224 protein-coding genes, 10 tRNA genes and 1 other RNA gene (2 of these 235 only partly in view) are annotated in these 230,686 nt (G+C 35.9%); 94 read left to right on the top strand and 141 right to left on the bottom strand.

All coding sequences use genetic code 11. The annotated features are described in order from the left end of the window. The 5 genes from ACQVD9_RS03105 to ACQVD9_RS03085 all read right to left on the bottom strand — a co-directional run. Positions 1-1,426, bottom strand: partial view of a tetratricopeptide repeat protein gene (locus ACQVD9_RS03105; protein WP_264747413.1) — the 5' portion only. Its footprint begins 47 nt before the window's first position; only the first 1,426 of its 1,473 coding nucleotides appear in the window; its start codon is at positions 1,424-1,426; the stop codon falls past the left edge of the window. A 135-nt stretch (positions 1,427-1,561) separates the two neighbouring features. Further along, entirely contained in the window at positions 1,562-2,932 is a 1,371-nt protein-coding gene (locus ACQVD9_RS03100) for a sulfatase-like hydrolase/transferase (protein ID WP_264747412.1), read from the bottom strand. Positions 2,933-2,996: 64 nt separating this feature from the next. Then, positions 2,997-4,751 carry a carbamoyltransferase family protein gene (locus ACQVD9_RS03095; RefSeq protein WP_264747411.1) on the bottom strand — a complete coding sequence of 585 codons (1,755 nt, stop codon included), beginning with the start codon at positions 4,749-4,751 and terminating at the stop codon, positions 2,997-2,999. Between the two features lie 43 nt (positions 4,752-4,794). Further along, positions 4,795-6,180 carry a prephenate-dependent tRNA uridine(34) hydroxylase TrhP gene (gene trhP, locus ACQVD9_RS03090; RefSeq protein ID WP_264747839.1) on the bottom strand — a complete coding sequence of 462 codons (1,386 nt, stop codon included), beginning with the start codon at positions 6,178-6,180 and terminating at the stop codon, positions 4,795-4,797. 140 nt (positions 6,181-6,320) lie between these two features. Further along, entirely contained in the window at positions 6,321-6,746 is a 426-nt protein-coding gene (locus ACQVD9_RS03085) for a GFA family protein (protein ID WP_264747410.1), read from the bottom strand. 145 nt (positions 6,747-6,891) lie between these two features. Between ACQVD9_RS03085 and ACQVD9_RS03080 the strand changes: the two genes are divergently transcribed. Next, positions 6,892-7,050: a hypothetical protein gene (locus ACQVD9_RS03080; protein WP_264747409.1), complete on the top strand. Its 159-nt coding sequence runs from the start codon at positions 6,892-6,894 to the stop codon at positions 7,048-7,050. Between the two features lie 209 nt (positions 7,051-7,259). Then, positions 7,260-8,780 carry a hypothetical protein gene (locus ACQVD9_RS03075; protein WP_264747408.1) on the top strand — a complete coding sequence of 507 codons (1,521 nt, stop codon included), beginning with the start codon at positions 7,260-7,262 and terminating at the stop codon, positions 8,778-8,780. A 49-nt stretch (positions 8,781-8,829) separates the two neighbouring features. Here ACQVD9_RS03075 and clpB read toward each other — a convergent pair whose 3' ends face one another. After that, positions 8,830-11,400 carry an ATP-dependent chaperone ClpB gene (gene clpB / locus ACQVD9_RS03070; RefSeq protein WP_264747407.1) on the bottom strand — a complete coding sequence of 857 codons (2,571 nt, stop codon included), beginning with the start codon at positions 11,398-11,400 and terminating at the stop codon, positions 8,830-8,832. A gap of 273 nt (positions 11,401-11,673) precedes the next feature. Here clpB and ACQVD9_RS03065 point away from each other — a divergent pair, with 273 nt between their 5' ends. Then, positions 11,674-12,099: an OsmC family protein gene (locus ACQVD9_RS03065; RefSeq protein ID WP_264747838.1), complete on the top strand. Its 426-nt coding sequence runs from the start codon at positions 11,674-11,676 to the stop codon at positions 12,097-12,099. Between the two features lie 39 nt (positions 12,100-12,138). Here the strand turns inward: ACQVD9_RS03065 and ACQVD9_RS03060 are convergent, their stop codons facing one another. Next, the gene (locus ACQVD9_RS03060; RefSeq protein ID WP_264747406.1) at positions 12,139-12,714 is read right to left on the bottom strand and encodes a DUF2846 domain-containing protein; all 576 of its coding nucleotides are present in this window, start codon (positions 12,712-12,714) and stop codon (positions 12,139-12,141) included. A gap of 149 nt (positions 12,715-12,863) precedes the next feature. On the opposite strand from ACQVD9_RS03060, the gene ACQVD9_RS03055 reads away from it, so the two are divergent. From ACQVD9_RS03055 to ACQVD9_RS03040, 4 genes are all read left to right on the top strand, one after another. Next, positions 12,864-13,208, top strand: coding sequence for a hypothetical protein (locus ACQVD9_RS03055; RefSeq protein ID WP_264747405.1), 345 nt, complete (start codon positions 12,864-12,866; stop codon positions 13,206-13,208). An 85-nt stretch (positions 13,209-13,293) separates the two neighbouring features. After that, positions 13,294-13,953: a paraquat-inducible protein A gene (locus ACQVD9_RS03050; RefSeq protein ID WP_264747404.1), complete on the top strand. Its 660-nt coding sequence runs from the start codon at positions 13,294-13,296 to the stop codon at positions 13,951-13,953. Next, the gene (locus ACQVD9_RS03045) at positions 13,931-14,572 is read left to right on the top strand and encodes a paraquat-inducible protein A (RefSeq protein WP_264747403.1); all 642 of its coding nucleotides are present in this window, start codon (positions 13,931-13,933) and stop codon (positions 14,570-14,572) included. Before ACQVD9_RS03050 ends, ACQVD9_RS03045 begins: the two co-directional genes overlap by 23 nt. Then, a complete protein-coding gene (locus tag ACQVD9_RS03040; RefSeq protein ID WP_264747402.1) occupies positions 14,565-16,859 on the top strand; it encodes a PqiB family protein in 2,295 nt (764 codons plus the stop codon). Before ACQVD9_RS03045 ends, ACQVD9_RS03040 begins: the two co-directional genes overlap by 8 nt. Here the strand turns inward: ACQVD9_RS03040 and ACQVD9_RS03035 are convergent. Together ACQVD9_RS03035 and waaA are read right to left on the bottom strand one after the other, a co-directional pair. Next, a complete protein-coding gene (locus ACQVD9_RS03035) occupies positions 16,856-17,464 on the bottom strand; it encodes a CHAP domain-containing protein (protein WP_264747401.1) in 609 nt (202 codons plus the stop codon). The two genes, ACQVD9_RS03040 and ACQVD9_RS03035, sit on opposite strands and share 4 nt — an antisense overlap. A 6-nt stretch (positions 17,465-17,470) precedes the next feature. Then, a complete protein-coding gene (gene waaA / locus ACQVD9_RS03030; protein WP_264747400.1) occupies positions 17,471-18,739 on the bottom strand; it encodes a lipid IV(A) 3-deoxy-D-manno-octulosonic acid transferase in 1,269 nt (422 codons plus the stop codon). Positions 18,740-18,931: 192 nt separating this feature from the next. Here waaA and speD point away from each other — a divergent pair, with 192 nt between their 5' ends. Continuing rightward, positions 18,932-19,744 (top strand): adenosylmethionine decarboxylase, encoded by an 813-nt coding sequence (gene speD, locus ACQVD9_RS03025; protein WP_264747399.1) that lies wholly within the window; start codon positions 18,932-18,934, stop codon positions 19,742-19,744. Between the two features lie 50 nt (positions 19,745-19,794). Here speD and coq7 read toward each other — a convergent pair whose 3' ends face one another. From coq7 to ACQVD9_RS03000, 5 genes are all read right to left on the bottom strand, one after another. Continuing rightward, entirely contained in the window at positions 19,795-20,442 is a 648-nt protein-coding gene (coq7, locus tag ACQVD9_RS03020; RefSeq protein ID WP_264747398.1) for a 2-polyprenyl-3-methyl-6-methoxy-1,4-benzoquinone monooxygenase, read from the bottom strand. Positions 20,443-20,478: 36 nt separating this feature from the next. Beyond that, complete coding sequence (locus ACQVD9_RS03015) at positions 20,479-20,820, bottom strand: histidine triad nucleotide-binding protein (RefSeq protein ID WP_264747397.1); 342 nt, start codon at positions 20,818-20,820, stop codon at positions 20,479-20,481. 25 nt (positions 20,821-20,845) lie between these two features. Further along, positions 20,846-21,169 (bottom strand): hypothetical protein, encoded by a 324-nt coding sequence (locus tag ACQVD9_RS03010; RefSeq protein WP_264747396.1) that lies wholly within the window; start codon positions 21,167-21,169, stop codon positions 20,846-20,848. Between the two features lie 192 nt (positions 21,170-21,361). Further along, positions 21,362-22,642, bottom strand: a complete 1,281-nt coding sequence (locus tag ACQVD9_RS03005; RefSeq protein ID WP_264747395.1) for a sensor histidine kinase — start codon at positions 22,640-22,642, stop codon at positions 21,362-21,364. After that, positions 22,632-23,315: a response regulator transcription factor gene (locus ACQVD9_RS03000; protein ID WP_264747394.1), complete on the bottom strand. Its 684-nt coding sequence runs from the start codon at positions 23,313-23,315 to the stop codon at positions 22,632-22,634. The genes ACQVD9_RS03005 and ACQVD9_RS03000 overlap by 11 nt, the downstream gene beginning before the upstream one ends. A 141-nt stretch (positions 23,316-23,456) precedes the next feature. Between ACQVD9_RS03000 and trmL the strand changes: the two genes are divergently transcribed. The 3 genes from trmL (at position 23,457) to ACQVD9_RS02985 (ending at position 25,768) form a co-directional block, all read left to right on the top strand. After that, positions 23,457-23,921 carry a tRNA (uridine(34)/cytosine(34)/5-carboxymethylaminomethyluridine(34)-2'-O)-methyltransferase TrmL gene (gene trmL / locus ACQVD9_RS02995; RefSeq protein WP_264747393.1) on the top strand — a complete coding sequence of 155 codons (465 nt, stop codon included), beginning with the start codon at positions 23,457-23,459 and terminating at the stop codon, positions 23,919-23,921. A gap of 116 nt (positions 23,922-24,037) precedes the next feature. Further along, complete coding sequence (locus ACQVD9_RS02990) at positions 24,038-25,219, top strand: acyl-CoA dehydrogenase (protein ID WP_264747392.1); 1,182 nt, start codon at positions 24,038-24,040, stop codon at positions 25,217-25,219. A gap of 99 nt (positions 25,220-25,318) precedes the next feature. Beyond that, positions 25,319-25,768, top strand: a complete 450-nt coding sequence (locus tag ACQVD9_RS02985) for a universal stress protein (RefSeq protein ID WP_264747391.1) — start codon at positions 25,319-25,321, stop codon at positions 25,766-25,768. A gap of 31 nt (positions 25,769-25,799) precedes the next feature. Here the strand turns inward: ACQVD9_RS02985 and ACQVD9_RS02980 are convergent, their stop codons facing one another. The 20 genes from ACQVD9_RS02980 to ACQVD9_RS02885 all read right to left on the bottom strand — a co-directional run bounded on the left by ACQVD9_RS02980 (position 25,800) and on the right by ACQVD9_RS02885 (position 47,733). Then, positions 25,800-27,809, bottom strand: coding sequence for a transglutaminase TgpA family protein (locus tag ACQVD9_RS02980; protein WP_264747390.1), 2,010 nt, complete (start codon positions 27,807-27,809; stop codon positions 25,800-25,802). Then, positions 27,809-28,777, bottom strand: coding sequence for a DUF58 domain-containing protein (locus tag ACQVD9_RS02975; RefSeq protein ID WP_264747389.1), 969 nt, complete (start codon positions 28,775-28,777; stop codon positions 27,809-27,811). The genes ACQVD9_RS02980 and ACQVD9_RS02975 overlap by 1 nt, the downstream gene beginning before the upstream one ends. After that, positions 28,777-29,685 (bottom strand): AAA family ATPase, encoded by a 909-nt coding sequence (locus ACQVD9_RS02970; RefSeq protein WP_264747388.1) that lies wholly within the window; start codon positions 29,683-29,685, stop codon positions 28,777-28,779. Before ACQVD9_RS02970 ends, ACQVD9_RS02975 begins: the two co-directional genes overlap by 1 nt. A gap of 279 nt (positions 29,686-29,964) precedes the next feature. Further along, positions 29,965-31,158, bottom strand: coding sequence for an elongation factor Tu (gene tuf / locus ACQVD9_RS02965; protein ID WP_264747387.1), 1,194 nt, complete (start codon positions 31,156-31,158; stop codon positions 29,965-29,967). A gap of 34 nt (positions 31,159-31,192) precedes the next feature. Beyond that, positions 31,193-33,295: an elongation factor G gene (gene fusA / locus ACQVD9_RS02960; protein ID WP_264747386.1), complete on the bottom strand. Its 2,103-nt coding sequence runs from the start codon at positions 33,293-33,295 to the stop codon at positions 31,193-31,195. Between the two features lie 25 nt (positions 33,296-33,320). After that, positions 33,321-33,794: a 30S ribosomal protein S7 gene (rpsG, locus tag ACQVD9_RS02955; protein WP_201091855.1), complete on the bottom strand. Its 474-nt coding sequence runs from the start codon at positions 33,792-33,794 to the stop codon at positions 33,321-33,323. Between the two features lie 83 nt (positions 33,795-33,877). Next, on the bottom strand, positions 33,878-34,249 hold the full coding sequence (gene rpsL / locus ACQVD9_RS02950) for a 30S ribosomal protein S12 (RefSeq protein ID WP_264747385.1): 372 nt from the start codon (positions 34,247-34,249) through the stop codon (positions 33,878-33,880). 131 nt (positions 34,250-34,380) lie between these two features. Next, positions 34,381-38,586 carry a DNA-directed RNA polymerase subunit beta' gene (rpoC, locus tag ACQVD9_RS02945; RefSeq protein ID WP_264747384.1) on the bottom strand — a complete coding sequence of 1,402 codons (4,206 nt, stop codon included), beginning with the start codon at positions 38,584-38,586 and terminating at the stop codon, positions 34,381-34,383. A 62-nt stretch (positions 38,587-38,648) separates the two neighbouring features. Next, complete coding sequence (gene rpoB, locus ACQVD9_RS02940) at positions 38,649-42,719, bottom strand: DNA-directed RNA polymerase subunit beta (RefSeq protein ID WP_264747383.1); 4,071 nt, start codon at positions 42,717-42,719, stop codon at positions 38,649-38,651. Between the two features lie 181 nt (positions 42,720-42,900). Then, a complete protein-coding gene (rplL, locus tag ACQVD9_RS02935) occupies positions 42,901-43,272 on the bottom strand; it encodes a 50S ribosomal protein L7/L12 (protein ID WP_264747382.1) in 372 nt (123 codons plus the stop codon). 79 nt (positions 43,273-43,351) lie between these two features. Further along, on the bottom strand, positions 43,352-43,843 hold the full coding sequence (gene rplJ, locus ACQVD9_RS02930; protein WP_264747381.1) for a 50S ribosomal protein L10: 492 nt from the start codon (positions 43,841-43,843) through the stop codon (positions 43,352-43,354). Positions 43,844-44,036: 193 nt separating this feature from the next. Then, positions 44,037-44,732: a 50S ribosomal protein L1 gene (gene rplA / locus ACQVD9_RS02925; protein WP_264747380.1), complete on the bottom strand. Its 696-nt coding sequence runs from the start codon at positions 44,730-44,732 to the stop codon at positions 44,037-44,039. Beyond that, positions 44,732-45,163 carry a 50S ribosomal protein L11 gene (gene rplK / locus ACQVD9_RS02920; protein ID WP_264747379.1) on the bottom strand — a complete coding sequence of 144 codons (432 nt, stop codon included), beginning with the start codon at positions 45,161-45,163 and terminating at the stop codon, positions 44,732-44,734. The genes rplA and rplK overlap by 1 nt, the downstream gene beginning before the upstream one ends. 89 nt (positions 45,164-45,252) lie before the next feature. Then, the gene (gene nusG / locus ACQVD9_RS02915; RefSeq protein WP_201091871.1) at positions 45,253-45,786 is read right to left on the bottom strand and encodes a transcription termination/antitermination protein NusG; all 534 of its coding nucleotides are present in this window, start codon (positions 45,784-45,786) and stop codon (positions 45,253-45,255) included. A gap of 6 nt (positions 45,787-45,792) precedes the next feature. Further along, positions 45,793-46,167, bottom strand: a complete 375-nt coding sequence (gene secE, locus ACQVD9_RS02910) for a preprotein translocase subunit SecE (protein WP_264747378.1) — start codon at positions 46,165-46,167, stop codon at positions 45,793-45,795. 55 nt (positions 46,168-46,222) lie between these two features. After that, positions 46,223-46,298: transfer RNA gene (locus tag ACQVD9_RS02905), tRNA-Trp, on the bottom strand. Between the two features lie 112 nt (positions 46,299-46,410). Beyond that, positions 46,411-46,486 (bottom strand) — tRNA-Thr (locus ACQVD9_RS02900). A 14-nt stretch (positions 46,487-46,500) separates the two neighbouring features. Then, positions 46,501-46,574, bottom strand: a tRNA-Gly gene (locus ACQVD9_RS02895). A gap of 19 nt (positions 46,575-46,593) precedes the next feature. Beyond that, positions 46,594-46,678: transfer RNA gene (locus tag ACQVD9_RS02890), tRNA-Tyr, on the bottom strand. A gap of 104 nt (positions 46,679-46,782) precedes the next feature. Then, positions 46,783-47,733, bottom strand: coding sequence for an acetyl-CoA carboxylase carboxyltransferase subunit alpha (locus tag ACQVD9_RS02885; protein ID WP_264747377.1), 951 nt, complete (start codon positions 47,731-47,733; stop codon positions 46,783-46,785). 154 nt (positions 47,734-47,887) lie between these two features. On the opposite strand from ACQVD9_RS02885, the gene ACQVD9_RS02880 reads away from it, so the two are divergent. Continuing rightward, on the top strand, positions 47,888-48,628 hold the full coding sequence (locus ACQVD9_RS02880; RefSeq protein WP_264747376.1) for a TPM domain-containing protein: 741 nt from the start codon (positions 47,888-47,890) through the stop codon (positions 48,626-48,628). Between the two features lie 77 nt (positions 48,629-48,705). Here the strand turns inward: ACQVD9_RS02880 and ACQVD9_RS02875 are convergent, their stop codons facing one another. Together ACQVD9_RS02875 and dnaE are read right to left on the bottom strand one after the other, a co-directional pair. Then, positions 48,706-50,106 (bottom strand): sulfatase-like hydrolase/transferase, encoded by a 1,401-nt coding sequence (locus ACQVD9_RS02875; protein ID WP_264747375.1) that lies wholly within the window; start codon positions 50,104-50,106, stop codon positions 48,706-48,708. Positions 50,107-50,170: 64 nt separating this feature from the next. Continuing rightward, positions 50,171-53,692, bottom strand: a complete 3,522-nt coding sequence (dnaE, locus tag ACQVD9_RS02870) for a DNA polymerase III subunit alpha (protein ID WP_264747374.1) — start codon at positions 53,690-53,692, stop codon at positions 50,171-50,173. Between the two features lie 298 nt (positions 53,693-53,990). Here dnaE and gstA point away from each other — a divergent pair, with 298 nt between their 5' ends. Further along, positions 53,991-54,593, top strand: coding sequence for a glutathione transferase GstA (gene gstA, locus ACQVD9_RS02865; RefSeq protein WP_264747373.1), 603 nt, complete (start codon positions 53,991-53,993; stop codon positions 54,591-54,593). A 49-nt stretch (positions 54,594-54,642) separates the two neighbouring features. Here gstA and ACQVD9_RS02860 read toward each other — a convergent pair whose 3' ends face one another. Both ACQVD9_RS02860 and pmbA read right to left on the bottom strand, forming a co-directional pair. After that, positions 54,643-57,870 (bottom strand): autotransporter outer membrane beta-barrel domain-containing protein, encoded by a 3,228-nt coding sequence (locus ACQVD9_RS02860; protein ID WP_264747372.1) that lies wholly within the window; start codon positions 57,868-57,870, stop codon positions 54,643-54,645. Positions 57,871-58,249: 379 nt separating this feature from the next. Next, on the bottom strand, positions 58,250-59,596 hold the full coding sequence (gene pmbA / locus ACQVD9_RS02855) for a metalloprotease PmbA (protein ID WP_264747371.1): 1,347 nt from the start codon (positions 59,594-59,596) through the stop codon (positions 58,250-58,252). A gap of 81 nt (positions 59,597-59,677) precedes the next feature. On the opposite strand from pmbA, the gene yjgA reads away from it, so the two are divergent. Continuing rightward, on the top strand, positions 59,678-60,199 hold the full coding sequence (gene yjgA, locus ACQVD9_RS02850) for a ribosome biogenesis factor YjgA (RefSeq protein ID WP_264747370.1): 522 nt from the start codon (positions 59,678-59,680) through the stop codon (positions 60,197-60,199). A 15-nt stretch (positions 60,200-60,214) separates the two neighbouring features. Here the strand turns inward: yjgA and tldD are convergent, their stop codons facing one another. Then, positions 60,215-61,657, bottom strand: a complete 1,443-nt coding sequence (gene tldD, locus ACQVD9_RS02845; protein ID WP_264747369.1) for a metalloprotease TldD — start codon at positions 61,655-61,657, stop codon at positions 60,215-60,217. Between the two features lie 292 nt (positions 61,658-61,949). Between tldD and creB the strand changes: the two genes are divergently transcribed. Beyond that, a complete protein-coding gene (creB, locus tag ACQVD9_RS02840) occupies positions 61,950-62,636 on the top strand; it encodes a two-component system response regulator CreB (protein WP_264747368.1) in 687 nt (228 codons plus the stop codon). Positions 62,637-62,658: 22 nt separating this feature from the next. Continuing rightward, positions 62,659-64,092: a two-component system sensor histidine kinase CreC gene (gene creC, locus ACQVD9_RS02835; protein WP_264747367.1), complete on the top strand. Its 1,434-nt coding sequence runs from the start codon at positions 62,659-62,661 to the stop codon at positions 64,090-64,092. Positions 64,093-64,192: 100 nt separating this feature from the next. Here creC and blaOXA read toward each other — a convergent pair whose 3' ends face one another. Beyond that, positions 64,193-64,978 carry a class D beta-lactamase gene (gene blaOXA, locus ACQVD9_RS02830; RefSeq protein ID WP_264747366.1) on the bottom strand — a complete coding sequence of 262 codons (786 nt, stop codon included), beginning with the start codon at positions 64,976-64,978 and terminating at the stop codon, positions 64,193-64,195. A 152-nt stretch (positions 64,979-65,130) separates the two neighbouring features. Between blaOXA and creD the strand changes: the two genes are divergently transcribed. The 4 genes from creD to fghA all read left to right on the top strand — a co-directional run bounded on the left by creD (position 65,131) and on the right by fghA (position 68,788). Continuing rightward, a complete protein-coding gene (gene creD, locus ACQVD9_RS02825; protein ID WP_264747837.1) occupies positions 65,131-66,489 on the top strand; it encodes a cell envelope integrity protein CreD in 1,359 nt (452 codons plus the stop codon). Beyond that, positions 66,482-66,643 (top strand): hypothetical protein, encoded by a 162-nt coding sequence (locus ACQVD9_RS02820; RefSeq protein WP_264747365.1) that lies wholly within the window; start codon positions 66,482-66,484, stop codon positions 66,641-66,643. Before creD ends, ACQVD9_RS02820 begins: the two co-directional genes overlap by 8 nt. Positions 66,644-66,821: 178 nt before the next feature. Beyond that, positions 66,822-67,934, top strand: coding sequence for an S-(hydroxymethyl)glutathione dehydrogenase/class III alcohol dehydrogenase (locus ACQVD9_RS02815; RefSeq protein ID WP_264747836.1), 1,113 nt, complete (start codon positions 66,822-66,824; stop codon positions 67,932-67,934). A gap of 17 nt (positions 67,935-67,951) precedes the next feature. Further along, a complete protein-coding gene (gene fghA, locus ACQVD9_RS02810) occupies positions 67,952-68,788 on the top strand; it encodes an S-formylglutathione hydrolase (RefSeq protein ID WP_264747364.1) in 837 nt (278 codons plus the stop codon). A gap of 496 nt (positions 68,789-69,284) precedes the next feature. Here the strand turns inward: fghA and ACQVD9_RS02805 are convergent, their stop codons facing one another. Then, positions 69,285-69,614 (bottom strand): helix-turn-helix transcriptional regulator, encoded by a 330-nt coding sequence (locus ACQVD9_RS02805; RefSeq protein WP_264747363.1) that lies wholly within the window; start codon positions 69,612-69,614, stop codon positions 69,285-69,287. An 811-nt stretch (positions 69,615-70,425) separates the two neighbouring features. On the opposite strand from ACQVD9_RS02805, the gene ACQVD9_RS02800 reads away from it, so the two are divergent. Continuing rightward, positions 70,426-73,971 (top strand): hypothetical protein, encoded by a 3,546-nt coding sequence (locus ACQVD9_RS02800; protein ID WP_264747362.1) that lies wholly within the window; start codon positions 70,426-70,428, stop codon positions 73,969-73,971. A gap of 97 nt (positions 73,972-74,068) precedes the next feature. On the opposite strand, the gene ACQVD9_RS02795 is transcribed toward ACQVD9_RS02800, so the two are convergent. Then, complete coding sequence (locus ACQVD9_RS02795) at positions 74,069-74,554, bottom strand: GNAT family N-acetyltransferase (RefSeq protein ID WP_264747361.1); 486 nt, start codon at positions 74,552-74,554, stop codon at positions 74,069-74,071. Between the two features lie 152 nt (positions 74,555-74,706). Between ACQVD9_RS02795 and ACQVD9_RS02790 the strand changes: the two genes are divergently transcribed. From ACQVD9_RS02790 to uvrC, 4 genes are read left to right on the top strand one after another with little or no spacing between them, the layout of a single operon-like run. After that, complete coding sequence (locus tag ACQVD9_RS02790; protein ID WP_264747360.1) at positions 74,707-76,050, top strand: MFS transporter; 1,344 nt, start codon at positions 74,707-74,709, stop codon at positions 76,048-76,050. A gap of 12 nt (positions 76,051-76,062) precedes the next feature. After that, the gene (locus ACQVD9_RS02785; RefSeq protein WP_264747359.1) at positions 76,063-76,461 is read left to right on the top strand and encodes a YkgJ family cysteine cluster protein; all 399 of its coding nucleotides are present in this window, start codon (positions 76,063-76,065) and stop codon (positions 76,459-76,461) included. Positions 76,462-76,479: 18 nt separating this feature from the next. Beyond that, positions 76,480-77,619, top strand: a complete 1,140-nt coding sequence (locus tag ACQVD9_RS02780) for a glycerate kinase family protein (protein WP_264747358.1) — start codon at positions 76,480-76,482, stop codon at positions 77,617-77,619. Between the two features lie 3 nt (positions 77,620-77,622). Beyond that, positions 77,623-79,446 carry an excinuclease ABC subunit UvrC gene (gene uvrC / locus ACQVD9_RS02775; RefSeq protein WP_264747357.1) on the top strand — a complete coding sequence of 608 codons (1,824 nt, stop codon included), beginning with the start codon at positions 77,623-77,625 and terminating at the stop codon, positions 79,444-79,446. Positions 79,447-79,463: 17 nt separating this feature from the next. Here uvrC and prfH read toward each other — a convergent pair whose 3' ends face one another. The 8 genes from prfH to mdtD form a co-directional block, all read right to left on the bottom strand. After that, positions 79,464-80,075 (bottom strand): peptide chain release factor H, encoded by a 612-nt coding sequence (gene prfH / locus ACQVD9_RS02770; RefSeq protein ID WP_264747356.1) that lies wholly within the window; start codon positions 80,073-80,075, stop codon positions 79,464-79,466. Next, positions 80,075-81,205 (bottom strand): RNA ligase RtcB family protein, encoded by a 1,131-nt coding sequence (locus tag ACQVD9_RS02765; protein WP_264747355.1) that lies wholly within the window; start codon positions 81,203-81,205, stop codon positions 80,075-80,077. Before ACQVD9_RS02765 ends, prfH begins: the two co-directional genes overlap by 1 nt. Before the next feature lie 272 nt (positions 81,206-81,477). Then, positions 81,478-82,104 carry a GDSL-type esterase/lipase family protein gene (locus ACQVD9_RS02760; protein WP_264747354.1) on the bottom strand — a complete coding sequence of 209 codons (627 nt, stop codon included), beginning with the start codon at positions 82,102-82,104 and terminating at the stop codon, positions 81,478-81,480. Positions 82,105-82,120: 16 nt separating this feature from the next. Then, the gene (locus ACQVD9_RS02755) at positions 82,121-82,516 is read right to left on the bottom strand and encodes a glutaredoxin domain-containing protein (protein WP_264747353.1); all 396 of its coding nucleotides are present in this window, start codon (positions 82,514-82,516) and stop codon (positions 82,121-82,123) included. 295 nt (positions 82,517-82,811) lie between these two features. Then, positions 82,812-83,960: an L-threonine dehydrogenase gene (gene yiaY, locus ACQVD9_RS02750; protein WP_264747352.1), complete on the bottom strand. Its 1,149-nt coding sequence runs from the start codon at positions 83,958-83,960 to the stop codon at positions 82,812-82,814. Positions 83,961-84,146: 186 nt separating this feature from the next. Beyond that, positions 84,147-85,055 carry a cation diffusion facilitator family transporter gene (locus ACQVD9_RS02745; protein WP_264747351.1) on the bottom strand — a complete coding sequence of 303 codons (909 nt, stop codon included), beginning with the start codon at positions 85,053-85,055 and terminating at the stop codon, positions 84,147-84,149. Between the two features lie 127 nt (positions 85,056-85,182). Beyond that, on the bottom strand, positions 85,183-85,905 hold the full coding sequence (gene rph, locus ACQVD9_RS02740; RefSeq protein ID WP_264747350.1) for a ribonuclease PH: 723 nt from the start codon (positions 85,903-85,905) through the stop codon (positions 85,183-85,185). Between the two features lie 61 nt (positions 85,906-85,966). After that, complete coding sequence (mdtD, locus tag ACQVD9_RS02735; RefSeq protein ID WP_264747349.1) at positions 85,967-87,376, bottom strand: multidrug transporter subunit MdtD; 1,410 nt, start codon at positions 87,374-87,376, stop codon at positions 85,967-85,969. A gap of 116 nt (positions 87,377-87,492) precedes the next feature. On the opposite strand from mdtD, the gene ACQVD9_RS02730 reads away from it, so the two are divergent. Further along, positions 87,493-87,726 (top strand): YheU family protein, encoded by a 234-nt coding sequence (locus ACQVD9_RS02730; protein ID WP_264747348.1) that lies wholly within the window; start codon positions 87,493-87,495, stop codon positions 87,724-87,726. On the opposite strand, the gene ACQVD9_RS02725 is transcribed toward ACQVD9_RS02730, so the two are convergent. Then, a complete protein-coding gene (locus ACQVD9_RS02725) occupies positions 87,701-89,005 on the bottom strand; it encodes a YihY family inner membrane protein (RefSeq protein WP_264747347.1) in 1,305 nt (434 codons plus the stop codon). The two genes, ACQVD9_RS02730 and ACQVD9_RS02725, sit on opposite strands and share 26 nt — an antisense overlap. A 114-nt stretch (positions 89,006-89,119) precedes the next feature. Here ACQVD9_RS02725 and arsC point away from each other — a divergent pair, with 114 nt between their 5' ends. Next, positions 89,120-89,473: an arsenate reductase (glutaredoxin) gene (arsC, locus tag ACQVD9_RS02720; RefSeq protein WP_264747346.1), complete on the top strand. Its 354-nt coding sequence runs from the start codon at positions 89,120-89,122 to the stop codon at positions 89,471-89,473. A gap of 2 nt (positions 89,474-89,475) precedes the next feature. On the opposite strand, the gene hda is transcribed toward arsC, so the two are convergent. The 6 genes from hda to ACQVD9_RS02690 form a co-directional block, all read right to left on the bottom strand. Then, entirely contained in the window at positions 89,476-90,183 is a 708-nt protein-coding gene (gene hda, locus ACQVD9_RS02715; RefSeq protein WP_264747345.1) for a DnaA regulatory inactivator Hda, read from the bottom strand. After that, positions 90,184-90,729: a DUF3299 domain-containing protein gene (locus ACQVD9_RS02710; RefSeq protein ID WP_413774177.1), complete on the bottom strand. Its 546-nt coding sequence runs from the start codon at positions 90,727-90,729 to the stop codon at positions 90,184-90,186. 14 nt (positions 90,730-90,743) lie between these two features. Continuing rightward, the gene (locus ACQVD9_RS02705) at positions 90,744-91,178 is read right to left on the bottom strand and encodes a hypothetical protein (RefSeq protein WP_264747344.1); all 435 of its coding nucleotides are present in this window, start codon (positions 91,176-91,178) and stop codon (positions 90,744-90,746) included. Between the two features lie 6 nt (positions 91,179-91,184). After that, on the bottom strand, positions 91,185-92,267 hold the full coding sequence (locus ACQVD9_RS02700) for a 5-(carboxyamino)imidazole ribonucleotide synthase (RefSeq protein ID WP_264747343.1): 1,083 nt from the start codon (positions 92,265-92,267) through the stop codon (positions 91,185-91,187). Positions 92,268-92,276: 9 nt separating this feature from the next. Then, positions 92,277-92,768 carry a 5-(carboxyamino)imidazole ribonucleotide mutase gene (gene purE / locus ACQVD9_RS02695; protein ID WP_264747342.1) on the bottom strand — a complete coding sequence of 164 codons (492 nt, stop codon included), beginning with the start codon at positions 92,766-92,768 and terminating at the stop codon, positions 92,277-92,279. A gap of 78 nt (positions 92,769-92,846) precedes the next feature. After that, positions 92,847-93,827: a CYTH domain-containing protein gene (locus ACQVD9_RS02690; RefSeq protein ID WP_264747341.1), complete on the bottom strand. Its 981-nt coding sequence runs from the start codon at positions 93,825-93,827 to the stop codon at positions 92,847-92,849. 227 nt (positions 93,828-94,054) lie between these two features. Here ACQVD9_RS02690 and ihfB point away from each other — a divergent pair, with 227 nt between their 5' ends. The 4 genes from ihfB (at position 94,055) to sodB (ending at position 96,332) form a co-directional block, all read left to right on the top strand. Next, on the top strand, positions 94,055-94,333 hold the full coding sequence (ihfB, locus tag ACQVD9_RS02685; protein ID WP_264747340.1) for an integration host factor subunit beta: 279 nt from the start codon (positions 94,055-94,057) through the stop codon (positions 94,331-94,333). A 19-nt stretch (positions 94,334-94,352) separates the two neighbouring features. Beyond that, on the top strand, positions 94,353-94,655 hold the full coding sequence (locus tag ACQVD9_RS02680; RefSeq protein ID WP_264747339.1) for a LapA family protein: 303 nt from the start codon (positions 94,353-94,355) through the stop codon (positions 94,653-94,655). 24 nt (positions 94,656-94,679) lie between these two features. Then, a complete protein-coding gene (argB, locus tag ACQVD9_RS02675) occupies positions 94,680-95,576 on the top strand; it encodes an acetylglutamate kinase (RefSeq protein ID WP_264747338.1) in 897 nt (298 codons plus the stop codon). Positions 95,577-95,753: 177 nt separating this feature from the next. Further along, complete coding sequence (gene sodB, locus ACQVD9_RS02670; RefSeq protein ID WP_264747337.1) at positions 95,754-96,332, top strand: superoxide dismutase [Fe]; 579 nt, start codon at positions 95,754-95,756, stop codon at positions 96,330-96,332. 62 nt (positions 96,333-96,394) lie between these two features. Here the strand turns inward: sodB and msbA are convergent, their stop codons facing one another. The 3 genes from msbA to rho all read right to left on the bottom strand — a co-directional run bounded on the left by msbA (position 96,395) and on the right by rho (position 101,078). Continuing rightward, positions 96,395-98,200, bottom strand: coding sequence for a lipid A export permease/ATP-binding protein MsbA (msbA, locus tag ACQVD9_RS02665; RefSeq protein WP_264747336.1), 1,806 nt, complete (start codon positions 98,198-98,200; stop codon positions 96,395-96,397). An 81-nt stretch (positions 98,201-98,281) separates the two neighbouring features. Then, the gene (gene ubiD, locus ACQVD9_RS02660; RefSeq protein ID WP_264747335.1) at positions 98,282-99,748 is read right to left on the bottom strand and encodes a 4-hydroxy-3-polyprenylbenzoate decarboxylase; all 1,467 of its coding nucleotides are present in this window, start codon (positions 99,746-99,748) and stop codon (positions 98,282-98,284) included. 70 nt (positions 99,749-99,818) lie between these two features. Then, entirely contained in the window at positions 99,819-101,078 is a 1,260-nt protein-coding gene (gene rho / locus ACQVD9_RS02655) for a transcription termination factor Rho (protein WP_201091948.1), read from the bottom strand. A gap of 621 nt (positions 101,079-101,699) precedes the next feature. Here rho and ACQVD9_RS02650 point away from each other — a divergent pair. Further along, complete coding sequence (locus ACQVD9_RS02650; protein WP_264747334.1) at positions 101,700-103,004, top strand: DEAD/DEAH box helicase; 1,305 nt, start codon at positions 101,700-101,702, stop codon at positions 103,002-103,004. Positions 103,005-103,103: 99 nt separating this feature from the next. Next, positions 103,104-103,421, top strand: a complete 318-nt coding sequence (grxD, locus tag ACQVD9_RS02645; protein WP_264747333.1) for a Grx4 family monothiol glutaredoxin — start codon at positions 103,104-103,106, stop codon at positions 103,419-103,421. Positions 103,422-103,457: 36 nt separating this feature from the next. On the opposite strand, the gene ACQVD9_RS02640 is transcribed toward grxD, so the two are convergent. Next, entirely contained in the window at positions 103,458-104,054 is a 597-nt protein-coding gene (locus ACQVD9_RS02640; protein ID WP_264747332.1) for a LysE/ArgO family amino acid transporter, read from the bottom strand. An 84-nt stretch (positions 104,055-104,138) separates the two neighbouring features. Here ACQVD9_RS02640 and ACQVD9_RS02635 point away from each other — a divergent pair, with 84 nt between their 5' ends. From ACQVD9_RS02635 to ACQVD9_RS02620, 4 genes are read left to right on the top strand one after another with little or no spacing between them, the layout of a single operon-like run. Further along, the gene (locus ACQVD9_RS02635) at positions 104,139-104,534 is read left to right on the top strand and encodes an RNA-binding S4 domain-containing protein (protein ID WP_264747331.1); all 396 of its coding nucleotides are present in this window, start codon (positions 104,139-104,141) and stop codon (positions 104,532-104,534) included. 1 nt (position 104,535) lies between these two features. Further along, positions 104,536-105,498 carry a bifunctional biotin--[acetyl-CoA-carboxylase] ligase/biotin operon repressor BirA gene (gene birA, locus ACQVD9_RS02630; RefSeq protein WP_264747330.1) on the top strand — a complete coding sequence of 321 codons (963 nt, stop codon included), beginning with the start codon at positions 104,536-104,538 and terminating at the stop codon, positions 105,496-105,498. A gap of 8 nt (positions 105,499-105,506) precedes the next feature. Next, entirely contained in the window at positions 105,507-106,256 is a 750-nt protein-coding gene (locus tag ACQVD9_RS02625) for a type III pantothenate kinase (RefSeq protein ID WP_264747329.1), read from the top strand. Then, a complete protein-coding gene (locus tag ACQVD9_RS02620; protein WP_264747328.1) occupies positions 106,253-106,996 on the top strand; it encodes a hypothetical protein in 744 nt (247 codons plus the stop codon). The genes ACQVD9_RS02625 and ACQVD9_RS02620 overlap by 4 nt, the downstream gene beginning before the upstream one ends. Here the strand turns inward: ACQVD9_RS02620 and ACQVD9_RS02615 are convergent. From ACQVD9_RS02615 to rsgA, 6 genes are all read right to left on the bottom strand, one after another. After that, positions 106,993-107,487 carry an LEA/WHy family protein gene (locus tag ACQVD9_RS02615; RefSeq protein WP_264747327.1) on the bottom strand — a complete coding sequence of 165 codons (495 nt, stop codon included), beginning with the start codon at positions 107,485-107,487 and terminating at the stop codon, positions 106,993-106,995. The two genes, ACQVD9_RS02620 and ACQVD9_RS02615, sit on opposite strands and share 4 nt — an antisense overlap. Before the next feature lie 389 nt (positions 107,488-107,876). Then, entirely contained in the window at positions 107,877-108,554 is a 678-nt protein-coding gene (gene tsaB, locus ACQVD9_RS02610; protein WP_264747326.1) for a tRNA (adenosine(37)-N6)-threonylcarbamoyltransferase complex dimerization subunit type 1 TsaB, read from the bottom strand. Between the two features lie 51 nt (positions 108,555-108,605). Next, positions 108,606-109,253: an adenylate kinase gene (gene adk, locus ACQVD9_RS02605; protein WP_264747325.1), complete on the bottom strand. Its 648-nt coding sequence runs from the start codon at positions 109,251-109,253 to the stop codon at positions 108,606-108,608. 214 nt (positions 109,254-109,467) lie between these two features. Further along, positions 109,468-110,172, bottom strand: a complete 705-nt coding sequence (locus ACQVD9_RS02600) for an OmpW/AlkL family protein (protein WP_264747324.1) — start codon at positions 110,170-110,172, stop codon at positions 109,468-109,470. A 216-nt stretch (positions 110,173-110,388) separates the two neighbouring features. Then, complete coding sequence (locus ACQVD9_RS02595; protein WP_264747323.1) at positions 110,389-111,258, bottom strand: thioredoxin family protein; 870 nt, start codon at positions 111,256-111,258, stop codon at positions 110,389-110,391. A 49-nt stretch (positions 111,259-111,307) separates the two neighbouring features. After that, positions 111,308-112,324, bottom strand: coding sequence for a small ribosomal subunit biogenesis GTPase RsgA (gene rsgA / locus ACQVD9_RS02590; protein WP_264747322.1), 1,017 nt, complete (start codon positions 112,322-112,324; stop codon positions 111,308-111,310). A gap of 164 nt (positions 112,325-112,488) precedes the next feature. Here rsgA and ACQVD9_RS02585 point away from each other — a divergent pair, with 164 nt between their 5' ends. The 12 genes from ACQVD9_RS02585 to hflX all read left to right on the top strand — a co-directional run bounded on the left by ACQVD9_RS02585 (position 112,489) and on the right by hflX (position 122,753). Continuing rightward, entirely contained in the window at positions 112,489-113,169 is a 681-nt protein-coding gene (locus tag ACQVD9_RS02585) for a hypothetical protein (protein ID WP_264747321.1), read from the top strand. Continuing rightward, positions 113,169-114,017: a hypothetical protein gene (locus ACQVD9_RS02580; protein ID WP_264747320.1), complete on the top strand. Its 849-nt coding sequence runs from the start codon at positions 113,169-113,171 to the stop codon at positions 114,015-114,017. The genes ACQVD9_RS02585 and ACQVD9_RS02580 overlap by 1 nt, the downstream gene beginning before the upstream one ends. Further along, positions 114,014-114,286, top strand: a complete 273-nt coding sequence (locus ACQVD9_RS02575; RefSeq protein ID WP_264747319.1) for a hypothetical protein — start codon at positions 114,014-114,016, stop codon at positions 114,284-114,286. The genes ACQVD9_RS02580 and ACQVD9_RS02575 overlap by 4 nt, the downstream gene beginning before the upstream one ends. Continuing rightward, a complete protein-coding gene (locus tag ACQVD9_RS02570) occupies positions 114,283-114,768 on the top strand; it encodes a hypothetical protein (protein WP_264747318.1) in 486 nt (161 codons plus the stop codon). The genes ACQVD9_RS02575 and ACQVD9_RS02570 overlap by 4 nt, the downstream gene beginning before the upstream one ends. 154 nt (positions 114,769-114,922) lie before the next feature. Next, entirely contained in the window at positions 114,923-115,471 is a 549-nt protein-coding gene (gene orn, locus ACQVD9_RS02565) for an oligoribonuclease (RefSeq protein WP_264747317.1), read from the top strand. Positions 115,472-115,474: 3 nt separating this feature from the next. After that, positions 115,475-116,317 (top strand): NAD(P)H-hydrate dehydratase, encoded by an 843-nt coding sequence (locus tag ACQVD9_RS02560; RefSeq protein WP_264747316.1) that lies wholly within the window; start codon positions 115,475-115,477, stop codon positions 116,315-116,317. Continuing rightward, positions 116,302-116,769 carry a tRNA (adenosine(37)-N6)-threonylcarbamoyltransferase complex ATPase subunit type 1 TsaE gene (gene tsaE / locus ACQVD9_RS02555; protein ID WP_413774176.1) on the top strand — a complete coding sequence of 156 codons (468 nt, stop codon included), beginning with the start codon at positions 116,302-116,304 and terminating at the stop codon, positions 116,767-116,769. The genes ACQVD9_RS02560 and tsaE overlap by 16 nt, the downstream gene beginning before the upstream one ends. A 144-nt stretch (positions 116,770-116,913) precedes the next feature. Beyond that, positions 116,914-118,302, top strand: a complete 1,389-nt coding sequence (locus tag ACQVD9_RS02550; protein ID WP_264747314.1) for an N-acetylmuramoyl-L-alanine amidase — start codon at positions 116,914-116,916, stop codon at positions 118,300-118,302. Positions 118,303-118,312: 10 nt separating this feature from the next. Beyond that, positions 118,313-120,172: a DNA mismatch repair endonuclease MutL gene (mutL, locus tag ACQVD9_RS02545; protein ID WP_264747313.1), complete on the top strand. Its 1,860-nt coding sequence runs from the start codon at positions 118,313-118,315 to the stop codon at positions 120,170-120,172. After that, a complete protein-coding gene (miaA, locus tag ACQVD9_RS02540; protein ID WP_264747312.1) occupies positions 120,172-121,134 on the top strand; it encodes a tRNA (adenosine(37)-N6)-dimethylallyltransferase MiaA in 963 nt (320 codons plus the stop codon). The genes mutL and miaA overlap by 1 nt, the downstream gene beginning before the upstream one ends. Positions 121,135-121,184: 50 nt before the next feature. Next, entirely contained in the window at positions 121,185-121,442 is a 258-nt protein-coding gene (gene hfq, locus ACQVD9_RS02535) for an RNA chaperone Hfq (protein WP_264747311.1), read from the top strand. Between the two features lie 12 nt (positions 121,443-121,454). Then, on the top strand, positions 121,455-122,753 hold the full coding sequence (gene hflX / locus ACQVD9_RS02530; protein ID WP_264747310.1) for a ribosome rescue GTPase HflX: 1,299 nt from the start codon (positions 121,455-121,457) through the stop codon (positions 122,751-122,753). A 54-nt stretch (positions 122,754-122,807) separates the two neighbouring features. Here the strand turns inward: hflX and folD are convergent, their stop codons facing one another. From folD to yrfG, 5 genes are all read right to left on the bottom strand, one after another. Then, on the bottom strand, positions 122,808-123,662 hold the full coding sequence (gene folD / locus ACQVD9_RS02525) for a bifunctional methylenetetrahydrofolate dehydrogenase/methenyltetrahydrofolate cyclohydrolase FolD (protein WP_264747309.1): 855 nt from the start codon (positions 123,660-123,662) through the stop codon (positions 122,808-122,810). A gap of 83 nt (positions 123,663-123,745) precedes the next feature. Beyond that, positions 123,746-124,147 carry an SMI1/KNR4 family protein gene (locus ACQVD9_RS02520; RefSeq protein ID WP_264747308.1) on the bottom strand — a complete coding sequence of 134 codons (402 nt, stop codon included), beginning with the start codon at positions 124,145-124,147 and terminating at the stop codon, positions 123,746-123,748. 89 nt (positions 124,148-124,236) lie between these two features. Further along, positions 124,237-124,956, bottom strand: a complete 720-nt coding sequence (locus tag ACQVD9_RS02515; RefSeq protein ID WP_264747307.1) for an OmpA family protein — start codon at positions 124,954-124,956, stop codon at positions 124,237-124,239. Between the two features lie 73 nt (positions 124,957-125,029). Next, the gene (locus ACQVD9_RS02510) at positions 125,030-125,419 is read right to left on the bottom strand and encodes a DUF4398 domain-containing protein (protein WP_264747306.1); all 390 of its coding nucleotides are present in this window, start codon (positions 125,417-125,419) and stop codon (positions 125,030-125,032) included. Between the two features lie 285 nt (positions 125,420-125,704). Next, the gene (gene yrfG, locus ACQVD9_RS02505; RefSeq protein ID WP_264747305.1) at positions 125,705-126,358 is read right to left on the bottom strand and encodes a GMP/IMP nucleotidase; all 654 of its coding nucleotides are present in this window, start codon (positions 126,356-126,358) and stop codon (positions 125,705-125,707) included. A gap of 64 nt (positions 126,359-126,422) precedes the next feature. Here yrfG and nudE point away from each other — a divergent pair, with 64 nt between their 5' ends. Further along, positions 126,423-126,989: an ADP compounds hydrolase NudE gene (gene nudE, locus ACQVD9_RS02500; protein WP_264747304.1), complete on the top strand. Its 567-nt coding sequence runs from the start codon at positions 126,423-126,425 to the stop codon at positions 126,987-126,989. Continuing rightward, positions 126,983-127,801: a 3'(2'),5'-bisphosphate nucleotidase CysQ gene (gene cysQ, locus ACQVD9_RS02495; protein WP_264747303.1), complete on the top strand. Its 819-nt coding sequence runs from the start codon at positions 126,983-126,985 to the stop codon at positions 127,799-127,801. The genes nudE and cysQ overlap by 7 nt, the downstream gene beginning before the upstream one ends. Before the next feature lie 6 nt (positions 127,802-127,807). Here cysQ and ACQVD9_RS02490 read toward each other — a convergent pair whose 3' ends face one another. The 3 genes from ACQVD9_RS02490 to prfA form a co-directional block, all read right to left on the bottom strand. Then, positions 127,808-129,139 (bottom strand): ATP-binding protein, encoded by a 1,332-nt coding sequence (locus ACQVD9_RS02490; RefSeq protein ID WP_264747302.1) that lies wholly within the window; start codon positions 129,137-129,139, stop codon positions 127,808-127,810. 49 nt (positions 129,140-129,188) lie between these two features. Further along, complete coding sequence (ompR, locus tag ACQVD9_RS02485; RefSeq protein ID WP_264747301.1) at positions 129,189-129,920, bottom strand: osmolarity response regulator transcription factor OmpR; 732 nt, start codon at positions 129,918-129,920, stop codon at positions 129,189-129,191. Positions 129,921-130,103: 183 nt separating this feature from the next. Next, a complete protein-coding gene (gene prfA, locus ACQVD9_RS02480; RefSeq protein WP_264747300.1) occupies positions 130,104-131,186 on the bottom strand; it encodes a peptide chain release factor 1 in 1,083 nt (360 codons plus the stop codon). A 360-nt stretch (positions 131,187-131,546) separates the two neighbouring features. On the opposite strand from prfA, the gene ACQVD9_RS02475 reads away from it, so the two are divergent. The 6 genes from ACQVD9_RS02475 to ACQVD9_RS02450 all read left to right on the top strand — a co-directional run bounded on the left by ACQVD9_RS02475 (position 131,547) and on the right by ACQVD9_RS02450 (position 137,238). Next, positions 131,547-133,268, top strand: coding sequence for a tetratricopeptide repeat protein (locus ACQVD9_RS02475; protein ID WP_264747299.1), 1,722 nt, complete (start codon positions 131,547-131,549; stop codon positions 133,266-133,268). A gap of 3 nt (positions 133,269-133,271) precedes the next feature. After that, positions 133,272-133,919: a lipoprotein insertase outer membrane protein LolB gene (gene lolB / locus ACQVD9_RS02470; RefSeq protein WP_264747298.1), complete on the top strand. Its 648-nt coding sequence runs from the start codon at positions 133,272-133,274 to the stop codon at positions 133,917-133,919. A 14-nt stretch (positions 133,920-133,933) separates the two neighbouring features. Beyond that, on the top strand, positions 133,934-134,800 hold the full coding sequence (gene ispE, locus ACQVD9_RS02465) for a 4-(cytidine 5'-diphospho)-2-C-methyl-D-erythritol kinase (protein ID WP_264747297.1): 867 nt from the start codon (positions 133,934-133,936) through the stop codon (positions 134,798-134,800). A gap of 105 nt (positions 134,801-134,905) precedes the next feature. Beyond that, the gene (locus ACQVD9_RS02460; RefSeq protein ID WP_264747296.1) at positions 134,906-135,130 is read left to right on the top strand and encodes a bacterioferritin-associated ferredoxin; all 225 of its coding nucleotides are present in this window, start codon (positions 134,906-134,908) and stop codon (positions 135,128-135,130) included. 110 nt (positions 135,131-135,240) lie between these two features. Continuing rightward, the gene (gene bfr, locus ACQVD9_RS02455) at positions 135,241-135,717 is read left to right on the top strand and encodes a bacterioferritin (RefSeq protein ID WP_264747295.1); all 477 of its coding nucleotides are present in this window, start codon (positions 135,241-135,243) and stop codon (positions 135,715-135,717) included. Between the two features lie 210 nt (positions 135,718-135,927). Then, complete coding sequence (locus ACQVD9_RS02450) at positions 135,928-137,238, top strand: haloacid dehalogenase-like hydrolase (RefSeq protein ID WP_264747294.1); 1,311 nt, start codon at positions 135,928-135,930, stop codon at positions 137,236-137,238. Positions 137,239-137,286: 48 nt separating this feature from the next. Here the strand turns inward: ACQVD9_RS02450 and rsmD are convergent, their stop codons facing one another. Genes rsmD through ACQVD9_RS02435 form a run of 3 tightly spaced genes read right to left on the bottom strand, consistent with a single transcriptional unit; the run spans position 137,287 to position 140,640 of the window. Further along, on the bottom strand, positions 137,287-137,859 hold the full coding sequence (gene rsmD / locus ACQVD9_RS02445; RefSeq protein WP_264747293.1) for a 16S rRNA (guanine(966)-N(2))-methyltransferase RsmD: 573 nt from the start codon (positions 137,857-137,859) through the stop codon (positions 137,287-137,289). Beyond that, positions 137,856-139,301: a M16 family metallopeptidase gene (locus ACQVD9_RS02440; RefSeq protein ID WP_264747292.1), complete on the bottom strand. Its 1,446-nt coding sequence runs from the start codon at positions 139,299-139,301 to the stop codon at positions 137,856-137,858. Before ACQVD9_RS02440 ends, rsmD begins: the two co-directional genes overlap by 4 nt. Beyond that, complete coding sequence (locus ACQVD9_RS02435; RefSeq protein ID WP_413774175.1) at positions 139,294-140,640, bottom strand: M16 family metallopeptidase; 1,347 nt, start codon at positions 140,638-140,640, stop codon at positions 139,294-139,296. Before ACQVD9_RS02435 ends, ACQVD9_RS02440 begins: the two co-directional genes overlap by 8 nt. Positions 140,641-140,814: 174 nt before the next feature. On the opposite strand from ACQVD9_RS02435, the gene ftsY reads away from it, so the two are divergent. The 7 genes from ftsY (at position 140,815) to mgtE (ending at position 146,843) form a co-directional block, all read left to right on the top strand. Next, positions 140,815-142,152, top strand: coding sequence for a signal recognition particle-docking protein FtsY (ftsY, locus tag ACQVD9_RS02430; RefSeq protein ID WP_492089219.1), 1,338 nt, complete (start codon positions 140,815-140,817; stop codon positions 142,150-142,152). Positions 142,153-142,154: 2 nt separating this feature from the next. Further along, a complete protein-coding gene (ftsE, locus tag ACQVD9_RS02425; RefSeq protein WP_264747290.1) occupies positions 142,155-142,823 on the top strand; it encodes a cell division ATP-binding protein FtsE in 669 nt (222 codons plus the stop codon). Next, positions 142,823-143,806, top strand: coding sequence for a permease-like cell division protein FtsX (ftsX, locus tag ACQVD9_RS02420; protein WP_264747289.1), 984 nt, complete (start codon positions 142,823-142,825; stop codon positions 143,804-143,806). The genes ftsE and ftsX overlap by 1 nt, the downstream gene beginning before the upstream one ends. A gap of 155 nt (positions 143,807-143,961) precedes the next feature. After that, entirely contained in the window at positions 143,962-144,819 is an 858-nt protein-coding gene (rpoH, locus tag ACQVD9_RS02415) for an RNA polymerase sigma factor RpoH (protein WP_264747288.1), read from the top strand. Between the two features lie 187 nt (positions 144,820-145,006). Continuing rightward, a tRNA-Arg gene (locus tag ACQVD9_RS02410) sits at positions 145,007-145,083 on the top strand. Between the two features lie 34 nt (positions 145,084-145,117). After that, a tRNA-Arg gene (locus ACQVD9_RS02405) sits at positions 145,118-145,194 on the top strand. 212 nt (positions 145,195-145,406) lie between these two features. Further along, positions 145,407-146,843: a magnesium transporter gene (gene mgtE, locus ACQVD9_RS02400; protein ID WP_264747287.1), complete on the top strand. Its 1,437-nt coding sequence runs from the start codon at positions 145,407-145,409 to the stop codon at positions 146,841-146,843. 42 nt (positions 146,844-146,885) lie between these two features. Here the strand turns inward: mgtE and ACQVD9_RS02395 are convergent, their stop codons facing one another. Then, positions 146,886-149,513, bottom strand: a complete 2,628-nt coding sequence (locus tag ACQVD9_RS02395; protein WP_264747286.1) for an autotransporter outer membrane beta-barrel domain-containing protein — start codon at positions 149,511-149,513, stop codon at positions 146,886-146,888. A gap of 308 nt (positions 149,514-149,821) precedes the next feature. Between ACQVD9_RS02395 and hpaA the strand changes: the two genes are divergently transcribed. The 3 genes from hpaA (at position 149,822) to epsC (ending at position 153,551) form a co-directional block, all read left to right on the top strand. Further along, positions 149,822-150,748 (top strand): 4-hydroxyphenylacetate catabolism regulatory protein HpaA, encoded by a 927-nt coding sequence (gene hpaA / locus ACQVD9_RS02390; protein ID WP_264747285.1) that lies wholly within the window; start codon positions 149,822-149,824, stop codon positions 150,746-150,748. A gap of 130 nt (positions 150,749-150,878) precedes the next feature. Beyond that, a complete protein-coding gene (gene hpaB / locus ACQVD9_RS02385; protein WP_264747284.1) occupies positions 150,879-152,429 on the top strand; it encodes a 4-hydroxyphenylacetate 3-monooxygenase, oxygenase component in 1,551 nt (516 codons plus the stop codon). Between the two features lie 183 nt (positions 152,430-152,612). Then, positions 152,613-153,551, top strand: a complete 939-nt coding sequence (gene epsC, locus ACQVD9_RS02380) for a serine O-acetyltransferase EpsC (protein ID WP_264747283.1) — start codon at positions 152,613-152,615, stop codon at positions 153,549-153,551. Positions 153,552-153,604: 53 nt separating this feature from the next. Here the strand turns inward: epsC and ffs are convergent. From ffs to ACQVD9_RS02355, 5 genes are all read right to left on the bottom strand, one after another. Next, an RNA gene (gene ffs, locus ACQVD9_RS02375) (signal recognition particle sRNA small type) lies at positions 153,605-153,701 on the bottom strand. A 148-nt stretch (positions 153,702-153,849) separates the two neighbouring features. Then, a complete protein-coding gene (gene hslU, locus ACQVD9_RS02370; protein WP_264747282.1) occupies positions 153,850-155,196 on the bottom strand; it encodes an ATP-dependent protease ATPase subunit HslU in 1,347 nt (448 codons plus the stop codon). 46 nt (positions 155,197-155,242) lie between these two features. After that, on the bottom strand, positions 155,243-155,770 hold the full coding sequence (hslV, locus tag ACQVD9_RS02365; RefSeq protein ID WP_264747281.1) for an ATP-dependent protease subunit HslV: 528 nt from the start codon (positions 155,768-155,770) through the stop codon (positions 155,243-155,245). A 525-nt stretch (positions 155,771-156,295) separates the two neighbouring features. Further along, positions 156,296-156,372 (bottom strand) — tRNA-Met (locus tag ACQVD9_RS02360). A gap of 169 nt (positions 156,373-156,541) precedes the next feature. Continuing rightward, a complete protein-coding gene (locus ACQVD9_RS02355; protein WP_264747280.1) occupies positions 156,542-156,754 on the bottom strand; it encodes a cold-shock protein in 213 nt (70 codons plus the stop codon). Positions 156,755-157,043: 289 nt separating this feature from the next. Between ACQVD9_RS02355 and ACQVD9_RS02350 the strand changes: the two genes are divergently transcribed. After that, a complete protein-coding gene (locus ACQVD9_RS02350; RefSeq protein ID WP_264747279.1) occupies positions 157,044-157,478 on the top strand; it encodes an META domain-containing protein in 435 nt (144 codons plus the stop codon). Positions 157,479-157,502: 24 nt separating this feature from the next. Here ACQVD9_RS02350 and ACQVD9_RS02345 read toward each other — a convergent pair whose 3' ends face one another. The 3 genes from ACQVD9_RS02345 to ACQVD9_RS02335 form a co-directional block, all read right to left on the bottom strand. Continuing rightward, positions 157,503-157,754: a YfhL family 4Fe-4S dicluster ferredoxin gene (locus tag ACQVD9_RS02345; RefSeq protein ID WP_264747278.1), complete on the bottom strand. Its 252-nt coding sequence runs from the start codon at positions 157,752-157,754 to the stop codon at positions 157,503-157,505. A 61-nt stretch (positions 157,755-157,815) separates the two neighbouring features. Then, entirely contained in the window at positions 157,816-158,301 is a 486-nt protein-coding gene (coaD, locus tag ACQVD9_RS02340; protein WP_264747277.1) for a pantetheine-phosphate adenylyltransferase, read from the bottom strand. A gap of 88 nt (positions 158,302-158,389) precedes the next feature. After that, entirely contained in the window at positions 158,390-159,196 is an 807-nt protein-coding gene (locus ACQVD9_RS02335; protein ID WP_264747276.1) for a DODA-type extradiol aromatic ring-opening family dioxygenase, read from the bottom strand. 267 nt (positions 159,197-159,463) lie between these two features. On the opposite strand from ACQVD9_RS02335, the gene ACQVD9_RS02330 reads away from it, so the two are divergent. The 8 genes from ACQVD9_RS02330 (at position 159,464) to ACQVD9_RS02295 (ending at position 168,229) form a co-directional block, all read left to right on the top strand. Continuing rightward, a tRNA-Val gene (locus tag ACQVD9_RS02330) sits at positions 159,464-159,539 on the top strand. Positions 159,540-159,547: 8 nt separating this feature from the next. After that, a tRNA-Asp gene (locus tag ACQVD9_RS02325) sits at positions 159,548-159,624 on the top strand. 1,258 nt (positions 159,625-160,882) lie between these two features. Beyond that, on the top strand, positions 160,883-161,779 hold the full coding sequence (locus ACQVD9_RS02320) for a hypothetical protein (protein ID WP_264747275.1): 897 nt from the start codon (positions 160,883-160,885) through the stop codon (positions 161,777-161,779). 30 nt (positions 161,780-161,809) lie between these two features. Beyond that, positions 161,810-162,853 (top strand): acyl-CoA dehydrogenase family protein, encoded by a 1,044-nt coding sequence (locus tag ACQVD9_RS02315; RefSeq protein WP_264747274.1) that lies wholly within the window; start codon positions 161,810-161,812, stop codon positions 162,851-162,853. 64 nt (positions 162,854-162,917) lie between these two features. Beyond that, complete coding sequence (locus ACQVD9_RS02310; protein WP_264747273.1) at positions 162,918-165,467, top strand: aminotransferase class III-fold pyridoxal phosphate-dependent enzyme; 2,550 nt, start codon at positions 162,918-162,920, stop codon at positions 165,465-165,467. A gap of 6 nt (positions 165,468-165,473) precedes the next feature. Then, positions 165,474-166,502 carry a DUF2156 domain-containing protein gene (locus tag ACQVD9_RS02305; RefSeq protein ID WP_264747272.1) on the top strand — a complete coding sequence of 343 codons (1,029 nt, stop codon included), beginning with the start codon at positions 165,474-165,476 and terminating at the stop codon, positions 166,500-166,502. Positions 166,503-166,638: 136 nt separating this feature from the next. Beyond that, positions 166,639-167,439, top strand: a complete 801-nt coding sequence (locus ACQVD9_RS02300) for a class I SAM-dependent methyltransferase (protein ID WP_264747271.1) — start codon at positions 166,639-166,641, stop codon at positions 167,437-167,439. 592 nt (positions 167,440-168,031) lie between these two features. After that, entirely contained in the window at positions 168,032-168,229 is a 198-nt protein-coding gene (locus tag ACQVD9_RS02295; protein ID WP_264747270.1) for a DUF2388 domain-containing protein, read from the top strand. 44 nt (positions 168,230-168,273) lie between these two features. Here the strand turns inward: ACQVD9_RS02295 and ACQVD9_RS02290 are convergent, their stop codons facing one another. The 6 genes from ACQVD9_RS02290 to ACQVD9_RS02265 all read right to left on the bottom strand — a co-directional run bounded on the left by ACQVD9_RS02290 (position 168,274) and on the right by ACQVD9_RS02265 (position 172,408). Beyond that, positions 168,274-168,672: a hypothetical protein gene (locus ACQVD9_RS02290; RefSeq protein ID WP_264747269.1), complete on the bottom strand. Its 399-nt coding sequence runs from the start codon at positions 168,670-168,672 to the stop codon at positions 168,274-168,276. A gap of 156 nt (positions 168,673-168,828) precedes the next feature. Further along, entirely contained in the window at positions 168,829-169,266 is a 438-nt protein-coding gene (locus ACQVD9_RS02285; RefSeq protein WP_264747268.1) for an acyl-CoA thioesterase, read from the bottom strand. After that, positions 169,253-170,389 carry a glycosyltransferase gene (locus ACQVD9_RS02280; protein ID WP_264747267.1) on the bottom strand — a complete coding sequence of 379 codons (1,137 nt, stop codon included), beginning with the start codon at positions 170,387-170,389 and terminating at the stop codon, positions 169,253-169,255. The genes ACQVD9_RS02285 and ACQVD9_RS02280 overlap by 14 nt, the downstream gene beginning before the upstream one ends. Before the next feature lie 85 nt (positions 170,390-170,474). Continuing rightward, on the bottom strand, positions 170,475-171,200 hold the full coding sequence (gene dnaQ / locus ACQVD9_RS02275; protein ID WP_264747266.1) for a DNA polymerase III subunit epsilon: 726 nt from the start codon (positions 171,198-171,200) through the stop codon (positions 170,475-170,477). 16 nt (positions 171,201-171,216) lie between these two features. After that, positions 171,217-171,666 (bottom strand): ribonuclease HI, encoded by a 450-nt coding sequence (rnhA, locus tag ACQVD9_RS02270; protein ID WP_264747265.1) that lies wholly within the window; start codon positions 171,664-171,666, stop codon positions 171,217-171,219. Next, positions 171,650-172,408, bottom strand: coding sequence for a class I SAM-dependent methyltransferase (locus ACQVD9_RS02265; protein ID WP_264747264.1), 759 nt, complete (start codon positions 172,406-172,408; stop codon positions 171,650-171,652). The genes rnhA and ACQVD9_RS02265 overlap by 17 nt, the downstream gene beginning before the upstream one ends. Before the next feature lie 157 nt (positions 172,409-172,565). Between ACQVD9_RS02265 and gloB the strand changes: the two genes are divergently transcribed. Both gloB and ACQVD9_RS02255 read left to right on the top strand, forming a co-directional pair. Continuing rightward, positions 172,566-173,366, top strand: coding sequence for a hydroxyacylglutathione hydrolase (gene gloB / locus ACQVD9_RS02260; protein WP_264747263.1), 801 nt, complete (start codon positions 172,566-172,568; stop codon positions 173,364-173,366). Between the two features lie 93 nt (positions 173,367-173,459). Beyond that, complete coding sequence (locus ACQVD9_RS02255; RefSeq protein ID WP_264747262.1) at positions 173,460-174,857, top strand: LysM peptidoglycan-binding domain-containing protein; 1,398 nt, start codon at positions 173,460-173,462, stop codon at positions 174,855-174,857. Between the two features lie 294 nt (positions 174,858-175,151). Here ACQVD9_RS02255 and rplQ read toward each other — a convergent pair whose 3' ends face one another. The 31 genes from rplQ to ACQVD9_RS02100 form a co-directional block, all read right to left on the bottom strand. Beyond that, entirely contained in the window at positions 175,152-175,550 is a 399-nt protein-coding gene (rplQ, locus tag ACQVD9_RS02250; RefSeq protein WP_264747261.1) for a 50S ribosomal protein L17, read from the bottom strand. Positions 175,551-175,593: 43 nt separating this feature from the next. Next, positions 175,594-176,592 carry a DNA-directed RNA polymerase subunit alpha gene (locus tag ACQVD9_RS02245; RefSeq protein WP_201092151.1) on the bottom strand — a complete coding sequence of 333 codons (999 nt, stop codon included), beginning with the start codon at positions 176,590-176,592 and terminating at the stop codon, positions 175,594-175,596. Positions 176,593-176,614: 22 nt separating this feature from the next. Next, positions 176,615-177,235, bottom strand: coding sequence for a 30S ribosomal protein S4 (gene rpsD, locus ACQVD9_RS02240; RefSeq protein WP_201092165.1), 621 nt, complete (start codon positions 177,233-177,235; stop codon positions 176,615-176,617). A 14-nt stretch (positions 177,236-177,249) separates the two neighbouring features. Continuing rightward, on the bottom strand, positions 177,250-177,639 hold the full coding sequence (rpsK, locus tag ACQVD9_RS02235) for a 30S ribosomal protein S11 (protein ID WP_109704024.1): 390 nt from the start codon (positions 177,637-177,639) through the stop codon (positions 177,250-177,252). 25 nt (positions 177,640-177,664) lie between these two features. Continuing rightward, complete coding sequence (gene rpsM / locus ACQVD9_RS02230) at positions 177,665-178,021, bottom strand: 30S ribosomal protein S13 (RefSeq protein WP_264747260.1); 357 nt, start codon at positions 178,019-178,021, stop codon at positions 177,665-177,667. A 126-nt stretch (positions 178,022-178,147) separates the two neighbouring features. After that, positions 178,148-178,264, bottom strand: a complete 117-nt coding sequence (rpmJ, locus tag ACQVD9_RS02225; RefSeq protein WP_201092182.1) for a 50S ribosomal protein L36 — start codon at positions 178,262-178,264, stop codon at positions 178,148-178,150. A 24-nt stretch (positions 178,265-178,288) separates the two neighbouring features. Next, complete coding sequence (gene secY, locus ACQVD9_RS02220; protein ID WP_264747259.1) at positions 178,289-179,620, bottom strand: preprotein translocase subunit SecY; 1,332 nt, start codon at positions 179,618-179,620, stop codon at positions 178,289-178,291. Continuing rightward, complete coding sequence (gene rplO, locus ACQVD9_RS02215) at positions 179,621-180,061, bottom strand: 50S ribosomal protein L15 (protein ID WP_201092184.1); 441 nt, start codon at positions 180,059-180,061, stop codon at positions 179,621-179,623. A 2-nt stretch (positions 180,062-180,063) separates the two neighbouring features. Beyond that, positions 180,064-180,249, bottom strand: a complete 186-nt coding sequence (gene rpmD, locus ACQVD9_RS02210) for a 50S ribosomal protein L30 (RefSeq protein ID WP_201092185.1) — start codon at positions 180,247-180,249, stop codon at positions 180,064-180,066. A 2-nt stretch (positions 180,250-180,251) separates the two neighbouring features. Next, a complete protein-coding gene (rpsE, locus tag ACQVD9_RS02205; RefSeq protein ID WP_201092191.1) occupies positions 180,252-180,779 on the bottom strand; it encodes a 30S ribosomal protein S5 in 528 nt (175 codons plus the stop codon). A 3-nt stretch (positions 180,780-180,782) separates the two neighbouring features. Beyond that, positions 180,783-181,133, bottom strand: a complete 351-nt coding sequence (gene rplR, locus ACQVD9_RS02200) for a 50S ribosomal protein L18 (protein ID WP_201092196.1) — start codon at positions 181,131-181,133, stop codon at positions 180,783-180,785. Between the two features lie 10 nt (positions 181,134-181,143). After that, complete coding sequence (gene rplF / locus ACQVD9_RS02195) at positions 181,144-181,680, bottom strand: 50S ribosomal protein L6 (RefSeq protein ID WP_264747258.1); 537 nt, start codon at positions 181,678-181,680, stop codon at positions 181,144-181,146. Positions 181,681-181,692: 12 nt separating this feature from the next. Continuing rightward, on the bottom strand, positions 181,693-182,085 hold the full coding sequence (rpsH, locus tag ACQVD9_RS02190; RefSeq protein ID WP_201092200.1) for a 30S ribosomal protein S8: 393 nt from the start codon (positions 182,083-182,085) through the stop codon (positions 181,693-181,695). A 185-nt stretch (positions 182,086-182,270) separates the two neighbouring features. Then, entirely contained in the window at positions 182,271-182,576 is a 306-nt protein-coding gene (gene rpsN / locus ACQVD9_RS02185; RefSeq protein ID WP_264747257.1) for a 30S ribosomal protein S14, read from the bottom strand. Between the two features lie 10 nt (positions 182,577-182,586). Continuing rightward, positions 182,587-183,126 (bottom strand): 50S ribosomal protein L5, encoded by a 540-nt coding sequence (gene rplE / locus ACQVD9_RS02180; RefSeq protein ID WP_201092208.1) that lies wholly within the window; start codon positions 183,124-183,126, stop codon positions 182,587-182,589. Between the two features lie 18 nt (positions 183,127-183,144). Further along, positions 183,145-183,459 (bottom strand): 50S ribosomal protein L24, encoded by a 315-nt coding sequence (gene rplX, locus ACQVD9_RS02175; protein ID WP_201092211.1) that lies wholly within the window; start codon positions 183,457-183,459, stop codon positions 183,145-183,147. 11 nt (positions 183,460-183,470) lie between these two features. Beyond that, positions 183,471-183,839, bottom strand: coding sequence for a 50S ribosomal protein L14 (rplN, locus tag ACQVD9_RS02170; RefSeq protein ID WP_201092214.1), 369 nt, complete (start codon positions 183,837-183,839; stop codon positions 183,471-183,473). 18 nt (positions 183,840-183,857) lie between these two features. Continuing rightward, positions 183,858-184,124, bottom strand: coding sequence for a 30S ribosomal protein S17 (rpsQ, locus tag ACQVD9_RS02165; RefSeq protein ID WP_201092220.1), 267 nt, complete (start codon positions 184,122-184,124; stop codon positions 183,858-183,860). Between the two features lie 2 nt (positions 184,125-184,126). After that, positions 184,127-184,339 (bottom strand): 50S ribosomal protein L29, encoded by a 213-nt coding sequence (gene rpmC, locus ACQVD9_RS02160; protein WP_201092222.1) that lies wholly within the window; start codon positions 184,337-184,339, stop codon positions 184,127-184,129. Then, complete coding sequence (gene rplP / locus ACQVD9_RS02155) at positions 184,339-184,752, bottom strand: 50S ribosomal protein L16 (RefSeq protein WP_201092225.1); 414 nt, start codon at positions 184,750-184,752, stop codon at positions 184,339-184,341. Before rplP ends, rpmC begins: the two co-directional genes overlap by 1 nt. 12 nt (positions 184,753-184,764) lie before the next feature. After that, positions 184,765-185,448 carry a 30S ribosomal protein S3 gene (gene rpsC / locus ACQVD9_RS02150; RefSeq protein ID WP_201092226.1) on the bottom strand — a complete coding sequence of 228 codons (684 nt, stop codon included), beginning with the start codon at positions 185,446-185,448 and terminating at the stop codon, positions 184,765-184,767. A 13-nt stretch (positions 185,449-185,461) separates the two neighbouring features. Further along, entirely contained in the window at positions 185,462-185,812 is a 351-nt protein-coding gene (rplV, locus tag ACQVD9_RS02145; protein ID WP_201095922.1) for a 50S ribosomal protein L22, read from the bottom strand. A 12-nt stretch (positions 185,813-185,824) separates the two neighbouring features. Beyond that, positions 185,825-186,100 carry a 30S ribosomal protein S19 gene (gene rpsS, locus ACQVD9_RS02140; RefSeq protein WP_201092227.1) on the bottom strand — a complete coding sequence of 92 codons (276 nt, stop codon included), beginning with the start codon at positions 186,098-186,100 and terminating at the stop codon, positions 185,825-185,827. Between the two features lie 14 nt (positions 186,101-186,114). Beyond that, positions 186,115-186,939, bottom strand: a complete 825-nt coding sequence (gene rplB, locus ACQVD9_RS02135) for a 50S ribosomal protein L2 (RefSeq protein ID WP_201092228.1) — start codon at positions 186,937-186,939, stop codon at positions 186,115-186,117. Positions 186,940-186,953: 14 nt separating this feature from the next. Next, positions 186,954-187,295 carry a 50S ribosomal protein L23 gene (gene rplW, locus ACQVD9_RS02130; protein ID WP_201092230.1) on the bottom strand — a complete coding sequence of 114 codons (342 nt, stop codon included), beginning with the start codon at positions 187,293-187,295 and terminating at the stop codon, positions 186,954-186,956. After that, entirely contained in the window at positions 187,292-187,894 is a 603-nt protein-coding gene (gene rplD / locus ACQVD9_RS02125; protein WP_201092231.1) for a 50S ribosomal protein L4, read from the bottom strand. The genes rplW and rplD overlap by 4 nt, the downstream gene beginning before the upstream one ends. Before the next feature lie 13 nt (positions 187,895-187,907). After that, positions 187,908-188,543 carry a 50S ribosomal protein L3 gene (rplC, locus tag ACQVD9_RS02120; RefSeq protein WP_201092232.1) on the bottom strand — a complete coding sequence of 212 codons (636 nt, stop codon included), beginning with the start codon at positions 188,541-188,543 and terminating at the stop codon, positions 187,908-187,910. 80 nt (positions 188,544-188,623) lie between these two features. After that, the gene (gene rpsJ, locus ACQVD9_RS02115; RefSeq protein ID WP_044501102.1) at positions 188,624-188,935 is read right to left on the bottom strand and encodes a 30S ribosomal protein S10; all 312 of its coding nucleotides are present in this window, start codon (positions 188,933-188,935) and stop codon (positions 188,624-188,626) included. A gap of 209 nt (positions 188,936-189,144) precedes the next feature. Next, complete coding sequence (locus tag ACQVD9_RS02110; RefSeq protein ID WP_264747256.1) at positions 189,145-189,369, bottom strand: hypothetical protein; 225 nt, start codon at positions 189,367-189,369, stop codon at positions 189,145-189,147. 433 nt (positions 189,370-189,802) lie between these two features. Further along, positions 189,803-190,786, bottom strand: a complete 984-nt coding sequence (locus ACQVD9_RS02105) for a polyprenyl synthetase family protein (RefSeq protein WP_264747255.1) — start codon at positions 190,784-190,786, stop codon at positions 189,803-189,805. A gap of 243 nt (positions 190,787-191,029) precedes the next feature. Beyond that, positions 191,030-191,314: a hypothetical protein gene (locus ACQVD9_RS02100; RefSeq protein ID WP_264747254.1), complete on the bottom strand. Its 285-nt coding sequence runs from the start codon at positions 191,312-191,314 to the stop codon at positions 191,030-191,032. 338 nt (positions 191,315-191,652) lie between these two features. On the opposite strand from ACQVD9_RS02100, the gene rplU reads away from it, so the two are divergent. The 3 genes from rplU to cgtA all read left to right on the top strand — a co-directional run bounded on the left by rplU (position 191,653) and on the right by cgtA (position 193,612). Continuing rightward, positions 191,653-191,964: a 50S ribosomal protein L21 gene (gene rplU / locus ACQVD9_RS02095; RefSeq protein ID WP_264747253.1), complete on the top strand. Its 312-nt coding sequence runs from the start codon at positions 191,653-191,655 to the stop codon at positions 191,962-191,964. Positions 191,965-191,989: 25 nt separating this feature from the next. After that, entirely contained in the window at positions 191,990-192,247 is a 258-nt protein-coding gene (gene rpmA / locus ACQVD9_RS02090; protein WP_201092238.1) for a 50S ribosomal protein L27, read from the top strand. A gap of 147 nt (positions 192,248-192,394) precedes the next feature. After that, positions 192,395-193,612 carry an Obg family GTPase CgtA gene (cgtA, locus tag ACQVD9_RS02085; protein ID WP_264747252.1) on the top strand — a complete coding sequence of 406 codons (1,218 nt, stop codon included), beginning with the start codon at positions 192,395-192,397 and terminating at the stop codon, positions 193,610-193,612. A 49-nt stretch (positions 193,613-193,661) separates the two neighbouring features. Here cgtA and ACQVD9_RS02080 read toward each other — a convergent pair whose 3' ends face one another. Beyond that, complete coding sequence (locus tag ACQVD9_RS02080; protein WP_264747251.1) at positions 193,662-195,053, bottom strand: FAD-binding oxidoreductase; 1,392 nt, start codon at positions 195,051-195,053, stop codon at positions 193,662-193,664. 179 nt (positions 195,054-195,232) lie between these two features. Between ACQVD9_RS02080 and serA the strand changes: the two genes are divergently transcribed. Next, positions 195,233-196,462 carry a phosphoglycerate dehydrogenase gene (serA, locus tag ACQVD9_RS02075; protein ID WP_264747250.1) on the top strand — a complete coding sequence of 410 codons (1,230 nt, stop codon included), beginning with the start codon at positions 195,233-195,235 and terminating at the stop codon, positions 196,460-196,462. 93 nt (positions 196,463-196,555) lie between these two features. Further along, entirely contained in the window at positions 196,556-196,831 is a 276-nt protein-coding gene (locus ACQVD9_RS02070; protein WP_264747249.1) for a DUF2218 domain-containing protein, read from the top strand. Between the two features lie 26 nt (positions 196,832-196,857). Here the strand turns inward: ACQVD9_RS02070 and ACQVD9_RS02065 are convergent, their stop codons facing one another. The 3 genes from ACQVD9_RS02065 to ACQVD9_RS02055 all read right to left on the bottom strand — a co-directional run bounded on the left by ACQVD9_RS02065 (position 196,858) and on the right by ACQVD9_RS02055 (position 199,006). Further along, positions 196,858-197,340, bottom strand: coding sequence for a pilin (locus tag ACQVD9_RS02065; RefSeq protein ID WP_319804745.1), 483 nt, complete (start codon positions 197,338-197,340; stop codon positions 196,858-196,860). A gap of 135 nt (positions 197,341-197,475) precedes the next feature. After that, positions 197,476-197,964: a pilin gene (locus tag ACQVD9_RS02060; protein ID WP_319804744.1), complete on the bottom strand. Its 489-nt coding sequence runs from the start codon at positions 197,962-197,964 to the stop codon at positions 197,476-197,478. 826 nt (positions 197,965-198,790) lie between these two features. Then, positions 198,791-199,006 carry a hypothetical protein gene (locus ACQVD9_RS02055; protein WP_264747248.1) on the bottom strand — a complete coding sequence of 72 codons (216 nt, stop codon included), beginning with the start codon at positions 199,004-199,006 and terminating at the stop codon, positions 198,791-198,793. Positions 199,007-199,248: 242 nt separating this feature from the next. On the opposite strand from ACQVD9_RS02055, the gene dbpA reads away from it, so the two are divergent. Continuing rightward, positions 199,249-200,616, top strand: a complete 1,368-nt coding sequence (gene dbpA, locus ACQVD9_RS02050) for an ATP-dependent RNA helicase DbpA (protein ID WP_264747247.1) — start codon at positions 199,249-199,251, stop codon at positions 200,614-200,616. A gap of 596 nt (positions 200,617-201,212) precedes the next feature. On the opposite strand, the gene ACQVD9_RS02045 is transcribed toward dbpA, so the two are convergent. The 9 genes from ACQVD9_RS02045 to ACQVD9_RS02005 all read right to left on the bottom strand — a co-directional run bounded on the left by ACQVD9_RS02045 (position 201,213) and on the right by ACQVD9_RS02005 (position 213,026). Next, positions 201,213-201,680 carry a hypothetical protein gene (locus ACQVD9_RS02045; RefSeq protein ID WP_264747246.1) on the bottom strand — a complete coding sequence of 156 codons (468 nt, stop codon included), beginning with the start codon at positions 201,678-201,680 and terminating at the stop codon, positions 201,213-201,215. 58 nt (positions 201,681-201,738) lie between these two features. Further along, on the bottom strand, positions 201,739-202,158 hold the full coding sequence (locus ACQVD9_RS02040) for a hypothetical protein (protein ID WP_264747245.1): 420 nt from the start codon (positions 202,156-202,158) through the stop codon (positions 201,739-201,741). Then, the gene (locus ACQVD9_RS02035; protein ID WP_264747244.1) at positions 202,151-202,630 is read right to left on the bottom strand and encodes a hypothetical protein; all 480 of its coding nucleotides are present in this window, start codon (positions 202,628-202,630) and stop codon (positions 202,151-202,153) included. Before ACQVD9_RS02035 ends, ACQVD9_RS02040 begins: the two co-directional genes overlap by 8 nt. A gap of 19 nt (positions 202,631-202,649) precedes the next feature. Continuing rightward, the gene (locus ACQVD9_RS02030; protein ID WP_264747243.1) at positions 202,650-207,758 is read right to left on the bottom strand and encodes an RHS repeat-associated core domain-containing protein; all 5,109 of its coding nucleotides are present in this window, start codon (positions 207,756-207,758) and stop codon (positions 202,650-202,652) included. Beyond that, positions 207,751-208,482 carry a DUF4123 domain-containing protein gene (locus ACQVD9_RS02025; protein ID WP_264747242.1) on the bottom strand — a complete coding sequence of 244 codons (732 nt, stop codon included), beginning with the start codon at positions 208,480-208,482 and terminating at the stop codon, positions 207,751-207,753. The genes ACQVD9_RS02030 and ACQVD9_RS02025 overlap by 8 nt, the downstream gene beginning before the upstream one ends. Continuing rightward, positions 208,479-211,400 carry a type VI secretion system tip protein TssI/VgrG gene (gene tssI / locus ACQVD9_RS02020; protein ID WP_264747241.1) on the bottom strand — a complete coding sequence of 974 codons (2,922 nt, stop codon included), beginning with the start codon at positions 211,398-211,400 and terminating at the stop codon, positions 208,479-208,481. The genes ACQVD9_RS02025 and tssI overlap by 4 nt, the downstream gene beginning before the upstream one ends. Positions 211,401-211,633: 233 nt before the next feature. Continuing rightward, on the bottom strand, positions 211,634-212,308 hold the full coding sequence (locus ACQVD9_RS02015; RefSeq protein WP_264747240.1) for a hypothetical protein: 675 nt from the start codon (positions 212,306-212,308) through the stop codon (positions 211,634-211,636). A 50-nt stretch (positions 212,309-212,358) separates the two neighbouring features. Next, positions 212,359-212,631, bottom strand: a complete 273-nt coding sequence (locus ACQVD9_RS02010) for a hypothetical protein (protein WP_264747239.1) — start codon at positions 212,629-212,631, stop codon at positions 212,359-212,361. Between the two features lie 32 nt (positions 212,632-212,663). Beyond that, the gene (locus tag ACQVD9_RS02005) at positions 212,664-213,026 is read right to left on the bottom strand and encodes a hypothetical protein (RefSeq protein WP_264747238.1); all 363 of its coding nucleotides are present in this window, start codon (positions 213,024-213,026) and stop codon (positions 212,664-212,666) included. A 154-nt stretch (positions 213,027-213,180) separates the two neighbouring features. On the opposite strand from ACQVD9_RS02005, the gene ACQVD9_RS02000 reads away from it, so the two are divergent. From ACQVD9_RS02000 to ACQVD9_RS01965, 8 genes are all read left to right on the top strand, one after another. After that, the gene (locus ACQVD9_RS02000) at positions 213,181-213,606 is read left to right on the top strand and encodes a helix-turn-helix domain-containing protein (RefSeq protein WP_264747237.1); all 426 of its coding nucleotides are present in this window, start codon (positions 213,181-213,183) and stop codon (positions 213,604-213,606) included. Between the two features lie 252 nt (positions 213,607-213,858). Beyond that, positions 213,859-216,099, top strand: coding sequence for a type I restriction-modification system subunit M (locus ACQVD9_RS01995; RefSeq protein WP_264747236.1), 2,241 nt, complete (start codon positions 213,859-213,861; stop codon positions 216,097-216,099). Continuing rightward, positions 216,096-217,445: a restriction endonuclease subunit S gene (locus ACQVD9_RS01990; RefSeq protein WP_264747235.1), complete on the top strand. Its 1,350-nt coding sequence runs from the start codon at positions 216,096-216,098 to the stop codon at positions 217,443-217,445. The genes ACQVD9_RS01995 and ACQVD9_RS01990 overlap by 4 nt, the downstream gene beginning before the upstream one ends. 35 nt (positions 217,446-217,480) lie before the next feature. Then, a complete protein-coding gene (locus tag ACQVD9_RS01985; RefSeq protein ID WP_264747234.1) occupies positions 217,481-220,528 on the top strand; it encodes a type I restriction endonuclease subunit R in 3,048 nt (1,015 codons plus the stop codon). A gap of 688 nt (positions 220,529-221,216) precedes the next feature. Continuing rightward, complete coding sequence (locus ACQVD9_RS01980; protein WP_264747233.1) at positions 221,217-222,488, top strand: DUF932 domain-containing protein; 1,272 nt, start codon at positions 221,217-221,219, stop codon at positions 222,486-222,488. 71 nt (positions 222,489-222,559) lie between these two features. Next, positions 222,560-222,916 carry a hypothetical protein gene (locus ACQVD9_RS01975; protein WP_264747232.1) on the top strand — a complete coding sequence of 119 codons (357 nt, stop codon included), beginning with the start codon at positions 222,560-222,562 and terminating at the stop codon, positions 222,914-222,916. A 304-nt stretch (positions 222,917-223,220) separates the two neighbouring features. Further along, entirely contained in the window at positions 223,221-224,150 is a 930-nt protein-coding gene (locus ACQVD9_RS01970) for a GTPase (RefSeq protein ID WP_264747231.1), read from the top strand. A gap of 215 nt (positions 224,151-224,365) precedes the next feature. Next, on the top strand, positions 224,366-225,283 hold the full coding sequence (locus ACQVD9_RS01965) for a hypothetical protein (RefSeq protein ID WP_264747230.1): 918 nt from the start codon (positions 224,366-224,368) through the stop codon (positions 225,281-225,283). Between the two features lie 112 nt (positions 225,284-225,395). Here ACQVD9_RS01965 and ACQVD9_RS01960 read toward each other — a convergent pair whose 3' ends face one another. The 3 genes from ACQVD9_RS01960 to ACQVD9_RS01950 form a co-directional block, all read right to left on the bottom strand. Then, on the bottom strand, positions 225,396-225,566 hold the full coding sequence (locus tag ACQVD9_RS01960) for a hypothetical protein (protein ID WP_264747229.1): 171 nt from the start codon (positions 225,564-225,566) through the stop codon (positions 225,396-225,398). A gap of 253 nt (positions 225,567-225,819) precedes the next feature. Next, on the bottom strand, positions 225,820-226,866 hold the full coding sequence (locus ACQVD9_RS01955; RefSeq protein ID WP_264747228.1) for a YagK/YfjJ domain-containing protein: 1,047 nt from the start codon (positions 226,864-226,866) through the stop codon (positions 225,820-225,822). Positions 226,867-227,521: 655 nt separating this feature from the next. Then, positions 227,522-228,157: a helix-turn-helix transcriptional regulator gene (locus ACQVD9_RS01950; protein WP_264747227.1), complete on the bottom strand. Its 636-nt coding sequence runs from the start codon at positions 228,155-228,157 to the stop codon at positions 227,522-227,524. A 587-nt stretch (positions 228,158-228,744) separates the two neighbouring features. Between ACQVD9_RS01950 and ACQVD9_RS01945 the strand changes: the two genes are divergently transcribed. Next, a complete protein-coding gene (locus ACQVD9_RS01945; protein ID WP_264747226.1) occupies positions 228,745-229,701 on the top strand; it encodes a hypothetical protein in 957 nt (318 codons plus the stop codon). A 137-nt stretch (positions 229,702-229,838) separates the two neighbouring features. Here the strand turns inward: ACQVD9_RS01945 and ACQVD9_RS01940 are convergent. Beyond that, positions 229,839-229,915, bottom strand: a tRNA-Pro gene (locus tag ACQVD9_RS01940). 273 nt (positions 229,916-230,188) lie between these two features. Here ACQVD9_RS01940 and ACQVD9_RS01935 point away from each other — a divergent pair. Continuing rightward, on the top strand, positions 230,189-230,686 hold the 5' portion of the coding sequence (locus tag ACQVD9_RS01935; RefSeq protein ID WP_264747225.1) for a universal stress protein. It continues 435 nt past the right edge of the window; only the first 498 of its 933 coding nucleotides appear in the window; the start codon lies at positions 230,189-230,191; its stop codon lies off the right edge, out of view.

The raw sequence follows: 230,686 nt of genomic DNA, 5'->3' as shown, positions 1-230,686 counted from the left end.
CTCTATTATTATAAAAACTACTAAATGGGTTATCATAAAATGATGATACTAGTCTAAATATGGCTTTTCTGTTTCCTTGTTCTGCTGCTTTTTTATACCAATATATAGCCTGTTGCTCATCTTCTTTAACCCACTCGCCTATCTCATAGGCTAGGCCCAACTGATACTCAGCATCCATATTACCTTTTACCGCATCAATAACTAGCTGTTCATCATAATAAACTATTCTATAGTTTCGATCCTTAGCTATCTCTGGAGATTTAGTATTAGAATCCTCACCATAAAAGTCATCTATAGATCTTTTCTGGCTACCACTTAACACTATACTTTCAGACATAACTGCTCTAACTCGGTTATATTTGTCATATTCTTTCAGAGCTTTTTCATTACCTAGTGCTATAGCTTTTTTTAGCCATTTCAGCGAAATGATTCTGTCATCTCTAGCTTTTTCATAATAATTAGCCATCCATAACTGCGCCAAATCATTATCATTTATAGCTAGTTTATAAATAAAAGGAGCCAAATAAGCAAAATCAATGTTGAAATACTCTTCTTTTATTAAAGACTCAGCAAGATGGCTTATAACATACTCATTGTTTTTTGTTGTTTGTTCTTTTAACCATATTTGAACGATTTTATCAGTTTTCTGAAAAGTTATAAGTTGTGATACAGCATACAAATTATCTTTCTGAGATTGCTGCCAAAGCCATTTAAATGTTTTTTCCTCATCATCTTGATAAGAGAGCTTAATATCACCTTTCTTAATCTTTATGAGTTCTTGTTTAGCTTCTTCACTTCCCTGCTCAACTGCTTTAGCTAATAAACTTAGTGCTTCTTCAGGATTTCTACTCGTATAAAACTTACCTAACTGATAAATAGCTGGCACATAACCTTGCTCTATCGATTTTTTATACCAAGTTATTGCATCACTACGTTCATCTATTTTTTTATAAGGATGCTGATCTATTGCAATAAATATTTCATTATTTCGTTCTTTATATTCTTGCCATGACTCACCCTGTTTAATATCAGGTAATTGGGGTTCTTTATATTCATCCCATAGTTCCCTAGAAAATATGTGATATCTACTAATCAAAAAGAAATTATGGTATTGGTAAAAATTACCAAGTTCATACTGTGCTAAAACATGTCCCATTTGCGCAGCTGCTTTTAATGCATCAAACTTATTATAATTAAATCCTGCACAATAATTTCTATGAATAACCTCCCAAGGCAATAGTAAATAAAGTTGATAATATGCCTCACCGTTATCAGCTTCACCTTGTTTTTTCAAACTTGCCACATAATTAAGCCATTTTGGATCAACTGGTTGCCTTACTATTGGAGCACAAGCAGCCATAACAAGTGATACTGAAATATTCAATAAACTAACTATTACTATACTTTTAACAATAAAGTTAGCCATTATCTTCCTATTAAACATTTTCTATTCCTTGAATCATCTAACTACTTATCAATCAACTACATTTATTTATAATAATGTTTATAAAAGATATGAATATACTTAATAAGATATAAAAATAATTATTCTGAATTTATATCATTTATTTTTGATCTTAAAATGTACCCATGAAACTTTGGACATATCAAAATATTTAGAGTTTTCACCATATTTTAAAAACATTGGGCTATGATCCCCAACAACAATAATTTCAACGCCCTTCATTTCAGGCATATTAATTAAATCGGCCAGACCATCATTAAATTGGCTATTTAATACCATACTACGACAAGCATCAGTACCAGTTTTAATATTGAATTTTTCACAGGAAAAACGATGATTTTTTATCTCATCACTAGAATATGGCTGATGTGTTGCGTAAGTTAACCAATAATAGAATACTTTTTGATTCTTGTTTTTAAATGCTTGAGCTACTTCAGGTATTAAATCTAAATCAAAAATTGCGGAACCATCCATGCTATTTTTAGGTAAATCCACATCATTACCAAATAATATTTTCTGAAAACCCGTTAAAGGATACCAATGATCTCGGTTATAAAGTATGCCAACATTTGAGTGTAATGATATGGTTTTGTAACCTGACTTGTTTAGTAGATTTGGTAAGCAATTATCAAAACCATTAGTTTTGTTTACTATAGATAGAAAACGAATATTGTCCGTAGTCCCATTGCAAAGCTCACTTAACTCGGCAATACCAGTCATTAATTTTGAATTATTAGCACCTTGCCTAAAATATTCAAACTTATCTGAATGTAATTTTAAAACCTTTAACTGCTCTTCTAAAATAGCTTCATTGCTATATCCCCATGCTTCAGCCAAGATAAATAAAACTTGGTTGTTTATTGATTGGCCATTTTTTAATGCCGTATGCCAAGGCTCTGTCACATTAATGAATTTTGTAGGTTTTAAACCCAATGCATCTTGAGAAACTGATACTCCTTTAATAACATTATTTATAAAAAAAGGAGTTTGACTATTTGAAATTTTTGGCAAGATAGGTACTGTAATACCAAGAATTATTAATAATAAAATATAGCTTTTTAAATTTGTTTTCTTTGAAAATTTAATAAATAAGAAAAGTTGTATACAACCAATGCAAAGTACTAGATAAAGTAAATACCTATAAATAGGAGGTCCTTTAGTTATATCTTGTAAGAGAAAGAAAAAGTTTATAGCAGCCACATCATAAGGCAAACATTGTATTGTTATAACTAACATATCAATAAAATAAATAGCAATAAACAATACACTGGCTAAAATTTTAATAGTTTTTTTAGGAATAACAAAAAGAATGAAAGGTAGTAAATAATCAATATTTATAAAAGCCCTAGTGATAGGTGGCTCAAGAAGATAGATCATTATCCATATTGCAATATTAGGAATAATAATAGAGAGTAAAACTGCCTTAACAATATCTACTATTTTAATGCTATTGAAAAAAAATTTCATTTTTAAAACTTATAATCCATATAGCCACATTTGTATTTAACATACAAATGCGGCCTGTTTAAAACTAAATATTATCGTACCAATCCATGCCTTCTTTAACCACTAAGATATCTTCCATAATTAAATAACGTAGGTCGGAGCCATAGAACATATTTAGGGCATCTGTGGGTGAGCAAACCATTGGCTCGCCTCTACGGTTAAGAGAGGTATTGAGTACTACACCGTTGCCTGTTAGTTTTTCTATTTCTTTCATCATATCGTAGTAGCGTGGGTTAAATTCACGTTTTAGGGCTTGGGCACGGGAAGTGCCGTCTTCATGAACTACTTCAGGCACACGCGTTTTCCACTCTTCATTAACTTCAAAAGTAAAAGTCATAAAAGGTGCAGGATGGTCAATTTTAAACATCTGTGGTGCTACGGTATCAAGCATAGAGGGGCAGAATGGGCGCCATCTTTCACGGAATTTAATTTGCTCATTAATCTTATCAGCCACGCCTGGCACACTGGGACAGCCTAGGATTGAGCGAGCACCTAAAGCACGAGGACCAAACTCCATCCGACCTTGCATCCATGATACTGGATTACCATCAGCTAAAATTTTAGCAATACGCTCGCACACATTATCGATTTTTTTCCAAACAGGTTTATTTGGATGTGCAGCACAAGCAGCAATAACTTCTTCATTGCTGTAGGATGGGCCTAAGTAAACATGTTCCATTTTTTCTACAGGTTTACCCATTTGGGTAGATACATAAGCCGCCGCACCTATGGCAGTACCTGCATCACTGGAAGCAGGTTGGACAAATAGCTCTTTTACTTCGGGGCGTTCGATAATCTTTTGGTTTAGTTTTACATTTAATGCACAACCACCAGCAAAAGCAATTTTACCTGTTTCTTTAATAATATCCCCTAGATAGTAATCCATCATTTCTAGGGATAGTTTTTCAAATAACGCTTGGATACTAGCCGCATAATGCACATAGGGATCATCGGCAATATCGCCTTCGCGCTTAGGGCCAAGCCATTCAATTAATTTCGGTGAGAAATAATAGCCTTTGCCTTTTTCTTTATAACGGCGGAATCCAATCACATTAACGTAATCGGTATTAATGGTTAATTCGCCATTTTCAAATTTCGCTAAACGGGAGAAGTCGTATTTACTGGCGTCACCATAGGGTGCCATACCCATCACTTTAAACTCACCATCTAGCATATCGAAGCCTAGGTATTCGGTAAGTGCACCATAGAGGCCACCTAACGAATCTGGATCATAAAATTCTTTAATCTTATGGATTTTGCCATTTTCACCATAACCGAAAAAGGTAGTGGCATATTCACCTTTACCATCAATCCCTAAAATAGCGGTTTTTTCTTGAAAGCCTGAGCAATGGTAAGCACTGGAAGCATGGGCTAAATGGTGTTCTACAGGTTGAATCTTAGTTTTCTTAAGATCAAACCCTAGTTGTACCAAACACCATTGAATATGCTTGTAGTAACGACGATAACGACGGTTGCCATTTAGAATCGCATCTAAGGCACGATCGGGGGCATACCAGTAGCGTTTGGCATAGTGCCAACGTGCTTTATCAAAGATACTAATAGGTGCAAAAGGAATAGCAACCACATCCACATCTGCAGGGGTAATGCCTGCTTGTTGTAAGCAGAATTTAGCCGATTCATAAGGCATACGACTTTTTGCATGTTTATCACGAACAAAACGTTCTTCTTCTACTGCTGCTACTAACTTACCATCAATATAAAGCGCTGCAGAAGGGTCATGGTTTACCGCCCCAGATAGGCCAAGAACTGTTAATGTCACCGTATTACCTCATCATCTTAATTTATCTCAATAACGTTATTTATTAGCTAGCCGCCACTTCATTTTTTGCAGGCAAACCTTTGGTATTACCATTATCTAAATAACGCATTAATAACGCATATTCTAATGCAACTGCTTCTGGAATGGGCAAATAAACAATATGTCCATCCCCCGGTGCCACTTCAATAGTTTCACCTTTGGTGTTTTCCATTTGTTCTAGGGTAAAGTGTAAATTACCCTGTGGAGTCATCATTTCTACTTTATCACCTACAGCAAAGCGATTCTTTACCAATACCTCTGCTAGATTGCCACGACGCGCGCCAGTAAACTCCCCAACAAATTGTTGGTTTTCTGAAACCGAAGTACCACGTTCATAGTTTTGATACTCATCATGCACATGGCGGCGTAAAAAGCCTTCAGTATAACCACGATGGGCTAACGACTCTAGAGTATCCATGAGTGATTTATCAAATGGACGCCCAGCCTCTGCATCATCAATAGCTTTACGATACACTTGCGCAGTACGGGCACAGTAATAATGGGATTTAGTACGACCTTCAATTTTTAAAGAATGCACACCCATTTTTACTAAACGCTCCACATGCTGTACTGCGCGGAGGTCTTTGGAGTTCATAATATAGGTGCCATGCTCATCTTCAAAAGCTGTCATTTCTTCTTCAGGACGTGTTTTTTCACGTAAGATAAAGACTTCATCCGTAGTTTTACCTTCACCTAAGGTAGGTTCCACAATATTGACTGCATCAATCTTTTTATCGCTAACAATTTCCCCTAATTCGTTTTCTTTACCTTGCTCTACACCATATTGCCAACGGCAAGCATTAGTGCAAGTGCCTTGATTAGGGTCACGGTGGTTCATATAACCAGAAAGCAAACAACGACCTGAATACGCCATACATAGCGCACCATGCACAAATACTTCCACTTCCATAGCAGGTACTTGTTGGCGAATTTCCTCTACTTCCTCCAGTGATAACTCACGGGATAAAATAACACGGGTCAATCCCATTTGATGCCAAAATTTAACTGCCGCCCAGTTTACCGCATTGGCTTGCACTGATAGGTGGATAGCTATTTCAGGGAAACGCTCACGCACCATCATAATTAAACCAGGATCGGACATAATAAGGGCATCAGGTCCCATTGCTACCACTGGTTCTAAATCTTTAATAAAGGTTTTTAATTTGGCATTATGGGGTGCAATATTAACCACCACATAAAATTTCTTTCCCTGAGCATGAGCCTCATCAATACCCACTTTTAAATTTTTGTGGTCAAACTCATTGTTACGCACCCGTAAACTATAACGTGGCTGCCCTGCATAAACTGCATCTGCACCATACGCAAAAGCATAGCGCATGGCTTTAAGTGTACCTGCTGGACAAAGTAACTCAGCTTTAGAAGTATTCATCATTCAATATTTAATTCACGGATTAGAAACGATATATTGTAGCAGGTTATGGAAAAAGGTAGAACTTCTCTATGATAAGTAACAATTTCGAATTATTTATATTTAAAAGAGACTGTTTAAAAAGTCTCTTTTAATAATTTTTAGTTCTTTGGAAAATATAAATCTATTACTTGTGCCTCTGTTAAATTTTCAGTTTTATCTTCAAAGGTATAATAACTAGGCTTTTTATCAATATAGATTTGTGAGACAAACTCGATATCCTGTAAATCATCAAATATACCAACAGACAGACTATAATGGACTTTCTCGCTTTTTAACCGATAATACAGATGACTACCACAACATTTACAAAACGCTCTTTCAGCCCACTCTGAAGAGGAGTAAACAGTAATATTTTCCTCCCCCTCAAATTGAGGTGTTTTCACTGAATCTACACATAATAATGGGCCACCTCCCCAATGTTTACAAAAGCCACAATGGCATGCACCTAGTTGATTAGAAATAATTGTGTGCACTTTTACCGCACCACATAAACAATTACCTGAGACTGCTATCGTATTCGTCATAATATTTTTCCTTTTAAAACAACTAATCAGCATATAAATTATCTAACTCAAACTATTTCAGCATCCTAGATGCTACCTATTGCCAATTTTCAGACACGATTTTCACCCTTAAACTAACTATAACTATTATAAAGAGGTAATTATTATGTTTATGGGTGGTTCTATTTTTGCTGTTATTGGTATTATTATGTGTATTTATGCTTGTGTAAAAGATATTCAAGCTAGCAAAATCATTTGGGCAATTCTTGATATTCTATTTTTCCCTGTAGGGGTAATTCGCTGTATTATCCATTTACTGAGTTAAATTACTAAAAGATATTATTTAGGCCAATTATCTTAATCATACAAAAAAAGTGCTTACTTTATTTACTGTTTTTAAAGTATAGCACTTTTACCTCACAAAACTTTCTTCCATAAAAACTATCATTCCCCAATAAAAACATTTAATAGACAAAAGAAAGCTTGTTATTTACCATAATAAAAACTAAATACAACCAGCAAATTGATTATAAAATGAAAACTATTAATTTATTTAGCCTAATCCTTCTTACCTTTTTTTTAACTGCTTGTAATACCACCTATAAAACGGCTCAAAACTATTATAATTCTGCCGATTATGTAAATGCTGTAAAAACTATCACTGCTGATACCAATAATCCACCCTCAGAAGAAAAAATCGATATTATTAAAAACTCAATACAACATTTACAAGATCGAATTAAACAATACCCTCGTGGTCGCTATAACGATCGAATAGAAGATTATAAAAAACTGTGGGAAATCCGTAATCTTACGGCAAAAACGCCTTATAAAAATGTAACTAACAATATAGACCCTGAACAATTAGCCAAACTTATTGCACAAGAACATCACCTTAAAGGGCTAGATATCATGCCCTCCACGCCTGCAGAATATCAACAGCAGATAAAAATATTTGAAACGGGGATACGCTTAGATTTTGGCAATATTGATTTGAGAGAAGATTTAGCGAAAAGTAAAAAAACTTATGCAACTATGATGGCTGAGTCTAGCTATAACAAAGGCAAAAAAGCTTTATCTGAAAAGGATTATGAAGAAGCCTGCGAACATTTTAAGAAAACTATAAAACATTTTGAGCGCTATGGTCGTTATAAAGATGAAGATAAACTATTTGCTAAATATGACCCTATTTGGCGTAAAGAAAAAGCAACCCAAAATTATAGTAAAGCCTCTCAACTTGTTAAAACAGCAAAAACTTATCAAGACTACAAAGAAATTGCTGGTCTTTATCACGCAGCTAGTGATATTTATAGCCGTTATGGTAGTTATAAAGATAGCAAAGTTCTTGCCAATAAATATAATCAACTGTGGACAACTCAACATGCTAATGAGTTATTTGATAAAGCTAAAAAATTAGCCGATAATGCAACAACCCGATCAGATCACCGTAAAGCAGCAGAGGCTTTTACTGCATTATCAAGAGAATACTCAAATTACAATAACAGCTTAGCACTTGCTCAAAAAGAAGCTAGTTTAGGCTATATATATGTCTATTACAAATCCAATGATAGTGGTAAAAACTATTGGTTAAATAATCTTATTGATAATGAAGTAAACGCCATTCTCCGTTCAAAAGACTTTAAACAAGCTGATAATAATCATGGTGATTTCTTTATAAGCGTTACTTACACTGAACATGCTAATGATCATCAGAAAATACTTTCTGTAGAAGATCATATAGACACAAATTTTAAATACAAAGAGATTAAAGAACTTATTCAAAGAAACTATGTGCTAAAAACTTCTATTCGTGTGGGTGGAAAAATGAATTATAGCTATGACTTTTCTATACCTATACAATCATCAATAACTCGTACTTTTTATCAAGGAAACTATCCAAGTTGGAAACGTGAGAAATATGAAAAATCCAACGCTAACTGGGATAACTCTTTAAAGTCACCTAAAGATTTAGCTAATGATGCTGAAGCTGAGTTAAAAGTAATATTAAAGAAACACTTAGACAATATTAAATGGCAAGCTATTAATACCTTATAAATAAAAAGCGTTACTTAAAAGTAACGCTTTTTTATAAATATTTACTTTCTTATTCAAATACTATTTCATCATCCTTAACCGTTGCATGAATAGTAGATTTTGGCATAAATTTACCTGCTAAGATTTGTTGTGCTAATGGGTTTTCTATCCAACGTTGGATGGCACGTTTTAATGGGCGCGCGCCATACACGGGGTCAAAACCTACGGCAATTAACTTATCCATAGCGGCTTGATCTAATTCTAAATCTAAATCACGCTCTGCTAGACGACTACGTAAGCGGCTTAATTGAATTTCAGCAATACCTGCAATCTGCTCTCTTGCTAGTGGGTCAAAAATCACCACCTCATCAATACGGTTAATAAACTCTGGTCTAAAGTGAGCATTTACCGCATCCATTACCGCTGCATTTTGCGCTTCTTTATCACCTACTAGCTCTTGAATCTGCGAAGAACCAAGGTTAGAAGTCATTACCACAACGGTATTACGGAAGTCTACGGTACGACCTTGGCTGTCAGTTAAACGACCATCTTCTAGTACCTGCAATAAGATATTAAATACATCAGGATGGGCTTTTTCCACTTCATCCATCAATATCACAGAGTAAGGGCGACGACGTACGGCCTCAGTTAAGTAACCACCCTCCTCATAGCCTACATAACCTGGAGGCGCACCTATTAAGCGTGAAACAGAATGTTTTTCCATAAATTCGGACATATCTATCCGTACCATGGCATCTTCTGTATCAAATAAGAATGCTGCTAAGGCTTTACAAAGCTCGGTTTTACCTACCCCTGTTGGTCCTAAAAATAAAAATGAACCACTGGGGCGATTAGGGTCAGACAACCCTGCTCTAGCACGTCTTACCGCATTGGATACAGCTACTACAGCAGTATATTGACCTATCACCCGTCTATGTAAGTCATCTTCCATATGCAGCAATTTTTCACGTTCGCCTTCCATCATCTTAGATACAGGAATACCTGTCCATTTAGAAATGACTTCAGCAATTTCCTCTTCAGTTACCTTATTGCGTAGTAAGCGATTTTCTGGCTGATTTTCAGTATTTTTAACCGCTTCATCCAATTTCTTTTCAAGGTCTGGAATAGTGCCATACTGTAATTCTGCCATTTTATTAAGATCGCCTTTACGACGCGCATTTTCTAGCTCGGTACGAGCTTGTTCGATTTGTTGTTGAATCTGTGCAGTATCTTGTACGCCTGCTTTTTCAGATTTCCACACTTCCTCCAGATCAGCATATTCTTTTTCAAGGTAGCTAATATCACTTTCTAACTTTTCAAGGCGTTGTTTAGCAGGCTCGTCTTGCTCTTTCTTAAGTGCTTCACGCTCAATTTTCAATTGAATTAAACGACGTTCTAAACGATCTAATGCCTCTGGTTTAGAATCGATTTCCATCCGAATACGGCTAGCTGCTTCATCAATTAAGTCAATAGCTTTATCGGGTAGTTGACGATCAGTAATATAACGTTGTGATAATTTAGCTGCCGCAATAATCGCACTATCAGTAATGGATACCCCATGATGTACTTCATAACGCTCTTTTAGACCACGTAAGATAGCAATAGTATCTTCTTCTGTAGGCTCATCCACTAACACTTTCTGGAAACGACGCTCTAAGGCTGCATCTTTCTCAATATATTGGCGATACTCATCTAAGGTAGTAGCTCCCACGCAGTGTAACTCACCACGCGCAAGTGCAGGTTTTAGCATATTACCTGCATCCATCGCACCATCAGCTTTACCTGCGCCCACCATAGTATGAATTTCATCAATAAACAGAATAATTCTGCCTTCTTGTTTAGCAAGCTCATTAAGCACTGCTTTTAAACGTTCTTCAAACTCACCCCGGAATTTAGCGCCAGCAATTAGTGCGCCCATATCTAAGGCTAATAGACGTTTATCTTTTAACCCGTCAGGTACTTCGCCATTAATAATACGTTGTGCTAATCCCTCTACAATAGCCGTTTTACCAACACCTGGCTCACCAATTAACACAGGGTTATTTTTGGTACGACGTTGTAGCACTTGAATGGTACGACGAATTTCATCATCACGACCAATTACAGGGTCTAACTTACCCTCTTCAGCACGTTTGGTCAGATCCACTGTGTATTTGCTAAGCGCTTGGCGTTTATCTTCAGAATCCGCATCGTTAACACTTTGTCCACCACGTAGGTTTTCAATAGCATTTTCTAACGCTTGCTTACTAACACCTTGTCCTAATAATAATTTACCAAGGGTAGTACCATTATCTAGTGCAGCTAATAATACTAACTCACTGGAGATAAATTGATCACCTTTTTGCTGAGCCAAACGATCTGCTTGATTCAATAGGCGAGACATATCATTAGAGATACTAATATCACCTGTTGGATTCTGAATTTTTGGTAAATCAGCAATGGCTTTATCTAAAACACTACTTAACTGGTTTACATTAAAGCCTACTTGGCTTAATAATGGTTTAATTGAACCACCTTGTTGATTCAACAAAGCAGAAAATAAATGCAATGGTTCGATATTAGGATTATCTTGTCCTATCGCTAATGATTGTGCATCTGCTAATGCAGCTTGTAATTTACTGGTAAAGCGGTCTATACGCATAATAATGACGCTCCTTAAACTTAGAGGCTAAGCTGTATCCTTTTATAGCTGTTTTCCTAGTTTTTTAGACGAGTCGGATGGCTGAAGACAGTACAAAACGGCTAAGCCATTCAACAAAGTATAAATAACTGGGGGAATAGCTATAATTAATACAACTTGCAGTATGTAGTATTAGATAAGGGCATTTATAGCAAAGTTCAAGGGTAGATTTATGTTATCCTTTAGGATAATTTATAGTAATTAGTAACAGTTTATTTTGTATTAGGTGCAATGATGAAAGGTAGAGTACGTTGGGTTGGTGAAAGGCAATTTGTAGCTGAATCTGGTAGTGGTCATACAGTAGTGATGGATGGCCCTCCCGAACATGGTGGGCGCAATATTGGCATCCGCCCTATGGAAATGTTATTACTTGGCTTAGGTGGCTGTAGTAACTTTGATGTAATCAATATCTTAGAAAAAGCACGTCAAGCAGTAGAAAGCTGTGAGGTTTTTTTAGAGGCAGAACGTGCTGATGAAGAACCCAAAGTATTTACTAAAATACATTTACACTTTGTAGTTAAAGGCCATAACTTAAAAGAGACACAAGTTAAACGTGCCATTGATTTATCAGCAGAAAAATATTGCTCTGCTTCTATCATGCTTGGACGCGCTGGTGTTGAAGTTACGCATGATTACGAAATAGTAGAACTATCTAACTAAACAATGTCTTATGGATCCTTTAAAGGGATCCATAATCTATTAAACTTTATTCTTTATTAAGCTACAGAGCTTAATTTTAGATTGAGCTTGGTTACTATCATCAATTTTATTATAAATATAACTACTACTTACCATGCCTGCTACTATTTCTTGTTCAAAATACAGTATTTCACCATTAGCTATTTGAAAAATAGTAGGTTGTTTACAAGTTTTATTACCACCTAATGTATATTCCCCTGCTGGTAATTCTAAACGAATAAAATTCTTACCTTTTATCCAACCAACTTGCTGATCAGACACATTAATAGGTAATGCCTTTAGCATACCAATAAACTGATCCCTAAAAATATAAACTACCCCCTTATCAGCCACTGGCGTAAAATTTTTAGCTAAACGATCCTCTTCTATAGGCGCTTTTTGAACATTACGTGCAGCATTAAATATAACCCATGCCACAAACAGCATAGCACCTATAAAAATAATACCACAAGCTATCCAAACGAATTTGTTAGCTTCACCCAAATCCACACTGGAGATAGTAATACCAGCTATTGTACCAACAATGACACAAGCAGCCATTAATATATTACTTTTACTTTTTTGTGAGCCTGACATTTTTCATTCCTTTAGTAAGCTGATTTACTATCTATTACTATATAATGAAATAGCTTAAAATAACCTTAAATAGGGTTAGAATTAATTTTTATTTAAGCATTGTTTAATAAATTATTAAGTATCAATAAGGATAGTATTAACAATAAGCTATGTTTAATTTCACATTAAAAAATCTTTATGACAATAAAGTTGGCAGTTACCTACTCCTAATAGCACTATTTAAGTGGGGAGGAATTGTTTTTACCCTGTTAGGTATCTTCTTAGCTGTTTGGTTTAATAATTATTGGATCGCTATTATTGGCGGTATCTTACTTAGTATAATTGGTATTGTTGTAGCCCTAATAACTCATTTTATTAGTAAAAAACTAAGTGCTATTATTGTTAAAGGTGGTAATTTAGTAGAAGGTACAGAAAATTACTTAAAAGATCAGGCTATCCAGCAAGCAAAAAAGTTTATAGACCAAAGAAAAAATAATGGTAACAAATCCTCATAAACTAATGCTGTCTAATACAAATAATATTATTAACTAATTCATACACAATGCTATTATACATACAACATTGTTAGTTAATTTTAATATGCCTAATACTCATAGCGAACAAAATACAGATCTTTCTTTAAGTAATTTAATTGCTTGTCCAGAATGTGATCTCTTAATGGCTTGTGATCATTTGCAAGATGATGAGCGTATTACTTGTAGCCGCTGTGGGGCTAAATTAAAAATTTATCGACGCAATATGGCAACAAGGGCATTATCTCTTGTTTTAACAGCACTTATTTTATTTATTCCTGCTAGTTTTGTACCTATTCTAAAAATTAATATTTTAGGTCAAAGTCAACAAGCTTCTGTTTGGGACAGTGTATTAGGGCTTTATCATTCTGGTATGGTAGCAATTTCAGTATTAGTATTAATGTGTGGTTTTGCTATTCCTCTCTGTAAACTTCTTTGTCAGCTTTATGTCTTATTAGCGATTTACACTAATAGAGGTAAAGTACTAGCTATTACCTTCTTTAAAACATATCAGCAACTTAAAGAGTGGGGTATGTTAGAAATTTATTTATTAGGTATATTAGTTTCAATTGTTAAATTACATGGTATGGCTGAATTACATATCGGTATAGGACTGGCTTGTTTTATCATGCTGTTGTTTGTCCAAGTATGGCTAGAGATTGTAATGAATCAACCACAAACATGGGTATTATTGGAAGGAATGAATGATAGCAACAAGAGCGATTGATAAGGGTATTATTACCTGCCATAGCTGTCATAACTTAGCGAGTATCGATGAGATCAATACTCCTTGTGAACGTTGTGGTTCAACATTACATGCTAGACGCCCACAGTCAATTATGAAAACGTGGTTATTATTAATCACTGCCACTATTTTATATATTCCTGCTAATTTACTACCGATTATGACGGTTAATTATCTGGGAATGTCTACACCATCAACTATTATGGAAGGTGTAATTACCTTTATTAACATGGGTGATTGGTTTGTAGGTAGTGTAGTATTTACAGCCAGTATATTAGTTCCTTCAATGAAACTATTAGGCCTCACTGTATTATTAATTTATGTACAACGTGGCCGACACCTATCACCTAAAATCTGTACGATAATGTTTCGTTTTATAGAATGGATTGGCCGTTGGTCAATGTTAGATATTTTTGTGATTGCAATTATGGTTGCCTTAGTTAACTTTGGTAATCTTTCTACTATTACTGCTGATTGGGGAGCATTAGCTTTCGGCAGTGTAGTGATTATTACTATGCTTGCTGCCATTTCCTTTGATCCACGCTTAATTTGGGATCATGTTGAAAAAATTGAAAATGATGAGAAAACACTGAATGAGTAAACTAGAAAACGCCAAAAAATCAAAGGAAACTAATCTATCTGCTTTTTGGCTACTACCCATTGTTGCCTTAGCTGTCACATTATGGCTAGGTTGGCAGTCTTATCAAAATCAAGGTATCACTGTTACGGTTGAGTTCGAAAATGGCAGTGGCATACAGGCTAATAAAACCAGTGTTATGTATAAAGGTATTGCCATTGGTAAGGTAAGCGATCTAACCATTGATACGGATACACGTAAAGTAATTGCAACCCTTGAAATTGAAAAAGAAGCAGCTCCCTATTTAGGCAAAAAGTCATTATTTTGGCTAGTCAGCCCAAAAGTTTCTCTAGGTGGAGTTACTGGTTTAGAAACGATTGTTTCAGGTGTTTATATCTCTGTTGAACCCGTTGAAGGTGAACTTGGTCATAAGTTTGTAGCACTAAAAGAAGCTCCATCTCTTTTAGATCATGCACCAGGACTACATCTCACCTTAAAAGCAAACAAATTAGGCTCATTAGATAAAGGCAGCCCCATTTACTATAAGCAACTACAAGTAGGTGAAGTTAAAAACTACCAACTGGATGATGATCAAAAATCAATTAAAGTTAATGTCCTTATTTATAAACCATACGAACACTTAGTGAATCAACAAACTCGCTTTTGGAATGCCAGTGGTATTACAGTAACTGGTGGCTTTGCTGGATTTAAAGTTCATGCAGACTCACTTGTGAGCCTTGTATCAGGTGGTATTTCCTTTGAAACTCAAGAGGATCTAGACAAGAAAGATACCCCTCTAGATATAGATAAGCCTTTTAAACTCTATGAAGATTATGTAGCAGCTCAGTCTGGTATTAAAGTTGAGCTTAAGTTACATGAATTATCAGGCTTAACAGAAGACAAAACTACCATCATGAATCAAGGTGTACAAGTTGGTATTTTGCGTAAAATAAAAATTGATAAAGATTATACAGGTGCTACTGCGGAGCTAAGTTTAGATCCACGTACCGAAGGCTTACTGCATGAAGGTACTGAGTTTTGGGTAGTAAAACCTTCTATTTCTCTAACAGGTATTTCTGGTTTAGAGACCATTGTAAGAGGAAACTATATTGAAGTGCGTTTTTCTAAAAAGGGTGAACCTACTAGAGAATTCACTATCCGTCGTAAAGCACCACCATTAAATACAGATGCACCTGGTTTACACCTTGTTCTAAAAACCCAACAACTAGGCTCCTTAGACATTGGTAGCCCTATTCTTTATAAACAATTGAAAGTAGGCTCCGTGCAAAGCTACCAACTCTCTCGTGATAAACAAAAGGTTATTATTGGCATCCATATAGAACCAGAATATGCACAACTTGTGAATAACTCTACTCGTTTCTGGAATGTAAGTGGTATTTCTTTAAAAGGCGGTATGTCGGGTATTGAAGTAAAAAGTGAATCATTACTTACTTTATTAGCGGGAGGTATAGCCTTTGACACACCTAACCCCAAAGCAACACCTGTCACAACTGTCAAAGCATTCCCCCTTTATGCCAACGAAGAAAAAGCAAAAACAGCAGGCACAATAATAACTCTACAATTGGATACCACAGAAGGTATTTCTGAAGGAACACCTATTCGTGTTAGAGGTTTAGAGATAGGTACAATTGAAAGCATGTCATTAACTAAAGACTTATCAGGCATTACTGCAACAGCCCGTATAACTCAAGGTAATGATCTTATCAGCCGCAGTAATAGTATATTTTGGGTTGTTAAACCTGAACTTGGTTTATTAAAAACGGCAAACTTAGGAACACTTATTACAGGTGCCTATCTTGAGGTGCTCCCAGGCACTACCTCTGCCCGTAAGCAAACTACTTTCCAAGTACGATCAGAGCCACCTACCGTAAAAGCGCAACAAGAAAAAGGCTTGTATTTAGTATTAACCGCATCACGTAGAGGATCATTAAATATTGGTGTACCTGTTACTTATAGAGAAATACCTGTTGGTAAAGTAACTAACTTTAAATTATCTCCCCAAGCTGATCGAGTGTTTATCGATATCTTAATTGAACCTAAATATGCACCACTTGTAAAAGCTAATTCCCAGTTCTGGAATACCAGTGGCATTGGTATTGATGCGGGCTTGTTTAAAGGGGTGAAAGTACGTACTGAATCATTACAAACTATCATGGCAGGCGGCATTGCTTTCGCAACACCTGAAACCAACATGGGTGAGCCTGCAACAGCAGGCAGATTCTTTATGCTATATGATGAACCTAAAGAGCAATGGTTAAAATGGGCACCCAAAATTCAATTAAAACCTTAAGGCCTACGTAAAAAGCCTAATACATTAGGCTTTTCTATAGTCCAAGAACCATTATTTACTTTTTTTAATATAATGGTTTCTCGGCTACTAGCAAAAGGACCTGGGTTTTGCTGAATAATCTCTATTGAGTCCTCAGTGACTCTAGAAATAATGGCTACATGCCCATAACGATTAGTTAAAGTGCCATCAAATACTAAAATATCTTCTACCTGTGGTTTCACACTACCATTACTAAATTGTTTAAGGTTTCTTTGAGAATTTAATGTACCAGACGCAACAGATGAGTTAAAAAAGCTTTTTGCATGCCCATAAGAGTCTGGCATTTTATGTTGAAAACGCTGGTAATAATAACGCTTAATAAACTCTACACATTGATATTTTAAACCTAAATTATAACCATCTGCGGTTAAATTACGTCCTTCAACATGACTGACTCCTCCATTGTAGTAGACTTTAACATCATTAAAACTATCTACAATATCACCAACTTGCCTATTAGGATTGATATTAGCTTTAGTAACAGTAACATAACCAACCACTACTAAAAATATGCTTAATATAGTAAAAATTAATAATTTTTTCTTTTTAAAAAACAGCTTGAACATCCTGTTTTAACTCACCAATTGTTGATCAATTCCTTGTACTAATCGCTCTAATGCCCCTTGATTATGTTGCATAATCTGATTGCCACCTTGCACCATCTGCTCTATCAAAGCATCATTTTCAAATAATCGCTTAAGCTGTAAAAAAAGTTCTTGAGAGTTATTCACTACGGCTAATGCATGAGCATCTTTCAGTTGATTGGTAATTTCCTGAAAATTATATAAATGTGGGCCACAAATAACGGGTTTATGTAAAGCCACTGGTTCTAGTACATTATGACCACCATTATCGACAAGACTTCCACCTACAAAAGCTATATCAGCTAACGCATACAGAAAAAGTAACTCGCCCATAGTATCACCCACTAATACCTGTGTTTGGCTAGTTACCAATGCCTGCTCAGAACGTTTAATGGTATTAAAATGTTTGGCTGTTAATTCAAATACATCATTAAATCGTTCTGGATGACGAGGTACTAAAATAAGCAAACCATCAGGATGTTGTGCTAATAGTTGCCGATGAGCCTCTAAAACTATTTCATCTTCACCCGCATGAGTGCTGGCTGCAATCCATGTGGGACGATCAGTACTTTGCCACTTTTTACGTAACTCATCGGCACTTTTTATTAACTCTGATTCAATATTAATATCAAATTTAATAGAGCCAATCACAGCAACATTTTCTGGTACAGCACCTAGCTCAATAAAACGATCTGCTTCTAGCTGGGTTTGCACAGCAATCCAATTAATAGAAGCAAACATTGGGCGTGTTACTTTATGGAATTTAGCATAGCCTTTTGCTGACCTCTCTGAGAGTCTTGCATTGGCCAAAACCACAGGAGTATTCATTTGATGACAATAATAGATATGATTAGGCCAAAGCTCAGTTTCCATAATAATAGCTACTTTAGGTTGTAACTTTTTAAGAAAACGTTTAGCAATACAGGGAGCATCATAAGGCATATAACAATGCTGTACTCTATCACCAAATAATGACTTTATACGTTCTGAACCAGTAGGTGTCATGCATGTGATAGTAATAGGTAAATCAGGATGCTCATCCAATAATGCATTAATCATCGGAGCAGCAGCAATGCTTTCACCCACTGACACCGCATGAATCCAAATACCATGAGGTTTTAAACTTTTTAATTTAAAGGCAAATCGCTCAGCAATACGTTGTTTATAAGCTGGAGCTTTTCTAGCACGCCAAAATAAACGCCCTGTAATAACAGGTAGCGCCATATAAAATAATACACTATAAAGTAAACGGTTCATTAATCTATCTACAAATAATCACAATTAACAGTCTATCATTAAAAAACGGCTTGAAATATAAGATTAGATTTGCATAATGCATACTTTAATCAATATTTCCATTAAAAATAGTTCTAACCTATCTAGATAATACAATATAATTAACTTAGCTAAGTAAAACACTCTGGCTTTGTAGAGGAGTCTAACCAATAAGTGAATAGCAAACTTAAATTATATGGATTCAATAATCTAACCAAGACCTTAAGCTTTAATATCTATGATATCAGCTATGCTGAAACCCATGAAGACCAACAAGCCTATATTCGTTACATTGATGAAGTATACGATGCTGAGCGTCTAACTCAGATACTAACAGCAGTTGTTGATATCATTGGGGCTAATATCCTTAATATTGCGCGTCAAGATTATGATCCACAGGGGGCTAGTGTAACTATCTTAATCTCAGAGCAGCCAGTCGCAGAGACTGATGTTGATTACGATACTGAATCACCAGGCCCCTTACGCGACACAATACTAGCCCACCTTGATAAAAGCCATATAACCGTTCATACCTACCCAGAAGTTCATCCTGTTGAAGGCATCGCTACCTTTCGTGTAGATATAGATGTATCAACCTGTGGTGTTATCTCTCCGTTAAAAGCACTGAACTATCTTATCCATCAGTTTGATTCTGACATTGTAACGGTTGACTATCGTGTACGTGGATTTACGCGTGATGTTGAAGGCAAAAAATTATTTATTGATCATGAAATCAATTCTATTCAAAATTATCTTTCTAAAGATACACGCACTAATTACCAGATGATGGATGTAAATGTTTATCAAGAGAATTTATTTCATACCAAAATGCTATTGAAAGATTTTGTGTTGGAAAATTACTTATTTGGCGATGCCACTAATAATTTATCTGATCAACAACGAGAAAAAGTAAGCGCCAGCTTACGCCATGAAATGTTAGAAATTTTCTACGGCCGTAATATACCTAAAAATAAAATTTCTAATTAGCAAACCATAAAAAACCCAATTTAATGATTAAATTGGGTTTTTTATTTTATTTAAATACGATAAGTAGTTTTAGTCATTACTTTAGAAAGCAATGTCATACCCATCTTCACAGGCGTTGGAAACTTAAAACCACCTGCCGCTATAGCATTAGTAGAATGCTTTTCTTCATCTACACGCATTTGTTCTAGAATAGCTCGTGATTTTTCATCATCGGTAGGTAACTGTTCTAAATGTTCATCCAGATGCCTACACACTTGGTCTTCAACTGCTGCTACAAATCCCAAACTTAAACGATCACTAATTAAACCAGCTGCAGCGCCCATACCAAATGACAAGCCATAAAATAGCGGATTTAAAATACTCGGTTTTTGGCCTAACTCTCTTACTCGTTCTTCACACCATGCTAAATGATCAATTTCTTCTTCAGCAGCCTTTTCCATGGCTTCTCTAACTTCAGGTAATTTTGCTGTTAATGCTTGGCCTTGATATAAAGCTTGAGCACAGACTTCGCCCGTATGATTAATTCGCATTAAACCAGCCACATGCTTACTTTCTTGCTCTGTTAACTCAGCATCAGCAAAGGTTTTAGCAGGAGAAACACGATAAGGCGACCCTGAAAATGGTAGCAAAGTACGTAAAGCCGAATTCACTTGCATTAGTAACTTATCTGCAGGTGTGTAATGACGTTGATTTGCCATGGAAACCTCGTTGTAAAATCTAATAAAATTAAACTACTAACCTGGTGGCCAATCTAATTGACGCTGCCCTAAAACATGCATATGGATGTGATAAACAGTTTGCCCACCTAATTCATTGCAGTTCATTACTACTCTGAATCCTTCTTCACACCCTAGTTCTTTAGCTAAACGCTGAGCGGTCAATAATATGTGCCCTGCTACTAGTTTATCTTCTTCTTGTAAATCATCAAGTGTCGCAATATGCTTTTTAGGAATAACTAAAAAATGAACTGGGGCTTTTGGATCAATATCATGAAACGCATAAACCTGTTCATCTTCATAAATCAATTTAGAGGGTATCTCACCCTTAATAATTTTACAGAATAAGCAATCATCCATTATTTGATCTCCATCTAATTATTTATTAAGAGTCTAAACTATCTTGTGAGGTATCAGCTTCTTTATTTCTTCTCTGAGCACGTAGTTTAAAGGTAAGTACTACACAGATAAAAAATAATGCGGGTAAAATATAAATTAGGCTCATGTAATAATGAAAGGCCATTTGTTTTGTTTTTAATGATAATTCTAATTTTGGTTCACAAACGCCTCTTTTTAAACTAATTTCTTGCTTAGTTTCTTGAGCAATTGTTTGGTTATAACAAGAAGACCTAATCATATAGAGCGCAAAACATTGTGTGGTAAAACCAACAACCAAAATAACCCATAGTGCAATTGTTAAACGCTTCATAATTATTTAGCTCTCTTGTACAAACAATATAACGATTATAAATATAGTTAATGATAAGAATTATCACTTAAAATAGACAAGATGTCATTCATCTTTTACTGAAACAGTTGGTTATTATAACGTTTCTTAAGAATACCACCAGAAACAAAATTACGCACCTTATAACCCCTAGAGATATAAATTGTTTTCAAACTAATCAATACTTAATGTAACAGAAAAAATACTACCGCTTTCCTCACTAGAAATAACATACACTTGCCAATGTTGGTGGGTACAAATTCGTTTTACTAAGGATAAACCTAGACCTAAACCTTCACCTCGATTACTCCCTCTTACAAAAGCTTGAAAAATAGCTTGTTGTTTGTCCTGAGGCACACCAATTCCTGTATCTTGAACAAAAAAACTATCATCATCAATCACCAACCTTACTTCTCCCTGTTCCGTATAATGCCAAGCATTTCGTAATAAGTTGGATATCACTGTTTTTAATAACGTCTTATTGTAAGTGTTAGTAGTAGAAGATTTAACCTCAAAAATAAATGTTATTCCCTTTTCTTTAAATTTTGCTGACCAAACTTCTGCTAGCTGTTTAGCTAAATTTAGTAATGTTATTTGATCCCCTACAATTGGATTATTTTCGATACGTGCTAACATTAAGAATGTTTGTACCAACTCATTCATATCTTTATTAGCGGCACTAATTCTATTAATCTGTTGAGATTGCACTGAGGAAAGCTCTTTAGCCTCCAATAACAGTAATTCACAGCTTGTTGCTATTACCATTAATGGTGTTCTTAACTCATGGCTCACATCACTGGTAAACAAACGCTCTCTTTCTAATGCAGACTGTAACTCACCAAACGCCCTATCAAATGCAGCTGCTAATTGCCCCACTTCATCATGTGCATACTGGTTATTAAGTGTCACATTAATTACTTTATTTTCTGAACAACTGATTTTATCAACCTGATCTGCCAATTTAATAATAGGTGCAAGAATATGATTAGCTAATAACTTCCCTAAAATCAATGAAACAATTAATGACCCTATAAACCCTAAAAAAACTACTAAAAGGAGCATCTGTTCACGGATTTCAAACTCAGTTTGGTCTTTAACAATCAAATAACTTTGCTGATCAATTGTTTCTTTATACACATAATAGGCAGCACCTTCTCTTAAGATAACCTCTGAAAATCCATCTTTTATGTTCTTAAATTGCTCTGGAATAGGATAACTTACTTGCGAATCCGTTGTGTAAAAGTCTGTATCTTGACTAAGCTTCTGAATCCTTTCTCGTGACATCTGACTATTCAATATTTCTTCAAGGTTATCACTTAAGCCTTGTGATACAAAATGCTCTTCTAGAGTATGAACAATAAGAAAGATACTGATAGATGAGACACCTGCAACAATCAATGTCATTAAGAAGAAAGCAATAACTATACGCTTTTTTAAAGGTTGTTTAAGACGCATCAACAGACTCTGCTAATTTATAACCTAACTTAGGTATAGTATGGAGTAATGGTTTATCAAACGGTTTATCAATAATTTGTCTTAATTGATGAATATGACTCCGAAGTATATCTGTATCAGGTATTTCATCTCCCCATACTTGTTGCTCTAAAATTTCTCGACGAACAACATTAGGGCTTTTTTTCATTAATACTTCTAGTAGTTTAAGCGCTAATGGCGTTAGCTTAAGAGTAACACCTGCTCGCTGTACCACAAAAGTATCTAAGTTATAAATTAAATCATCTACTTGTAATAAATACTGGCCAACGCCTTGACTTCGTCTAATTACTGCTTCTATTCGAGCAACCAACTCTGCTAAAGCAAAAGGTTTTATCAAATAATCATCCGCTCCTGTTTTAAAACCTGCTATTCGGTCATCTATGGAGTCTCGCGCAGTTAACATTATAATTGGCACAGTTTTACGAGGATCTGAACGTAATAGTTTACAAACCTCTAAACCATCCATCCCTGGTAACATAATATCTAATACGATTAGATCATAAAAATTTTCAGTAGCCAGATTAAGGCCTGTTATACCATTTTGTGCACAATCAACGTCATACCCTTTAATTGAAAGGTAATCAACCACATTAATTAGAATATCTTTATTATCTTCAATAACTAATATTTTCATAATAGTCCTATTATAAATTATTAAAATGTGCTTATCATTTTCCTAACAAATCTTTTACATTTTTGGCTAAAAGCATTCTAAATAAAAAATAGGTTAATGCTATAATAATGCATTACATCTAAAAAATTATCTTTATAACTTATGTTTCATATCATTTTATTTCAACCTGAAATTCCGCCCAATACAGGAAATATCATTCGTCTTTGTGCCAATATAGGTTGTCAGTTACATCTAATAAAACCTTTAGGCTTTATTTTAGATGATAAAAGATTACGTCGTGCAGGATTAGACTATCATGAATTTGCACAAGTAAAACAATATGATAGCTTACAAGATTGTTTGCAAATACTAGATTATCCTAGACTTTTTGCTTTTACCACTAAAGCAACCCATATTTATAGCGATGTACAGTATCAATTAGGTGATGCTTTACTTTTTGGACCAGAAACTCGTGGCTTACCCATGGAAATTTTAAATAGCCTAAATGATCAACAAAAAGTAAAACTCCCCATGCAACCCAATAGCCGTAGCTTAAATTTATCTAATACAGTAGCAATTGCAAGCTATCAGGTATGGCAACAGCTTGGTTACAAAATAAAAACTTAGCTTGCACTATCAAGTAACAAATTAGACAATAACAACCTATACTTAATCTAAGCTTAAGTATCTAACCTTAATTAGGTGACTTGAAAAATAATTAATAAATTCTCGAGGATTAATATATGACTAATAAAGCGAGCTTCGTTTGGGATGACCCATTACTGTTGGACCAGCAATTAACAGAAGAAGAGCGTATGGTACGTAATACCGCTCAACAGTTTGCCCAAGATAAATTAGCTCCCCGCGTTTCCAATGCATTCCGTAATGAAACAACCGACCCCAATATTTTCCGTGAAATGGGAGAAACTGGTTTACTTGGTTGTACGATTCCTGAAGCCTATGGTGGCAGCGGTTTAAATTATGTTTGCTACGGCCTTATCGCTCGTGAAGTTGAACGTGTTGACTCTGGCTACCGTTCTATGATGAGTGTGCAATCCTCATTAGTAATGGTACCTATTAATGAATTTGGTACTGAAGCACAAAAACAAAAATATCTTCCTAAATTAGCCACTGGTGAATGGATCGGTTGCTTTGGCCTAACTGAACCTAATCATGGTTCAGACCCAGGTGGAATGGAAACTCGTGCTCGTAAAGTAGATGGTGGTTACCAATTATCAGGTAATAAAATGTGGATCACTAATAGTCCTATTGCTGATGTATTTGTAGTATGGGCGAAAGATGATGAAGGTAAGATCCGTGGTTTTATTCTTGAGAAGGGCTGGAAAGGTCTTTCTGCACCTGCTATTCATGGCAAAGTAGGCTTAAAAGCATCTATTACAGGTGAAATTGTAATGGATAGCGTATTTGTACCTGAAGAAAATGCTTTCCCAGATGTTAGAGGCTTAAAAGGTCCTTTCACTTGCTTAAACTCAGCACGCTTCGGTATTGCATGGGGTGCTCTAGGTGCTGCAGAAGACTGCTGGCATGTAGCTCGCCAATATGTACTAGACCGTAAACAATTTGGTCGTCCTCTAGCTGCTAATCAGCTTATCCAAAAGAAACTAGCAGATATGCAAACTGAAATTACCTTAGGCCTACAAGGCTGTTTACGTTTAGCACGTATGAAGGATGAAGGTACCGCAGCTGTTGAAATCACTTCTATTATGAAGCGTAACTCATGTGGTAAAGCATTAGATATAGCCCGTTTAGCACGTGATATGCTAGGTGGGAATGGCATTAGTGATGAATTCAGTATTGCTCGTCATTTAGTAAATCTAGAAGTAGTTAATACCTATGAAGGAACCCATGATATCCATGCGTTAATTCTTGGTCGTGCCCAAACTGGTCTTCAGGCATTCTACTAATAGATAATAAGCGCAGATTGATTCATGTCGTAATAAATGATTCAATCTGCTATAAACTAATTATAATAATAATTAATTCAAAAACTGAAGGATATTCTTATGGCTTATAAACATCTACTTGTTGCAATTGACCTAACTGAAGAAAGTCCACACGTTATACAACAAGCTACTGAACTAGCAAACCTATACCAAGCTAAAGTTTCATTAATTCATATTTTAGAACCCGTTTCACTCGCCTTTGGTGGTGATGTACCAATGGATTTGTCTACCTTGCAACAAGAGCAAATGCAACACGCTCGGGAAAGATTAGATACTTATATAACTGATTATCCTACCTTAACAAGCGAGCAATGCTTCTTATGCTATGGCCAAGCTCGTCAAGAAATTCATCGGGTAGCCCAAGAAAATGATTGTGATCTTATTGTAGTAGGCAGTCACGGTCGTCATGGACTTGCTTTATTATTAGGTTCAACTACCAAGGATTTATTACAAAACGCTCCTTGTGATATTTTAGCTATTGCCCTGCAACACAAAACCAACAACGAATAATCATAATAGGGCTATCTTAATAATAGCCCTATTATCCTCTCATTTTTTTCTTCCATGGTAACGCTTTTCTAAAGTTTTCCAATGCTTGCTTTAATGTATGTAAAGAATTTTGTCCTGCATACTGTTGAGCAATAAACGCTTCATTAAATGCTTTAATTTGCTCTTGATAGCTAGGTAGCGCTTGCATAGCCCTTAATGCAAAATCATTTGGCCCCTCGCCTAACTCTCGTCTAATACCTTGTACAGCAAGCAACCTCTCAAACTGTTGATAATATCTAAGCACTGGATCTTTTTCACGTTTCCATGGTTTTAATAATAGCAGCATCCATATTACTGTGATTACAACAATACCTATTACTAATAATATTCCTAAATAAGTAAGATTTGTTTTACCAAAGATCTTTTGTAAGATACCACGTTGTTGATCCGTATTATAACCTGAGATAAAAATATCCCATTCATTATTAAAGTTTTCCCAACTCATACGTAACTTAGTAAAAATACTATCTGTACCATATCCAATCAAAGCATTATTACCTGCTTGTGTTTGTTCATCTTCTGACAATGCTTCATTTAATCCCGCTTCGATACGGCTTGGCGCTACTTGAAAAGTAGGGTCAATCGTTACCCAGCCCTTTCCTTGCTCCCAATACTCAACCCACGCATGTGCATCAAACTGCCGAACTTGTACAAAATTACCTGCTGTATTTATTTCACCTCCTTGGTAACCTAGTATGACCCTAGCTGGAATTCCTGCTGCCCTTAAAATAAAAGTAGTAGCACTGGCATAATGTTCACAAAATCCTCTTTTGGTATCAAAAAAGAAAGCATCAACACTATTTTGTCCTAAATCTGGTGTATTCAATGTATAGTGGTAGGGCTCATTATGAAAACGCTTTAATAATGCATCTACAATCTGACTAGTGTTTCCTTGATAAGTTTTTCTTAACTCTTCACCAAATGCTCTAGCACGAGGATCACTATTATTAACGGGCAGCTGTTGATTAATATTAACACGAGGTGTTTGATTAGGTTCCTTTAATGCATTAAGTGTTGAGGTTAACTGATATGAATAAACTGTATCTATTGGTTTATTACGTTCTAAATGGAAATCTGCTGAACGAACCACATGATTAGGTAAAGTTTGGGCAGTATCTAATGCTATAACCCAAGTCTGTGAGCTAGGTTGCATAATAATACTATAACTTGTTTGATCTCTATTATTTGGTACTGCGCGCCAAATTGGTTCTTTACCTATATGGTATTCAACATCCCATGCTTGCGTCCAAGTACGACCATTATAAGTTTCTAAAGTTAAAGCCCGCCAATATAATTTATTTCGTGCCGGAATATTGCCATCTGTAAAAGTAGCACGCAATACTAATTCTGAAGATTTTGCCATATTAGCAATTTCACCAGGTGTCATCTTATTTGAGACCCCTGTAACTTGCTGTTTTTTAGGCATAGGCAATGTCCATAAAGGATCTAGCCTTGGGAAAAAGAAAAATAAAACGAGCATTAATGGCAATGCTTGCAATAATAAAATACTTGCTAACTTCACTGTAGCAAATGAATGCGTAGCCAATTTTATTTGGTTAAGTCCTATTAGTGCAGCTATTAAGGTCACTATGGGCAATAATGAGTAACTTACCCAAGCAAAACTATTATCATAAAGATAAAGTGTAGTTACTACTAAAAAACCTATATAAAGAATAACTAATGCATCTCGTTTAGTCTTTAGTTCTATTAACTTTAATGAAAAAGCAGCAACAAGTAACGCAAGCCCACCTTCTAATCCTAAAACAGTACCACGCGTCAAATAAATACCAACACCAATAACAACAACCAAACCAACTTTGATAATTTTATTGGGGTAATTAAATTTCATTCGGTAAATTTGGATGCGCCATAAAGCACACCCTAACCAAAGACCTAAAGTCCACCAAGGTAAATAAAATAATAAAGGGAAAATAGCTAATGCTTGAGCAATCAATAACCAAGTTAAACCATTACGAGTAACTAATGCAGTATTTCCTGTCATTATGTTACTCCATGCATGGCTAAAGCATATAATGCTGCTAATTTATGTTTATCACCTATAGACGGAGTTAACTCTAATCCAGGCAACCTCACTCCGTAAGGTTGTTGCTCTTGCTCCATTTTCAATACCCAAAAACAAAGTACAGATAAACGATGCTCAACACTGCCATCTACTTGATCAAAATCCAACCAAGGCTCCTTACCCGCTAACGCTGAAAAATCTCTTACAAACAGTCCCTGTCCTTTAGAAAAAGATTTCCAGTTAACCAAGCGCATAGAATCACCAGGTTGATAAGTACGTAATCCTTGAAAATCATCGACACCTTTACCATGAGCATGTAGCCCTTCTTCTTCACTACCTGTATGACCAAGCGTCGAAATCACCCCCTCAATAGGCTTAGGATAAACAACCACTTTAAATAATAGGTCAATCTGCACCCAAGTAACAAATAATCCTAATGGAAATTGAGTTTCTAAATGGACTTTTCCTGGAGAAAAGATACCACGCTTTTTAGCTAATTTAGCCAATAGTAATTCAGCACCTGCTAACTTCTCAATATCTATTAGCTGTAAATTATTGTCCTCTTGCTTTTTTCGGTCATCATTCCAAATAACTGCTATCGCTTGTCTTGTTGCTCCTTTAGTAACTTCAAGGCGCATTCTAAAATTAGCCAAATCACCTGCAAAAACAGGTTCTGCTCCAGCATTGATCAGTTTAATCCCTGATAAGTTCCGGCAAGTATGAATAATGGTAAGGAACATAACGGCACTTAATAAAAAACAAAGCCCATAAGCTAGGTTATTTTGATAATTAATGCCTACCAATAAAATAATAAATAGTAATAGCATAAAGGCTAAACCTGCCTTAGTAGGCAGTACATATACCCGTTTACTATTAAGCGATATCTCTCGACCAACAAGCATTCGCTTATCGACCCATTTTTCAAATTGCTTACTGAAAATAGCCATTAGATAACAGGAACTTTCGTTAACAATTGTTGAACCAACGCCCCACCTTGCTGCCCTATTTGATCATGTAGACGATGCCCCACAACTGCTGGCAAAACTGCTTGCACATCCTCAGGAATTACATAATCACGACCTGCTAAATAGGCCCATGACCTAGCAGCCGCTAATAACCCTAAACTGGCTCGGGGAGACAACCCTTCACCAAAACCATCCTCCACACGAGATAATGTCACTATCCTTAAAATATAATCAATAATAGCTTCACTGGTTTTTATTTGAGGAATGATTGCTTGTGCTTGTTTTAACTCTTGATGTGTTAAAATGGGCTCTATATTTGGCAAGATACTACGCCTTGCTTGACCCATTAATAAGGCTTTTTCTGCAGCTTGTGCAGGATAACCTAAAGATAAACGCATTAGAAAACGGTCTAATTGCGAATCAGGGAGTGCAAAAGTGCCTCCCTGATTAGAAGGATTTTGCGTAGCAATTACAAAAAAAGGATCAGGCAACAGTCTAGTCATTCCCTCAATTGTTACTTGTCCCTCCTCCATGGCTTCTAATAAAGCACTTTGACTCTTAGGTGTAGCTCGATTGATTTCATCTGCTAACACTAACTCAACAAAAATAGGACCAGGATGGAAAATAAACTCACCACTATTTTTATCAAAAACTGAAGTCCCTAAAATATCACCAGGTAATAAATCAGAAGTAAATTGAATACGTTGAAAGGAGAGTCCCATCACTCTAGCCAATGCTTGGCTTAATGTTGTTTTACCCATTCCAGGTAAATCTTCTAATAATAGATGGCCTTTTGCCAGTAAACAGGTAACCGCTAACCGAACTTGTAAGTCTTTTCCTAAGACCACTTTATTAACGATATTAATACAGTTATTTAGTTTGGTGAGCATTTAATAATCCTTTGACAATACAGAGAGATCTAATAAGTTAAAATGTGTTAAAAGAACAGTAAAATAACACCGTATAAGTAGAGATTAATGGGGTAAATGTAGAATCTAACAGTTAATAATACAAGATTCCACAAAATAATTGTAAAACAATTTACCCGAGAAATGATGAAATTAGTAATCTTAATCCAAAAACTAAATTAGTTGCTTATTGTATTTTTATAAACTATTAACAATAAAAAAGCCCAACATAAGTTGGGCTTTTTAACAGGTAAATCCTAATTATTTAAGGATTTTAGATACAACACCTGCACCTACTGTACGACCACCTTCACGAATAGCAAAACGTAAACCGTCTTCCATCGCGATTGGGTTAATTAAAGTAACAACCATTTTCACGTTATCACCTGGCATAACCATTTCAGTACCTTCTGGTAATTCACAAGAACCAGTTACGTCAGTAGTACGGAAGTAGAATTGTGGACGGTAGCCTTTGAAGAAAGGAGTGTGACGACCACCTTCTTCTTTTGACAAAATGTACACTTCACATTCAAACTCAGTGTGAGGAGTGATAGAACCTGGTTTAGCTAATACTTGACCACGCTCAACGTCTTCACGCTTAGTACCACGTAATAATGCACCAATGTTCTCACCTGCACGACCTTCGTCTAGCAATTTACGGAACATTTCAACACCAGTACAAGTAGTTTTAGTAGTTGGACGTAAACCAACGATTTCAATTTCTTCACCAGTCTTAACAATACCACGCTCAACACGACCAGTTACCACAGTACCACGACCAGAGATTGAGAATACGTCTTCGATTGGCATTAAGAATGGTTGATCAATAGCACGTACAGGCTCAGGAATATAGGAATCTAAAGTTTCAACTAATTTTTGTACAGCAGAAACACCGATACCATTATCATCTTTACCTTCTAATGCCATTAATGCAGAACCGATAATGATAGGCGTATCATCACCAGGGAAATCATAACTATTTAATAAGTCACGAACTTCCATTTCTACTAATTCGATCAACTCAGCATCATCAACCATATCTGCTTTGTTTAAGAATACCACAATGTAAGGTACACCTACTTGACGAGACAATAAGATGTGCTCACGAGTTTGTGGCATAGGACCATCAGCAGCTGAACAAACAAGGATAGCACCATCCATTTGTGCAGCACCAGTGATCATGTTTTTAACATAGTCAGCATGGCCTGGGCAGTCAACGTGTGCGTAGTGACGAGCTGGAGAGTCGTACTCTACGTGAGATGTATTAATAGTAATACCACGCGCCTTTTCTTCTGGAGCATTATCGATTTGGTCGAATGCTTTAGCAGAACCACCCCAAGTATCAGAGCACACTTTAGTTAATGCTGCTGTTAGAGTAGTTTTACCATGGTCCACGTGACCGATTGTACCTACGTTTACGTGGGGTTTGTTACGTTCAAATTTTTCCTTAGCCACGAGAATAAACCTCTTATCAAATCAAATGGAAATATTAACCTTGTTTTTTACTAATTGCTTCAGCAATATTTGATGGTGCCTCAGCATATTTCAAGAACTCCATAGAGTAACTTGCACGACCCTGAGACATTGAGCGAACATCAGTAGCATAACCGAACATTTCACCCAATGGAACTTCTGCTCTAATAACGGTACCAGAAACAGAATCTTCCATACCCTGAATCATACCACGACGGCGGTTAAGGTCACCCATTACATCGCCCATGTAGTCTTCAGGAGTTACTACTTCAACTTTCATAATAGGCTCTAACAACACAGCTCCACCTTTGGTAGAAAGTTGTTTAGTTGCCATTGAAGCAGCAAATTTAAATGCCATCTCGGAAGAGTCAACATCATGGTATGAACCATCAAATACTGTTGCTTTTAAACCTAACAGAGGATAACCGGCAACAACACCGTTTTTCATCTGTTCTTCAATACCCTTCTGGATAGCTGGAATATATTCTTTAGGAATAGCACCACCAACGATTTCGTTAATAAATACTAAACCTTCTTGCCCTTCATCAGCAGGAGCAAAACGAATCCAACAATGACCATATTGACCACGACCACCTGATTGGCGAACATATTTACCTTCAACTTCACAGGTATTACGAATCGCTTCACGGTAAGCAACTTGTGGTTTACCAATATTAGCCTCAACACCAAATTCGCGTTTCATACGATCAACGATGATGTCTAAGTGCAACTCACCCATACCAGAAATAATGGTTTGGCCTGATTCTTCATCAGTTTTTACACGGAATGAAGGATCTTCTTGAGCTAATTTACTTAAAGCAAGACCCATTTTTTCTTGGTCAGCTTTAGTTTTTGGCTCAACAGCTACCGAAATCACTGGCTCTGGGAAGTCCATACGCTCAAGGATAATTTGCTTGTCGTTATCGCATAAAGTATCACCTGTAGTAACATCTTTCATACCGATAAGCGCAGCAATATCACCTGCACGTACTTCATCAATTTCTTTACGATCGTTAGCGTGCATTTGCACCATACGACCAACACGCTCTTTTTTACCCTTTACAGAGTTAATTACAGAGTCGCCTGATTTTAATACACCTGAATAAACACGTACGAAAGTTAAAGTTCCTACGAATTTATCAGAAGCAATTTTAAATGCTAATGCTGAGAATGGTTCATTATCATCAGCATGACGCTCATCATGTTTCTCTTCATCATCTGGATCAGTTCCTTTAATAGCAGGAATTTCATCAGGTGCTGGTAAGAATTGAATAACTGCGTCCAATACTAATGGTACACCTTTATTTTTAAAGGAAGAACCACAAACAGCAGGCACAATTTCATTAGCTAATGTACGAATACGTAGACCAGCAACGATATCATCATAAGATAAGTCACCTTCTTCTAAGTATTTATTCATTAACTCTTCATTAGCTTCAGCAGCTGCTTCAACCATACTAGAACGGTATTCTTCAGCTTGTGCTTGTAGCTCTGCAGGAATTTCTTCTTCGCGATAAGTTACACCTTTATCATCTTCATTCCAATAGATTGCTTTCATTTTTAACAAATCTATTTGGCCTTGGAAGTTATCTTCAGCACCAATTGGAAGTTGAATAGGTACAGGTGTATGACCTAAACGATTTTTGATTTGGTCAACAACACGTAAGAAGTTAGCACCTGCACGGTCCATTTTATTAACGTACACAACACGAGGTACGCAATACTTATTTGCTTGACGCCATACAGTTTCAGATTGTGGTTCAACACCAGAAGTACCACAAAATACTACTACGGCACCATCAAGTACACGTAGTGAACGCTCTACTTCAATAGTAAAGTCAACGTGACCAGGAGTATCAATTACGTTAACACGATAATTATCAAACTGCTTATTTGAGCCAGACCAAAATGCTGTTGTTGCAGCAGAAGTAATAGTAATACCGCGCTCTTGCTCTTGTTCCATCCAGTCCATGGTAGCAGCACCATCATGAACTTCACCTAACTTGTGATTTACACCCGTATAGAACAGAATACGCTCTGTAGTGGTAGTTTTACCAGCATCAACGTGAGCACAGATACCAATATTACGATAACGATTAATAGGAGTTGTACGAGCCATAAGGTCCTCGTTGTATAGTTAACAGTTAAAAGCGATAGTGAGAGAATGCTTTGTTGGCTTCAGCCATACGATGCACGTCTTCACGCTTCTTAACTGCTGCTCCTTTGCCTTCAGAAGCATCTAATAATTCACCCGCTAGTCTTAGCGCCATAGATTTTTCACCGCGCTTACGGGAAGCATCTACTAACCAGCGCATTGCTAGCGCATTACGGCGTGATGGGCGTACTTCTACCGGCACCTGATAAGTTGCACCACCTACACGGCGTGACTTTACTTCTACTAAGGGAGCGATAGCCTCAAGTGCTTTTTCGAAGAACTCTAAAGGTTGCTCGGTATTTTTACGCTGTTTAATGGTTTCAAGTGCACCGTAAACGATACGTTCGGCGACTGCTTTTTTACCACTTTCCATCACGTGATTGATAAACTTAGCGAGAATTTGACTTCCATACTTAGGATCATCAAGAATTTCACGCTTCGCTGCGACACGACGTCTTGGCATTGGATAAGCCCTCTAAAACGGTCTTCAGGTTAGTTCGGGATAACCCCGTCCTTACTCTTATCGACTCAATAAAAAATTAAAAATTACTTAGGACGCTTCGCGCCATATTTTGAACGAGCTTGCTTACGGTCTTTAACACCAGTAGTGTCTAAAGAACCACGCACAGTGTGGTAACGCACACCTGGTAAGTCTTTAACACGACCACCACGGATAAGCACAACACTATGCTCTTGCAAGTTATGACCTTCACCACCGATGTAGGAAGTCACTTCGTAACCATTAGTTAAACGCACACGACATACTTTACGCATAGCCGAGTTTGGTTTTTTAGGTGTAGTTGTGTAAACACGTACACAAACTCCACGACGTTGGGGGCAGCGCTGCAAAGCTGGCACGTCACTTTTTTCGACGAGACGCTTGCGAGGCTTGCGCACCAATTGATTAATTGTTGCCATCTATCGCTCCACGAAACATTTTTACAACATAATAAAAATGGCGAGGCAAAACCCCGCCAAATTTAGGGATATAAAGTCTAAAGACAATCAATCCCCACGTCAAGCAAACAATGATATTTTGTCAATATAACTTAATTTTCTGTTAAGTTTAATGCTTCTGTTAATGCTGCTTCCACTTCATCAGCACTCACTTGCGCATTTGGATCAATATCACGTTTTTGTTTGCGTTCATTATGGTAAGTCAAACCAGTACCTGCTGGTATCAAACGACCCACCACAACGTTTTCTTTAAGTCCACGTAAATAATCACGTTTACCTGTTACCGCTGCCTCAGTAAGAACACGGGTAGTTTCTTGGAATGAAGCCGCAGAGATAAAGGACTCTGTAGATAATGATGCTTTAGTAATACCTAATAAAATCCGCTCATATTTTGCTGGGAATTTATTAGCTGCTACTAGCTCTTCATTTTCTTCAAGTACTTTAGTTAATTCCGCCTGATCACCTTTGATTAAGCTTGAATCACCTGTTTCAGAAACTTCTACTTTACGTAACATTTGGCGTAAGATCGTTTCAATATGCTTATCATTAATCTTCACACCTTGTAAACGATAAACTTCTTGAATCTCTTGCACGATATAATGTGCTAAAGCAGAAACGCCTAATAAACGTAAAATATCATGTGGATTGCTAGGGCCATCTGAAATTACTTCACCACGGCTTACTTGCTCACCCTCAAACACGTTAAGGTGACGCCATTTTGGAATTAACTCTTCATATGGCTCTGCACCATCAGTTGGAGTAATCACTAAACGACGTTTACCTTTAGTTTCTTTACCGAAAGAAATCGTACCACTAATTTCTGCAAGAATTGCAGGCTCTTTCGGACGACGTGCTTCAAACAGATCGGCCACTCGAGGTAGACCACCCGTAATATCACGAGTTTTAACAGTTTCTGTTGGGATACGGGCAATAACTTCACCGATACCAATCTTCGCACCATCAGTAATGTTTACTAAGGCGTTAGCAGGTAATAAGTATTGCGCTGGCACATCAGTACCTGGTAATAATAAATCCTTACCTTTTGCATCAATTAATTTAACTGCTGGACGAATATCTTTACCCGCCACTGGACGATCTTTAGGATCCATTACCTGAATATTGGTTAAACCCGTTAATTCATCCGCTTGACGCTTAATGGTAATGCCTTCCTCCATACCTACGAAAGAAACCATACCTTCAACTTCAGAAACAATCGGGTGAGTACTTGGATCCCACTTAGCAATTACTGCACCTGGAGCTACTTTGTCACCATCATTAATAGTGATTACAGCACCATAAGGTAATTTATAACGCTCACGCTCACGGCCAAACTCATCAGCAACGGCTAACTCACCAGAACGAGATACAGCTACTAGGGCACCATCAGCACGTACTACATGTTTTAAGTTGTGTAAACGAACTGTACCACCATTTTTAACTTGAACGCTATCAGCTGCTGCACTTCGGCTTGCTGCACCACCAATATGGAAAGTACGCATGGTTAACTGAGTACCTGGTTCACCAATTGACTGAGCAGCAATAACACCTACTGACTCACCCATATTTACAAGGTGACCACGTGCTAAATCACGACCATAGCATTGAGCACATAAACCATAACGTGACTCACAGGTAATTGGCGAACGTACAAATATTTCGTCAACATTCATTTGTTCAACAAACTCAACCCATTTCTCGTCAAGTAAAGTACCTGCTGGGATGATTACTTCATTCTTGCTACCTGGTTTAATAACATCATTTGCAACGACACGACCTAATACACGTTCAGCCAATGGCTCAACCACTTCACCGCCTTCAATATAGGCAGTCATCAACAAGCCTTGATCTGTACCACAATCACGCTCATTTACTACTAAGTCTTGTGCTACGTCTACTAAACGACGGGTTAAGTAACCAGAGTTAGCTGTTTTTAATGCGGTATCTGCTAGACCTTTACGAGCACCGTGGGTAGAAATAAAGTACTGTAATACGTTTAGGCCTTCACGGAAGTTCGCAATAATTGGTGTTTCAATAATAGAGCCATCTGGTTTCGCCATCAAACCACGCATACCAGCTAACTGACGAATCTGTGCTGCAGAACCCCGCGCACCTGAGTCAGCCATCATATACATAGAATTGAAAGACTCTTGCTCAACTTCTTTACCTTCACGATCAATAACCTTTTCTTTAGAAAGGTTAGCCATCATTGCTTTTGATACTTCATCGTTCGCTTTTGACCAAAGATCGATTACCTTATTGTACTTCTCACCTTGTGTTACCAGACCAGAAGCATATTGGCTTTCAATCTCTTTCACTTCACGAGTAGCACTTTCAATAATACGTCTTTTCTCATCAGGAATAACAAAGTCATTCACGCCAATAGATACACCTGATAAGGTAGAGTATGCAAAACCTGTATACATTAATTGGTCAGCAAAAATTACGGTGTCTTTTAAACCCACTGTACGATAAGCTTGGTTAATTAGCTTAGAAATTGCTTTCTTCTTCATAGGTTGATTAACCACATCAAAAGATAAGCCATCTGGTACAATTTGGAATAATAGTGCACGACCAATAGTAGTATCTACAATACGAGTATTTTTAGTAATTTCACCTGTATCACGATCTTTAACTACTTCATTAATACGCACTTTTACTTTCGCATGTAAAGCTGCTTCGCCTGAACGGTAAGCACGATCCACTTCTTGCAAATCAGCAAAGGCACGACCTTCACCTTTAGCGTTTACTGCTTCACGGGTCATATAATAAAGACCTAGTACCACGTCTTGTGAAGGTACGATAATAGGTTCACCGTTAGCAGGTGATAATACGTTATTAGTAGACATCATTAACGCACGAGCTTCTAATTGAGCTTCAATGGTTAATGGTACGTGTACTGCCATTTGGTCACCGTCGAAGTCAGCGTTATAAGCCGCACATACTAACGGGTGTAACTGAATAGCTTTACCTTCAATTAATACAGGTTCAAACGCTTGAATACCTAAACGGTGCAGGGTTGGTGCACGGTTTAATAATACTGGATGTTCGCGAATCACATCAGCTAGAACGTCCCATACTTCAGGTAATTCACGCTCCACCATTTTCTTAGCGGCTTTAATAGTAGTTGCAATACCACGTGCTTCTAATTTACCAAAAATAAATGGTTTGAATAACTCAAGCGCCATTTTCTTAGGTAAACCACATTGGTGTAAACGTAAAGTAGGACCTACGGTAATTACTGAACGACCAGAGTAGTCCACACGTTTACCTAATAAGTTCTGACGGAAACGACCTTGTTTACCTTTGATCATATCAGCCAAAGATTTTAAAGGACGTTTGTTAGAACCAGTAATAGCACGACCGCGACGACCATTATCTAATAGCGCATCCACAGACTCTTGTAACATACGTTTTTCGTTACGTACAATAATATCTGGTGCTGCTAAATCCAATAAACGTTTTAGACGATTATTACGGTTAATAACACGACGGTATAAGTCATTTAGATCAGATGTTGCAAAACGACCGCCATCTAATGGTACTAATGGTCTTAAATCAGGTGGAAGTACTGGTAATACAGTTAAAATCATCCACTCAGGTTTATTACCTGAGTTTTTGAAAGCTTCCATTAGTTTTAAGCGCTTAGATAGCTTTTTGATCTTAGTTTCTGAATTCGTTTGTGGAATTTCTTCACGTAAACGATTAATTTCAAACTCTAAATCAATTTGCATTAATAATTCACGAATTGCTTCAGCACCCATCCGTGCATCAAACTCATCAGCAAACTCTTCTAAGGCTTCAAAGTATTGTTCATCATTTAATAATTGACCTTTCTCTAAGGTAGTCATACCTGGATCAATTACTACATAGCTTTCGAAATAGAGCACACGCTCAATATCACGAAGCGTCATATCTAATAATAAGCCAATACGTGATGGTAATGATTTTAAGAACCAAATATGTGCTGTAGGTGAAGCTAACTCAATATGCCCCATACGCTCACGACGTACTTTCGTTAAGGCAACTTCAACACCACATTTTTCACAGATCACACCACGGTGCTTTAAACGTTTATATTTTCCACATAAACATTCATAGTCTTTTACTGGACCAAAGATTTTGGCACAGAATAAACCATCACGCTCAGGTTTAAAGGTACGATAGTTAATGGTTTCTGGCTTTTTAACTTCACCAAAAGACCATGAACGAATCATTTCAGGCGAAGCCAAACCAATGCGGATCGCATCGAATTCACCGGATTGACCTTGATTTTTCAATAAATTAAGCAAATCTTTCAAAGCTTTTCCTCCTAACGGAGCAGGAACAGCACATTATTGTCTGTTCCACTGCTAAACACGTGTTATTCAGTTTCCAGTTCGATATCGATACCAAGTGAACGGATTTCTTTAATCAATACGTTAAAGGATTCTGGCATACCAGCTTCCATTGTATGATTACCATCCACGATGTTTTTATACATCTTAGTACGGCCGTTCACATCATCCGACTTCACAGTCAACATTTCTTGTAAGGTGTAAGCTGCACCATATGCTTCTAGCGCCCACACTTCCATCTCACCGAACCGCTGACCACCAAATTGTGCTTTACCACCTAAAGGTTGTTGCGTTACAAGGCTATAAGAACCTGTAGAACGAGCATGCATCTTATCATCCACTAAGTGGTTAAGTTTCAACATGTACATATAACCTACAGTTACTGGACGCTCGAAAGCATCACCTGTACGGCCATTATATAAACGCATTTGACCAGACTCAGGCATATCTGCTAGTTTTAGCATTGCCTTGATTTCTGTTTCCTTAGCACCATCGAATACAGCGGTAGCCATAGGAACACCTTTACGTAGGTTATTAGCTAGATTAATAACTTCTTGATCTGTTAATTCATCAATATTTTCTTGACGACCACCAATCTCATTATAAATCTCATTTAAGAACTCACGCATTTCAGCTACTTTACGCTGTTCTTCTAACATACGATTGATCTTAACGCCTAAACCTTTTGCAGCCAAACCTAAATGGGTTTCTAGAATTTGTCCCACGTTCATACGTGATGGTACGCCCAATGGATTTAATACAATATCTACTGGCTCGCCGTTTTCATCATATGGCATATCTTCCACAGGCATGATCACTGATACCACACCTTTGTTACCATGACGACCAGCCATCTTATCACCCGGCTGAATACGACGTTTAACCGCTAAGTAAACTTTAACAATTTTTAGAACACCAGGTGCTAAATCATCACCTTGTTGCAGCTTACGTTTCTTATCTTCGAACTTCTCATCCAATAACTTACGACGATCAGCAAGATAAGCTTGTGCTTTTTCCAACTGATCATTAAGTGCATCATCAGTCATACGAATCTTGAACCATTGACCATGTTCAATATCATCAAGAATCTCTTGGGTTAATGCTGTACCTTTCTTAAGGCCTGCACCACCATCCGCTTTATTACCTACTAAGGCTGCACTTAAACGCTCGAAGGTAGCCGTTTCAACGATACGGAACTCTTCGTTTAAGTCTTTACGAATCGCATCTAACTGAGATTTCTCAATAGCTAAAGCACGCGCATCACGCTCTACACCTTCACGTGTAAACACTTGAACATCAATTACTGTACCTTTCGTTGCAGTAGGCACACGTAGTGAAGTATCTTTTACATCACTGGCTTTTTCACCAAAGATAGCACGTAATAGCTTTTCTTCTGGTGTTAATTGTGTTTCACCTTTAGGGGTTACTTTACCCACTAAAATATCACCCGGTTGAACTTCAGCACCTACGTAAACAATACCTGACTCATCTAACTTATTAAGAGCCATCTCACCTACGTTAGGAATATCTGAGGTAATTTCTTCTGGGCCAAGTTTAGTATCACGGGATACACAAGTTAATTCTTGAATATGGATAGTAGTAAAACGATCTTCTTGCACTACACGCTCAGATAATAAAATCGAGTCTTCGAAGTTATAACCATTCCAAGGCATAAACGCAACCCGCATATTTTGACCAAGTGCCAATTCACCCATATCGGTAGAAGGACCATCTGCTAAAATATCGCCACGGGCAACCACATCGCCTTTTTGTACTAAAGGTGTTTGGTTAATACAAGTGTTTTGGTTAGAACGGGTATATTTAGTTAGGTTGTAAATATCAACCCCAGCTTCACCTGTTTCAACCTCATCATCGGCAACACGTACCACGATACTACTAGCGTCCACTGAATCGATCACACCGCCACGGGTTGCAACCACGCACACACCAGAGTCACGAGCCACATAACGCTCCATACCCGTACCTACTAACGGTTTATCCGCTAATAAGGTAGGCACTGCTTGACGTTGCATGTTTGAACCCATCAAAGCACGGTTCGCATCGTCATGCTCCAAGAATGGAATTAATGAAGCAGCTACTGACACAACTTGTTTAGGAGATACATCCATTAAGGTCACATCTTCTGGTGCCTTAACAGTGAATTCGTTCATATGACGAACGGCTACTAACTCTTCAACCAATTTACCTTTTTCTAACTTAGCACTGGCCTGTGCAATTACATGATCAGCTTCTTCAATAGCTGATAAGTAAACTATCTCATCAGTTACTTTTGTATTTTTAACGACACGATATGGGCTTTCTAAGAAACCATATTCATTAGTACGCGCATAAGCAGCTAATGAGTTAATCAAACCAATATTTGGACCTTCAGGCGTTTCAATTGGACATACACGACCATAATGAGTTGGATGTACGTCACGCACCTCAAAACCAGCACGCTCGCGAGTTAAACCACCTGGGCCTAATGCTGAAACACGACGTTTATGAGTGATCTCAGATAATGGATTATTTTGATCCATAAACTGTGATAACTGACTAGCACCAAAGAATTCTTTGATAGCAGCAGCTACTGGTTTAGCATTAATTAAATCTTGTGGCATTAAACCTTCGCTTTCCGCCATTGATAAACGTTCTTTAACCGCACGCTCAACACGCACTAAACCAACACGGAATTGGTTTTCAGCCATTTCACCAACGCAACGTACACGGCGGTTACCTAAGTGGTCAATATCATCCACTGTACCTTTACCATTACGAATAGCCACTAAAGTTTTTAGAACATCAATAATATCTTCTTTACTTAATACGCCAGAACCTTCAATTTCTTCACGACCAATACGGCGATTAAACTTCATACGACCTACCGTTGATAAATCGTAACGTTCTGCTGAGAAGAATAAATTACCAAATAAATTCTCAGCCGCATCCTTGGTTGGAGGCTCGCCAGGACGCATCATACGGTAAATTTCAACTAAGGCTTCTAATTGATTGCTAGTGCTATCATTTTTCAAGGTATCAGAAATAAATGGACCACAATCAATATCATTGGTATAAATCGTTTCGATACGTTTTACACCAGCCTTTACTAATTTTGCTAATAATTCAGTAGTAATCTCTGTATTACATCCAGCAATGATTTCACCAGTTGCTGGATCAGCCACATCATGCGCTAAAGTACGGCCTAAAATATAGTCTAGCCCTACTTCAAGCTCTGTAATACCTGCCTTTTCTAATAAATTAATATGACGAGCAGTAATCCGACGACCTTGTTCAACAATTACTTTGCCTTTCTCATCACGAATATCAAAAGCAGCAATTTCACCACGTAAACGGGATGCCACTAATTCTAAAGTTAAATGATCATCTTTAACATTAAAGATATTAGTATCATAGAATTCGTTCAGAATTTCTTCTGTAGTATAGTTTAAAGCACGTAATAATACAGAAACAGGTAGTTTACGACGGCGATCAATACGTACGAACACTTGATCTTTAGGGTCAAATTCAAAATCTAACCATGAGCCACGGTAAGGAATAATACGCGCTGAATATAACAGCTTACCTGAACTATGTGTTTTGCCACGATCATGGTCAAAGAACACACCTGGACTACGATGTAATTGAGATACAATTACCCGCTCAGTACCATTAATAATAAAAGTACCATTATCAGTCATTAAAGGTACTTCGCCCATATAGACTTCTTGTTCTTTAATATCTTTAATCGCTTTATTAGATGACTCACGATCAAAAATAATTAAACGAACCTTAACGCGTAAAGGTACTGCATAGGTAATGCCACGTAAAATACATTCTTTAACATCAAATGCCGGCTCGCTAAAGCGGTAGCCCACATATTCTAGGGCAGCACTGCCTGAATTGCTAAGAATTGGAAAGACGGATTTAAAAGCTGCATGTAACCCTTTATCACGGAGTTGCTCTTTACTAACGCCTTTCTGTAAAAATTCTTTATAAGAATCTAACTGAATCGCTAGTAAATAGGGTACATCCATAACATCCGGCAACTTACTAAAATCTTTGCGGATACGTTTTTTTTCAGTATAAGAGTAAGCCATCGTGCGCCCCAGTGGTAATCTGGTTAAACTCATTCAATATAAATGAGCCTGAAAAAATCTTTAATTTCAAGGAGTTAACTCCTCAATTATAGCCCTAAGCTATAACGGAAAAAGGCCGGTGGCAAAAGCCACCAGCCATCAGCTCTATTTTAATGTTGGAGCTGCCAACATTAAGCTAAACTTACTTAAGTTCAACCTTAGCACCAGCTTCTTCAAGTGCTTTCTTAGCTGCTTCAGCTTCGTCTTTAGTAGCGCCTTCTTTAACAACACCTGGAGCACCATCAACAACTGCTTTAGCTTCTTTAAGACCTAAACCAGTGATTTCACGTACTGCTTTAATTACGTTAACTTTCTTATCACCAGCTTCAGCTAAGAAGATAGTGAATTCAGTTTTCTCTTCAGCAGCTTCAGCACCAGCACCAGCAGGACCAGCAACTACAGCAGCAGCAGCAGAAACACCAAATTTTTCTTCCATTGCTTTAATTAATTCAACAACTTGCATTACTGACATTTCAGAAACTGCATTGATGATATCTTCGTTAGTAAGAGCCATAACTCTAAATTCCTATATAATTGAAATGGTTAAAAAACCATTAAATAACTTGTTAAACCAATAAACTTTCGCAGAAAAATTAAGCTGCAGAAGCTTCTTTTTGTGCTTGGATAGCGGCCAATGTACGAACAAACTTGCTAGTTGCACCTTGAATAACACTCATCAATTGTGAAATAGCTTCGTCGTATGTTGGTAAGCTTGCTAAAGCATCAGCTGCAATCAAATTGCCTTCAAAAGCGGCAGCTTTGATTTCGAACTTCTCTTGACCTTTTGCAAAATCTTTGAAAATACGGGCAGCAGCGCCTGGATGTTCATTAGAGAAAGCAATTAAGGTAGGGCCTTTAAATGTATCAGTAAGTACTTCAAATGGAGTACCTTCTACTACACGGCGAAGTAGTGTATTACGCACAACGCGCATATATACACCAGATTCACGAGCCTGTTTACGAAGTCCAGTCATAGCACTTACAGTCACGCCACGTGCATCAACAACAACGGCGGATAAAGCGCTTTTAGCAGCCTCGCTGACTTCAGCAACAATCGCTTTTTTGTCTTCGAGTTTAATTGCCACGGGTTTACTCCTGGATGTTCCATTAAACTTAATAGTTATCTATTAAGCGGTTTTGGTGTCTGATTCATTGGAATCGGGAGCACCATCTGCGTAGGCCTATAAGATTAAGGTTAACCACCTACGGTCTTGGATAGCCCCCGCCAGGCAGGGACCCCAATCTAGTTAGCATCATTTATCAATGATGCAATAATTCTTAAATATTTAAAGATGCCTGATCGATTTGTAACCCTGGACCCATTGTTGAGCTAAGAGTAACACGCTTCAAGTAAACACCTTTTGAAGTAGAAGGTTTTAAACGTTTAATTTCAGTTAGTAACGCTTCTAAGTTTTCTTTTAATTTAACTGGTTCAAAGTCAACTTTACCAATAGAGGCATGGATAATACCTTCTTTATTAGTACGGAAACGAACTTGACCAGCTTTAGCACTTTTAACAGCAGTAGCAACATCTGGAGTTACAGTACCCACTTTAGGGTTAGGCATTAAACCACGAGGACCTAATACTTGACCTAATTGACCAACCACACGCATTGCATCAGGAGAAGCGATTACTACGTCATAGTTTAAATCACCCGCTTTCATTTCAGCAGCTAATTCATCCATACCCACCTTATCTGCACCAGCAGCTAAGGCAGCTTCAGCAGCAGCACCTTGAGTGAATACAGCAACACGTACAGTTTTACCTGTACCATTAGGCATATCAGCAGCACCACGTACTACTTGATCTGACTTACGAGGGTCAACGCCTAAATTAACAGCAATATCAACTGATTCTTTAAATTTGACAGTTGATAATTCAGCTAATAATTTAGCTGCATCTTCAATTGCGTAAACTTTATTTGCTTCAACTTTTTCAGCGATAGCTTTTTGACGCTTAGTTAACTTAGCCATTATACACCCTCCACATTTAAGCCCATGCTACGAGCAGAACCAGCGATGGTGCGCAAAGCAGCGTCTAAATCAGCAGCTGTTAAATCAGCTTGTTTAGCTTTAACAATTTCTTCTAGTTGAGCACGAGTTACAGTACCCACTTTTTGTGTATTAGGCTTAGCAGAACCACTTTTAATACCAGCCGCTTTTCTTAATAATACAGCAGCAGGAGTACTCTTAGTTTCAAAAGTGAAACTACGGTCTGCGTATACAGTAATGATAACTGGTGTAGGAAGACCTGGTTCCATGCCTTGTGTTTTAGCATTGAACGCTTTACAGAATTCCATGATGTTTACACCATGTTGACCTAATGCAGGACCAACTGGTGGGCTAGGGTTAGCCTGACCGGCTTTTACTTGCAATTTAATATATGCCGTTATTTTCTTAGCCATTATATGCTCCAATGATGGGTATTAACGCTCCAAGAGCTCCCCGTTACAAACAACTCTATCCCCATAAAGGGGACAGAGATTTTTAAATATCAAACTTTTTCGACTTGACCAAACTCAAGTTCAACTGGCGTTAAACGCCCAAAAATAGAAACAGCCACTTGCACACGGCTTTTTTCGTAGTTTACTTCTTCTACAGTACCATTGAAATCAGCAAATGGTCCATCAGTCACACGAACTGTTTCACCTGGTTCAAACAATGTTCTTGGTTTAGGCTTATCACCTGTATTAGCTACACGCTGCAAAATAGCTTCTGCCTCTCTTTCAGTGATAGGTGCTGGTTTATCAGCTGTACCACCAATAAAGCCCATCACGCGAGGTGTATCTTTCACTAAGTGCCATGTACTATCATTCATTTCCATTTGCACTAGAACATAACCTGGAAAGAATTTGCGCTCACTTTTGCGTTTTTGACCACTACGCATTTCCACTACTTCTTCAGTAGGTACTAAGATTTCACCAAATTCTTCTTCTTTACCAGCTAATTTAACACGCTCTTGTAATGAACGCATTACATGCTTTTCATAGCCAGAATAGGCGTGTACCACATACCAACGTTTAGCCATGAATCATTACCCTACAATTAAAGAAACTAACCAACCAAATAGAGTATCTAAACCCCACAATATTAAAGCAGTAATAATCACTACCACGACTACAATTAATGTAGTTTGCTTAGTTTCTTGACGGGTAGGCCAAACCACTTTACGAATTTCTGCACGAGCTGATTTTAGCAAGCCAAAAAATATCTGACCTTTTTGAGTTTTCAACCCAATAAAGATAGCTAACGCTGCTAAAACTAATAAACCGACAACTCGATAAAATATAGATATATCAATAGATGCAAGATACCAATTCCCCGCAACACCAGCCACTACGAGAATAGTAACAATGATCCATTTCAGGGGATCAAGACGATAGCTTTGGGTTTCAACCTTGGTACTCATCTAAAAAGATCCTTAAGTAAGAATAAATTACCAGTTCCTATATCATTTAGGAAACTGGCAGGCCAGGAGGGAATCGAACCCCCAACCTACGGTTTTGGAGACCGTCGCTCTGCCAATTGAGCTACTGGCCTAATAAAAGGCCGGACATTATACTTACTTTAACCAACAAAAAGCAACCCCTTCCAAAATATTTTTCTCTTATTAAATATTTGTTGAAACAGAAAAGGTTTTATCCTTACACAATGGAGCTCATGAGCGGATTTGAACCGCTGACCTCACCCTTACCAAGGGTGTGCTCTACCAACTGAGCTACATGAGCAAGATTATAAAAGATGGAGCGGGCAGCGGGAATCGAACCCGCATCATCAGCTTGGAAGGCTGAGGTTCTACCACTAAACTATGCCCGCTTACTTGTCAAAAGTAATCTGGTGGAGGGGGAAGGATTCGAACCTTCGAAGTTGAAAACGTCAGATTTACAGTCTGATCCCTTTGGCCGCTCGGGAACCCCTCCAAAGTGAGGCGGCATTTTGCTTGTAAATGCCGTCGCTGTCAAGTATTTTTTAAAAAAAATTATTGTTTTTTTACTTATTCCCTTAACTTAGTAATCAAATTTAATTAAGCTAAACCATATCCCATTAAGCGCTTATAGCGCTGCTCTAATAACTCATCTGTGGTTAACTTCTGCAAATCTGCCAATTGTTTGGCTAATACAGTTCGAATATTAGTAGCGGTTATATCATAATCTCTGTGCGCACCACCTAATGGCTCTGCAATTACTTGATCAACAATATTTAAGCCTTTTAAGCGCTCAGCAGTTACACCCATAGCTTCAGCCGCATCAGGTGCTTTTTCAGCTGTTTTCCAAAGAATAGAGGCACAACCCTCTGGTGAAATCACTGAATAAATAGAGTATTGCAACATATTTAAACGATCACCCACACCAATGGCTAAAGCACCACCAGAACCACCCTCACCAATTACCGTAGCAATAATAGGTGTTTTTAAACGTGACATAACTCGTAAGTTCCAAGCAATCGCTTCACTTTGACCACGTTCTTCTGCACCAATGCCTGGATAAGCACCTGGTGTATCAATAAAGGTTAGAATAGGCATTTTAAAACGCTCAGCCAGCTCCATTAAACGACATGCTTTACGATAACCTTCTGGACGAGGCATACCAAAGTTACGGCGTACCTTCTCTTTAACGTCACGTCCTTTTTGATGCCCTATTATCACAATAGGCTTATCATCAAAACGAGCCACACCACCTACAATTGCTTCATCATCTGCATAATGGCGATCACCATGCAACTCTTCAAACTCAGTAAATAAATGATTTATATAGTCTAATGTATAGGGACGTTTAGGATGACGAGATAACTGAGTAATCTGCCAACTGGTCAAATTATTAAATAAGCTAACTGTTTTTTCTTGCTTTTCTTTTTCTAGATTGGCGATAGCTTCTGATATATTTTGAGAGTTGCCATCTTGTGCCAAACGTAATTCATCTATTTTAGCAATCAAATCGGCAATAGGCTGTTCAAAGTCAAGAAAATTTGGGTTCATAACCATCCCGCTTAGTTAAAATAATACCATAATTAATTAGCCATTATAACTTTTCATCTCTTAAACAGCTAATTAACAATTAAATTTATATTATGATAGATTATATACATAAATCATAAGTTCGTCATGGAATAACCATTTAACAAGGAAATTTATGAACTATTTACTTCGCCCACTATTTATTATTATTTTTAGTTCCCTTTTCTGCCATATAACAGTTTATGCTGAAACAGTATATCCATCACCAAACAATGATTATGTTAATGATTTTGCCAATATAGTCCATCCCACAGATAAAAGTAATTTATTAAGACAACTAGAAACTGTCGAAGAACAAACAGGCATAGAAATTGTAGTCGTTACTATTAATGCAATGGCTGACTATGGCTATACAGGCACAACTATTGAACCATTTGCCACTGACTTTTTTAATACTTGGGGTGTAGGCCATAAAGAGACTAATGATGGCATAATGATTTTAGTCTCTAAACAAGATAGAAAGGTAAGAATTGAGCTAGGCTTAGGCTATTCCTCTAAATACAATGGATTAATGAAAGATGTTATTGATGAAAAAATGCTACCTTTTTTTAAAACAGGTGACTATAGCAGAGGTATTTATGAAGGAACACAAGCAGTTATTAATAATGTCACTAAGCAAGTTTCATGGTTTTACTTCTATCGTTGGGAGTTAGGATTAACGGCTTTAGCTATTCTTTGTATTGGTGCAGCAATATCTTGTATGCGCTCAGGTAAAAAAGGGTGGGGATGGATATTTTTTACAATCGCAGGGTTTTTAATATTAATTGTTATCAAATTGCTACTAAGTGGCAATAAGAAAAGAGGAGGCTTTGGTGGTGGACGATCTGGTGGCGGTGGCGCTAGTGGATCATGGTAATAATTAACTAGCCAAATATAAAACTTGGCTAGCTAACAAAAATTTTCAATAAACGCTTAATTAATATAATGAAATAATTACTGTTTTTTATCTTTTACTTTAAAATGAATCCAATACACTTCTTTTTCAACAAAATAACTCATATTTTGTCCATTCTTATCTATAAAGAATGATGGATTATGATCACCTATTACTACCACCTCAGCCCCTGCCATTTCGGGCTTACTTACCAAATCTGCAAGAGCATCAAAATACTGTGCTTGTAACATCAAATTACGACATGTATCAATATCACGTGGGATATTAAATTTCTCACAGGAAAACCTATGATTTTTAATTTCTTTCTCTGGATAATTATAATGTGTTGTTAATGTTAGCCAATATAAAAATATCTTTTTATTATCCCCAAATTTTTCAGCAATAAATGGAACTAAACTTGGATCAAAAATAGCCCTATTCTCAAAACTATCTTTTGGTAAATCGATATCTCCCCCAAAATAAATTTCATTAAATCCAACAATTGGGTACCAATGCTTACGATCATACAAAATATCAGATAATGCATGTAGTGATATTGTATTATACCCCTGCTTAACTAATTGATTTGGCAAACACTTTTTATATCCATAGGATATATGTGCTGCAAATAAGCTACTTAAACCGAAAACTTTTGACTCACAAAGCTCTCTTAACTCACCAGAGCTTGTATTATCTCCTGCCAAGCTAGCCCCTTCATTAAAGAAATCAAAAATATCCTTTTTGGCTTTTAATTTAGCCAATATATCTTGTTGTACTTCTAAATTTTTAGGCACCCCCCATGACTCATTGACCACCAACAATAACTTAGGACTTAATTTTTCATTTTTACTAAGTTTATCAAACCAAGGCTTAGAAGCATTATCAAAGTCTGTTGGATGTAACACAACATCATCTGATAACTTCATTACTTTTTCATAATTCTTTATAAAGTAAAAAGACTGACTGCTAATTATATTTACATATAGAGATAGCGATACCACTATACCTAATATGAATGACAGGGACATTATAAGAAATAATGATTTAATATTAGCTTTTGTGGAGAAATAACATAATAAAACTAACTGAAATAAAGCTAATACTAATACACCAGCTGCATAATACTTAAAAATTGGAGGGCCATTAAATAAAGAAGCCAATAAATAAAAAAAGTCTGGCAGTGTAATTTGATAAGGAATACATCGTAAAATTATAAATAGTGCATCTATACAAAAGAAAAGTATAAATGTTATTCCACCCAAAATTTTAAAATACCTATTAGCACAGGCTAATAAGATGACAGGTAAAAAATAGTCTATATTTATAGGATATCTTGTAATGTTGATATCAATAAAAATAACAACAAGGTAAATTAAAGTATTTGGTAAAAGTATTCCAATAAGAAAAGCTTTTACAATATTATCTTTATTAAACCAATCTAGCCGTTTAAAAAATTCCACTACATTATCCCTACACACATCACTATTTCACAAATAAAAAAACCTACTGATTGAACACTACTAATTAACGATAATTCAAATAGACATTATCTCTACCAAATTGATCTCTTAGCAACTGAATCAATTGATCAGCTGGTTTAATTTGCCACTCATTGCCTAACTTTAATAACGCTGTTGCTTGCTCATTTTGATAATCTAAACTGATTGGGCAACTACCTTTATGTTGTTGTAATAAACTGGTTAACCAATTTAGTTTATCGATAGCTAACTGTTCTGGTTTAACACAGATACGTAAACTCTCTGCTAAACTTACTCGTGCATCCAATAAACTATGAACTTTTTTAACGCGTAATCTTAGTCCACCAGAAAAATCATCATGACTAACTTCACCCTCTACAACAACCATAGCATCTGTTTGTAATAAAGCCTGAAACTCACTAAAAACATCTGCAAATAAGGATGCTTCAATACGTCCTGAACGATCATCTAGTACGATAAAACCCATTTTATCGCCTTTCTTATTTTTCATCACTCGCATGCTAACAATAAGTCCAGCAATAGTTTGACTATCTCTTGAGGGTTTGAGGTCAACAATACGCTGTTTCGCAAAGCGACGTACTTCTACTTCATACTCGTCAATAGGGTGTCCTGTTAAATAGAGACCAAGAGTTTCTTTCTCCCCTTTTAGACGATCTTTAATCGATAGTTCACGAATTTTTTTGTAGGCTTGATATACATCCCCTGTTGACTCATCCACAAATAAATCAGCAAATAAATCAATATGACCGCTGTCTTTACTTCTTGCCTGTTGTTCAGCAGCTTGAATAGCATCATCCATTGCAGCAGCTAATACTGCACGATTTCTATCAACCGTGGCTTTATATGCCTTTAATTCATCATGGTAATGAGGGCCTAAACGATCTAAAGCTCCAGAGCGAATCAATGCTTCTAAGGTACGTTTATTAATACGTTTTAAATCTACCCGCTTACAGAAATCAAATAAGTCTTTAAATGGTCCTGCTTGACGAGCCTCTACAATAGCTTCAACAGGCCCTTCACCAACCCCTTTAATCGCACCTAAGCCATAAATAATTCGCTGATCATCACCTACTGTAAATTTAAATTCAGAAGCATTTACATCTGGAGCATCTATACGCAACTTCATGCTGCGGCATTCTTCAATAAGCGTAACTACTTTATCTGTGTTATGCATATCAGCAGAAAGTACAGCCGCCATAAAAGGTGCAGGGTAATGAGTTTTTAACCAAGCTGTTTGGTAGGAAACTAGGCCATAAGCAGCAGAGTGAGACTTATTAAAGCCATAACCAGCAAATTTTTCTACCAAATCAAAAATATTGCCTGCCAAATCCTGATCAATACCATTTTTCTCAGAACCCTCTAAAAAAACAGAGCGTTGCTTTGCCATTTCTTCAGGTTTCTTTTTACCCATGGCTCGACGCAACATATCCGCACCACCAAGGGTATAACCTGCCATTACTTGTGCAATTTGCATTACTTGTTCTTGATACAAGATAATGCCATAAGTAGGTGATAATACAGATCTTAAGCTCTCCAATTGATAATCAGGATGGGGAAAAGCTAATTCTGCACGACCATGTTTACGGTTTATAAAATCATCCACCATTCCTGATTGCAATGGCCCAGGCCGAAATAATGCTACCAATGCGATAATATCTTCTAAACAGTCAGGTTTAAGCTTTTTAATCAGCTCTTTCATTCCTCTAGACTCTAGCTGGAACACTGCTGTTGTTTCTGCTCGTTGTAAGAGTTTATAGGTTTTATCATCATCCAGAGGAATAAAGTTGATATCTAGAGGAGGCTCCTCCTGCTTAGCACGCTCACGATTAATAGTTGCTATTGCCCAATCAATAATGGTTAATGTTCTAAGCCCTAAAAAGTCAAATTTGACTAGACCGGCTGCTTCAACATCATCTTTATCATATTGCGTGACTAAATTATGGCCATCTTCATCACATTGTACAGGAGAAAAATCCGTTAACTTAGTAGGTGCAATAACCACCCCTCCCGCATGCTTACCTGTATTACGAGTAATACCTTCTAACTTTAAGGACATTTCCCAAATTTCGGCAGCTTCATCATCATTTTTCAGAAAATCCCTTAAGTTTTCTTCTTGCTCATAAGCTTTCTGTAAAGTCATCCCTATTTCAAAAGGAATCATTTTTGATAATCGATCGGCTAAACCATATGATTTACCCTGCACGCGTGCCACATCTCGTACAACCCCCTTAGCAGCCATTGTACCAAAGGTAATAATTTGACTAACTGCGTTACGACCATAGGTTTCAGCCACATAGTCAATCACTCGGTCACGACCATCCATACAGAAATCCACGTCAAAGTCAGGCATGGAGATCCGCTCTGGATTTAAAAAACGTTCAAACAGTAAATCATACGCTAGTGGGTCAAGGTCAGTAATTTTTAAAGAATACGCTACTAAGGAACCCGCCCCAGAACCACGACCCGGTCCTACAGGCACACCATTATTCTTGGCCCATTTAATAAAGTCCATCACAATAAGGAAGTAACCAGGGAAACCCATTTGAATAATAATATCTAACTCAAATTTCAAACGGTCTAAATACACTTGTTTTTTTGCATCGTAATCAGGTGTATCTTTAGGTAAGGTATGCGTTAACCTTTCTTCTAAACCATCCAAAGACTCTTTACGGAAAAAATCATCCATGGTCATGCCTTCAGGCACAGGATAATTAGGTAAGAAATACTTGCCTAACTGTACTTTAATATTACAACGCTTGGCAATTTCAACTGTATTTTCTAAAGCCTCTGGCAAGTCACTAAATAACTCAGCCATCTCCTCTGGTGTTTTTAAATATTGCTGATTACTATAAAAACGTGGTCGCTTTGAATCATCTAATACCCTTCCCTCACCAATACAAACTCTTGTTTCATGTGCTTCAAACTCTTCTTCAGTTAAAAAACGTACATCATTGGTAGCAACCAAAGGCACATCATGTCGAGAAGCTAGAGCCACCGCTGCATGGAGGTATTCTTCTTCTTGTGGTCTATTAGTACGTTGTACTTCTAAATAAAAACTATCTTTAAAATAATTAAGCCATTCTTTTAATAACTCATCGGCATCATTAGGGTTATTAGATAACAAAGCTTGTCCTATTTCCCCTTCCCTTGCACCTGATAAAGCAATTAAGCCTTCTGCTGCGACCTTTACCCAGTCTCGCTCGACTATGATCATTCCTTCACTTTGGCCTTGTTCAAAGCCTTTTGAAATAAGCTCTGTTAAATTACGATAGCCTTGCTCATTCATTACCAATAAAGTTAAACGGCTCACAGGCCCATCAGGAAAACGACTGGCTACCCATAAGTCAGCTCCACAGATAGGTTTAATCCCTGAACTATTGGCAGTTTTATAAAATTTAATTAAGGCGCATAAATTATTCTGATCAGTTACTGCTACTGCTGGCATATTAGCGGCAGTTGCTGCTTTAATCAGTGGCTTCACTCTTACTAAACCATCAACCAGTGAATATTCAGTGTGAACACGTAAATGAACGAAAGAAACAGCCATTATCTATAAACCTAAGTAATACTAAAAAGAAGCTATTTTACCTCTCTCTTATCTATTAAGGTAAATTAATTCCATATAACTTTGTTTCTCACCAAGTATCAAAGATAACAAGCTTATCCAACCATTGTTTTGTAATTATCATATCTATTTACAATTTGCTGGAACTAACCCGTCTTATAATTGATCTATTATTACACTAAGACGAATTTGCTATTTTTATCAAAAGCTCCCTTATGTTAAGTTGATTTTAACAAGATAGTGAAAACAGTCTCTAATATTTAAATATAAGGAATACATTATGAAACTTTTTTATGCTCCAGGTGCCTGCTCATTATCACCTCATATGGTACTTTGTGAAGCGGGAGTTCACTTTGATTTAGAAAGAGTGGATCTCGCTACTAAAAAAACTGAGCAAGGTGATGACTATTTAAAAGTTAACCCTAAAGGACAAGTTCCTGCACTTTTATTAGATAATGGTAATTTATTAACTGAAGGGGCTGTGATTGTTCAATATATAGCTAACCATGCATCTAGCAAACATTTAATGCCCCCACAGACTGATTTCAAATATTATGAAGCTTTAGAGTGGCTTAACTATATTGCTACTGAATTACATAAAGGCTTTAGCCCATTATTTAATCCAAAATTTCCAGAGGATTTAAAACAAGCTACCCGTAAACAATTAGAAAAGAAATTGGCTTATGTTGACAGCCAGTTGAACCATAAAGATTTTTTACTAGGTGAGCAAATCAATGTTGCGGATTTCTATTTATATACCATTCTTACATGGGCTAAAAAAATGAATCTAGAAATGGCATCATTAGCCAATCTAACCCATTTTATTAAAAATATGGAAGAACGCCCTTCTGTAAAAACAGCACTGGCGGCTGAGAAGAAATAAGCTTTACAGAAAAAAGGGAAGATATTTAATCTCTTCCCTTTTAATAATATTAAAATTGGAAACGATAACCTAAATTAATTTGGCGTTTATCAAAGCGACTTCCATTAGCATAACTTACTTCACCATAAATATTATGTTGCTTATTAAGCTGTGCTGATACACCAACACTGGTTTCAACCCAACCACCTCTAAACTTATAGTCTTCTTTATAAGTATTCAAATGATAGGATGTATTACCTTTAAACTCCCTCACATAGCCGCTCTTTACTTGTAAATCAATTGGGCTATCCCCTTTTACAAGATTATAACCAACCGCTAACCTTGTGCTACCAATTAATGAGTCATAACTGCCTAACTTTACTCGTAAGCCATTACTCGCATTCACTTTATCACCTTGTTGATGACTATAAACAACCTGTGCCTGAGGCTCTAAGTAAAAAGCTGTCTGTTCAATATTAAAACGCTTACCTGCTTCTAGAGAAAGGCTGTAACCATCACTCTTACTTTTACCTTTAACACTATCCCCCAAACTATCTTTTACTGAGAAGTTATTTTTCATTCGATGATATTTTGCAACAGCATCCACATAAAAACCATTATTAGCAATATAGGTTCCATACATACCAAAATTGATACCCCTAACACCACCAGAACCATTATTTCTATAACGAGGGTCTGCATCACTATAGCCTGCCATTAAACCAACATATGTATCACCGTTATTACCAGTAATCAGTTTATCAATACCTAATTGCAGACCTGAATAGTTCATATGAAAACCACGTAATCCATGGTTAGTAGAAAATGAATTTAATTTACCTGCATAACTTCTAATCCACAAATTACCCTCTTGCCCTTGGTTACTTCTTAGCTCCCCCATTCGCTGGAACAAAGTTTGTAAATCAATATAAGATAATAAATAATTAGTATTTAAAAAGCTTATAGCCGCATCTGCTGAACTAGATTTTCTATTTAGAGCATATAATTGGTGAACTTTAGCACCTTGGCCATTTACGGTTGTGCGTAAACCATATTGAAAACCACCCTGCTCAACAGTATTTGAAGTAAAAGTTGCGTTTGCATTTGCTGTTGGGCTGTAATCTTCTACTACATCATAAAGTTCATTACCAGTTGTTGCCGCTGCACCATTATTAGTCAAAACTAATGAATACGCGCCATCTGAAGAACCTTGTGTAAGCGGTGAGCTAGAATCACCTATAATTATCTTATCACCTGTTTGCGCTCCCATATCAACATGCATCTTAAAACTTCCACCACCATTAGTTGATTGAAGCGAGTTAGTGATAAGGGTGCTATCTAGCGTAGGAACAAAATTAATTGTACTATCAGATAAATCTAAATCTGTAACTTGAGAGCTTGCTGTCATATCCCAAGTCATATTATTAGATAATGTTAATCCTATATTACCTGCTCCTGAGCTATTTGAAGCACTGCCTATTAGCTGGCCATTTTGTAAATCTAAATTAATTTCACCACTATTGGCTGCTGTAATATTACTTTCAATATATGTAATGCCGCTTGAAGTAAAATCAACTATCGTTCCAATATTAGCAACATTCATATCACCAATAACATGACTATCATTTGCCACATTAATGGCTAATTTACCACCAGTGGCATCAATAGCTAGTACATCATTACCCAGAGGAGAAGAAGAATTTAACAGCAAACTTTGTGTCTTAATATCTGATAATCCATCCGTAGTTCTAATATAAGCACCTGTTGCATCTTCACCTGAGGAACTAATTGCTAAAACATTCAAATCTAAATCAAGGTTCTTAATAGTAGATGAAGAAGAAGTAGCTGATACATTAATACCCACCACCTCTTCTGTATTCGTTTGGCTCTTCAACTCAATAGATATATAGTCTTTGCCAATTAATGTACTATCAGCCCCAGCAATATCCACACCGACCATGGAACTATTATTAGCTTGTTGTTCTAGTGTAATAGATGTATATCCATCTAACTCCACTTTTCCTGTATTATCTATAGCAATCCCTTTTACCCCTTTGCTAAACCCATTACTATTGCTAGTATCACTTGTTATTTGAATAATGGTATCCCGAGTAGCTAATGATCCAGCATCAACATTAATGGCCTTAGCAACAAGCTCACTGGCTGCATCCATTGTTATAGTTATCAGTCCTGTATTTATTAATTCAGAGCCTGAATCCACGTTAATACCAATAGCAGAGGAAATTGCCTGTTGTGCATTAAAACTAACCTTTAAATCATTACTAGTTAATGTTGAGTTATTATTAATATTGACCCCATTAACAATAGTATCTGTTGTACCACCACCTATATTACCATCGGCTAAAAAATCGACCCTTATATTACTTCCTGCAAAACTACCTGTATTATTCACTTTAATACCATGAACACCTTCATCATCACTTAAAGATGAGTTAGTAGTAGTTGCAATATCCCCTTTAGAATTAAAGGTAATTTGTGTTCCAGCTGAATTTTCTATTTCCGCATTTTTTACAAAAACACCTAATCCATTAACAATTTGATTATCCGCATTAATCTCAATCATTGCCATATTGTATTCAGCATGTAGACTTGACGTTGCAGCAGAAGTATTATTTTTAAACTTCATACCCACATAATTGCCAGAGTCATGATTGTCATCGATATTAATTGTTAAATGTTCTGCTGAAAAATCTATTGTTCCGTTGGCACTATTAGTTAAACCAATCCCATTTAACTGACCAGAATTTCCTGAAAAAGTGTTATTATTCTTAATCTCTATTCTTGTTTCACCTGTCAAATTATACTCTATGGTACTACCATTATTATTTCTATCGGTATAAATTCCATAAACAGCAGCTGTTCTATTTGCATTATTAGAGGCATCCATAGTAATAGTTAACTCATCAGCAGTTACTGTATTAGTAGTTTGCATACCACTGTCTGATCGAACATAGATACCCACTGTTCTATTATAAAAGTTCGTATTATCATTTGGCGTAGTTGCAGTGATATCAGCACCAATACTAGAGCCAGTACCTAAATTAATACCACCATTATCAATTAAAATAGTATCTGCCGCACCTGATCCACTAACATCTGTATTATTAACCTCAACAGAACCATTGCCTGCAATATTGACCTGAGCACCATTAGAAATATTTATTGTTGTATCTGTAGATTTATTTGATAATGTTGTGTTTGTTGTATAATCAGTTGCATAACTTCCTGTAGAAAAAATCAAGCTATTAATAACAATACATAGAGTTCTTAACTTCATTTTATTGCCTCTTTATCCATTACACAGCTAATAAGCTATATTTCTTTAACATTTCAAGAAATTATTAATAATTAGACTAGAGAGTGTATAAATAGGTACAGGGAAAATTTTCTAAAAGTTTTTATATCTTCTTAAAAAAATATAATTTTTGATTAAAGGTATCTTATGCAGAACTTCCTTAGTACCATCCTTTTAAAAACCGCCTAAACTTCCAAACACCCTCTAGGCAAACATTTGCATAAAATATTAATACTGTACAACTTTGGTTTAAAACACCAAACCAGATATCCATATAAGATTATTATCTATTGTAAATATAAGATTTACAATAGATAAGTTACAATTTCTATTGACCTATTTTATTAATTATTTATTTTGTTTAACTACCAGCTACAGCCATTTTTTCTATTAATACAGAACCTGTTTTAATATTACGGCGGGGGTCTATATCGTTACCTATAGCTACTATTTTGGTAAACATATCTTTTAAGTTTCCGGCTACAGTTACTTCTTGTACAGGAAACTGAATTTCACCATTTTCAACCCAAAAACCTGCAGCACCTCGTGAGTAATCACCTGTCACCATATTAATACCACTGCCCATTAATTCGGTCACTAACAATCCTTTACCCATTTGTTTTAGCAATGCTATTAAATTATCTGCACCATGCGAAACAAACAAATTATGGCAACCGCCAGCATTTGCGGTACTAGGCAAGCCCAATTTACGACCAGAATAAACACTTAATAAATAAGTCATCAACTGACCTTTATCAATAATCAACTTGTCATACGTGGCTAATCCATCGCCATCGAAACTAGTGCTATTTAAAGTTGCTTTTAAACGAGGTTTTTCTGTAATAGATAGCCAACTAGGAAATAATTGTTTTCCTATCGCACCTTCTAAGAAAGAAGTTTTACGATAAATACTCCCCCCAGAAATAGCCCCTAATAAATGACCAAATAACCCTGAGGCCACTTCTGCTGCAAAAATTACAGGCACTTCACAAGTAGGTATAGTACGAGCACCTAGTCGTTCTATTGTACGGTGTGCTGCTTTTTTACCTATAGCAGTAGCAGACTCTAGTTGTTCACCTGCTAATTTAACGTCATACCAATAATCCCTTTGCATTTGGCCATTCTCTTCACCAATCATGACACAGCTTATACTATGATTAGTGGAGGCATAACCACCGATAAAACCATTACTATTTCCGTAAACTCTACAACCATTCCATGTATTCAATGATGTACCATCAGCATTAGTAATACGTTTATCTGTAGTGAATGCTGCCGCTTCACACTCAAGTAATGTATTAATCGCTTGTTCTGGTGTGATATCCCAAGGGTAAAAAAGCTCTAAATCAGGTAAATCTTTTGCCATTTGCTCAGGTTCTGCAAGTCCTGCACAATCATCTTCAGAAGTATGCTTAGCAATTTCTAATGCAGCAGCTACAGTCTCTTGAATGGCTTTAGCATCAGTAGCCGTAGTACTTGCTGAAGCTTTTCTTTGTCCTACATACAAAGTAATACCGAAACCTTGATCTCTATTAAACTCTAATGTTTCCACTTCTTTTTGACGAACAGTAACAGCTAAACTCTGGCTAGTAGAAACTGCTACCTCACATGCTGTGGCACCTTGTTTTTTAGCTTCTGCTAGAATTTGCTCTACCTGTTTTTCTAAAACAGGTACAGTTGCTGGTCCTACACCATTTTCACTATTCATACTATTCCTCATTTAAAAACTCTCATAATAAACAAGCTATCTGTTATCATACTCACCATTATTTATTATGAGTTTATAACTATGTCTGATACTTCTGATGATGCCCTTTATGAAGAAAAGAGCAAATCCCAAGTAAAACGTGAAATGCACGCCTTAGTCGATTTGGGTAGAAAACTAACCACTCTTAAACAAGATCAGTTGGCTTTATTACCTTTAACCGATATGCTCCGCAAAGCATTGGCTGATGCGCCTAAACATAAATCCAATATTGCTAATAAACGTCATATGCAATATGTGGGTAAATTATTACGTGACCAAGATATCGACTTTATTCAATCTTTTCTTGAACAAATCGATAGCTCAAGCCGTGAATACAATGAGCGTTTCCACGCTCTTGAGCAATGGCGAGATCGCTTAGCTACTGAGGGTGATACAGCTCTAGAAAACTTTGTTAGTCAATATCCAGAAGCTGACCGACAGCACTTACGACAACTTATTCGCCAAGCCCAACAAGAAGCTGCAAAAGAAAAACCACCTGCGGCTGCTCGTAAAATCTTTAAATATATCCGTGAGTTGGATGAAATCCAGCGAGGTTTGCGATAGTAGCTACTGCTACTATCATATACCCGTTCCACCCACTGTTATTGCATCTATTTTTAAGGTTGGTTGCCCCACCCCTACAGGAACTGATTGACCATCTTTACCACAAGTTCCAATACCACTATCTAAAGCCAAGTCATTACCTACCATAGATACTTGATTCATTACATCTGGCCCATTACCAATTAACATAGCACCTTTAATAGGCGAGGTTAATTTACCATTCTCAATTAAATATGCCTCACTGGTGGAGAACACAAACTTACCGCTGGTAATATCTACTTGCCCACCACCTAAACTTGCACAATAAATACCATATTTAACTGATTGGATAATCTCTTCTGGATCACTTTCACCTGCTAACATATAGGTATTGGTCATACGTGGCATTGGTAAATAGGCATAAGACTCTCTACGACCATTACCTGTAGGTTTTTGTTTCATCAAGCGAGCATTTAGCTTATCGTGTATATAACCTTTTAAAATACCATTCTCAATTAAGGTCGTACACTCGGTAGGCGTACCTTCATCATCTACAGTTAAAGAGCCTCGTCTATCGGCTAAAGTACCGTCATCCACTATGGTACACAGTGAGGAAGCTACTTTCTCACCAATACGACCACTATAAGCAGAACTACCTTTACGGTTAAAATCACCTTCCAAACCGTGTCCCACAGCCTCATGCAGCAACACTCCAGACCAACCAGAGCCTAATACCACAGGCAGTGTTCCAGCAGGTGCTGGCACTGCCTCTAAGTTAACCAGTGCTTGACGTAATGCCTCTTTAGCATAGCTCATAGCCCGATCCTCAGTTAAAAAGTAACTATAATCTCTACGCCCACCACCACCGTGACTACCACTTTCTCTACGGCCGTTTTGTTCAACCACTATACTGACATTAAAGCGCACTAATGGACGGATATCAGCCGCTAAATCACCATCAGAAGAAGCCACTAAAATATGTTCCCAAACGCCTGTTAAGCTAACCGTTACTTGTTGTATACGAGAATCCAAAGCTCTTATGGCTTGATCAATACTCTTTAATAATGCTACTTTTTCTTCTCTTGCTACGGCTTCTAACGGGTTTTCAGCAATATAAAGTGAACTAGGGGCAACTTTAGCAAAAGTTTGTACACGACCAGTTTGACCACTGTTAACAATTGATTTAGCCGCAGTAGCTGCTTGTATCAAAGCTTCTTTTGTTAATGTATTACTAAAAGCAAACCCTGTTTTTTCCATTGCTTGCGAGCGAATACCCACACCTTGATCAACATTGAAAGTGCCTTGTTTAACAATACCATCTTCTAACGCCCAACTTTCGATAATAGCATGTTGAAAATATAAATCTGCGGTATCAATACCTTTACCTACTGCTACTGATAAAATACTTGGCAGGGTTTCAATATCCAAACCATTAGGTATTAATAATTGCTGACTAACTGCCTTTAAAAGATCACTCATATACTCTCCATATTTTGTGCAGTAACTTTCAGCTACTACTAAATAACAAAGCATCAGCCTTGTTATTTTAAAAACTACTATAGGCTATAGATTATAACATAGCGTTGCATTACTAAATTTAATAGCCTATTAATACTAAAACTATTAAGGTTATATAAGACCATTTCATAAGAAATCAATCAGTTATTACGTTTCATTTCTTTAACTTAACACAGTAAAACAATAAAGCTATTATGTTAAACTTACTATCAAACCTATTTAGCTTTGCTAATAAACATAACGGATATATCCAATGCCTCATATCTTAATCATAGAAGATGAAGCAGCAATTGCTGATACATTATTATATGCTTTACAAAGTGAGGGCTTTGAATGCACATGGTTAACACTTGGCAATAAAGCACTAGAGCAACACAAACAAACGCCTGCTGATTTGTGGATATTAGATGTAGGACTACCAGACCTTAATGGTTTTGAGGTTTGTCGTCAATTACGACGCTTCTCAGAAGTACCTGTTATATTTTTAACAGCGAGGGATAGTGAGATTGATCGAGTGGTTGGCTTAGAAATAGGTGCTGATGATTATGTCGTTAAACCTTTTAGCCCACGTGAAGTAGCCGCAAGAGTACGTGCTATTTTAAAAAGAACTACCAATACCTCTCAAAAAACAAATAGCCCTACTACAGATGATAAATTATTTTCTGTTGATGAAAGCGCTTACACTATCTATTTACAACAACAGCCAATCAATTTAACTCGCCATGAATTTAACTTATTCCGCTATCTACTCTCTCAACCCAAACGTGTTTTTAGTAGAGAGCAATTACTAGATGCGTTGGGTATTGCCGTTGATGCTGGATATGAACGCAATATTGATAGCCATATTAAAACACTTAGAGCCAAAATAAGGGAAATAGATAGCAACTTAGATGTTATTCGTACTCATCGCGGCTTTGGCTACAGCTATGACCCAAACTAATTATTAATACAGTAAAGATAAAATGGCATTAGCAAAACGTATATTTCTATTCTATTTCTTGTTTGTAGCGCTTTGTGGTTACTTTATGGTGAATTTATTTTCTAATCAAATTTATCCTAGCATTCGCCAAACCACTGAAGAAACCTTAGTAGATACGGCCAATTTATTAGCAGAAATCGTTAGTGACGATCTGCAACAAGGTAAAATCAACCAATATTATCTACAACACCGCTTAGCTGCTTATCAAAAACGTGATCCTAATGCTTCTATTTGGGGAATAGCCAAAAATTCAGTAGCTATGCGCATTTATATTACCAACGATAAAGGCATTGTGCTATTCGACTCAACGGGTAAAGAGGTTGGCAAAGACTATTCACGTTGGCGTGATGTCTATTTAACCTTACATGGTGCCTATGGAGCACGAACTACCCAAGAAAATCCTAAAGATGATAAATCAACCATTATGTATGTTGCCGCACCTATTAAGTATGAAAATAAAATTATTGGTGTACTCACGGTAGGAAAACCAAATATCACGGTTAGTCCCTATATCAATAAAGCTGAATCAAGGTTAATCTTTTTTGGTGTTATCTTACTTATCGCTAGTCTAGCTGTAGGTGCCCTATTATCATGGTGGCTTGGTGCTTCACTTCACCGTTTCACACTTTATGCAAACGCCATTAGTAAGGGGGAACGAATTAAAGCGCCACAGTTCTATGGCGGAGAATTGACTCAACTAGCTAAAGCACTAGATAAAATGCGTGGCGAACTTGATGGTAAAAACTATGTAGAACGTTATGTGCATACCCTAACCCATGAGTTAAAAAGCCCCTTAGCAGCCATTCGTGGTGCTACAGAGTTATTACAACAAGATATGCCGATTGAGAAAAGAACTCTCTTTCTAAAGAATATCGATAGTGAAAGTGAACGCTTACAAAAACTAGCCGACCGTTTACTGAATCTCAGTATGGTTGAACAACGTCAAACTTTGGAAGAAATTAACACTATCCCTATACTACCACTGATACAAAAACTATTAGCCAGTAAGTCTTCACGTATTGCTCAACAACAGCTTAATGTAGAAGTGAATATTGATGAGCAATTAACCCTTCAAGGGGAAGTATTTTTATTAGAACAAGCATTATCTAATATATTGGATAATGCATTAGACTTTATTGCTGATCAAGGACTGTTAAAGATTAATAGCAAGATAACTAATCAACAACTTGCAATTAATTTTTATAATCAAGGTGCTAGTATTCCAGACTATGCTCTTAATCGCTTATGTGAACGTTTTTATTCTTTAGCTCGCCCAAAAACTGGGCGTAAAAGCACAGGGCTAGGCTTAAACTTTGTACAAGAAGTGGTACTTTTACATAAAGGACAACTTTCTATTACAAACTATCAAGAGGGTGTTTTAGTCACCTTATCTTTTCCTATAGCTATTTCTATATAATTTTAGACAAGGCGAATGACTGAAGACAGTACAATTAGTACGACAACGTCATTCAACGACGTATAAAAATATTGCGCAATAACTATATTTAAAAATAAACTTATAAAATACCTAATAGCTTAAGCGATTGTTTAACTATAGCTATGCGCTTACTAATATCCTTTTTAGGCTCTAGCATATCTATATTTAATGCAAAGCTATAAATTTTCCCTTCTTTTTCTACCCAACCGACAAACCAACCTATATCAGGTTGATGATTATCTGCCCAACCTGTTTTGCCATGTAGTTGCCAGTTTTCCCCTTGATCTAATAATGTAATTTCATGAACAGCTTGCTGTACTTTTTTATCATACGGCAATTTTTGTTGTGCTAACTCAGCTAAAAAAATAGCTTGTTCCACCGCACTAATTTTTAAAGGTCCAACTAGCCAGAAATTATCCACTACTTGCCCTATATTCGTATTACCATAATTTAATAGCTTAATATTTGCCTGCATCTTTGCAATGCCTATCCTTCTTGCTAATTCCTGATAAATAGGGACATTAGATACTTTTATAGCCTCCCTTAAACCCATATCTTGTTGCCATGTTTTAATGGGTTGAGGCTTACCACCATAGGGTAATTTTTCATCAATATCCTTCACTGTTTTAGTTGCTAAACCAATTAAACTATTTATTATTTTAAAGGTAGAGGCAGGAATAAAACGTGTATTAGCACGAATTTGATTACAGCCAATCAGTTGGTCTTGCTGAACGTCATAGAGTACAAAAGTACCTACCACATTATTATCAACAAATAACCTTTCTATCTCACTATTATCTTGCCAACTTTTGCCATAACTGACTTGTATAAATAAAAATATAATGCAAAAAAATAACTTGTTCATTGTATAGATTCTTTAATGATTAAAATTAACTGCTTTTATCATAAATAACCCCCCATACAATTTCCACAAAAACCCCATATTCTTTTCATACAAACTCCATAACGACTGTAGATACTGTTATTAAACATTACTAAAGGAGTTCTATTATGCATATGCAGCGGCAGCTGGCTTTCAAGATTATTACCATTTTACTGTTAATCGGTTTACTACTTATTCCGATCACCATGATTTATGGGCTTATTAATGAGCGCATGTCATTACGCAATAAAGTAGTTAATGAAATAGCCCAAAGTTCGGCACTGAGTCAGACAATTACAGGGCCTTTGATAATTGTTCCCTATACTAAAACTTATTATGTCAATAATGATAAACAATACCATCAGCAGCGAGGAACACTTTATTTCTTTCCTGAGTCTTTTAACTTAACAGGAGACTTAAATGTGGAAAAACGTAAACGTGGTATTTATGAAGCTAGACTCTATCAACTAAATAATGAGATAACAGGCAATTTTAAAATTCCTGAAAATTTCGGTATAGAAAGTAATTTAGAAAATTATCAATTTGAACAACCTATTATTGCTGTAGGTATTAGTGATATTAGAGGTATTAGTAATAATTCTAAGTTTATCTTTAATAAACAAACATTAGCTATTAATCCTGGCACAGAAAACTCCAAATTAGGTTCTGGAATCAATGGCAAACTAGACTCCACCTCTTTGCAAAAAGGGGGCGATTATAGCTATGCTATTCAACTCAGCCTGCAAGGAACGTCTAGCTTCAATGTTTCACCCATTGGTAAGGAAACTAATGTAACACTAACTAGTAATTGGCCTCACCCTAGTTTTGATGGTAATTTTTTACCTATTAAAAGAGATGTTGCTAAAAAAGGCTTTACCGCAGATTGGCAAACCAACTTTTTTGCTAGTGATATGGAAAGTAAGTTTAAAGATTGTTTAGTTAAAAATAACTGCCATCAATTTTCCAATAATAATTTTGGTGTTAGTTTAATAGACCCTGTTGATCAATATCTAAAAAGTAGTCGTGCAATTAAATATGCCATTTTATTTATTGGTTTAACATTCTTTGGTTTCTTTCTTTTTGAAATTATTAAAAGGCTTGCTATCCACCCTATTCAATATTCTTTTGTGGGAATATCACTGGCTTTATTCTTTTTATTATTACTTTCACTATCAGAACATATAGGTTTTGCTTTAGCTTACTTATGTTCAGCCATTTCCTGTATAGCAGTTATTGGATTCTATGTAACAAGTATTCTCAACAATATAAAACAAGGGCTAATCTTTACAGTTTCATTAACACTCCTCTATATCATGCTTTATGTACTGCTCAATGCAGAAGATTATAGCTTAATCATGGGTACTATTTTAGTGTTCAGTATCTTAAGTATAGCGATGATTATTACCCGTAATCTTGATTGGTACAAAGTAGCCAGCCTACCCAAAGTTAACAAAACTCATCCATTAGCAAAAGAGGAAACAATAAATGACTAAGGTTCGTGGACTTCGAGAAGATATTCAACTAGGCCTCGCTCTAAAACAACATATGGAGCAATGGTTACTAACGACCTATCAAACTACTACTCAACAGATTACAACAATTGGGCTGTTATCTATAAAACAACAAAAACAAGACAAAATCAACTAACAAAAATGATGGGTAAAGTTAGCAACTAACTTTACCCATTAGCTCTCTTCTAATATCTCACATACCAAACTTAATAATCGTTATATACCATTAACTTGTTAATCATAGCGTTACTTTTATTAAATAGATTAGAATAAATACTTTTAGAACAAGTAATCTGAGGAGAGATAACATGAATATGATTAAAACTCGTGCGGCTGTAGCATGGGCTCCCAACCAGCCCTTATCTATTGAAGAAGTAGATTTAATGCCTCCTCAAAAAGGTGAAGTACTTATTCGTATTATGGCAACAGGTGTTTGTCATACCGATGCTTATACTTTATCTGGCTCTGATCCGGAAGGAATATTTCCTGCTATTTTAGGACATGAAGGAGCGGGTATTATTGAAGCAGTAGGTGAAGGTGTTACTAGTTTAGCAGTGGGAGACCATGTTATTCCTCTTTACACCCCAGAGTGTGGTAAATGTAAGTTTTGTCTTTCTGGTAAAACTAATCTTTGTCAGGCTATCCGTAGTACACAAGGCAAAGGTTTAATGCCTGATGGCACTACCCGTTTCTTTAAAGATGGTAAACCTATTTTCCATTATATGGGAACATCTACCTTCTCAGAATACACGGTAGTACCTGAAATTGCAGTAGCAAAAATTAGCAAAGATGCACCTTTAGAAAAAGTTTGCTTATTAGGCTGTGGTATTACTACAGGTATGGGAGCAGTAACTAATACAGCAAAAGTTAAAGCAGGCGACACAGTAGCTGTATTTGGTTTAGGGGGCATTGGCTTGGCAGTAATTATGGCTGCTAAAACAGTAGGTGCCAGCCGTATTATTGCTATTGATCTTAACCCTAGTAAGTTTGAATTAGCCAAAAAACTGGGGGCTACAGATTGCATTAATCCCAAAGATTATGACAAACCAATTCAAGATGTTATTGTAGAAATGACAGATGGTGGTGTTGATTTCTCTTTTGAGTGTATTGGCAATGTAAACGTAATGCGTTCTGCATTAGAGTGCTGCCACAAAGGCTGGGGAGAGTCCGTTATTATTGGTGTAGCAGGTGCAGGTGAAGAAATTGCAACTCGACCATTCCAGCTAGTGACTGGCCGTGTATGGCGTGGCTCTGCTTTTGGTGGAGTAAAAGGCCGTTCACAATTACCAAGTATTGTTGATAATTATATGCAAGGACAATTTGATTTAGATGACTTTATCACCTATGAATTACCACTAGATGAAATCAATAAAGCTTTTGATCTCATGCATGAAGGAAAATCAATTCGTACAGTAATTCGTTATTAAAGAATAGGAATGCCCCAATGAGCCTAACAGAACTAGAAAGCCATTTATCTTTTGGCGGTGAACAAAAAAGATTTAAACATTTTTCCTCCACATTAAACTGTGACATGAATTTTTCTATCTACTTGCCCCCACAATATAAAACACAACCATTACCTGTTCTTTATTGGCTTTCTGGGCTAACCTGTACTGATGAAAACTTTACCACTAAAGCTGGTGCTCAAGCTTATGCCGCTGACTTAGGGCTTATTTTAGTTATGCCCGATACAAGTCCTCGTGGTGAGCAAGTTGCTAATAATGATGCCTATGATTTAGGGCAAGGTGCTGGTTTTTATATCAACGCAACTGAGCAGCCTTGGCAACAGAACTACCAAATGTTTGATTATATCAGTGTAGAGCTGATTGATTTAATCGATAATCATTTTAATACTAATGGTAAACAGTCTATTGCAGGTCATTCAATGGGTGGTCATGGAGCATTAATGCTAGCATTGCGTCATCCTGATCATTATTGCTCTGCTTCTGCTTTTGCACCTATTGTAAATCCTAGTCAAGTTCCTTGGGGACAAAAAGCATTTAGCCATTATTTAGGTAATGATCAAAAAGTTTGGCAAAACTATGATAGTTGTTTCTTACTTGAGCACTATCAAGCTGAGCCTTTTCCTATCTTAATCGACCAAGGAACAGCAGATAACTTTATGCTTGAGCAGTTACAACCCGAAGCTTTTGAAAAAATTGCTATAAACCGAGAATGGCCTTTAACACTCAGGTTACAACAGGGATATGATCATAGTTATTACTTTATTGCTAGCTTTATTCAAAGCCATTTAATATTTCATAAAGAAAATCTTTGCTAAGACATTCATTTATTTCAAACTTAAAAATAGTTTTATATTACCTAAAAATATTATTACTTATTTTAGTAATAATATTTTTACTATTCCTTCCATTCTCTAAAATGTCTCTGCAAGCCCTCCTCAAAATTAAAGAATATGTTATATAAAACAATTACGTTATAAATAATCAATCTATTTATATTCTAAATTTATATAGTTTTAGAGATAAAAGTCCCCCATGCCAACTTGAGAAGTTAACTCCTCAAGTTGGTAGCTATATATCAACTATCTTTACTTAAAATATCAAGTAATACCCTATTCAACTCAAGTTGATTAGAAAATTTCTGATAAATTCATGTCTTCATACTTAATAAAACTAGACACTTCTAAGTAAACAGCTATAAACCAAAATTGGTTTTTGATCTTCAAAATATAATAATTTTATTAATCTTTTCTATCAAAAAACCGCTTAAAACTTCACAGGTGAAAACCCCTCTTTATCTAACTTTAATACTAATTAATCTTTTAGTTTTAAAGCCGCTTTATATAGCTTAACTAATTGCTGCTCACTAGCAGAATATATGAAATCAACAAGGAAATGTCTGATATCTTCTGTTACAGAAATTTCTTTATTTCCCCCTATATCAGGAAACAAATCCTGAATAGGCACTTTCAATGCAACAGATAACCTGTATAAGGTATCCATTGCAGGATAATAGTCGCCTTTTTCTATACGCCCAAGAGACTTGGGATCGATACCTATTTTTTCAGATAACGATTCTTGTGAAAGTAACTTTAACTTTCTTATACGACGTATTTGTTGGCCGACATCTAATATGTTAACCATTTAAATAAGCCCAGTATTTTTCTAAATTAGGAAATCATTGGTATCCTCTTGCCAAACCTTTCCTTTATTCCCCCTTTTACCAAATCAAAAACCTTAATTGATTTTTGAAATTTTAACAGATGACTTTTATGAAATATCTACTACCAAAAACGATTAATGTTTTCTATACACCCGAACAATTTAAAGTTAATACCTACATTATTAATTACAAGTTCTTAAACAATATTTTTAATTTACCTATGTAATTTATTTACTAATAAATACATTTTATACAAGCATTTAATTAATTAAATTAGGCTTTTTAATTATGGAACGTTATCACAACCATAAAAAACCACCTATAAAGTATCTTTTTTTAAATAAATATTACCATATACATGTTATTTTTTTAGAAAGTTGTGCTAAAGTTTTTATAAACAATTGTTTATGGTTATATTTTATATCTTTAAGAAATTAATTTGATACCTATCTCTTTGTATGATAAAGCTTAATATACTTATATAGCATAATGGCTGGCTAATATATTTTTCCTAATTATCCAATTGTATTTTCTTATAAAGAATCGTTATCCCCATCACAAAACATATTTATAACATATGAATTTTAAAAAAAAAGTTACCCTTCACATGTGTTTTTTTTTAAAAACTATGCTAAAGTCTAACAAACAGTGACTTAATGTTATTTTTAAAGAAAAATTTCGTTTATAACAGTAACTATTTTGCAAAAAGGTAATACGGCCAAGATTTATGGGCCTTGAGTGTTGTTGTGAAACAAACGTTTTATAACAATACATATTAAGAAGGATTTAGACATGGACAGACGCCATATAAAAGCACTACTAGCTTGCTCATTAATTAGTTGCTCTACAATTAGCCATTCAGATGACTCTGAAATATTCTTCAGCAAAGATCTATCTACCACTAAACCGAATATTATTTTCCTATTGGATATCTCAGGTTCCATGACTAGCGTGTTAGGCACTAATAAAACTAGACTAGATGTTCTAAAAGAATCTATGGAAAATATATTAACCAGTGACGATATTAAAGGTCTTCGTATTGGTATAATGAGTTTTGCTACAGGCTTTTATCAAAACTATCAAGTTGTTGATCTTGATAGTATTGATACATCAAAGGACGTTGTGACCAAAACAACATCAAGTAATTCAGGTTATACTATATTAACTCAGCCAATAATAAATGGCTTAGATAATGGCTACCAATTATCACCTACTACAAATAAAGCTGTTCTTGCCCTCAGGAATGCCTTTAATGGAACATCGACTCAATCTTATGCAACATCAAATACCACAACTATTGGCTATCGTTTTAATAATATCTTAGTCAAAAATGCAACTACTGCTGGTATTACCTCAACTACAGCTATAAAAAAAGCTCAACTCAAATTTTATAGAACAACTACGACTGCTATTAATTTTTCTATCTGGACAGATCCTGAAATAAATGCTCCACAATTTAGACCTTTTACCAATTATTTTAGAGGTAGAGTTGATTCAAGTGGTTCAGCTATTACTTGCACTACTTCATCAGGAACAGGAAGCCAATATGTTACCTGCGATGTAACGGATGCTGTCAGAAATAAAATTAGCCAAGCAGACTGGCAAGATGGTAATGCTATTGCCTTTTATCTCAGACCATCCATAACGACGACTATGTATTTTAGTACGAGTACTACTGCAGCTTATCGTCCTACACTAGAAATTGAAGTAGAAAATTCTTTGGTAGCAGATAATAGCAAAACTTATCGAGATGATTTGTTGTATACCACCTTCGGACTTTTTACAACGGGCAGTACCCAAATTGTTGAATCCATACTTAATGTTGCAAAATATGTAAGCAATATTACTAAAACGTATAGCACAGCGACTAAAGGGCCTTATCATGTTCCTGCATATGGTACAAGTCCTTTACAAGAAGGATGTCAGCTAACTCATTTAGTTCTTATGACAGATGGTGAGGCAAACTATGCGGGCTATGTTAATACGGGCTATTACATGACTGGAGCATCTGGGTCTTGCCCAATATATACCGATAGTGAAGGCGCAACTATTGCCGATCATTATGCAACCACATACGAAAGATGTGGACGAGCGTTAACCTCTTGGATGGCAAGGCAGAGTCAATCTGATTTAGAGGGTGGTAATTATATTAGAACCCATGCTATTGGTTTTACATTATCTAGTACTAGTAACGCCCAAAAATTTATTAATGACCTTGCATCATATGGCATGGGTAAATCTTATAATGCTAGTAATGCATCTGAACTAACTGAAGCATTTAAAGATATTGTTAGTGGTGCATTACTTGTAGATAGCCCTAGTACTAGTGGTCAAGTAACTATGAGTCCTCAGACTAAGTATAAGCAACGTAATGAAGTATATTACGCACTTTATAAATCTGAAAACTATGATTACTGGCCTGGTAATATGAAAAGCTTTCAAATGAAATATATAGAAGCCACATTAACTGGTGGAGAAATAGGACAACGTGCAGTTCTCTATGATACCAAAGGCGCCTCAGCTCTTAACGCAGATGGCTCAATAAAAAATACAGCTTCCAGCCGTTGGTCTACAGCAGATGGTGGTAATGTTGACCAAGGTGGTGTTGTAGCTCAGTTAAAAACTCCTGCATTAAGAAATGTATTCACTATAAATGGAACAACTACTGAAGAATTAAGAGCCTCCTCTAGCTTAACCAATACTGATTTAGCATTATCTGGTGATAATCAAGATAATGTTCGTAAAGGGTTATTAGACTTTATTCGTGGCTATAAATATTTTGCAGGTGGTAGCACAGAGGAAAATACTAAGAAAATAGGTGACTCAGCTAAAAGTGGAGTAAATCTTGCTACTTATGGTTGTGCCTCTGGAGAAACTATACTTGAATGTGATTTTGCTGACTTAAACCAAGTTGCGTTGTTGGCTGGTAATGATGGTTTTATCAGAGGATTTGATGTGACTTCTGGGCAAGCTTTGTATGAGTATATGCCTAAAGAGATGTTGCCTATCATCCAACATTTACAAGCAAGAAAAACTTTATTCATCAATGAAGTTAGAAATTATGGTATGGATGGTAATATTATTATTTATCATGATGATAAGAACAGTGATGGATATATTAATACAGGTGAAGATGCTTTTGCTTATGTAGTCTCTGGACGCGGTGGTCCTTACTTATACGCACTTAATATTAGCAATAAAAACTCGCCTAAACTGGCTTGGATGATTAATAATACAACAGCTGGTTTTACTAAATTAGGTGATACATGGTCTACACCTGTATTAGGTAAAATAGATATAGAGGGAACAATAACTCCTGTACTTATCTTTGGTGGCGGCTATGATAAATCACAAGATGATAATCCAGTTCGTCATGCAGACACTGTAGGTAATGCTTTATATATTGTTAATGCCAAAGACGGTAAGCTAATCTGGTCTACCTCATCGAATATGAGTTATAGTATTCCAAGCCCTGTTGCAGTGGTTACAGATACTATTGATACATCTAGTGCAACTGATAATTTAATTACAGATCTCTTTTTTGGCGATATGGGTGGACAATTATGGCGCTTTAAAGTCAATAATGGTAATGCCTTAAGTAATTTAATAACCTCAGGGGGAGGAGAGAATGGTATTGTAGCCAAATTTGCTACTGATGATCTGAAAGGCTCCCGTAGATTTTATTATGCTCCTGTAATTACTGAGTTTTCATCAGAAAATCTCAAAAACACATTGTCTGTTAGCATAGGCTCTGGCTATAGAGCTCACCCCTTATCAACAGATACAGAAGATAGAATCTATTCCTTACGTCTTCCAAAACTAGTTGACTCACCTACTGGTACAGTGATTACAGAAGATAATTTAGCTGTTACCTCATTAGATGGTCAAACATTAACTAATGAAGACAAACTAAAAAATGGTTTTGTTATTAGGCTAGGTACATCTGCTAATTCAGCTGGAGAAAAGGTTGTTTCTGCCGCATATGCTGACTTTGAACGTATAGTTTTTAATACCTATACTCCTACTAAAACAGTCACAAAAAACTGTGTTCCTGGTTCAGGCACACAACGGACTTATAACTTTGATATAGCAACAGGAATATCTTTATTAACAGAAGCTTATTTAGAAACTAGTGTTTCTACTTTACCTCCAGATGTAACTGCCTACTGTAATGGTAATTTCTGTACCATTGCTCCTGGACTAGGACTCTTATCAGAGGATAATCCTTTACCTAAAGGGAAAGATAAAGATCCATTTGTTCCTGATGCTAAGGGTAAGTTTAATAAAGGAATATGGCAAAAAGTAAGCTGGACAGATAATTTCGATCTCGATATTTAGTTAGTAAATAGTATTGTATTTATAAAAGTAGCCCATTGCCTGAGTACTTCATCCTCACTACCAAAAGTACTCAGGACTTTTTAAACATCATCCCATCTTAACTGACTAATTTTTTTAACGTACTCTCAGTTAGCCTATACACAGTCCACTCATCTTGTGGTTTAGCACCTAACGACTCATAAAATTCAATAGCTGGCGTATTCCAATCAAGCACACTCCACTCAAAACGACCACATCCCTGCTCCACCGCCATTTTTGCTAAATGCAATAGCAACTGTTTACCAATCCCCTTACCTCTTTCACTTTCTTTCACATACAAATCTTCTAAATACAGCCCTTTTTTAGCTAACCATGTCGAATAGTTATAAAAATAAATAGCATAAGCCACTATTTCACCTTGGTCATTTTCACAAACTAACGCTTCAGCAGTTGAGTCGTCAGAAAATAAAGATGATTTAATAGTTTCTTCTGTTGCTAATACCTCATGCTCTGCCTTCTCATAAATAGCTAACTCTGTTATTAACGATAAAATAGTTGCCGCATCGCTAGATTTAGCATTCCTTATTATCAATTCAGTAGCCACGATCCAATACTCCTAACGCTCTATTACAAAATATTTATTATAACAATAAAAAATACATACTAAGCTGATTTTACCTATTGTAGAATAGTATGTTTAAAACTACCCCTCTATAATCAGAACTTCTTTTCAATAAAACTACAGCTATCAATGATATGACTAACAACCCTATTTACACTTTCCCTGCCATTTATTTAGCCACTATTTTAATGCTTGCAGGCTCTGGCCTTTTTACTACTTATCTTGGGTTAAGACTTACATCCGAAGGTGTCAGTGAAATGCTTATTGGCAGTTTAACCACTGCTTTTTATGCAGGCTTGGTAGTAGGCGCCAAAATAGGTCATAGACTTATTGCTAGTTTTGGACATATCCGCTCCTATGTAGCCTGTGCAGGCTTAGCAACAATTGCAACATTAGCTTATGTATTAATTGAGAATATTACTGTATGGGTAGCACTACGTTTTATTATCGGTATTGTAATGATGAACCAATACATGGTTTTAGAAAGTTGGCTTAACGAACAAGCAGAGGAAAACCAACGGGGTATTGCTTTTGCTGGTTATATGATTGCCACTGATTTAGGATTAATGTTAGGTCAAGCTTATCTACATCAATTTCCTACTCTAGATTTTAAACCACTTATTATGATTGCAATGCTATTCGCTGCCTGTTTAATTCCCATTGCAATGACACGCCGTGTTCACCCTGCAAAACTAGCCACTGCGCCATTAGAGATTGGTTTCTTCTGGCAAAAAGTTCCACAAGCGCTAATTATGATTTTTTTAGTAGGAATCATGGTAGGCTCTTTCTATGGCTTAGCTGCTGTTTATGCTAAAAAGAGTGGCCTAGATACTTCTAATGCTAGTTTATTTGTGATGGTCTGTATTGGTGCAGGCTTCTTAGCACAATGGCCTATTGGTTGGTTATCTGACCATTTTAACCGCGCTAAACTGATCCGTATTAATGCTTTACTTTTTGCAATTTCTACTATTCCTTTATGGGGTTTTATTGAGCTTCCTACTTTACTAATGATGGCTTGTGGATTTATTGGCGGTATATTTTTATTTACCTTCTATCCCTTAGCTATTGCTTTTGCTAATGATAATGTTGAACAATCAAAACGTGTAGCATTAAGCGCCTTATTGCTATCTGCCTATGGTATAGGTGCAAGTATCGGGCCTATTCTTATTGGTACATTAATGGAATATTTTCGACCTAGCGCATACTATATCGCTAGCTCAATTGCAGCATTACTTATTGCAATATGGGTAAAACCTAACAAAGTCAAATATGCAGAAGATGGTCCTTTACAGCATGTTGTTGTTACTACAACTATTTCTACAGTAGGCGCCACTCTTGATCCACGCATTGATGAAATTCCTGAAGAATTAATTATAGATGCTCCACCAACCATTGGCAGGTCAGACGAAATAACTAATGTAGATGAAGAAACTACCGAAACAGATCAACACTTAAATCCACCATCTGAGGTAAAATAATAGTTAACACTTATGAGTTATAATTTAATAAGTGCTGCAGATCCTGATCGATTAGAAACATGGATAAAATATCGTAAAGGGCTTTGTGAAAGTTGTGCAGCAAGTTGTTGTCAACTTCCTGTTGAAGTTAAATTAGATGATTTGATTCGACTAGAGATAGTCGATGAATTTGAGCGAGAAGAACCTTTAAAAAATATTGCCAAGCAATTAAAAAAGCAAGGAATTGTAGAACACTTTAATCAAAAAAAAGAGCTTTTTACATTAACTCGAATGGCTAATAATGATTGCTATTTTTTAAACAAAAAAACAAGGCTTTGTAGTGTTTATGAAAAAAGACCTAATACTTGTAGGAATCATCCACAAATAGGACCTAGAGCTAATCATTGCGCCTACCGCCCTAAACAATCCTAATAAAATATATGGTGTATTATGAAAGTTGTTATTGCTCCTGATTCATTTAAAGAATGCCTAGCTGCTAGTGATGTAGCAGCAGCTATTGCTAAGGGTTGGAAGGATATTTTTCCTCACGATGAAGTAGTTTGCCATCCAATGGCTGATGGAGGAGAAGGTTCTATCAATGCTATTTTGCATGTTTTAAAAGGTGATTTTTGTATTGATGAGGTTAATGACCCATTAGGACGCCCTGTAAAAGCGCATTGGGCATGGTTTCCCCAAAACAAATCAGCTATCATTGAAATGGCGGAGGCTAGTGGCTTACAATGTTTAGCTCCCAATGAGCGAAACCCAATCGTAGCCTCTAGTTACGGTACAGGCCAACTGATTCTAAAAGCCCTTGATAAAGGAGCAAGAGTTATTATTCTTACTATTGGTGGCAGTGCTACTAATGATGCTGGCGCAGGAATGATGGCAGCTCTAGGCTTAAAATTATTAAATGCACAGGGACAACCTATTGCCGCAGGTGGAGCCGCATTAAGCCAAGTAGTAACCATTGATGATACATTATTACATCCCCAAATAGCTCAAACTAAATTTATAGTAGCCTCTGATGTAAACAATCCTCTTTGTGGCAAAAAAGGGGCTTCTGTTATATTTGGGCCACAAAAAGGGGCAACAGAACAACAAGTTGCAATCTTAGATGCTGCTTTAGGTCATTTTGCTACAGTATGCCAAAATAAATACTTTCGCGATGAACGAAGTTTTGCAGGTGCAGGAGCAGCTGGTGGCCTAGGTTTTGCTGCAAAACTTTTCTTAAATGCTGACTTTAAACCAGGCGTTGAATTAATAGCACAAATCACTCAATTAGAAAAAAATATGCAAAATGCCGATTTGGTTATTACGGGTGAAGGTCAAATTGATAAACAGTCAGTGATGGGCAAAACTCCTATTGGTGTTGCTAAACTAGCTAAAAAACAAAATATTCCTGTTATTGCTATAGCAGGAACTCTTGGTAAAGAATATGATGTTGTCTATCAAGAGGGAATTGATGCTGCCTTTAGTCTTATAGGCTCTCCTATGTCTTTGGCAGAAGCTAAATTTGAAGCTAATAATCTACTAATGAAACGAGCCAGTGATATTGCTCGGCTCTGGCATACAGCAAGACAACCATAATTTATGTCTGAACTATTTGATGCAAAAGCCTTTTTAAGTACCTGTAGTGTTCATCCTGGTGTATATCGTATGTTCGATACTCAGGATGAATTACTTTATGTAGGAAAAGCAAAAAACCTAAAAAAACGTCTTGCCAGTTACTTTCGACAAACAGGTTTAGCACCAAAAACAGCAGCTTTAGTCAGTAAAATTGCTCGCATTGAAATCACCATTACAGCCAATGAAACCGAAGCATTGCTGCTTGAGCAAACATTGATTAAGGAATATCGCCCACCTTACAATATTTTACTCAGAGATGATAAGTCTTATCCCTATGTGTTTTTATCTACTGAAGATGAATTTCCAAGATTTAGTATTCACCGAGGAAATAAAAAACAAAAAGGTCGCTATTTTGGCCCATACCCTAGCGTTGGTGCTATACGTGAAAGCTTAAATTTACTACAAAAAACATTTAAAGTAAGACAGTGTGAAAACAGTTACTTTAAAAACCGTACCCGTCCTTGTTTGCAACACCAAATTAAACGTTGCAAAGCACCTTGTGTCAACTTAGTAACTCATCAAGAATATGGTGAAGATGTACGACGTTCTACTTTATTTTTAGAAGGCCGCAACCAAGAGCTAACAAAAGAATTAACTGAACAAATGGAGCAGGCTGCTGAAAGTTTAAATTTTGAAGTAGCGGCTGAATTACGCGATCAAATATCGTTAATACGACGCGTTCAAGATCAACAAAGTATGGAAGGTGGCACAGGTAATGTAGATATTATTGCTGCTGTTGTTAATCCTGGCGGTGCTTGTGTTAGTTTAATGACAGTACGTAATGGCCGTGTATTAGGTAGCAAAAACTTCTTCCCACAAGTTTCAATAGAAGAAGATACTCAAACCGTACTTTATGCTTTTATTAGTCAATATTATTTAGGTAATCCTGATCGTGATTTTCCTAATGAATTAATTGTTAATGCATTACATGATGACTTTCCTTTATTGATTGGCGCCATTGCACAAAAGACAAACCATGAATTAATAATTAGCCAACGTGTCAGAGGAACCAGAGCTAAATGGCAACAGCTTACCCTTACTAATGCTACACAAGCATTAACTGCACGTTTAACTAATCGTTTGCATATGGCAGCTCGTTTTGAGGCGCTAGCTGAGGCATTACAATTAAGTGAAGTACCTGAACGCCTAGAATGTTTTGATATTAGCCATTCCAGCGGTGAAGCCACTGTTGCTTCTTGTGTGGTATTTGGTCAAGAAGGTGCTATTAAATCTGACTACCGTCGTTTTAATATCGAGGGTATCACTGCCGGTGATGATTATGCTGCTATGCACCAAGCATTAACTAGACGCTTTAAAAGAGCCAAAGAAGGTGAAGGGAAACTACCCGATATGCTGTTAATCGATGGTGGTAAAGGGCAACTGAGTATGGCTCAACAAGTGATGGAAGAGTTACAACTTAATCTAACACTATTAGGTGTTGCTAAAGGTGTAACCCGTAAACCCGGATTAGAAACCCTTTATCTAAATGATGCTGAGCATGAGTTTACTCTGCCAACACACTCCCCTGCACTTCACTTAATTCAACAGATTAGGGATGAGTCTCATCGATTCGCTATTACAGGCCATCGTAATCGACGTGATAAAGCACGTCGCACCTCTAAATTAGAAGGAATAGCAGGAGTAGGCGCGAAACGCCGTAGAGATTTATTAAAGCACTTTGGCGGCTTACAAGAAATTAGTAGAGCAAGTCTTGATGAAATCGCCAAAGTGTCAGGTATCAGCCGTAAATTAGCAGAACAAATTTATGACGCATTACATAGCCACTGATTCTCAGTGGCTATATTTTACTCTATAAAGTTCATACCTTTAAAAACACGCTTAGCATTGCCTCGTTCAATATGATGGTGAAATAACCGTCGCTCAGCTTTGTGTTCTCCCTCGATTAACTGCTTTTTCTCAGCTAATTTTTGACTTATCAACAATAAAGCTAAACGCTTATTAGCATGTTGACTACGTTCACTTTGTACTTTAACCGTAATCCCCGTAGCTACATGCGTGGCTCTTACTGCTGAATCTGTTTTATTAACATGCTGACCGCCAGCACCTGATGAGCGCATCGTTTCAAACTTAATCTCACTCTCATGAGGCACATCAGGTGTATCAAAACAAGCTACACCTATAAACCAATTTTTACGACCATGATTAGGACGATAAGGACTAGGACAAATCCACTGAATAGAACCTATCCATTGCTCTGCAATAACTTGCTCTTGCTCACCATCTAAAGTGACAAGCACAGAACGTAATGTATTAGTATTACGTCCCTTTTCTTGTTCAATAATGGCTAGCTTAACCTTGGCTTGCTCTGCTTCTTTATATAGTTTTTGCAATGCCTTAGCGACAGCTAAACAACATTCTTCAGGCCCTTGTGCAGAAGATAATTGAAGTAATAACATTAATTATCCTCCTTCTGGGTTTTATAAGTAAGAACAGGTTTAAAACGTGCTACTAACTTAATAAGCCCTGCCCCTAACATTGCCTCAATTACTGTATCAATTGACTTATAAGCCTGTGGTGCTTCTTCATAAAGTAACTCACGATCACAACAAACCACTCGACTACCCAGTTTTGTTCGCGTTAACTGGGCGGCCGTATAGCGATTAACTAATCGCCCTTTACATTCCGAACGCATCCATTTACGGCCTGCACCATGTGCCAATGAAAGCAAACCTTGCTCAGTATCAACGGGCGCTACTAGGTAACTATAATCACCTCGAGAACCTGGAATAACAACTAACCCCTTATCCGCAGGAGCGGCACCTTTACGATGTAACCAACCTTGTTTGCCTGCAATGATTACTGGAGTAACTAGGTTATGGCTAATATCTAATAATTTATGCCCTTTACCTCGTAAACGTTTTAGTATGCGCCTAGCTATTAGTTCTCTATTTTCAATAGCAAAAAGCAATGCCTGATTATGTTGAGTTAAATAATCTGTTGCTTCTATAGTGTTCTCTAATAAGCCATTATGGTTAAAACGCTCTACATGACTACGTAAAATATTCCCACCCAAACCCCTTGAACCACTATGTACTAATAGCTGTAAGTTCTTTTTATCCAACTGCAAGCTAGTAGTTATCGCTTCATCATAAATAGTCTCTAGCTGTTGCAACTCTGCAAAATGGTTACCTGAACCAATAGTACCAGGTGCATTGCTAGATAAAGATTCAACTTCATCTAATAACTGTTGTTTCTCTTCATTTTCTAATGGCGCATCAATACTACCTAAACGTTTCTCCAGTTTATCTAAATTTAAACCTACTGCATTAATAGTTGTTTGCCAAAGAGACATACCACAACCAATATCTCCACCCACTAAGGCAGGATAAAAACGCCCTACCGAGAAGAAAGCAGCACCAATAGGATAACCACGTCCTGGATGTAAATCTGGCATGCCTATTACTTTCAGCATACCTGTTAGTTTTGCAGTTGTTTGTAATTGTTGGATTGCATTTCCTTCAATCCACGTATCATCTGAGGCGACTAACGAAACACCTTCAGACAAAGTACGAATAAAATTGCCCATAGACCAATTCCATTAATTATATATTTAAAAATTTTAGGCAATAGCAAACTCTATTCTTTATAGAATAGCACTATTACTCATTTGTAGAATTGGCAGGCCTAAACCAAGGCAAGAAAGGTATTATTAACCTTGGAATGACCTGCAAAGGATTGTAGTAACAAGCATAATTAATCTCCTTTGCAGTAGTTGAATTGAAATTTTGTGCGCAATTTAAATTATCTTAAATTAACAGTCAACCATTAAACCATTTTTTTCATCATTAGTTCATCTAACTATAATAAACCATTACTTCTTAACTGCTCTACGATACCCCCTACCATTTGCTGATAGCCCTGTGCATTAGGATGGATATTGTCTAGTCTTAATTTTTCATCCCTTAAAACATTAGAAAAAACAGAATCAATTAATATGATATTTTCTTCTTTAGCTAACTCTTTATAAATTGATGAATCTGAAGGCAACCCAATCATCGCTATAGGAGATAATGCAGGAACAGCTATTAATACAGGAATAGCATTTTCTGCCTTAACAGTATTAATAATAGATCTGATATCCTCTTTTACTGCTTGCTCTTTACGTCGCTTTAAAAAATCATTACCACCTATTTCAATCAATACCAATTTTGGTTGGTATTGTTTTAATACCGATGAAATTCTATTTTTTGCCTGATCTGCACGTTCACCAGAAACACCAGCATTAATAATATTCCAACCTGTAATCACTGCTAATCGAGTGGGGTAATTTTGTTCTTTAGAAACACCATAGCCATAAGTAACACTATCACCAAATGCAACTACAGTGGTACCTGAGCTAATAGCGTCATACTGAACTTCTGATTTACCACAAGCACCTAGCATAATTACTAAAAGAATTATTATGCTATGTTTTACTAAGTTCATTGATATTTATATTCTCTTAAGGTTGATAACGTTTATCTGCAACTAATTCTTTTAAAATCTGTTCATTATAGCCTTTAATAAGTTTGCCATTTGCTTCTATCAAAGGAACTCCACGACCACCTAACTTTTTATGCCTCTCATATGCCATAGCATCTTTTTCAATATCATATTCTTTATAACGAACACCGCTTTGTATAAGTATATTTCTTGCTTTTTTGCAGTAGCCACACCATGCCGTGGAATAAAGGTGAATAGTATCTTGCGCATTATTTTGACCAACATTTTCACCCCCTGTAAAGAAATTATTTATATCTTCATTTGTCAGGCGCACGGGTTCTTCTTGAGGCTTTTTATTTTCCAAAATAAAATAGCCTGCTACTAATACTATTATCACAATAATAATATATTTCAAAATAACTCCCTTATCTATTTAACGTAACACCTCTTATTTATCATCATAACTGATAATAAATCAAAATCATTTTTTTTATAAATACTTTATTTGTAGGCTAAGTATTATCTTCATAATTGTTAGAGAAACAAAAATACTTTTAATCATAGTATTGTAAAGTTGTATTTAGGATATTTTATTTAGCGCATAAATGAGCCGCTATAATCCTATACTAGGACAATTATCTTATTTAATTTTTATGGTTTTTATATTTTCAAATAAGTAACAGGCCGAACGACCTGTTACTTAACAGAGATTACATAGCAGCTTTGAAGATTCCTTCAACTTCTGCTTGATTACCTTGACGAGGATTAGTAATTGCACAAGCATCTTTTAATGCATTAGCAGCTAATGTAGGAATATCTTCTGCTTTGGCATTAAGTGCTGTTAAGTTAGCAGGAATACCTACATCTTTTGCTAATTTTTTAATTTCAGCAACACAAGCTTTAGCCCCTTGCTCATCAGTCATATCTTTAACATCAACACCCATAGCAGCCGCAACGTCTTTTAAACGTGGTGCGCATGAAGGTAAGTTATACTCTTGAACATGAGGTAATAATACTGCATTACAAACTCCATGAGGCAAGTCATAGAAGCCACCTAATTGGTGAGCCATCGCATGTACATAACCTAAAGAAGCATTATTGAACGCCATACCTGCTAAGAATTGCGCATAAGCCATGTTTTCACGGGCTACTGCATTAGTACCTTCTTTAACAGCAGTACGTAAGTTTTCTGCAATTAAGGTAACTGCTTTCAACGCACAAGCATCTGTAATTGGGTTAGCCGCAATGGAAACATAAGCTTCAACAGCATGTGTTAACGCATCCATACCTGTTGCAGCTGTTAAAGCTGGTGGTTTACCGTGCATTAATTGGGGATCATTCACTGATAAAATAGGTGTTGTATTACGATCAACAATGGCCATTTTTATATGACGCTCTTCATCTGTAATAATACAGAAACGAGTCATTTCGCTGGCTGTACCAGCTGTCGTATTAATTGCTACAAGTGGTAATTGTGGTTTAGCAGAACGATCTAGACCTTCATAATCACTAATATGACCACCATTGGTAGCGCATAGCGCAATGCCCTTTGCACAATCATGAGGAGAACCACCACCCAAAGAGATTACGAAATCACAGTTATTTGCTTTTAATAAATCCAAACCTTCTTGTACATTTTTAGTGGTAGGGTTTGGCTTAGTGCCAGCATAAACGGCTGCTTTAATATTTTCTTTATCTAATAAGTCTGTTAATTGTTTGACAACTCCTGATTTATTTAAAAAATCATCTGTCACTATTAATGCTTGTTTGAAACCATAACCTTTCAGTAATCCAACTGCATCCGCTAACGCACCATCACCCATAACATTTACAGCAGGAATAAAAAATGTAGTACTCATAATAGCCTCTCACGCTAAACCACTTAAAAAAGCAGTCTATGATTAAAAGTTAATCGTGGTTTTTACCACTAAATATACGTCAACATACTACTTATTATTTATTGATATATATTTATAATTATAGCATAGAGGGTGCTTAATTTTGTGATCTAAAATTGGCATATGTCAAATAATCATCTAATGAAGTTAACAACTCCATTTCTCTTTACTCGTAAAGCAAATGGTTAGCCATCTTTGTTGAGCGGGAATAGATAACTGTGAAGCAATTTGCTCTCTAATATTATCTAAAGCGATAACGCCTTGTTCTTTCGCAAAACTTTCAGATGTTATTAGATGAATTTCTATAGAATATAAACGACCTGTTTTTACCACATAACTCTCATAATTCACTAATCCATGTTGTTTAACAATTTCGCTAACAAGTTGATTGACTTCATTATCCAATTCTTTTGAGGCAACTAAGAAAATTTCTTGTAATGACTGCTTTAATATCTTTAGAGGTACAGGAATAAAGAAAACAGTTAAAACAAGCAAAGCTACTGAGTCAATATAAGGTGACCAATATTCGTATTGGGTTCCTTGAATTAATAAGCCAATAATAAATGCAACTAATAAGGCTGAAGTAATTAAACTGGACATCAACCAACTATTAACATCTATTTGTAACAAATCCGATTTTAATTGCTTATTAACTCTTTTCTCATAAAAATACATACCAAAACAAACACTACAAACTAACACGGCATATATCGTAGCGAAACTAAAAGTTAAGCTCTGACCACCATCAATAATATTTAATATGGCATTAAGTTGTGCATATAAACACAGCAACAGAATAATCGAACCATTCACAGTTGCTACAATTGGTTCAAAGTGCCAGAAACCAAACTGAAAACGACTGGTTGATTCCTTTGCCATTAACTTAATAACAAGCACTGATAAAATTGACATGGCTGTATCAATGGTAGAGAAGATACCATCAAACAAAATGGACTGTGAACCTGATAATAAACCAAACAGTATACCAATAGCAGCAATAACTAAGGTTACACTGATTGATAATTTAAAAATTTTAACTTCTTTTGTGGTACTCACTATCTATCCCCATCAATAAAAAATAACTGGGCTGTCATACCATATAGTAGATTATTAGAATAAAAATGGATATTTAGACTTCTTTCTAGTGAACTACTCTAAACTAAGAGTAGCCCACTGTTCAGAATTAGTTGGAAGCTAATGCTTGTTTTTGAATGGCAAAAATTTGTTCAATACCTTGTTTAGCTAACACTAACATGCTATTTAGCTCTTCTGGCTGGAATGGCTCGCCCTCAGCCGTACCTTGTACCTCAATAAAGCCTCCAGCATCCGTCATTACTACATTAAGATCAGTTTCTGCGCTAGAGTCTTCTAAATAATCTAAATCTAAAACAGCATGACCTTGATAAATACCTACTGAAACAGCAGCAATAAAATGCTTAAATGGGTCTGCCTTTAGTTGTCCCCGCTGCTTCATCACTTCTAATGCATCTACTAAAGCCACCGATGCACCAGTAATAGAAGCAGTACGTGTACCACCATCTGCTTGGATAACATCACAATCTATATGCAAGGTATATTCACCTAACTTTGTTAAATCAAGCGCTGCTCTCAAAGAGCGTCCAATTAATCGTTGAATTTCTTGTGTACGACCGCTTTGCTTACCTTTTGCAGACTCTCGTTGCATACGTTCCCCTGTTGAACGGGGCAACATACCGTATTCAGCTGTTAACCAACCTTGCCCTGCTCCTTTTAAAAATCTAGGAACATTTGCTTCAACAGAAACTGTACAAATAACTTTAGTATCACCGAACTCGACTAATACAGAACCTTCTGCATGTTTAGTATAGTTTCTAGTAATGTTGATAGAACGTAATTGGGCTGCCTCGCGTCCACTGGGTCGTTTCATAGTCTTTCCTAATTCTCTAAACTTAAATTAAACTAATATTGTATATCATACTCTGAAATCATTACTTCTTGTGTGTCATTCCAATTTGTGTAGGTAAAAAATAAAAAATAAACGCAGAAAATACCGTAAATAACCCTACACCCAAAAATGTCCCCTGAAACGCAGGCAATACTTCTATACTACTCACAGCAGGCTGACCACCATTAAAATAAGCCAATAATATTGCAGAAATAGCCACCCCAAAACTGATTGATAATTGCACGACAACTGCTAACAATGCATTACCACTACTAGCCAAATCATCATCTAACTGAAACAAAGCCACTGTATTCATGGCAGTAAATTGTAAAGAATTTATTGCTCCTGTCGCTCCTAGCATAACTAACAATAGTAGAAACGGCATTTCTTTATCAACCCATGAGAAACTACAAATTAATAAACCTAGCAATAGAGTATTAACGGTTAATACCCAACGATATCCAAAGAAATTAATGATATAACGCACTAATGATTTAGTTAAAATGGCACACAATGCAGTAGGTATCATCATCATACCTGCCTCTGCAGGGGAATAACCTAAAGCAAGTTGTAATAATAAAGGAATTAAAAAGGGTAAAGAACCATTACCTAAACGAGCAAACAGGTTCCCCATAATACCAATAGAAAAACTACGAATCTTAAACAAACTAGGAGGGAAAAGTGGAAATTCAAATTTAAAGGCATGCCACCAGTATCCTAGAAAACAACTAAATCCCAGCACAAATAAAAGCGTTACAAAAGTAGCAGGTAAATGAAGTTCAGATAATCCCTCAAGGGCAAAGCTAATCATTACCATAGCAGTGCCAAATAGCATAAATCCTATAAAATCAAATTTAGTTCGTATTGCACCACGTAAGTCTGGCATAAATTTACAAGCGACAAAACAACCTAGTATCCCCATAGGGACATTAATTAAGAAAATCCAATGCCATGAAAAGTACTCAACTAACCACCCTCCAACAGTTGGCCCTAATAATGGACCTAGTAGACCTGGAATAGTTACAAAGCTCATAACTTTAACAAACTCGCTGCGTGGATAAACTTTTAAGATGACTAAACGCCCTACAGGCATCATTAAAGCACCACCTAACCCCTGAACAACACGGCCTGTAACCAACACAGGTAGAGACCAAGCAACCGCACAAAATATAGACCCTAAAGTAAATAATGCCACAGCAAAGAAAAATACTTTTTTAGTACCAAATCGATCTGAAATCCAACCACAAACAGGTATTACCAATGCTACAGTAAGCATATAGGCAATAATAGCGCTTTGCATTTGTAATGGATTAACCTTTAAATCAGCAGCCATTGATGGCAAAGCAATATTTAAGATGGTTGCATCCAAACTTTGCATGAAAAATGCAATAGCAACAATCCATGGCAAAAGTTTTTTTACTTGTGCAGAAATATCTAATGGCATTACAGGCATAATAATTAACTATTCAGTTGCGTTAAATGATTGAGAGATAGTTTAGGCATATCTACCCATTTACTAAACAAAATACTTTATAATCTAAAACTAATTTATTAGGTAAGAAAGTATTTATGATAATTCCCCACCATTTACTTGATCCAGAAATACTGAAGAACCTTATTGAAGACTTTGTTAGCCGTGATGGAACGGATAATGGTGATGAAACACCATTAGCCACCCGTGTTGAACGAGTCAATCATGCACTTGAAAAACAACAGGCTTATATTGTTTTTGATCAACAAACTGAAGCCTGCTCATTAATGTTAAAACAAGATATCCCTAAGGAGTGGCTTGCTGATCTGTAACATTCTCTTCTTCAATAATTTTGTCTTCTACAATTAGATCATCACTCGCTGATGACTCTACTTCACAGGGTGTTAACCATGACGCCAAACTACCCTCTAAAATACTAGCCTCTGCTTGCTCTATTGCCACCAAAGCCGCTCGTATTCTCTCAAACCAACATTTATCTAATGATTCCGGTAATTGATCAACTCTAGGCAAAGGCCAAGGACTATGAATAATTAGGCGTTGAATAGGGTACTGATTAATATCTCGCGAAAGCACCCAAGCAGCGCCATTATTAACCTCATACACTAATTTTTCTTTCTTAAAAAATGCTAATAACTTTGCCCACTCATCTTCTGGTAAAGACCAACCTGCGGCTTGTACATCACGGTGATTAATAGCTCTTCCTTTTAACTGACCATCATAAAGTACTTTAAGAACCACTAAAGCAACCACTAACTCTGGAACATCTCGTTGACGCATATAATGACGCAAACCTAAACAGCAACACAGTTCACAACCAATCAACACGATAATCCAAGAAACATAAATCCACAATAAAAATAAAGGGAAAGCAGCAAAAGCGCCATAAATTAATTGGTAACTAGGAAAGGTCTTTACATAGAGTCCAAATAACCCTCGAGCAGCCTCGAATAATGTTGCAGCTACTACCGCACTAATTAAGGCATGCCTAATAGGCACACGTGTATTTGGAATAGCTGCATAAAACAAAGTAAAGCCGCCAGTCGTTGCAATAAAAGGTGCAAACCTTAATATATCAGCAATCCAAGGATTAGCATCGGTATTAGAAAAAAATGACAGAGACATAATATAAGTACTGGCAGCAAAACTAGCACCAATTAATAAAGGGCCCAAACTTAATAACGCCCAATATAATAAAAAACGAGCCAAGCCATGCCGTGCTTTTTGTACACGCCAAATTGTATTAAATGCTGATTCAATGGTCACTAACATCATAAAGGTAGTTACTATCAAAAAGATAATACCTATCCATGTTAAGTTTCTAGCCTGTGAAATAAATCCATTGATATATTCAAAAATCTTATCGCCAGCAGAAGGCAAGAAATTATTAACAATATATTCTTGTATTTTTATCTCAATTCCCTGAAAAGCAGGAATACCAGAAATCATTACGAATACAACAGTCATAATTGGTACAACAGCAAAAAGTGTTGTATAAGTTAATGACCCAGCATTTTGGGTTCCCCTATCTTCAAAAAATCGCACCACTAAAAAGCGGATAAATTCGTAAAAATCAACCACATGTTTCCGCATAAACAACCTTTATCTTGGCAAATTATTAAGATAAGTTGTAACATCTTCTCAAACAACTTAACAAATACACACGTTAAAATACATTAAATCACTACATAATTAAGGCATTTACTAATGACTGAATATATTTTCTATCACAATCCTCGTTGCTCAAAATCGCGACAAGCACTCACATTGCTTGAAGAACAATCAATTACACCTACTATCATTCACTACTTAGAAACACCACCTGACAAAAACACACTTAAAGAAATATTGTCCAAGTTAGGTATTTCTGCTCGCCAATTACTACGTACAGGCGAAGATGAATATAAAGAATTAGGTTTAGCTAACGACTCGTTAACAGAAGCTAATTTAATTGATGCTATGGTAAAGCATCCCAAGTTAATAGAACGTCCTATTTTAGTAGTAGATAACAAAGCCGTAATTGGTCGCCCACCCGAAAATGTTTTAGAGCTAATTAAGTAATCTTACCAATTTAATACTTGTTTAACAAAAGGAATTGTTAACTTGTGACGTGCTTCTAAAGAAGCTTTATCTAATTTATCTAACAACAGAAACAAATTCGCTAAGTTACGTTCTTCACGGGCTAAAATAAAACGTCCTACTTCATCAGATAATGTGATACCTCTTGCTGACGCCCTTAGCTGTAAAGCTTTTAATTTGTCTTCATCAGAAAGTGTATGTAATTGAAAAACCAGCGCCAATGTCAATCTTGATTGTAAATCAGCCAACTCAAGTTTAAGTTCCCTTGGCGATCTATCTGCAGCAATTAACAAATATTTACCGCTATCACGTAATCGATTAAATAGATGAAATAAAGCCTCTTGCCAAACTTTATTGTCAATTATTACTTGCAGATCATCCAAACAAACTAAATCATATTGTTCTAAATTTTCTAGAATTTCTGGTGTATAACAAACTAACTCAGTTAATGGTAGATAGATGGCATTACGCCCTGCTAGTTGGAACTGTAAACAAGCTGCTTGTAATAAATGGCTACAACCAACGCCTTTACTACCCCATAAATAAATTAAGCTCTCCACCCAGCCTGCATCAGGGTCACATAAACGCTCAACATAATTTAAAGCAGCGGCATTACTCCCTGCATAATAATTACTAAAGGTAACATCATCTGCCAAATGAATGCTCAATGCTAATTGCGTTGGTTTATTCATTTACAAATCTCTTTCCTGTACTAGTCGCACATTATCTGCTTGCATCGTATAAACCGCATCTGCTAAATCATTAGTTACTTGTTCAATATGCAATTTCCCAATAACCCAAATAGGTTCATAAATATCATTAATCTGGATTCCTTGAGGGTAATCAATTAACACTATTTGGTTAGGAGGCGGTGGTGGCACATGAATACAAGCCCCTGGATAAGGTACTATAAATAACTGTGTTACTAGGCCTTGTTGATTATTTGCAATCGGCACAGGATAACCACCCAGCTTAATTTGTTTACCTTCTAAACTAGCTACTGTATTTTTAGAATACATAACTGCAGGTAAATTATCCCTTTGCTTTAAACCACCTTTAGCTTCAAAGACTCCTGGCGCTTCTTCTGTATCATGGCTTATCAAATCAGGCATATTTTCTAATGCTTGCTGATCTTGTTTTGGCATTAATTCTAACCAGTCAGTTTCTGCTGGTTCAGCATAAACATGAGTAACTATAATAGATAAACTTATTATCAGTAATTTTAAAAATTTAATCACTTAACGCCTCATGTTTATAAAGATAAATCCTTCTCTAACTCCATTGCTTCCTTATATAAGGACATAATTTTACCCAACTTTCCTGCATTTTTATTATTTAATAAAATAATATTTTTTGAGCAAGCTCCCCAAAAAAGAGCCTCATCTTTTTTATAAAAAGCTAAATAGAGTTGTTCTTTTTTAAAAAACACATTATCAAACCAGACTGGCATGGGTTTAATAATCATTTTATTTAACTCAGGCACTATTCCTTTATAAACCTGCTCAACAACAAACTCTGCTTGTAACCCTTTATCTATAACCGACTCAACCTTTACCACAAAAACAGCATCTGCTTTATTAAAATACTCTGCTAATGTTGGAGGAGCGACACAAGACAATGCAAAACTAACAGATGAAACCAACATTAGTAATATGGCTAGAAGTAAACGATAATAACCACTAACCATCTTAAATTACCCTTGAATTAATGTTTCAACTTGACTAACAATCTGTTTTAAATCATTTATATTATTACAGTTAATAGTAGCATGCCCTACTTTACGACCTGCTTTAAATACTTTGCTATAATCATGTAAATGACAGTTCTCAATACTTAATACCTGTTCTTTAGCAGGGATACTACCAATAAAATTCAACATAGCGCTTTCACCGCGCTTTTTAGTAGAACCTAAAGGTAACCCTGCAATAGCTCTTAAATGATTCTCAAATTGACTAGCAACGGAACCTTCTATAGTCCAATGCCCAGAATTATGTACGCGTGGTGCAATTTCATTGGCTTTTAAACCATCTTCTACTTCAAAAAACTCAAATGCCAAAACACCTACATAATTTAATTTTTCTAACACTTTAGCTACATAACTTTCTGCTAGAGCTTGCATAGGATGCTGCTCGCTAGCAATAGAAAGGTGCAAAATGCCTTGGTTATGTTGATTATGCACAAGAGGATAAAAACGTATCGCTTTATCTTGTCCACGTACAGCAATTAAAGAAACTTCACCTGAAAAGTTGACAAATCCCTCAAGAATACAAGGTACATTACCTAATTCGGCAAATGCATTAGTAACATCAGCTTGTTGTTTTAATACTTTTTGACCTTTGCCATCGTAACCAAGGGTGCGTGTTTTCAATACTGCTGGCAAACCTATCTCTAACACTGCTTGCTCTAAATCCATTTGTGACTCAATATTAGCAAACTCTGGTGTAGGAATATCCAAAGATTTAAATAAGCTTTTTTCGAACCAACGATCTCGAGCAATGCGTAATGATTCTGCATTGGGGTATACAGGTACAAAATCACTTAAAAAGGCTACAGTTTCAGCAGGTACACTTTCAAACTCAAAAGTAACTACATCTACCTCTTCTGCCAGTTGTCGTAATGCTTGTTTATCATCATAATCCGCACAGATATGTTGCCCTAGTGAAGCTGCACAAGCATCCTTGGCTGGGTCTAAAAAACTAAACTTCATCCCTAAAGAAGTCCCAGCTTGTGCTAACATTTGGCCTAACTGACCACCACCAATTACCCCAACTTTCATTGATCGCCTCTACTCTACTCTTGGATCAGAATTAGCTAATACTGTTTCTGTTTGTTTTTGTCGATAAGCTTTTAACGCTATGTGATATTCTGGATATTTATTACCTAATATGCTCGCGGCTAATAAGCCAGCATTTACTGCGCCAGCCTTGCCAATGGCTAAAGTAGCCACAGGGATACCTGCTGGCATTTGTACAATCGATAATAATGAATCAACACCAGATAACATAGCTGATTGCACAGGCACCCCCAATACAGGTAGATGTGTTTTTGCTGCACACATACCCGGTAAATGTGCTGCACCACCAGCGCCTGCAATAATAACTTGTAAGCCTCGTTGCTCTGCTTGCTCTGCATATTCAAACAAAAGGTCTGGTGTACGGTGTGCAGATATCACCTTCACTTCATGAGGAATTTTTAATTCTTCTAAAATGGTTACTGTGTGGCACAAGGTAGCCCAATCTGATTTAGACCCCATAATAACGCCAACCAATGCACTCATCTACCTTACCTCTCGGTCAATAAAAACAATAAACCACGCTCATAATGCGTGGTTTTATTAAAACAGAATAATAACTTTTTAAGAATGGTTTAACAACCAATGAGAAGTAGATAATGAAAATACCCCCCATCTTGTTTTATTTAACTCTTGTTTAGTTTTTTCCATTAACTGCTCATCATTACCAGTAATTATTGGTTTCCAGTCATCTAGAATAATATTTAACTGAGCAACTAAAGGTTCAATATATAGCTGGTTTAATACACTATTTAATTGCTGCAAATGCTCTAACCATGAAACCAGTTTAGTTTTTGAAGGTTGCCATATATAACTCTCTAACAATCTCTGTGACATTGCTAAGTAATATTGTATGTTTTCGTATGGATTATTGGAAACTATCTGTTTAGCTACCCCAAGTTGATAATTATCTGAGTTTATTAATCGATAACCTCGCTCAGCTTTACTTGTGTCACTCGGAATTAATGGAAATAATTTTGCTAATTCAATTGCAAAATCTAACATAACTGAAGTACTACCATTTCTTAGCTCTAATTCAAGCTCATTGATTGGCTCCTGCTTTTGATTAGCTTTAACCAATCCCTCATCAATAGCCACTTCTATTTCAGCCTGATCTTTTTCTTTTTGCCAAGTAAATAGTGCGTAGTTTCTTGTAAAATCTGTTGAAAAAATAGGGGTTAATTTTAATTTATCTAACTGAGCTAAACTTTTAGGCCAATGTTCATTGTCCAATAACGATATATCTAATTGAGGTGTATTAATTAACCAATCAAACTCATCGCGCTCAGAAAAGCCTCCTATACTATGCCCTTTCGCTTTAAGCGTTTGGATATACTGATCTCCATCCTTACGAACTCTTAGTGCCACTTTAGCGTCTGTTAAAGCATGATCTGCTGTATCAATATATTGATTAAATAATTCTTTTTGTTGCCATCTAGGTTTGCTAAATTGACTAAATATTGGATGCTGATAAATTTGCTCCAATGTTTGCTTATTAGCATAAAGTTTTATTTCTATTTCTTTTAAACTATTTTGATTGGACATAAACACTCATTTTTAAAAAATAAACAGGTATTAAGATAACTAATGACAACCGTGATATTAAATTACTAGAAGTCTACAATGCTAGATCAATAGTAAAATTTACTATATCATTAAAACCTTCCTACAAAAAATGCAACTTTTTATTAATTTAACTAACTAATACCTATGTACTTTATTCTTTTTTACGATAATAATAGGCACACATTATAAGACGGTTAGGAATACTTATGAACAAGTCAGAGTTAATTGAAAAAATCGCAACAAAAAACAACTCATTACCATTAAAAACGGTAGAGTCTGCTGTTAAAATATTATTAGAACAACTTTCTGATTCCTTAGAGCAAGGACAAAGAATTGAAGTACGCGGTTTTGGTAGTTTTGCACTACATTATCGCAAACCTCGTCAAGGACGTAATCCCAAAACAGGTGAAATAGTATCCCTAACTGGTAAGTTTGTACCTCACTTCAAACCAGGTAAAGAATTAAGAGACAGAGTAAACCTATAGTTTTAATAAAGGAAGGGTCATGCGTCGATTTCAGCAAGTACTTTTATTTCTTATGCTGTTAGTAATAGCATTATTTGTATTAGTTTTTATTTTAGAAAATGAAACACAAGTTGCTATTAGCTTTATGAGCTACATGACTCCTACTATGCCTCTTGCTGTATTATTAGTTGCTGCGTTTTTATCAGGTTTAATTTTAGCGCTACTCATCAGTTACTTAGTGTTACTTAAATTCAAAATAAAATTAGCATCAGCTAATAAACAGCTAACAGCCTGTAAAAAAGAATTAGCCTCCCAAAATACAACTGCTTTACAAGTTAAATAGTATTTAAAATCAACGGAGATTTTTATGTCACTTGATCACGAAAAAGCTGTTCAAGTTGCTAAAGTATTGACCGAAGCACTCCCCTATATTCAACGTTATGTAGGAAAAACATTAGTCATAAAATACGGTGGCAATGCCATGGAGAGCGAAGAGTTAAAAAATAGCTTTGCTCGTGATATTGTACTAATGAAAGCAGTTGGTATAAATCCTATTGTTGTTCATGGTGGCGGCCCACAAATTGGCGATCTACTTAAACGTCTTTCAATTGAAAGTCACTTTGTTGATGGTATGCGTGTTACTGATGGTCAAACCATGGATGTTGTTGAAATGGTACTGGGTGGACTAGTTAACAAAGAAATTGTTAACTTAATTAACCATAACGGTGGCAATGCCATCGGCTTAACAGGTAAAGATGCTCGTCTCATTCGAGCAAAAAAGCTCAATGTAACACGTAAAACACCTGAAATGACTACACCTGAAATCATAGATGTAGGTCAAGTTGGTGAGGTAGTTGGTATCAATACTGAGCTACTTAATATGTTAGTTAGCAGTCATTTTATTCCCGTAATCGCCCCCATAGGTGTAGGCGAAGATGGCAAGTCATATAATATCAATGCTGACTTAGTTGCAGGCAAAGTAGCAGAAGCCGTACAAGCTGAAAAACTTATGCTACTTACTAATATAGCTGGCTTATTAGATAAAGAAGGAAAAATTTTAACCGGTTTAACTACTAAGCAAGTTGATGATTTAATTGCCGATGGCACAATTTATGGTGGTATGCTGCCCAAGATTCATTGTGCATTAGAGGCAGTAAAAGCAGGTGTTGCTAGCGCCCTTATTCTAGATGGTCGTGTTCCTAATGCTATACTATTAGAAATATTTACTGACAAAGGTGTGGGAACACTGATTACCAATAAATAGAGCCTATAGACTGACTAAAGTCATATGTTTAATCCGTATGACTTTTTGTATATTTCCCTATAACTAATAAGTGTTTATTTATATTTATTAAGTGTATTATATTTGACTGGAGTCAATAAAAAAATTAACTAGGTATCTTCACTCGATATCTTAACCTGATGAAAATGGAGAACAAACATGGCTTTTGAATTACCAGCTCTTCCTTATGAAAAAAATGCTCTAGAACCACATATTTCTCAAGAAACGATTGAATACCATTATGGTAAACATCATCAAACTTATGTAAACACATTAAATAATCTTGTGCCAGGTACAGAGTTTGAAAGTAAATCCTTAGAAGACATCATCAAAACTTCTTCAGGTGGTATTTTTAATAATGCAGCGCAAGTATGGAACCACACTTTTTACTGGAACTGCTTAAGCCCTAATGGTGGTGGTGAACCTACTGGTGCTCTTGCAGAAGCTATCAATAAGACATTTGGTTCTTTTGAAAAATTTAAAGAAGAATTCACTAAAACCGCAATTGGTACCTTTGGTTCTGGTTGGGCATGGTTAGTGAAAAAAGCAGATGGTAGTTTAGCTTTAGCAAGTACTACAGGCGCAGGTAACCCAATGACCTCTGGTGATAAACCATTATTAACTTGTGATGTTTGGGAACATGCTTATTACATTGATTACCGCAACTTACGTCCAAAATATTTAGAAAACTTCTGGACACTATTAAACTGGGATTTCGTTGCTAAAAACTTTGCATAACTAATCCTACAAATAAAAAGGGAAGCTTATAGCTTCCCTTTTTTGTATCTTATAAAGTAAGTTTACCCAGTAAAAACTTCTTTATTTTCATCTTCTTTAAAGCCCATAGCATGTAATTTTGCATAAACTCCATCTAAAGCAAGTAACTCACTATGAGTTCCTCTTTCTACAATTTCTCCATTTTCCATCACTAAAATTGTATCTGCTTTTTCAATAGTAGATAAACGATGAGCAATAACTAAAGTAGTGCGTCCATCCATTACTTTATCAAGTGCCTCTTGAATATGTCTCTCTGACTCAGTATCTAGCGCAGATGTAGCCTCATCTAATATTAATAATGGTGCATTCTTTAATAATGCTCTAGAAATTGATAACCGTTGTCGTTGACCACCAGAGAGTTTCACCCCATTTTCACCAATTAATGTCTCATATCCTTCAGGTAATTTTTCAATAAACTCATCAGCATAAGCGGCCTTAGTTGCTTCTTTAATTTTTTCTATAGGATTATTGGCTAAGGTACCATAAGCTATATTTCTAAACACCGTGGTATTAAATAATGAAACCTGCTGTGTCACTAATGAAATATGTCTCCGCAGATTCGCTAACTTATAATCATTGATATCAATATTATCTAATAGAATACTACCCTGTGAATGTTGATAAAAACGTGGAATCAAACTCGCCAACGTAGATTTACCACTACCAGAACGACCTACCAATGCAATCATTTGCCCTGGTTCAATGGTGAAATTAATGTTTTTTAGAACTTCTTTATCTGTACCAGGGTAAGTAAATGCTAAATTTTTAACCTCTAATCTTCCTAATACGTCTGTTTTCTCAATTGTTCCATTATCAACTTCAGGCTCTTCATCTAATACTTCAAAAATACTTTCAGCCCCTGCTAAGCCTTTTTGAATATTAGAACTTACTTCAGATAATTGTCTAATTGGTTTAGGTAACAGACCAGCAGCTGTAATATAAGCAACCAATTCACCTGCACTTGCATCACCACGTAGTAATAAAACTAAGAACAACAAGACAGCCATTGCCGAATAAATGACTAATTGCAATAGAGGTGTATAAATTGCACCTGTTTTAGTCATTTTTAACTGTTTTGCCATGCTGTCTTCTGTGACTTCTTTAAAACGGTTTGATTCGTATGCCTCACCACCAAAACTCCGAACTACACGATAGTTTTGCACAGTCTCAGAAGTTACATGAGTCAAATCGCCCATAGCCATTTGAATTTTTTTACTTTGCTTGCGAAACTTTTTACCTGCAATAGTAACCATCACTGCAATCACTGGAAGTATGGCAATCATTACTAAAGTTAACTTCCAATTCATGTATAGCAAGTAACAAAATAAAAAGACAACCGTTAAACCTTCCCTGAAGATTACTTTAATAGCGTCTGTAGCTGCTCCAGTTACCATATTTACATTAAATAAAATAAGCGAAACCATATGACCAGAATTGCGATCATCAAAGTAACGACTAGGTAACTGAAAAAACTTATTAAACATCTGCAATCTTAAATCTTGCACTAAGCCTAACGTAACTCTTGCAAGATAATAACTACCTAAAAAAGATCCTATCCCTTGCCAAATTGCAATTAATATTAGAAATACAGGTACAGCATAAACTAGATCTAAAGTCTTTAAATAAGGCACACCAGGAAATAATGTGGTTGACTTTCCATTTAAAGCATCCACAAAATATTGCAAAATATGGGCTAACAATGGTTGTGATGAAGCAAAAATCATATAACCTAAGATACTAATTGCAAAAAAACCAACATAGGGTTTTACATAGGTTAATAATCTAAAATAGAGTTTTAAACTTGAAACTTGTTTTTTAGTGTTACTCATTATCAATCATATTCTTTCAAAAAGTTGATTATAGCATGTAGTTAAACACTACATTTATTGACTAACAAAATTTCATTTTGCTTAGTCAATCCCCAAAGTAGACCAAATATCATCAATATGCTTAACAACAGATGGATCTTTATGAATTACTCTACCCCATTCACGATCAGTTTCTCCTGGCCATTTATGAGTTGCATCTAGCCCCATTTTACTACCTAAACCTGAAACAGGTGATGCAAAATCTAAGTAATCAATCGGTGTATTATCAATCAATAGTGTATCTCGTTTGGGATCCATACGAGTAGTAATCGCCCAAATCACATCATTCCAATCACGTGCATTAATATCATCATCTGTCACAATCACAAACTTAGTGTACATGAATTGACGCAGAAAACTCCAAACCCCCATCATAACTCGCTTAGCATGACCTGGATATTGTTTCTTCATGGTTACTATTGCCATACGATAAGAACATCCCTCAGGTGGCAGATAGAAATCAACTATTTCTGGAAACTGCTTTTGCAGTATTGGCACAAATACATCATTAAGAGCCAACCCTAAAATTGCAGGCTCATCGGGTGGGCGACCAGTATAAGTACTGTGATAAATAGGGTTTTCACGATGGGTTATGCGTTCAACAGTGAATACTGGAAATTTATCTACTTCATTATAATAGCCAGTATGATCACCAAATGGTCCTTCACTCGCCATTTCATTGGGATAAATAGCCCCTTCTAGCACAAACTCTGCACTGGCAGGAACCTGCAGATCATTACCAATACATTTAACTAGTTCTGTTTTCTGACCACGTAATAAGCCAGCAAAAGCATATTCTGATAACGCATCAGGTACAGGTGTTACTGCGCCTATGATAGTAGCTGGATCACAACCTAACACCACAGAAACAGGAAACGGCTCTGTAGGATATTTTTGTCGCCATTCTTGATAATCAAGGGCACCACCACGATGACTTAGCCATCGCATAATGACTTTATTACGACCAATTACTTGTTGGCGATATATCCCTAAATTTTGTCGTTCTTTTGATAACCCTTTGGTAACAACAATACCCCAAGTGATTAATGGTCCTGCATCTTCTGGCCAGCATTTTTGAACAGGTAACTGGCTAAGATCAACATCATCACCTTCTTTAACAACCGCATGACAAGGTGCATCTTTACGGATTTTTGGTGACATATTAAGTACTTTTTTAAAGATAGGTAATTTTTGCCAAGCATCTTTTAAGCCTTTAGGAGGCTCTGGCTCTTTTAAAAAAGCTAGTAATTTACCAATTTCTTTAAGCTGATTGAGATCATCTGTACCCATCCCTAGAGCAACCCGCTTAGGTGTTCCAAACAAATTTGCTAATACAGGAATATCATAGCCTGTTGGATTTTCAAATAATAAGGCAGGCCCTTGTTTGCGTAATGTACGATCACAAACTTCAGTCATTTCTAAATGGGGGGAAACAGGTGCTAATACTCTTTTTAACTCACCTTGTTTCTCTAATAATTGAATAAAGTCTCTTAAGTCAGCATACTGCATAAGTAAAACACCTTTGCCTATCTATATACTTAAAAGCCGCATTACTGCGGCTTTTTAATAGAGCTATTATTTATTTTCTTTTCATTGCTTGGAAAAACTCATCATTGGTTTTAGTATCTTTCAACTTATCCAATAAGAATTCAATAGCCGCAATTTCTTCCATTGGATGAAGAATTTTACGTAAAATCCACATTCTTTGTAACTCATCTTCTGTCGTTAATAACTCTTCACGACGAGTACCAGAACGATTAAAGTTAATGGCAGGGAATACTCGCTTCTCAGCAATCTTGCGATCTAATTGTAATTCAAGGTTACCTGTACCTTTAAACTCCTCATAGATAACTTCATCCATTTTAGAGCCAGTTTCTACAAGGGCCGTTGCTAAAATTGTTAAACTACCACCTTCTTCAATATTACGTGCTGCACCAAAGAAGCGTTTAGGTTTTTCTAAAGCATGAGCATCAACACCGCCTGTTAAAACCTTACCAGAACTAGGAATAACTGTATTATAAGCACGTGCTAAACGAGTGATAGAATCCAATAAAATGACTACATCACGTTTATGCTCAACTAAGCGTTTTGCTTTTTCAATAACCATTTCAGCTACTTGTACGTGACGTATAGGTGGTTCATCAAAGGTTGAAGCGACTACTTCACCACGAACCGTACGCTGCATTTCCGTTACTTCTTCTGGCCGTTCATCAATTAATAATACAATTAAATGACATTCAGGATTATTACGAGTGATATTGCTAGCAATGTTCTGTAGCATTAATGTCTTACCTGCCTTAGGAGGTGCGACGATCAAACCACGTTGACCTTTACCAATAGGTGCACAAAGATCTATAACACGACCTGTTAAATCTTCGGTAGCACCATTACCAATTTCCATTACCATACGTTGATCAGGAAAAAGTGGTGTTAAGTTTTCAAATAGGATTTTATTCTTGGCATTCTCAGGCTGATCAAAATTAATGGTATCAACCTTTAATAAAGCAAAGTAACGCTCACCTTCTTTAGGTGGACGAATCTTGCCAAAGATTGTATCACCTGTACGTAAGTTAAAACGGCGAATTTGACTTGGTGAAACATAAATATCATCTGGCCCTGCTAAATAAGAAGAGTCTGATGAGCGTAGAAAACCAAATCCATCTGGTAATATTTCTAAAATACCATCACCTGATATTTCCTCACCACTTTTAGCATGGCGCTTCAGCAATGAAAAAATAATATCCTGTTTACGTGAACGAGCCATATTTTCTAGGCCCATTTGTTCCGCAATTTCTAATAGTTCACCAATAGGTTTTTGTTTAAGTTCTGTAAGATTCATAAGGATGAAAAAAGGAGGTTGTTTTGAGATAGACACTTTCCTAAAAAAAGAAAGCTGTTATTTGCGTATAAGAATTGTATACATTCATTATAACTTAAGGAACTAAGCTATCTTTTAAGTATAGGATGATATTTTTACTCTGTCTACATAAATTTGATCCTACTTTAAATATAAATTTATTATGGTTTGATTTATAACACTCTATTAGAACTTACTAGGCGTAGATTATTGTTTTTATTTTGTTCTACGCCCGCAATCATTATCACTCTGTTATTAATAGGATATTCGTTTCGTTTGTTATACATACAAATATCTCTTTTATTTATGACTCTCTTTTATTCTTATTATTTGTCTCTGTTTATTATTTTTATTTTTCAAAGTTATCTTTATGTTATTTTTATTTACTTTTATATAAGCATAACTCATGCCAGAAAGACTATTACCAGTAATTACATCACCTTATAGTTTTCATTCTTCTAATATACAGTTTTTAATTTATAAAATGTTACTTTTCTACCCGACAAAGTGTTACCTTCCATTAATAAAGTTTATTTTTATATCAGATAAAAATATTCAGCTATATAATAAGTGTTAATTATTTACCTCAATATAAGTCTTAAAATGTTTAATAAATTTAATTTAAATAGTCGATTAGAAAAAGCTTTAACAACTTTGGCTTTATCTACTCCTACTGCTGTACAAGAAAAAGCTATTCCATTAGCGATGGAAGGTAAAGATCTCTTTATTACCTCTGCAACAGGTACAGGTAAAACCCTTGCCTATGTATTGCCTTTATTACACCGTTTATTAGAAACAAGTAAACCTGGCTCTGGTTTACAAGCACTTATTATTCTGCCAACAAGAGAATTGGCTACACAAATTCATAAAACTATACAGCAAGTGGCTAGTTTTACTTTTTTTCAGTCTTTACTAGTAACAGGTGGTGAAGGACTGAAAGAGCAAGCCGCAAAATTGCGTAAAAACCCTGAAATTGTTATTGGCACACCTGGTAGATTAGTCGAGCACTGGAAAAAACAACAATTTGAATTAAATAATCTAAAAATCTTAGTATTAGATGAAACAGACAGAATTCTAGATATGGGATTTGGAGATGATGTAAATACATTAATTGAAAATTGCCCTGCTAGTAAGCAAACACTATTACTCTCCGCTACTAAAGGCAATAATGCTCTACAAGCTTTGATAGAGTCCTTACTACAGTCCCCCATAAATATTCATTTAGAAGCATCAACTAAAGCCAACGCCAATATTGCCCAACAAATAATCTTTGCTGATAATGTAGCCCATAAAGAACGCTTAATTGAATGGTTACTAGCCCATGAGAGATATCAAAAAGTAATTATCTTTACTAACACACGTAATCAAGCGGATTTATTAAGCAAAACGTTTACTGCTACTCAAATAAAACATGCGGTGTTACATAGTGAAAAAACAGCAGAAGAACGTAAACAAACCATCAGTAGACTTCATCAAAAACATATCACTATCTTAATTGCTACTGATGTTGCCGCCCGTGGCTTAGATATTGAAGGTATTGATTTAGTCATTAATTTTGATTTACCCAGAACAACTGATGAGTATATTCATCGCATTGGTAGAACGGGTCGCATGGATAATAAAGGTGTTGCTATATCACTTATTGATGCCGCTAACTGGAAAACATTAACTAAAATAGAACATCATCTAAAGCACACATTAGAAAAGCGTACTATTGATAGTTTAACAAGTAAATTCCAAGGTTTTACAGATGATAAAACAACATTTGATAAATCATCTAACAAACCCATAAAAAACAAAGTTAAAACTAAACCTACTAAAGAAACAAAACCTCCTTCAAAATCAAAAGGGCAAGCATCTACACTGGTCAGCACGGATGGTTTTGCACCTTTAAAGCGAAAAAAATGATTACTAATTAGTTACAAATGACGCTATAAAATACCCTAGTAAAAAGGTAAACTATACAAAATTTTTAGAATACAGTAATAGCTGAATTGAGGAAAAATCGTGGATACTATTGAAACCATTAAAGAACAAATTGCTAGCAATCCTGTACTACTTTATATGAAAGGCTCTCCTAACGCACCACAATGTGGCTTTTCTGCAAGGGCAGCACAAGTGCTAATCGATTGCGGTGAAAAATTTGCTTATGTAGACATACTACAACACCCAGAAATTAGAGCTGAACTACCTAAATATGCTAATTGGCCAACTTTTCCACAATTATGGGTTGGTGGTGAACTTGTTGGTGGCTCAGATATTTTATTAGAAATGCATGAGAAAGGTGAGTTAAAACCATTAATTCAAGCAGCAGTTAATAAATAATATAATTAAGGGGTGATAACTATTTATCACCCTTATTTATATTACTAATTTTATTGCTATTAACCACATTATTATACCTATTAAGAAGTCTAAAACTCTCCATGAAGTTGGCTTACTAAACCAAGGCTTAAGCAACCTTGCCCCATAGCCTAGAGCAAAAAAGAAACAGAAAGAAGCACAAATTGCTCCTAGTGCAAAATAGCCGTGCTGGTTTGGATACTGATTAGCAATAGAACCTAGTAGTAACACTGTATCTAGATATACATGTGGATTTAGCCAAGTTAATGCCAAACAAACTAACAAAGTAGTTCTTAAAGATTGTTTATGGGCTTCTTTGATTTGTAATGCATCATTATGTGTAAAAGCTTTCCAAAAACTTATTGCCCCATAACAAAACAAAAACACGCAACCTATATAGCGCATTATCCATTCAATACTGGGGATTACCTTGATGACTAATGATAATCCAAATACGCCTACTAAAATTAAAATAGCATCAGATAAAGCACACAGTAAGCATATCCATAAAACATGTTGCTTATATAAGCCTTGTCTTAACACAAAAGCATTTTGCGCTCCAATAGCAACTATTAATGACAAACCTAAACTAAACCCTGCTATAGCAGCATACATTTAATAACACCTAATACCATGACTTCTCAATTTAAAGTGACTATAATGCTGTAAACATTTGATTAAAACAATAGGATTACTATTTTGACAGAACAAGTCAATGGACAATGTCGTCTAGATAAATGGTTATGGGCTGCTCGCTTTTTCAAAACTAGAAACATTGCTAAAGAGGCTATTGCTGGCGGTAAAGTTCATTGCCAAGGAGAGCGTTGCAAACCTTCCAAAAATATCCGTGTTGGTGATGAATTAACAATCCATATTGGCTATGATAATCGAATTGTTGTTGTTAAAGATTTATCTGAAATTCGTAAAGGTGCTCCTGAAGCTCAACAACTTTACCAAGAAACTGCCGAAAGTATCAACAAAAGAGAACAAGCCGCTATTGAGCGCAAGTTAGGTATGCAAGGTATTCAAACAGAAGGACGTCCTACTAAGAAACAACGTCGTCAAATCCACCAATTCCGTCAATCCTCACATTAATATGACATCACTTATCACACTGCTTGCTGATGGCAAATTTCACTCAGGTGAAGAACTGGGTAACACATTAAATATAAGCCGTGCCGCCATTTGGAAACGACTAAAGAAATTAGAAAATGATACTAACCTTGCCATTCATAGTGTTAGGGGCAAAGGTTATAAATTAGATTCTCCCCTCTCTTTACTGGATAGTGAATTACTTGATCAACAAATTACTCAATGGCCAATCACTGTACTTCCCAATATTAGTTCTACTAATACTGAATGTTTCCGTTTACTAAACACTGGTATGCCCGCCCCCTTAGCCGTCACTGCAGAACAACAAACAGCTGGTAAAGGTCGCAGAGGTAGACAATGGGTTAGTCCTTATGGTCAAAACCTCTATTACAGTTTATTAATTGGTTTAAAAAATGGTTCTCATCAATTAGAAGGATTAAGCCTCACGATAGGTTTAGCAGTATTAAAAACTATTAAAAAAATGGGACTAATACAGGCAGGATTAAAATGGCCTAATGATTTACTATTCGATAATAAAAAGCTTTGTGGCATTCTTCTTGAACTTACAGGAGACCCCGCAGATATTTGCCATGTGGTAATTGGTATTGGCATTAACGTGAATATGCCACAAGCCATTACTGAAATTAATCAACCATGGACTTCTCTTCGCCAAGAACTAGGTACACTTATTGATCGTAATAAGTTACTCGTTGAACTAAACTACTCTCTGTCTTATTATTTAAAAATCCATTATCAACATGGTTTTAAGGCGCTGAAAGAAGAGTGGCAGGAAAATAATCTTTGGCAACATCAAATAGTTAACTTACTACAAGGAAATCAACAAATTACTGGAAAAATGTTAGGTGTTGATGATACTGGGGCGTTAAAATTACTGATTAATAATGAAATTCAATATTTTAATGCTGGTGAAGTTAGTTTAAGATTAGCGACCTCAACTCATGACTAAAGTTAATTATGATTCTTGAACTCGATTGTGGAAATAGTTTGATTAAATGGCGTATTTTAAATAGCCATGATGAAGTCATCGTGCGTGGAGCAAACCAACAACTACAACATTTGTTAACAGATATTGATAATAGCCAACAAAACTTTCGTTTTTGTCGCCTAGTAAGTGTGCGCTCTGAACAAGAAACTTCACAGCTTATTAACCATTTAGAAACCCAATATTCCGTATCTGTTAAACAAGCACTTTCTTGTAAAGAATCATGTGGCGTAAAAAATGGTTATCATGACTATACTAGGTTAGGTACTGATCGTTGGGCTGCCATTGTTGCTGCTTACCATCAAAGTCAACAAGCTACCCTTACATTAGGTTTTGGTACAGCTATCACCTGTGACTTTATAGATAAACATGGTCAGCATTTAGGTGGATTTATTGCCCCTGGACTCATGTTAATGCGTCAACAATTACTGACTAACACAAACCGTATCCATTACCATGAAGACTTAACAAAAGACTTACTTGCTCCTGTTGGAAGACCTGGTGAGTCTACAGAAGATGCAGTTAATGGTGGCTGCCACCTAATGTTACAGGGTTTTATTAGTCAACAATTAACACTAGCTAATCAATATTTTGGCCAACATTTTAATATTTATGTGGCTGGCGGCGATGCTATGTATTTTGATATACCAAAAGCACATCATATGCCTGATCTTGTTTTTTATGGTTTATCATTACTTTGTCCTATAATGGATAATTCATGATGCGCTGGGTATTTATATTTTTAGTTTTCTTAAATATATTTTTTTATATCTGGCAATATCAGCAAGTATCACCACTATCCTTAAATGACCAAAATTTAACAAACTATAGTGAAACAGATATACCAACCATTAAATTGTTAAAAGAACAACCTATTGTAAATCATACATCTACAATTAATGAAAATAATAATCAAGAAACATCACAAGCAGACTCCCCAATTAAAGAAGAGCCCGCTAACACTGATAATACTGAAACCACATCTGAACCATTAACCTGTTTATATTTAGGTGGTTTTATCAACCAAGAGCAACTTGAAGTAATTAATCCTTTTTTGGAAAAAGTAGCTAGCAACATTAATCCAACACCTATTAAGCTGACCAAAACAGCCAAATTTCATCTATATGTAATAGCTAACAATGGGACAGAACAACAAGCCCTTTTAGAGAAACTTAGCAATGCCTCTATTAATACACTAGTAATTTCTCGCGGCCCATTAAAAGATAATATTAGTTTAGGGCTGTTTACGGATGAAACTGCTTATAATGAGATACAGGATAACCTTAAAGCGTTAGAAATTCCTATAAAAATTGAGGATCTACCCGAGTCAGCAAGTAGTTATTGGTTGAAAATAACAAACGATAAGCGATTATTGTTTACTCACACTATTTTAACTGAATTAACCCAACAAATACCCACCATGCAACAAGAACTGATGCTCTGTCACTTTGCAGAAAATTAAAAATTAAGTGCTGGTGCTAATTTTTGTAATCGTTGTATTTTTTTCATGGGAAGTTGATCAGGAGTAAGGGTTCCTGAATGCCTTACAGGGGAAATGCGCTGGTTAAATAAACTTCCTGTCACTAGATTACCAGTTAGATAATAATTAATTTCTCTGGTATCTTTAATTGAGTTAACAATAGGCTTTAATTCACCCCAAATATTAGTAGAAACTAAAATATCAAATTGCTGTGTTGAAAACGCAGGAATATCTTGCCAAATAGGTTCTTCTCCTGTACTAATTTCAATACCATTTAATAGCACCTTATAATCTAAAGTACGTACATATAATTTTTTACTTTGAGAGTTTTTTATATTTATATTTAACTTAAAACGTTGCTCAAATGGATTAGCTTTTACAAACTCTAGACTCTCTAACTTTACTTCAACAGGATGACTGTTCATCATCACACATCCTGATAATGGTGCTGACACTAGCAATGTTATTATCATTTTCTTTACTAGACACATACTATTTCCAAGAAAACTGCCTTTTATTACCTATTAAGTTATAGCAAACAAGCATAAATGGTTATTAATACTCAAACAAGTCTCTATTAAACTAATATTTAAATATATTTTGATTTATTACTATAACTTATCTGTAATTAAAACCTATACTACAATAGTTAAATAGCTATTGTAGTTAATGTAGTAATACGTTTTAAAACAGCGATTGTAATTGCCTTTACATAAGGAACATGAGGCTCTTATCCATTTTTCCAAGCAACAATGCCAAACAGCTTACTGATCAGCTACTCAAAACCAGAATTTAATTACTGTGAAAAACTACCGTGAACAATGGTTAACATCCTTTGTTTATAAAAGTTTAATTAGTAGACCTAAATTACATTCTTTTTAGGTGTAGCTACATTATCTCTTAAATAAACAGGCTCAACTTTTTCAGCAGGAATCATTTCATTTCGTTGCCATGCTAATTCTGCTAATGCTAATAAATCCTTAGCATCTGGAAATAAACCATCATTTATCACTTCATACTGTACAGGAATTTGTTTTGCATATTTCCAACCAGTACCAACACCAAACCAATTTTTATTTATTTCTGGCAATTGTGCCTGTTCTGGTGCTAGCACTTGCTCCATACCTATTAAGCACATTTCTTTTTGTTGTAATTGGTAGCATCCCCAATAAATTTCATTCATACGAGCATCAATAGCCACAGCTACCTGTTCTACTTTATATTCACGCCATGCACGTTGAGCCAAAACAGCCAAATCAGATATTGCTATAACTGGTTTATCCAAAGCAAATGCTAACCCTTGAATAACTCCTGTAGCTATACGAACACCTGTAAAGGCACCTGGACCACGTCCAAAAGCCAAACCATCAATAGTAGACAAGGAACATCCAGCTTCTGCCACAACTTTTTTAATCATAGGCAAAATCTGCTGTGCATGTAATCTAGGGATTACCTCATAACATGTATATAATTCACCTTGATGCAATATAGCAACTGAGCAGGCTTCAGTCGCTGTATCTATGGCTAGTAGAGTTGTCATAAACGCTTTACTTAGAGTGAGATGATAGTGTTACCTATCATCTTATTGATATTAACTTAATGCTTGTAACACTTGCTGAGTAATTTCATCAACACTACCAACACCCATAATACGCGTATATTTTGGGTTACCATTTTTTTGAGCAAGATTCTGATAGAAACTAACTAATGGCTCTGTAGAATGATGATATTCTGTCAAACGTTTACGCACTGTTTCTTCAATATCATCTTTACGTTGAACTAGTGATTCACCCGTCACATCGTCTTTACCTTCAACTTTAGGTGGATTATGTTTAATATGATAAACCCTACCTGATGACTCATGTACACGACGACCAGAAATACGCTCTATTACTTCTTCATCATTAACCGCAATTTCAACCACATAGTCAATATCAATGCCTGCATCACATAATGCTTCAGCTTGAGGTATAGTTCTTGGAAAACCATCAAATAAAAAACCGTTCTTAGCATCTGGCTCTGCAATACGCTCTTTAACCAAGTTAATAATAAGCTCATCAGAAACTAGCTTACCTTGCTCCATAATTTCTTTTGCTTGTAAACCTAAAGGAGTACCAGCGCGTACTGCAGCGCGTAACATATCACCTGTAGAAATTTGTGGGATATTAAACTTCTCAGTAATAAAACGTGCTTGAGTACCTTTACCAGCACCAGGCGCACCTAGCAGAATGATTCGCATAATTTGCTCCATTAAAACCCAAAAAGAAACAATACAAGGACAGGCTATTCTTTGCAAGCTTCTACAAATAGTATAAATAGCTTGTATTGACGTTTGTTATATTCATTAAGAGATACAACAATACATAAAATAACTAAATTAAGTCAACTATTGAATAAGAAAATGACAATAAAAAAGGCACCTAAAAGGTGCCTTTTTATTAAATCTTAGCAGATTATAGGCTAAACTTATAACCAATACCAACCATGTAAACCCATGGGTTAACATCTAAATCAACTTTAACACGTGTTTGAAGTGCTTGAGAATATACTGTTGCACGTGTATCAATATTAATATAACGAACTTGAGCATTTAGCATTAAATTATCAGTGATCATATAATCAGCACCGATTTGCGCAGCCCAACCCCATGTATCTTTAACACGGAAGTTTTGGAATTGTGCACCACCATTTTTAGCAGAATTACTTAATTTCTCACTGTAGAACCAAGTATAGTTAAGACCTACACCCATATATGGTTGGAATGCTTGAGAAGGATCAGCGGGATAATAAACTAAGCTTAAAGTTGGTGGTAAATGAGAAACTTTACCTAATTTTCCATTTGCTGGCTCTACAGATGTCCCTTTTACACGAACATTATGAGTAAAAGGTGTAGCACCTAATAACTCAACGCCAATATGATCAGTAATCATATAAGCAAAGTTTAGACCTAACTGGGTATCACTATCTAAGGTAGCCTTGCCACCTAAGTTAGCACCTGCTGCAGCTCCACGATCACCTTTGATACTGCTAGAACTTTCGTGTGGATCAACAGTTACAGCGCCTGCACGTATAATAATATCACCAGCTTTGTGAGCTTGAACCATAGGAGTTGCTAAAGCAATAGCAAGTACGGATGTAGCAAGAATGGACTTTTTCATAGGTACTCCAGTTTCTATAATTAAGTTAAGTATTGAATTATTTCCTGACAAACCCTCATTATCAGGGATGAATTTCTAGTTGCCGCAATGCTATTATAGTTTTACAGACAATGCATTTATTACAAAATGTTTGTTCATCTTTTAGACAGCTTAACTAATAAAAGCCCCTTTTCTGTTGATCGTAAGCAAGAAATATACAAATTTTAAAATTAATCATTAATACAATGCCTGATACAGTTTTTTGCGATAATTTATTACTAATAGATTATCATTTCCTAATAGGTCAAATAGTTGAATAAGTGTTTTTCTAGGCAAATCTTCTTGATACGTTCTATTACGTTTAAATAATGTCAATAATCCTTCCATAGCCTGCTCATATTGCTGTTGTGCCAACTGAGCAATAGCTAGTTGATAACATAACTCATCACTACTAGGCTGTTCTTGTACTGTTGCTTGTAACTCTTCAACACTGGGCAAATCAACAGCTTGTTTTAGAAAGGCTAGTTGTGCTTTAGCAGCGACTAATTCTTGTTTATAGTCATCATCAATTACAGCATTTAAAATTGTTTCTGCTTCAGTTAACTCACCACGCTCCGCTAAACAGCGAGCATAAAGGATCAAAGCAAGCATATTGTTATTATTCTGTGCTAATAACTCTTTTAATAAAGCTTCTGCTTGTATTTTATCTCCTTGATCATAGAGTGTTTTAGCTTGCTCCAATAAGTCACCCTCTGGGGTTGCTGGTGCTTCGACATATTTTTCAAGCATTTTACGAATATTAGCCTCAGTAGTACTTCCAGAGAATCCATCAATAGCTTGTCCCTCTTTAAAAAGCACAACGGTGGGTAAACTACGCACACCAAACTGAGCTACTATTTGTTGTTGCTGATCACAATCAACTTTAGCTAATATTAACTGCCCACCATAAGAAGCCACTATCTGTTCAAGTAATGGGGTTAGTGTTTTACAATGCTCACACCAAGTAGCCCAAAAATCAATAAGCACTGGTTTATTAAAAGAACCCTCAATAACTATTTGATTAAAATTATCTAAAGTAATATCTATAACGGTTATTTGCTCATTCATACTTTATATCTCTTAAAACTCTATTTAATTCTATTTTGATTACATGTTATCAACTATCAAGTGTTAAACTTTCTAAAATATGCCGATAACTATTCATCCGTTTAGGATTGATCTTTCCTTCATCAATCGCTTTTAATAATGCACACCCTGGCTCTTGTTGATGTTTACAATTACGAAACTTACAGCGCCCTAAAAAAGGTTTAAACTCTATAAAGCCCTGCTCAACAATATCTTTATTAATATGAGTTAAAGCAAAATCTCTAATACCAGGGGAGTCAATTAAATTGCCCCCCATAGGCAAATGAAATAGTTTTGCTGTTGTTGTTGTATGCGCTCCCTTATTGGTTAATTCTGATAGCGCTCCTATTCGCAACCCAGCCTCTGGCAGTAATGTATTAATAAGCGACGATTTACCAACACCTGACTGGCCTACAAAAACACTCATATGATTATTTAAAGCAGTTTGTAACTGTTGCACAGTTTCTGGAATGCTTTTAGATACTTGCAAAATTTGATAATTTAAATTTTGATAAATATTAAGTAGTTCTTCTAATTCTTCTCGATTTTGCTCATTTACTAAATCCAATTTATTGAATAATAATAAAGGCTTAATCCCTGCATATTCAGCAGCAATTAAATAGCGATCTAATAAGTTAGCATAGGGTGTGGGCAAAGGAGCAAAAACAATAACTAATAGATCAACATTAGCTGCAATAGCTTTTAAGCGCCCTGAACTATCTGTTCGAGAAAGCTCAGAAACTCTTGGCTGCACAGCTGTAATAATACCATTTTGTTGATTACCTGCTCGCCATACCACTTTATCACCTGTTACTAGAGCAGGTAAATTGGCTCTTAAATAACAACGATAACGTTCTCCCTGACTACTCTCTACTTCAGCTTGTATACCAAAATGTGCTGTAACTAACCCTAGCTGCTCTTCACCAAAATCACCACCTGCTAATTCTTCTTGTAACTTTGACTCGCGTTGATTAGCGCGACTATTACGCTCTTCTTGAATTTTATCAATGCGCCAGCGTTGGCGGCGATTCAGTTGGCGCTTAGCCATAATTATTAAATCTCATTTGCAATACTCCATTACCTAAAAAAACTAATTCTATAATAAATTTCTTAAACTCATAAATTAATTATAGGTTTGCAATCAGTTAGGAAACCAAACAATACATAGCTGCAATATTGCTTTCAATTTTTTACTACATAACTGAGGGCATTATGACAGTAACAACACCCACTAACTATATAGAATATCAAGCTGATGGTATTGCTACTAACTTTTCCATACCTTTTTTATTACTTAATGATAATGATCTGGCCGTCTATTTAGATAAAAATTTAATAAATGCTGGCTATAAATTAAAAGGTATTGGTAATCCCGTTAGTGAAATTATTTTTACAATTGCACCAAAAGGTAAACTACTTTTACAGCGTAAAATTGCACTATTACGTGATACTGATTACCAAGAAAATGGTGATTTATTAGCCAATACCCTTAATAAGGATTTCGATAGGTTATACCTAGCCTTACAAGGCGTTAGCCAAGACAACACTAAAACACTTAGAGTAGAAGATGCCAGTGGTATTCCAGCATTATCTTATGCAGAGAATAGAGCTAATAAGCTATTAGGATTTGATAGTCAAGGACAACCCTTACTTATTAGTAGCAGCTCTGGCAGTGCTTTAGAGTTAGCCAAAGACTTAGCAGACCCTAATAGCCCATTAAAAGGTGCAGGAATGTTAGGCTATAACGAAAATCTTAATTACTCTAATAGAACTGTAGGCTCTGCTTTAAAAACCATTTCACAAGCAATCCCTAAGATCACTATTTCAGTAGATGAGCCAAATAGCTCTATGGGTTCTGATGGAGAGATTTGGTTACAGTTAGAGGATGAGTAATGAGTATTTTAGTTAAAAAAAATAACCAATGGCTTCCTATTAAAAATATTTATAGTTATCAAAATAATCAATGGAAAAACATTAAGCAATGTTATGCAAAACAATCAGGTATTTGGCAAAGCGTTTGGCAAAATGCCATTATTTTTATTAATGATAATCCTCAAACCAGTGTTAATATTTTTGAATTAATGGGTAGTCCTACTAAAACAGGAAATTATATTTTTATTAATAATGCTGAAATAACTGCTAATTATGGCGAGCCTGCATTAAAAACAGGTATTTTTCCTAAAAAATCTAAACTAACTATTATTAATAACTCTTATATTAGAGGTTATGGTGGCGACGCTGGTAATAGTCAAACAGACGGGGAGCCTGGCGGAGACGCAATCTTCCTAGAGTATCCATGTGAGATTAATAATAGGAATGGTTATTTATATGCAGGTGGCGGTGGCGGTGGTGGTTTTTATGCTGCCTACAGTAATAATATTTATAAATCTGGAGGAGGTGGTGGTGCCGGATCAATACATGGTAATCATGGGGAAAATCATAGTAGACCTGGTGGAACATCCTACTACGGTAATAACCCCTCGCCAGGGAATGAAAGTACTGGAGGCATAGGTGGTTATGCAGGGTATAGTGCTAGCGGTGGTGCAAATACAAGATATGATGCAGGTGCAGGTGGAGATTTAGGAGAAGCTGGTATGACTAGCAAACTTACTAGTGGAACATCAAAGCAAATAGAGAAACTTTATGCAGGCGGTGCTGCTGGTCTAGCCATCAATAAAAATAATTTTGAAGTTACTGTATTAAATATTAATGAAGAAAATATTAAAGGTGAAATTCGATGAGTAATTCAACTAATTTTGTTGTTGTTAAGGTTGATCCTGTCAATAAAACAATGGTAATTGACTGGGGATATATCCGTTTAAACCACAGAATACCCAATCAAATATTAGAAAACTCTAACCTCTCTCAAAATAAAATTATTGAGTTAATAGAAAAAATGCGACCTAAACAACCTGAGCCAATTGAAATACCAAAAGGTTTACAATTTTTAATTGATAAAACTGATCAAGAATTAAGCCAACAAACTATTCAAGATGAGATTTTATTATGAAAGACCAGCAAATAACTATTAGGGGATGTATTCTTTGCATTGGAGACGGCGTAAAAAATGATACATTTACTAACCCTAATAAAAATATTGGCGAAATTAACCATTATATTTTTCCTCTATTAGGCAGTGGTAGTGTTTCAAATGGTCAACAAACTCTTTTATTAGAAGAGGGAAAATTAACTGATTTAACAGCGTTCGTAGGTAATAAAATTCACTATCAAGTTAAGCAAAAGTCTGAATGGGTTGCTTTTAATTCTCTTTTAGAAAGAACAATGAACATTAATATAATCACAGAAACACCTTCTAACTTATATCAGAATGACTTAGAAGAAACTATTTTTGTGGTGTTAAAAGGTGAGGCGACTATTAACGAAAAAAGTTTACTTCCTTTTAAATCAGGTCGTTTATTTAGAAATAATAAGGCAAATATTATATTAAGCGAAAATAGTATATTGGCGGCTATTACATTTAAAAAAGAATAAATAAATTTTATAAATATCTCCCTACTTTCAAACTAAAAATATATTCTTATAGATATTTTTTGCAAAAAAACGCTAGTCATTGCAGAATATCAACTAGATTAGTGTTTTTATTTAAAGCTCTTTTTGTTTGAGCTATCAGTAAGGGGATTTTTATATGCAAGACCCAAACAATCTTATTTGGATTGATCTTGAAATGACAGGGCTAAACCCTGATAAAGATGTGATCATTGAAATAGCCTCTTTAATTACTGATAGCCAGCTTAATGTATTAGCAGAGGGTCCTGTTATTGCCATTCATCAGCCAAATGAGTTACTAGATGCCATGGATGAGTGGAATACTACTCAACATGGTCGTTCGGGTTTAACTCAACGAGTTAAGGATAGTCAAATAACCACTGCTGAAGCTGAAGCTCTCACATTAGAGTTTTTTAAACAATGGGTTCCTGCTAATTGCTCCCCTATTTGTGGTAATAGCATTTGCCAAGATCGTCGCTTCCTCTATCGACTTATGCCAAAAGTGGAATCTTACTTTCATTATCGAAACTTAGATGTTTCCACACTGAAAGAACTTGCTAAACGCTGGGCACCAGAAATTATGAATGGCTTTAAAAAGAAGAATACTCACTTAGCTATGGATGATATTAAAGACTCTTTAGCAGAGCTAAAATATTATCGCCAACACTTTATTCAATTGCCTGAATAAGCTATGACTACACTTAAACCTATCATACTTGATAAAGCTACAGTACCTAAACTACCTCCTCGTCCTTTAGATGCCCACAAAGGACAATTTGGTCATCTTTTAATCATAGGTGGAGATCATGGTACAGGTGGCGCCCCACTGTTATCAGCAGAGATGGCATTACGTGCTGGGGCAGGTATGGTTTCTATGGCTACACGCCCAGAACATATTTCTGCTGTTCTGGCACGCAGACCTGAAATAATGTGTTTAGGCATTCATTCTGCCAATCAACTGTATCCATTAACAACTAAAGCTACCGGACTAGTAGTGGGCATGGGCTTAGGACAAAGTGCATGGAGTCATAGCTTACTATCATTAGCCGCTACGATTAATAAACCACAAGTTTGGGATGCAGATGCATTAAATCTATTAGCACAAAGAAAAGTCAACTTACCTAAAGATAGTATTATTACCCCCCATTTAGGGGAGGCGGCTAGATTATTAGGCTGTGATATCAAAACTATTCAACAAGATAAACTGCAAGCTGCTGTTGAAATTAGACAACATTATCAATGTACTGTTGTTTTAAAAGGCAGAGGAACCATTATTGCCGGCTTAGATAATAGTCTTACTCTGTGTAAACATGGACACCCTGCAATGGCTGGCGCAGGCCTAGGTGATATTTTAGCTGGTTTAATTGGCGCTTTACTTGCTCAGCAACTATCAGCAACAGAAGCAACACAACTTGCTGTATGGTTACATGCCAGAGCTGGGGAGCAATTAGGAAAACAAGGCAGGGGTTTATTAGCAAGTGATTTATTTCCCATTATACGCCAATTATTAGAAGAACATTGCCCATGCCTATAATTTTTACAGTTGATGAATCTACCATGTTACAGATAGCTGCCCAACTGGCAAAACTCAGTCAAGGGGTAGGTGTGTTTTATCTAAAAGGCGATCTAGGAGCAGGTAAAACTACTTTCTCAAGAAGTTTTTTACAAGCTTTAGGTCATCAAGGTACTGTCAAAAGTCCAACGTTTACTCTTGTAGAACCCTATCAATTGGCCACAGGCATGGCTTACCACTTTGATCTCTATCGTCTTGCAGACCCTGAAGAACTAGAGTTTATGGGTATTAGAGACTACTTTACAGATAACTCTTTATGTTTAATCGAATGGCCTGAACAAGGACAAGGTGTGCTTCCTCCTCCTGACCTACAAATAGCTATTGAGCATTTACCTAAGCAACGAAAACTTACACTGACTCCTTATAGTGAAAGAGCTAGGCTTTGGTGCAATACTTTAAATACGCTAAGTTAAGTTATATTCTGTAAACAAATCTACCCATACTCCATTATTTAATAATGTGGTACTTTGTGCGATACTGTACTAATTTTAGTGATAAATAAGCAACCAAATGGATCTATATAAATAACCATTGCTTTAAAAATATAGAGACTCTTAATGGCAATAAAAAGGCTGTTTGCAAATACAATAGGTGTTTTACTACTACTTATTACTTTTAATGCATTTGCGGAAACGACAATCAAGGGAGTTCGCCTATGGCGCGCCCCAGATAATACACGTATTGTATTTGACTTATCAGGACCTGTTAAACATAACATGTTCACACTGAGTGGCCCTGAGCGAATAATTATTGATATTAGTAATATAGCTTTGACAACCTCTTTGGATGATTTAAATCTTAAAGATACCCCTATCACTAGTATCCGCAGCTCTGCCCAAGGCAGTAAAGATATTAGGCTTGTTTTCGATCTTTCAACTAAAGTAACCCCTAAAGTCTTTACATTACCCCCTAACGAACCTTATGGAAACCGTTTAGTGGTTGATTTATTTGATAATGTATCAACAACTTCTACACCCACTCCTCCCCCAAAGACTGAACCTGCCACGACTACCACAACCACTGTTACTACAACTGCCCCCTCTCCGACTGTCACAAGAAGTCGCGATATTATTATTGCTATCGACCCCGGTCATGGTGGAGAAGATCCTGGCGCAATAGGTTCTGGTGGTAGAAAAGAAAAAGACTTAGTGCTACAAATTGCCAAAGAGTTACAAAGAGAACTTAATCAACAAAATGGCTTTAAAGCTGAACTCACTCGTAAAACAGATTACTTTATCCCTTTAAGACAGCGCCCACAAATTGCAAGAAAAATGGGAGCTGATTTATTTATCTCAATTCATGCCGATGCCGCACCTAAAGCTGCTGCTTATGGTGCATCTGTATTTGCCATTTCTGACCGTGGTGCCACTTCGGAAACAGCTCGCTGGTTAGCAGATACTGAAAACCGATCAGACTTGATTGGTGGCGCAGGTTCCGTAAGCTTAGATGGCAAAGACCAAGTACTTGCAGGTGTGTTATTAGACCTATCTATGACAGCTGTCATGTCATCTAGCCTAGATGTAGGTCAGAAAGTGCTAAACAGCATGGGGAAAACAACTGCTCTGCATAAGAAAAGAGTAGAACAAGCAGGCTTTGTGGTACTAAAATCTCCAGATATTCCCTCTATTTTAGTGGAAACAGGCTTTATCTCAAACCCAAACGAGGCAAGAAAGTTAGCGACTAAAAGCCACCAACAAGCACTGGCCAGATCTATTCGCACAGGCGTTGTCGCTTATTTCCAAAAGAATCCTCCACCAGGCACTTACTTAGATCAATTACGTCATGGCGGACAAATTACCTCATCTACTCATAAAGTAGCCAAAGGAGATACATTAGGGGCTATTGCCATAAGATATGGTGTAAAAATAGCTGACCTTAAAAAAGCTAACAACCTTACTAATGACAGTATACGGATTGGCCAAACATTAAAAATCCCTGCAAAATAATGGAATTGCTATGTCACAAATTCATTTACTTAGCCCTTTACTCGCTAACCAGATAGCAGCAGGAGAAGTAGTAGAAAGGCCTGCCTCTGTAGTTAAAGAGTTATTAGAAAATAGTTTAGATGCAGGTGCTAAACGTATAGATATAGATATCGAGCAAGGTGGTACTAAACTATTACGTATTCGTGATGATGGTTGCGGCATCATTTATGATGACCTTACACTTGCCTTAGCTCGCCATGCTACTAGTAAAATCAATGACCTAGAAGACTTAGAGCATGTGTGTAGTTTAGGTTTTCGTGGTGAAGCATTAGCCTCCATTAGCTCCGTTTCTAGGCTTACTTTAACTTCACGTACTGCTGAGGCTCAACAAGCTTGGCAAGTTGCTACTGAAGGGAAACAAATGGAGAGCAAAATACAGCCAGCGGCTCACCCCAAAGGAACTACTTTAGAAGTTAGAGATTTATTCTTTAATACACCTGCGCGCCGTAAATTCTTAAAAACTGAAAAAACAGAATTTGATCATATTCAAGAAGTAGTTAGACGTTTATCGCTAGCTCATTTTGAAGTCGCTTTTCATCTTACCCATAATGGTAAAACCATATTTTCACTACATCCTGCGCTTGATGATGTAGCAAGGGCAAGAAGAGTCTCACTTGTTTGTGGTAGTGAGTTTTTAAATCAATCCACAACTATTGCTATAGAAAGAGAAGGTTTACACCTTTATGGTTGGGTAGGTTTACCTACTTTTTCTCGTAGCCAAGCAGACTTACAATATTTCTATGTGAATGGTCGGATGGTTCGTGATAAATTAGTAGCCCATGCTGTACGGCAAGCTTACCGTGATGTTCTTTATAATGGCCGCCACCCTACTTTTGTGTTATTTCTGCAACTTGATCCCGCTTTAGTCGATGTTAATGTACACCCGACTAAACATGAAGTTCGTTTTAGAGATGGCCGACTGGTTCATGATTTCCTTTATAGTTCATTACATAGAGCATTAGCAGAAGTTCGACCAGAGAATCAACTAGCGAGTGCTCCTGCCACTCCTCAGCCAATAGTTACTGGTAGAGAAGCAGGCGAATTTGCGGGACAAACTGAAATGGGTTTAGCCAGTACTATTCAATCTACTTTTGCCACAATAACTAATCGTAATTTTTCAGCAAACTACACGCCTCCTTATAATAGAAGTAATTTACCTCCACTTAATGAAGTTAAAGGTAAATATGAAGCTTATTATGCTCCTTTAGCAGATGAAGTAGCCATCACACCCATAGATGCACCAGATACTCCGCCATTAGGTTATGCCTTAGCCCAATTAAAAGGTATCTATATCCTAGCCGAAAATGAGCAAGGTTTAGTTTTAGTAGATATGCATGCAGCCCATGAACGTATCACTTATGAACGACTTAAGATCGCCATGGAAACAGAAGGTTTAAGAGGACAGCCTTTACTTGTTCCAGAAACTATTGCTGTGAGTCAACGTGAAGCAGACTGTGCCGAAACACATGGTCAGTGGTTTAGTCAATTAGGTTTTGAATTGCAAAGACTGGGCCCAGAAACCTTAGCCATTAGACAAACACCTGTGTTACTAAAACAAGCACAAGCCAATCAACTCGTGCGAGATGTATTAGCTGATTTACTAGAATATGGTACATCTGATCGAATTCAAGCCCATATCAATGAATTACTAGCCACTATGGCTTGCCATGGTTCAGTTAGAGCTAATCGTCGCTTAACAATTCCAGAAATGAATGCACTATTAAGGGATATGGAACAAACAGAGCGGAGTGGACAATGTAACCATGGTCGTCCCACTTGGACACAATTAGCATTGGAAGATTTAGATAAACTATTTTTAAGGGGTAAATAATGACGAATAAGTTACCCCCAGCTATTTTTTTAATGGGCCCTACTGCATCAGGTAAAACGGATTTAGCACTACAACTGGCTGACAAATTACCCTGTGACATCATCAGTGTAGACTCTGCCCTTGTGTATAAAGGAATGGATATAGGTACTGCTAAGCCATCTAAACAAATACTTAGCCAATATCCCCACCAACTTGTTGATATCTTAGATCCTACTGAAGCCTATTCAGCCGCTGATTTCAGTAAAGATGCTTTACAGGCAATGGAACAATCAACTAAGCAAGGGCGAATTCCCTTATTAGTAGGTGGCACTATGCTCTATTACAAAGCATTATTAGAAGGACTTGCCACATTACCTTCGGCTGAACCTGAACTTCGAACAAGTTTGGAAAATCGAATAAAATTGGAAGGAAGCAATGTATTACATGAAGAGTTACAAAAAATTGATCCCTTATCAGCAACTCGAATTCACCCTAATGATCCTCAACGTATCATCCGAGCATTAGAGGTATTTTTGATAACAGGTAAAACCCTTTCTGAACATTATCAACAACAAAATGAAACAAAAAATCAGTATAACCATGCTCTACCCTATACTATAGTGCAATTTGCGATAGCCCCCGAACAGCGTTATATTCTCCATCAACGTATTGAGTTACGTTTTAAGGAGATGTTAAAGCAAGGGTTTATTGATGAAGTGGCTAATTTAAGAAATAGATCAGATTTGCATGCAGACCTACCCTCTATGCGTGCTGTAGGTTATAGGCAAGTATGGGACTATTTGTCAGGTAAATTGGACTTTGAAAATATGCAAGAACGTGGCATTATAGCCACACGTCAACTTGCAAAAAGACAGTTTACTTGGTTGCGAGGTTGGCAGAATGTAAATTGGTTAGATAGTTTAGCTACAGAAAATTTACCAAGGCTATTGAACTATCTACATGCGACATCTATCTTATCTTAGTGTTAGTTGTTAATTATAATTTAAAAATATTATTTTAAGGAGTTATCCCCATGTCAAAAGGGCATTCACTACAAGACCCTTACTTAAACGTTCTACGTAAGGAACGAGTACCTGTATCTATTTACTTAGTGAACGGTATTAAACTACAAGGCCAAATTGAATCATTTGATCAATTTGTTATTTTACTTAAAAACACTGTTAGCCAGATGGTTTATAAACACGCTATTTCTACTGTTGTGCCTAGTCGTCCAGTACGTATGCCTACAGGTGAAGAGATGGATATTACAGAAGAACCAACTAGCTTTTAATGGAAGTTTATATTGCTGTTTGAACGTCCAGAAGGCGGTGAAAAGGCTATTCTTATCCATTTGCATACTCAAGAAATGGATGAAAGAGAAGACCCTCAAGAGTTTCAAGAGCTTGCACATTCAGCGGGTGCTGAGTGTGTAGCTTTTATTGAGATTAACCGTTACCAACCCTCCGCTAAGTTTTTAATAGGTTCTGGTAAAGTTGAAGAGCTGCACGCTCAAGTTAAAGCTTTACAAGTTGAACTTGTTATTGTTAATCATACCCTTACCCCCAGTCAGGAACGTAATTTAGAACGTGCGTTAGAATGTCGTGTTATAGATCGTACGGGCCTTATTCTTGATATTTTTGCACAACGTGCAAGAACCCATGAAGGTAAACTACAGGTTGAGCTAGCACAGCTTGATCACATGAGCACTCGCTTAGTTAGAGGCTGGACCCATCTTGAGCGACAAAAAGGGGGGATTGGTTTACGTGGACCTGGTGAAACCCAGTTAGAAACAGATAGACGCTTATTAAGAATTCGTGTTAAACAACTAAAGCAGAAGCTAGAGAAAGTTCGCAACCAACGAGAACAAGCTCGTCGCGGTAGACAACGTGCTGAAGTTCCTTTGATATCATTAGTAGGTTATACCAATGCGGGTAAATCTACATTATTTAATGCATTAACCAACTCTTTAGTATTAGCAGCAGATCAATTATTCGCAACACTTGACCCCACATTGCGTCGCTTAGAGCTACCAGATAAAGGACGTGTTGTTTTTGCGGATACGGTAGGATTTATTCGCCATTTACCGCATAAATTAGTAGAAGCATTCCGAGCAACTTTAGAAGAATCATCAAATGCTGATTTACTCATACATGTTATTGACGCTCATGAACCTGAACGCATGTTACAAATTGAGCAAGTACTAAAAGTATTGCAAGAAATAGGCGCAGATAAAATACCTTTATTAGAGGTCTATAATAAAATAGATTTAATGGAGGATGTTGAACCACAAATTCAACGAGATGATAATGGCAAACCGCAAAGAGTATGGCTTTCAGCTCAAAATAATCAGGGACTTGATTTACTTATACAGGCCATTGATGAATTACTAAGTGATGATATTTATACGGGGACCTTACGTTTATCACCATCACTCAGTAAATTAAGAGCACGCTTTTTCGAAACCAACTCAGTTCAGCAAGAGCAGACAGATGAACATGGTAACTCTTTACTCACTGTTCGTATTGCTCAAATAGATTTAAATCGTCTACTAACCAAAGAACACATTGATAGAGACTTATTTTTAAAAGAACATACTGTTTGACTCTATAATAAAAAAGCCACTTATTATAAGTGGCTTTTTTTATACGCTATCACATCAGGAATGAAGCTCTTCTGCAGCATATAACGTATTCTCTAGCAAACAAGCTCTTGTCATTGGTCCTACGCCACCAGGTACAGGTGTAATCCAACTAGCTCGTTTAGCAGCTTCTTCAAACTCCACATCACCCACTAATTTACCATCTGGCATACGATTAATACCTACATCAATGACAATGGCCCCAGGCTTAATCCACTCACCTTTAACAAGCCCAGGTTTACCTACACCAACCACCACCAAATCTGCATTGGCTACATGTACTGCTAGATCTTTAGTAAAACGATGGGTAATCGTTGTGGTACAGCCCGCCAATAAAAGCTCTAATGCCATAGGACGCCCAACAATATTGGAAGCGCCTACCATAACTGCATTTAAACCATACAGATTCTCTTTAGTGCTTTCTAATAGCTTTATAATTCCTTTAGGTGTACAAGGGCGTAACAACGGGTTACGTTGAGCCAATCGACCAATATTAAATGGATGAAAACCATCAACATCTTTATCAGGACGAATTCTTTCCAATAAAGGTGCCGCATCTAAATGTGCAGGAAGAGGTAACTGCACTAAAATTCCATCAATAGCAGAATCATCATTTAGCTTATCAATAAGTGCTAATAGCTCCTGCTGGGTAGTAGATACTGGTAAATCATAAGACTCTGAGATAAATCCTACCTGCTCACAATCTTTACGTTTATGAGAAACATAAACTTCAGAAGCAGGATCATTACCCACCAAGATCACAGCAAGTCCTGGAATGCGTAATCCACGTTGGCGGCGATCAGCTACTTTTCTAGCAATATCTTCACGAATATTAGCAGCAATGGTTTTTCCATCAATTAATTGTGCGGTCATAGTATTATTTATTTAGTCACCAAAATGTCTATTTTCTCATAGAGTGATTATTACAATAAAGTCTTTTTATATTTTTACACAAGCTATTCTTCTAACCAGACCTCGGCAATCCATTCCCACAAAGTATCCCATTGTTTTTCAGATAGTTCACCCTTTTCCCAAAGCAATACCACACCATCAGGGTCAATACAATAATAACCTGCATTAATTTCACAGATGGGCAATAAATACCTAGGTAGACCATAAGACCAAGCCGTAGCTGCCATTTCTGGCAAATAGGTATGAAGATGAGGATCTGCTATAGTGGCAGGCTCCAAATGACCATATATAACATCACTTGCGGTCAGCAAATAATACCTAAAATCACGGGGAATAGGTAATAACAACTCCTCTTGTGCTGTAACCAATTGCTCTTCATCTGGCAATTCAAGGGGAGTAGCAACATCTTCTGCTAGCTCGCGTAATCTTTCTAAAATTTCTTCCATCAAAATAAAAACCCCGCTTATTTAATAGTTAGAGTGTGTATTACTCTAACTATTACGTCAACAGGGTTACGTTAACTAATTTTAAATAATTAGCGACGAGGTGCTACTGGTCTATCATCATTAGAAATAGTTACTTCTACGCGACGATTTAAAGCACGATCTGAAGCATTGCTATTGCTTGCTACAGGGAATGCTTTACCATAACCACGAGTGGTAATACGAGCAAATTCAACACCACGATTTGAAAGTTCACGTGCTACTGCATCTGCACGAGCTTGTGATAATTTTAAATTTAATGCATCACTACCAGTGCTATCAGTGAAACCTTCAACTAACACTTTACGCTCTTTATTTTGTTTTAAATAAACAGCTAATTTATCAAGATTAACATAAGCTGATGGAGTTACATCTGCCTTACCAACAGAAAATAGTACATCACCAAAAGTTACTACTTCACCACGTGCTGTTTGCTTCGCGATATCTAATACTTTTGCTTTAACTCGTTGGTTTTCTTCTTCTTGGCGTAATGCAACAGTAGCATTAGCTAGATCAACACGACGTTGTAATAAATAAGCAAGTTCACTTACTTTGTCTGAGTTCTCACCATCACGAAACGCTTTATCCGCTCTATCTAAAGCAGCACTGGCATCACCAGTTTCAGCGTTAGCCCATTGACTAGCTTTTGGATTGTTTTGTAATGCAATGAAATCAGCACGTGCTTTTTCTAAATCTGGATTAGGGTTATTTGAACAAGCAGCTAGCGTTAAACCTACTGCTAAAAGAGATGGAATCAATATATGTTTGCGCATAACCAAAGTTTCCTTTGTAAAAATATTAAATAATGTTCATTTATGTAACTGTAAACTAACTAAGCAATTAAACTTAGTTAACATTCGCTGGAGGAATAGCGTTTGTTACAGGTTGAACTGGTGCATCTGTAGGCGTTAAAGCTTTTGGATCTACATACTTCATTTTTTCTACTTGCGCTCTACGCTCTGCTACACGCGCATCCCACTCTGCTCTCTCAGCATATATTTTAGCCGCTTTAAAATCTTTTTCTTCCATCGCAACACGTGCCTTACGGAAATGTTCTTGAGCGGTTTGCATATCAGCTGGAGCAAATTGAGTAGCCCCTGCACCTACTGCGTTATTTACTGCTAATCTTGCTACATCCATCTGAGCTGTTGGAGGATTGCCAGCGCAACCAGCTAATACACCACCAGCTAAAATAACACCGCCTAATGCTAGCTTAGATTTTGAAAAGAGAGTCATATTTTAATACTCCATTACACTTTATTCGTTAATTAAGAAATTTTCTAAAACTGAAACTTTAATATAATTTTTTCAGTTCTATATTAGAACTATTAATTAGTCTAATTGTTCATTATTTTAGACAAGTCCATCACTTTTTTATGAAGAAACAATTAACAAATTGTTAATTTAATGCTGTCAGAGACACTCAAAAATCAATCAACTCATTGATTTTAATTTATTTTTAATGATTTTTAGTTAATAAAGAATGTTAATCACTTAGTTTATTACAATATATTTCTTTAATTAAAAACAATCTATATAATCTTTGATAATAGCAAATTCATGTTCATGCATTAAGGGTGGTTTTTGACTATCTGGTTGATAAATAGCGAATAAATGTTTTATTCCATATTGTTTAGCACTACGCAAAACGCTAACACTATCATCAATAAATAAACTGGTATGTGGATTAAATTCTATCCGCTCTCCTAAATGTTGCCAAAAGTATTGATTTTCTTTTGGAAAATTATAGTCATGGGAACTGATAATTTGTTTAAACCAAGGAGCCAAATCAACTTTTTGCATTTTTAGATTAAGCGATTTAGGATGGGCGTTAGTAATTAGAATAACTTGCTTGCCCATTTCATTAATTAATTTTAAGAAAAACTCTGCATGATTACGCCATTTAATAAGATGAGCAATTTCTTCCTTAAATTTAAGAACAGGTAAATTTAAAGCATCACTCCAATAATCAATACAATACCACTGCAATTTCCCTTGCAATGTAGCATATTGACTTAAGAGAGTCTGTTTTGCTTGCTCAATAGTTAAGCCATAAGTTTGACCATAACGCTCAGGAAGATATTCTAGCCAAAAATGATTATCAAAATGCAAATCAAGCAAAGTACCATCCATATCTAAAAAAACTGTTTCAATGTCAGACCAAGGTAATAACATATAATTTTCACAAATACTCATTAGCACGTTATGATAGTAAGGTGTTTTTAACAAAGAGAATACTATGGAAAAAAAACCTGCCATATTAAGCCAACGAATTGTAGCATCATCTCGACTGTTTAAGGTGGAAGAATTACAACTACGCTTTTCCAATGGTGAAGAGCGAACTTATGAGCGTCTAGCAAGTGGAATGCGCGCAGGTGCAGTAATGGTTGTTGCTATGCTAGATAAAGAACATTTCGTTATGATTGAAGAATACTGTGCTGGTGTTAATGATTATCAACTTACTATTCCCAAAGGGCTTATTGAAAAAGATGAGGACGTATTAGCTGCTGCTAATCGCGAATTAAAAGAAGAAGCAGGATATGGTGCAAAAAAACTAGAATATGTTACCTCCCTCACACTTTCACCAAGTTATATGGCACAAAGAATTCAAGTCGTGCTTGCGCAAGACCTATATCCAGAAAAATTAGTTGGTGATGAGCCAGAACCTATTATAGTAAGCACAGCTAAACTAAATGATTTATTCACACTTAGCCAAAACCCTAACTTTACCGAAGGTCGTGCTATTGCTGCCCTGTATATTGTCAGAGACTTGCTAATTAGTCGTGGTGAGCTTACTACATGCTAACAGAACTACTATCTGCAGTAATTGAATTAGCTCAACAAGCAGGTCAAGCAACTTTACCTTATTGGCGAAACGCTGTTGCAGTAGAAAAAAAACAAGATAACTCTCCTGTTACAGCAGCAGACTTAGCCGCTAACCAAATATTAGTGACAGGGTTAGCCACATTAACACCTAATATTCCTATTCTTTCAGAAGAAGACTGTACAATTGACTTCACCATCCGTCAAACATGGCAACAATGGTGGCTTATTGATCCCTTAGATGGTACAAAAGAATTTATTGAAGGCAGTACTGACTTTACTATTAATATTGCTTTAATAGAGCAAGGAACCGTTATTTTTGGTGTGGTATTTATTCCTGCTACTAATTACTGTTATTTTGGTGGTAAAGATATTGGCGCATGGCGAATAGATGATCAAGGTAATAAACAAGCTATTCACTGTCATGATGCTGATAATCAACAATTATCTGTAGTCGCTAGTCGTCGCCATAGCTCAGAAAAACAACAATTATTACTTGATAGGCTACAGGATATAATTCCTATCTCTCTAAAAAATGCAGGCAGCTCACTTAAATTTTGTTTAGTTGCAGAAGGTAAAGCAGATTGTTACCCACGCTTTGCACCTACCTGTCAGTGGGATACAGCGGCAGCTCAAGGTGTATTAGAAGGTGCAGGAGGCAGTGTATTAACTGAAACAGGGCAACCTTTGAACTATATAGCTAAACAGGATTATTTAAACCCTAACTTTATTGCACTGGGTAACATGCCTCAATGGAAAAGCTCTATTTTTAATATTATTCAACAACTCCCCTAATCCTAATTACTCAGGATTAGGTAGTTTTAAACCAATAGGTAAGCTAACTCTAGCCTCTAAACCACCACCTACACGATTTAACAATTCAATATGCCCACCATGTTGCTCAACAACTCGTTTAACAATCGCTAAGCCAAGCCCCGAGCCTTTGCCACTACGTGCTTGATTTCCTCGCATAAACGGATTAAATACTGCCATTATTTCATCTTCTGGAATGCCTGGGCCACGGTCTAATACACTTAATACCACATAAGGGGATTTATGTTTATTGGCTAAATAAGTAGTCACTTCTACTTTGTCGTGAGAGTAATTTAATGCATTATTAACTAAGTTTATTAATAACCGCTTTATTGAAACTCGACGCGCCTGAATAGGTGGAATTTCTTCTAAGAAGAACCTAACCTTTTCTTCACTCTGATTAAATGGTGCTACAGCCTCTTCAACTAACTCATTTAAATCCAAATCTTCTAACGCTTCATCCTTACCATCACGAATAAAAACAATAAACTGATCGAGGATTTCATTCATATCCTCAATATCACGAACCATATCTTCAGTAAATTCTTCATCACCATGCATCAACTCTACTGAAAGACGTAATCGTGTTAAAGGTGTTCTTAAATCATGAGAAACACCCGCCAACATAAGATCTCGCTCATTATTAGCTTTCTCTACATCCTCTGCCATCTGATTAAAAGCTTGATACACATCCGTCATTTCACTTAATGTATCATTAATAGGTAAACGAACACTTTTACCTTTACCTAATTGTCTGGCAGCAAATACCAAACGCTTTAGTGGTTGGTTAAGCTGAAGTACAAAAATACCTGCTGTAAACATTGATAAAGAAACAATACCAATAAACCAAGCAAGCACTCGCCAAATTTGTTGTCCACGCAAAGGATGAGGATACATAGGAATTTCTAACCAACCAGGGCCAAGACTTGGTGCGCTTACCCATAAAGAAGAAATATATTTACCTATGATTAAACGTGTACTAGCATCTGCCCCTAGTTCACTCTGAATTTGCCGTTGGAAAATATCTGAATAAGGCCAGTGGTATTCACCAAGAGGAGCTTCATTATCAGGTTTCCATAAAATACCTGCGGCAATAGCAATATCATCACGGCTATCCCCATCTACTGACCAATAAGCCCTAGCTAGCATGGCTGCACCATGACTATACTGCCTATCAACTAATACATCTTCATTTAAAACTAAATAACCTAGTGTTAATGCTTTAGAGAACAGAACGATGATTAAGATAAGCCATAACATACGAGCAAAGAAGCTTTTAGGTAGCCACGCTGCCCTGTATTTTTTCTTATTATTTACCATATAAAGATAAGTTAACTTTCCCCTCTCATTGAGAGAGGAAAGCTATCAATTATTTATCGCCATCAGGCACAAATACATAACCAACACCCCAAACAGTTTGAATATAACGAGGCTTAGCAGGGTCAACTTCAATCATACGGCGTAAACGAGAAATTTGCACATCAATAGAACGCTCTAAAGCATCCCACTCTCTACCACGGGCAAGACTCATTAATTTATCACGCGTTAATGGCTCTCTTGGGTGTTGTACTAGTGCTTTTAATACCGCAAATTCGCCAGTAGTTAACATATGTACTTTATCACCATGTGAAAGCTCACGAGTTGCTAATGATAATTTATAATCACCAAAAGTAACCTCTGCATCCTCAGTATCTGGTGCACCTGGAATTTGTGATGTTTGACGACGCAATACTGCTTTAATACGAGCTAATAACTCACGAGGATTAAATGGTTTTGGTAAGTAATCATCTGCACCACTTTCAAGTCCCTGAATACGACTAGCTTCATCGCCTTTTGCTGTCAACATAATAATAGGTGTTTTATTACCTTGACTACGGAGTCGCTGACAAGCACTCATACCATCTTCACCTGGCATCATTAAATCAAGCACAATTAGATTGAATAACTCACGGCTTAATAATCTATCCATCTGCTCGGTATCTTCAACAGCTTTGACACGAAAGCCTTCCTCAGCTAGGAAACGCTCAAGAAGTCGACGAAGTCTTGCATCGTCATCAATAATTAAAATTTTCTCGCCTTCTTGTGATTGGTTTGCTGTCATATGAGCTCCTTGATAATCAAATTACAACAACATACTTTGTTGTAAATAATATAATTAAAATAATCATTGTTATATATAGTATGACTGATTTATTAAAGATAGGCTAAACAGCATTGTTAAAATATTTTTCTAATTTAATTTTAAGGCAATAATATTTTCTATACTACTGCCTTAATTTATCTATTAATCACCTAATGCAGCCAATTGGTCTGCTTGGTATTCCGCTCTCAATGGCTCAATAACAGCTTCTACACTGCCAGCAATCACATCATCTAATGAATAAAGTGTTAGATTAATGCGATGATCTGTTACTCGCCCCTGTGGAAAATTATAAGTACGAATCCTTTCAGAACGATCACCAGAGCCAACCAATAATTTACGTGTATCAGCAATTGCTTGCTGTGAAGCTGTTTGTTGTTGATCATTTAGCTTTGCATATAACCAAGACATCGCTTTAGCACGATTTTTATGTTGTGAACGCTCTTCCTGACAGGCTACCACAATACCTGTTGGAATATGGGTAATACGTACTGCAGAATCTGTTTTATTAATATGCTGTCCACCTGCACCAGAAGCTCGATAAGTATCAACTCGCAAATCAGCAGGATTAATTTCTATTTCTTGTTGCTCGTCTGGCTCAGGCAATACAGCCACAGTACACGCAGAAGTATGAACACGCCCTTGCGATTCTGTTTCAGGGACACGTTGTACACGGTGTGCGCCAGACTCAAACTTTAAGAAACTATAAACATTTTCTCCTTCAACCCTTGAGATCACTTCTTTATAACCACCATGCTCACCTTCGTTAGCAGACAATATTTCTACTCGCCAGCCACGCTTCTCAGCATAACGAGAATACATGCGGAATAAGTCTCCTGCAAAAATAGCAGCTTCATCACCACCTGTTCCTGCACGAATTTCAAGGTAAACATTACGAGCATCATTAGGGTCTTTAGGTAAGAGCATCTTCTGCAAATCTTGCTCTAATGTCTCAATGGTTTCTTGCTGAGTTTTAACCTCTTCTTCTGCCATTTCTTTTAGATCTGGATCAGAATCTTTCAATAACTCTTTAGCACTAGCTAAATCTTCTTGTGCTTTGGAAAGGTCACGGAATGTTTTAATAACAGGCTCTATCTCTGCATATTCTTTTGAATACTCACGAAATTTATTTTGATCGCTGATGATTTCTGCATCACCTAATAAAGCTGTTATCTCTTCATAGCGATCTTGTAATAACTCTAATTTATTTAATAAGGAAGGTTTCATTATTTTACCAGCCAATAGTATTTTTAAATTCTTTTGTTGCTTAGTTCTATATTACATTAATAAACAACAGCCCTTTATACTTACACCTATATATGAAGGTATATTTCTTGTTAAGCTATCTTTGCTAATATAGACCAATACGCATAACTATCCACTGACTAAACATATAAATTAAACATGTTGCATATTGTAGCATTAAATAAACTTACCACTCTAGTTATCATTGTTGTTGAAAGCTAAAAACAAGTATACTAATTGTATATTTGTCCCTTTTCTAATAAATAGCTAGTTGTTATTAATATGGTTTTAAATAAAATTAGTAGCTTTTTTAAATGACTCTATATCTAATTTTGGTTGATTATGAATAAGTTTTTCTTATTATTTTGTACATCAGTAATACTATTAAGTGGCTGCAACTTATTTGAGACCAAGCAAGGTGAAAATACTGTTCAACCTATAACAAATACATCACCAAAAGAAAAACCTATTATAAAACCTTTCACTAAAGATTCTTTATCGGCTCTGCTTGTCGCTGAATTTGCAGAGCGACGGGGGCAATTTGACGTAGCATTAGAAAATTATGTAAACCAAGCGCAACAAACTAAAGATCCAAAGGTAGCTGAACGTGCTTATCAAATGGCTAGCTATCTAGATAATAGTAAACAACAGTTAAATATGGCTTTATTATGGGCTTCTATCGAGCCCAATAACATAAACGCTAATAGAGCAGCTGCTGTTGAATTAACTAAAAACGAACGTGGTCGTGAGGCTACACCCTACTTCGACAAAGTATTAGCTAACACTGAACAACTGGATTTTTTAGATCTTACCAACAGCAATCTCACCCAAAAAGCGCGCCAAGAAGTAATTGCAAGTACAGATCAACTTACCATTAAATATCCCAACAATGCTCAACTTACTTACACTAAAGCCATTTTGCTTGCTGAGAATGGAGCCACTGAGGAAGCTTTAACTACCCTTCAAAAGCTACCCACAGAGCAACAGAAAAAAAATAATGTGGTGCTATTAAAAGTTTTTCTATTACAAAGTGTAGGCAAACCTGAGGAAGCATTAGCACTATTGGACAAAGAAGTTAAAAATCGTCCTGAAAATAAAAAATTACGTTTAAGTTTTGCTCATCGGTTAATTAGCCAAGGTAAATTACCTGAAGCTAAACAACAATTCTTAACATTAAGTAAACAATATCCTGAAGATGAAGAGTTACGTTTTGCTTTGGTATTGATTTGTTTGGAAAACCAAGAATGGGATGAAGCAATCAGTTACCTACAAACAATGTTAGCTAATGGTATCAACTCCGATGCTGTCTATTATTACCTAGCCACCGCCTATAATGAAAAGGGGGATAAAGACCAAGCACTAGCTAATTACAAACAGGTTACTGGTGGAGAAAACTATTTATCGGCTATTGCCAATACCGCTAAAATTCTTTTTGAACGTGATCAAATCACTGAAGCTCAACAACTCTTATCCACCACTCGTAAGAATCAGCCAGATTTAGCTATACCCCTCTATTTGTTTGAGATAGAGGAATTGCAAAAATTAGATAAATTACCACAGGCATGGCAAATAATTAATCAAGCAACAAAAGCTGATCCTAAAAATACTAGCCTACTTTATAGTCGGGCATTATTAGCCGAACAAAGTAACAACTTACCACAAGCAGAAAAAGACTTACGTTATATTATTCGACTTGAACCTAATAACGACTCGGCTATTAATGCGCTAGGCTATATTTTAACAGATAGAACTACTCGTTATCAGGAAGCCTTAACCCTGATTGAACGTGCATTAAAAATAAACCCAGCAAATCCTGCTGCCTTAGATAGCCTTGGTTGGGTCAAATACAAACTTGGTGACCTAACAGCTGCGAAAAAATACTTACAGCAAGCTTATGATAGTTATCCTGATCCTGATGTAGCCGCCCACTTAGGTGAAGTATTATGGAAAAAGGGTGAGCAGCAGCAAGCAAAAGATATTTGGTCTAAAGCATTAAAAGACAACCCAACCAATAAAACACTCCAAAAAACTATTAAACGCTTAACTGGAGCTGAGGAATTATAGATTATGTTATCTTCTTATTTACGCTCAACATTCATTATCAGTCTTCTGCTATTAATGACAGGTTGTGGACTTTTCACTACTAAAAAAACACCACATATAATTGGACCTAACGAAAAACTTTGGCAACAACACCAAACTAAAATTGCTGAACTAACTACTTGGCAAGTAGATGGCAAAGTCGGAATTAGAGCAGGTAAAGAATCAGGTAGTGCTACGTTATTTTGGTTACAACAATTTGATTATTATGATATCCGTCTTTCTGGACCACTGGGCCGTGGTGCTACCCGTATAGTAGGCAAAAAAGGCGATGTAACCATTGAGATATCTGGGCAAGGTCGTTACACTGCTGCGACACCAGAAGAGTTATTACAACAACAACTGGGTTGGAATATTCCTGTATCAAATCTTATTTGGTGGATAAAAGGTCTACCAGCCCCAGATACGCCTTATACCCATACTTTAAATATGGATAGCCGTTTGCAAGAATTAAAACAAGCTGGTTGGACAATAGAGTACCGCGATTACCAAAATCATGCTGGCTACTGGTTACCTGAACGTATTATTGCTAACAACCAAGATATTCGTGTTACCTTGGTGACTAAACAGTGGACACTAAGAAAAATGGGTAAAGAGATTGCTAGTATTAACTAATAATAGATTATTCAATGACTAATTTATTTCCAGATCATGCCTCATTAGTTTTACCTGCACCTGCCAAGTTAAATCTATTTCTACATATACTTGGCAAACGTGCAGATGGTTATCATAACTTACAAACTATTTTTCAATTCTTAGATTATGCCGATAAGTTAGCCTTTAATTGCCGTGAAGATGGTGAGGTCAAGCTACATACTATTTTTGAAAATGTCCCCCACAATGACAATTTAATTGTTAAAGCAGCAAACCTCTTAAAGAACTATGCAAATACCCCATTAGGTGCTGATATTTGGATTGATAAAAAATTACCTATGGGTGGTGGAATTGGGGGTGGTAGTTCAAATGCTGCTACTACTTTATTAGCACTGAACCAACTATGGCAATTGAATCTTGATTTAACGACACTAGCAAAACTAGGTTTACAATTGGGTGCAGATGTTCCTGTTTTTGTACAAGGCAAAGCTGCTTTTGCAGAAGGTATAGGTGAACAACTAACACCTATAACACCACCTGAATTATGGTTTCTCGTGGCTATTCCTAAAGTAGCTATTAGAACTGCTACTATATTTAGTGACCCCATGCTACCTAGAAATACACCTACAATCACCTATCAGCAGGCACTAACCATTGAAGGCCACAATGATTGCCAAGCTATTGTTCTTAATCACTACCCTGCTGTACGAGATGCTTTCCTAATAATGAGTAAATTAGCACCTACTAAACTTACAGGAACAGGAGCCTGTTTATTTGCCTCTTTCTCTACAGAACAGCAGGCATTAACTGCCCAGCAACAACTTATCAATAAAGTTGATTGTTTTATAGCAAGAAGTGTAAATTTTTCTCCACTACATCAAAAAATAAATCTAATCATTTGATTTAATAGACAATAACAAATAAGAATAATTACCAATAACTTATTGACAATGATTATCATTTAAATTAATATTTACATTACTTACTATTGTGGAGTAATAAATAAGATGTATGTTTGTCTATGCCAAGGTATTACTGATAAAGATATACGTGATGCTGTGAATGATGGTTGCTGTAGCTATAAAGAAGTTAGACAAGCACTTGATATTGCTAATCAATGTGGCAAGTGTGGTTGTTTGGCCAAACAAATAGTTAAAGAAACTATTACTGAATCACAATTAAGCAATCCTATGGTGGCTCACTTTAATCCAGCCGAATTAGTTAACTTTTAATAAAAATAATTGTAATTCTCATTCTTGTTCAATCACCTAATACTCAAGGCTATTTGACTTTTTTGTTTTCCCAACGCACAATAAAAAAAAGTCTTACTGGGAATATAACAATGAAAGGCGACAAAATCGTTATTCAACACCTAAATAAAGTTCTAGGAAACCAGCTGGTTGCGATTAACCAATTTTTCTTACACTCTCGCATGTACAATGATTGGGGACTAGAGGGTTTGGGTCACCAATCTTATCACTACTCTATTAAAGAAATGAAACAGGCTGATCGAGTAATTGAGCGTATCCTATTTTTAGAAGGTATCCCTAACTTACAAGACTTAAATAAATTACTCATTGGTGAAAATACTGAAGAAATGCTTAATTGCGATTTGAAACAAAAAGAAAAGTCTACTGCTGATATACGCGAAGCTGTTACTTATTGTGAAAGTAGTGGTGATTATGTCAGTCGTGATATGCTAAAACGGATTTTAAAGGAAGAAGAAGATCATATCGACTGGTTAGAAGCACAAGTAGGTTTAATTGAAAAAATGGGTATTCAAAACTACCTACAAAACGGTATTGAAAAAGAAGATTAACATTTAAAAAGGCTGACTTATTATTAACTTAGTCAGCCTTTTATTCTGCATATCAAAATTAACAATTCTAATAATAACAAATTTTGGAAATTTATCTGTAAGCCTGACCCATATCAGCCAAACAAAAATCAACATACTTCTTTCTAATTTATTTCTTTATAGTAACAAATAGTTATACGTACAAAGTTATATATACAAACAGGAGTCATTATGCTTAAAGTTAGTAAATTAATCATCGCATTAGCCGCAGCAACAGGCTTGGTTACTACGCACGCTTTAGCAGAAGTTGCTAAAACTAATCCCGTAACCAGTGTCCAAACAACCAAGGTTACTGCTCCTCAACTTATCAAAGGTAATTGGGATAGCTTCAACCGCGATCAACTTAATAATTTGATTGCAACTTATGGCAAGACTAGCCCTAATTATGATCCTAATAATCCACCTTATGCTGTTTTTGACTGGGATAACACTTCAATATTCTTGGACATTCAAGAAGCATTATTAGTTTATCAAATCGAACACTTATATTTTAAAATGACACCAGAGACTTTAAATAAAGTTCTCAGAATGAATGTACCTAGTGACAATTTCACTGCTGATGATAACAATTTAGCAGGAAAACCTGTTAACATTGATCTTATTGCTCAAGATATTGTAAATAACTATACATGGATCTATAACAACTTTGACCAAATGAAAGGGAAAAAGTCATTAGCAGATATCAAGAAAACAGATCAATATAAAGAGTTCTCCACTAAATTACGTTATCTCTACACGGCTATAGGTAATTCTTTTGATGCCTCTCTTTCTTATCCTTGGGTAACTTATTTATTCACAGGCTTAACTGAACATGATGTTGCTAAACTAACTGCTGGAACTGTTGATTGGCAGGCCACTCAACCTATTGCAGATGTTACTTGGACAAGCCCTGCAATTGCAAGTAAAGCAGGTCAAATCTCTACAACATGGCACAACGGTTTACGTTTAGTACCAGAAATGCAAGATCTTTATCATAAACTAAGAGAAGCAGGTATTGATGTATGGGTTTGTTCAGCATCATTTATTGATGTAATTAAAGAGGTTTCTTCTAATCCTAAATTTGGTTATAACAACCCAGCTAGTAAAGTTATCGCTATGGAATTAGAACGTGATGCTAATGGTGTTATTCAACCTGAATTCCGTAAAGGTTTTAACCAAACCCAAGGCCCAGGAAAAACTGTTGAAATTAAGCGTTTAATTGCGCCTAAATACAACAATAAAGGACCTATTTTAGTTGCTGGTGATAGTGAAGGCGACCAAAATATGGCTCAAGATTTTGCTGATACTAAAGCTGTAATTATCATTAATCGCTTAAGAAAACCTACTACTGATATTGGTAAGTTCTCTAAAGTAGCAGTAGATACTTACAAAAAACCTGATGCAAAATACTTATTGCAAGGTCGTGATGAAAACACTGGTTTATACACCGGTAACCAAAAAACTGTTAAGTTAGGTGCTAAAGAAGGCCAAGCTTTACGTTAATCACTTATGCTGGCTTAACCTAATAAGTTAAGCCAGCTTAATCTGTACCTATTGAGATAACCACAAACTATAATAAACTTGCCCTGCTTTCTTTTCCCTATATAGTTGCCAATTTGTAGGCATTAATAATTGAGATGGCATTATCTCACTTTCTGTATAAACCCATGCTTTATTAGCCAACCAACCATTATCTGCCAATAACTGACAAGCCTGCTGCAACATATCTTTCCTAAAAGGTGGGTCTAAAAACACTACATCAAACTGTTTAGTCGCCTGTTTTTGTAAAAACAACAATGCACTTTGATTAATCAAAGTAGCACGCTGGCAATTTAAAATTTGCAATTGGCTTTTTAAGTTACTAATTACCTGATGGTTTATATCAAGTATTGTTGCACTAACCGCACCTCGAGAAAGCGCTTCTAATGATAAAGCACCACTACCTGCAAAAAGATCTAATACTGCCGCCCCTTCAATATAAGGAGCCAACCAATTAAACAGTGTTTCTCTAACTCTATCGGGTGTCGGTCGTAGCCCCTCAGCATCTATAAAACTTACTTTACGGCTACGCCACTCACCACCAATAATACGCAACTGTCCTTGCTTAGCTGAACCCTTACTCAATGAGGTACTCCCATTGGCTGTTTTTTAGGTGCAGTAGGCGTTGGTAATGGCTGTTGTTTAACGGTAGGACCTACTGTCACCACAATAAAATCCTCCATTTTCAGATGTTTATTCATTGCTTGCTTAATTTGTTCTGGTGTTAATGCTTCTATTTGTTTAATAAAATCCTCTAAATAATTTAAAGGCAAGTTATAAAAACCAATAGCCCCCAATTGAGATACTATATTACTATTGCTAGCATTAGATAATGGAAAACTTCCTGATATTTCACGTTTTGCATCATTTAACTCCTGCTCTGTAGGACCATTAGCTAAATATTCACGTACAATATCTTTAATAAGCGCCAAAGAACCATCCGCCATTTCAGCACGTGTTTGCAAGCCTATACTAAAAGGCCCAGCAGCCTGCATAGTAGAAAACCCTGAATAAATTCCATAAGTTAAACCACGACGCTCCCTCACCTCTTGCATCAATCGAGAAGTTAAACCACTACCGCCAAGAATTTGATTACCTACATATAAGGCAGGATAATCAGGATCATTACGCGTCACACCCAACTGACCTAAAACTATATGCGTTTGTTGAGAAGAAAACTCAGTATGATAGTTACCTGCTTTCACTGGTTTAGGTGCTTCCACTGTAGCTAATGTTTCTCCTTTAGGTAAAGAGGATGAGATCTTTTCTGCTAACTCCTCAGCTTGCTGCTTCGATAAATCCCCAACAATAGCAATAACTACATTTTTTGAGTTATAAGTTGCTTGATAAAATTTCTTAAGGTCTGCAATAGTTATCGCTTTAATACTTTCAGGATTACCATCACTACTATGTGCATAAGGATGATCACCATAAAGCTTATTGTAAAATTCTTTAGTAATTAACCTACCCGGTGTTTTCTTATCAATCTCAAAACCAGTTAATAGCTGATTTTTAATACGCTCAAAAGAGTTTTCAGGAAAAGTTGGTTCACTAATCACTTTCGTTAATAAATCTACAGCCACTTGGCTTTTTTTAGGATCAGTCAAACTACGTAATGATACAATTGCCATATCTCGATAAGAACCATTACCAAAATTCGCTCCTACCCCCTCAAAAGTCTTGGCAATAGCTGTTACGTCCATGCCTTTAACACCTTCATTTAACATTCCATTTGTTAATAGCGCCAACCCAGGCTTATCTCCATCATGACTACTACCTGCTGCAAATGTTAATTGAACATCAAACATAGGTAGCTCATGAGCCTCTACAAATAATACTTTACTACCCGCACTAGTCTGCCACTGCTGAATATTTAGATGACGGCCAACAGGAGCTGATTGGCCTAACTCTGCTACAGACTCTAACTTTAGTTTAATCGCTGTATCAGCCCAACTGTAAGAAATACTACCAAAAGAACACACTAATCCTAACTGGATAGCTATCACTAGTTTTTTCCAATTAGTCATTTTTATTCTCCTCTGGTAATACATAAGCTGTTGTTAAACGATCGCGGGTAAAATATTTTTTGGCTACATTTTGAATATCTTCTGGTGTTACAGCATTCAACTCATCTAACTCTGTATCAGCTAACTGCCATGGTAAATCAAGCGCCTCTAACATTCCTATGGTCATTGCTTGACTAGAGATAGAGTCACGTGAATAAACTAATGAAGCGATTAACTGAGCCCTTACTCTTTCTAACTCTTCGGCAGAAGGTTTAGTTGTTTTAAGTTGATCTAACAACTGCCAAATCCCCTTTTCTACCTCTTCAATTGTTTTACCTTTCTGTACATTAGGTAATGCACTAAACATAAAAAGACTATCACCACGCCTAACAGATGAATAACCAATCCCTGCCCCTGTTACTAACTCTTGTTTAAGTTCTAGGTCTGTTGTTAAACGAGCGCTATTACCACCATCGAGCAAGGCAGCGATTAACTCTAACGTATAAACTTCGCGTTTATTATCCGCAGTAGATAAACTAGGAACATTAAACCCCATGAGTAAAGTAGGTAGTTGTGCTTTAACATGTATAGTTAATTGACGTTCACCTGGAGTTGCTAACTCAAAAGGCTTTTTAAGGTTAACATCTGTACTTCTTGGGATCTTAGCAAACCAACGATTTGCTTGTTTTTTAGCCTCATCTACTGTTATATCCCCCACTAATACCAATACTGCATTATTTGGAGCATACCAACGATGATACCAAGCTCTTAAATCTTCTACAGACATGCGATCTAAATCAAACTTCCAACCAATGGGTGGGTTATGGTATCCGCTGGCGAGATAAGCTAAGCTTCTAAAACGTTCATAAGCTAAAGCATTCGGATTATCATCTGTACGTAATCTTCGCTCTTCCTTAACTACTTCAAGTTCTTTTGCAAATTCATCAGCAGGAATTTTTAAAGTCGCCATACGATCAGCTTCTAACTCGAGCGCTACAGGCAAACGATCTTTTGCTAGAACTTGGTAATACACCGTAACATCATCTGCTGTGAAAGCATTTTCTTGCACCCCCAAATTACTTAATATTTGTGATGCTTCACCTGCACCAGCTTTACTACTACCTTTAAACATCATATGCTCTAACACATGCGATAAGCCTGTAGAACCTGGCGCTTCAAGACTTGACCCTACTTTATACCATAACTGTGAAACAACCACAGGTGCACGATGGTCTTCTCTAACAATCACTTTCAAGCCATTATCTAAAGTAAATTCATGGGTAGGCTGTGCAGGTGTAGCTAATGCACTTAAAGAAAAACCTGTAATGCTTAGAAACATTACAATACGACGAACAATCATTAAGTTTACCTATTCTTAGTAGAAAATATAGTATTATTAAATACTGACATCCAACAGCAATATGTTAGGATAATACATTTATTATTTATAATGTAGCAAAGTCAGTTATTATTTATCACCCAGTGCTTTGTTACATAATTTATATATTATATTTGTTATTGAGATAATAGGCGCATGTCAGACTCTAAAGATAATCAACCCACCAAAGAAGAGAAAGAAAAGAAAGGGCTTTTCGGTTGGCTTCGTCGCAAACCTAAAACTGAAGAAACAGTTGTAGTGGATGAGCCTTTATCTATAGAAGAAACTATAACAGAAACAACTGAATCCGTTTCAACATCACCAGAAAGTGAACCTGCTATTGCAGAAGAGCCACAAATTGATACTATTGTTGAACCCTCTAAAACTGTATCAGTAGAAACAGTTGAGGAAACTATTACTATAGCAGAGCAAATTAGTGAAACAATAGAAACTCCAGAACCAGAACCAGAACCAGAACCAGAACCAGAACCAGAACCAGAACCAGAACCAGAACCAGAACCAGAACCAGAACCAGAACCAGAACCAGAAAATAATAGCTCCACCCCTACTGAAAAGAAAGGTTTTTTTGCACGCCTTAAACAAGGTTTAGCAAAAACTAGTGCCTCTTTTGGTGAAGGGATTGCCAGTATCTTTTTGGGCAAAAAAGAAATTGATGATGATTTATTAGAAGAAATAGAAACATTACTATTAACTTCTGATGTTGGTTTTGAGGCGACTAATAGCATTATTGAAAGCTTAACTCAAAAAATAAAACGTGATCAACTTGCTGATAGTGGTGCACTTTACCAAGCACTAAAAGAAGAATTAGTGGCAATGCTAAAACCCGTAGAACAACCATTGACTATAGAAAAAAATCACTCTCCTTACGTTATTTTAGTCGTAGGGGTTAATGGTGCAGGTAAAACAACCACTATTGGGAAACTAGCCAAAAAATTACAGCAACAAGGTAAAAAAGTGATGTTAGCTGCTGGCGATACTTTCCGCGCAGCGGCTGTTGAACAATTGCAAGTATGGGGTGAGCGTAATAATATTCCTGTTGTTGCACAACATACAGGCGCTGACTCTGCTTCTGTTATTTTTGACGCTGTACAATCGGCCAGATCCAAAGGGATGGATGTGCTAATTGCTGATACAGCAGGCAGACTCCATAATAAAGAAAACCTTATGGAAGAATTGAAAAAAGTAAAACGTGTTATCACTAAAATTGATGACACAGCACCTCATGAAACATTATTAGTGTTAGATGCAGGTACAGGACAAAATGCGCTAAGTCAGGCAAAATTATTTAATCAATCAGTAGAGTTATCTGGTATTGCATTAACTAAATTAGATGGTACCGCAAAAGGTGGAGTAATCTTCGCCTTAGCCAATCAAATGCAGTTACCTATTCGCTATATTGGTGTAGGTGAAGGCATTGATGATTTGCGTCCTTTTGAGGCAGAGCCCTTTGTACAGGCAATCTTTAAGGATTAATTATGATACGTTTTGACCATGTTGCAAAACGCTACCCTAATGGGCATATCGGCTTACATGAACTTAGCTTTCATGTACGTCGAGGCGAGTTTCTGTTTGTTACAGGCCATTCAGGCGCAGGTAAAAGTACTTTATTACGACTATTGCTTGCCATGGAGCGCCCTAGCTCAGGTAAAATCATGCTAGCAGGTCAAGACTTATCACGTATTTCAAATGCACATATTCCTTTTTTAAGAAGACAAATAGGTGTTGTTTTTCAGAATCATCAACTATTATTTGATCGTGATGTATTTGCCAATGTTGCTTTACCTTTACAAATTCTTGGGCTTGGTAAAGAAGAAACCTATAAGCGAGTTATTACAGCACTTGACCGTGTAGGCTTAAAAGAAAAAGCCGAACAACTACCCTCTAATATTTCAACAGGTCAACAACAACGGGTAGGTATTGCTAGAGCAATTGTGCATCAACCGGCCTTATTACTTGCAGATGAACCTACAGGTAACCTAGATCCACGACTAGCTTCTGAAATCATGGGAATCTTTGAAGATATCAATAGTTTGGGTACAACTGTTATCATTGCAAGTCATGATTTAGCACTTATTGCGAGAATGCGCCACCGTCTACTCACCTTGCAACGTGGTCGCTTAATTGGTGATGGAGAGGCTGCCTAATGTCTGATGTAAGACCTACTAATCAACCACAGAAGTCTAAAAAACAAGACGGTGAGCCTAGCTTTGGTGAACTTTTCCACTCATGGCTAGAAAATCATAAAGCTAGTTTAACTGATAGTTTTTTAAGACTTGTTAAACATCCCATTGCCAGCTTCTTTACCTGCCTTGTTATTGCAGTAACATTAAGTTTACCTATGGGATTATCTATTATCCTAAAAAATATCAATGAATTGGCAGGGTCTTGGCAACAGGCCGCACAAATATCCCTATTCTTACATTTAGATGTTGATGACGAGAAAGCTAGCCAATTACAAAATGAGCTTAATCAAAATCCAGATATAGAAAGCACACAACTTATTACTAAAAAACAAGCGCTTGCAGAATTTCAAGAACAAACTGGTTTAGGAGAGGCTTTACAAGCATTACCAAGCAACCCTTTGCCTGTAGTGATTGTAGTTACGCCGAAAGAATTGGTTCAGAATACAATCACTGAACTACAACATAATCTACAACAGTTACCAGAAGTCGATCGAGCTGAATTAGATATGCAATGGTTAGAACGACTTATGTCTATTCTTAAACTAGGTGAGCGATTTGTTTTTGGTATCTCACTATTATTAATTGCTGCATTATTGCTTGTTATTGGTAATACCATTCGTCTTGCTATTGAGAATAGACGAGCTGAAATAGAGGTTATTAAGTTAGTAGGTGGTACAGATGGCTATGTACGTCGTCCCTTTATCTATATGGGAACACTCTATGGTTTAGGTGCTGGACTATTTGCATGGGCTTTATTAGCTTTTGGACTTAACTGGATCAATACTTATGTAGTACAATTAGCTGGTTTGTATGCCAGTGACTTTAAGCTATCAAGTGTTTCATTGGAAGATGCCTGCTCTTTAATTATTGGAGCTGTGCTATTAGGTTGGATTGGAGCGTGGTTAGCCGTTGCTAGACACCTTCGCGAACTAGCACCACGCTAACGATAAACCTATGGTATAACTAGCTTTATTAGCATAAAGAAACAATTTTAAAAACTAAAAGACTAGCGGAACTATTAGATATTCTTTATAGTCTAAAAGAGTATAATTCTCAATAAGAAGTTATTTATTGGGTTTTCATTTTTTGGGAGAATCGAATGTCAAAAAACTTAATACCTGTTCAAATGCTAACACCAGGAGCTAATCTGGAAGCCTATGTGCATTCAGTAAATAGTTTGCCTGTGTTAACAGCTGATCAGGAACATGAATTGGCAGATCGGCTCTATTATGAACAAGATTTAGATGCCGCTCGCCAACTGGTGCTTGCTCACTTACGCTTTGTTGTTCATATTGCCCGTAGTTACTCTGGTTATGGTCTGCCTCAAGCTGACTTAATTCAAGAGGGTAATGTTGGTTTAATGAAAGCAGTGAAACGTTTTAATCCTGAAATGGGTGTTCGCCTTATTTCTTTTGCAGTACATTGGATTAAAGCTGAAATACATGAATTTATTTTAAAGAATTGGCGCATTGTTAAAATTGCCACCACTAAAGCTCAACGTAAATTATTCTTTAACTTACGTAGTAAAAAGAAACGTTTAAATTGGTTAAATAATGAAGAAGTGGCTAATGTTGCGAATGAACTAGGTGTAGACGCAAAAGACATCCGCGAGATGGAAAGCCGTCTTACAGGGTCTGATATGGCATTTGACCCTGCAACTGATGAAGATGATGAAACTGCTATCTATGCACCTGCTGCGTATTTAGAAGATAATCGCTACAATCCTGCTACTCAATTAGAAGATGCAGATTGGAGTGATAGTTCCTCTAACAACCTACATGAAGCATTAGAAAAACTAGATGAGCGTAGTAAAGATATTTTACAACAACGCTGGCTATCTGATGATAAAGCAACTTTGCATGATTTAGCAGCAAAATATAACGTATCGGCAGAACGTATTCGCCAGCTAGAAAAAAATGCAATGGATAAATTAAAACGTCATATTATTGAAGTTTGATAATCTATCTCTAACTAAAGCGTATTAAATACTTGTTATTTGATGCGCTTTTTATTTCCAATAAAATATTTATATTACAATAACTTATCAAAATAAATATTACTTTTTTCAAATTAATACTTGCCCTAAAGTGATTGATGGAGTATAGTTCGCGCCTGCGATTTAACACTTGCTTTGTTTTATACGTGCGCTCGTAGCTCAGCTGGATAGAGTACTCGGCTACGAACCGAGCGGTCAGAGGTTCGAATCCTCTCGAGCGCGCCATTTAATATAAATCAATTGTTTATTTGCACATTGCGCGCTCGTAGCTCAGCTGGATAGAGTACTCGGCTACGAACCGAGCGGTCAGAGGTTCGAATCCTCTCGAGCGCGCCAGAATACTAAAAACCTGCACTAGCAGGTTTTTTTTTAAAGTCTAATTTAAGAAACTTTAATTATCTTTCTACTAAATTTGTGGAGAACAACTGCCAATAGGCTTTGCCTAAAGCATTTTCATACTATGGACATACACTGTTGCTATAATAGTCGCTTAGCGATTAAATAATTCCCATGGTGAGCCTTCAAACCATCTGGGAATGGAGGCTGTAATGATTGAAACCGAAACAAAACCGCAAGAATCTCTACAAGATCGCTTTGATCAAATTCAAACCCTACTTCGCCAATGCAATAAAGAAAAACAACAAACTGAAGAAAATGGTTTACCCTTAACAACAAGTTATACTGAACTACAACAAAAACTAGAAGAATTACACTGGGCAGATATAGCTGACCTATTAGAGTCATTACCATTAGATGACCGTCTACTATTATGGCAATTAGTAAAATCAGATCGTGATGGTGATATTCTTTTAGAAGTTTCTGATGCTGTTCGTGAAACGTTATTGGCAGACATGGATGATCATGAGATCATCGCAGCTGCTAAGGACATGGATGCTGATGAATTAGCAGACCTTGCCCCTGAATTATCTAATGATGTTTTACAAGAGTTAATGAGCTCATTAGATACCCAAGAACGTGAACGCTTACAATCAGCCTTATCTTATGAAGAAGATCAAGTCGGTGCATTAATGGACTTTGAGATTCTAAGTATTCGCGATGATGTAACCCTTGAAACCGTGTTACGTTATTTACGCCGCTTTAAAGAATTCCCAGACCATACTGATAAAATCTTTGTGGTTAACTCAGAGGCCATACTAAAAGGCGTCTTGCCTATTAAACAATTGCTCTTAAATGACCCTGATGTACTCGTTGTTGAAGTAATGGCAGATGATCCCGTTATCTTCCATCCTGATGAAGACGCTTATGAAGCAGCTCAAGCATTTGAACGATATGACCTTATTTCTGCACCTGTGGTAGATAAAAATGGTAAGCTCGTAGGTCGTTTAACTATTGATGAAATGGTTGACTTAATTCGTGAAGAAACCGAAACCGAAATGCTAAATATGGCAGGTTTACGGGAAGAAGAAGATATTTTTGCCTCAGTTTGGCGTTCCGTTCGTAACCGTTGGGCATGGCTAGCAGTTAATCTGGTTACTGCATTTATTGCTTCACGTGTTATAGGTTTATTTGATGGCACCATTGAAAAACTAGTAGCCTTAGCCGCCTTAATGCCTATCGTGGCAGGAATTGGTGGCAACTCAGGAAATCAAACGATTACCATGATTGTAAGAGCAATGGCACTTGATCAAATTACTACAGCTAATACCTTTAGATTATTAGGCAAAGAAATAGGTGTTTCCTTTATTAATGGTGTGATTTGGGGTAGCGTTATCGGCCTTGTCGCCTACTATCTTTATGGTAGTTGGTCATTAGGCATTGTAATGATGTCCGCCATGACACTTAACCTGCTACTGGCTGCATTTATGGGCGTACTCATCCCCATGACCATGGTCAAATGCGGCAGAGACCCAGCTCTTGGCTCTAGTGTATTAATTACAGCAATGACTGATAGTGGTGGTTTCTTTATCTTCTTAGGGTTAGCTTATTTATTTATTAGTTTTGGCATTATGCCTGTTACAGGTTAGTTTTTAACCTGTAACAGTAGTAACTAAATATATAACCTCTTTTTAAAAACTATACCGATAGCCTAAATTAAGTTGTTTTTGATCGAACTTACTACCTTTGGCATAATTAGCATCCATATAAATATTATGTACTTTATTAATATTTGCAGTGATACCTATGCCATTATCCCACCATTGACCACGAAAACTATTTTTTTCCTTACTTCCATTTAATTTGTAACTAGTATTAGCATTAAACTCTCTTAAGTAACCAGATTTAAAATAAATATTTATAGGATTAGTACCTTGAGTTTGGTAGCCTATAATTGCGCTAGAACGCCCTAAAGTAGAGTTATAGGAATCAAGCTTAATTTTTAAACCATTACTGGCCTTAACTGTATCCCCACCTTGTACTCCTGTAGATACTTGTAATTGTGGTTCAATATAAAAGCCTGCTTTACTATCGTTAATCCATAAACGCTTTCCTACTTCCACAGATGCGTTAATACCCTGAGTTCTTCCTTTACCCTTAACTGACATTCCTGTAGTATCTTTAACATTAAATTGATTATGAATATTATTATATTTAAGCACTGTATCTACATAAAATCCTTGGTCATGATAATAGGTTGAATAAAGCCCTAATGTATAATTTTTAGCCGTACCATCACCTTGTTTATAGTTAAGATTACCTTGCGTAATACCTGCCATAACGCCCACCAGTAATGTTCCTGACGAAACGCTAAAATCCTTATCTATTCCTAGTTGAGTCCCTGAGTAAGGCATATCAAAACCAGATAATTGTTTTCCATCAAAAGAAGAAAGCTTACCACCAAAAGCTTTTACCCATAAACCACTGGTGGCATTACCAGCACCTGTTACTCTAAGGTCACCTAATCTTTGTAAAAGTGTTTGATTATCTATATAGTTTAGTAGATAACTGGTATTTAAAAAGCTAGCACCAGCTAACGCTGAAGAAGTTTGTGTACCACCAATATTACCTCCAGAGGGTAAAGCATATAACTCCCAGTCCTTATCATTACTAGCTTTTCTTAAACCATAAATATAACCTCCAGCTTCAACTTGATTATTGAGCTTAAAGTTACCACCTCCATCAGCTGTAGTAACAACTGTTAGTGTTTCTGTGCCGTCAGTAGCAGCACTACCTTGGTTGGCAATAGCAAGAGAATGGTTACCTGTTGTTGTTTCTGTAATATTGATTAAGTCACCTAGCTGTTGGGCTATATCAGTTTTCATACTAAATAAACCAATACCACTAAGTTCTTTAGTTGTTAAAGTTGTAAAGTTGCTATTAGTAAAATTTACTGTACTATTATCTAGTGCTAATGTTGTAGTAGTGGAATCATCTGTCATATTCCATATACTGTATGTCATATCCAGATTAATAACTCCAGTGTTTGTATCATAAATAGCTGACTTTCCAGTAAACTGTGAGCCAGTATTCATTTTTAAATCAATAATATTATTGGTACCCGATTGACCAATTTGCATATTACCTACTATATTCATGGTACTACCTTCAGGTATCGTGTTAATAGCAGCATTGTTTATAATATAAATTGCATTACTATTGGTATCTGTTGAGATAATATTGGTATTACCTGAAAAGGTAACCTGTCCAGTATTTGCATTTACAACGTTGTTTTTGCCTTGTAAAGAAGTATCATTAGCTGTAACAATACCATTATTAGTGAGCATTAAAGCAGAAGCAGTCGTGGATGTTGCTTGCACCCTTTCTAATGTCATGTTGCCACTATTAGATATTAGTAAACTTCTATCACGGGAAGATATGGTAACATCCGTTAAATTAATTTCTTGAACATAGTCTGTAGGTAAAGGAACAAGTCCACCCGTAGTAATACCTGCATAATTAGATGTAACAGAGCCACCATTCATCGTAAAAGTACCATTATAAACAGCTACAGCAAAAGAATTATTGCCAGTATTTTCTATAGTAAGATCATTGGCTATAACAGAGCCTTTGTTTATACTAATTCCATAACCATCTGCTGAAGTAAGCTTAATAGTACTACTAGTACCTAAATCTGTTATTTTACCTGTGTTATTGGTGATATTTACTGCAGTTGAATTACTCCCTGATACTTCAATATTAATTTTATCTGTAGTAAAAGTAGAGTTAGAAATAGCTAAACCTGTTGAAAATGTTCCAGTAGTTTTAATGGTATTATTTCCTGTTAATGTAGCCTGACTATCTATTAAAGAAATACCTGTACCACCATTTTGACCATTAGCAGTAACAGTAAGATTACTAGCTGATAAATCGCTATTTCTTAAAAAAATTCCTATTGTTTGATATGCTTTTGTAGTAATTTGGCTTCCATCACCTAAATTCAGCGATGGCCTAGCTGCAGCACTTGTTCCATTGATATAAAGACCATTGGCTATAGTTCTATTAGAAGTATTACCTGCATTACTATTAATAACTTCTATATTTAATGGATTAGCCGTTAACTCTGTTGTGCTAGAGTCGTTATAATATATTCCATATAGATTTTTGGTATCTGCATCAGATGTAATAGATTGCAGACTATCATTTAGGTTAAGCATTTGATTAGGTAATAGCTGGTAACCGTATTTAGTTTCTTCAGCTACTACGTTATAGATGTATGAGCATCCTAACACTGTAATAATAGAGATTTTTTTTAACATAACTACTTAATAGTGACTAACTCTCTTGAATTTAATAAATGATAGGGATTTTTCATATTAATTACAGGAGGGATAGAAAACTAATGGGGTATAACAGGATTATATCTATAATATCGTATGCAATAATAATTTTACTTATTACTACTCAAGTATATAGTATGTTGTTGTTATAAAAGTGTAAATAGGTTTTTAGTTTATTTTGTAATAATCGCAAAGTCTGCTTCTTATAAGTGCAAAATAAAAATAACATTGACTATTAATAAATAAAAAAGAATAGTATTAATAGCAAATTAATGGGCTTTATTACAATGACTCAAAAAATACCCAAACTATCACAGATTCCTATTCTTGATCTCTTTGATGTTTATGATCAACGATATGCTGGAGCAGACTTTCATTATGAGTCTCATCGTAGTTTCTCTCGGTTTTTTAGTCGTAATGTAGCTATTCACCGTCATGATCGCCTTTTTCAAATTCATTACTTACTTAATGGTATGGTGCATGTTCAACTAGATGATTTGTTCTATCGTTTAGAAGGACCTATGATTTTCTTCACACCACCAGGTGTACCCCATGCTTTTACCAGTGATAAAGATACAGAAGGACATGTTATAACAGTTAGGCAACCATACGCTTGGCAACTGTTTAATAACCGCCCTGATTACAACAACCTTAGTTTTAATCTTAGAAAACCTTTATGTATTGATCTAGCCAATCCACAAATGGATTTAGTGGAAGATGCTAAGCAATTAAATATATTATTTGAAATAGCTGCTAATGAATTTAAAAATAATAAACCAAATTATCAACTTACGATGCCAGCTCTTATCCAATTAATATTTATTACCCTATTTCGTTTTACTGATAGTAATCATCCTAACTACACCGTTCAACGGCAAGACCTACAACTATTTTATCGATTTAATGAATTATTAGAAAAGCACTATAAAGAACATTGGCAACTTACCCAGTATGCTAATGAATTAGGGATGACTACCGCTCGCCTCCACTTAATCTGCCAGCGAATGGCTGGCATTAGCCCGAAACAACTAATAGTAGAACGACTACTACAAGAAGCAAAACGTTTACTGATTCACAGCCAACTTACTGCTAATGAAATTTGCTTTACATTGGGCTTTAAAGATCCTTCTTATTTTTCTAGATTTTTTAACAAATATACAGGATTTACTACTAAAGATTATCGTCTATCCCATCATTATCAAACTATTAAATAAACCTTTCTCTTATCAACAACCTTAAGAAAAGTACCATTTTTTAGCTATAAAACTACCTTTACTCCCATTCATAGACTCATCATGATAGTGCCTTACATAAAAACAATAATGTGTACTGGAGAAAATAATTATGAAATTAGACGGTAACAAACGTCCTTTAAATGGTGAAGAATACTTAGCAAGCTTACGTGATGGTCGCGAAGTTTATATTTATGGTAAACGAGTAGATGATATCACTACTCACCCAGCTTTTCGTAATTCAGCAGCTGTAGTAGCACAAATGTATGATGCACTACATGACCCAAAAACAAAAGATGAACTATGCTGGGAAACGGATACAGGCAATGGTGGTTACACCCATAAATTCTTTAGAATAGCTAAAACAGCAGATGATTTGCACCAACAACGTGACGCTATTGCAGGATGGGCAAGAATGTCCTATGGCTGGATGGGACGTACTGCTGATTATAAAGCAGCCTTTGGTTGTGTCTTAGGTGCTAACCCTGAGTTCTATGGAAAATTTGCAGACAATGCACGTCTTTGGTACAAACGTATTCAAGAAAATTGTTTATATTTTAACCACGCTATTGTAAATCCACCTATTGACCGTAATAAGAGCATTGATCAAGTGAGTGATGTATTTATGCGTGTAGTGGAAGAACGTGCAGATGGCATAGTGGTTAAAGGTGCCAAAGTAGTTGCCACTAACTCTGCATTAACTCACTATAACTTTATTGGTTTTGGCTCTGCCTCAATTGTGGGTGATAACCCTGATTTTGCTTTAATGTTCCTTGCTCCAATGAATGCTAAAGGGGTAAAACTTATTTGTCGTACCTCTTATGAATATATAGCAGGCGCTATTGGCTCACCCTTTGATTACCCATTATCAAGCCGCTTTGATGAAAATGATGCAATTCTTATTTTAGATAATGTATTTATCCCTTGGGAAGATGTACTGGCTTATAAAGATTATGATCGTTGCCGTCGTTTTGCAACCGATGGCGGCTTTGCTAGGCTATACCCTATGCAAGGCTTAACTCGGCTAGCTGTTAAGCTAGATTTTTTAAGTGGTTTATTAGTTAAAGCTCTGGAGTGCACAGGGGCTATAGAATTTCGTGGTGTCTCGGCACAAGTAGGGGAAGTCATAGCTTGGCGTAACTTATTCTGGTCGTTAACTGATGCCGCATACGGTGCCCCAGAGTTACAAAGTAATTGGAGTACACCTGCCATGCTACCTAGTAACCAAGCATTACAAGTGTATAGAAATATGGCGCCATTAGCTTATCCAATTATTAAGAAAATTATTCACCAAACGGTAGCTAGTGGTATGATCTATTTACCCTCTGGTGTAAAAGATTTTGAAAACCCTGAGTTAGATAAATACTTAAGTGTTTATTGTCGTGGCTCTGAAGGAATGGGACATAGAGAACGGATTAAAATTCTTAAATTACTATGGGATGCTATCGATAGTGAGTTTGGTGGTAGACACGAGGTATACGAAGTTAACTATGCAGGCAACCAAGATGATGTGCGCTTACAAACGCTTGGTTATGCAAGAAGTAATGGTAATTTAGCTGCAATGAAAGGCTTAGTTGAAAAATGCATGTCTGAGTATGATGAAAAAGGCTGGACAGTGCCTTATTTGACTAACCCAGATGATATCAACGCATTACCTAAATAACACAACCCTCTAACCATTCACTGAGCTATTTAATAGACAGTGAATGGCTTTCCTCTTCTCTGTCAATTCACATTCCATATCATTAAAAATTAATCATAAAATTATTAACCACTACTTAACAATTTTGTTTATCATTATCATCTTTGTTATTCAATAGCATTCGTTTGTTGAACGGAGCAACTAATGGTTATTAAAACATACAACACCTACTGCAAAGCCACTCCCTCTTGGAATTTACAAAAAATAGTAAGTGAATTACGAGAGGTACGCAATGAATGGCGCACTAATCATGGTAGGACACGTAACGCAGGCAGAGAATTACCTTCTCGAACTATTATGAGTGAGATTATCGACACTATCACTCGCGCCCTGTTTCCTATGCGTTTAGGCCCATCTGATCTAAGAGAAGAAAGTGAAGATTTCTATGTTGGTCATTCTTTGGATGCTGCTTTGAATGCTCTGCAAAATCAAGCCTATCTTGAGCTTTGCTACAATGCAAAATATCAGGGTACAACCATAGAAGATGTTCATACCCAAGCGACCTCCATTGTTCAAGAATTTGCTTTTGCACTACCTAATATTCGTAAGTTATTAGATACAGATGTTATTGCAGCCTACAACGGTGATCCAGCCGCTCGTAGTGTAGATGAAGTATTACTCTGCTATCCTGGTGTATTGGCTATTATCTACCACCGCCTTGCTCATTATCTCTATACAGTTGGTTTAACCTTATTAGCGAGAATTACAGCAGAGTTAGCCCACTCAGCCACAGGCATAGATATTCATCCAGGCGCCACTATTGGAGAAAGCTTCTTTATTGATCATGGTACAGGCGTGGTTATTGGAGAAACCTGTGTGATTGGTAATCGAGTACGTATTTATCAGGCCGTTACTTTAGGTGCTAAACGATTTACTGCTGATGAGTCAGGTAACTTACAGAAAGGTTATCCTCGTCACCCTATTGTAGAAGATGATGTGGTTATTTATGCGGGTGCTACTATTTTAGGCCGAGTTACCATAGGCAAAGGCTCTACAGTAGGAGGTAATGTTTGGTTAACTAAGAGCATTCCTGCTAATAGCAGCATTACTCAAGCTAGTACACTAAATGAAGCTTGTTGTTAATAGGTAGACATAAAAAAGCGCTCATCTGAGCGCTTTTTAAATTTAGGTGGCTCCTCTATCAGCCGCACCCCGGCACATGAGTTCACTACTATGGCTGCTTCCTTCCGGATCTGACCAGGTTGATAGTTAATCATTGCGAGGGGACCGATAGAGTCGCCATTAATCGGTAATAAAAAACTGTGTGGTGCATTCTACTGATTTATTGAGAAGTTACAAGTCAAATTTACAGTTTTTTATAATAAATATGATGTGATTGGCATAAATTACAGACCATCAAACGATGGTCTGTATTAACTATTTAGAGGATATAGCGAGATAAATCTTCATCTTGCGCTAACTCACCTAAATGTTCATTCACATAAGCTGCATCAAGTATTATTGGTTTATCATCTTTAGTGGCTAAATCTGTTGCACTAAAAGATACTTCCTCTAATAACCTTTCTAACAAGGTATGTAATCGACGAGCGCCTATATTTTCCGTCTTTTCATTCACTTGCCAAGCAATCTCAGCAATACGATTAATGCCATCTTCTTTAAAATCTATATTTAAACCTTCAGTTTTTAAGAGCTCAACATATTGCTTAGTTAATGAGGCATGTGGCTCCGTTAAAATACGCTCAAAATCATTAGGCGTTAATGCTTTTAACTCTACCCGTATTGGTAAACGACCTTGCAACTCAGGCACTAAATCACTTGGCTTAGCTAAATGGAAAGCACCAGAAGCAATAAACAGAATATGATCTGTTTTTAACATACCTAATTTGGTATTAACGGTACAACCTTCAATTAGAGGTAATAAGTCACGCTGCACACCTTCACGAGAAACATCGGCACCACCAACATTGCCACGTTTAGCCACTTTATCAATTTCATCGATAAAGACAATACCATTTTGCTCAACAGCTTCTAAAGCTTTGGCCTTTAGCTCTTCTTCATTAACCATGCTTGCAGCTTCTTCATCACGCAGAATTTTACGAGCATCTTTAATTTTCAATTTCTGTGTTTGTCGCTTACCCTTATTCATACCAGAGAATAAGTTTTGCAACTGACTGGTCATTTCTTCCATACCTGGTGGTGACATAATCTCAACACCAACGGGTACAGCAGCTACTTCTATTTCAATTTCCTTATCATCTAACTGACCTTCACGTAGACGTTTACGGAATAATTGACGGGTATTAGAATCACTTCCAGCAACAGCCTCTTGCTCAAAACCACTACTTGCAGAACGGGCAGGTGTTAATAATGCATCTAGAATACGTTCTTCTGCCGCATCCTCTGCCCTATGATTAACACGTTGTATTTCCTGCTCACGGAGCATTTTGATAGCTGCATCAGCTAGATCACGAATAATCGACTCAACATCACGACCAACATATCCCACTTCAGTAAACTTAGTAGCCTCTACTTTTACAAAAGGAGCATTGGCTAAACGTGCTAAACGACGGGCAATTTCGGTTTTACCAACCCCTGTAGGGCCAATCATTAAAATATTCTTAGGGGTTACTTCTGTTCTTAATTCAGCAGGCAACTGCATACGGCGCCAGCGATTACGTAATGCAATAGCTACTGCTCGCTTAGCCTCATCTTGACCGATAATAAAACGATCTAGTTCATGAACGATTTCACGGGGTGTCATGGACATTTTTTAACTCCATATCCTTATTAATAGCTAACACTATTAATATATTTTAATTACAGTCAAGTTCTTCAATAGCTAAATTTTGATTTGTATAAATACAAATACTGCCTGCAATATTCAATGCAGTTTCAGCTATTTCTCTAGCTGACATCTCAGTATGCATAAGTAATGCTTTAGCTGCTGCTTGTGCATAAGGACCACCTGATCCCATAGCAATTAAACCATCTTCTGGGTCTAACACATCGCCATTACCTGTTAGAATAAGTGAAGCATCTTTATTAGCCACTGCTAACATAGCTTCTAAACGACTTAATGAGCGGTCAGTACGCCAATCTTTAGTCAATTCAACAGCCGCTCGTACCAAATGACCTTGGTGTTTTTCCAGCTGTGCCTCAAAACGTTCAAATAAGGTAAAAGCATCTGCAGTAGCACCAGCAAAACCAGCAATAACTTGTCCATGATATAAACGGCGTACTTTCTTAGCATTACCTTTCATTACAGTATTGCCTAAAGAAACTTGACCATCGCCGCCCATAACCACTTTGCCATTACGGCGAATAGAAACGATAGTGGTCAAAGGAAAACCCTCCAATCTAATGAGAAAATTGTTATTTCTTCTATATGGGGATAAACTAATAAGGCTTCAAGTTTACCCATCAAGAATAAGTTACATAATATTTATTAATCCGCTATTAATTTGCCTTACTACACTTGTTACAATCCCTTCATGATTCAATCTAATCTATAAGAGAAGTTGTGTATAAACAAATAATACAAAACAAACCATTATTTATATCAATAAATCTGACGACATTACTGCTGTCTTTCAATAATATATTGTTAGCATAGGTACCAGCGATATACTCTAAATAGTTTAGAAACTGATGAAGAAGAAGTTCATTTGGTATGCTTTCACTATTGATGATAATTCTTTTATTATTACTTTCTGCAGAAATCACCAGGAAAAGTTATTAACAACTTGAGATACTACTGTTTATCTCATTCTATAAATAAAAAGGCATACCTAAAACTCTAGGTATGCCTACAAAAAATAACAGAGTGCAAAATAAAAAACCTTCTTAGTATAAGAAGGCTTTCAATATGGTAGCAACGAGTGGACTTGAACCACCGACCCCAGCATTATGAATGCCGTGCTCTAACCAACTGAGCTACGTTGCCATTAAAGAGGGCGTTATTATTCTCATCTAGAAGGATTATGTCAAGCCCCTAATAATAAAATTTCAGTAAACTGACAAAATAAGTGATTAATTATTCTTTTTTAGTCCGGCCATAAAAAAACCTCCTAAAAAGGAGGCTTTAAATACTATGCAAATATAGGTAATACAAATTAGCCAATAAGTTGAACTTGATCAGCTTGCATTCCTTTTTGACCCTCAGTAGCAACGAAGCTAACTTTTTGTCCTTCTTTTAACGATTTAAAACCTGTGCCTTCAATAGCACGGTAATGAACGAATAAATCAGGACCAGCGTCTTGAGAAATAAAGCCAAAGCCTTTTTCATTATTAAACCATTTGACAGTACCGTTTTGACGGTTAGACATGCCTAAACTCCTTGAAACTATACAAACTTTACGCCACACTAACGAATTAATGCGCACTTCTATAACCGAGTGCAAGGAGTTATACAAGTCATTCAAACGAACTGTAAGAATTGTCACTAGGCGACTTCCAAGCTCCATACAAACTCAGTATTATTACTCTACCCTAACTCAATAAAAAAAGCTAAAGATAATATTATTTTAATATTAGCCATTAGTCTAATAAACTGTTACAAATAACCTAACTATATAATAGTTAAAATTTTTTTATGAAATTTAAAGGATACGATTTATGACAAGACTATTACTTTTACTCATGATTACCATGAGCGCCTGTTCATCTATGCAAAATAATCAAGTTTTATCACCCACATTACAGCTACAAACAAGCTATCGAGTGGAGTGGATTGGTGAACGTCCCTTAATGGATTACAGCTACCTTAATATCGTTCTAGATCAAGATAATAAAGCCTATGGTTTAGCTGGTTGTAATTATTGGTCTACCAACTATCAACTACAAGGTAACAAACTAACTTTTGACAACTCTATCAGCGTCACTAAAAAAGATTGCGCACCTGCACTGATGGAACAAGAACAACGTTTTTTAAATGCTTTAAAAACTATTAAATCTTGGGATTTTTCAGACATTCAACAATTGCAGCTATGGCCTGAAAATGGACAGCCAATAAAATTATGGGCAGAAGAAAAACAAGACAAGCGATCATAACAATGATCGCTTAATAATAAGCAACTAAGCTTTTTCAGTTAATTTAATATACTTTTCCATTAACTGTTCTTTTGTTTCCTGATTATTAGGATCAAGCGGTATACAATCTACTGGGCATACTTGCTGACACTGTGGTTCATCATAATGTCCAACACACTCTGTACAACGCTTAGGATCTATTACATAAATCTCTTCGCCCTGAGAAATGGCTTCATTAGGGCATTCAGGCTCACACACATCACAATTGATACAGTCATCAGTAATGATTAATGACATAACAACTCCTATCAACTTTAAGTTGATAACTTACTTCAAGACCATGTTATTTTAACATAAACTACTGAGAAAACTTCACTTTTAGAGCTTTCTCAACTTCTGGCGGTACAAACTTACTGATATCGCCACCAAGGGAAGAAATTTCTCTAACAAACGTAGAAGAAATATAAGAAAACTTTTCAGATGGAGTTAAAAATAGACTTTCCAAAGTAGGTACTAAGGCTCTATTCATATTAGCTAACTGAAATTCATACTCAAAATCAGAAATAGCACGCAACCCTCTGATTAAAGTACTAATTCCTTGCTCACACATAAAATGTGCTAATAGACAAGAAAAACCTATAACCTCAACATTATCAAGGTGCTTGGTCACCTCTCTAGCTAGCGACACACGCTCCTCTAAAGAAAATAACGGCTTCTTTTTTGGACTTTCAGCAACAGCAATAACAATATGATCAAACATCCTTGCCGCACGCTCAACAATATCCACATGTCCACAGGTAATAGGATCAAAGGTTCCTGGATAAACTACTTTATGTTTGGGCATGGAAAGCTTCCCATAACTAGTTGGCTAAAGCGCGCATAGTAGCCCAGATCAAGCTTTAAGCCAAGTATTTTCATACTAACTATTAAAACTAACCAAAGCGAAATGCTGAAAAAGATAACTCTCCAACCTTACCTGAATAAATACAATGGCCTTTATCACTATCACCTGCCCCCACTGCTACCATTAACGGTAATAAATGCTCTTCCCTAGGATGCGCTATACGCGCATAAGGGGCTTCCTGCCAATAACATAATAACCTATTACGCTTATCTATATCATCTTCCTCAAGTGTTGCTATTAACCATTCATTAAATACCTGCGAGGCTGTAGCGGCTAACTCTCCATTCCAAACACCTAAATTATGATAACTCATACCACTACCCACAATTAATACTCCTTCTTTACGTAAAGGTGCCAATACCTTACCTAAATTAATATGAGTCTGTGGATCCAAACCTTTCTTTAATGATAATTGCACAATAGGAATATCCGCATCAGGGTAAATCACCTTAAAAGGAATAAATACACCATGATCTAATCCTCGCTGATTATCCGTCTGCACACTAATACCTGTACTTGATAACAACTGCATAAGACCTGTTATTAAGTGCTCATCACCTTTAACAGGGTAAGTTAATTGGTAAGTATAGGGAGGAAAACCATAATAATCATAATATAAAGTATGATTTATCACTGTATTAACTGTAAACTCAGGCTCTTCCCAGTGCCCTGAAATAATCAATATAGCTTTTGGTTTTGCTGGTAATTTTCTAGCTAAGCCAGCCAAAAAATCTTGCATACTCTGCCAAACATTACCCCCTGCTGACCAATCCATAAAAAAACAAGGGCCACCACCATGGGGAATAAATAATGAAGGTTGATAGTTATTTGTCATTATCAAATACTCATCTAAAATTAAGCATTCTCTTTTATATAGATTAATATTCACTTTCCAAGTATTTTTTAATAATGATTTATAAAATCATTTATTAAAATGCTATAGTAGTTGCAAATACTCTATAAACTCATACAAATTAATTTAAAAACAATAACTAAATTAATAAATTATCCTTTTAAAATAAAATAATTTAAACTTTTTTCAAAATAGGTCTTGCATATTTTTTCTGTTACCCGTAGAATGCGCGACACTTTCGGAGACGAAGGGTGGTTAGCTCAGCTGGGAGAGCATCTGCCTTACAAGCAGAGGGTCAGCGGTTCGATCCCGTTACCACCCACCAATTACCACGCAGCGGTAGTTCAGTTGGTTAGAATGCCTGCCTGTCACGCAGGAGGTCGCGGGTTCGAGTCCCGTCCGTTGCGCCATTATAAAAAGGTTAGTAATTCATTTTACTAACCTTTTTTCATTTAAGAGCTTTTGTTAATCCCTATTTTAGCCCCTATCATTTATTTTAACCACACTAAATAATTTCTTATTCTGTGGTTATAAAATAAAAGGGGATAACTTTTAATTACCCCTCTTTAGTTAATAATTTTATAGTGGTGACTGTGGTTCTAGTTTATTACCATAGATATGGGATTTAATTTATAAGCCATTCACATTCCAGTTCTTGTCTGTAATTTAGCTTTAGTATCTGCGTTCTTTTATGTAACATGCTTGATTAACAAAATTTTATATTCTCCTATATTAATTCTACAAAAGTAAAAAATAGGCTTAAAATTGATAGTTTGTATATATTTCTATCTTTTATGTACTTCTTTTTATTGGTATTTATGATTATTTAATGCAAAAAATTTATCATGCTCACTTTTAACTGCTTTTGTCAAGCATCTCCAAAAAAGAGTTTAAATAAAATTACTTTTTAAATAACAATATATTAAATTCTGGATTATTCTAATTTATTTAAATTATAGCTTTCAATTAGTTCACATATATTAAAAATAAATAAATGATTTTCATGAATATTTTTTTAAGATTTTGTCTACTTACGCTAGGGCACAATAAATTTTCAGCTTTTACAAATTTCATTGATCTATATTAATAAATAAATGATGCAATAGTACCAATTAAACTAAAGTCGTATTTTTGCATAGTAAAAAAAAAACATACGATAGTTTAAGAGTTTCAATTACAAGTAATGAAAGTTTTGAGATTCTATACTGCGACGTTATTAAAAATTTAAATAAAAATAAGAAAATAGAGAGGATAAATAATGATTCATAGCATGAAGTTATTAAGATTAGAATATTTTGCGTTGTTTTGGATTAGTATTTTTTTAACGTACGAATTTTCGAATAACATCAATTGGTGGCAGTTTTTAATATTGTTTTTTAGCATAGATATTTTAAGTTATTATCCTGGACGTATTTGGAGTTTACTTACACAAAACGATACCCCACCACGCGTTTTCTACATAATCTACAACTGTTGTCATAACTTTTCTGTATTAGTTTTAGTCAGTCTAATTTGGCTATATTTTTTCAAAGATAATTATAGTTTTTTAGCTTTATTTGTACATATTTCAATTGATAGAGGAGTATTAGGCAATTTTCCAAAAGTGGTATCTGATGAATTCAAAAAAACAACTTTTTCTTAAATTAAAAATAATAAAGGTGAATGCATATGAAGTTAATAGCTCAAGCATCAACAACTGAAATGAAAGCCGTAGATTGGGGATTAGATAATTGGTTTGATGAGCAAATAAACGTAACGAATAATTATCAGACAAATTTTGCAGATGATCCCAAGCTTACTTATCAACAAGGGCCATTAAGAGAATCTATTATTAGGGAGTTAGCGTTTAAATCAATTTGTGAATATGAAGCAACAAAAGGTTTGTTGCTATTAGCGGATAAAGCACCAAATTATGTTGACTTTGATTATTTACTAACTCAAATATTTGATGAGGGCGTACACGCTAAATTATTCAGAGAACATCTAATAAGAATAGGTTTTTCTAGTTCCAAAGAAGTTGCAAAACAAATGGAAGATCTTCTTCAAGATCACTTAAAAAACATAATAACTCCATTGAGAGCTTACTTTGATAAATGGGTGACTGATAAAAATAATTATTTAGCTGGCGTGTTGATTATAACTGTTGTGTTAGAGGGAGTTTTAGCTCCTACTTCTGAGTTAAGTGAGGTGAAGTGGTATCCTTTTGATAGAACAGCATCCGCCATACAAGCAAGAGCAAATGTTGATGAGTTAAGGCATTTAACAGTTTGTGCCAATATAGTTAAAGAGCAGATTGAATCAGATAATACGCTTAAAGCAGTAGCTCATGAATGCATTAATGAGGGGCTGGCATTATGGCATGAAGTATCTTTCAGTGATTTTTATGTTGAACGCGAAACTTTGTATCAACAAGGTATGGAGCAGCATAAATCTTTGATAGAGGGTTATGAATTGTATGATGGTTTATTACTATCAGAATCTACTGTTGAGTCTCGTTTAGAGCTATCAAATTATCTGGTAAACGAAATGCAACAGTCACGTTTGAAATATATGGGGCTACTTTAATATTCAACTAAAAATAAGGAAAATATTATAATGACAAAAATAATAAATGAATTAAAAAATAATATTAACAAATACTTAGATATTACACCTTTAGAATTAAAAGAGTTACTACTAAAAACCAATGCAACAGCGCAATGTTTAGAACTAAATGCTGATAATGATATAAACAGTCTTGAGACGGTGGGGAATACTATTCGAGAAGCCTCTTCACTATTACCATCTGTTGGCATAGCATTAACCATGCATAATCATATCTTACTGGCATGCAAAAAATATTCAGACGTTTTTATTGATAATGAAAAAATTTTAAAGGGGGTTCTTGATTCAAAAATTTTACTTGCTTCTGCTTTTGCTGAGGCTATACCAGGAGCTAATATTTTTTCACCATCTGTTCAAATTTTTTCTCAAGATGAGCGTTTATTAGTTAGTGGTTCAAAAAAACCTTGCACCCTTTCATCTATAGCGGATTATTATGTTATTTCAGTGAAAGACATCGATGCTTGCGAAAAAATGAAACTGTTACTGATTGATAGAAATACTAAAAATATTGAAATAACACCTTTTAGTCAGCTTAATTTACTAAAAGAGTGTGATAATCAAGAGGTAAAATTTAATAACGCAGAAGTTACGCATGATCTAGTTTCTAAATATCAAGATATTGCATTATTACCTGTTCTTTCTTATGGACTATCATTATTTAATTACTTTGCAGCGAACGCCTATGCTGGTGCTTTAGAGGGATTGATAAATTTTTTACCACAATATATCAGACAACAAGATACCATTAAATACAGAATAACCCAAAATAAATACAGGGTTTATGGTCTCTTAAAACAGATGTTATCTATCGCCTATAGCTCCTATCAAGATGAAAATGCTATCCCAAAAATACTAGCTTTACGGTATATCTTAGAAGAGATATTAGAGCATATGGCTAGCTACATAGTTCGTTGTTGTGGCGGTATACAAGCTATGACTAATCCAAAGATTTTTGAGTTTTATTCTATTATTCAACTTTTTAAATTTCATCCCACAAGTGAGTATCAAACAGTTAGTCAACTCATGAAGGATTAGTGTTTAAAGTTTTCATCAATTTACCTAAAAAATTTAATCTCATTCGCTTGAAAGAGGTATCGCTATGTATGTCAATTATTATCGTGAACAACTATTAGAGGCGACAAAACTTAATCTTGATATCAAATCAGCTAAAGGCAGTTATTTATTTTTAAAAGATGGAAGAAAAGTTAAAGACTATCTAGCACAATATGGTGCTTTACCATTTGGCCATAATCCTTCGTTTGCTATAGAAGAAATAAACAACTTCATACGAAATGAGTCCCCTATTCTGGCTCAGCCAAATATTCATCATACAGTAAAAAAATTAGCAGAAAAACTAGCAGAGCAAATTGATAATAAAAAATATACCTACTGTGTTTTCACCAATAGTGGTGCGGAAACAGTAGAGGTAGCAATAAAACTTTCTAGGCTCTATACAGGTAGAAAAAAAGTTTTAAGCTTGGTGGATAGTTTTCATGGTAAAACATATTCTGCTTTATCTGCAACAGGCTCAAAAAGGTTTAAAGCAGATAATATTGCTGATGAAAACATGTTTGAACATGTTGATATTAATGATATCGAGCAAATTGAAGATAAAATCAAGTCAAAAACGTTTGCGTCTTTTATTATTGAACCTGTTCAAGGTGAGGGAGGAATGAATGTTATTCCCCCTAATCTACTTACAGATATCATAAAATTATGTAAAGAAAATGGTACAGTTTCTATTTTTGATGAGATTCAAACGGGTGTAGGTCGATTAGGCAGTTTTTGTGCTGCTACCCTATATAATTTGAAACCTGACATTATTTTGTTCTCAAAAGCTTTAGGTGCAGGCTTTATGCCTATTGGAGCAATGCTTTATGCAAAACATTTACACTTAATGGAGTTTGATAAAAAACATAGCTCTACTTTTGCTAATAATGTTTTAGCCGCAAGTATGGGACTAGCTGTAATCAACCATTTAACCAGTGAGGATAAAAAGAGACAAGTTCATGTTCAGCAAATAAGTAGTTATGTGGATATGTATTTGAATGATTTATTAAAAAAATATTCCACTATCTTTACTTGGAAAGGACTTGGTTTGATGCGTAGCTTGGAGCTACAGGATCCTCAAGCCTCCTCGAATATAGTACTAAATTTTAGTCAAAAAAGCGGTGGCTTGGCATACATAATCTGTAGTTTTTTATTAAAGCACTATGGTGTTTTTACTATGCCTTTAATGTCAAGGCCTTGTTCAATAAGATTTGAACCTGCTTTAGATATTACAAAAGAAGATATTGATTACTTTTTTAATGCTTTTGATAGGGTGTGTCAAATAATTCAAAATGGTAGATATGATATTTTATTTGCCCATTTAATTGATCTTCATTTATCAGATTTGCCTCCTTTAAGTGAGTCTTATCCTGTTAGTATTAATAATAATATTGCACCAACTAAAATAACTAATAAAAGCTTACCAGAGGGTAAAAAGTTTGCATTCCTTATTCATACCACCTCAATTAAGGAATTAAATTATAACTACTGTGAAGCGATAAAACAAAATTATACCCAACAGCAACAAGATCAGCTTAGTGAATGGATTACAGAAACAGCAATTATTGATTTTAGTCCTGAGGTGGCAGTTGAATTTGCTGTGGAAAATAACATTTGTTATAGCAACGGAATGTTAATTTTTTCACCTATTAGGGCAGAAAAAATGCTACTACTTTCTAAAAAAGAACGTACTAGGCTTATGAATGAGTTTTTAGATGTCGCTAAGTCAAATCATGCTGAGGTGGTAGGTTTAGGCGCTTATACATCAGTTATTTCTGATGGAGGAAAGAACTTAGTTGATAATAGCCAACAACTATTATTAACCAATGGTAATTCTCTTACTGGAATGTCTGTGGTGGAAAGCATAAGATCTATGCTTAATAATGAAGTAGCAAGTCAAATATTAGCTGTTATTGGCGCACGCGGTTCTGTGGGAAAAATTTCAGTAATTGGTCTTGCTCATAATTTTAGTAGAATAATTTTGGTTGGTAGACCTAAAACAGGCCATTTACTTTTATCAGAACTAATTAAATCCCTACTAGAAGTCGTAAATACAACTAGAGATATTATTGTTGAAGGGTCTTTGCTAAGTAATATTAAACAATGGTTATTACTAGATAATCGAACCTTGCTCGATTTTCCTAGTCAATTAGAACAGTTGACAAAGGTAGCTGGCACACTCGGACTTAAGGTTACAGAATGCTATGAGGAAGCATTGAGCCAGGCTGATTTTATTGTTTCTGCCACTAGCGAGGGTAAAGCCTTTTTAAACACCTCAACTGTCAAAAAATCTGCTGTTATTTTTGATGCAGCAAGACCCTTTGATTTTGTAAGAGATCAAGAACATTTTATTTATGAAGGTGGGCTTATTTCTCAGCCTAATAAAACCTCTTATGGTGACTCAAACATAATTGATGTGCCTGCTGGTGTAAATCTTGCCTGTTTATCTGAAACGATAGCAATGGCTCTTGATAATTCAGAACAGCATTTGAGTATAGGGAAAAATATAGCGTATAACGATGCTTTAAGTGTGCTAAATATGTCCAAAAAACACACTTTCACTCCTATCCTATACAACACCTTTAATGAAGAGAACTAATAACAAATGCATAAAACATTTTCTACTTTATTAACGAACAATGCTCAAGAAGTAAATCAATTTCCCTCTCTTAAAACAGCATTAGAACATTCAACAAACTCGTTGAGTTGTCTATTGCTTAATAAAGAAGTGAACTGGTTTACAAACGATTATGGAGCTATTGGTTTTTTCAAATACAAAAATATGAATATGTGCATAGGAGGTATTCTTTCATCAGAAGAGAATAAGCAAAACTTACTAAGCAAGTTTCTGGAATTTAATAAAGCTGCCAAAACATTCCCTATTTTTTTACATTTTTCTGAGTCTGATTTTAATCTACTAAAACAATATGGTTTTAATATTAACCAACTGGGCGCAAGCTATTCGTTATCCTTAGAAAACTATACTATTGAAGGGAAAAGTTTCCAACAGTTAAGAAATAAAATTAACAAAGCTAAAAAGAAAGGTATCGTTGTTAAAGAAATATTTTCTCAACAAAAGCTCGATCTTTTAAAACCTCAACTTGAGTTTATTAATACCTTATGGCTTAAAAATAAAGGGGGAAATGCATTAAGTAAATTAGTGATAGATTTTAACTCCATCGAATTAAATTCTGGAGAACATCGACTTTATATTGCATCCATAGGTGATAATGTCTTAGCGTATATTATATATACCCGTACCTACGGAAAGACATTGGGCTGGTTTCATAACCTCTCTAGGAGAATACCTGATGCTCCGAATGGAATAATGCAACTTATTAACCAAACGGCAATAAATCAATTTAAAAAAGAAAACCAAGTCGCTTATTTACATTTTGGCTTTACGCCTTTGGTTGAGTTTGAAAATACTAAGCAAATTAATGATTCATTTTTATTTTATAAAGTAGCTAAATGGTTAGCCTCTAAAGGTGGAGGAGTTTATCCAGCAGCCTCACAACGACAATATAAGGTTAGTTGGCGTCCTTCAATGATAGAACCTGAGCTAGTGGCTTTTCCAAAAGGGAAAGTACTAAAAACGCTATGGTTTATTCTGAGAGCAACTAACAGTATTTAATCAACCTATAACAAAACTAGTTATTAGATAGCTACACAGAAATAAATATCCTTAGGGATTAATTTAAAAAATAACAACTTTTAAGTAGTTTACGATCTATTTTATTTCTAACCATTTATTTAAAGAAGGAATTCTTATGTCTTTAGAATATTTACCAAACATAGGTGGTGCTGATCAAGAAAGATTATCTATTTTGGCAGAAGTTTATGATGAAGGAAGCCAAAACTTTTTATCGAAAAACTTACCAAAAAATACTAAGCGCCTGTTAGATATAGGCTGTGGTCATGGTCAAATGGCCTTCTGGTTATCAAAAAATTATCCTAAATGTCATATCCTAGGAATAGACTCATCACAAGAGCAAGTGGATATCTGCAATGAGCTCAGCAAACAATATAATACTAATAATGTAGCATTTAAACTGCATAATATTGCTGATAATGAGCTAGAAGAAGATAAGTTTGATGTGGTTTATATTCGGTTTTTGTTAATGCATGTGAGAAATTGGGACGCCTGTCTCAATAATATTTTGAAATCCTGTAAACAAGGCGCATTAATTTTAATTGAAGAACCAGGCTTTCCCTATGAATGTTGGCCCAAAGACAATGAATATTTTCAACGAGCTAATGATCTAGTAAAGCAAATGGCTGATATAGCCTCTTTAAACTATGATTGTTTTCCAAAGCTATGGCAAAAAGTTCAAGAGCTTAATGTAAATATTAAGAATGTTCAGTTCAATATGCCTGCACTAGTAACTGAGCGTCAAAAAAGCTTTCCTTTCATATCTTTTGAGCAAATCCGAGAACCTTTAATCTCTGCTGGAGTTACTAATGATCAAGAGTTTACAACACTTATTAGTAAAATCCGAGAACTAGTAAAAGATCCAAATTATATAATGGGAAGCTGGCGTATGATGCAATTAGCTATTCAGAAAAAATAATTTGTTTAGAAATCCTAATAAACCCTTTCGAAAAAAGAAGGGGTTTTAATATATCAAACTGTAATATTAAATTTAGTAGTGATCCATATATAAGCTTATGCCTATTACTCAAGCTATTATTTAAAATTCTTTAAGGGTTAGATTATTTAAACCCCATTATTGTAAGCTGTCTATAGTTCTATACACATCTTTTATAATATCATTGTGTATCAATTGGTATAACTGGCCTAATTTATAACTATAGATTATATAGGTATTTGCTCGTCGCTCGTCCATTGCGCCATCATAAAAAAGCTAGTAATTAATTTTACTAGCTTTCTTTATTTCTACTATGTTTACCCCTATCAGCCTCAATCCTATCCAATTTACTAATCCTATTTTTTTACTTCTTCTTTGATGTAATATATCTATTAATTTGAGACTACTTTTTTATTAAAAACATATGGCGGTATGCTTAAAAATCAGACAGTATCTATTAGTACTTCTGTTAATTTCTTCGACTATCGAATCTTTTGCTGATACTAAAGAGTTAAAAGAATATTTTGCTTATTTCACACTGCCTTCAACGATACTAACTTTGGCTCCTTTTATTATGACAAATCAAGCAAGCCAAAATGAACCAAACTCAGATGAAAAAATAGTTATCAACGCTAAGTCAGATGCCTATTTTTATATTGCTAGTGATAGTAACTACCGTACACCCTATTTAGAAAAAGCACTCAATATGCTAAAAGATAAATACCCTAACACCACAGATATAGAGTTAGTTAAGGCTATAATTAGCTATTAATTTTTGCTTGTTCACAAACACAAATTATTTTTCTAATAAACGCTTTATTTTCTAAAAATAAACTGAATATTAGCACCATCAATATCACCCTTTTCCTTTAGGTCAACGCTTTTGATTACATCACCTCTAATGCCAAAACGATCCTGTCCCGTTGGCATATTAAATAAGTCAGGCAGCACCCCACCAATACTATCCTCTCCTTTTAGGATCTCTTTATTAGGTAAGCCAAAATCCCACTGATTATTACCTTGAAGTTGGCCTCTAGTAATAGGAAGGTCTACTGGATTTAACAGTTCTTTAGTTAGATCAGTTTTTCGATTTTGACCCTTTTCTTGTTTTCCAGAAATAAGAGTCTGTGCTTTTTGCGAAATACTAGGCGTCACATCCGCATAGGCGAATGGTATAAAAAGGCTAAATAATAAAATAATAAGTTTCTTGGTCATAACATATACTACATTTAATTAAGATAACTCTTTAGTAATATATTGTGCCATTTTATTGTTTTTACAATCTAAATAATATTACCAATAATTTCATATAGTCAATGTTTAGCATCCGTTCTAACCATAAAATTTTATTTTCAGTCGACAATATATTGATCAAACAAAAGTTAATGCTGCTTTACCATAACATTCAATAAACTCTATGGGCATCCGCTTAGGCTTTCCTGTTGTAAGCTGAATACAACAGAATTGAGTCCTTGCCTTTAAAACTGTTTGTTGATTTTGGGTATTTATTAATTGGAATTGGCGGCTCATTCTAAGTTTATTATCCATCTCTACAATCCATGTAGCTAACTTTAATTGTTCATCACAATAAACACTAGCTAGATAATCTATTTCATGACGAATAACTGCCATTCCTCTATCTAGTTGTCTATAAACATCCATATTTAAACCAAGAGAATTAGAGTGCTGCCACGCACAATCCTCTAACCATTTTACATAGATAGCATTATTAACATGCCCAAAATCATCTATATCTTCTGATTTTGGCAGAATATCAATAACAAAAGAAGGTTCTCTATCCCACATCATTAATTCTGAAAGGTTGTACCATTGGCAAACGCCAGAAAGTCTGCTCTACTGACTCATCAGAAAAGTGACTATAAAGTTTAACTTGCATAGCATCATGACAACTTTGTAGCTGTTCTAATGTTAATTGAGACATTCTAACTAATGCCTCTGCCAATAATTGTTCATCACCAAAGGGGAAAAGTATTCCTACATCCTTTACTACTTCTCTACCACCGCCACAATCTGAACAAATAATGGGTATATCTGCAGCCATTGCTTCTAATAGCACCATACCAAATGGCTCTTTATCTGAGGTAAGAGCAAATAAATCAAATGCTTTGAAATAACTGCGCGCTTGCTCAACTTGCCCTAAAAATAATACATCCTCAGCAATAGCTAACTCTTTTGCTAAACCTTTTAGCTGGTCTCCCAAACGTCCTGTTCCCATAATAGCCACTTGACTATTTTTAGGTAACTTTGGTTTTGCTAAGGCAAAAGCTCTTAATAAAGTAGCCTGATCCTTATCAGGATGCAAACGACCAACATTACCCACAATCCAAGCATGCTTATCTAAATGCAATGCATGTCTTGCTTCTATTCGTGATAGTAATTTGCTGCGTACTTGATCGATGCTAATATGATTATAGAGTGTCTCTATACGATCACTGGGCCAAGCTGGCAAGCATTTTCTCATATCATCTCTTACTGCATTTGATACACCTAATAGAGATAATCTTTTCTTTTGCCAGTTAGCAAATAAACGACGTCCCCAACGCTCATAATCACCAAATGCATGATGAACACCAATAACAGGTAATGAGGTAGCTAAACAAGCAATCCAAATGGGTTTAAAGCGGTGTGCAATACAAAATTTAAAATCGCGTGAAGCAGCAATAGCGCGTAAATCACGTATTGCTTTAAGCTTTAAGCCCCGTACATCTGCTGAGGTAAAATCCATAAATAGTACTTCATCAGAAGCACATTGTTTTGCCACTTCAGCACTGGGTTTGCCTGTTAAAAATACAGTGGTAACTTTATAAGATGTACCTTTAAAAAGGCTAGCGTACTGTCTAGCACAATCTAAAAAAGGGCCATCATAACCATGACAAAACTGTAATACTCTGGACTCTACCGAACGAGCCATAGAACAGACTCCCCATTCTTAAAAATAAAATTAATTAAAGTTTAACAGCCTAGCACAGTATTTTGTAGCTATTCGACACAATTAGTTAACTATCTGTTAATACTTTCCAAAATGCAGGGTTACCTGAAGCTTTTTCTATTTCAGTTAATCTAGCGTCATGCGCTAGCAACTCTTCATCTGTTGCTTTTATCACCCTTGTTTTAGGACGATCCAAAGGTAATCTTTGAATAGCAGCAGCTTGCCCCCCTGACAGATTAGATTGTGCATTAGCTTCTAAACCTAAATTCGTCTGCCCACCTGTCATTGTTAGATAGACATCAGCTAATAACTCAGCATCCAGCAAAGCGCCATGCAACTCTCGGCCTGAATTATCGACATGATAACGCTTACAAAGTGCGTCCAAACTATTACGTTGCCCTGGATGGCGTTCTCTAGCTAATTGTAAAGAATCTAGTACTGAGCAATAGGCTTCAACATTAGCTCTATCAGTTTGCCCTAAAAGCTCAAATTCATTATTAATAAAGCCAATATCAAACACAGCATTATGTATCACTAACTGTGCATCTTTAATAAACTCATAAAAATCATTAGCAATATCTTTAAAACGAGGCTTATCAATTAAAAACTCATTAGTAATACCATGAACTTTAATAGCTTCTTCATCAATTTCTCGGTCTGGCTGTAAATAAACATGAAAATACCTATTAGTTAAGCGCCTATTAACTATTTCTACACAACCAATTTCAATAATTCGATGGCCTTCTGTTACAGGCATACCTGTAGTTTCTGTATCTAATACTACACTTCTCATAGCTACTCTACTTTAACTAACCTAAACTCTCTATTATTTCAGTAACACCACGATTGGCCAGCTGATCTGCACGTTCATTACCTATATCACCTGCATGGCCTTTTACCCACTTCCAAGTAATATGGTGTCTTACTACTTGTTCATCCAGCATTTTCCATAAGTCTACATTTTTAACAGGTTTCTTATTAGCTGTTTTCCAATCTTTTTCTTTCCAACCTGCCAACCACTCTGTAATGCCTTTTTTTACATACTGTGAATCGGTCAGCAAATCAACTGTACAAGGCCTTTTTAAAGCAGCTAAACCTTTAATAGCTGCTAATAACTCCATACGGTTATTAGTAGTTTCAAGTTCGCCACCCCATAACTCTTTTTCTATCCCTTTATAAAGCAGTAATGCTCCCCAACCACCAGGGCCAGGATTACCTTTACAAGCTCCATCTGTATAAATTTTAACTATGTCGCTCATCTACCCTCACATCATTTCTATTAACCACTGGTATAGGAGCTAAAGTACCTAAAATACTCTTCTTTTTGCTTTTTAATGGTGTCGGTTGAATCATCATTTTTCGGGCACTAACAATATAAAAACCATTTCCCCACCATTTACGATGCTGCCCTATTGCCTCCAAACCTATCACTTTATCTACTACTACACTGTTTGGAAGGCCATAGGCCCCTTTCCATGTACGTTCAACAGCGAAACCTAATAATCTTAGCCAATCCATTAATCGACTATAAGTAATACTGTGAGATTTACTTAATACCCCAAAATGGCAACGCCGATAAATTCCCCAATAACTATAGGGATTAAAACCAACAATTAATATATGTCCACCCGGCCTAATACAACGCGCAGCTTCTCGTAAAGTATTGTGAGGAGAGTAAGCAAAATCTAAAGTATGTTGCAAAACAACAGCCTCTACTCCTTCTGTCAGAATTGGCCAAGCATGTTCCTCACAAACTATATCAGCATTGAAACCTTCACAACCTACAGAAATGATCTCATCGACATCTTTTATAGGCTGTACTAAATTATATAATGGCCCTGCCTGTAATAAAAAACGACCAAAATAGTAGGTAAGCGCTTGCTCAATCAATGGTTTTTCAAGTGACAATAATCGTTGCCCCTTACCACTAGCAAACCATGTCCTAATGGATTGCACATGCTGCTTCATTTGTTGTTGATTTGGTGGAAGTATCTCTGTCATTTAATTAATCTTGCTCCTATTAATCACAATATAACAGATTACACCTTTAAATTATTCATCAATATATCTCTTTATATAACAAACCTATAGATAAAATATTAAAAAATACTTCAAAAATCTGTTATAAAAAGTTATCTTCTTTACTTACGTTAATTACATGAGTATTACCATGTTCGAAGTAGAAGCCTTATCAGCCTTTAGTGACAACTATATCTGGTTAATCAAAAATAAAAAAACTAAACAAGTTGCTGCTGTAGACCCAGGTGATGCAGAGCCCGTTTTACAATGGTTAAGACAACATTCTGGGTGGCAATTAACAAATATTTTAATCACTCACCATCACCATGACCATACAGGAGGCATTAACACCCTAAAACAACACACAAAAGCAATTGTTTTAGCACCTGATAATCCCTCTATCCCTAGTAAAGATATTATTTTAGAAAATAATCAACTTATTAATATAATTGGAAAAAAAGTCCAAGTAATAGCTGTTCCAGGACATACTCTTGATCATATAGTTTATTTTTTTCCAAAACAATTAGACGATACAACTCATTGGCTTTTTAGTGGTGATACTTTATTTGCTGGAGGATGTGGGCGTGTCTTTGAAGGTACTATGGAACAAATGTACCAATCCTTACAAAAAATTAACCAACTCCCTGCTGAAACAACTATTTATCCAGCTCATGAATATACGGTAAGTAATTTAAAATTTGCTAATACTGTTGAACCCACTAATTATAAAGCTAAGAAACTTCTAGAATACTGTATAGAATTAAGAAGAAAACAACAAATAACATTGCCCACTACTTTAACTTTAGAACAACAAACTAATCCTTTTTTACGCTGTCATTTAGAAAGTATCAGACAAACGGCTAGCTATCACATAAAACAAGAACTTCAGTCACCTATTGAAATATTTAAAACTATTAGAGAATGGAAAAACAACTTTTAAATGATGAGTTTTATCAAGAAATAACCTGTAAAAACTTGACCTCTTAAATTATGTTTTTTAAAATCGATACTTTAAATGTAGGGATATATTGATGTGGTTGGCCTAATAAACGTATTTAAATCAAATATAGCATGTAAAACTATACTTTTAATTAGTACTTTAGTATTAATGTTTTCGGCTGGCTGTAGTTCTCAAAAAGATCAACTATCCAATAATAATGCTGTAGCTCTTTCTCAAGATAAACATATTATTCTAAAAAGAGGCACTGTTATTCAACAAAGCTTTTATGGTGATGACTTATGGCAAAGAGTTCGCAATGGCTTCCAACTACAAAATGAATATCTTGGTGCAAATAACTCACGTATCGACCAACAACAACGTTTATTAACCTCTAATATAAAGTCTACAGAACGATTATTTGCCAAAGGTAGCCCTTATTTACACTATATTGTTGAGCAATTAGAGGCACGTAATATGCCTTTAGAGCTTGCTTTATTACCTGCTGTGGAAAGTGCCTACAATCCAACAGCTTACTCTAATATGAAAGCAGCTGGTTTATGGCAATTTATGCCTAGAACAGGAACTCACTTTAATCTTCAACAAACTCGTTGGTATGATGGTCGTTTGGATATTATTGCTTCTACTAATGCAGCATTAGATTATCTCCAATATCTACATAATATGTTTAATGATTGGCCTTTGGCTTTAGCAGCTTATAATTCAGGTGAAGGAACGGTTAGAAGAGCTATTCAGCAAAACCAAAAGCTAAATCGACCGACTGATTATTGGAATTTATCATTACCTAATGAAACCATCCACTATGTACCTAAATTATTAGCTTTATCTAAAATTGCATTTTCTCCTGATAACTATCAAGTAAACTTGGCTCCTATTCCTAACCAACCCTACTTTAATAAAATAGAAATTAACCACCAAATTAAGTTAGATACTGTAGCTTCTTTAATAGGTGTTGATTCTCAGGAGCTACAAAACTTAAATGCTGGATTAAAAGCACAAGCTGTTATCAACAATGAATGTCCTAAACAATTATTAGTTCCTGCACATAAAGCTGCTATTTTTAGCGATCTATTGGCAACTGGTAGTATTCCTAATGAAAACATTTCATTATGGAATAATTATAACATTCGCTCAGGTGATACATTAGGCAGTATTGCGGCAAGGCATAACACTACTGTAAATGAATTAAGAAGTATCAATAAGCTTGCTAACAATCAAATGCTAAGAGCAGGACAACAACTTAAAGTACCAATGGTGGCCAGTACCTCTACTAGTAGCAACTCTTCAGAACAACCTTTAAGAACTATTGTATTAAAAGATAATAGAAAATATACCATCCAAGCGGGTGATAATCTTTGGAGTATCTCACAAAAGAATAATATTAAGTTAGAGAGACTATTAGAACTTAATCAATTAAGCGCTAATGCTTCAATTAAACCAGGTCAACAACTGTATCTTACAGATCGGAATTAATAACATACTTCTTTGCTGAAGGTAAGTTTTCAACTTATCTTTAAACAATAAATAATTCTCTATCATATAGTTAATATGCTCTTTTATACTTATATTATTTAAATATTTATAAAACAGATACAGACTATTAAAAGAATCTATTCAATGTATGTACGATTGATATATTTCTTCCATAAACAATCTAACCTACTACATTAATTTCAACTTATAAAAAAATAAAATATTAATAAATTTCAACAATAAAAAAACCAAGCATATAGCTTGGCTTTTTTTATGACTTTTGTAGCTAATTACTTATTCAGCACTAGCTTCCACTTCAACCGCTTCTTTCTTCAAAGGACGATCAACTAATTCTACATAAGCCATAGGAGCATTATCACCTTGACGGAAACCGCATTTTAAAATACGGATATAGCCGCCTGGACGAGTAGCATAACGTTTGCCTAGTTCGTTAAAAAGAATACCTACAGCTTCTTTAGAACGAGTACGGCTAAATGCTAAACGACGGTTAGCAACACTATCTACTTTAGCTAAAGTAATTAACGGCTCAGCAACGCGACGTAATTCTTTTGCTTTAGGTAATGTAGTTTTAATTAATTCATGCTCAAATAACGATACTGCCATGTTTTGGAACATAGCTTTACGATGTGAGCTTGTACGGTTTAAATGGCGACCACTTTTACGATGACGCATGGTTGTAATTCCTTACCAAATATACACTCGGTGGTAATTAGGATCAGCCAAAAGACCGATCATCTTTCTTAATACTTGCCGGCGGCCAGTTGTCTAGGCGCATGCCTAGCGATAGACCACGAGAAGCTAAAACATCTTTAATCTCAGTTAAAGATTTTTTACCTAAATTCGGCGTTTTCAATAATTCTACTTCAGTGCGCTGAATCAAATCACCAATGTAGTAAATATTTTCTGCTTTCAAGCAATTAGCTGAACGTACTGTTAACTCTAAATCATCAACTGGACGAAGTAGAATTGGATCAATTTCATCTTCAGGCTCATCAACTATCGTTTCAATTTCACTTTGTAAATCAACAAACGCAGCTAATTGATGTTGAAGAATAGTCGCAGCACGACGAATTGCTTCTTCAGGATCTAAAGTACCATTGGTTTCTAAATCAAGCACTAATTTATCCAAGTTAGTACGTTGTTCCACACGAGCATTTTCAACTACGTAAGAAACACGACGCACTGGACTAAAAGTAGCATCTAATTGTAAGCGACCAATTGCTCTTGTTTCATCATCTGAAGCACGAGCATCAGCAGGTACATAACCACGACCACGAGCAATCTTTAATCTCATGTTCAATGCACCTTTATTAGATAAATGAGCAATGATATGGTCTGGATTAACGATTTCTACGTCATGTTCTAATTGAATGTCTGCTGCAGTCACTACACCTTCACCCTTTTTAGAAAGGGTCAAAGTTACTTCGTCACGGCCATGCAACTTAACAGCTAAACCTTTTAGGTTTAACAATATTTCAATTACATCCTCTTGCACACCTTCAATAGTGCTGTACTCATGGAGCACACCATCAATTTCGGCTTCAATTACAGCGCAACCTGGCATAGAAGAAAGCAGGATACGGCGTAATGCATTACCTAATGTGTGACCAAACCCACGCTCAAGAGGCTCTAAAGTAATCTTAGCGCGAGTTGTACTGATGTCCTCAACATCAATATGTCGAGGAGTCAGAAAATCATTTAGCATACTATGCATGGTAGCACCTTTAATTTAGCAATTACTTGGAGTAAAGCTCAACGATCAGGTTTTCATTGATGTCAGCTGGTAAATCGCTACGCTCAGGAACGCTCTTGAAGACGCCTTCTTTCTTGTTAGCATCTACTTCAACCCATGCTACAAAACCACGAGAAGAGTTCAATTCTAATGCTTGAGCAATACGTAGTTGATTCTTACATTTTTCACGAACGGCTACTACATCACCTGCTTTCACTTGGTATGATGGAATATTAACTACTTGACCGTTCACAGTAATAGATTTGTGTGATACTAACTGACGTGCTTCCGCACGAGTAGCACCAAATCCCATACGGAATACTACGTTATCTAAACGGCACTCAAGAATTTGCAATAAGTTTTCACCTGTTGCACCTTTACGACGAGCCGCTTCTTTATAGTAACCGCTGAACTGACGCTCTAATACACCATAAATACGGCGCACTTTTTGTTTTTCACGAAGCTGTAAACCATAGTCAGATAAACGTCCACGACGTTGACCATGTTGACCAGGCGCAGTTTCCATATTACATTTTGATTCTAACGCGCGTGAACCGCTCTTTAAGAAAAGATCTGTACCTTCACGACGAGACAGTTTACATTTGGGACCAATATAACGAGCCATTTTTCACTGCCTCCTTAAACACGACGTTTCTTAGGTGGACGACATCCATTATGAGGAATTGGCGTCACATCAGTAATGCTAGCGATCTTATAACCACAAGCGTTAAGTGCACGAACAGCAGACTCACGACCAGGGCCAGGACCTTTAACATTTACTTCAAGATTCTTTAAACCGTACTCTAATGCTGCTTGACCAGCACGTTCTGCCGCTACTTGAGCAGCAAATGGAGTACTTTTACGAGATCCACGGAAACCAGAACCACCAGCAGTAGCCCAAGATAGAGCATTACCTTGACGGTCAGTAATAGTTACAATGGTATTATTAAAAGAAGCGTGGATATGGGCGATCCCATCAACCACCGTCTTTTTGACTTTTTTACGAGTACGAGCAGCAGGTTTTGCCATGATAATTAAATCCTATAGTAGACAATTACTTGCGAATTGGCTTGCGTGGTCCCTTACGGGTACGAGCATTCGTTTTAGTACGTTGACCATGAACAGGTAAACCGCGACGGTGACGTAGGCCACGGAAGCAACCTAAATCCATCAAACGTTTAATGTTCATATTAACTTCACGACGTAAGTCACCTTCAGTCGTAAATTTAGCCACTTCACCACGAAGCTGTTCAAGCTGCTCTTCTGAAAGATCTTTGATCTTCGTAGCTGGATTAATACCAGCCGCTGCACAAATTTGATGTGCAGTAACGCGACCTACACCATAAATGTAAGTCAACGAGATAACAGTATGTTTGTTATCTGGAATGTTTACGCCTGCAATACGGGCCATTCATTAAACTCCATTTGACAGCTATTTTCACCTTGGAAGTCAGGAATAAGGTATAAAATATTATTGCTGTAGTTAAAAAATAACTCAGTAGCACACTAGCTACTGAGAATCACTATAAGCGCACAATCAACCCTGACGTTGTTTGTGACGAGGTTCTGCACTACAAATTACTCGCACAATACCATTGCGACGAATAATCTTACAATTGCGGCATAATTTCTTTACCGATGCACGGACTTTCATCACTAGCTCCCCAAACCTTATGACCTACGATCTACCATAGGTTTTCAGATTAGATTTTTTCATTAGAGAGTCATATTGATGAGATACTAGATGTGATTGTACTTGAGCCATAAAGTCCATCACAACTACTACTACGATCAATAAAGACGTCCCACCTAAATAAAATGGCAAACCAATTTTTGAAATCAAAAATTGAGGTAATAAGCATACCGCCGCCATATAAATTGCTCCGAACAAAGTTAAACGTGTTAACACGCCATCAATGTAACGAGCAGTGTGCTCACCAGGACGAATACCAGGGATGAAAGCACCAGACTTTTTCAGATTTTCTGCTACATCTTTTGGATTAAATACCAATGCAGTATAGAAGAAACAGAAAAATACAATACCAGCAATAAACAACAATATATAAAGTGGCTGATTAGGTGCTAACAACTGAGCTACAGAACCCAACCATCCTAAACCTTCAGCCTTGCCAAACCACTGTGCTATAGATGCTGGGAATAGTAAAATACTACTAGCAAAAATAGCAGGAATAACCCCAGCCATATTTACTTTCAATGGTAAATGGCTAGTTTGTTTAGCAAAATTCTTATAACCTTGTTGTTGACGTCTAGCATAGCTAATTTCAATACGACGTTGCCCACGCTCAACAAATACTACGAAAGCTACAATCGCAATGATTAGTACACCTACCACAAGCAAAGTTGCAAATGATCTAAAATAGTCACCTGTTTCATTAGAAGCAGCTAAGGAGTGAACGATTGCACTAGGAATACCAGCCACAATACCAGCGAAGATTAGCATGGAAATACCATTACCAACACCACGCTCAGTAATTTGCTCACCCAACCACATTAAAAACATTGAACCAGCAACAAAGGTAGTTACTGCAATAAAAAAGAAGGAGAAAGCTGTACTAAAAGTAACACCTTGACTAGCCAAACCTAATGACATACCAATGGCCTGAACAATCGCTAAAAATAACGCACCATAACGAGTATATTGAGTTATTTTACGACGGCCTGCTTCCCCTTCTTTTCGTAATTGTTCTAACGAAGGAACTACGGCAGTCATGAGCTGCATGATAATTGATGCCGAAATATAGGGCATAATCCCTAAGGCAAAAATACTCATACGCTCAAGAGAACCACCCGAGAACATATTGAATAAGTCAAAGATCGTCCCTCCTTGTTGTTGGAATAAAATCTTTAATTGATCAGGATTAATTCCAGGAACAGGTATATGAGCACCTATTCGATACACAATAATTGCTAGGAATAAGAATTTTAACCGAGTATATAACTCTGTTAAACCACCACCTGCAAATGAAGAGAGAGCGTTTTGCTTAGCCATTTAGTCCTCGAACTTACCACCAGCAGCTTCCACAGCTTCCCGCGCACCTTTGGTAGCAGGAATACCTTTTAATGTAAATGCACTTGCTACTTTACCAGATAACACTAATTTAACGCGCTTAACACTATAGTTAATCACATTAGCTTCTTTTAAAGTTTGTAGTGTTACTACATCAGCCTTTACTTTAGCTAATTCAGAAGTACGAACTTCTGCACGATCTAAAGCTTTTTGTGAAACGAAGCCAAATTTTGGTAAACGACGGTGTAAAGGCATTTGACCGCCTTCAAAACCTGGAGCAACGCCACCACCAGTACGAGAAGTCACACCTTTATGACCACGACCAGCAGTTTTACCTAAACCGCTACCAATACCACGGCCAACACGTAATTTAGCTTTACGTGCACCTGGGGCACTAGCGATTTCATTTAAAAATAGGGCCATTATTAATCCTCCACTCTTAGAAGGTAATAAGCCTTATTGATCATGCCACGGTTTTCTGGAGTATCTAATACTTCAACAGTGTGACCAATACGACGTAGACCTAACCCTTTAACACAAGCCTTGTGGTTCGCTAAACGACCATTAGTACTTTTGATAAGAGTAACTTTTACTTTGTTAGCAGTAGCCATGATTACAGAATCTCCTCTACTGTTTTACCACGCTTAGTAGCCACGGCATCAGGAGATTGCATGTCTCTTAAACCTTTAAAAGTTGCATACACAACGTTTACAGGATTAGTAGAACCATAGCACTTAGCTAATACGTTTTGTACACCTGCTACTTCTAATACAGCACGCATAGCACCACCAGCGATGATACCAGTACCTTCAGAGGCTGGCTGCATGTAAACTTTAGAAGCACCATGTACTGATTTAATTGGATACTGTAAAGTAGTGCCATTTAAATCAACTTGAATCATATTGCGACGTGCTGCTTCCATTGCTTTTTGGATAGCTGCTGGTACTTCACGTGATTTACCACGTCCAAAACCAACACGACCTTTACCATCACCTACTACAGTTAATGCAGTAAAAGTAAAGATACGACCACCTTTAACAGTTTTAGCTACACGATTTACTTGAACTAATTTCTCAATGTAACCTTCGTCGCGGCTTTCTTTCTCTTCGCGATTATCGCGATCTCGTCTTTGCTCTGCCATAATTTAGAACTCCAACCCGCCTTCACGAGCAGCATCAGCTAACGCCTTCACGCGACCATGATATTTAAAACCAGAACGGTCAAAGGCTAGTTTGGTTACACCAGCAGCTTTAGCACGAGTCGCAATTAATTGACCTACTTTTTTAGCTGCCTCAATATTACCTGTTGCACCATCACGCAATTCTTTATCCAGCGTAGAAGCACAAGCTAATACTTTGCCACCATCAGCTGCAATAACCTGCGCATAAATATGCTGGGAAGAGCGGTACACGCAGAGACGTACAACTTCCAGCTCGCGCATTCTTAAACGTGCTTGACGTGCACGGCGCAAACGAGTTTCTTTTTTGTCGCTCATTTTCTATGTCCTACTTCTTCTTAGCTTCTTTACGATGGACAGTTTCATCTGCATAACGAACACCTTTACCTTTGTATGGTTCTGGTGGACGGAAACCGCGAACTTCAGCTGCTACTTGTCCAACTAGTTGTTTATCAATGCCTTTAATCAAAATTTCAGTTTGAGTAGGCGTTTCTGCAGTAACACCTGCAGGTAATTGGTAATCGATTGGATGCGAAAAACCTAAGGTTAAGTTTAAAACTTCACCTTTAGCTTGTGCTCTGTAACCAACACCATTTAATAATAGTTTACGCTCAAAGCCTTGACTAACACCTAACACCATATTATTAACTAAGGCGCGAGTAGTACCAGACATTGCTTTCACTTTAAGTTCAGCATTTTCACGTAAGGCAAATTTTAATTCAGCACCATCCTGAGTAATTTCTACGGCAGGATGAATTTTCATTTCTAAAGTACCTTTTGGGCCTTTAACTGAAAATTGATCTCCAGCGATTTTAACTTCAACCCCTGCTGGAATAGTAACGGGATTCTTAGCAACGCGTGACATAGCTAACTCCCCTTAGAATACTGTACAAAGTACTTCGCCACCAACACCGGCAGCGCGAGCAGCACGATCAGTCATCACACCTTTATTGGTAGAGATGATAGATACACCTAGACCACCACGTACTTTTGGCAGCTCAGAAGCTGACTTGTAGTTACGTAAGCCTGGACGACTAGCTCTTTTAAGTTCTTCAATAACGGGACGACCTTCGAAATATTTTAATTCGATAGTCAACTCGGGTTTTACGCTTTCACTAACTGAGTACCCTTGAATGTAACCTTCGTCTTGAAGAACTTTGGCTACAGCCACCTTTAATTTAGAGGATGGCATGCTTACAACTGACTTTTCAGCCATTTGGGCATTACGGATACGGGTTAGCATATCAGCTAACGGGTCCTGCATACTCATGGGCTATTTTTACTCCTAAAAATATAAAAGAACCTATTTTATTATTTAAATCAATATAAATAGGCTACGAAACGCCAAAATGCTCCACACAGAGATTCGGCGAGCCGAGCATTTTAACGACACAAAAAAAATAAGTCAAGCTATAAAGCTTGACTTATCTTATTTACAACTTAATTACTGAGTGATTACCAGCTAGCTTTCACTAAACCTGGCACATCACCGCGCATTGCTGCTTCACGTAACTTGTTACGTCCTAAACCGAACTTACGGTATACACCGTGTGGACGGCCAGTAATACGGCAACGGTTACGAATACGTGATTTACTTGCATCACGAGGTTGTTTTTGTAAAGCAACTTGTGCTTCCCAACGCTCTTCATCAGTAGACTTTGGGTTAACAATAATTGCTTTTAAAGCAGCACGCTTTTCAGCGTATTTAGCAACCGTTTGTTGACGTTTCAATTCACGGTTTTTCATGCTCATTTTAGCCATTGTCTAACTCCTAGTTACGGAATGGGAAGTTAAATGCACGTAATAATGCACGCCCTTCTTCATCCGTACGCGCTGTAGTGGTTACAGTAATATCTAAACCACGTAAAGCATCAATTTTATCGTAATCAATTTCTGGGAAAATGATTTGTTCTTTTACACCCATGCTGTAATTTCCGCGTCCGTCAAAAGACTTGGCATTTAAGCCACGGAAGTCACGTACACGTGGTAAAGAGATCGAAATCAAACGATCCAAAAACTCATACATACGATCACGACGTAAAGTTACCTTAATACCAATTGGCCAACCTTCACGAACCTTGAAACCCGCAATTGATTTACGCGCTTTAGTAACCACTGCTTTTTGACCTGTGATTTTCTCAAGATCAGCTAAAGCATTTTCAATTACTTTTTTATCGCCAATTGCTTCACCAAGCCCCATGTTAAGGGTGATTTTGGTAATGCGAGGAACTTCCATCACATTAGCTAATTTTAATTCATCCTTTAATTTAGGAAGAATTTGTTCTTTATAAACTTTTTCTAGACGTGCCATGGTTATTTACCTTCCTTCTCAAGCATCAATCGGTTGTTGATTGGACTTGAAGATACGAACCTTAACACCATCTTCAAATTTAAAACCTACGCGATCTGCTTTGCTAGTTTCAGAATTGAAAATAGCAACGTTAGAGATATGCAAAGGTGCTTCTTTCTCAACAATACCGCCTTGAGTACCAGCTTGTGGATTAGGCTTAGTATGGCGTTTAACCATATTAATACCACTTACAATCACACGATCATCAGCAAGCACTTTAACAATACGGCCGCGCTTACCTTTATCTTTACCGGCGATGACGATAATTTCGTCATCTCGACGAATCTTCTTCATAGCGCCTCTCCTTACAACACTTCTGGAGCAAGTGAGACGATTTTCATAAACTTCTCAGTACGAAGTTCACGAGTTACTGGTCCAAAGATACGGGTACCAATCGGCTCTTGCTTATTGTTTAATAACACAGCTGCGTTATCATCAAAACGGATTAAAGAACCATCTTGACGACGAACACCATGACGAGTACGTACAACTACCGCAGTCATCACTTGCCCTTTTTTAACTTTACCACGTGGGATGGCTTCTTTCACAGCTACCTTAATGATGTCACCCACAGCAGCATAACGACGGTGAGAACCACCTAATACTTTGATACACATCACACGACGTGCACCACTGTTATCTGCCACATCTAGCATTGATTGAGTCTGAATCATATATTTTCTCCGACCCCCTTACACTGCGTCCGCGCGTTCAACAACTTCCACTAATGTCCAAGCTTTAGTCTTGGATAGTGGACGTGTTTCACGAATGGTAACTGTGTCGCCAATGCGACATTGATTAGTCTCATCGTGCGCATGTAATTTAGTAGAACGTTTAACATACTTACCATAGATTGGGTGTTTTACACGACGCTCAATCAATACAGTAATTGTTTTGTCCATTTTATCGCTAGTCACACGACCCATAAGCGTGCGAACGGTTTTTTGAGCTTCAGCCATAATCACTTACCTGCCTGCTTCTGCTTCGCGGTCAACTCGGTTTTAAGGCGAGCGATATCACGTTTAACCTGTTTGAGCAAGTGAACTTGACCTAATTGACCAGTCGCTTTTTGCATACGCAAATTAAACTGATCACGCAATAAGCCCATGATTTGCTCGTTAATTTGTTCTACGGAAAGATTCCGTACTTCTTCACGTCTTTGTTTTAATTTCATTACATCACCGTCCGCTTAACAAAAGAGGTGGGAATAGGAAGTTTAGCTGCAGCAAGTGCAAAAGCTTCACGGGCTAATACTTCTGAAACGCCTTCAATTTCGTAAAGAACTTTACCAGGTTGAATTTGTGCTACCCAGTATTCTACGCCACCTTTACCTTTACCCATACGAACTTCTAAAGGTTTCTTGGTAATTGGCTTATCAGGAAACACACGAATCCAGATTTTACCACCACGTTTAACGTGACGTGTGAGAGCACGACGTGCTGCTTCGATTTGACGAGCAGTTAAACGACCGCGTCCAGTAGCTTTCAGCGCGTACTCGCCAAAACTCACTTTGCTACCGCGATGAGCAAGACCACGGTTATGACCCGTCATCTGCTTTCTAAATTTTGTACGCTTTGGTTGTAACATTTGGCGTACCCCTTACTTAGCAGCTTTTTTACGAGATGTAGGTGCTGGTTTAGTTTCTTCTAATTGGCCACCAATAACTTCGCCTTTGAAGATCCAAACTTTAACACCGATTACACCATAAGTAGTGTGTGCTTCATAGGTTGCATAATCGATATCGGCACGAAGTGTATGTAAAGGAACACGACCTTCACGATACCATTCGCTACGAGCGATTTCTGCACCACCTAAGCGACCGCTTACCTGAATCTTGATACCTTTAGCACCAAGACGCATTGCGCTCTGAACCGCACGTTTCATTGCACGACGGAACATAACACGACGCTCTAACTGCTGGGCAACACCTTGTGCTACTAACATTGCGTCTAATTCTGGTTTACGAATTTCTTCAATATTAATATGAACGGGAACACCCATTTGTTTGGTCAGGTCCTGACGTAACTTCTCCACATCTTCACCTTTTTTCCCGATAACAATACCAGGACGTGCAGTGTGAATAGTAATACGTGCACTTTGAGCTGGACGAGCAATGTCGATTCGGCTCACGGACGCGTTTTTTAATTTATCTTGGAGGTAACCACGAACTTTCAAGTCAGTATTTAGATAATCCGCATAGTTTTTGCGGTCTGCATACCAAACAGAAGTGTGCTCCTTTACGATTCCTAGGCGTATGCCAGTAGGATGTACTTTCTGACCCATCTGATCGACTCCGTTACTTTTCGATAACTTTAACAGTGATATGACAAGACCGTTTAACAATACGATCAGCACGACCTTTTGCACGAGGAAGCATACGTTTTAAAGAACGCCCTTCGTCAACATAAACAGCATGAATTTTCAGGTCATCAATGTCAAAGCCCTTGTTTTGTTCAGCATTTGCAATCGCTGACTCAAGCACTTTCTTAAATAACGGAGCAGCTTTTTTACTGCTGAACGTTAGTAAATTAAGTGCAGTGCCAATCTCCTTCCCACGAATTTGATCAGCTACTAAGCGAGCTTTCTGAGCAGAAATACGAGCACCTGATAATTTCGCAGATACTATCTTATCTTTGTCTTCTTTCATTACGCTCACCTATTAACGCTTGGCTTTCTTATCTGCCGCATGACCACGATATGTACGGGTAGCAGCAAACTCGCCTAATTTATGGCCAACCATATCTTCATTCACAAGTACTGGTACATGTTGACGACCATTGTGAACAGCGATAGTTAAACCTACCATTTGTGGCAATATCATAGAACGACGTGACCAAGTTTTAATTGGCTTACGATCATTCTTTTCAACAGCCGTTTCGATCTTCTTCAATAGGTGAAGATCGATAAAAGGACCTTTCTTTAACGAACGTGGCATTATCGTATCCTCACTTATTTACGACGACGGACAATCATATTGTCAGTACGTTTATTAGTACGAGTTTTCTTACCTTTGGTTTTGATACCCCAAGGCGTAACTGGGTGACGACCACCAGAAGTACGACCTTCACCACCACCATGTGGATGGTCAACAGGGTTCATTGCCACACCACGTACTGTAGGACGAATACCACGCCAGCGGCTTGCACCAGCCTTACCTAATGAACGTAAGCTATGTTCACCATTAGATACTTCACCTAAAGTTGCACGACATTCTGATAAGATTTTACGCATTTCACCAGAACGTAAACGTACCGTTACATAAGCACCTTCACGAGCAACTAACTGTACAGAAGCACCCGCTGAACGTGCAATTTGTGCACCTTTACCAGGTTTCATTTCGATACAGTGAATAGTACTACCTACTGGGATATTACGTAATGGTAATGTATTACCCGCCTTAATCGGTGCATGCGCACCAGCGATTATTTGATCGCCAGCTTTAACACCTTTAGGTGCAATAATATAACGACGCTCACCATCTGCATATTTCAATAAAGCAATATGTGCAGTACGGTTTGGATCATATTCAATACGCTCTACAACCGCAGGAATACCATCTTTATCATTGCGACGGAAATCAACTAAACGGTAATGTTGCTTATGTCCACCACCAATATGGCGCGTAGTGATACGACCATTATTGTTACGACCACCAGACTTAGACTTTTTCTCAAGTAATGGTGCATATGGAGCACCTTTATGTAACTCTGGAGTTACTACTTTAACTACGAAACGACGTCCTGCTGAGGTCGGTTTGCATTTAACTATAGCCATGGATGCACCCTACCTTATTTATCTTGAGCAGCTAATGATTCAATAACACTGCCTGGCTTAAGAACAACGTAGGCTTTTTTCCAATCGCTTTCTTTACCTTTTGCAAAACGAATACGTTTTGAAGTTTTACCAGACATTTCTCTTTTGACCTTACCTTTAACGTTTAAGGTCATCACTTTAGCTACTTCAACTTTGAATAGTTTTTCAACTGCTTCTTTGATCTCAACTTTATTAGCAGTAGCAGCCACTTTAAAAGCAATGCGATCTTGACCGCCTTCTTCTAAAATAAGTTCTGACTTCTCAGTATGGAGAGGGGCAAGAAGAACCTTGTATAAACGAGCTTGTTCAAAACTCATGCCAATACCTCCTCAATTTTCTTAATAGCAGGTACAGTAATAAGTACCTTTTCATAAGCAATTAAACTGACAGGATCTGAACCACTTGCTTCTACATAATCTACATGAGGTAGGTTACGAGCTGCTAACCATAGGTTAGTATCAAAAGCATCAGTTATGATTAATACATCTTTTAACTCTAATGCTTGCAGTTTATTCACTAATTCTTTAGTTTTTGGCGCATCAACAGCAAAATTCTCAACCACTACTAAACGATCAGTACGCGCAAGTTCAGATAAAATTGAACGAATCGCTGCACGATACATTTTACGGTTAATTTTTTGTGAATGATCTTGTGGCTTAGCTGCAAAAGTAGTACCACCGCTACGCCAGATTGGGCTACGAGTAGACCCAGCACGTGCGCGACCAGTACCTTTTTGACGCCAAGGCTTTTTGCCACCACCAGATACTTCTGCACGAGTTTTTTGTGCACGTGTACCTTGACGACCAGCAGCCATATAAGCTACTACAGCTTGGTGGATTAATGTTTCATTGTACTTTGCATCAAAGACTGCTTGATTAACTTCGATTGCTTGCGCACCATTTACATTTAATTGCATTCTTTATTCCCCCTTAACCGCGAGCTTTAACAGCAGGACGTACAATCACATCACTACCAGTAGCACCAGGAACAGCTCCTTTTACTAATAGTAAGTTGCGCTCAACGTCAACACGAACGATTTGTAGGGACTGCACAGTTACGCGCTCAGCACCTAAATGACCAGACATTTTCTTGCCTTTGAAAACACGACCAGGAGTCTGACACTGACCGATAGAGCCTGGTACACGGTGAGACACTGAGTTACCATGTGTATTGTCTTGACCGCGGAAATTCCAACGTTTAATAGTACCAGCAAATCCTTTACCCTTAGATTGACCAGTTACGTCAACCATTTGACCAGCTTCGAACATATCAACTTTAAGTTCGTCACCAGCTTGGTATTCGCCATCTTCTAAACGGAATTCTAAAACGCCACGACCAGCAGCTACTTTAGCTTTTGCAAAGTGACCAGCTTGTGGTTTTGAAACACGAGAAGTACGACGCTCACCCACTGTAACCTGTACAGCACGGTAGCCATCAGTTTCTTCTGATTTGAATTGAGTAACACGATTTGGTTCAACTTCAATAACAGTAACCGGAATCGAGATACCTTCTTCGGTAAAAATGCGAGTCATACCGCATTTACGACCGATAACACCAATTGTCATATATATACCTCTATAAGTGTACGGGGCTTTCACCCGCTATGGCCGCCCATTTCAGAGCGTTACACGACTAAAGCAATGCCTTAGCCGAGGCTGATTTGCACTTCTACACCAGCTGCAAGATCAAGCTTCATTAATGCATCAACTGTTTTATCAGTTGGTTGCACGATATCTAATACTCTTTTATGAGTACGAATTTCATATTGATCACGCGCGTCTTTATTAACGTGCGGAGAAATCAATACAGTAAATCTCTCTTTACGAGTTGGTAATGGTATTGGACCACGAACTTGAGCCCCAGTACGTTTCGCAGTATCTACGATTTCCTGAGTTGATTGATCGATCAAGCGGTGATCAAATGCCTTTAACCGAATACGAATTTGTTGGTTTTGCATGTTGACCTCAGACTCTTAATAACTTTCAGCAGGCGGACTATGCCCACTGAAAAGAGGCGCAATTCTACGAGGAGTTAGCCTTACTGTCAATCATTAATATCGTTTTAAATTGACTAACTCAATAGTGTTCAGGATAGCTTAGACAATGACCATAAGAACTCTTGGTTTATTTGCATACCATCCACATATCTCAATATATAAATATTTTGTTACAATTTATATACTATATGTTTAGCTATAAACAGGTCATTAGTAAGCTCCTGGATCACTTCTTGATTGGTTGAAAACAAACTTGCCACATCAAATATGCCCTGCTCTTGATAGCTAATAACTTCTTGCTCATTCAATGTAAGACAAACTTCACCCGTATTTTTATTCAAAATACGTAGACTAGGATGTGCACATTCTAACCAAGCATCTACTAGATAAATCATAAATCACCTCATTTAACATACCATTTAAAATGATAATAATTATCATTTGTATTTAAAACAAGGGGTATTTGAATTATTTATCCTAAAATTGAGATAACGCAAACTTCAACAATGACGTTCAATTGATAGAAGATATATTTTTAATTACTAGATATAGAATTTTCAAACCTCCAACAATAACAAAACAACAATCTTAGTTATTTTGGAAGAGCGATAAAGATCACCAAATAAGGATCCAAATAAACCAATAGCCTTACTACTTAAACAAACAAAAAATAGCTATTACAGTTTTATGGAACATATATTGATATTATTTTCACACAGTAAGCGATATAGATGAAAAGTTCTATTTCTTTACTAATACACAAGGCAATGACTTTAGATTTATATTTTCCTATACAGGCTAAGTTCTTTGATTTACTCTAAATAGCTATTAATAAGTCCTAGCAACAGAAAATTCAGTTAACTCAATTAAAGCATCTTTATATTTGCTATCAGGAATAGCACTCTGTAAATAAGCTATTGCTTTCTCAGCATAACTTCTAGCCAATTGAGCAGTATAGTCTAATGCCCCTGTCTCTTGCACTATCTGACTAATTAGCTCTAATTGATCAGTTCCGCCTTTTTGAATAGCTTTACGAACGATTGCAGATTGTTCTACATTACCATGCTTCATGGCATAGATAAGAGGTAAGGTCGGTTTACCCTCAGCGAGATCATCACCAACATTTTTACCAAGATCATCCGTACTGCCACGGTAATCCAACAAATCATCTACTAATTGAAAAGCAATACCTAATGCATCACCAAAACAACGTAAAGCTTCACATTGTTCAGGAGTAGCTTTCGCTAACACGCCTGCACTATGGGTAGCCGCTTCAAATAACATCGCTGTTTTACCACGGATGACTTGCATATAGATTTCTTCCGTAGTGCTAGCATCACGTACGCGGGATAACTGTAATACCTCACCTTCCGCAATAATACGGGTAGCATGGGAAATCACCTGCATAATATGCATGGAATCTAATTTCACCATCATTTCAAAAGCACGGGTATATAAAAAGTCACCTACTAATACACTAGGCGCATTACCCCAAATAGCGTTAGCTGTTGAACGACCTCTACGTAAACCAGAAGCATCAACCACATCATCATGCAGTAAGGTAGAAGTATGAATAAACTCAATAAGCCCAGCCAATAAACAAAGGTCATCTCCTTTTTTACCAACTGCATTACCTGCTAATAACACTAATAGAGGACGTAAGCGTTTACCACCAGCCGAGATAATATACTCTGCAATTTGTTCAACTAAAGGAACATCCGACACTAATTGTTTACGGATAATATCATCTACCCTAGCAAAATCTTCGGCAATAACTTGGTAAAAGCTTTGAGTTTTAGATTGAACAGTCACTCTATCTATTCCTTAAAAATATTGTGCGTAATGCTAGGTGGGCAACTAATAAGTGTCAAGCATTTATGCTAGATAAATATATTGATTAGCTTTTTACAAAACACCTTTATCCTCTATATTAGATAAGCCTTCATTTAATTTACGCGCGCTCGTAATAATTTTTTTAAAACCATGTGTTCATTTTAAGAAAAATAAAAGAACAGATTTCATCGAAAATAAAGTAATGATTATAAGTAGCTACTATTATAAATTTTTGATACGTCTGTATTCATCTTGAACATCTTGATCAATCATAATTGAACTGATAGATTCGCTGGAGTGTATATTTGAACCACTTTTTTTAACACCTGATATCCAATACTCCTCACCTGTTTCAAGATCCCTAAAATTTCCTCGTACCCCTTTACCCTTGTTACTAATGAATGTTTTACCCTTATAGTAAATTGTTTTGCCTGTTTTTGAAAAACTCACCCAACCTATGCAAGCATCAGTCCCATCAATTAACCCCTCTTTATTTTCTATATACATAACTCGTCTATGCTTAGTTAAGTTGATTAGATTTCATAATATACTCTCTGATATAAAGTAAATTTTATAAACATCTACTTTGTGTATTTTAATTGAATTGTAATCTTTTCTCAAAAAAGACCTATACTTGCATCGTTATCTATACAATAAAACCATAATATTTTATAAATCCACTTGCTTAGTTATAATAAGCAGAGTAAAATCCTAACCCCTGAATTCCCTCAGGTAACTACCTGTCACGCAATAGCTTAGTGTTTTCCAGCACCTAGCAGCCATGCCAGACCAATTATACTGATGATAAAGCGTCGGGTGAGCAGGACTAACGGAGATTATTTTAAATGTATGCAGTAATTGTAACTGGCGGCAAACAATACAAAGTCGCTGAAGGTGAATACCTTAAAGTTGAAAAACTAGAAGTTCCTACTGGTGAAACTATCACTATTGATAAAGTACTTTTAGTTGCTAATGGTGAACAAATTAATATTGGCGCTCCTGTAGTAGAAGGCGCTAAAGTTACAGCTGAAGTAATCAGCCAAGGTCGTCACGACAAAATCAGAATTATCAAATTCCGTCGTCGTAAACACCATATGAAACGTCAGGGTCACCGTCAATGGTACACTGAAATCAAGATTACTGGTATTTCTGCCTAAGACCTTTTTGAGGAGTATATAACTCATGGCACATAAGAAAGCTGGCGGTTCTACCCGCAACGGTCGTGATTCCGAATCCAAACGACTAGGTGTTAAATTATTTGGTGGACAAACTGTAAAAGCAGGTAACATCCTTGTTCGTCAACGTGGTACTCAATTCCACCCAGGTTATGGTGTTGGTATTGGTAAAGACCATACTTTATTTGCTAAAGTAGATGGTGTTGTTAAGTTTGAAGTGAAAGGTCAATTTGGCCGTCGTTATGTAAGCATTGTTGCTGCATAATCTCACTATTTAGAAAAAACCCTGTCTATGGCAGGGTTTTTTTGTCTTTAACTCAAGAAAATTTCTCTTCTAACTTGCAAACCCTCCATAACTAATTAAACTAACAATCAGGCTAATTAAAAATCCGTCGCGAGACGAAGGTAATTTATGAAATTTGTTGATGAAGTATCTATTCATGTACAAGCTGGTGATGGCGGTAATGGTTGCATGAGTTTTAGACGAGAAAAATTTATTGAGAAAGGCGGCCCCAACGGTGGCGATGGTGGTGATGGTGGCTCTGTCTATCTAGAGGCCGCTGCTAACCTGAACACCTTGGTTGACTATCGCTATACCCGTCGCTTCCAAGCACAGCGTGGTCAAAATGGTGGTAGCACTGATTGTACGGGCGCTAAAGGTGATGACCTTATTTTACCAGTTCCCATTGGCACAACCATTATTGATGCTAATACCCAAGAAATCATTGGCGACTTAACTAAAGAAGGTCAACGCTTAATGGTGGCGCAAGGTGGTTGGCATGGTTTAGGTAATACTCGTTTTAAATCCAGTACTAACCGTGCGCCACGCCAAACTACGCCTGGCAAACCTGGTGAAGCTCGTGATCTGAAATTAGAACTTAAAGTGATTGCTGATGTAGGTTTATTAGGCTTACCTAATGCAGGCAAAAGTACCTTTATTCGTAGCGTCTCTGCGGCAAAAGCCAAAGTAGCAGACTATCCTTTTACTACCATTGTGCCTAATCTAGGCGTAGTGAGTGTTGGCAGCTTTAAAAGCTTCGTGATCGCTGATATTCCTGGACTAATTGAGGGTGCGTCAGATGGTAGTGGCTTAGGTACACGTTTCTTAAAACACTTAACCCGTACCCGCTTACTATTACACCTAGTGGATATGTTACCGTTGGATGGTAGTGATCCTGCTGATGCGGCTGTTACTATTCTAAATGAATTAGAAAAGTTTAGCCCATCACTAGTAGAACGTGATCGTTGGTTAATTCTGAACAAAGCAGATCAATTATTAGAAGATGAACAACAAGAAGTGAAACAAGCTATTGTAGAAAAACTACAATGGCAAGGCCCTGTTTATATTATTTCTGCTAGTGAACGAGAAGGTACAGAATCACTTGCACAAGCAGTTATGCGTTATTTAGATGAACGCACTTTGCGTATAGAAGAAGATCCTGAATACGCAGATTATCTTAAAGACCTCGACCAACGTATTGAAGATGAAACACGCGCTCACTTACAAGGTTTAGATGATGCTAGAGCATTACGTCGTAGTGGTTTAAAAGCGAGTGATGATGACACTGACGATATGGATGATTGGGATGAAGATGATGAGGACGGCCCAGAAATTATCTATGTAAGATAATCAGCTATAGCTACCTTATAGCGGTTATATAAGGTAGCTTAAAGATAAACTATTTAAATATCTTACCTGGATTCATAATATTATTAGGATCAAATACTGCTTTTACTGCACGCATATAATCAATTTCAGTTGCAGAACGGCTATACTCTAAATAGTCACGTTTAACCAACCCAACCCCATGTTCAGCAGAAACTGAACCATTGTATTTTTCTACCACCTCAAAGACTTTAGTATTCACCACTGCGCATTTAGCAAAGAAATCTTCCTTATCCAAATTAGCTGGTTTTAAAATATTTAAATGCAGGTTACCATCCCCAATATGACCATACCAAAGCACATCAAAATCTGGGTAATCGGCTTTTACAATATTATCAATATCCGCTAAAAAAGCAGGCACTTGACTAACCGTTACTGACAAATCATTTTTATAGGGGGTAAACGGAGCAATCGTTTCTGAAATATCTTCACGCAGGCGCCATAGGTTTTGTAATTGCTGTTCACTTTGGCTAATTACCCCATCTAATACCCAACCTTGTTCTACACAATGCTCAAACACAGCCATTGCTTCATCCCTAACATGTTCAGTAATGGCTTCAAACTCAATTAATGCATAGAAAGGATAACGACTATCAAAAGGTGCTGGAATATCACCACGATCCAAAATCTTCGCCAAACATTTATCTGAGAAAAACTCAAAAGCAGTTAAATCTAACTTACTTTGGAAAGCATGTAATACAGGCATAATAGAGTCAAAATCTGGTGTACCTAACACTAACACTGTTAAATTACTAGGTTTACGCTCCAATTTAATGGTAGCTTCTACCACAAAACCTAAGGTACCCTCTGCACCAATAAATAAATTACGAAAATCATAACCTGTGGCATTTTTAATTAGCCCTTTATTGAGGTCTAATAAATCACCTTTACCTGTAACTACTTTTAAACCAGCCACCCAGTTTCTAGTCATACCATAACGGATTACTTTAATACCGCCCGCATTAGTTCCTATATTGCCACCGATTTGGCTAGAGCCACTAGAGGCAAAGTCTACTGGGTAATATAATCCTTGCTCTTCTGCAAAAGTTTGTAACTGCTTAGTAACCAAACCAGGCTGACACACAACTTCACGATCAATAGCATTAAAATCTAGAATTTTATTCATATAATCAAAGGCAACGACCACCTCTTGATTATTAGCTACTGCTGCACCTGAAAGTCCTGTACGACCACCAGAAGGGACTAAGCCTATTTTATGTTGATTAGCCCAGCGCACAATAGCTTGTACTTCTTCAATAGTTTTTGGAAAAACGATAGCCAACGGATTAGGTGTATAAATTCGTGTCCAATCCTTGCCATAGTTTTCTAAAGAATCTTTATCTGTTAATACTTTACTGGGTTCTACTAATTGTTTTAATGATTCTAGAAGAGCATCATTGGTCATTTTTATTTAATCTCACAAAAAATTCATACAGAACTTGATAAAATATCCAGTTCTAACACACTAGAATGAATTAGAATATGCTAGCATAGATAGCTAATTTTAGCGTACTCTTAATTGTTAAAATTTTAAGAGATAACAGATATTATTTCTGATTTTTATTTAAAAGCGGACATAGAGCAATGAGCAAAACTTCTTTAGACAAAAGCAAAATTAAATTTCTTCTTCTAGAAGGTATTCATCAATCTGCTATTGATACCTTAAAAGCAGCAGGCTATGAGAATATCGAGGCGATCTCAGGCTCACTACCGGAAGAAGAACTAAAAGAAAAAATTGCTGATGCACACTTTATTGGCATCCGCTCCCGTACCCATTTAACAGCTGAAGTTTTTGATTGTGCTAAAAAACTTATCGCTGTTGGCTGTTTCTGTATTGGTACTAACCAAGTTGACTTACAAGCCGCTTGTGAGCGTGGCATTGTAGTATTTAATGCCCCCTACTCAAATACTCGCTCAGTAGCAGAGTTAGTATTAGCTGAAGCTATTTTATTACTACGTGGTATTCCAGAAAAGAATATGGTTTGTCATCGTGGTGGTTGGTTAAAATCAGCTACTAACTCCTTTGAAATTAGAGGAAAAACCCTTGGTATTATAGGCTATGGTTCTATTGGTACACAGCTTTCAATTCTAGCTGAAGGGTTAGGAATGAATGTAATCTTCTACGATGTAGTTAACAAATTATCTCTAGGTAACGCTAAACCAACTGATACCTTACAAGAATTATTAGCCACTGCTGATATTGTAACCCTACACGTTCCAGAGCTACCCTCTACTAAATGGATGATTGGTGAAAAAGAAATACGCCAAATGAAACAAGGTAGCATTTTAATTAATGCTTCACGTGGTACAGTGGTAGAGATTGATGCGTTAGCAGATGCCATAAAAGATAACCATCTAAGCGGTGCTGCCATAGATGTATTCCCAGTAGAACCTCGTAGCAATAAAGATGAATTCCAAAGCCCATTGCGTGGTTTAGATAATGTTATCTTAACCCCTCATATTGGTGGTTCAACGATGGAAGCTCAGAAAAATATTGGCGTAGAAGTAGCTGAAAAGTTAATTAAATACAGTGATAATGGTTCATCTATTACTGCTGTAAATTTCCCAGAAGTTGCTTTGCCTTCTCATCCAGATATTCACCGTATACTACATGTTCATCAAAATATTCCAGGTGTTATGAGCGAAATTAATAAAGTATTCTCTGATAATGGCATTAACGTTTGTGGCCAGTACCTACAAACCAATGAAAAAGTGGGTTATGTAGTCATTGACTTAGATGCAAAATCATCCGAACTTGCTCAAGAAAAATTACAACAAGTAAAAGGTACTATTCGCTGTCGTGTATTGTTCTAATTGAGAATAATATTTATTTTCAAAAAACCTCAACGTTAGTTGAGGTTTTTTTATATACTAATTCATATAAAAATCAATAAATATAGGTTTAATATGATAGCAGAAGCTTATGTAGAAACATCAACTCCATCAAAATACATCAATAGACTATGCAAACATTTTGCTCACAAAGTTATAGTTAACTATGATGAAAACCATGGTGAAATAAATTTTAAGATAGGAAAAGGTTATATAGAAAAAGTTATGGATGGATTAAAACTAAAAGCAGAAGCTAATAATCAAACTGACCTACAAGAAGTCATCGATATTATGGATAGACATTTTGTTAGAATAGCTTGGCAAGAAGAACTAATATTAAATTGGCAATAAACCCTGCATAAGCAGGGCTATAAAAATTAGTTCTGACAAGAGGCAGGCAAATATTGCTTTAAAGCATTACTTATGCAACCCCATTGAAAAGAACCTGATGTCACTGCCATATATAATCCTAATTCACTACCAACAAGATTACCATTAACGCCTGTAGAACGCATTTTTGCCACAACACCACATATTGATTGTATGCCATTGCTACCAAGCATAATAGTTTGAGTTTTATCCTCTTTTACTGTAACAGATAGCACATATTTACCAGAAATTTCCGAAGGCTTAGCAATACCGCCAGCATTATTTGAAGTACTATTTTCTGGACAAAGATTCTTAGCACTATAATATTCTGCTACAGAGGCTTTTTGACCTGATACTAAACTTAATGCCTCAGCCATTTGAGCACGACCAATATAATCTTGATAAACAGGGATAGCAATCGCAGCTAAAATTCCTATAATGGCTATTACTATCATTAATTCCATTAATGTAAAACCTTGTTGTGATTTCATTGTAGCCCCCAAATCAATTTATCTACAATTAAGAACCATTATATAAAACACTTAACTACCAACAAATACAATAAAATATTTAATAAAAAAACCCTGTAAAACAGGGTTTTTTTATAACTCTAACCAAAAATTTAATTATTTTTGGCAAGTAGATGGTAAGTATTTATCGTCGATATCAGCTGAGCTACAACCCCATTGGAAAGCACCTGAAGTTACACCCATTTTTAATGATAAAGTACCACCAGCGATATCACCATTAACACCAGTATTTCTCATTTTAGCATCAATTTGACATACAGGAGTAATTGTAGCAGAACCAAGTGTAATAGTACCACCACTAGCATCACCAGTAGTTACTGATAATACATATTTACCAGCGATTTTAGAAGGTGAAGCAATACCACCTGCTGTAGTTGAAGTATTGTTTTTTGGACACTGATTATTTGAACTATAGTATTCAGCTATTGCACCTTTTTGACCAGAAGCTAAGCTTAAAGCTTCAGCCATTTGAGCACGACCAATGTAATCTTGGTATGCTGGGATAGCAATCGCAGCTAGAATACCGATAATTGCAATTACGATCATTAATTCGATTAAAGTAAAACCTTTTTGCATAGTTCTCATGTTGTTTCTCCAATATATTTTAGTTTAGATCAAGGGAGTTATAGCAAATATACATACCCTCTGACTGACTATAAACAAGCACATAGTATGCCAACTTTAGGAAAAGAACTAAAAAAACAAAAATATTATTTAAATTCAATATCTTATAAAATAATTATTTGCCTTATCTTTATATCGCTATTCTTATTAATTTTATATTTTACGAATAAAATGAAAAGAAGTGACATTTTTTGTCATGCTTGTACAATTTATTACATTTTATAATCATAAAATTATTTCTCTTTTTTAAATTTTAACTAAATTCTCTTAAATTAATTATATTGTTAGATTTTAAAGGAAACAGTATAAAGCATACTAACTAACACAATAACCATCATATTTAAATGAATATAACACACAAAAGTAGTATTATAGTTTCCAACCTCTATAACTCTCACCTTTCTCCAAATCCAATTGTTACTCCTCTCATAGAGATTAACGTATGTTGAAACTCGTTTTATTTAAACTGTCTAAATCTATACCTGAAGCAATAAACCAAGCCTGCAAATATTCAAAAATTTCTGGAATATTCTCTAGCTCCATTTCATTTTCTGAAAAATACTTTTTTGTTTCTTCAAAAAATTTTGACAAGATTAGAGTTAATTAAATAACATTCGCTATTTATAAAAACGCCTGTTTTTGCCATGATTCCACTCCCTATTCAAGAATTAAAATTTTATCGAGCGCACGTTGAGCATTTAAAGCTTCTGCTGTTGGCTTACTTGATTCAACTATTACGTTATTATCTTGCCAATAAAAAAGGGCTGTTAAACCCTTTTAAAATTGATTACCAAGAAGATGGATCTTCCTTAGATATCTTTTCTAAATCCTCTTTCCATTCTTCACCATCATCTAATACTGACTTTTTCTCTTTTCCAATATTTCTTACAGTATAAAAGCCAAAATAAATTTTTATGCTCTTAAAATAAGTCATATAACCATCAAAAAAGCTCACTAATGTGTTCAAGTACTGGTTTACTATAAAGAGTAAAATTGCTTGCACTATAACTTTTATTTTCTTCTATATAATTGGTTGTATTACCTGAAGTGGCTGAGCGTTGCTTAAATCATACTGAAGAAAATAAATTTAAGCGCATTTATCAGCGTTATAATTATCATAAGGAAATGAGGGAGGCTTGGGAACAATATAGAGAGCAACTATGTTGCAGCATAATTAAAGTAATTATGTTTTTAATCAGGTATGATAAAAGCTTATTTAACTACTTGTTATAACAAAGAGCCCTTGTGAAATCATTTTCATCCTTACCTTTAAAACAAACCTTATTAGATAATTTAGCGTTAATGGAATTTACTTCCATGACTCTCGTTCAAGAGCAAACGTTGCCATTAGCTCTGGCGGGCAAAGATGTGATAGCTAAAGCCAAAACAGGCAGTGGAAAAACCGTTGCATTTGGTTTAGCCTTATTATCTAAACTGAATGTTAAACAATTCTCCACACAAGCGCTTGTTATTTGCCCAACCCGCGAATTAGCTGATCAGGTTGCCAATGAGATTCGTCGCTTAGCTCGTCTTATGAGTAATGTCAAAGTGTTAACGCTGTGTGGAGGTGTTCCTGTAGGACCACAGATAGGTTCTTTAGAGCATGGCGCACATATTGTAGTCGGAACACCAGGAAGATTAGTCGATCATCTAGAACGGCAGACTTTAAATTTAAAGCAATTAAATACACTAGTTCTTGATGAAGCCGACAGAATGCTTGAAATGGGTTTTGAAGAAGATATTAGTAGCATACTGGCTGCATCACCAACCTCTCGTCAAACGCTCCTTTTCTCTGCTACTTATCCTGATAGCATCATGGCGATGAGTAAAAAGATTCAGAACTCGCCCGTGATGATCTCTACAGAAGAACCACATAATGAGATTGAGCAATATTTTTATGAAATTGAAAACCATCAACGTGATCAAGCATTAGCCAAAATGATTAATCTGAACCCTTGTGAATCAACCATTGTTTTTTGTAACACAAAGGTAGCTTGTCAAGACGTTGAGTCCTACTTGAATGGGCTAGGCTATAGTGCTATCGCATTACATGGTGATTTAGAGCAGCGTGAGCGAGAACAGGTATTATTTCAATTTGCTAATAAAAGCTGTGCTATTTTGGTAGCAACAGATGTTGCTGCTCGGGGCTTAGACATTAAAGAGCTAGACGTTGTCATTAATTACCAAATCACACCCGATCCTGAGGTGTATGTCCATAGGATTGGCCGAACAGGAAGAGCTGGAGCAAAGGGGATAGCTATCACCTTAGTCGCAACAAGTGAGGTTGTTAGAGCTAATGCCATTGAAAAAGAATTAAATTTCAAGCTTAACTGGAAATCATTACCTAATTTAACTATTGATCCCACAAACATTGTAATACCCAATATGCAAACATTGTGTTTGACGATTGGTCGTAAAAATAAAGTAAGACCTGGTGATGTACTCGGTGCATTAACCAAAGATGCTAACTTAGAAAGCAAAAATATTGGAAAAATTAATATCACTGAGTTTTATACTTATATTGCTATTGATCGCACAATAGTAAAACAAGCCTTATCTTATTTTCAGCATGGAAAAATTAAAAGTAAACTGGTCCGAGCATGTAAGTTATAAAAACTGATGCTTAACTGAACTATCTTAGATATCAGTTATCTCAATAAGAGATAACTCAACTACAATTAAAACACAGAACAATCAAAAAACATATACTTGAACAATGCAGCAACCAATATCTCATTAATTGGAATAGTTAAGACCTGATCGTACAGTACCCCATTTTATATAAGTATCTGCTAGATTAAGTCTGACTTACATTCTTTTCTAAATAAATATCTGTTTTACATCCAGTAACATATTTGAATAGGAATCTTTTTCAACATATTTTATCCTGATGAATCTGGTATTATTATAAATAGCTTATCTAACAAAATTTTATTAATAGATCTCTTTTAGATAAGTGCTAACAAATTATAAAAAGACAGATAAAAAATTAAGCTGACTCTTTTGAACACTTGTTAGAATTATCCATTACCCAATTATTATCACCTGTTATTTAATAGATTGTGCTTAGATAATATTTTACTATTAAATGGTGATGTTACATGGTGTTTAGGCATACTATTTATTGATTCAAGGCTTTTTTTCTTACCATGTTATTTTATCCACAACTATGTGTGTTGGCTTAACTTCTTGAGGTAAACTACCCTCACTTATCTAAAAGCCTTATGACATTCATCTTCATTAATAAGGATATTTCCGATAGGGAGCATTGTTTTATTAGAAATAATTTCAAATCTAATATTGAACCCATAATTTAAAGTTTTTTGAAGATATGGATTTATCGTAACACTTAGACCACTTCCATAGTGAAATACTGAATATTTTGAAGTATCACAGTTTATATTGTTATCTAACTCTAATGCATTTTGTATTTTAGAAAGCTCTTCCTCATTTTTATCAAAGATGAGTTGTATAGTCAAAGTATCTTTCTGATCAAATATTACCGCATTAACATTTGACATTGAATGTGTGTGGATTTGCTCATTTGCTTTTTTTTCAAAAAAATGTAGATAACTTCTTGCAGATTCTTCACTATCAATATTAAAAGAAGCAGTTTCAGCATGATTAATCCCACATAGAGCAATAAGTACAATAAATAATGAAATTAAATTCTTCACTTTATTTTATCCTATTCTATAAGGGTATATTTACCCATAAATACTGTCAATATATGCTTTATACTATATGTGGGTAAGTGATATTAAACTTCTCTCGGATTTGATTATATAAAGGACGTAAGGTTTCTTTATTCTCTGCATGTCGCATACAGAAATTAGCAATCGAATCTGCACCTATTGCTTTATCTACCGCAATCTTATTGTTAGCATATTGGAAAATAATTTTATTAGATAAATCTCCATGCTTAAAATCATAATAGTCATCTTTTATTTCATCAGGCAAATTATAAAAGTATATTACTGCTTCTTCTGCTATAAAATCATTACTATTTAATGTAGTTTCTAACAATTTTTTCAATTGTATATCTGTTTTATTTATAACATAAATCATTTTTAAACAATTCCATAATATGTTATAACCTATTATATTAAACATACCAGAGCGAATTACCCCTCCAACACCTATATATCTAGACATATTCTTTCTCCAACTTAAACATACGAACCAATTCCATGTACGCCTCTATAAATGATGGCGACTCACAAGCTGACACTCGTGCTTTATAAATTTCTCTAATGATCTTTATTATTTCTTTAATTGCTAAGTTTTCCTCAAGGACTAAACAATTTTTTTCATCCTCAAATGCTACAATATTTATACCATAAGGACCACGTATTAAGTCATACTCAATAAAGCCATCTTCATATATAAAGTCAGCAGTAGCCATACAACCTATGGTAATACTGCAATCAAATAAATGGCTACCTGGATGAATTCCAACTAAAAAACAAGACATAAATTCTATTAAATTTTTTTCTGTCTCATCTCCTTCTAAGCATCCCGAACAAATATGTTTTATAAACTCTATATCGTCTTGATATACAGAGTTTGATTCGTTAACAAATTTAATATCTAGGTTTTGATAATGGTTCTCTATATTTTCACTCATAACTTAACTCCAATTTAGCTTACCCTACTGGATAATAGCTTTTAATTATCCAGTTACCTGACGCTTTATCTAAATCCATGGCAATTTCAAATAGTATTCCATTTTCTTTTTCACGATAGGTAAACTGTTCTTTTCCAGCTTTTTTAGCATCATTAACAGCTTTCTGATATCCTCTAAATGCTGCAACCTTTCCAGATTGTTTTATTTTTTCATCAGAATGTATTTTAGAATCATATACTGTTTTTGGATTCCTAAACTCATTAACTTTTATATTACCATCAGCATCAAGCATATATTTACCAGCATTTTTTCCTGAGCCATATTTACTTTTTTTCGCATATGTAACTTCGTAAATACCATTAGCCACTTTTTTCTTTTTTATTACAACCAAGTCTTCTTGTGCTATTACTTTTTCAAAGCTCTCCATATTATGAGTACCTTTAATACCACCAGCGTGTTGGGTAACTTTCGGATTATACCCATGCCCAGACACTAAGTGATCATCAATATCATCAAGAAATTTAGCTCCTGTAGCAGTATCTGTTTTAACTGTTGTAGATCTTGGGCATACTACCAATCCTAAAGGATCTATTTCATTAATAGGATTATTGGTATATTGGTAGCTATTCAAACCTCCTGCCAGTTTAATAGGGTCAGGCGTTATATAGCGTCCTATATTAGGGTTATAGTATCGATAATAGTTATAATGTAACCCTGTTTCCTGATCAAAATACTGGCCTTGAAATCTTAATGGATTATCAATTTCACTAATCTCTAATTGTGCTAAATTACCATAAGCTTTATAACTAGCAGACCAAGCTATTTTACCACTAAATGCTGTTAGTTCTTGAGGCGTGCCCAAATGGTCTAATTGATAGAAATAAATTTGTGCCTCTTTTCCTTTACCTCTTAATAATGCCAACGGTTTATGTGTATCTTTTTCATATAAATAACTCTGGTAATGCTCTTTACTTCTTTCGGCAATTATATTGTCTCCCATCCAGATATAATCTGTTTTGGTTTTAGCTCCTATTTTGTCTGTAATTGTTTTTCTTATCCTGCGACCATAAACATCATACTGATACTCTGCAATTGTTCCATTCGGCATTACTGCTTTGGTCAATTGATGTAAACAATCATAGTAGTATTGGGTAACAAGGCTTTGTTCTTTACCACGTTTTTCTTCAATTAGATTACCAAAACTATCATATTTAAAATGTTTATCACCTTGAAGTAACAGTCTATTTCCCTTGATTTGACTAGAATTAGACTTTATTTGCTCCTGAGCCAGCAAATTACCAGCTGGATCATGTATTAGACTTTCTGTAATATTACCCCGTACCTGCACTAACCTATCCAATGGATCATAATAGAATTGTCTATTTCCCTTATAAGAGTCTTGTATAGTTAATAGATTGCCATTAACCGCATATTGGTACTGACGTTGGTATAGCTGTTTATTTTGCAAGTTAATAAAATGCGCCTTTAACTGACCTCGTTCGTCATAGTCATAGAAACTTGTTAGATTACCTTGTTGTCTTTCTATTTCTTGACCTAAACTGTAATAATGTTTTGTCAGTTGCTGTTGGTTCAGATCTATTTGTTGAAGCTGCCCACCTCGGCTATAGTGATAGTCTAGAATATTACCATCAGGTAATTTGTACTGAGTAACAAGACCTAACGCATTATATTTATATCGAATAGTTGCCCAGCCTTGATGTTCTGCAATAAGCTTACCTGCAAGATCATATTCAAAGTTAATAGGCCAATAGCCGTCTGTTAAACTAATAAGACGCCCATTTTCATCATAATCCGCATAGAACTCTCTACCATCAGCTAACTTTTTGACAAGTAATTTGCCCGTTAAGGAACGAGTAAATTGTGTAGTATATTGTTTACCTTGGTCATCATACTCTATTTTAGCGATTAGATTTCCTAGTAAATCATATTGATAACTTGTTTTCCTACCATCAAATCCAACCTCATGGCTTACAAGTCCAGCTTCATTATAGTGTAAATAATAGTGTTCATTTTGTTCATTAATGATTTCTGTTAAGTTAAGTTGAGTGTTATAACGATACTGAACATTACTACCATCAGGATTGATTTTACAACTCATCAAATGGGTATTAGGTGTATACTCATAACGAGTACTACGCCCTTGCTCATCTTGCATTTGAGTTACTTTACCAAATGCATTGTATTGATATTGTTTTTGTGCACCATTAGGAAGTATAACTTTAATAATACGACCTATCGCATCGTATTCTATCTGAGTTACTTTGCCTGTCTCATCTTGACGAATAATCTGATGACCCAAACTGTCATAACGATACCGACGGATGCCTCCTTGTGGTGTTTTTTCCTCTATAAGTTGCCCTAACTTATTCCAACTAAAGGTATGTGTACTACCATCTGGATAGTCTATTTTTTGTAACTTTCCAGTTGTAGTATATTGATAGCTAGTAATATAACCTAAAGGATCTATTTGTTGTAATATATCCCCTTGTTCATTATGTTTATATTGCCACTCTGCTTGTCCTTGAATGGTTTTTTTCACAAACCCATTTTCATAAAAGTAATGTATAGACTCACCCTCTGCAGGTACCATATGTACCAATTGACCACTATCGTCATACTGATAAATTGTTTCTGCACCTAGAGGCGACTTTTCTAATATAAGACGTCCTTCATCATCATAACTTTTAAGCGTTTCTGCTCCATTAGGATCAATTTGTTTTAATAATTTAGCTGTTTCAGTATCATGAGTATAAATTTCTTGGGTACTATTTTCATTGGTAACTATAACCGTTCCATTATCATCCCATTGATAACGTTGCTCCTGTCCAATATTATTCCAATGGCGTAAACAACGAGAATGTTTACCTTGGTTTTCCCATTCCCAATAAAAAGCGGTGCCTCCAGCTAAACGCCTCTCTTGAATAACATTTAACTCATTATATTTATAGGTTTCAGAATCACCTACTGCATTGGTTGCCTTGATAAGCTGAAGGTTATGGTTATATTCATAACTTACTAATGTTTGTATTGTTTGCCAAGATGCTTCTTCAGTTGCTGCAGCTATTTGCTGTTGATAATCTATATTTATTAATAGCTTGTCCTTATAACATAGCAACAAAGCTCTACCTGCATTGTTATGAATTCGACGAATCTTTCCTGTTAAATCACGATTTATAACTAATCGATTATCATATGGATCACTAATGTAGTCTAGTTGAGCACCACTCTGAGTACGCGAAAAATGATAGTATCCTTGACCATCAGTTCTAGCTAAAACATATTCATTTTCATGATCACCCAAATAAATAGCAGCTTCAGCCACTGGGTTTACACCATCAGGCAATTCGTCAGTTGGTAATGGCAAAGTAGTTATCAGATTTTCATCATTAACCCATAATATTTTATCTTTTTCAAATATTAAATAATGGGATAAGCTATGAGACCAACCATACCCAAGACCATTATTAATTTCTGCACCACTTGTTCGATAAAGACGTTTCCATTCAAAAGGTAATAATCCTGATAATACACCATCAGTTAGAGTGAGTAACTCTTCTCCTGTTACCATAGAGACAGGACAGCCACCTGTTATAGTACAACTAGCTGATTGCTGTGGCTTATTCGTTTGATCCTTATTTTGCGCTGTTTTTTTATTACTTGTAGATTTTTGTTGGGAGATATTACTTTTCCCTGGTGTCCTAGCTACAGGTACAACATTATTATGTGTTTTATCTCCAACTTTAAGAACTTTTTGAATATTATCTGATTTTGTAATGCCCTGAGTTGCCACAATTTTATAATTTTTTAGATGTTTTTCCATTTGCTTTTTATTAAGTGCCATATCAATCGCATCAGAAAATGAAATAACTAATCTATCTAAAGGTAATTGTATTTTTGTACTAGCTTTTTTAACTAATTTTTTAGTGGCTCCTGCTGCTTTAGTTGTCACCCCTGCTGCTTTTAGAGCCGCCCCCCCAACCAAACTAATCACTATTTCAGCAACAATAGATGTACTTAAAAAGGCCTCATCCTGAATAGGAAGTAATTCAAACCAAACACCTAGTGTAGTACATAATATATACAATAATCCTTTGTCGTTTAAAATAAGATAAAGTTTTTCAGCACAAGCATTTATTTGTTCCATTGTTAAATCGCCAAAAAACTTTTTAATTTCTTCGGCATTTTGTTTGAAATTAGCAAATAAATCCCATAAACCAACAATTTGCTCCCAAATACTAGTAAATGCCTTACCTATACCTGCAAGTTTTGCTTGCTTTAATAGTTTCTGTTGGTCAGTAGGTGATAATTTTATAAACTTATCCCATTTTTTCTCAAAACGATCAAAGTAAGTATTCTTCTTTGTTAACTCTTTTGCCAAAATTGTTATCTTAGTGTATTGTTCAGGAACAACTTTTGCTGCTTGAGCATCTTTCTCTGTAAAATTCCTATTTAACTTAAATAGGGCATTTGTTAATTGTTGAGCATCGTTTTGATTTGCTCCCCACTCAGTTACTAACCAGCTGGCTAATACTTCAACAATAGGCCTATAAGAGTTATATAAATTATTAACATCTTTTTGAGTTACATTCGGAGAAACTATTATTTGATAATCAGCGTTAGGATTACAGTTTGAAAAAGTAGCAATACCATTTTTATCTGTTATAGCCTCAAAGGTCTGTGCATTTGCTCCCGTTACAGGAACCTGCTCTGAAAGCTCAAAATAAAGAAGGTCTCCCTGCTTACCCATTGATGCTTTTGTTACTTTTTTTGTTAACCTTATTTTAATAGGCGTATCAGATATAGGTACATTACTTGCCGTTTGAAAAAAGTGTGCAACTTTTAATATTCCATTTTTATCGCATTGCGCATATTGTGTTATTTCCTTTTTTTTACTCATAGCTTGTGTAGTAACATCTCTGTTATTAGCTACAATTTTTTGATTAGTTTCGAATAAATAAGAACTCCACTTACCCGTAGCTTGTGCTTTGTATTGGTTAATGACAAACCTATAGTTAATCATTGTTGATATAAAATCAGGTTTTTCATAAGAGTATTTTGCACCCCAAAAATGTAATGCAAAAAAATTTGGAGTTATTATCTTACCCATTGAACCCTTCTCCTAAAATAGATTCCTTAAAATCATCATAAATAGTCTCTACATTAAAACTATTCTCTTCTAATAAAAGTTGTGCTTTCATAAACAAATTATGCTCATGATACTGATGATATAAATCTGGATCATTTTCTTTCAATAAACTTAATAATTGAGCTATAGATTCTGAACTATCTTCTTTTAATAACTTATCCATCAGCTGTTGATCTACTTTCCACCAAGGATATTCTTTAAGTTCTGGCAATTTTTTAGGTATTTGTACTTCAATCGCTTGTTTATTGATAAAATAGTGACTAAATACAGGGATTACTTCGCCAGCTTGCTCTTTGAGATTATCTAAAATAGGATAAAGGTGTCTACCATCCCAATATCTAAAAAATGCATCTATACCATCTGGCATAAGTACTTTAGTTAGACCTTTTAAATGTTGTCTTATAGTGTCTGGATCATATGGTGATGCCGCTAACCAACCCCAATCTTGGGCTTTGGTACTGTCTACCCATTCCAGAAAAGGACTATTTCTGTCAATAGGAGCTATATAGGGCATTGCCTCAAACCAACTTGCATATGGCGTTTCTTGCCATAGAGCAGTAAGGTTAATTTGCCCTGTTTTTTGAAAATAGGCTGCAACAGGTTTTGCATCACTTACACTACCTAGTAGGGTATAAATAGTTAGATCCTCTGGTATGAGAGCTAACCACTGTTTGATGGAAATCATACGTTATTCCCTCCCTTACCATTTATACCTGTTATAAAATCTGTTGGGTTAAGTGAGGTATTAGTTTTATTAGTAGCTGTTGTTGTTTTTAATAAGTCAGGTGTTGCTGACTGTAAAGCGTCTGTTGGTATGTTTTCTGCTAATAAACTATCTGTTTGTGAGCTAATCGCTGTTATTGGATTATCTATGATTTGTTTTACTTGACTAGCTTGGTTGTAGATATTTTGTGCTTGTTGTAAACCGCTAGTTAGTGGATTATCTGCTATTAGTTGTGAACTCATATTGGTGAAATTACTTAGGTTATCTAAACCTAAGTTATTACTATTTGTTAAACTTGCTAAATCATTTACTCCTAAACTACTGATATCAGACATGCCAGAGGCGGCACTCAGACCACCAGCAAAACCTCCACCAACTATTCCAGTGGTCATAGAGCTACTAGATGTAGGTAATTTACTACCATCTAGTACTCCATCAGGTGTGGTTTTATTTGAAAAGTCTGTTGTACAAATCCCCATTGAGTTAAGCATACACTCCAAGCAGAAAGGCGCATTCTTTTTAAAGGTCCCTACTTGAACAGGTGAAAGTGTTTTAATTTTACCAAGTGGAGAAAGTGGTGTGGCTGGTGTACCCTCCATAGGCACCCCACCCGTCCATACAGGCATGGTCATCCATATTCCTGCAGGGTTTAATACAATATGTTGCCCCCCTGCTTTTAAGGTTAAACTTAATCCTCCATCTATTACTGTTTGTAAGCCACTCTTTAAGTGAATCTCCATACCTGCTTCTGTAGTTTTGATAGTTCCTATAGTTTCGTGTTCACTCATACCCACAGTTTTATGATCGTTCATGAGGATTTGAGTTTTACGATCTAATTGAGTCAGGTGATGTTCTTCACTTTCATTTTTGGTGTATCTATTTTTTACAATGGTTTCTGAGTGTTCGTTTTGAACCTGTAGGTGGCTGTTGTTGTTAACTTGTACTGTATGGTTATTTTTAGTTAGCTGATCAAAGTCTTTTTGTGCTTGCACAAAGATTTGTTCTTGCCCTGCTTTGTCTTCTATCCTTAGTTCATTAGAACCAACTCCGCCTTTTGATGAGCTTGTTTTGAAGACGCTTCTGGTCTTATTAGCAGGTAGATCGTAAGGGACTTTGTTAATTCCATTATGAACTGCACCTGTAATAAGCGGTTGGTCTGGGTCTCCTTCTAGGAAGTTGATCATTACTTCCATGCCTACTCTAGGTATAACCACTGTACCATATCCATCATGCGCCCAGTTGCTGGCTACTCTGATCCAGTGGCTGGAGTTTTCGTCCATTGTTCCTTCACGGTCCCAGTGGAATTGTACTTTTACTCGACCGTATTCATCACAGTAGATCTCTTCACCTGCTGCGCCTGTTACTATAGCTGTTTGACTACCCAGTACTTTTGGTTTTAGGTGTCTTAGGGCTGGTCGGTAAGGCACTTCTTGAGGAATAGCGTTGAATACGTTGAAGTAGCCTTGTTGCTGGTTATCTGCTGGAAATTGTAGCTCTGTATCTATATCTAGGTATTTGTGCAGTTGGCTGGGCATGGTGTTTTGTGCTGAGGTGACACTGCCAAATGCTTCTAGTACTTGTGGTTGGTATGCTTTGTGTTTGATCTGGGTAATCAACCAAGGCTTGTCTGCATCCATGGTGTCTAAACTAGGATGGTCGTCTATACTAATGTAGTAGCCTGCATGGAAGTCACTGCGATCTGAATAACCTTCTGCTGTTAGGTGGTCTGTTCTTAGTCGTTCGATTTGGATTTTTGCTAATTGTTCATTTCTGGCTTTGTCCATTCCTGAACTGGGATAATCGTAATGTTCTAGGTTAGGTTCAGTGGCTTGATTACCTTTTGTACTTTGTTTACCTTCACTAGCTCCTTCAGGGATTTTCATGTTGGTGAAGTTGTAGTCACGCCATGTAGCAGTTTGAGTACGAGAGGCTAAGGAAACATCAAAATATTTTAAAGCCTGAGTATCAGCTACCATGCCTGTGTCATTCATAAATTTAACGGCTTCAGCTATGCTGGGAAAGAATGGCATGGCATCAGTAAAGATCATTTTGTGGCTGTTGCTACTGTGTTGAAAATGGTAAGCGATACCTTCTTCTTGACAAAGGCGCGAGACAAAGTGGTAATCAGTTTCGTCATATTGAACACAGAAGTCTCTGGCTGGATAGGTTTCTTTGAGTTTGAATTCAAAACCTGTTTCTGCCCCTTCTTGCATACCATGATCATTAAGTATGGTGGAGATAATTTCTGGTACTGTTTTGCCTATAAATTTACGTTGGTTAGTACGACGCATTAGGTTGGTAAAACGTGGGGTAATGATGATGGAGAAGATGCCATAGTGTTGGCTAATAGGGCCACGTTTAACACTTTGTACGATACCATTGATTCCAGCACCTGAACGTCCATCAGGAGTAAAGGCTAAAAAGACAGGTTTGCTCAGTAACTGTGTAATATCAAAACGGATATGTTCGTTGACTAGTACCAATTCAAACGCATAGGGGGTGGAAATGCCTTCTACACCTGTAAAGGATAATATCTGTAAACGATCCACTGCACTTTTAGGTTTTTCATCATCATTGGTGTTGTTGCTTAGGCTGTTTAAGGAGGTTTTTAGTTCGTTGGCTTGTTTTAAGGCAGTAAACGGATCAAGGCTTTTTAGACCGCCTGATAAGGAAGAGAGTTTATCACCTATACCTGATAGCGCATCAGTAAAACCAGCCATACTATTTGTACTAGTATCACTACTTGAATTCATAGGTACAGTTGAGTTGGCATTATTTTTTTTGGGGGTTATCTGATCGACAGGTTTATTGCTATTTTGATCATCATCTAATCCATCCACATACAATGTAAAGTGGGTGGTATTACTACTAAAAAACATACCTTTAACTCCTTATTCCTTGGTACAGCCCAATAACCACAGAATAAACTTCTTATGATCTTTTTTGCTCATTATTTAGGCTGGTTATTATGCCATTAAACTTTGGTCTAAAACAGTGAGTTTTTTATTTTATTACTCACATTAAGATAAAATTAAGCTAATGATTTTATTGATAAGTATTTATCATTAATATACTTATCAATACTCATTATGAACCAAATAAATATCCTTCTTTATTGACTACAACGACTAAAAATATAAGTCATATCTAGCTGAGGACCATAGCCAAAATTAACCTCAAAAATAGTATCATCTTTTACATATTTAATACTTTCCTCAATAGGTTGACAGTTAAATTTCTCATCTACCATATAGTCAAATCCATATTTCTCAGTTAAATCCCTTGATCTAGCAAAGCTTCCTGTACTACTAGCACTGCTGGTTGCATAGAGCTCTAAATAATCAATCATTCCTGACTCTCTATGATAACCATATAGCTCAGGTTCTGGATTTACTAAACCACAATCACCAATACAATCAGCTAATAAATAAAACTCTTCATCACCAAAATAATTATATAACTCCCCTTGAGTTGTCTTATTACTAATAATAAAATCCTGCCAATAATCAGAAATATCTCCTAAATTAAACTGGCATCCCTCATTAAGCACTACATTAATAAAATTGATTGTTCTTTTACGTCCCTCATAACTAACTAAAACATCACACTTATTAATAACAAAATACTTACTATAATTTTCTGCCATATCACCTTTACCATAAATTTTTTCAACAGCAGGCAAAGACATACCTAATAACTTACCTATTGGGATTTCTTCGGCAAATATCCATGTACTATAAGTGCAGAATACCACTAATAAACTAAATAACTTCATTAGTTTGTTCATAGAAAGTCCTATTTTGATTAAATATTAAACTACAAATTTATAAACCTTTATTATTGACGAGCGCATACTGCTGCAAACTGAATTACATCATTAGAATATTTTTCTAACAATGATTTATCTGCAAAAGGGGTACGAATTAATGTTTTTATTTGCTCATCAGAATAATTTTTGGCTATTTGCTCATAGAGACATACACATCCTTTCCTAGGGATATTGGTAACTTGACAATTAGTTAAAAAGTCTTTTCTTAAATCATTACTCTCATCTGAGCATCCTAAAAGAAATAAAAATAAACTTATTGCCACAACATACAAAACTCTCATAAATCATTGTCCTTATTCATACTAACTCGAAATTACAGTGCAGGAATTGCTACACCCACTAAAAAACCAATCAATAAACCAATAAACTGTGGGCCACATAACCAAAAAATACGTAACCACAATAATTGCATGAAACCACCTGTAGTATAAAAACTATCTGGCTGTACAAACTTTCTTAATACATTCCCGATCAAAGCACCTAATAACCCTAAAAAGGTTCCTAAAGTCACACCAAATACTTTCGCAAAAAAACCATACCCTAGCTCAACAGATCTATCACTAAAACAACAAAAATAAACCGAAAAAATAAACGCTAACAATCCCCATAAAATTATGGAGGGATTGATATAAAAATTTTCTGAATCCTTCTCACCACTCATCTTTTTATCAATCATCGCTATACCACCCTTAAAAATTTAATTACCTCTACTATTTCAGCATAGAAAAAATAAATATTCAACTATTTAGGTTGAATATAGACATACTGCGATGTTCAAAATAATGAATGAATCCTTGATTATTCAGCATGGATAACTGAGGGTATTTAAATTGGCTAAACAGGTAAAGCAAACACAAACTGCTAAATCAACTAAAAAATCTGTTATAAAGAAACCTAAAAAAATAGCAGTATCAAAACAACCAATTAACCATCTGATTGGTAAAGCTATTGCTAAATACCGTAAAAATGCAAGCTTGTCTCAGGAACAATTAGCTGAACAGCTTGGTTTAGGTAATGAAGCAATCTCTCGAATAGAACGTGGTCTTGTTGTCCCTACAGTAGAACGTCTAATCAAAATGGCAGAGATTTTTGATTGTCCTGTGTCAGAATTACTCACAGAAACCAGTAATAGACCTACTGATGAAGCTATATACCTACAATCTCTGCTATCTTCTGTTAATGAAGAAGATAAGCAAATGTTGATTAATATGCTTGAAAAACTAATAATTAGACTAAAATGTAATGATTTTAGATGAAGAGTTAGGTAAATAATACATAGCTTTAATAATCGAAACACTCTAATACTTAAGGCATAACATGACTTGTGCAAATATAAATCAATTAACCATACATATGGTCTACTTCTTATTATTGGAAAGAGGATATTGCCACGTTGCACCACTTTTTGAATTTAAGAAAAGAATATAACCAAGTCTTAACTAAATAGATTTTAATGCAAGTAAAATTAGCTGCTGCCTTAACAAGATTGTAAAAACTGGAGATATAACGTGACGAATATAGCAAGCCAGCAACACCCTCAGCATTCTAAATTGGTTGGACTGGTTTGGAATATCGCCAACATTATTCGTGGCCCTTACCGCCCCCCTCAATACCGTCGCGTCATGTTGCCCTTAATTGTATTAGGACGCTTTGACGCTATTCTTGCACCTTATGCCGATAAAATGAAAGTTTTTTATGATAAATCGGTAGCAAAGTTGCAAGATAAAGAACCTAACCCTATTTTGCAAAAGCAATTAAGTCAAATTGCTGATAAAAAACGTAGACAAGACCTTTACAATATCAGTGGTTTTAATCTTGAAAAGCTATTGAACGATCCTGATCAATTTACTGCCAATTTAACAAAATACATTGATGGCTTTTCACCTAAAGCTAAAGATATTTTTGCAAAATTTGAATTTGCTAAAGAAATTGAAAAACTAGATGATGCAAACCGTTTGTATAAAGTCTTTCAAGAGTTTCGTAATAGTCTGGTTGAATCTGGCTTAAGTCTAGCCCCTGCTAGTGTAAGTAATTTACAAATGGGGTATTTATTCGAAGAACTAGTACGTAAGTTTAATGAACAAGCCAACGAAGAGGCTGGGGATCACTTTACGCCTCGCGAAGTGATTGAACTGATGGTTAATCTAATCTTTCAGGAAGATTATAAAGCGTTGATGCAACCAGGTGTGCAACGCAGTATTTACGATCCCGCGGCGGGAACTGGTGGAATGCTATCTGAGTCCGAAAAATTCCTAAAAAAATACAACGATCAGATTAACTTGAGTATGTATGGTCAGGAATATAACCCAGAGTCATATGCTATTTGTTGCTCAGATTTATTGATTAAAGATGAGCCAGCAGAAAATATTGTCTATGGCGATACCCTTGGGGTAAAAAATGCCAAAGCAAAAGATGGTTATGTACCCCATGATGGTCATCAAGATAAAACATTCCATTACATGTTTTCAAATCCACCTTTTGGGGTAGAGTGGAAAAATCAAAAAGACTATATTGAGATAGAAGAAAAATTAGGGTTTTTAGGACGCTTTGGGGCGGGTCTACCTCGTATCAATGATGGTTCACTGTTGTTTGCTCAACATATGATTTCAAAAATGAAAGCCTCCCCTGAAGAAGGCGGTGAAGGCTCACGTATTGCCGTAGTATTTAATGGGTCACCTTTATTCACAGGAGACGCAGGCAGTGGCGAAAGTAATATTCGTCGTTGGATTATTGAAAATGATTGGCTAGAAGCAGTTATCGCCCTGCCCGACCAAATGTTCTATAACACCGGTATTTATACCTACATCTGGATTATTTCCAACAAAAAAACGGCACCGCGTAAAGGTAAAGTACAGCTGATTGATGGTACAGCACATTACCAAAAAATGACGAAAAGCTTAGGCAACAAACGTAATGAATTATCCAAAGCCCATATTGCTGAGTTGACTCAGTTCTACGCTAAATTTAAAGATCAAGATAGCAGTGATTTAATTAAAACCAAATCAGGTGAAGCCAAAGTATGTTCCAAGATTTTTAATAACCAAGATTTTGGTTACTTAAAACTCACTGTAGAACGTCCGTTGCGCTTGAATTTTGAAATCTCAGCAGAGCGTATTGCCTTGTTAGATGAGCAATCGGTTTTTGTGAATTTGGCAAAAAGTAAAAAGTTTAAGGATGCTGCTAAAATTGCTAAAGAAGAGGAAGTAGGACGCATACAGCAACAAGTTATTAAAGCAACACTTGCTGCTAACATTTCAGCTCAGGTTTGGAAAAACCGCGATAAGTTCCTAAAAGTACTCAACCCTATTTTAAATAATTTAGCGTTTAAGCTGGCAGCCTCTGTAAAAAAAGCCATTTTAGAAGCACTATCTGAACGCGATCAAACAGCAGATATGTGTATGGACAGTAAGGGTAATATTGAACCAGATCCTCAATTACGTGATACGGAACTAGTAGCATTCCCTGATGGCTTAACATTACCGTTAAGTTTAGACTATGACAATGCCCTTAATCTAGATGAACTCTTAAACCTAGTTCGTCCACATTGTGAAGCTTATTTAAAAGCGGAAGTGTTACCCCATGTAGCTGATGCGTGGATTGATTACAGTAAAACCAAAGTAGGTTATGAAATTCCAATTAACCGTCACTTCTATGTTTATGAGCCACCTCGCCCACTGGAAGAGATTAAGGCAGAGATTGTACAGCTTGAGCAGGAGATTATGCAGATGTTAGGGGGGCTGTCTGCATGAGCCAACTACCCCGTTATGAAAATTATAAAGAGAGCGGTGTGCAATGGTTAGGGGATATTCCTAGTCATTGGAAAGTATGGAAAATTACACATGCTATGGATTTAATTGGGAGTGGTACAACTCCCAAAAGTGACAATTTAGAATATTATGATGGAGATGTATTATGGGTTACTACATCTGAATTAAGGGAATCATATATTTATGATACGAAACAGAAAATAACAGAATTGGCTATAAAAGATTACAGTGCTTTAAAGAAACACCCTGTAAATAGTGTGGCTATTGCGATGTATGGAGCTACAATTGGAAGGCTTGGAATATTAGCCAAAGAAGCTACTTTTAATCAAGCTTGCTGTATATTTAGTGGTTCAAAAGTTTTGTATTATAAATTTTTATATTACTGGCTTTGGATGCGAAGACCAATTTTAATTTCTTTATCTAATGGTGGTGGTCAGCCTAACTTAAGCCAAGATGACTTAAAGAAGTTAAAGTTAGCTTTCCCCCCAATACCTGAACAAAAAATCATTGCAGATTTTTTAGATAAACGCCTTGCCCAAGTGGATGCTTTAATTGCTAAGCAAGAAACACTTTTAGAAAAATTGGCTGAACAGCGTATTGCTTTAATTTCTCATGCTGTGACTAAAGGGTTAAATCCTGATGTAAAGATGAAAGAAAGTGGCATTAATACATTAGGTAAAATACCTTTTCATTGGAAAGTAATAAAAAATAAATTCATTTTGAACTTTTCAAAAGGACTAACTATTACTAAAGAAAATTTAGTTGATGAAGGAATTCCTTGCGTAAGTTATGGTGAAGTACACTCTAAATTTGGTTTTGAAGTTGATCCTAATAGACATGAATTAAAATGTGTGCCTGAATCATATTTAGAGAGTGATCCAGCTGCACTTCTAAAAAAAGGTGATTTTATTTTTGCCGACACTTCTGAAGATATAAAAGGTTCAGGGAATTTTACTTATTTAAATAGTGATACTCCTACCTTTGCTGGTTATCATACTATTATCGCTAAGATAAACGAAGTAAATAATCCTAGATTTTTGGCTTATGTATTTGATACTGAAGAGCATCGAAATCAAGTTAGAATGCAAATTAAAGGTGTTAAAGTCTTCAGTATTACACAAGCGATTTTAAAAAATACTTTTGTTTGGTTACCTTCAATCAAAGAACAAAATCAAATAGTTGATTACTTAGATGCTGAGGTTGAAAAATATCAACAAATTGGTCAAAGATATCAGTTAACTATTGAAAAACTTAAAGAATATCGCTCCACCTTAATCACCCAAGTGGTAACGGGTAAAATCGATGTTCGTCAACTTAGCGGTAGTTAATCAATCCTCAGGACATAATTTTTAAGGGAGTCACTATGCATAGCGAATGGTATTTTGAACGAGCCGTCGAAAAAAGTTTAACCACAGAAGGTGGCTATGTAAAAGGCAACCCTAAAGAGTATGATCCCAAAATTGCTTTATTTCCTAATGATGTTATTGCCTTTATTCAGGCAACTCAACCGAACATTTGGGATAAAATTGAACATGCTTATCAAGCAGGAGCTAGTGATTATATTTTAAGGGATTTAGTCAGTGCATTAGACTCACAAGGGACATTAGCTGTATTGCGACAAGGCTTTAAAAGTTTTGGTAAAAAAATCAAAATGGCCTATTTTGCACCTAATACTAGTATCAATAAGACCACCCAAGAACAATATGCAGCTAATATTTTAAAATGTACTTGCCAAGTGCATACGGAATTTAATGAAATACCTGATATGGTGCTTTCATTAAATGGTATTCCACTAGTAACACTTGAGTTAAAAAATGAATTTTCTGCAACAGGCTGGAATGTGGAAGATGCTATTATTCAATATAAACAAGATCGCAATGCTAAGGGGCGTTTATTTGAGTTTAAAAAACGTTCCTTAGTGCATTTTGCGGTAGATACCTGTGATGCCTATATGACCACAAAACTGGATGGAGAAAATACCCAATTTCTACCATTCAACAAAGGCTATTTAAATGGTAAAGGTAACCCCCCTATAGAAGGAGATGTTCGCACCCATTATTTGTGGACCGAGACGTTAGCGCGGCATAGCTTTATGGAAATCTTTGCACGCTTTATGCATTTAAGTGTAGAAAAGAAGAAAATCAAAACCAGTACGGGTTTTAGGTATATTGAAACAGAAACCATGATTTTCCCACGCTATCATCAATTAGATGCTGTGAGGAAATTGGTAAAGCACAGTAAAGCCAATGGTTCAGGTCATAATTATTTAATTCAGCACTCAGCAGGTTCAGGAAAATCCAATACCATTGCTTGGCTTGCTCATCATTTAGCGTCTATGCACAACGCTAATGATGAAAAAGTGTTTAACTCAATTATTGTGATTACAGATCGTATTGTTTTAGATCGCCAATTACAAGAAACGATAACCCAATTTGAACATAAGGATGGTGTCGTACAAAAAATTGATGAAAATACCTTACAGTTGACCAATGCATTAGCTTCTAATGTACCGATCATTATTACTACTATTCAGAAATTCCCTTATATCATGCAGTCTATTCGAACACAGGCAAAAAAGGGTATTCAAGTAGATCTTTCTACAGAGGGTAAACGGTTTGCAGTGATTGTTGATGAAGCACACAGTTCGCAAAGTGGCGAAACAGCAATGGAGCTACGTAAAATTCTCAACAAAGATGGCATTGAATCAGCAATTGCACAAGAGTTCTTAGATGATGACGATGATGAAAGTGAATTAACCGATGATGTGAAAAAACGTTTATTTGCTGAAGCTTCTAAACGGAGTCGCCAACCCAACTTAAGCTTTTTTGCTTTTACCGCCACCCCCAAATGGAAAACCCTCGCTTGCTTTAATGAAGCAGGTGAAAACGGAGAGGCACCCTTTCATCACTACAGTATGAAACAAGCCATTCAGGAAGGCTTTATTTTAGATGTATTGGCAAACTATACGACTTATGAACAATACTTTAAATTAATAAAAATTTCTGATACCGATCCAGAATTAGCTAAAAATAAAACCAAAGCCTTGATGACACGTTTTGTTGCTATGCATCCAAGTGTGATTGCTCAGAAAGTAGAAATTATTGTAGAGCATTTCAGAACCGTGACCATGCACCGTATAGGGGGTCGAGCTAAAGCCATGGTTGTCACTAATTCGCGTGAACATGCGGTGCGCTACAAACTCGCTTTTGATGACTATATTAAAGAAAAAAAATATACCGGCATTAAATCATTAGTCGCTTTCTCTGGAAAACTCGAAGTAGATGGCATTGAATATACAGAACCTAAAATGAATGGTTTTAAAGAAACGGAGTTACCTGAACAATTTGATACTAATGATTATCAAGTACTGCTAGTGGCAGAAAAATATCAGACAGGTTTTGATCAACCTCTCTTGCATACCATGTTTGTAGATAAGAAATTATCAGGGGTTCACGCTGTACAAACCTTATCCCGTTTAAATCGTTGTGCTTATGGCAAGGAAGATACCTTTGTATTGGACTTTGTGAATACACATGATGATATTTACAAAGCATTTAAGCCCTTTTATGAAGTTACTCAGCTGGGTGATATCCCTAATGAACAAAAGTTAAATGAGCTAGGGCATACATTGGATCAATGGAACTTCTATTTTGAGGTAGATTTAAATGAGTTTGCCAATATCTGGTTTAAAGATCGTAGCAAATTAACAGGCCATGAACATAAGCAACTTAATAGCATTATTGATCGTGCCGTTGATAAATATAAAAAAATACATGCTGATGATCCAGTACATCAACAAGAACAACAAAAATTATTTAAAAGTCAGTTAAAAAGCTATCTGAACTTATATTTATTTGTTTCGCAAATCTTAGATTTCACTGACTCTGAACATGAGCAACGATATGCTTATTTAAAAGCATTACTGCAAAAGTTACCTAAAGGCTCAAAAGAAAATACCATTGATTTATCAAAAATTGTAGAACTTCAATTTTATCGGTTGCAAAAAATCAGTGAAAACAGCATCGACTTAGGACACGGTGAAGCCAAAAACTTGAAAGGTTCAACAGATGTGGGAACTGGCCAAGCTGAATCAACAGATAATGCATCACACTTGATTGATGAGCTGAATGAGACATTTGGTACGGACTTTACCATCGCGGATCAATTATTTTTTGATCAAATTGAGCAGGCCGCACTTGAAAATGAACAAATTGTGCAAGCAGTTAAAGCCAATTCTTTAGATAGTTTTACGGAATATCTTTCTGAAAAGCTAATAGAACTTTTCCTAGCCCGAATTGCAGGCAATGAAGAAGTATGTAATAAAGTGATGAGTACAGAAGAACTACGCCATAAAGTTGCTACGCGTTTAGCAAAACATATTTATACCCGCACAAAGAAGCAAACTTCTTAATTTGGTATAACGTGTTTAAATGATGATAATTTATGTCATCACTTATTTAGTTTTTCGAGTGAATTGGGCTGTTGTAATAATCTTCAACTCAATTAGATAATTTAAAATAAATTTTGAATATTTCTTATTTAAATAAAAGACTATAAAACGTGCAACTTCGTATCTTGTTAAAAATACTTTGCTATTTAAGAGATTTAAATATCTTTCTTAGAGAGTATTAATGTTGACACTATTATTGAAAAATAGAATATAAAAAAATTTCGGTTATATATTACTCCAATGAACAGACAAAAGGTCTGTTTGGTTTGAGGTATTTTGTTATTTCATAAGGAGTATATATGTCTGAACTATTAAATATCATGTTAAAGGTAGTGGCTATTAAAGCCGCAGAATTAGCGGTTGAGGAAGCCGAACAATTAACCAAATGGATTAGAGATTATTTTGAAGGATAGTTGTTAGGTAAGTATGATTAATAAAGAAGCTGATATTGGTTCTTTTAATTTGTCTTTTTAATTTTTTAGTTTTTCATTACTGATCGTTAGCAATAGAAGAAGCATCTTGGGTATTAGCCCAAGGTGCTTTTTTTATGTTTGTTTATTGGATTGCTATCCATTTCTGTAGATGGATGATTTTGTCTTTTATTTTCACTTTATTTCTATTTTATAGCTAGTTTAAGAGGATTTTTATTATGGCACATTTAGTTGAAACAATGGCGTATGTAGGTAAAACCCCTTGGCATGGGTTAGGAAGTTCTTTACCTTCTGGACAGCCTATTGAGGTTTGGGCAGATAAAGCAGGCATGAATTGGCAAATTAATGAAGCCCCTGTGCGTTTTATTGCTCCCCATTTGGATAATAGGCGTGGTGAATTGATTGAGTTGGATAGGAGAGCTTTAGAAACAGGCGTTAATGCTAAAGATATATCAGGTGTTGATATTGAGTTGTCAGGAATATCAGCTATTGAACCGCAATCTCTAGTAAGCTTTGATGATCAGAAGGTGTTGTATCGTAGTGACTCTAATTTGCCATTATCTGTAGTGAGTGGTCGCTATAAGGTAGTACAACCTATGGAGGTATTGGAGTTTTACCGTGACCTTACTGAACAATTTGGCTTTGAATTGGAAACCGCAGGGGTATTAAAGCAAGGACGCAAGTTTTGGGCATTAGCTCGTACAGGCCAGTCTAGTGTATTGGGTGGTAATGATGTGGTCAATGGCTATGTATTATTGGCTACCTCTTGTGATGGCTCACTAGCTACTGTGGTTACACCAACTACTGTTCGCGTGGTGTGTAATAATACTTTATCGGTAGCAGTAAATAAATCACTAGCCGCTGAGTCTATTAAAGTACCTCATAATACGGTATTTGATGCAGCTGCGATTAAGCGTCGGTTAAATCTTACTTTAGGTCAATGGGATGACTTTATGTTAATGATGCAAGAATTAGTAAAACGCAAAGTGTCTGCGAAAGAGAGTGAGGAATTCTTTATGAATGTATTAAATCCTGCTACGACTTTTGATCGTTATGCTATTAATAGCAATAATGGTAATAAAGAAATTGTTATTGATGTGGCTAATACGACAGAGGCTACGAATAGCCTTGAGCCAAGTAATGCCAATAATCATTTAGCAGGTGTTTCCTTATTAGATCGTATTGTCAGAAATACAGGTAAAGTGATTCAAGCAGAGGTAGCTACTATAGATTCCCCTATTGATTGGAATAAAATCCCTAATGGTCGTGCTATGAAAAAGGTACAAACCCTCTATGACGGTCATGGGCGTGGTGCTGAGTTACAAGCTGCAAAAGGCACTGCTTGGGGATTGTTATGTGCTATGACGGAGTTTATAGATCATGAACGGCAAGCACGCAGTCAAGAAAACCGCCTTAATAGTGCTTGGTTTGGTCAAGGTGCTCAGCTTAAACAGCAAGCCTTATCACAGGCATTAAAGCTAATTGCTTGATAGTGACTCTCCAATAGTGAATAAAAAGTGTTATTTATTATTGGTTGTTAATTTAAAAGGAGTAATTATTGATGTCTTTATTAATTAAGCTGTATGAATGCCCTCGATCCAGTATTAAACCTGTTGCCAGTATTGAACAATGTAATGCGTTATTAAATTGGTTTGATAACCATCTGCTGGAATTACACAGTGGGGCTATTGTTGAGTTAACAGAACAAACACTACTCAAACTGTTAAGCGACCTTTATCGTATCAGTGCCAATAGCTGTGAACAGGTGTTTCCCACCATTCCTCAGTTTGTGCATGGGGCAAGTGAGTATGATGAGACTTACTGGCAAAAAGTAGCACAACTGCGGATTAAGCTGAAACAGCTGTTAGATACGTTCGATTTCAACCAACATCGATTATTTCTACAAGGTAATTGGTAATACTGCACTGCATCCAAGACAGTATTTAAAATTATGTTTTTTGCTTTCCACTGATTTTCTAAGCAATATTAACTAAATTACTATCATTACTTTAACTAATTTAGCTAATAATCTCACTATCTCAATACTTTATACCTATTTCCCCTGACCTAACCCAGTAATAACAATAGTTAACACTACCACTGCTATGATCGTTAATTTATTTATTATGGTATTAAATAATAAGTGAACTATATGAATAATAGTCTGTGTAGCACGCTATTTTACTTTAGGTAGAGGGGATTCTTTTTTGGAGAGTCCAATTATGTCAGACAAAGATACCCATAATTTATATCCTACACCACTCGATAAAACCACTATTAAACAAACACTTTCTGAATTAATCAGACCATTGGTTCCTAAAAACTGTCGTCGTTATCATTATCGGTTCTGTGATTTAATACCAGAGCCTAATTTATTTGGTTTTAGATGTGATCCACAGCCCTTACAAGGCAAGGTAACATTAATTACAGATACTTTTATTTTAGTACAAGAAAAGGGAACTAAAAATCATTTTATTATTGGCAATAAAGCCTATATAGATAATCTACCAGAAGTAGGCCATAACATTGAAGTAACACCTTATGCCAGAAAACACTTTAATGGCAAACGCATTGATGAGCCTGAACAAATCACAAGAACCTTTGATGATGGTACTCAGTATATTGCTACCAAAATGATGCTAGGCGGTGAAACCACAGAATTACCATTACCCATCCCTAAAGAACATATCCAATGCCCAGAACTATTAGAATTGATTGAACAACTGGAACAACTACCAGCCCTTGATGGTTTTAGACAAATTAGTCATTTACTGGTAGATGCAGGCGCTAAAGAGTTTACTCTGAATGATCCTAAAGCTAGTGATATTATTAATTCTCCTCCTAGTATTAGCTTTACAGTAGCGAATACTAAACTCACAGGTAAGGTTACTATTGCTTATGATCGTGGGGCGGATACTTATATTATTCAGGCAACTCCATCAATTCAGCCAAAACCAATTAGGACACAGGATATAGCTAAAATAGAGGTGGCAGTAGAGGAGGTAAATGAATCGTTAAAAACTAATGTACCTACCTTAAGTACAGCTGAACCCATAGAAATCACGGATGTGTATTTTGATGATCTGGGACTAAGGCTAACTGAGTTAATTGATGATGGTAGTTGGCAGCTGATTAAAATAAAGGTGTTATAGCTTGTGTCTTTTATAAAAACCATACCAAAATATGGTATGGTTTTATCTTTTGCTATTATTTTTTTGTATTTTATTAGTATCTAATATCACGATAAGTACTTAATTAAATACAGTCTTTTTATAGGGTAGTTTGATCAGCTTTTAAATAATTAGTTATGGTAAGGCTATCAATGCTATTATTTAATGAGTTATTTCTTATTTATTAGTAATGCGACATGGTGAAAAGCAATAAGCAAAAAAGGCAAGTGATTAAGCAAAAACGCTTACAAAAGACTATGCAGTCAAAACCTTCTTTTACTAAAGAACAACAGCTTAGTTATAATCCTGATTATTTAGTTAATTTTAATAGTAGTATTACAATGGATTGGTCAAAATTAAGTGATGCCATGCAACAAATAATAAAAAAGGCTTATGCTATTTTTAGTGTATATACTGCTCCTGAACATTTTAATGTATGTACCGCTTGTTGTGTTAGTCTAGAAGAGGAAAAAGCATTAAGAACATTACCCCTTTCATTATTACCTAGACAGCTTATTTATTCATATAATGTCAGTGCCAAATCACAACAGAATAATAAAAGTGAGGTTGCCTATTTACTTCCTCGTATCCTTGAATTAATTGCACTGGATGAAGACATACATCATAGTACAGAACTTAATTTAACTTGGTTGTTCACTGTGTCTCATGAATTATGGACAGATCAAGAAAAAGATCTACTTGCTGAGTTTGCTTTACAATATTTAAAAGATAAATTTCAACAAGCAGAACAAAACCAAAAGATTGTAATGATTGATGAAATTTTAATTATGTTCTGTTCTGCTAGTATTAATATAGAACCACTATTGGATTATATGGCTCAACATTCTAATTTTTATATCATAGCCTCTATTGCATTTCTTATCAGTTGGAACAAAGGTGGAGAAAGCTATATATCCAACTCCTTTGCTACAAATTGCCCTCAAATTAATATTATTTTTAACCATTGGCTTGAAAAAAATAGTATCTTGCTCCAACAAAATGCAGATCATGCTATTCTAAATCCTAATACCCTTTCTGAGCATGAACGTACAATGTACTATATTGAGCAAGGTTTATTTGAGCTATCACACCATTTAGTTAACATTCAATATTAATAGAAGATTAAACACTGTTATTTTATTAGGTAATGATGTGTTGGCATTCATAACCTTACAAATATTAGTTGAGCAAGTTCATTATTTTTTGTATTTGTTCAATTTACATCTCCTAAGGAAAAGTAGTATACCCTGTTAATTTGCAATACATATCTAAGGCATCTTTACCTTCCGCTATAAATTCTATATCCAGCGAAGCAGGTGGATTAGCTGGATCATTATAATTACCCTCAAGAAATTCTTTATATTGCATAAGTATGTATAACAATTGATCGATTGTCATTATAACCTTTTGTTCTTCAACATATTCACAGCATATAAAAACTAAATCTTTCACAACTGTATATAAAGTTAATCAAATATTAAAAAGTTGGTTAACACTGTTCTGAATGATGCAAAAGAGAGAGTAGAAACCATTAGATGGTAAAAAATTGGTGTACTTTTACATAATATTTAACATTGCAGAGGTTATTTTATAAGCAGTCTCATAGTACTAGGCTATTTTCATTGGTAGCCTAGCACTGTTAGCCATTAATTTATTTTTTTGATTTTATGACTCCTTTCCCTAAAACCCTTCTCCTATTAAGTTTAGTCAATCGCAAATATTCGTCTATTTTAACCAGATAACTCACACCTTGCGCTATAATACACTCTATCTTTTGTTGTTCACTTCGATGTACCATACCTAAATAACAATTAAGGTAGCTATTCTTCTGTTTAGGAGTATTACAGTTAAAATAAAGCCCTCTACCCAGTGTAATGTCATTTTGCCAAAGTTCACCTATTTGCTGAGTAATATAATAATCAGACCATCGTTTAGCACCATCATAAAATAATAGTAAATGAACATGATAACCTTTGTCATTACCATGCTCTAACTTCCAGATATAACCTACTAGGTCTTTAAAAGCAGGATTACTGGGGATGAGTTTAATGAAATAATCGACATCGGTTCTAAAGTCTTCATAACTTATGGAGCTGTTTTGTTGATAACTTAAGTCTACCCGAATCACTAATAACCGTGAGTAAGTGTTAAAGAGGTTTTTAACATAGTGGCTGTATTCTCTTAAATTATCGGTATAGCCTGTGTCGTGGTTATATTGACTTACTGCTGTTTTAAAAGCAGGTTCCATACTACCTATTTTTAAAGCACCTAATAACCAGTAAATATCCTCAAGGGCTAATAGTTTGATGCTGAGTAAGCCATTAACTTCTTTGGCGAGTTCTATACTTTCTCTAATATTAATAAATACATCACATTGCAGCAATAGCTGACAATAAGGTGATAATAACTTTACTTTATTTTTTTGCTGATCATACAGGTTGTTATTAAATAAAGCATCAAATAACTTCACATCAAAATAGTGGTAAGCTTCTATTAGATCATAAAAAGGGTGTTGTGGATTAAGATACGCTCTATCTGAATCTATCGCTATTAGCCTTTGATAGGGTGTTGTACTAGACGACACTAGTAAAGGCATTCTATCTGCTTTACCTGCTACTATCTGCATCACTGCATTATGGATAGCAACTTGTTGTTTAGCCAGTTGATCTTTAGGTTGTAAATAAGGGTTGTAGTACATAATATTACCTCTTAACAATTAGATGTAAGGTGTTAACAGGTATGGATACAGGTATTAAAGTGATCGTGAAATGATTAGCTGGGATTACTAGTTATGTATAGAAATGTTGTTAACCAGATATTGAATGATAAGTATTGAGTTAGGAATATAATATTATCTTTAAAATACAGCTATCTTCTGCTATTTATCATTAGATTGATATTATCTTTAGATATTATTATATCTGGTTAATACTATTTTCGTATATTTATTAGTTCTATTACTAATAGGGTTGTTAGCTAGCAATTATTGGTTAGTGATTACTGATTAGTTTTATTAATGATTACTTATTAGTAGTTTACTAATAACATATAATCCAATAAAACTTACTTTAAAAAATACCAAGCAATCCCTATCGTGTAAATTGAATATACTTTATAAACACGTTAAAAGCTATTCGATGAATTTAACCAAAGTTAGCCGAAATCATGACTTTCATTTAGATTAATTTAAGTCAGTTAAATCACTTCTATCACTTTAATTATTTTTATAAGATAACTGGATATTGATGGTTAAAGGTGTTGTATCCATACCTTGTAGCGTTGTTATTTGTCATTGCTAATTAGTTATAAAGCAGCTATGACTTTGATTGCCTAGATGCATAATAAATGAATCTTCAGCTAACAAGGGATTTCTCTCTGCTTTGTTCAACTTTAGCCAATAACCACGTATCTACAGCAGTAGATAACCAACCAATGGATTTAACACTGAGTTTAATCGGTTTAGGAAAGCTAGGGTCATAACGAGGTGACTTACTATCTAACCAATCATAGATAGTGGACTTACCAATGCCTAGTTTTGTAGCAACGGCTTTAATACGCAGAATACGGTGTTCAGTAGGTCGTAACAAGGGTGATGGTTGACTTGCTTGGGATGGTGCCAACAGAGATTGACTTATTGATGTAGCTTGCTCTTGAGCGGGTATAACGCCTGTTGTTTGTTCTATCTTAGCCAGTAACCACGCATCTATTTCATTAGATAGCCAACCAATAGACTTTGAATTTAGTTTAAAAGGTTTGGGAAAGCTAGCATTATAACGTGGTGACTTACTATCTAGCCAATCATAGATAGTCGATTTAGCAATACCTAGTTTAGCGGTTACTTCTTTAAGGCGTAAAACACGTAGTTCTGACTGTGAGGGTAATTTTGCTGGATTATGGCTATGAGCAAGTATTTCTGATTGAGCGCAAGTGCCAATATCAGCACATAGGATTGCTTGAGATTGAATGGTAGGTATAGAAATAGTATCCATTTTGGACTCCAATAAAAAAGCCACTCATTAAGTGGCTGTCATAGGTTGATTAAAATGGATGAGCAGATGGTTTATATCTAGCTAAACTAATTATTGATTCACCAATAATTGTTAATCATTTATACCATGAAAAAACTAAACGGCCTGCTTCATCTATACCATAACGTGAGTATGTATTTTTTTATTAACAAATACAAAATAATCCAAGATCATTATTACCACTTATATTGTGACCTGCTTATTAGCAATCTAAAAGCTCTTCTAGCTTAGTGCATATACCTAAAGTTTTATATCAATTTTATTCACTTATAAAGAATGTACATTATTACTTTTTTATAAAAGGTTATTTATTTTATAAATTATAATGTTAATTATTTTATATTTATACCATATATCTATTGCAAATTAACAATTATAAATAATTATTTACTACATAAATACTACAGTTTCTTATTTAAGATAATACAGTTATATCCTTAAATTAAATAAAAAATTATTCATAAATTAGCTAAAAAGAAATTATATTTCACTCTGAAATATAATATAATTTCTTTTTAATTATTATTTGAAGGTACTAAATATTTATTATGGTTCCTAATATAGAGAGTTCCTCTTATCCATGTGCTGAACTAAATGATATACGTGTCAGAAGATATTTTTTACTTCATATGCACCAAGAAGATTTTTCAGTTAACATAAATGATATCCATGATGTAAAGTTATTTATGGAGCATGCTTATAACCTTGCTAAGAAGTTGTTATCTGAATATGGTGATGAGATAGCTTCTGATGAAGGCCATTTAAAAGAACGAGTAATTAAAATAGCAAAACAATTTCTTAACCAAAAGCTTATACCCATCTCTCATTTTGAATGGTTAAAAGAGGATCGTTCTTGTTACTATACTTGGCTGAGTATAAGGTGTTATTCTTATCAGCTTCCGAATGGAACTTCATATTTTCCTTATATAAATATGGGATTATCGAACCAAGCTTACAATTCACAAGAACGGTTCGATTTGATAATTAGTTTTTTTGATTTATGGCAGATATCTAATAGTGAAAAGATTCAGTATTTGGATAGATTAAAAGCCACATGGTCTAGTAACCTATTATTAAAGCCATTTAAATGGCTTGATAGAAAAAATACTGAGCTATGTGATTGGTTATATGACTACTTAAAAAAATACTGCCAAGAATGTAATGGCTCAACCACTTTTCAAGCACATATCTTTAATAGTGCTAATAAATTAGCTTTACAGATAAATCCAATAAATACTGATGAGATTTATCATCTTATTTATGCACTGTATGACACATTGAATTACTTTGCAATAAACAACCTCAATGACAAGCTTAACAAAGCTTATAGCCAGTATAAATTTAGGAAAAAAAATAAAGATAAAAAACCACTTAATACCTATTTAACCAAAGAAACTAAAGCTAAATTAGAAAAACTAAGGACTCATTACAATAATAGAACCCTGCATGATACATTAGATCTTATTATTAGGCAGGCTTATGACAACACTATAATTAATAAGTGATCTGGTTAACAGCATTATTCCGATTTAGCCTTATATTATTCCATTAAAATTAATTTCTGGTGTACCCCTAAGTGTACCCCTTGAAAAATATTTTTGATTTATCAAAGAAAGGACTTGTTGTAACTTATTGATTTAATTGGTCGGGACGGAGTGATTTGAACACTCGACCCCTTGCACCCCATGCAAGTGCGCTACCAAGCTGCGCTACGCCCCGATAAAGAAAAGACCTTATTAAAATAAGGTGGCAAATAATACACTAACTATAATAAAAAGAGTAGCCTTAATAGGTGTTATATTTATAACTAAGCCGATCCATTATATTAATGTTAACAATATGTTTTGCTTGGACTGGTTATGCTGTATATAGATAGTTTATACTGATATTGCATAAATATAGGCTTATTGATCTAATAAATATATTCAGTCTAATATTTATGGCATCATAATAATTACAGAGATGAATTTATTTCCCGCTTTAGGAGGCAGTATGCAACTTAAAAAATTTCTTGTCGTAGTTGACGCTAAACACGGCAGACAACCCGCATTAAAAAGAGCAGCTTGGCTTGCTAAACAAGCATCCGCCACATTAGACCTTCTATTAGTTGAATACGATTCGTCTTTTGATGGCTTCCATTTGTTTGGTGGAAATAAAGAAGAAAATGAAGGTAAAGCATCCTTATTAGAAAATAAAAAAGAGTGGCTTGATGTGTTAGCACAACCACTGAGAGATGAAGGCCTTACTGTTACTACAACAGTACGTTGGAATAAGCTTCCTTATAAAGAAGTAATATCTTATGCCAATGAAACTAAGCCTGATATCGTATTTAAGAGTGCTTACTCAGAAAACATGTTAAAACGTTTATTTATTACTAATAACTCATGGCAGTTAATTCGTAATTGTACATATCCTTTATGGTTAGTACAGCATGGAGATTGGGAGGGTAATAAACTCTGTACAGCCCTTGATCCTTTACATGTATCTGAT

Source organism: Entomomonas sp. E7T21, from assembly GCF_058693955.1.
The sequence above is the reverse complement of the archived record's forward strand: the minus strand, read 5'-3'. Positions and strand labels throughout refer to the sequence as shown.

What these genes read in the sequence shown, in the direction of transcription:
- bfr (WP_264747295.1), top strand. Translation starts at nt 135,241, where the DNA reads ATGAAAGGCGACAAAATCGTTATTCAACACCTAAATAAAGTTCTAGGA.
- ACQVD9_RS02350 (WP_264747279.1), top strand. Translation starts at nt 157,044, where the DNA reads ATGACAAGACTATTACTTTTACTCATGATTACCATGAGCGCCTGTTCA.
- ACQVD9_RS01950 (WP_264747227.1), bottom strand. Translation starts at nt 228,157, where the DNA reads ATGGATACTATTTCTATACCTACCATTCAATCTCAAGCAATCCTATGT.
- ACQVD9_RS02760 (WP_264747354.1), bottom strand. Translation starts at nt 82,104, where the DNA reads ATGAACTTAGTAAAACATAGCATAATAATTCTTTTAGTAATTATGCTA.
- adk (WP_264747325.1), bottom strand. Translation starts at nt 109,253, where the DNA reads ATGCGAATCATTCTGCTAGGTGCGCCTGGTGCTGGTAAAGGTACTCAA.
- msbA (WP_264747336.1), bottom strand. Translation starts at nt 98,200, where the DNA reads ATGAGTAACACTAAAAAACAAGTTTCAAGTTTAAAACTCTATTTTAGA.
- ACQVD9_RS02680 (WP_264747339.1), top strand. Translation starts at nt 94,353, where the DNA reads ATGCGTCGATTTCAGCAAGTACTTTTATTTCTTATGCTGTTAGTAATA.
- ACQVD9_RS02320 (WP_264747275.1), top strand. Translation starts at nt 160,883, where the DNA reads ATGAAGTTAATAGCTCAAGCATCAACAACTGAAATGAAAGCCGTAGAT.
- ACQVD9_RS02600 (WP_264747324.1), bottom strand. Translation starts at nt 110,172, where the DNA reads ATGAAAAAGTCCATTCTTGCTACATCCGTACTTGCTATTGCTTTAGCA.
- ACQVD9_RS02265 (WP_264747264.1), bottom strand. Translation starts at nt 172,408, where the DNA reads ATGACAGAGATACTTCCACCAAATCAACAACAAATGAAGCAGCATGTG.
- ACQVD9_RS01960 (WP_264747229.1), bottom strand. Translation starts at nt 225,566, where the DNA reads ATGACAATCGATCAATTGTTATACATACTTATGCAATATAAAGAATTT.
- ACQVD9_RS02010 (WP_264747239.1), bottom strand. Translation starts at nt 212,631, where the DNA reads ATGAGAGTTTTGTATGTTGTGGCAATAAGTTTATTTTTATTTCTTTTA.
- hslU (WP_264747282.1), bottom strand. Translation starts at nt 155,196, where the DNA reads ATGTCCATGACACCCCGTGAAATCGTTCATGAACTAGATCGTTTTATT.
- ACQVD9_RS02030 (WP_264747243.1), bottom strand. Translation starts at nt 207,758, where the DNA reads ATGGGTAAGATAATAACTCCAAATTTTTTTGCATTACATTTTTGGGGT.
- ACQVD9_RS02990 (WP_264747392.1), top strand. Translation starts at nt 24,038, where the DNA reads ATGACTAATAAAGCGAGCTTCGTTTGGGATGACCCATTACTGTTGGAC.
- ACQVD9_RS02315 (WP_264747274.1), top strand. Translation starts at nt 161,810, where the DNA reads ATGACAAAAATAATAAATGAATTAAAAAATAATATTAACAAATACTTA.
- uvrC (WP_264747357.1), top strand. Translation starts at nt 77,623, where the DNA reads ATGTCTGAACTATTTGATGCAAAAGCCTTTTTAAGTACCTGTAGTGTT.
- coaD (WP_264747277.1), bottom strand. Translation starts at nt 158,301, where the DNA reads ATGCCCAAACATAAAGTAGTTTATCCAGGAACCTTTGATCCTATTACC.
- rplE (WP_201092208.1), bottom strand. Translation starts at nt 183,126, where the DNA reads ATGGCACGTCTAGAAAAAGTTTATAAAGAACAAATTCTTCCTAAATTA.
- ACQVD9_RS03045 (WP_264747403.1), top strand. Translation starts at nt 13,931, where the DNA reads ATGATAGCAACAAGAGCGATTGATAAGGGTATTATTACCTGCCATAGC.
- mgtE (WP_264747287.1), top strand. Translation starts at nt 145,407, where the DNA reads ATGATTGAAACCGAAACAAAACCGCAAGAATCTCTACAAGATCGCTTT.
- purE (WP_264747342.1), bottom strand. Translation starts at nt 92,768, where the DNA reads ATGAGTGCATTGGTTGGCGTTATTATGGGGTCTAAATCAGATTGGGCT.
- ACQVD9_RS01945 (WP_264747226.1), top strand. Translation starts at nt 228,745, where the DNA reads ATGGTTCCTAATATAGAGAGTTCCTCTTATCCATGTGCTGAACTAAAT.
- ACQVD9_RS02310 (WP_264747273.1), top strand. Translation starts at nt 162,918, where the DNA reads ATGTATGTCAATTATTATCGTGAACAACTATTAGAGGCGACAAAACTT.
- ACQVD9_RS02060 (WP_319804744.1), bottom strand. Translation starts at nt 197,964, where the DNA reads ATGAGAACTATGCAAAAAGGTTTTACTTTAATCGAATTAATGATCGTA.
- ACQVD9_RS03055 (WP_264747405.1), top strand. Translation starts at nt 12,864, where the DNA reads ATGTTTAATTTCACATTAAAAAATCTTTATGACAATAAAGTTGGCAGT.
- ACQVD9_RS02815 (WP_264747836.1), top strand. Translation starts at nt 66,822, where the DNA reads ATGATTAAAACTCGTGCGGCTGTAGCATGGGCTCCCAACCAGCCCTTA.
- ACQVD9_RS02100 (WP_264747254.1), bottom strand. Translation starts at nt 191,314, where the DNA reads ATGTATATAGAAAATAAAGAGGGGTTAATTGATGGGACTGATGCTTGC.
- ACQVD9_RS01965 (WP_264747230.1), top strand. Translation starts at nt 224,366, where the DNA reads ATGGTGAAAAGCAATAAGCAAAAAAGGCAAGTGATTAAGCAAAAACGC.
- fusA (WP_264747386.1), bottom strand. Translation starts at nt 33,295, where the DNA reads ATGGCTCGTACAACTCCTATTAATCGTTATCGTAATATTGGTATCTGT.
- fghA (WP_264747364.1), top strand. Translation starts at nt 67,952, where the DNA reads ATGAGCCTAACAGAACTAGAAAGCCATTTATCTTTTGGCGGTGAACAA.
- rpoB (WP_264747383.1), bottom strand. Translation starts at nt 42,719, where the DNA reads ATGGCTTACTCTTATACTGAAAAAAAACGTATCCGCAAAGATTTTAGT.
- mdtD (WP_264747349.1), bottom strand. Translation starts at nt 87,376, where the DNA reads ATGCCTGTAATGCCATTAGATATTTCTGCACAAGTAAAAAAACTTTTG.
- argB (WP_264747338.1), top strand. Translation starts at nt 94,680, where the DNA reads ATGTCACTTGATCACGAAAAAGCTGTTCAAGTTGCTAAAGTATTGACC.
- ACQVD9_RS01970 (WP_264747231.1), top strand. Translation starts at nt 223,221, where the DNA reads ATGTCAGACAAAGATACCCATAATTTATATCCTACACCACTCGATAAA.
- ACQVD9_RS02700 (WP_264747343.1), bottom strand. Translation starts at nt 92,267, where the DNA reads ATGAAAGTTGGGGTAATTGGTGGTGGTCAGTTAGGCCAAATGTTAGCA.
- rpsL (WP_264747385.1), bottom strand. Translation starts at nt 34,249, where the DNA reads ATGGCAACAATTAATCAATTGGTGCGCAAGCCTCGCAAGCGTCTCGTC.
- ACQVD9_RS02435 (WP_413774175.1), bottom strand. Translation starts at nt 140,640, where the DNA reads ATGATTGTTCGTCGTATTGTAATGTTTCTAAGCATTACAGGTTTTTCT.
- ACQVD9_RS02580 (WP_264747320.1), top strand. Translation starts at nt 113,169, where the DNA reads ATGAGTATTTTAGTTAAAAAAAATAACCAATGGCTTCCTATTAAAAAT.
- hpaA (WP_264747285.1), top strand. Translation starts at nt 149,822, where the DNA reads ATGACTCAAAAAATACCCAAACTATCACAGATTCCTATTCTTGATCTC.
- ACQVD9_RS02025 (WP_264747242.1), bottom strand. Translation starts at nt 208,482, where the DNA reads ATGATTTCCATCAAACAGTGGTTAGCTCTCATACCAGAGGATCTAACT.
- ACQVD9_RS02725 (WP_264747347.1), bottom strand. Translation starts at nt 89,005, where the DNA reads ATGCGGAAACATGTGGTTGATTTTTACGAATTTATCCGCTTTTTAGTG.
- ACQVD9_RS02395 (WP_264747286.1), bottom strand. Translation starts at nt 149,513, where the DNA reads ATGTTAAAAAAAATCTCTATTATTACAGTGTTAGGATGCTCATACATC.
- nusG (WP_201091871.1), bottom strand. Translation starts at nt 45,786, where the DNA reads ATGGCTAAACGTTGGTATGTGGTACACGCCTATTCTGGCTATGAAAAG.
- rplW (WP_201092230.1), bottom strand. Translation starts at nt 187,295, where the DNA reads ATGAGTTTTGAACAAGCTCGTTTATACAAGGTTCTTCTTGCCCCTCTC.
- secE (WP_264747378.1), bottom strand. Translation starts at nt 46,167, where the DNA reads ATGAGTACCAAGGTTGAAACCCAAAGCTATCGTCTTGATCCCCTGAAA.
- ACQVD9_RS02035 (WP_264747244.1), bottom strand. Translation starts at nt 202,630, where the DNA reads ATGAGTGAAAATATAGAGAACCATTATCAAAACCTAGATATTAAATTT.
- tssI (WP_264747241.1), bottom strand. Translation starts at nt 211,400, where the DNA reads ATGTTTTTTAGTAGTAATACCACCCACTTTACATTGTATGTGGATGGA.
- ACQVD9_RS02510 (WP_264747306.1), bottom strand. Translation starts at nt 125,419, where the DNA reads ATGACTCTCTTTTCAAAATCTAAGCTAGCATTAGGCGGTGTTATTTTA.
- ACQVD9_RS02440 (WP_264747292.1), bottom strand. Translation starts at nt 139,301, where the DNA reads ATGACTAATTGGAAAAAACTAGTGATAGCTATCCAGTTAGGATTAGTG.
- ACQVD9_RS02450 (WP_264747294.1), top strand. Translation starts at nt 135,928, where the DNA reads ATGCTTAAAGTTAGTAAATTAATCATCGCATTAGCCGCAGCAACAGGC.
- ACQVD9_RS03010 (WP_264747396.1), bottom strand. Translation starts at nt 21,169, where the DNA reads ATGAAGCGTTTAACAATTGCACTATGGGTTATTTTGGTTGTTGGTTTT.
- ACQVD9_RS02520 (WP_264747308.1), bottom strand. Translation starts at nt 124,147, where the DNA reads ATGGAAGAAATTTTAGAAAGATTACGCGAGCTAGCAGAAGATGTTGCT.
- ACQVD9_RS03065 (WP_264747838.1), top strand. Translation starts at nt 11,674, where the DNA reads ATGAAAGGTAGAGTACGTTGGGTTGGTGAAAGGCAATTTGTAGCTGAA.
- ACQVD9_RS02985 (WP_264747391.1), top strand. Translation starts at nt 25,319, where the DNA reads ATGGCTTATAAACATCTACTTGTTGCAATTGACCTAACTGAAGAAAGT.
- nudE (WP_264747304.1), top strand. Translation starts at nt 126,423, where the DNA reads ATGGAAAAAAAACCTGCCATATTAAGCCAACGAATTGTAGCATCATCT.
- ACQVD9_RS02245 (WP_201092151.1), bottom strand. Translation starts at nt 176,592, where the DNA reads ATGCATAGTATGCTAAATGATTTTCTGACTCCTCGACATATTGATGTT.
- sodB (WP_264747337.1), top strand. Translation starts at nt 95,754, where the DNA reads ATGGCTTTTGAATTACCAGCTCTTCCTTATGAAAAAAATGCTCTAGAA.
- ACQVD9_RS02560 (WP_264747316.1), top strand. Translation starts at nt 115,475, where the DNA reads ATGACTACACTTAAACCTATCATACTTGATAAAGCTACAGTACCTAAA.
- hpaB (WP_264747284.1), top strand. Translation starts at nt 150,879, where the DNA reads ATGAAATTAGACGGTAACAAACGTCCTTTAAATGGTGAAGAATACTTA.
- ACQVD9_RS02970 (WP_264747388.1), bottom strand. Translation starts at nt 29,685, where the DNA reads ATGCTCACCAAACTAAATAACTGTATTAATATCGTTAATAAAGTGGTC.
- ACQVD9_RS02980 (WP_264747390.1), bottom strand. Translation starts at nt 27,809, where the DNA reads ATGACAGGAAATACTGCATTAGTTACTCGTAATGGTTTAACTTGGTTA.
- rsgA (WP_264747322.1), bottom strand. Translation starts at nt 112,324, where the DNA reads ATGGCTAAGCGCCAACTGAATCGCCGCCAACGCTGGCGCATTGATAAA.
- tldD (WP_264747369.1), bottom strand. Translation starts at nt 61,657, where the DNA reads ATGAGTGATCTTTTAAAGGCAGTTAGTCAGCAATTATTAATACCTAAT.
- ACQVD9_RS02885 (WP_264747377.1), bottom strand. Translation starts at nt 47,733, where the DNA reads ATGAACCCAAATTTTCTTGACTTTGAACAGCCTATTGCCGATTTGATT.
- rpsM (WP_264747260.1), bottom strand. Translation starts at nt 178,021, where the DNA reads ATGGCCCGTATTGCAGGCGTAAACATTCCAGATAACAAACATACTGTT.
- ACQVD9_RS03060 (WP_264747406.1), bottom strand. Translation starts at nt 12,714, where the DNA reads ATGTCAGGCTCACAAAAAAGTAAAAGTAATATATTAATGGCTGCTTGT.
- trhP (WP_264747839.1), bottom strand. Translation starts at nt 6,180, where the DNA reads ATGAATACTTCTAAAGCTGAGTTACTTTGTCCAGCAGGTACACTTAAA.
- ACQVD9_RS02460 (WP_264747296.1), top strand. Translation starts at nt 134,906, where the DNA reads ATGTATGTTTGTCTATGCCAAGGTATTACTGATAAAGATATACGTGAT.
- ACQVD9_RS02110 (WP_264747256.1), bottom strand. Translation starts at nt 189,369, where the DNA reads ATGATTTATCTAGTAGATGCTTGGTTAGAATGTGCACATCCTAGTCTA.
- ACQVD9_RS03015 (WP_264747397.1), bottom strand. Translation starts at nt 20,820, where the DNA reads ATGGATGATTGCTTATTCTGTAAAATTATTAAGGGTGAGATACCCTCT.
- ACQVD9_RS03035 (WP_264747401.1), bottom strand. Translation starts at nt 17,464, where the DNA reads ATGTTCAAGCTGTTTTTTAAAAAGAAAAAATTATTAATTTTTACTATA.
- ACQVD9_RS02475 (WP_264747299.1), top strand. Translation starts at nt 131,547, where the DNA reads ATGAATAAGTTTTTCTTATTATTTTGTACATCAGTAATACTATTAAGT.
- rplU (WP_264747253.1), top strand. Translation starts at nt 191,653, where the DNA reads ATGTATGCAGTAATTGTAACTGGCGGCAAACAATACAAAGTCGCTGAA.
- pmbA (WP_264747371.1), bottom strand. Translation starts at nt 59,596, where the DNA reads ATGAATAGTGAAAATGGTGTAGGACCAGCAACTGTACCTGTTTTAGAA.
- rplR (WP_201092196.1), bottom strand. Translation starts at nt 181,133, where the DNA reads ATGAGCGACAAAAAAGAAACTCGTTTGCGCCGTGCACGTCAAGCACGT.
- ACQVD9_RS02015 (WP_264747240.1), bottom strand. Translation starts at nt 212,308, where the DNA reads ATGAACAAACTAATGAAGTTATTTAGTTTATTAGTGGTATTCTGCACT.
- ACQVD9_RS02780 (WP_264747358.1), top strand. Translation starts at nt 76,480, where the DNA reads ATGAAAGTTGTTATTGCTCCTGATTCATTTAAAGAATGCCTAGCTGCT.
- ispE (WP_264747297.1), top strand. Translation starts at nt 133,934, where the DNA reads ATGACTAATTTATTTCCAGATCATGCCTCATTAGTTTTACCTGCACCT.
- coq7 (WP_264747398.1), bottom strand. Translation starts at nt 20,442, where the DNA reads ATGGCAAATCAACGTCATTACACACCTGCAGATAAGTTACTAATGCAA.
- rpsD (WP_201092165.1), bottom strand. Translation starts at nt 177,235, where the DNA reads ATGGCTCGTTATATTGGTCCCAAATGTAAACTGTCTCGTCGTGAAGGT.
- rpsK (WP_109704024.1), bottom strand. Translation starts at nt 177,639, where the DNA reads ATGGCAAAACCTGCTGCTCGTACTCGTAAAAAAGTCAAAAAGACGGTG.
- trmL (WP_264747393.1), top strand. Translation starts at nt 23,457, where the DNA reads ATGTTTCATATCATTTTATTTCAACCTGAAATTCCGCCCAATACAGGA.
- ACQVD9_RS02355 (WP_264747280.1), bottom strand. Translation starts at nt 156,754, where the DNA reads ATGTCTAACCGTCAAAACGGTACTGTCAAATGGTTTAATAATGAAAAA.
- birA (WP_264747330.1), top strand. Translation starts at nt 104,536, where the DNA reads ATGACATCACTTATCACACTGCTTGCTGATGGCAAATTTCACTCAGGT.
- ACQVD9_RS02765 (WP_264747355.1), bottom strand. Translation starts at nt 81,205, where the DNA reads ATGGGCAATTTTATTCGTACTTTGTCTGAAGGTGTTTCGTTAGTCGCC.
- yjgA (WP_264747370.1), top strand. Translation starts at nt 59,678, where the DNA reads ATGTCTGATACTTCTGATGATGCCCTTTATGAAGAAAAGAGCAAATCC.
- ACQVD9_RS02345 (WP_264747278.1), bottom strand. Translation starts at nt 157,754, where the DNA reads ATGTCATTAATCATTACTGATGACTGTATCAATTGTGATGTGTGTGAG.
- folD (WP_264747309.1), bottom strand. Translation starts at nt 123,662, where the DNA reads ATGACCGCACAATTAATTGATGGAAAAACCATTGCTGCTAATATTCGT.
- ACQVD9_RS02335 (WP_264747276.1), bottom strand. Translation starts at nt 159,196, where the DNA reads ATGACAAATAACTATCAACCTTCATTATTTATTCCCCATGGTGGTGGC.
- yiaY (WP_264747352.1), bottom strand. Translation starts at nt 83,960, where the DNA reads ATGAGTACTACATTTTTTATTCCTGCTGTAAATGTTATGGGTGATGGT.
- ACQVD9_RS02805 (WP_264747363.1), bottom strand. Translation starts at nt 69,614, where the DNA reads ATGGTTAACATATTAGATGTCGGCCAACAAATACGTCGTATAAGAAAG.
- ACQVD9_RS02585 (WP_264747321.1), top strand. Translation starts at nt 112,489, where the DNA reads ATGACAGTAACAACACCCACTAACTATATAGAATATCAAGCTGATGGT.
- creC (WP_264747367.1), top strand. Translation starts at nt 62,659, where the DNA reads ATGGCATTAGCAAAACGTATATTTCTATTCTATTTCTTGTTTGTAGCG.
- ACQVD9_RS03100 (WP_264747412.1), bottom strand. Translation starts at nt 2,932, where the DNA reads ATGAAATTTTTTTTCAATAGCATTAAAATAGTAGATATTGTTAAGGCA.
- ACQVD9_RS02300 (WP_264747271.1), top strand. Translation starts at nt 166,639, where the DNA reads ATGTCTTTAGAATATTTACCAAACATAGGTGGTGCTGATCAAGAAAGA.
- cgtA (WP_264747252.1), top strand. Translation starts at nt 192,395, where the DNA reads ATGAAATTTGTTGATGAAGTATCTATTCATGTACAAGCTGGTGATGGC.
- hfq (WP_264747311.1), top strand. Translation starts at nt 121,185, where the DNA reads ATGTCAAAAGGGCATTCACTACAAGACCCTTACTTAAACGTTCTACGT.
- ACQVD9_RS02490 (WP_264747302.1), bottom strand. Translation starts at nt 129,139, where the DNA reads ATGGTAAATAATAAGAAAAAATACAGGGCAGCGTGGCTACCTAAAAGC.
- hda (WP_264747345.1), bottom strand. Translation starts at nt 90,183, where the DNA reads ATGAATAAACCAACGCAATTAGCATTGAGCATTCATTTGGCAGATGAT.
- ftsY (WP_492089219.1), top strand. Translation starts at nt 140,815, where the DNA reads ATGTCAGACTCTAAAGATAATCAACCCACCAAAGAAGAGAAAGAAAAG.
- creB (WP_264747368.1), top strand. Translation starts at nt 61,950, where the DNA reads ATGCCTCATATCTTAATCATAGAAGATGAAGCAGCAATTGCTGATACA.
- ubiD (WP_264747335.1), bottom strand. Translation starts at nt 99,748, where the DNA reads ATGCAGTATGCTGACTTAAGAGACTTTATTCAATTATTAGAGAAACAA.
- ACQVD9_RS02640 (WP_264747332.1), bottom strand. Translation starts at nt 104,054, where the DNA reads ATGTATGCTGCTATAGCAGGGTTTAGTTTAGGTTTGTCATTAATAGTT.
- ACQVD9_RS02650 (WP_264747334.1), top strand. Translation starts at nt 101,700, where the DNA reads ATGTTTAATAAATTTAATTTAAATAGTCGATTAGAAAAAGCTTTAACA.
- rplO (WP_201092184.1), bottom strand. Translation starts at nt 180,061, where the DNA reads ATGGCCCTATTTTTAAATGAAATCGCTAGTGCCCCAGGTGCACGTAAA.
- ACQVD9_RS01980 (WP_264747233.1), top strand. Translation starts at nt 221,217, where the DNA reads ATGGCACATTTAGTTGAAACAATGGCGTATGTAGGTAAAACCCCTTGG.
- prfA (WP_264747300.1), bottom strand. Translation starts at nt 131,186, where the DNA reads ATGAAACCTTCCTTATTAAATAAATTAGAGTTATTACAAGATCGCTAT.
- rplL (WP_264747382.1), bottom strand. Translation starts at nt 43,272, where the DNA reads ATGGCTCTTACTAACGAAGATATCATCAATGCAGTTTCTGAAATGTCA.
- dnaE (WP_264747374.1), bottom strand. Translation starts at nt 53,692, where the DNA reads ATGGCTGTTTCTTTCGTTCATTTACGTGTTCACACTGAATATTCACTG.
- ftsE (WP_264747290.1), top strand. Translation starts at nt 142,155, where the DNA reads ATGATACGTTTTGACCATGTTGCAAAACGCTACCCTAATGGGCATATC.
- ACQVD9_RS02690 (WP_264747341.1), bottom strand. Translation starts at nt 93,827, where the DNA reads ATGTCCAATCAAAATAGTTTAAAAGAAATAGAAATAAAACTTTATGCT.
- ACQVD9_RS02005 (WP_264747238.1), bottom strand. Translation starts at nt 213,026, where the DNA reads ATGATTGATAAAAAGATGAGTGGTGAGAAGGATTCAGAAAATTTTTAT.
- ACQVD9_RS01975 (WP_264747232.1), top strand. Translation starts at nt 222,560, where the DNA reads ATGTCTTTATTAATTAAGCTGTATGAATGCCCTCGATCCAGTATTAAA.
- serA (WP_264747250.1), top strand. Translation starts at nt 195,233, where the DNA reads ATGAGCAAAACTTCTTTAGACAAAAGCAAAATTAAATTTCTTCTTCTA.
- ACQVD9_RS02295 (WP_264747270.1), top strand. Translation starts at nt 168,032, where the DNA reads ATGACAAATCAAGCAAGCCAAAATGAACCAAACTCAGATGAAAAAATA.
- rplK (WP_264747379.1), bottom strand. Translation starts at nt 45,163, where the DNA reads ATGGCTAAGAAAATAACGGCATATATTAAATTGCAAGTAAAAGCCGGT.
- ACQVD9_RS02595 (WP_264747323.1), bottom strand. Translation starts at nt 111,258, where the DNA reads ATGAATGAGCAAATAACCGTTATAGATATTACTTTAGATAATTTTAAT.
- orn (WP_264747317.1), top strand. Translation starts at nt 114,923, where the DNA reads ATGCAAGACCCAAACAATCTTATTTGGATTGATCTTGAAATGACAGGG.
- ACQVD9_RS02065 (WP_319804745.1), bottom strand. Translation starts at nt 197,340, where the DNA reads ATGAAATCACAACAAGGTTTTACATTAATGGAATTAATGATAGTAATA.
- rpsE (WP_201092191.1), bottom strand. Translation starts at nt 180,779, where the DNA reads ATGGCAGAGCAAAGACGAGATCGCGATAATCGCGAAGAGAAAGAAAGC.
- ACQVD9_RS02880 (WP_264747376.1), top strand. Translation starts at nt 47,888, where the DNA reads ATGAACTATTTACTTCGCCCACTATTTATTATTATTTTTAGTTCCCTT.
- rpsC (WP_201092226.1), bottom strand. Translation starts at nt 185,448, where the DNA reads ATGGGTCAGAAAGTACATCCTACTGGCATACGCCTAGGAATCGTAAAG.
- creD (WP_264747837.1), top strand. Translation starts at nt 65,131, where the DNA reads ATGCAGCGGCAGCTGGCTTTCAAGATTATTACCATTTTACTGTTAATC.
- dnaQ (WP_264747266.1), bottom strand. Translation starts at nt 171,200, where the DNA reads ATGAGAAGTGTAGTATTAGATACAGAAACTACAGGTATGCCTGTAACA.
- ACQVD9_RS02070 (WP_264747249.1), top strand. Translation starts at nt 196,556, where the DNA reads ATGATAGCAGAAGCTTATGTAGAAACATCAACTCCATCAAAATACATC.
- rplA (WP_264747380.1), bottom strand. Translation starts at nt 44,732, where the DNA reads ATGGCTAAGTTAACTAAGCGTCAAAAAGCTATCGCTGAAAAAGTTGAA.
- rpmC (WP_201092222.1), bottom strand. Translation starts at nt 184,339, where the DNA reads ATGAAATTAAAACAAAGACGTGAAGAAGTACGGAATCTTTCCGTAGAA.
- rpsJ (WP_044501102.1), bottom strand. Translation starts at nt 188,935, where the DNA reads ATGCAAAACCAACAAATTCGTATTCGGTTAAAGGCATTTGATCACCGC.
- ACQVD9_RS02625 (WP_264747329.1), top strand. Translation starts at nt 105,507, where the DNA reads ATGATTCTTGAACTCGATTGTGGAAATAGTTTGATTAAATGGCGTATT.
- ACQVD9_RS01985 (WP_264747234.1), top strand. Translation starts at nt 217,481, where the DNA reads ATGCATAGCGAATGGTATTTTGAACGAGCCGTCGAAAAAAGTTTAACC.
- rplQ (WP_264747261.1), bottom strand. Translation starts at nt 175,550, where the DNA reads ATGCGTCATCGTAAAAGTGGTCGCCATTTAAACCGTACAAGCTCACAT.
- tsaB (WP_264747326.1), bottom strand. Translation starts at nt 108,554, where the DNA reads ATGACAACTCTACTAGCCATAGATACAGCGACTGAAGCCTGCTCAGTT.
- ACQVD9_RS02620 (WP_264747328.1), top strand. Translation starts at nt 106,253, where the DNA reads ATGATGCGCTGGGTATTTATATTTTTAGTTTTCTTAAATATATTTTTT.
- ACQVD9_RS02785 (WP_264747359.1), top strand. Translation starts at nt 76,063, where the DNA reads ATGAGTTATAATTTAATAAGTGCTGCAGATCCTGATCGATTAGAAACA.
- rplB (WP_201092228.1), bottom strand. Translation starts at nt 186,939, where the DNA reads ATGGCTATAGTTAAATGCAAACCGACCTCAGCAGGACGTCGTTTCGTA.
- ihfB (WP_264747340.1), top strand. Translation starts at nt 94,055, where the DNA reads ATGAACAAGTCAGAGTTAATTGAAAAAATCGCAACAAAAAACAACTCA.
- ACQVD9_RS02285 (WP_264747268.1), bottom strand. Translation starts at nt 169,266, where the DNA reads ATGATGTGGGATAGAGAACCTTCTTTTGTTATTGATATTCTGCCAAAA.
- cysQ (WP_264747303.1), top strand. Translation starts at nt 126,983, where the DNA reads ATGCTAACAGAACTACTATCTGCAGTAATTGAATTAGCTCAACAAGCA.
- rho (WP_201091948.1), bottom strand. Translation starts at nt 101,078, where the DNA reads ATGAATCTTACAGAACTTAAACAAAAACCTATTGGTGAACTATTAGAA.
- rplV (WP_201095922.1), bottom strand. Translation starts at nt 185,812, where the DNA reads ATGAAAGAAGACAAAGATAAGATAGTATCTGCGAAATTATCAGGTGCT.
- rplD (WP_201092231.1), bottom strand. Translation starts at nt 187,894, where the DNA reads ATGCAATTAAATGTAAATGGTGCGCAAGCAATCGAAGTTAATCAAGCA.
- rpmD (WP_201092185.1), bottom strand. Translation starts at nt 180,249, where the DNA reads ATGGCTACTGCTAACAAAGTAAAAGTTACTCTTATCAAAAGTACTAAT.
- rpsQ (WP_201092220.1), bottom strand. Translation starts at nt 184,124, where the DNA reads ATGGCTGAAGCTCAAAAAACCGTTCGCACGCTTATGGGTCGTGTGACT.
- ACQVD9_RS02615 (WP_264747327.1), bottom strand. Translation starts at nt 107,487, where the DNA reads ATGATAATAACATTGCTAGTGTCAGCACCATTATCAGGATGTGTGATG.
- arsC (WP_264747346.1), top strand. Translation starts at nt 89,120, where the DNA reads ATGACTGAATATATTTTCTATCACAATCCTCGTTGCTCAAAATCGCGA.
- lolB (WP_264747298.1), top strand. Translation starts at nt 133,272, where the DNA reads ATGTTATCTTCTTATTTACGCTCAACATTCATTATCAGTCTTCTGCTA.
- ACQVD9_RS02860 (WP_264747372.1), bottom strand. Translation starts at nt 57,870, where the DNA reads ATGAAGTTAAGAACTCTATGTATTGTTATTAATAGCTTGATTTTTTCT.
- rnhA (WP_264747265.1), bottom strand. Translation starts at nt 171,666, where the DNA reads ATGAGCGACATAGTTAAAATTTATACAGATGGAGCTTGTAAAGGTAAT.
- ACQVD9_RS03080 (WP_264747409.1), top strand. Translation starts at nt 6,892, where the DNA reads ATGTTTATGGGTGGTTCTATTTTTGCTGTTATTGGTATTATTATGTGT.
- ACQVD9_RS02290 (WP_264747269.1), bottom strand. Translation starts at nt 168,672, where the DNA reads ATGACCAAGAAACTTATTATTTTATTATTTAGCCTTTTTATACCATTC.
- rpsH (WP_201092200.1), bottom strand. Translation starts at nt 182,085, where the DNA reads ATGAGTATGCAGGACCCGTTAGCTGATATGCTAACCCGTATCCGTAAT.
- rpsS (WP_201092227.1), bottom strand. Translation starts at nt 186,100, where the DNA reads ATGCCACGTTCGTTAAAGAAAGGTCCTTTTATCGATCTTCACCTATTG.
- ACQVD9_RS02790 (WP_264747360.1), top strand. Translation starts at nt 74,707, where the DNA reads ATGACTAACAACCCTATTTACACTTTCCCTGCCATTTATTTAGCCACT.
- ACQVD9_RS02820 (WP_264747365.1), top strand. Translation starts at nt 66,482, where the DNA reads ATGACTAAGGTTCGTGGACTTCGAGAAGATATTCAACTAGGCCTCGCT.
- ACQVD9_RS03050 (WP_264747404.1), top strand. Translation starts at nt 13,294, where the DNA reads ATGCCTAATACTCATAGCGAACAAAATACAGATCTTTCTTTAAGTAAT.
- rpoH (WP_264747288.1), top strand. Translation starts at nt 143,962, where the DNA reads ATGTCAAAAAACTTAATACCTGTTCAAATGCTAACACCAGGAGCTAAT.
- blaOXA (WP_264747366.1), bottom strand. Translation starts at nt 64,978, where the DNA reads ATGAACAAGTTATTTTTTTGCATTATATTTTTATTTATACAAGTCAGT.
- ACQVD9_RS02040 (WP_264747245.1), bottom strand. Translation starts at nt 202,158, where the DNA reads ATGTCTAGATATATAGGTGTTGGAGGGGTAATTCGCTCTGGTATGTTT.
- epsC (WP_264747283.1), top strand. Translation starts at nt 152,613, where the DNA reads ATGGTTATTAAAACATACAACACCTACTGCAAAGCCACTCCCTCTTGG.
- rpsG (WP_201091855.1), bottom strand. Translation starts at nt 33,794, where the DNA reads ATGCCAAGACGTCGTGTCGCAGCGAAGCGTGAAATTCTTGATGATCCT.
- clpB (WP_264747407.1), bottom strand. Translation starts at nt 11,400, where the DNA reads ATGCGTATAGACCGCTTTACCAGTAAATTACAAGCTGCATTAGCAGAT.
- ACQVD9_RS01990 (WP_264747235.1), top strand. Translation starts at nt 216,096, where the DNA reads ATGAGCCAACTACCCCGTTATGAAAATTATAAAGAGAGCGGTGTGCAA.
- rplF (WP_264747258.1), bottom strand. Translation starts at nt 181,680, where the DNA reads ATGTCACGCGTTGCTAAGAATCCCGTTACTATTCCAGCAGGGGTTGAA.
- miaA (WP_264747312.1), top strand. Translation starts at nt 120,172, where the DNA reads ATGACGAATAAGTTACCCCCAGCTATTTTTTTAATGGGCCCTACTGCA.
- ACQVD9_RS02705 (WP_264747344.1), bottom strand. Translation starts at nt 91,178, where the DNA reads ATGGTTAGTGGTTATTATCGTTTACTTCTAGCCATATTACTAATGTTG.
- ACQVD9_RS02550 (WP_264747314.1), top strand. Translation starts at nt 116,914, where the DNA reads ATGGCAATAAAAAGGCTGTTTGCAAATACAATAGGTGTTTTACTACTA.
- ACQVD9_RS03005 (WP_264747395.1), bottom strand. Translation starts at nt 22,642, where the DNA reads ATGCGTCTTAAACAACCTTTAAAAAAGCGTATAGTTATTGCTTTCTTC.
- rplC (WP_201092232.1), bottom strand. Translation starts at nt 188,543, where the DNA reads ATGACAATTGGTGTTATCGGTCGTAAATGCGGTATGACTCGCATTTTT.
- ACQVD9_RS02305 (WP_264747272.1), top strand. Translation starts at nt 165,474, where the DNA reads ATGCATAAAACATTTTCTACTTTATTAACGAACAATGCTCAAGAAGTA.
- secY (WP_264747259.1), bottom strand. Translation starts at nt 179,620, where the DNA reads ATGGCTAAGCAAAACGCTCTCTCTTCATTTGCAGGTGGTGGTTTAACA.
- ompR (WP_264747301.1), bottom strand. Translation starts at nt 129,920, where the DNA reads ATGACAGCAAACCAATCACAAGAAGGCGAGAAAATTTTAATTATTGAT.
- ACQVD9_RS02975 (WP_264747389.1), bottom strand. Translation starts at nt 28,777, where the DNA reads ATGGCTATTTTCAGTAAGCAATTTGAAAAATGGGTCGATAAGCGAATG.
- gstA (WP_264747373.1), top strand. Translation starts at nt 53,991, where the DNA reads ATGAAACTTTTTTATGCTCCAGGTGCCTGCTCATTATCACCTCATATG.
- ACQVD9_RS02570 (WP_264747318.1), top strand. Translation starts at nt 114,283, where the DNA reads ATGAAAGACCAGCAAATAACTATTAGGGGATGTATTCTTTGCATTGGA.
- ACQVD9_RS03040 (WP_264747402.1), top strand. Translation starts at nt 14,565, where the DNA reads ATGAGTAAACTAGAAAACGCCAAAAAATCAAAGGAAACTAATCTATCT.
- rplP (WP_201092225.1), bottom strand. Translation starts at nt 184,752, where the DNA reads ATGTTACAACCAAAGCGTACAAAATTTAGAAAGCAGATGACGGGTCAT.
- rpsN (WP_264747257.1), bottom strand. Translation starts at nt 182,576, where the DNA reads ATGGCTAAAATGAGCATGAAAAACCGTGAATTGAAACGTCAACAAACG.
- ACQVD9_RS02080 (WP_264747251.1), bottom strand. Translation starts at nt 195,053, where the DNA reads ATGACCAATGATGCTCTTCTAGAATCATTAAAACAATTAGTAGAACCC.
- rpmJ (WP_201092182.1), bottom strand. Translation starts at nt 178,264, where the DNA reads ATGAAAGTCCGTGCATCGGTAAAGAAATTATGCCGCAATTGTAAGATT.
- ACQVD9_RS02515 (WP_264747307.1), bottom strand. Translation starts at nt 124,956, where the DNA reads ATGCGCAAACATATATTGATTCCATCTCTTTTAGCAGTAGGTTTAACG.
- mutL (WP_264747313.1), top strand. Translation starts at nt 118,313, where the DNA reads ATGTCACAAATTCATTTACTTAGCCCTTTACTCGCTAACCAGATAGCA.
- ACQVD9_RS03000 (WP_264747394.1), bottom strand. Translation starts at nt 23,315, where the DNA reads ATGAAAATATTAGTTATTGAAGATAATAAAGATATTCTAATTAATGTG.
- rph (WP_264747350.1), bottom strand. Translation starts at nt 85,905, where the DNA reads ATGAAACGACCCAGTGGACGCGAGGCAGCCCAATTACGTTCTATCAAC.
- ACQVD9_RS03085 (WP_264747410.1), bottom strand. Translation starts at nt 6,746, where the DNA reads ATGACGAATACGATAGCAGTCTCAGGTAATTGTTTATGTGGTGCGGTA.
- waaA (WP_264747400.1), bottom strand. Translation starts at nt 18,739, where the DNA reads ATGAACCGTTTACTTTATAGTGTATTATTTTATATGGCGCTACCTGTT.
- rplX (WP_201092211.1), bottom strand. Translation starts at nt 183,459, where the DNA reads ATGAAGAAGATTCGTCGAGATGACGAAATTATCGTCATCGCCGGTAAA.
- prfH (WP_264747356.1), bottom strand. Translation starts at nt 80,075, where the DNA reads ATGTTATTACTTCAATTATCTTCTGCACAAGGGCCTGAAGAATGTTGT.
- ftsX (WP_264747289.1), top strand. Translation starts at nt 142,823, where the DNA reads ATGTCTGATGTAAGACCTACTAATCAACCACAGAAGTCTAAAAAACAA.
- yrfG (WP_264747305.1), bottom strand. Translation starts at nt 126,358, where the DNA reads ATGTTATTACCTTGGTCTGACATTGAAACAGTTTTTTTAGATATGGAT.
- ACQVD9_RS02575 (WP_264747319.1), top strand. Translation starts at nt 114,014, where the DNA reads ATGAGTAATTCAACTAATTTTGTTGTTGTTAAGGTTGATCCTGTCAAT.
- rpmA (WP_201092238.1), top strand. Translation starts at nt 191,990, where the DNA reads ATGGCACATAAGAAAGCTGGCGGTTCTACCCGCAACGGTCGTGATTCC.
- rplN (WP_201092214.1), bottom strand. Translation starts at nt 183,839, where the DNA reads ATGATTCAGACTCAATCAATGCTAGATGTGGCAGATAACAGTGGTGCA.
- gloB (WP_264747263.1), top strand. Translation starts at nt 172,566, where the DNA reads ATGAGTATTACCATGTTCGAAGTAGAAGCCTTATCAGCCTTTAGTGAC.
- ACQVD9_RS01955 (WP_264747228.1), bottom strand. Translation starts at nt 226,866, where the DNA reads ATGTACTACAACCCTTATTTACAACCTAAAGATCAACTGGCTAAACAA.
- ACQVD9_RS03075 (WP_264747408.1), top strand. Translation starts at nt 7,260, where the DNA reads ATGAAAACTATTAATTTATTTAGCCTAATCCTTCTTACCTTTTTTTTA.
- ACQVD9_RS02280 (WP_264747267.1), bottom strand. Translation starts at nt 170,389, where the DNA reads ATGGCTCGTTCGGTAGAGTCCAGAGTATTACAGTTTTGTCATGGTTAT.
- ACQVD9_RS02800 (WP_264747362.1), top strand. Translation starts at nt 70,426, where the DNA reads ATGGACAGACGCCATATAAAAGCACTACTAGCTTGCTCATTAATTAGT.
- ACQVD9_RS02730 (WP_264747348.1), top strand. Translation starts at nt 87,493, where the DNA reads ATGATAATTCCCCACCATTTACTTGATCCAGAAATACTGAAGAACCTT.